This is a genomic window from Wolbachia endosymbiont (group A) of Dendrolimus pini (assembly GCF_964026835.1).
In the GTDB taxonomy this organism is placed as follows: domain Bacteria; phylum Pseudomonadota; class Alphaproteobacteria; order Rickettsiales; family Anaplasmataceae; genus Wolbachia; species Wolbachia pipientis.
Window position 1 is genome coordinate 57672 of record NZ_OZ034702.1, and the last position, 230686, is coordinate 288357.

Below are 230686 nucleotides of genomic sequence, written 5' to 3' on the forward strand. Positions count from 1 at the left end.
TATGGGAGTGGCAGCAAAGAAGAAAAGAAACAGGAGACTTTCAATCAAAAAAACTTGGAAATGGGGGTTACAATCACAAAATTACCGACTGGGATACCTTTGCCAAATTTGCCAGAGAACACGGAGGAAAGACTCTATCGGAAATGGCTAAACTTTGGAACAACGTTAGTATCCAAACGATCTATCGAGCCCTTAAAAAAATTGGATTTACGCGCAAAAAAAGACATATGGATACAAGGAAAGAAACGAAGAAAAACGTGCTGAATTTTTGAAAATTATAGCGACAAAAGAACCTAAAAACTTAGTGTATATAGATGAGTCTGGCATTGATAACACCGAAGACTACCCCTACGGATATTGCCAGAAAGGACAGCGGTTTTATGCCTTAAAATCTGGAAAGAAAACTCAACGAATCAGTATGGTTGCAGCCTTAAGTGGAAGAAAGATAGTTGTTCCGTTAACCTTTGAAGGCCACTGTAATATGGATGTTTTTAATGGATGGTTTGAGCAATTTTTGACACCGATCTTGGAACCTGGACAGACTGTCATTCTTGACAATGCTACTTTTCATAAGTCTGATAAGATTATCGAGCTTGCTAAAGGGGTTGGTGCAGAAATTTTGTATCTGCCGCCTTATTCTCCAGATTTCAACAAAATTGAGCATCATTGGTTTGCTATAAAAAACAGAGCCAGGAAAAACATTCCTCTATTCGAATCCTTTCGTCGTGCTGTTGATTCTGCCTTCCTATGACCTGTTCGGACTATTATGAGAAATGCTATACTACATAAGGCCTAATTTCCGGAAGATCAACTTTTTGGTGAACATAAGGTTTTTCGCATATTACAAGCTCTCCTCCGCATTCGCAAATATTAGGCAACTCTATTTTTACTACTTTATCCGCTTCCATTGTAGCATGAAAATTTCCTTTATGCCCAACCTGATCGCCAACATTCCTTTCGCTTTTTGGCTTATCCTTTTTTGTTTTGTACAATTCTTTAGAGCTCGGTAGAGATGAATTTTTCGAGTTTAAACCAAGCCTTTCCTTTAATTCAGCGTTCTCTATCTTTAAAACTTTATTTTCTGCTTTTAAGTTTTCTATCTCTGCTTTCAGTTTTTCTATTTTTTGCTGTAAATTTTTGCAAAGTTCTAAAAGGTTTACCACATTACCTCACTTTTGCTCTATGATTATCTTTTTAGATCACTTTGTCTACCTTATTCTACCACTCCGCTGAACGGATACCTTGGGTTAGCTATAGCTAACACCACAATTGTACTAACATTGTGATTTGAGAACAACCTTCACCAGAAAGGGTGTCATTCCAGTGTTAAGCACTGGAATGACGAGAGGTAACGCAAGAAGTTTACTCTTAATAAAAACCTGATGATGAATCATTATTACCAAATTTCGGCCTATTTCTGTTGCTGAAACCAGAACGAGGACGAGGAGGCCTCTTATGGTGACTTCCTCCAGGTTTTCTACTAAATGAATTATTGTAATAATTATCCCTGTCATTTGGACCATCTTTCCTTTCCTCGTTGTAAAGCTCACCTTCAAAAAACTCTCCCGTCTCTTGGTCAACCCGACGTCTTGACAACTTTGGACACCCACCTTTTTCGAAGTCAATTACTAGTGCTTTGAAAGTATCATCTTGTTTAAGTACGCTCTCTATAGAATCTATATGTTCATTAGCTACTTCACTTATGTGCATTTTTCCTTTTCTGCCATTAAGAAATTCAAGCTCTACAATAGACTTCTCTATTCTTACAACCTTGACATCAACTATAGAACCTTGTTCTAGTTCTGTTATTGAATCAATCATCATACTCTTTGCAATTTCAGCTTCAGTGCCACTCGTAGCAAAAACAGAAACTTTACCATCATCTCCTATTTCAATTTTTGCATTACTTCTTTCACACACACTGCGTATATTTTTCCCCTTAGAACCTATAGCAGCAGAAATTTTGTCTTTATCTATGTAAAATGATAACATCCTTGGTGCATGGTCTTTGACATCATCACTGTGTTCTGAAATCACTGCATTCATTTTTTCTAAAATATGTAATCTTCCAGCTTTTGCCTGTTCTAAAGATTTTTCAACAATTTCAAAGCTTATACCAGAAATTTTCATGTCCATTTGTAGCGCCGTAACCCCTTCACTAGTTCCTGCTACTTTAAAGTCCATATCACCAAGATAATCTTCATCACCAAGTATATCGGAAAGTATTACATACTCGTCTTTATCTTTGATGAGACCCATAGCAATTCCAGCAACAGGGGCCTTTATTGGCACACCCGTATCCATTAAAGCAAGAGAAGTCCCACAAACTGTTGCCATAGAAGAAGAACCATCAGACTCCAAAATTTCGGACACTACTCTTATTGTATAAGGAAATTCAGACTTATCGGGTAAAACAGGATGAATTGCTTTCCAAGCAAGTTTGCCATGACCGATTTCTCTTCTTCCTGGTGCACGCGCAGCAGAAGTTTCTCCAACAGCAAATGAGGGAAAGTTATAATGCAACATGAAATGCTCACGTCTATCCCCTTCAATATCATCCACAATTTGCTCATCTTGAGTGGTGCCAAGAGCAGTAACAACCAGTGCCTGAGTATTGCCTCTTGTAAATAGTGCAGAACCGTGAGTTTTGGACAGAATATCAACTTCAACTTCTATCTGACGTATCTCATCATGCTTACGACCGTCTATCCTTACACTTTTCTTCCTAATTATTTCACGTACTAAAGATCTTTCAAAGTTTTTTACTGCATACGTAATTAACTTTTCGTCTTTTCCAGTTTCTTTAAGAGTATTCAATATATTCTCTCTGATCGCTTCTAGAGCTTGAACTCGCTCTTGTTTTACTGTTTGCGAATATGCTTTTTCAAAATCTTTACCGTATTTTTCGAGCTCTTGTGTTATATCTGATGCATCAATAGGGGCAAAGCTCTCAGGTTTATTGCCAATTGTATCAGCAAACTCTTTTATGAGCTTAATGACAGGCTTAAGGTGTTCATGGCCAAATTTTATTGCATTAAAAACATTTTCTTCAGAGAGCTCTTTCACTTCTGATTCAACCATTAAAATTGAATTTTCATCACCAGACAAAAACAGATCCAAGCTGCTTGCTTTCATCTCTTGAACAGAAGGGTTGAGTATATAGTTATTATTTTCATCACAACCAACCATCACTCCAGCTATAGTAAAGTGAAAGGGAACACCAGAAATTGCAAGAGCTGCAACAGCACCAATCAATGCTGGCACTTCAGGAGGATTGACTGTATCATAAGTTAATAGATTGCACACCACACTAATTTCATCATGAAATCCTTCTGGGAATAGTGGTCTTATACTTCTATCTATTACTCTTGAGATTAAAGTTTCTCTATCAGATGGCTTGCCTTCTCTTTTAAAAAACCCGCCAGGGATCTTACCCATGGCATAGCTTTTTGCGATAAACTGCACATTTAAAGGTAGGAAATCAACGCTTTCTTCCTTCTTTTTACGTACAACAGTTACTAAAACAGAAGTATCACCGTAATTTACAACTACTGAACCATGAGCTTGGCGTGCTATTTTTCCTGTTTCTAAAGATAAGGCACGACCACCCCACTCTATAGATTTTTTTATAATTTTAAACATATTAAATTCCTCGATTATTTTCTAATGCCTAACTTCTCTATTAATTCCTGATAGGCTTCATTACCAAATTTACGCTTTATATAATTTAAGTGCTTGCGTCTTCTACCTATCAATATAAGTAAACCACGCTTAGAGTGATGGTCATGCTTGTGCACTTTAAAGTGCTCAGTTAAATTACTGATCCTCTCGGTCAAAATTGCACATTGTACAAAAGATGAACCTGTATCATCTTCTTTAATTGCATATATATTTATCAAACTCTTTTTCTTTTCGGATGTTATCGACATCTAAACCTCATTTTAAATATTAAAAACACGAATAGGTTTCACACAACCATAAATAAAACTGCAGATTGCAATAGGTACACTACCCACCACCGTACAACAAATATCATGATTCTTTAAATTACGCAAGTTATTTAATACAACTTCCTGACCTTTTCTGATTTTCCCCGCATCTTCTAGGGAAATTTCAACTTTGAACATCGATTTTAAAGCCGATTCAATGGGGATGACGAAACTTTTTGTATTACTCCCTGTCACTCCATCATCTTCTGTCATCCCACCCCCCTCTGTCATCCAAGTAGCTGACACTGGGATGGCTTTGTTGCATCGCTCTTCGGATAGTAGGTAACGCACAATAAATTTATGAAGCTATCTCAAATTTAGCCATACCAATATCAGTGAACTTATTGAGCAAATAGCATTTAACAAGTAGTTCCTTCTCTCTATTTGTCTCAGATTTATTCCTAAAACTAAACCCGAATGTTTGTTTCAGTCGCGAGAAAAAACTTTCTATATAAGATCTTTTTCCATAACTCATCTCTTTTTTCCACTTCTTTATACCATCTTCATCATATGACTTTATGAGCTTGACTGCAGAATTTCTCTCAGCCATATAGTCTAACTTTGGATGCTCTGCTGCGTTGTTTTTCGGAGGAATTTTCGTTTTTATACCATATTGATTACACAGCTTATAGAGCTTTTCTCTGTCATATGCCCTATCTGCATATAGTACTTTTATGACATACTGAAAATCGACTTCTTTTAGCAAATCACAAGCTCCATAGTGATCAGCCGTTACTGTATTTTACAGCTATGGCTTTTTTGCTGTTTGTATTCAACATTACATGCAATTTTCTTGTCTGTTCATAGCTGCGATACTTTCTATCTTCGCTATTTTCTTTGCTATGACCAGGAGTGTTGTTGTATATACTAATTCCTGTACTGTCTATAGCAATTTCGATATCTTCCATATTATTTTCTGCAATCATTGATCTTAATATTGAGTTTCTTAAACCTTCTTGATGATTGTGAATAGCTGATAACTTGCAAATTTTTCCCAATTTGCTCAAGGTATCCTGCTATAAACCCAACTGTTTGCCTCAGGCCTATTCTAAATAAACAAGTTATTATGTGCACCAAAATTACAACTTTATCGCTATAAATATTGTTGCCACCTGGTATTTTTGGACCATTCTCGTACCACTTTTCTATGGCTTCGTTGATATAATGAAAAATATTTCCTCTTTTTTCTAGAAATTTGTTATATTCGCTATGGTTACTGACCCTCATTTTTTGTGGCATATTTTTTCTTTCAAGGTTAAATGGCTATTTTATAATGAATTTTGTCAGTAGCCACCAGATTTTTTCAGTTGCTATGCAACAAAGCCCACTGGGATCCAGGAAAGTTTGCTTGTGAGCAAGCAAACTAGTATAGAAAGTGGTTACAACATTTTCGATGAGATTATATGGAAAACTGGATCCCAGTGTCAAGCACTGGGATGATATCATCCTTCTACGTCATACCGCGATTCATTCGCGGTATCTCTAGATCCCGCTAACACGTAGCGGGATGACGGTTGTCAGGGTGTCATGCAAGTAGCTGACTACTTGGATCTGGTAGACTCAAATCACAATGCCCGTAAAGCTGCGACCCTAGAGCTACTATCTCTCACCCACTGCAAATATTGCACGGTACTATCCACTTGATCATCGTGTCGAGTTTCAGGAAACATTAAAATCTCATACTCAAAATCGTTCAGCCATACTGCTTGGTGCGGCAGAAAAACCTTGCCAGACTCTATAATCGGAACAATTTGATAAAATCGAGTGAGTTTGTCATCATGTGGTACTATTTCGATAATTGGTAAATCACTGTTTGTCTTTAGCTCTTGCACCAATTGCTGACCACTCGTTTTTGCTTCAATCAAAATTGCGTGTGGTGTCCATCTTGCTGCTAAGGACAAAACTTGCTCTTTAAGCTTTGAATACTCAAGCTTTGCACGATATACATCAAGTAAATAGAATTTGTTATCTATTTTTGCCCAGGTGGTGCAGACGCTAAAGTTGCTCATGTTGCTTGTTGAAACTGCAGTGTCCCAGCTTTGAGTTACATGCGAGAGATTGTCAGGAAAATTTCTATAGCGCTTCAGCCACTCTCGTTTAATTATACCACTTGAAAGTGGCAGAGGGTTTTGTTGATATTGTGCAGCAAAAACGTAACTTCCAAGTTCAACCTTTATCATCTCAACTTCTTCTTTTCCTCCATCGAGGGGATATAGCAACTGACCTTCTTCTCTTGAGTATAATATTACGGGTGGTGTCATTCTAGCACTTGATGCTGTAATCCAGCTTTTGTACTCATTTGTAGTTACTCGGGTGACAGGAACAAGAAAAGGAGGCGCTGGCTTTTTGATTGAATAGATAATCTCCTTATTTTCAGATATCATCGGTAAACAAGTATGGTTCCATATGTTTTTCGGTTTGGAGAGAAGGTGCCCGGTTAAATCTTCTTGATGTAGCCTATGCATCACAAGAACAATTACTCCTTTTTTTCTATTGTTGAGCCTGGCTACTAAAGTCTGGTCAAACCAATTTGTAGCACGCTTTCTAAACGTTTCACTCAAAGCTTGGGCGGGACTCAGTGGATCATCCACGATGATGAAATCACCACCTTCACCTGTTAACGTCCCTCCAACGGACGTTGCGATTCTGTATCCTCTCTGCACTGTTTGGAATTTGTATTTGGTATTTTGATCTTTGGATAGTTCTACCTCTGGAAACAGCTCTCTATACCAACTAGACTGCATTATACACCTTGTATCGAGCGAGTGCTTTTCGCTAAGCAGCCGAGAGTAGCTTGCAACTATTATTCTTGCAGTTGGCTGATTTCCCAGTATCCATGCGGGCCACGCAACACTAGCGCACAGGGACTTCATTGAACGCGGAGGCATATTGAATATTATTCGCCTCATTTTGCCAACATTTGCCGCTTCAAGTCTGTCTGCTATGACTTTTATATACTGATAATCATTATACTCACACCCCGGCACCACCGTTTGAAAGCACAGTTCAATGAATTTTAGAAAGTTCATGATATAATGTTGAAACCAACGCGTGACGGTGGGATGACAAAAAAAGGAGCACTGGAATGACAAGGCTATAGGTTGCAAGCGAGACGTCATACCGCCACGGTATCTCGGCAGATCCCGCTAACACGTAGCGGGATGACGAGGCTTATCGTCATGCCACCGCGAACCGTCATACCGCCGCAGACCGTCATACCGTCACGGTATCTCTAGATCCCGCTAACACGTAGCGGGATGACGGTTGTCGTTTAGCTATAAATATTAAGAAATTTACCAAATAAAAAAAAGGCAAAAGAAGCCCCGTGGTTGGCTAATTACTTACATTATACTTTCAAGTATGGCGTTTTTTTATTCTAAACGCTTAATAACCGCGATTTAGTTGCTTTTAAGCCGCAACTAATCTAAATTATAAACATTAAGAAATTTACTAAACAGAAAAAAAGGCAAAAGAAACCCTAGGGTAGCTAGTTATTCACTATCCATTTTTTAAATCGGCGTTTTTTGATGTTTTAAATGCTTTATAAGCGCATTTCAGCTTATATTAGGTAAAAACCTAGAAATTTTATAAAGACATAAGATGCACATAGTGCAAAAAATTAAACATGGGACGCCAGATACGTGAGTTTTTTTGTCATTTAATCTGTACAGAGAAGATAAATAAATAGCTTCAGTTTCATGATAAGGGGACTGGCAAGGCTTGTCAAGCAAGTTTTTATGATTTATCTAACGAACTTTACACTTGCTAAAGTTGTACCATCTTGGTAACTTTAACTGAAAGAAGTTATTTTTTATCCAATATGAAAAAAGCCTTTATATTCACATCCTTAATAGCAATTATATTGATAGTTATTACTTATTTATACAGAAACGACGGAACTAATGACTCACAAGTGGTAAATGTTTATTCATCGCGCAAAGAAGAATTAGTACGTACTTTGTTTGATGAATTCACGAAAAATACAGGTATTAAAGTACGTTACATCATTGATGATTATTCTCAGCTACTTTCACGAATGGAAAACGGTGGTGAAGCTGACTTATTTTTGACTGCTGATGCAATCAACTTAATTCTAGCAAAAAAAAGAGGACTTTTATCTCAAGTAGATTCAGAGGTTTTAAAAAGTGTTATACCTGCAAGATTTAGAGACAGTGAAGATTATTGGTTTGGTCTTACAAAAAGAGCTAGGATATTGGTTTACAATAAAGAGTCAGTAGACCCTAAGGACTTAAGTACTTATGAAGATTTAGCAAATGAAAAATGGAAAGGAAAAATATTAGTGCGTTCTTCTACAAGTCCATATAACAGATCGTTAATTGCTTTTATGATTGCAAATAATGGTTTTGAAAAGACGAAAGAATGGGTAAGCGGAATTGTGAGCAATATGGCAAGAAAACCAAGTGGTGGTGATACTGATCAAATTTACGCCGTAGCAGCGGGTGAGGGAGATGTTGCAATAGTAAACAGCTACTACTTTGCGAGAATTCTTTCATCAGAAAATAAAAAGAATGTTGCAGACAAGCTAGGGGCTTTTTTTCCTAATCGCAACGATCACGGTGTAATGGTAAACATCAGTGGTGCAGCAGTAACAAAAAACGCAAAAAACAGGGAAAATGCTATAGTCTTATTGGAATTTTTAGTAAGCAAGCAGGCTCAAGAGTTATACGCTAAAAAAAACCAAGAATATCCTATTATTGAAGGCGTTGAAACTTCCGATATACTAAAATCTTGGGGAAATTATTCACAAAGTGATTTGCCTCTAAGTGAACTTGAGAAGCATCTTTTTGAGGCTGTTATGATAGCGGATGAGTGTAAGTGGAAGTAATCCCCAGCGCCACTAAACATTGGGATGAAAGATTTATGCTAATATACCTTACTCTTGACTCGCTGAACTTTTTCTTCCTTCTAACTTAATTTTGACTTTACTATCTTTTTCCGTTCTTTCACCAAAACAATTGCTGCACAAGAAGTCTATTGAAAAAAGGTAATAAGAAAGTAGAATAGGTTCAAGTAGTTGAAAAGGAAACTATGAACAAGAGAAGGAATTTGTTAAACATCTCAGACCTTACAGTCGATGATGTAGAAAATATAACTAAGTTGGCCAACCAGTACCTTAAAAAAGAAGTTGCAAATAGTCATATCTTGGAAAATAAGACAGTAATAAATTTATTCTTTGAAGATTCAACGCGTACACTTGCGTCTTTTGAAATAGCAGCAAAAAGCCTTGGAGCAAATGTTGTAACTTTGCCAATAAGATCTTCTTCTATTAACAAGGGAGAAGATCTAAAAGACATGATCAAAACATTAAATGCAATGAATCCTGATTACATAATAATCAGGCATAAAAGTAGTGGTATCATTAATACACTGGCAAAGTATGTTAACTGCTCGCTAATCAATGCAGGCGATGGAAGTAGTGAACATCCAACTCAAGCTCTTGCAGACTATCTTGTAATCAGCAATCACAAAAAGCAAATAAAGGACCTCAAAGTTGTGATATGTGGAGATATTCTGCACAGTAGAGTTGCAAGATCAAATATAAGATTGCTAAAAATGTTTGGAGCAGAGATAAACTTGGTCGCACCACCAACTTTGATTTGTAAGCATTTTCCTGAAGTAGATTCAGTCCATTATTCATTAATTGAAGGTATAAAGGATGCTGACGTAATTATGCTTTTGAGATTGCAGAAAGAGCGCATGAATAATAGTTCTTCAGAGAAAGAATATTTTTATTTGTATGGACTTGATTCACAAAAGCTATCATACGCAAAACCAGATGCGATTGTTATGCACCCAGGGCCAATAAACAGAGGGATTGAGATTAGCAGCGATGTAGCAGATTGTGTTATTTTACAGCAAGTAGAATTTGGATTGGCAATACGTAAGGCAGTGTTGCACTATTATAGGCCTTGCTAATATTAAAAGATGCTACACAACTAATGCAAAAAGGGGGGGCATGAAATGACAAGGCTTGTAAATGGTTTGAGAATGGCCATTAAGATGTTAAGGCCGAGGATATGGTGTGGAAGTTTTTACGAAAGCCTGAAGTCAATCAACAACCTTGCAGAACGGCAAATTAGACGGCTATCGTAAAAACAGCTTTTTCACCTGGTCGGAACATGGAGAAAGATTTGTGGAAAGAATGTTGTCGATATTTTTGACATCACGTCTCAATGGCCAAAATCCCTTCCAAAAGTTACGACTGCTTAGTTCTTTATTCATTCTCACAATCCGTGAACGGTTACAACCTGGATTCCAGTGGGCTTTGTTGCATCGCTAGCTATGATGGATTAAAGATAAAAAAGATAGGGAATATCAGTAGCTTATTATTCTGGTATTTATAACAAGAACGGTCAATGAATACCTAAATTTGAGTAAAAGAAATTTCACTACCATTTACCAATCCGGCTAAAATTCAAGAATTTCAATGCTTTAGCTATTTTCAATAGAATTAAATTTATTAATATAAATAACAAATTACTATTCTTAAATTTGATCAGATTGATTGCAAAAAAACAAGATTTTCAATAGGTTGCTTATAATCCTAACTATAGTTAGCCTTTCATAAGTAGCGATGCAACAAAGCCATTCCAGTGTCAGCTACTTTCATAACACCATATTACCTTAACAAAAGCAAATGTTCGTACAGATGTGCATCAGCTACTTTCATCTGCCACCTGCAAATTGCAATGTTCGTACAGTTATGTGTCAGCTACTTGGATGACACCGTTGAAAGAAATGAACCGCCTTTTCAAAATTGTTTTGAATAGAGGAATAACATTCACAAGTAAAATTTCATATTACCATTTTTTAATTTATGTATTATAATAAGCTTAATCTATAAGAAAAACAAAGTTGGAAAAGTTGGAAGAACTAAGCAAAAACTGGGTGATAAGAACGGGAAGATTTTTATCTTCATTGTTTTTTTTACTGTTGATTGCGCTGTCAATACGTAGTTTTTTATTCGAGCCATTTCATATACCTTCTGGTTCAATGAAAAGCACCCTACTTGAAGGGGATTACATTTTTACTAGTAAATATTCATACGGTTACAGTAAACACTCATTTCCATTTTCTCCAAACATTTTTAGCGGCAGGATTTTTTATACCCCTCCAAAGCGTGGCGACATAGTAGTTTTCAAACCCACAAGAAATGACAGCATCAGGTTTGTTAAGCGAGTAATAGGAACACCAGGTGACAAAGTGCAAATGATAGAGGGAGAATTATACCTAAATGATCAGAAAGTAGAGCGAAGGCAAATTGAAAGTTTTTTTGATTATGAGTCAAATCGTAACATACCAAGATATATAGAAACGCTTTTAAGTGGCAAGGAACATGAGATTTTGGTAGATGACATTTCTAATAAGCTATCATATAACACTCCGGTTTATTATGTACCTAACGATCAATTTTTCGTTATGGGAGACAATAGAAATAATTCTTTAGATAGCAGGTTTCCTGAAGTTGGTTTTGTACCAATGGAAAATATCATTGGGCGTGTAAGCATAGTTGGTTTATCATTTAAATTAGAAAAGGTCGATTGGTTACCATTTAATTTCAGGTTACCTGTTGCTTTGAGATTAAATAGGGTATTGCACAAGGTTGTGTAAGCTTTTTCTACCTATTTGTTAATTCACACAACTCTAAAGAAGAATTTTCTAACTCGGCGATAGTGTTGTTAATTTCATTCAAGTCATTGCCTTGTAAAGCTTTTTTTGCATTTTGTAATAGGTTTTTCAACTTTTGATCAGTGGAAAAGTTATTATTGTTTTCAACCAAGTGTATGAGTTTATTTCCATTAATTTTAGCGCCTGCAAGGGAACGAGCCTTCATATCTTCATCAAAGCTGTTTATTGACTGGTTAACCATATTTTGAATATCGGCTTCACTTAAGCCAAAACTTGAATTTACTTCAACTGTCTGCTCGATTCTGGTGGTTTTTTCTCTTGCAGTAACAGTCAATATTCCGTCAACGTTAACTGTAAATTCTATTTCAACTCTTGCAGAACCTGCAGGCAGTAGCGGTATACCTTTCAGTTCAAACTGCGCTAGAGATTTGTTATCCTCTATCATTTCACGTTCTCCCTGACAAACGTGAATTTTCATTGCTGTTTGCCCATCAACATAAGTTGTAAACTCTTTTATCTCTGAAACTGGTAGTGGCGTATTTCTTGGTATGATTTTTTCAACTATACCTCCCATAGTTTCTATGCCAAGTGATAAAGGTAGAACATCCAGGAGAATATTCCTATCTTTTGAGCTCGAAGTTAAATCATGAGCCTGCAGAGCTGCCCCAATGGCAACTGCTTTATCTGGATCCACGTCATTTAGTACTTTATTTCCAAAGAGTTTGACTAGTGAATTTTGAACCAATGGTGTTCTAGTTGCACCACCAACTAAAATTACTCCTTTTATATCATCAATTTTAAGATCTATATCGCTTATAGTACGAGTGACTATATTGATAGTCTTATTGACCAAAGAACTGATTGCCTGCTCGAATTCTTCTCTAGTAATTTCGCATTTAAATAATTCGCCGTTAATGTTGAATTTAAAAGTGCCTACAGTATTTTTGCTCAGATATTCCTTCACAGTACGTAATTCAACGAATGATAATAGCCCTGTCATGTAAGTAGCTGACACTGGAATCCAGTTCTTATTATATAACTTTCTGGTGTGTTCATTTGTAATCAAACTTTCTGGATCCCAGTGTCGGAGCACTGGGATGACACTAGAGCATTCTTTGTTTAAACCTACTTTTTCTCTATACTTATTGAGCACAATTAAGCTTAGCAAATGATCAAAATCATCACCGCCGAGTTTGGTGTCACCACCAACCGCAAGGACTTGAAACACTCCTTGGTGCAATTTCAATATCGAAATATCGAACGTTCCGCCACCAAGGTCATACACTGCATATATTCCACTGCTATTGTTCTTTTCAATGGAGTAAGAAAGCGCTGCAGCGGTTGGCTCGTTAACGAGGCGAAGAACTTCTATTCCAGCTAATTTTGCCGCATATTTAGTTGCGTTACGTGCTGAATCGTCAAAGTAAGCTGGCACAGTAATCACTGCTTTTTTTACTTCCAGTCCCTTAGACTTTTTTACCCTCTCACATAAAGCTTTTAATATCTCAGCAGAAATCTCAATAGGAGTAAGATACTTTTCCTCTGCGCATTTTATTCTAATAACTTTTTCGCTTTCATGATCTATTTCAAAATTGACGCCTTCTTTATTTAATTCTTCAACACTTTTACCCATTAAACGCTTTATTGAGTAGATTGCATTTTGACCGACATCGTAGCCAGTTTTCAATGTATTATTTTCATATGAAAGAGCAGAAGGCAGCAGTTCTCTTCCTTGTTTATCTTTAAATATCTCCACGTTGCCAGCTTTATTCACCATAGCAATCAAAGAATTGGTGGTGCCAAGGTCTATACCAAAAACTACTTCACTTGAATTTGGTTCAGAAATTTGAATTGGTTGCATTCTTTTTCACCTCCTCAAATGACTTATATAAATATTTCAATCTTAAGACTTGTGTAGCAGCTCCATCAAAATTCTTTACAGCAAAAGTGTTAATTAGGTTTTTAACGCAATCTTTTATTTTTTCATCAATTATCCTGCTTGCAAATTGTAGATCATCGCAGTCTAGTAAGTACTCTCTTATTTCCATTGATTCATTTAATATTTCAGAATTTGGATGATCCTTTGGGCTTCCCACACCAAAAAGATTCAACAAATGCTCAGCACGTTCTAGTGGTGACTTTAGCACTTGATAAGCTTTGTTGATATTTTCCATGTTTTTGGACTGTCTTTCATTTATATCAGTCTTGCTTAGCTCAATATATTTTTTCTCTAACTCATCAAAGCTGATATTGAAAGCTGGTTCAATTTCAAACAATGCAAAATAGTTGCTAGACATGAAAACTCTCTCCACAACCACATTTTCCTTTCTCATTAGGATTTTTGAAAACAAAACCCGATGAAAATTTTTCTTCTACATAATCCATTTCAGAGCCAAGAATAAACATGACGGATTTTGGGTCGATCAACACTTTAACTTTTTGGCCATCACTACAGTTTTCTTCAATTACCGACTCTAAAGGACGAGTATCATATGCATATTCAATATCATATTTTAAACCAGAACATCCTTTTTGCTTAATTAGCACTCTTATTCCTATTGCTTCTTCCGGTTTCTCAAGGTTAGTATGCTTCTTTTGGTCCAATAAATACCTTATCCTTTCTACTGCTTCCGCAGTTATAGTGATAAGTTTTTTATTCTTTTTTACAGTTTCACCTCCGCCTACTTCTTGATATTCACTCATGCTTCTTAATTCTTTTGCTTACTTTGATAATCATGAATAGCAGCCTTTATAGCATCTTCAGCAAGTACCGAACAGTGTATCTTCACTGGAGGTAAAGACAACTCTTCCACTATTTGAGTATTCTTTATCTGTGTAACGTCACTGATGGTTCTTCCCTTTATCATCTCTGTTAACAAGGAACTTGAAGCAATGGCAGAACCGCAGCCAAAAGTTTTAAATTTTGCATCTTCAATAACACCTTTGTCATTGACCTTTATCTGCAATTTCATTACATCACCGCACGATGGTGCACCAACTAGACCAGTGCCAACACTTGGATCATTTTTATCCAGAGAGCCAACATTCCTTGGATTTTCGTAATGATCTAAAATTTTCTCATTATAACTCATAAAATTACCTGTGAACCGCTATTCTACATTATAACATATTTAGGTTAAAAACTAAAGTAAAATACACTAGCAAACGGTATATTTTACTCACAGAATAACACAAAAGTGAGTGTATTTAACTTTACAAATACACTCAGTGCATGTCATTCTTTATATTGTAATTTTAAAAGGAGCATTCCCTTGAGTTTATTTGGTAATCTTTATAAAGGCCTGTTAAAAACTTCTTCTCGCTTTAGCGACGGAGTGAAAAGTATTTTCTCTGGCAAAAAAAAATTAGACCAGTCGCTTTTAGACGAGCTAGAAGAATTGCTAATTAGCATGGACATTGGTCATAAAACTTCTAAGTTGATTATCGATAGGCTCACAAGCATCAAGTTTGACAAGGAAGTTGAACATAATATTATCTCGCAGCAGTTAATGAACGAAATAGAAGCTATATTGAGCCCAGTTGTACAGCCGTTAATTTTAAATAAAAAACCACATATAATAATGGTATGCGGAGTAAACGGTAACGGTAAAACCACAACTATAGGTAAGCTTGCATATAAATATAAGGAAATGGGAAAATCCGTTATGCTTGTTGCATGCGATACATTTAGAGCGGCTGCTAGTGAGCAATTAAACATTTGGGCAGAACGTTCTGATTGCTTAATTGTTACTGGAGAGTACGGTAGCGACTCTGCAAGTGTGGCATACAGAGCTGTAAGTCAAGCTATAAAAGACAACGTTGATGTTGTTCTAATTGACACAGCAGGAAGGCTGCAAAATAATGTGAACCTTATGGAGGAGTTATCAAAAATATATAGAACGATAAAGAAATTGGATGACACTGCCCCTCATGATGTTATTTTAGTTCTTGATGCAACTACCGGCCAAAATGCTTATAGCCAATTAGAAGCATTTAGCAAAATGGTTAATGTTACCGGGCTAATCGTAACAAAGCTAGATGGCACTGCTAAGGGTGGAGTGGTAATTGGACTTGCAGAAGCTTATAAGATAAAGTTACATGCTATAGGAATTGGCGAAAATATAGAGGACTTAAGGGAGTTTACTAGCAAAGAATTTGCTGAAGCGTTATTTAATTGTAATTAAAAATTTCTCTTAATTCCCTTACGTGACCAAGCTTAATTATCTCAATATCGTGAGAAGAGTAATTACCATTTTTAGGCATAATTGCTTTTTTGAATCCTAACTTTTGTGCTTCTTTTAGTCTGAGATCAGCATGCGAGACATTCCTAATTTCTCCTGAAAGTGCAACTTCACCGCAGATTATTGAAGAAGTTGGCAGCGGTAAATTTACTACACTTGAAATAAGGGAAGCAGCAACAGCAAGATCAGCCGATGGTTCCTGTATTTTGAGTCCCCCTGCAATGTTTAGGTATACCTCTTTATCATGCAAAAACATTTTGCAACGAGCATTTAGCACTGCGATGATCATAGCCAATCTATTAATATCCCACCCAACTACTGCCCTTCTTGGGGTTGCCATATTAGTTCCTGCTATTAATGCTTGCACTTCCATTAAAATTGGTCTTGAACCTTCAATTCCTGCAAATACGGCGCTGCCAACTACTTCTCTGTCATGGGCCATCAGAAACAATGATGATGGGTTATCAACAGGCACAAGTCCTGCTTCAGACATCTCAAAAACACCAATTTCATTTGCAGGGCCAAATCTATTCTTAATAGTACGCAAAATGCGGTATTGATTGCTATTTTCACCTTCAAAATATAATACCGTATCCACCATATGCTCCAAAGTTTTAGGTCCAGCTATTTGTCCATCCTTAGTTATATGGCCAACTATTAAGAGGGAAATACCATATTGTTTCGCAAGAATGGTTAATTCATGTGCGCAAGTGCGGACCTGAGTTACAGTTCCTGGTGCTGATGTAATTCTGCTATCATACATTGTTTGTATAGAGTCAATTACTAAGAATTTAATACTTTTATTTTCCTTTATTGTTGCTACTACATCAGTTAAAGACACTGTAGATAAAAGCTTAATTTTAGGTTCATTTATCTTAAGACGCTTTGCTCTGAGACTCACTTGCTCTAAAGATTCCTCGCCAGATACATAAAGACATTCAAAAGAGGAAAGTTGCACAACATTAGCTGCAATTCTAAGCAAAAGGGTGGATTTCCCAATTCCAGGTTCGCCACCAATTAAAATGCTAGCACCTTGAACGATACCCCCACCAAAAACTCTATCTAATTCTTCTATTCCTGTTAAAAAACGACTTGGAGTGATAATTTCGCTACCCGATAACGTCTTTATTAAAATTGGTGCAGATATACTTCTTTTGCTCGTTTTTACTGCTATTTCCTCAACAACTGTATCCCAATTGTCACATGCAATACACTTCCCTACCCACCTGCCAGTGCTATGACCACAGGATTGACATACATATACAGTTTTCATCAAAGCCAAAATTATTTTGTTGTAATTGTAATAAAAATTAGCTGAATATGCGAAGTAAATCTATAGCTAACCCAAGAAAGGGTTCCCTATGTCATACCGCGATTCATTCGCGGTATCTCTAGATCCCGCTAACAAGTAGCGGGATGACGAGCTTATCGTCACGCCGCCGCGAACCGTCATACCGCGATTCATTCGCGGTATCTCAAAGCATAGATCCCGCTAACACGTAGCGGGATGACGAGGTCATGCCACCGCGCGAACCGTCATACCGTCACGGTATCTCTAGATCCCGCTAACACGTAGGGGAATGACGAGGTCATGCCGCCGCAAACCGTCATACCGCCGCGGTATCTCTTAGCCGCTAACACGTAGCGGGATGACGGTTGTCGTTTAGCTACAAACGTTAAGAAATTTACCAAATGAAAAAAAAGGCAAAAGAAGCCCTGGGGTTATTATCCGCTTTAAAATATTGGCGTTTTTTATGTTTTAAACGCTTGACAAGCAAGATTAAGCTGCTTTTAATTGCAACTAACTTACGCTGCAAATGTTTAAGAAGTTTACTAAGCAGAAAAAAAGACAAAGAATCCCTGAGTTAGCTAGTCTTTTACTATCTCTGTCGAGTATTGGCATTTTTTGATGTCTTGTAACGCTTTATAAGCGCGTTCAGCTTATTTAGATAAAAATCTAGATGTAGATGAAGTTTTGTAAAGACATACAGTATCTATGTACTGCAAAAAATTAAACATAAGACGCCGATACATTAAGTAATCCTTACCTTTTAATCTGCAGATTGGCGAAAGCAAATACAATAGCTTCAGTTTTATGATAAGGGGGCTGGCGAAGGGTGTCAAGCAAGTTTTTTGTTTCTATTCCCAATGTTATATGGTTATGTAATACCAATTCTCATTACTAGTGAATCAAATAAGCGGCATTGCAGAGTTTTTTAATTGTGGAGTGAGAAAGAGAGGTAATAAATTTGCACAAAGCGCTCTCAAGCAAAGCAATTGTGTCGTAGATTTTGTTACGCAAAATGTTCTGTTTTATATATAACCAAAACCTCTCAACAGGATTGAGGTCAGGTGAGTATGGTGGTAGGTATATAATGTCGATATTTTTAGGTACTTTTAAATTTTTTGACTTATGCCAACTAGCACAATCCATGATAAGAAATGCCTCCCTTGTTCCTAAATATTGTGACATCTGCTCAAGGAATATATTCATACAATCAGTATTGACGTTTGAGCTAGAACTTTCTCCATTTCTGGGATTAACTGCACTATAGAGATAAAAATTTTGCCTACCTAGTTTTACCTTAACCTGTGTCCTAATGCCTTTTTTAAACCACCCGTGTCCAATCTTTGAATGTGTGCCAAACCGCGATTCATCGAAGAAAAATAGCTCTTTTTCATGATACATGACAATAGTTTCATTAAGATTTTTTTTTAAATTCCTCTTGTTTACTTTTATCTTGTCCGTTATGCACTGGTCTTGGTGTGATATATGAGAATTTCATTCTTTGCATATTACGGTGTACTGTAGATTTGCTGATATTCAAACCAAACTTTTCTTGAATTCTTATTTTCATTTCTTTTATAGTAATATTGGGGTTTTCCTCTATCCACACCTCAACTTGTTCACGTTGACTTTGATTCAATATAGTTTTTCTACGGCGTTGAGGCGGAGCAAATAATTTTTCTTCTCTGCCAAATTTTAGGTCATGCAGTAAGTGCCTTTCTTGAAATGCAGCATATCTTTGCTACGGCTGTTATACTGTGCTTTTTTGCTGCAATTACAGCATTTAGTTTTTTTGCAACATATGCGTTATTTCTTACTTTCTTCAGCATTTCTTTTGCTGATTCCACCACTTTTTCATCCAATAATTTTGATCTTAATGCCATTTAAACCTCGCTACTTTACTTACTTCAGTATGGCTTTTTTTCTATTATTGTCTATCCGTTACTTGTGTAGCGGGAATTGGTATAAGAAGTCTAATAGCAAATTTTTAAGTTCCTCTTTAACTCTTTAACCAGCGGGCTCGCATGAGGAGAGGAGAGTAAAGGTCCTCTTCCATAGATATCTTCACACTTTTTTCTTCTTCTGTAGTTGGCGGACGAGTAAGAAAGTGAATCTTTGGTGCACCACTAATTATTGCCATTGGTGTTTGCTCCGCCCCTTCTCCCATAACTAAAACAGCAGACGTTGCCAGCGCATCAAGAAGATTGACTTGTGTTACTTGCAGTGGTTGATCATAAAGATCTGGCTTGCCTATATAGGAATAAAATGGTTCAAATCCACACCAACCAAGAGCAACGCCCGTAACCCCAAGGCGCATAGGTGTTATGTTACTATCTGTAATCAAAATACCAAGATGTTTTATGCAGTGTTTTGTCTTGAGATAGTTCCATATTGACAGAGCTGTTTTCTGAACATCTTTTGGATATAGAATATACACCTCATTACCATTTGATTCATCAATACCAGCAGATGGAATTAAGATATTATCTTTAATCGTTAAACAGATACTGTGAGCCACATCAACAATTGCATCAGCTTCCCTTTTGATTAGCTCTTCTTTAGAACAAGCAGTTTTGCAAACCACTTGTTTTTGACAAATTGAAATGATTTTTGATGTGATAGCAAGAACAACTTCCTCTCTTAGCAGCTCTGAAACATAGCGATCAAGAACCTGCTCTAATACTTCTCCATATTCAATGCGGTGGGTATAAATTGCTTCAATATGCATATTAACGTGTTAGCTTGCATATAGTATAATCTTTTGTTTTGGTGAGAATAGTTTTATTCCATCCACTAAGAAGTGTTAAGTTGAAATATACATCACCTTTATAGGGTTTGTAAATTTCTGTCATGATGAACTCTGAAATTAGATTATATTCTAAAAAAAGATGCGCTATTTGTGCTCCACCAATCACAAAGATTTGAGGGTAACTCCAATTACTTTGGATTGACAAAAACTCTTGCATAGAAGAAATAATAGTGCATTTTACTCCTCTGTTAAAACAAGAATTTAATTTGTCACGAGAAAAAACAATAGGAATACGATTCCCTAATATGTCTTGAGGCATAGTTTCAAATGTCTTTCTCCCCATAACAATAACTTGTTTGTCAGTCACCTGACGAAAATGATCTAACTCACTTGGATAATGCCAGGGCAATCTATTATTTATTCCAATTACCCCCTTGGGATCAACAGCCATAATTCCGATAACTATCATCCCTGTAAAGCAGCTTGAGCTACAAAAAATCGCATGTGATCACGCACATTATGCACTCGAAGGAAATCAACCTTGTTGTGCAATGCAGATGATAAAGCAATTGTTTCTAAATCTCGGTTAAAGACAGGTTCTGTAGAAAAAGAAGAAATAAATGACTTTCTAGAATGGCCAACCAGAACTTTGCAGCCAAAACTTTGCAATGCTTCTATATTGCATAAAAGCCAGATATTCTGATATAGAGATTTGCCAAAACCAATACCAGGATCAATAATGATCGAGCTTTGATCAAAACCTAGAGCTAGTAATCTATTAATGTTCCTTTCTGCCCAATTATTTATGGTATCAATTGGATCAATGTCACTTGGGATAATGTTGTCACTATGTGGTGGTATGGAGAGTGAATGCATAATAACGATACTACATCCACTGCTAGCAATCGCTTTTAAGGTATTATCATCTAGATCTCCCTTCTGATCGTTTACCCAGGCAATGTTGTAGTGCTCCAAAACATTCAAAATAACATCTGGGCAGAAACTATCAATGCTGACTTTAATGTCACCAACTTTCATATATTGATTAAGGTCATCAAGCACTGGTTTTAAGCGTGCATATTCTGCTTTTGGAGTTTGTATTGAGGAGCCAGGTCTTGTTGATTGAGCACCAAGTTCAACTATGCTTGCACCATCTGATAACAGCCGCAGTGCCTGCTTGGTTGCTTGATCTGCATCATAATAAAGACCACCATCTGAAAATGAATCAGGAGTAATATTAACAATACCTACAAGCTCTGGTGAAAGCGTAAAACTCCTTAAAAAGCAATCCTTAATGTTAGGGTTAATAGTACCAAACGTTTTGTTAACTACTGCCATGGGACTCAGCATTGCCATCAAGTGAAGCAAAAATGGTCTGTTTATCAATTCTGGGTGAGGAATCTTAAGGTAGGATGTATCAAGTGTCAGGTTATCCCATAACAAAATATCCAAATCAATAATGCGAGGTGCCCATTTTTCATAGACCTGCGGGCGGCCAATGTCACACTCAATTTGTTTAAGGCCCTTTAACAGCTCTTCAGGAGAAGAAGAACAACTTCCATACACAACCATATTTAGAAATGGCTTGTCCCATTCAGGTGGAGCATCATTTGGTAAAATAGCCTTAGTCTCCAGAATAATTGAAGATTTTAAATTTTTAAAATAGCGCTCCTGCAGTAACTGAGCAGCCTTTTGTAAATAGAAAAAGCGATTCCCCATATTTGAGCCAATAGAAATATAGATCATTACTGTTCTTGCAGTGCATTACAATAGGTAAAAAAGACGCCCCCATGCACACCAGGAACTGGTGGTGCAGTTTTGTGAGTAGTCACCCTGATAGAAGAAATAATATGCTTTTTTTGCAGCAAAAAGTCGTTAATCATCCTGTATATCCCATGAGTTAAATGTTCGATTAAATTAAATTGCTTGCCTTGAACGAAATATTGAATGTTCCGTACTACCTCCAAATAGCAGAGAGTATCTTTAAGCTGATCAGTTGTAAGCCCTAAAGGAGGAGATTTAAAAGTGAAACCAATATCAATACTCACCAATTGGGGAGCAAACTTCTCTTCTGCGCTACATCCTAAATGAACCCAAAGCCGCAGATTAGATATAAGAAGATTACATGCAGACATTGCATTCCAATATCACTGAATTTTAACTCTGAAGCTACTTAAACTACTAACACACACTGGCATTCATCATCCCATCAAGAAAACCCCACAAGAGCTTTGCTCCCTTTTGAGCACCCTGCATAACTTTATCTTGCTCTTTTTCATCTAGATCTTCAATAAGATTTGCACACTCCTCAGAATGCCACTCATCAGCATGCATATGGACCGTAAAAAATTGAAGAGAACGCTCATCACTTATTGAATAGTGTTTTTTTAAACCTTCAATTTTAGACTTGGAAACCTCTGGAGTTTGACGTTCGTAAGCGTACAAGGCTCCAAGACCTGCCGCAAAACCTGATCTTACAATATCAAAGTAACCATCAACTAACTCCTGTGTCTCTTTAATCTGTGCACTTTCACGAAGATCAGATCGCGCAACGCCAAGCCCTTCAGCAAAACGTTGCCATAATTCTGGATGATTTTCATCACCTTGTTCCTCTTCTATTAAATTACCAAGTAAAACCTGTCGCATTTTTAGATCTGGGCACAAAAAATGTATACCACTGATGTAACGAGGAAACGCAGCAACGTGGTGATAATATTCTTTAGCATAGGTTTGTAAAGCTTGCAAGCTTAAGCTTCCTGTATTCCATGACTGGTAAAATGGATGATTTAGTAAGTGCAATTCATCTAACTTGTTATTTAGAGACTTAGTAAATTTCATTATTTCCTCCATTATATCAACATATAGTTCATATACTACAGCTTTCTCATTGTTACGATCATGCTAAGATCAACACAATGGTGGGATTGGTAGGACTCGAACCTACGGCCAATTCGTTATGAGCGAACTGCTCTAACCGACTGAGCTACAATCCCTTTTATCAATATTTATAATACACACAAAAGCAAATTTGTCTATTAGCTTATTTCACTATCAACCCAACTTGACAAATCATTTGTTGCACCAATTTTGCGTGCAATTTCCTTACCATCTTGAAATATGATTAAAGTAGGTATAGATTGCACTCCATACTTACTTGGCACTTCAGTCCCTTCATCTATGTCGAATTTGCAGATCTTAATCTTGCCTTTTCTATCCTTAGCCAATTGTTCTATACGTGGCATTAGACTTTTGCATGGCCCACACCATTCTGCCCAAAAATCTACCAGCACGAACCCTTTATAGTCAGTGACTTCAGATTTGAAATTTTGATCATTTACCGATGTAATATCATCACTCATAAAATACCTAAATTTTTGTAAAATATAGCGTATCTATTAGCAGTTAATCAACTAAATTCTTACCGCAGAGCTTGAAAAATTGCCCTAAAGTGTTTTGCACAAACAAAAAACTTCTATTACATCTGGTGGTTAAAGATATCCACGTTTTCCCAACCCATTAAGTCTAACTCAATACGAGTAGGAAGAAATTCAAAGCACTTTTGGGCCAATTCTTTTCTATTTTCACGTTCCAGCATTAAGTCTAGCTTTTCCTTTATCCTGTGGAGATACAAAACATCAGATGCAGCATAACTTTTTTGTTTGTCTGTTAAATTTTCATTTCCCCAATCAGAAGATTGCTGCTGCTTATTTAGTTTGGTATCAAGCAGCTCTAAGCACAACTCTTTTAAGCTATGATTATCTGTGTAAGTGCGAACTAAACGTGAAGCTATCTTTGTGCAATAGCACGGAAGTGCCCAAGTTTCCAAGTAATAACGTATTATGCTCACATCAAATCGCGCGAAGTGAAATATTTTAGTTATATTTTTATCCTCTAATATTTTTCTCAAATTTGGCGCTGTATAATCGTTCTTGAGTTGAACTAAGTGAGCGTTGCCATCATTAAAAGAGAGCTGCACAAGGCATAATCTATCTCTGCTATGAAGTAGCCCCATTGCCTCGGTATCAACAGCTATAGACCTTACATCATCTGGTATTGAACTAGCTGGCAAGTCGTCTTTATATAAAAATATTCCCATAAAGCTTTGTGGAATAATTAAAAACTTATGATAATCAAAAATAAGCCTTAAGTATACGAAAAGATCATAGAAGGAACCACGCAAGTTTATGGGCTCTCACATTTTTCGTGTACACGGGGGTTTACAAATTGCTGTATATGCCTATAATTAAGTAAATTTAGGTTAATTTAATTGCGGGAGTAGCTCAGTTGGTAGAGCGCAACCTTGCCAAGGTTGAGGTCGAGGGTTCGAACCCCTTCTCCCGCTCTTTGCTTTCAAAATCATTTCGTCAAAAATCCCTTGACAAACTCCGCTAGCCCCCTTATCATGAAACTGAAGCTATTGTATTTGCTTTCGCCAATCTGCAGATTAAAAGGTAAGGATTACTTAATGTATCGGCGTCTTATGTTCAATTTTTTGCAGTATATAGATACTGTATGTCTTTACAAAACTTCATCTACATCTAGATTTTTATCTAAATAAGCTGAACGCGCTTATAAAGCGTTACAAGACATCAAAAAATGCCAATACTCGACAGAGATAGTAAAAGACTAGCTAACTCGGGGATTCTTTGTCTTTTTTTCTGCTTAGTAAATTTCTTAAACATTTGCAGCGTAAGTTAGTTGCAATTAAAAGCAGCTGAATTTCGCTTGTCAAGCGTTTAAAACATAAAAAACGCCAATATTTTAAAGCGGATAATAACCACGGGGCTTCTTTTGCCTTTTTTTTCATTTGGTAAATTTCTTAATGTTTATGGCTAAACGACAACCGTCATCCCGCTACTTGTTAGCGGGATCTCTTGTTAGCGGCTGAGATACCGCGGCGGTATGACGTAGGACTGCTGTCATTCCAGCGCGTGACGCTGGAATCCAGTTCTTATTACCTGGTGTAAAGTTAAGTTTCCTGGATCCCAGTGGGCTTTGTTGCATCGCTAGCTATGATGGATTAAAGATAAAAAAGGTGGAGAATATCAGTAGCTTATTATTCTGGTATTTATAACAAGAACGGTCAGTGAATACCTAAATTTGAGTAAAAGAAATTTCACTACCACTCACTAATCCGGCTAAAATTCAAGAATTTCAATGCTTTAGCTATTTTCAATAGAATTAAATTTATTAATATAAATAACAAGTTACTATTCTTAAATTTGATCAGATTGATTGCAAAAAAAACAAGATTTTCAATAAGTTGCTTATAATCCTAATTATAGTTAGCCTTTCATAAGTAGCGATGCAACAAAGCCATCCCAGTGTCTGGGCACTGGGATGACAAGAAAGGAGCACTGGGATGACAAGAAAGAGGCTACTTGGACAACACCCTGACAACCATCATCCCGCTACGTGTTAGCGGGATCTGGAAATACCGCGGCGGTATGACGTAGGACTGCTGTCATTCCAGTCTGGAATCCAAAAAAGGATGATGTCATCCCAGTGCTTGACACTGGGATCCAGCTTCTGTGCAACCTCATCAAAAACATTCATTTAGTATAAACTTTCCATGCTAGTTTGCTTGCTTACAAGCAAACTTTCCTGGATCCCAGTGGGCTTTGTTGCATCGCTCAAGTGAAAAGAACTGGCAGTTACTGACAAAATTCATTATAAATAGCCATTTAACTGTTGAAGAAAAAATATGCCACAAAAAATGAGAGTCAGTAACTGCCATGAATATAACAAATTTCTCCAAGAAAGAGGAAGCATTTTTTGTTATATCAATGACGCCATAGAAAATTGGTACGAGAATTGTCCAAAAATGCAGGGCGGCAACTATATTTATAGTGATAAAGTTGTGATTTTGGTGCATATAATCGTCAGTTTCTTTAGAATTGGTTTAAGACAAACAGTCGGGTTTATAAAAGGGTATTTGCAACAAATAGGAAGAGATTTGGCAGTTATCAGCTATTCACAAGCATCAAGAAGGTTTAAGAAACTTAATATTAAGATAAATGATTGCAGAATTGATAAAAATATAGCTCTTTCCATAAAAGTCCGGATGTGATAGGATAAGGGTAGATGATGATAAGGAGGTTGAATGCCAGCAGCATATAGTTATGATTTAAGAAAAAAAGCAATGGAAGCGCTAGACGAAGGAGAAAGCAGAGAAACAGTGGCAGCAAGATTTAAGATTGGACGAACTACTTTATGGGAGTGGCAGCAAAGAAGAAAAGAAACAGGAGACTTTCAATCAAAAAAACTTGGAAATGGGGGTTACAATCACAAAATTACCGACTGGGATACCTTTGCCAAATTTGCCAGAGAACACGGAGGAAAGACTCTATCGGAAATGGCTAAACTTTGGAACAACGTTAGTATCCAAACGATCTATCGAGCCCTTAAAAAAATTGGATTTACGCGCAAAAAAAGACATATGGATACAAGGAAAGAAACGAAGAAAAACGTGCTGAATTTTTGAAAATTATAGCGACAAAAGAACCTAAAAACTTAGTGTATATAGATGAGTCTGGCATTGATAACACCGAAGACTACCCCTACGGATATTGCCAGAAAGGACAGCGGTTTTATGCCTTAAAATCTGGAAAGAAAACTCAACGAATCAGTATGGTTGCAGCCTTAAGTGGAAGAAAGATAGTTGTTCCGTTAACCTTTGAAGGCCACTGTAATATGGATGTTTTTAATGGATGGTTTGAGCAATTTTTGACACCGATCTTGGAACCTGGACAGACTGACCTTACCCAGAAAAAGTGGAGAGAAAGAAAGGAGTTTTTTCGGGTAAAATAAAATTTTGGAGGATTAGAAATGGCAAGAGAATATACGGCAGAATTCAAATTGGAAGCTGTTAAGCTGGCAAATGAACAAAGAAAGGTAGGTCAACCAGTTGCAAAAGTAGCAAGAGATCTAGGAATAAGGGATAGTGTATTAGGAAAATGGATGAAGAAATATAACGAAAAAAAGTCAGCGGCAAATGCATTTCCAGATGTAGCACCTTATGACAAAGAGAGATTTGATTTACAGAAAGAGTTAGCAAAAGTAACAAGAGAAAGAGACATTTTAAAAAAAGCCCTGGCCAGTCAAAAAGAGTAAAATATTTTTTTATAAAAGAGCATAGTAACTGCTATAAAGTACAGGAATTATGTAGGATTTTCTGCTAGTGGCTACTATAAGTGGACTACAAGGAAAATAAGCAGTAGAGAATCAGCAAATAAAGAGTTATTAGCAGATATTCAAAAAATATATCAAGCTTCTAAATGTAGATATGGAGCTCCTAAAATTCATGCTGAATTGAAGGCTTTGGGTAAAAGTTGCAACTTAAAAACAGTGCAAAGTATTATGCAGAAAAATGGTATTCAGGCTATATTGAGAAGAAAATTTAAAATTAAGAAACAACAAACGGACAGTAGCTCCCAATATATTAGACCAAAACTTTATTGTCGATCAACCAAATAAAGTATGGGATTACTTATATAAAAACCAAAGAAGGATGGCTATATTTGGCAACAATAATCGATCTATATTCACGCATGGTAGTTAATGAGCAGTTCAATAAATAAACAATTGGTTATGGACTCTTTATTAATGGCCGTTAACAAGCGTAAACCTGCCAAAAATCTACTATTACATAGTGATCAAGGTTCACAATATACTTCGCAAGGTTATCAATATCTCTTATCCATAAAAAACATAGATGAGTCATAAAGGTTGTTGTTACGACAATTCTGTTGTGGAAAGCTTCTTTAGCTCATTGAAAAGAGAAATACTTATTGATACTTCACAACACTCTGCTCAACAAACTAGAACTGCAATATTTGAATACATAGAAATTTTTTATAACAAACAACGTCACTATTAACTATTGCATTCCTGAGCATTTTGATTCATCATTCTCTTTGTGAAAAACATTCCAAACTTTCTCTCCACTTTTTCTGGGTAAGGTCAGTCAGCTACTTGGATGACAGGGGAGGGAGGTGCTACCCTGACAATCGTCATCCCGCTACGTGTTAGCGGGATCTAGAGATACCGCGAATGAATCGCGGTATGACGGTCTGCAGCGGTATGACGTAGGGCTGCACTAGCTATATCATGCATTTTATTAACCGACACTATAAACAATATCCTTACAATTATGAGATTGAACCACAACTTGCTCAAGCGTTAAGCTGCTGCGTTTAGCGTCTTTACTGTGATTTTCCCCAAGAACATTTGTTCTTTCTCGTTTTATTTCCTCAATGAATTTCCCATTAACATCTTTAGGATCAATCTCTTCTTCAGAATATATAAGGTTAGTGCAATTTGTTTTTCTATAATAATGCACGCCAAGACATATAATTGATAATGCAAGTATACCAGAACCTATAAGTAATGATAATCCTATGTTATTAGTCAAAGGGTTTTGGTAAAATTTTTGTACACCATTAACACCATGTGTTGCAAGTAGCCCTAGAGGAAACGCTATATTTGCAGCAACTACACCAGTAAATAATGCAGTAAATATTGGTCTGTCGTTAATTACTGATTTTATTTTATTAGTTCTAGTAATTACTTTTTCGTCAATGTTAGTGAAGCCTTGTTTAGCTTCCCAAGCATTAAGTACAAAATTTGAATGAGTGCCATTGCTATATTCCAGTCTTACAGATTTTATAGCTTTATCTTTTGGCTGGTGCTCCAACACCTCAGCTAAAATTTTATCCGCATCTTTTTTTTGAATGGAATGTTCTTCAGTATCTATAAATTGCCTTGTTGCAAAAAATATTGGACCAATTGCAAGCAATGCAGCAAGTACGATAACTGGTATAGTGATATATTTTGGGCTGTTTGTAAAAAATGCAATAAATTTTGCTTTATCTTGTAAATATAATAAAGCTGCAGATATACTGAGTATAATAGCACTTGCAGTAAAAATTATAAAGCCCTTCTGCTGCATGGCATATTTTGCTCTTGGCAAGAATCTGTTTGTTTTTTTATTTGTTGTGCTACCTATATCAGAATTTAGTGACAAAGACTCTTCAGAGTCATCTTTGCTTTTATACGATGGTAAAGTATTTGAAGACGCACCTAAATCATCTTTTGAGTTTTGACCACCTATTTCACTGTCTAAACTCTTTTTCGAAGATTTTGTATTTGGGTTTATAACTGCATAAATATGTTCTTCTGATCCATTACCAGATAATCCTTCTAAACCTAAACTTGCTGTTTGTGATACCCAATCATGAGTCTCACCTTTTGTTTCTTCTAGGGAAGGAGGTAGTACTTCAGTACTAAGACCAAACAAATTTTTGTCTTCTTTGTCTTGTAAACCTGGAGCTTTTGGCAAAATCGGTGGTGCTCCATCACCATCTTTTTGTCGATTTACAGATGCATAAGTAGGATCCACTTCCTCATCATCTGATTCTTCATGTGACATTCCCTGCACACGTGGTACTACATTCAGTACACTTGAGATAGCATTTCCTGCTTCTTCAGGCGATGGTGGATCTTTTAGTGTTATCTTGCTATTGTCACCTGTTTGTTCGTAAGAAGTTAATTTTACTGTTGATTTTTCGACTGACCCATGCATATTCACTCCAAAGTTAATTACTATGCTGCATTGATTACGCTATAGTTATTAAGATATAGTAAATACCAATTTACGGATAATTATTAGTATAGAAATTGTCTATCAAAGATTCTTTCATTCAGAGGGTAATCTTTGTCAAAAAGCAAAGTTATTGTGTTTTCGTGGTCTTTTTGTATTTTTATCTGTGATATATTATGAAACTCCTTGTAATCTGATACTACAAGTGCTGGACGGTTTTTTGTGTCGTTAATGTCAATTTGTACGATCGTATCATTTGAAATTAGCGCTCCATTCCAATGCCTTGGGTAATAGCTATTGATGGAGGTTAATGCAAGTAAATTTGAATTTAGCGGCAAGATTGGGCCACCGGCAGAGAAGTTGTATGCAGTGCTGCCTGTGGGGGTAGATAATATTACTCCGTCCCCTCTAAATTTTTCTACTTTTAGCTTATCATTAATAGTAATATTCATCTCTACTATTTGGTTCGCTTTTCTAAAAACGTATACTTCGTTTACTGCTATGTAATGATATCTCTTGCCACTTGTGTCTGTTGCTTCCATTTTTAGCAAAGTTAACTGAGTTGAAGTTGCATGCTCTATATGATCAATTAAATCTTCACTGCAGCTAAAGCATTTATTCATCAAAAACCCAACATTGCCAGTGTTTATCCCATACACATGCATGTTTTTATTTTCTATGACGTAATTGTGCAAAGTGCGTAGCATAAAGCCATCACCGCCAACAACTATCAATAGATCGATTTCGGACTTATTTTCTTCTGTTATATTGATAAAATTAAGTTTCTTTAATAGTTTAGATACTTCCTGCGATTTTGGTGATGGAGAAGCAACATAGCCTATATTTTTGTATTTATGCATGCTTCAGTAAACTCTCTAAAACTTAAAGAGGAGGAGAATTAGAAAATGCTTCCATATTTATCGTTAAACTTAGCTAATTTGCTAGTTTTACTTGCTAACCCGCTTGTCAAACTTCCAGTCCATGCAGGGTGAGTAAGAGGATCTCTATCAAGTTTTACCCTATCTCCCTCCTTTCCATAAGTGGAACGAGTTTCAAACTCTTGACCGTCTGTCATAACTATAATAATTTTATGATAATTCATTGTTGTTTATAAACTTTTAGTCAGTTAACATTCTAGTGAACTTAATTCACTAAGTCAATCATTATTCTAAAATATTGACAAAAAATAAATAAAATCTTATACTTAATAAGGAATAAGTAATAATTATCATGATTTTCGCTTTCCCTGGTCAGGGCTCTCAGTTTGTAGGAATGGGAAAGAGCTTATATAGTGAGTTTTCCGTTGCAAGACAAGTATTTAATGAAGTAGATAGCATATTGGATAGAAAGCTGTCTCATTTAATCTTCAACGGTCCTATTGAAGAATTAACCATTACAGAAAACGCTCAGCCAGCTATAATGGCAGTATCAATTGCAATGCTACGTGTTATGGAGCATGTGTTTGGCAAATCTCTTTTCACTGATCACAATGTTAAATATGTTTGTGGGCATTCAGTTGGCGAATATACAGCGCTGTGTGCTGCAGGAGCGTTAACGCTTGAGTCTGCAATCAAGCTGCTGAAAGTTCGCAGCGAAGCAATGCATGAAGCTTCACTGAAATGTAAAGGCGGAATGGTTGCGTTGCTTGGAGCAGAGATAAATGAAGTGGAAGATATATTGAAATCAGTTCAAATTGACGGAATTTGTGAAATTGCAAACGATAACGGTGGCGGACAAGTGGTTATAAGTGGCACTAGAGAAGCTCTTGAAATGTTACCCGATTTATTCAAAAACTCGAGTGTGAGGAAACTAATTAAATTACAGGTTAGTGGGCCTTTTCATTCATCTCTTATGAAACCTGCTGATGAAAAAGTTTTGGAGTTTTTGAAGGGTATTAAAATAACCCGTCCTATAGTTCCTTTGATATCAAATGTTACAGCTAAAGAGGAGAGTGATCCCAAAGTTATAAAAACTTTACTCGCCAAGCAAGTTGTAAGCAGAGTGAAATGGAGAGAAATGGTTTTGTATATGTCAAGCCGTGGCATTAACAAATTTGTTGAAATTGGCCCTAATAAAGTTTTATCTAATTTGGTCAAAAGAATTGACCAATCTATCAGTACAAAAAATATAGATAGTATTGGTGATATTGACAGCTTCTTTAATGAATCATTAGTACTAACAGCGAAAAATTTAAAAGTTGGATTAAGTTAAAACACATCTATTTGATGTCATTCCGGTGCATAACGCTGCCTAGCTGGAATGACAGAGGGTAATGCAAGAAATCAACGAACTGCCTGTCATTTCGTTTGGTTTTTTAATTCCAAGTAGCTGTAAAATAGTAGGGGCAATGTCAGATAACCTTCCGTCTCTTAGTTTTAGATTATTGCAAGACACAATAAATGGCACTTTATTTAGAGTGTGTGCTGTATGAGGTGTATTATTTTCTTCATCGAACATACATTCCACATTACCATGGTCTGCAGTGACAATTAACGCGGTGTTGCTTGACTTTTTAACAGCACTCAGCACTTTTGCAAGACAATCATCTACAGCTAGCACAGCTTTCTCGGCTGCTTTTATATTACCTGTATGTCCTACCATATCAGGATTAGCGTAATTTACAACTATCAGTGCGAATTCTTGGGAGTGAATTTTTTCTACAAGCTTTTCTGTGAGCTCGAAGGCTGACATTTCGGGCTGCAAATCGTAAGTTTGAACTTTTGGTGAGGGAATGAGTATTCTTTCTTCACCAGAGAAAGGTTCTTCTTTTCCACAATTGAAAAAGAAAGTCACATGAGCGTATTTCTCGGTTTCGGCGATACGTAATTGTCGTAATTTATTGTCTTCTATTGTTTGTCCTAGAGTATCAGCGAAAGAAGTAGGAGGAAAAATATAAGGAATTTTGAGATCTTCTTTATACTTCATCATACTTAAAATTGAAGAGAATTTTGCTACCTTAGCGTAATCTGTTTTGCCAAGCAAAATACTTGCTAATTGTATCATTCGATCAGCACGAAAGTTAGCCAACAGCACTCCATCTTCTGGTTTTATACCTTGATAATCACCTATTACTGCGGGCCTGATAAACTCATCAGTTATGTTATTTTGATAGTTATTCTCAATCAACGATACTGCATTATCATGACAAGGTGCCTTTGCAAATGCGATAGCCTCATAAGCTTCGATTGTTCTCTTCCACCTGTTGTCACGGTCCATAGCATAGTAACGCCCAGAAACAGTAGCAATTCTTGTGTCATTTCCCTTTATACTCTTTGTAAATTCTTGAATGCATTTTTTTCCTGAATTTGGCAATGTGTCTCTGCCATCTAAAAATGCATGTATCACCACTTTTATTCCATGCTGTGATATTTTATTTGCTAAAGTTGAAATATGCTTTTGATGCGAATGAACACCGCCATCTGACACTAATCCCATTATATGGCATACTCCGTTCTTACTTTTTAGATTACTAATAAAACTTTGTAGATTTGCATTGTTTTCTATTGTTCCAATTTCTTGATTAATGCGCTGAAGGCTTTGCATTACTACTCTACCACTGCCAATATTCATGTGGCCAACTTCTGAATTACCTATTTGACCACCAGGTAACCCCACATCAGCTCCACAGGCGGATAAACTGCATTTTGGATAATTAGAGCTAATATATTGCCAACAGGGTGGATTTGCGTTGCTGATAGCGTTGTATTTATTATTCTCTATTCCATTTCCCCAGCCATCTAGTATACATAAAACCACTGATTTAATGTTCATATAAAATCAACACTAGAATTTCACAGAGAAACGCTCCCCGGGCCGGATTCGAACCAGCGACCAATTGGTTAACAGCCAACTGCTCTACCACTGAGCTACCGAGGAATAAACCGTTTTTAATTTACCATGTTGAACGTTGGTTGTAAACGTTTTTTGTGTAGACTTTAAGTCCAACTGGTCACAGAAACGAAAAAACTTACTTGACAAACTCCGCCAGCCCCCTTATTGTAGTATTAAGGGTGTTTCTGACTCAAAACTTGTTTTTGATCCGCGCGGGTTCAATAACAAAAATTCAGTAAAAAACTTGGAGTATCTATTGGCGGATTACATAAAATTATAGCGGCTGCATGTCTTTTTAATTTTTTCTACATTCAGCCAAATCGCGCTTATTTTAAGCGTTAGCACATTATTACAGCGCCAATTTAAAGTATTAGAGGGTCAAAACTCGCACCACGGGGCTTCTTTGCCTTTTTTTTTATTTGGTAAATTTTTTAACGTTTGTGGCTAAGCGACAGCCGTCATCCCGCTGCTTGTTAGCGGGATCTCTTGTTAGCGCCGCGGCGGTATATTTGTCATCCCGCTAGCGGGATCTATGTTGAGAGATACCGCGAATGAATCGCGGTATGACGGTTTGTGGCGGTATGACGATAAGACACAAAGCCTAATGGAAAAAACTGCGAACGCCAGTGAAAAACATGGCAATTTTATTTTCATTTGCGGTTGCTATTACATCTTGATCTTTCAGCGAGCCGCCGGGCTGAATTATAGCTGTAATTCCATGTTTTGCACTTTCTACTATGCTATCTGGGAATGGAAAAAATGCATCTGAAGCAAGCACTGCACCTTTACATTTTTCACCTGCTTTTTTCACTGCAATGTTCACACTATCTATTCTGCTTGTTTGCCCTGCGCCGATGCCAATAGCACAACCATCTTTTGCTATAACTATTGCGTTGGATTTCACATGTTTACATATTTTCCAGGCAAAAATAAGATCTTCCTTTTCTTTTTCTGTTGCAGTGCATTCTGTTACTTGTTCTGCTTTTATTGTGTGGTCATTATTTTCTTGCACCAAAAACCCACCAACAACATTTTTAGTTTGGTATTTCACATTTTGTTGAAAAGATTTATGAATAATCACTCTTAAATTTTTCTTTCTTTGTAAAATTTTTAGTGCCTCATTGTTTACCGATGGTGCTATCACTACTTCCAAAAATATCTCGTTTAATTTTTCTGCTAGCTTTAAATCTATCTCCCGGTTTAAGGCAGCTATACCACCAAAACTGCTTACTTCATCGCACGATAGAGCTTTTTCATATGCCTCCAAAGCATTATTACCAATAGCAGCGCCACATGGGTTATTATGCTTGATTATCACTGCTGCAGGTTCTTCGAATTCAGAAGTTATGTTAAGTGCGGATTCTATATCTACTGTATTATTATAACTCAACTCTTTTCCATGTAGTTTTTCCAACGGATATTCTGTAAATTGATTACTATAAAATGCAGCTTTTTGATGGGGATTTTCACCATACCTGAGTTCTTGTACTTTATGCCCGTATAGAGCAAAAAACTCTGGTAACTCATTATTTTTACTCTGGGATAAAAACCAACTGTGAATATTAGAATCGTAGTGTGCAGTGAGAGCAAATGCTTTGGTTGCTAAGTGTTTTCTATATTCCAATGTTGTTTTATTGTTATTTTCTATCATCTCAGCTTTCAGTGCTTCATAGTCTTGAATGCTAGAAATAACTGAAGTAAAATGAAAATTTTTTGCTGCGGCTCTAATTAACGCCACCCCGCCGATATCAATTTGTTCTATAATTTGCTCCTCACTTGAATCGCTATTCACCGTCTCCCAAAATGGGTATAGGTTAGTTATAAGCAGGTCTATTGGCTCAATACCTAGATCTTGCACTTCCTTTTTATGCTTTTCTCGATCATAAAGTATTCCTCCATGAATTTTAGGGTGTAAAGTTTTCACTCTACCACCCAGTATCTCTGGAAATTGTGTGTAATCTGAGACCTCTTGTGTTTTTATTCCTGCACTAGATAGCACTTTATAAGTATTGCCCGTTGAAAGAATTTCTATTTGTTGCTGCGTTAAAAACGATGCAAGATCAATTATATTCGTTTTATCGTATACTGATATTAAAGCTCTTTTTATTTTCATTTTTATATGGAAAGTTTTTTAAGATTATATCTAAGAAAAGGAAATTTAGCTATTACATTTCTACACTAATTTAAAGCAGTCTATTCTATAAATTTTTTTACCATGCTTGATTTCAAGCCACGAATAAAATCTTCAATACTGCAAGGATTTCTCCCTTCCATTTGTACAACTTTAGGAATTAAAGTGCCACCTTTTAAACTTATGTGCATATTATCGTTAACAATCTTACCTTGTTCTGAAGCGAGAGCTTCAAAGTCAGCATCAAGTATCCTGATACGTTTATTTTCTATCTTAATGAATGCTTTTGGGTAAAACGCTTTAACCTTTCTATAAGCAACTTCACAAGCATCACTTGCATAAATTTTATAGTCTTCCACTTTGTTAGCGTAACATGCATCATTATCGCTCTGCTCTATAGGAACCTGTTTTTCAATTTCATTTAACACCTCAAGCAGTAAATCACTGCCTAATTCAGACAATTTATCATGCAATGTCTTGTAATTATCGTTCTTTTCGATAAGAAATTTTTCCTGTTTTAAAATAGGGCCGGAATCTAATCCTTCATCCAATTGCATAATGCTAACCCCGGTTTCTTGATCTCCTGCTAAAATTGTGTGCTGTATCGGGGCTGCACCACGCCACCTTGGTAGTAATGAAGGATGAATATTAATACAACCATATTTTGGAATATTCAAAATTTCTCTTGGAAGTATCAACCCATACGCGGCTACAACTGCAACGTCTGGTTTGAAATTTCTAAATTTTTCTTGCTCTGCCGAAAACTTTAGAGAGATAGGAGTACATACCTCTATGTTACTTTCTTCAGCGATAACATGTACTGGAGATTTCGTTGGCTTCTGTCCACGCCCCGAAGGTTTTGGAGCCTTGGTGTATACTGCCACCACTTCGCTCTTTGATTTCAGTAACAAGCTCAGAGAATTAACAGCAAATCCTGGTGATCCCATGAAAATAATTCTCATGGTGTCTTTGCTTTAAGAATTCTCTGCTAATTTACCACTTACAGCTTCTACTAATTTGGCAAAATCATCCTTATAATTAACGGCCATCTCAGCAAGAATCTTTCTATTTAAATCAATGCCGGCAAGTGTAAGACCATGCATAAACCTACCATAAGTAAGCCCATGCTCTCTTACTGCTGCATTAATACGTATTATCCATAAACCACGAAAATCACGTTTACGATTTCTTCTGTCTCTATAAGCATATTGCAGTGCTTTTTCAACTCTTTGTAATGCAATTCTATAACAACTTTTTGCGCGCCCTCTATAACCCTTTGCCAGTTTCAATATTTTTTTATGACGAGCGTGAGTAGTGACTCCACGTTTTACCCGAGCCATTTTATTTTACCTCCATTTTGTTAAATACCGTAAGGCATATGAAGCTTAACTATACGCGAGTCAGATTTACCAAGAATCGTTGTACCGCGCTGATTACGAATATTAGATTTACTTCTCTTTACCATGCCATGCCTTTTGCCTGACTGAGTAGAAATAACTTTACCCTTAGCTGTAAGGTGAAAGCGCTTTTTCACAGAAGATTTGGTTTTTAATTTTATTTTCTTCATATTCCAAATAAATTTACAAGCACTACTATTGAGTTCTTTAATAGTAATTAAGCATTAGTATAAATAATTTTATTAAAGAATCAAATTAAAATTGTATATTAAAGGAGTTTAAAAGTAATTACGCCCAATATGTGTGTTATACCTTCTTTATTCCCAAGTGGCAGCAATACTTGCCTCATTTTAACACTTTCACTTTCTTCCTCTTCATTGATCGGGCATTTACTCTCTATTACAGTATCAAGTTTATCAATAACTGCATCTATTTTATATAGTCGCAAAAATGGTGCATCAATTGCATACTTATTATCAATGCGCGTCTTTTTCTCAAAACCATAGAATTCAACAGCCTTTTCTCCTGCATTTTCACAAATATAACCTTGATCCTTGACTTCAATGACAAAACAATGCTGCCATGATTCCATTATTTCTGCAGTGTCTATTTCATGCCTTTCTGGCCAATCTCTGTCTGATCCTTTTATGTCATTCCAGTGTTGAGTCACCACATTTGCTATTCTTTTTTCTTTGCCTACATAAATTTCCATTCCAATTTCCACATATAAAACACAGATATGAGGTAAATTTATCGTGAATATATTGATTTTTTCTTACCACAAGGTGCATGTCACTAGAAGTTCTGAGATCTAGAGAGTGGTATTGATTTTATTTCCATTACAACTTATTATTTATAGATAACCTCAATAAAAACGATGAAGCTAAACGAAATCAGAGAAAGATTTATAAAATTTTTTGTAAATAATGACCACGAGCAGGTTTCTTCTTCTCCTTTGATTCCAGAACATGACCCAACGCTCATGTTCACAAATGCTGGTATGGTGCAGTTTAAAAATATTTTTACTGGTGCTCAAAAAACTGAAATGAAACGTGCTGTCTCAAGTCAAAAGTGCCTAAGAGCAGGCGGTAAACACAATGATCTGGAAAATGTTGGCTATACAACTCGGCATCACACATTTTTTGAAATGCTCGGAAATTTTAGCTTCGGTGATTACTTTAAGGAAACTGCGATAGAATTTGCGTGGGAATTTATCACTAAAGAGTTATCTCTTGATAAAAACAGACTATCCATAACCGTCTACCATACTGATGATGAGGCGTACGAGATTTGGCGTAAGATAAGTGGCTTTTCAAGTGATAAAATCATAAGAATTACAACGGATGATAACTTTTGGAGTATGGGAAGCACTGGTCCGTGCGGTCCATGTTCTGAAATTTTTTATGACCATGGGAGTCCTAATTTACAAGAGGGCGATAGAATTGTTGAAATCTGGAATCTGGTATTCATGGAGTTTAACAAAGATGAAGAAGGTAATTTACACAAATTGCCAAAAAAATGCATCGATACTGGAATGGGCCTTGAAAGAATAGCGGCTGTTATGCAAAACGTCCATGATAACTATGATATTGATCTATTTTCTGCTCTGATAAGTAAATCACAAGAGTACTGTGGAAGAACGGAAAATAAAATAGCGCATAAGATCATAGCAGATCATCTTCGCGCGGCTGCATTTCTCATCGCAGAAGGAGTGCTTCCTGGAAATGAGGGCAGGAATTACGTATTACGCAGATTAATTAGGAGAGCCACACGTTATATTCACCTGCTTGGATATAATGATTCCCTACTCCATCGTATTTTTCCAGTGTTGATAGATAGCACGAGTTCGGCTTATATGGGAGCTGAATTAGTCAGAGCTAAAAGCTTAATAGAAACGACGTTAAAATCAGAGGAAGAAAACTTTAAAGACACTTTGATGAAAGGTATCAATCTCCTGGAGAAATTCACTACAGATTTAAAATCGGGCGATACTTTGCCTGGAGAATCAGCGTTTAAGCTATATGACACCTACGGATTTCCTTTGGATATTACACTTGATATTTTAAAAGAGAAAAAAATAAATTTTGACCAGAAGGGTTTTGATGATGCAATGGGAGAACAAAAAGAGAGAGCACGTGCTAAATGGGCTGGATCTGGTGAAAAATCTGTTGAGCAAGTATGGTTTGATTTGATCAATAAATTTGGCAAAACAAAATTTGTTGGTTATGAGTTCAATGAAGTAAGTGATGCGAAAATACTAGCTATAGTTTCCTCTAAAAATGAAGTAATTGATTCTGCAAAGGAGGGAGAAAAGATAACCATTATACTTGATAAAACACCTTTTTATGGCGAGTCAGGTGGACAAGTGGGAGATACTGGCAGTCTGATCAAATCTGATAGAAGTATTATTATAGTCGAGAATACCAATAAGGTTAATGACCTATATTTGCACAGATGCATAGTTAAGTTCGGTTCAATTTGTAAAGGTAACACAGTTGCAGCAAGCATTGACAAGGAAAGAAGGCAAACCTTAAGAAGAAATCATTCAGCTACACATCTTCTGCACTTTACACTCAGAAAAATTCTAGGTGACCATGTCACTCAAAAAGGTTCCCTAGTTGCACCGGATAAGTTACGATTTGACTTTAGTCATAACACTCAAGTTACTCAGGATCAGCTATTCTTAGTAGAAGATATGGTAAACTCTCTAATCAGAGAAAACCTTTCTACATCTACAAAAATTCAGAGCATGAATCAGGCAATAGACGAAGGAGCTATGGCGTTATTCGGTGAAAAATATGGCAACCAAGTAAGAGTAGTGAAGATTGGAGATTCAAGAGAACTGTGTGGTGGCACACACGTTGAACATACTGGAGAAATTGGTTTATTTAAGATAGTAACAGAAAGTTCTGTTGCTTTTGGAGTGAGAAGAATTGAAGCTTTAACTGGTCAAGAAGCAATCAATTATGTACGTGATAATGAAATTAACTTAAAAAAAGTTGCAGAATTCGTAAAAGCGCCAGCAAGTGAAATAATAAACCGATTAAATATTTTAAATCAAGAGCGCAAAGAATCTGAAGCTAAAATAAAAAATTTATATAAAAAACTTATAAGCGCAGAGAGCATAAAAAGTACTGAAATAAATGGAATAAATTTTGTAAGTCATGCTTTTACCAATATTCCAGCGAATATAATAAGAGAGTTTGTTTTGCAGCAACAAAAACCAAAAACGATAATAGCTTTCACGGCAACAGAAAAAGATAAAACAGTCTTGATTATTAAAGTAAGTAAAGACTTAATCAATAAGATTAGCGCAAAAGAACTAATATCCATAGCAGTTGAAAAGAACTGTGGTGGGAATGCTGAACTTGCACAAACAGGCTGTGATAGCAATAAAATAGATGATGCCATTACAGCCATTTATAGCAAAATAACAGCTTCTAAGCACTCTACGTCATACCACCACGAACCGTCATACCGCCGCGGCGCTAACAAGCAGCGGGATACTTAACCATCGTCTACACCGTCATACCGCGATTCATTCGCGGTATCTCTTAGCCGCTAACAAGAGATCCCGCTAACAAGCAGCGGGATGACGAATTACTATGCCGCCGCGAACCGTCATACCGTTGCAAACCGTCATACCGCGATTCATTCGCGGTATCTCTTAGCATAGATCCCGCTAACAGGTAGCGGGATGACGGTTGTCAGGCTAGCTGTCATCCAAGTAGCTCGACTACTTGGATCCAGGAAAAAGAATGGTGTCATGAAAGTAGCTGACACTGATTCCTTTATGATGGTGTCATCCCAGTGCCCAGACACTGGGATCCAGGAAACTTAATTGCAAGTAATGCATTGGATTTGGTGAGTATGGGTTTTGCGTTATAGAATGAAGCACTTTTGGTGAATTTATAAAGAAAGCTGGATCCCAGTGTCAAGCACTGGGATGACAAGGTATAAACCTTATCGTCATGCCGCCGCGAACCGTCATACCGCGATTCATTCACGGTATCTCAGCCGCTAACAAGAGATCCCGCTGCGGGATGACGGTTGTCGTTCAGCCATAAACATTAAGAAATTTACCAAATGAAAAAAAAGGCAAAAGAAGCCCCGTGGTTATTATCCGCTTTAAAATATTGGCGTTTTTTATGTTTTAAACGCTTGACAAGCGAAATTCAGCTGCTTTTAATTGCAACTAACTTACGCTGCAAATGTTTAAGAAATTTACTAAGCAGAAAAAAAGACAAAGAATCCCCGAGTTAGCTAGTCTTTTACTATCTCTGTCGAGTATTGGCATTTTTTGATGTCTTGTAACGCTTTATAAGCGCGTTCAGCTTATTTAGATAAAAATCTAGATGTAGATGAAGTTTTGTAAAGACATACAGTATCTATATACTGCAAAAAATTGAACATAAGACGCCGATACATTAAGTAATCCTTACCTTTTAATCTGCAGATTGGCGAAAGCAAATACAATAGCTTCAGTTTCATGATAAGGGGGCTAGCGGAGTTTGTCAAGGAATTCTTATTAAAACTAAAGAGCTCAAATGAAAGGAGGTAAACTCTAAAGTATACATTTAGTAGCGCTTTCTATGAGAGAAAGCGTATTACCTATTCCGTAAAGCTTTATGAAAGATCCCATTCTTGGACCGGTTTTTTGGCCAAGTAACGTTTCATATAATAGCTGAAACCAGTCACGTAAGTTGGTGTAATCATATTTTTTTCCAATAGAAAATACCTGAGATTGAATTTCTTCAGCAGTAGCAGTTGTAGATAGAGAATGTAAAGTGTCCTTCAAATCTAGTAACGCTGCTTTTTCTTTTTCATTTGGAGTTTTATATGATTTTGTTGGCTTGATAAAATCGTGATAATACTTTACTGCGAAGTCTGAAAGTCTATCAAGCATTTTATTATTTTCTGGTGTAACGTTTGGTGCATAAGAGGATATAAAACCCCATAGGATCTCTTTGTTTTCAGCATTACAAGCTGCTGCTAGGTTTAAAAGTAGTGAGAAATTTATGCCTGAAGTTTCTATACTGGGAACATTGCCCTGGTGAATGTGCCAAGCAGGATTATTTATATCCTTTTCTTTGTTCTCATGATAACGCTTTACAAATTCTAAATATTCATCAGTTGATTTTGGTATCACATCAAAATATAAACGTTTAGCTTTTTTAGGACTCTGAAAAATGTACAATGCTAAGCTCTCTGTTGGTGCGTAAGTTAGCCACTCTTCAATTGAAATGCCATTTCCTTTTGATTTTGATATTTTCTTTCCTTCTTTATCAAGGAAAAGCTCGTAGCAAAACAGAAGTGGTGGCTTTTCTCCAAGTATTTCACATATTTGACTTGAAAGCACAGCAGATGGAGTTAAATCTTTTCCGTGAGCTTCGTAATTTACTCCAAATGCGGCCCACCTCATTCCCCAATCAGGTTTCCATTGCAGTTTACATTTTCCTTTTGTTACCGGAACTTCTATTTTTTCCCCGTTTGGGTCTTCATACGTGATTGTTCCTTTATCTGTATTTGTTTCAATTACTGGAACTTGTAAAACTTGAGAAGTTTTTGGGCATATTGGCAAGAATGGACTATAAGTCTGCTGCCTTTCTTCCCGAAATGATGGAAGCATTACGTCCATCACTTTATCATAATTTTTCAGCAGTAGTAAAAGTTTTTCATCGTAAACGCCAGATTTATAACACTCTGTTGCACTCCTGAACTCGTATTCAAATTCAAACAAATCAAGAAATTTACACAACAATGAATTCATGTGATGACCATAACTCTGATGAGTGCCAAATGGATCAGGTATCATAGTCAATGGTTTATTTAAGTGCTCTCTTAGCATCTCTTGATTTGGCACATTATCTGGTATTTTTCGCAAACCATCCATATCATCTGACACTGCAATGATTTTGGTTTTTATACCAGGAGCTATTTTTTTTAATGCATTTACAACAACTGTAGTGCGGAAAACCTCTCCAAAGGTTCCTATGTGGGGTAAACCAGAGGGTCCATAACCAGTTTCAAATATTATTTCTTTTTTATTAGGAAACTCTTGCAATATTTTTTCTGCTTCTTGAAATGGCCAACTTGTCATTATCGAGATTAAATAATGTATCTTAACTTAAAGTGCTACTAGTTTCAATGGATTTTTAATATAATGATATAGTATTAGTGTTAGAGCTATTATTAGAAGGTTAAAGATATGTCCACAGGTAGTATACAAACAGATCAATTATTTAAAGGTCTTACAAGACCTGCAATGCTCTTTGGTGTGAGTTATATGTTTGCAATATTAAACGTCCTGATTTGCATGCTAATTTTCATTAATTCAAATGATTTAAGAGTGATTCTCTTAATGTTACCAGGTATACATGGACTTGGTTATATAGCTTCTGCAAAAGAACCGTTGTTTATTGAATTATTTATGGTAAAATTGGGAAAGTGCTCGAAATGTTTAAATCGTTTTTACCATGGAGCCAATTCTTATGATATTGCTTAACGTTGTGTGATGCTGAGGTTTAGGGCTATTCAATCAAAGAATAAATCTACTCTGAACAGGGAAGTTCACGCTGCTGAATTTATTCCTTATTCTTGCTATTGGAATAGCACAACCTTGATGACAAAAGAAAATTGGTTGGTTAAGGTTATAAAATTAAGTGGTTTTGCATTTGAAACTGCCGATGACGAGGATTTAGTCATACAGAACAACATCAGGAATCAGATGCTAAGAAGCATTTCATCTCCGGCATTTAGTTTGTATTTTCATACTATCAGACGTAAGAAAAATATTTTTTCTGATGAATTTGCAAGTCAAGGTTTGCCGAATTTTTTCGCTAATCACGTAAATCTAAAATGGAGAGAAAAACACGCAACAAGGCAATCATTTATTAATGACCTATACATTACGATTATCCGTAGAGCGGACACAAAAGGAGTAGAATTTTTGTCACATCTACTAAAAAAATTCGGACATGTAACTTCAAAACATGCTTGGGAAAGTGATATACGTGCCACGTATGAAGATTTAGAGGAAACGACAAATCGTGTAGTGACAAGCCTTAGAAATTATTCGCCTAAAATTCTTGGAGTAAAAGAAACTCCAGATGGTTTGTTCTGCGAAATAATGGAGTTTCTATCTAGAATCGTAAATTGTGGCTTCGTTACAAATACGCTTTTTCCGCTAAGAACTGAAATATCAAGATACTTACCAGTACATAGGTTATTCTTTGGCCGTAAGATGATACAGGTTGTGACTCATAATGAGAGTAAATATGCTGGAATAATTAGTATCAAAGAATATGGAAATCATACTTCTGCAGGAATGCTTGATTCGTTTTTACAACTTCCTTACGAGTTTATAATTACGCAATCTTTTCAATTTATAAACAGGCAAATGGCGATTGGAAAAATGCAGATACAGCAAAATCGAATGATACAGTCTGCAGATAAAGCTATTTCTCAAATAGCAGAAATTTCTCAAGCGCTTGATGACGCAATGAGTGGTAAGATTGCGTTTGGTCAACATCACCTGACTATTTTATGTATAGAAAAAAGTCCTAAATCATTGGATAACGCTCTGTCGTTGGTAGAATCAGAGCTTTCTAATTGCGGTGTTTACCCTATACGTGAGAGAGTTAACCTTGAACCAGCATTTTGGGCGCAAATTCCTGGTAATTTCGATTATATAGTGAGAAAAGCTACAATAAGTAGTCTTAATTTGGCTGGATTTGCATCTCAACATAATTATCCTACTGGTAATAAATTCAATAACCACTGGGGAGATGCCGTTACAGTTTTTGACACGACATCTGGTACTCCATTTTTTTTCAACTTTCATATAAGGGATGTTGGACACACTATGATAATTGGCCCAACTGGTGCTGGTAAAACTGTTTTAATGAATTTCCTGTGTGCCCAAGCGATGAAGTTTTCTCCAAGGATATTCTTTTTTGATAAAGATCGCGGTGCAGAGATTTTCTTAAGAGCACTTAGTGGTATCTATACTGTAATAGAACCAAGAACTAAAACAAATTTTAATCCTTTACAACTTGATGATACCTCTGATAATAGAACATTTTTAATGGAGTGGATAAAGTCTTTAATTTCGGTATATAATGATAAATTTACTTCAGAAGATATTGCACGAATTAATGATGCAATTGAAGGAAATTTTAAATTAAGAAAAGAAGACAGATTCTTGAGAAACCTCGTACCGTTTTTAGGGCTTGCAGGTCCTGATACTCTAGCTGGGGCAATATCTATGTGGCATGATAATGGTTCTCATGCTGCAATATTTGACAATAAAGAAGATTTGCTAGATTTTTCACGAGCAAGAGTATTTGGTTTTGAGATGGCTAGCTTGCTCAAAGATCCTGTTGCTCTTGGACCGGTCTTGATTTATTTATTTCATAGGATTAGTATATCTCTTGATGGCACTCCATCTATTATCGTTCTTGATGAGGCATGGGCGTTAATAGATAATCCAGTTTTTGCACCCAAGATAAAAGACTGGTTGAAGGTACTGAGAAAACTAAATGCTTTTGTGATTTTTGCTACTCAGAGTGTTGAGGATGCAAGTAAAAGTACTATTAGCGATACGCTTGTACAACAAACAGCGACACAGATTTTTTTACCAAATCTGAAAGCTACTAGTGTCTATCGGGATGTTTTTATGTTAACTGAACGTGAATATATATTAATTAAGCACACAGATCCGAGTACTAGATTCTTTTTGGTGAAACAAGGAGTCAATGCTGTAGTAGCTAGAATAGACTTAAAAGGCCTGGATGATATAATCAACGTATTATCCGGACGTGCAGAAAGTGTTCTATTGTTACACGATATATTAAATGAAGTTGGGGACAACCCAAAAGTATGGTTGCCTATATTTTATCAGAAGGTAAAAAATGTTTAAGACTAAGCTGTCATTGCTATTAATTGCGATATTTTTACTAAATATAGACTTTTTACTCTCATATCCAGTGCTTGCAGATGGAGTAAGTGGTACTGACAAGACAGAATTTGTTAGCAGATTTAATTCCACTGGCAGTTTTAGTCGTGCCTCTAATCCTGATTGTGGAGCGTTTAAAACAGCTGCAGCACTTGCTGGAATAGCGATTGCTGTTGGCGCAATATTTACTGGCATTGTTTTGATCGTTTCTTCTGCTGGTTTGTTTACCGCTCTTGTTATTGTTGGAATGATAGCTGCAATTGTTGGAGTCTGGAAAGCGATAGGAGGGCTTGTTGTTTGTGAACATAGTTTTGTTAAACACCCAGTTGCACGTGATCATGATGGAAAATACAAAAATTTTAAATTAGAAGACACAGGTTATAGTGGCTGCACCAATGAAAATTACCAAACAGAAGAGGAATATTTTTCTTGTTTGCAAAATAAAGCTCGGGAAGACGTGAACAAAAAAGATTATGACGGGAAAAGAGCAGAAAAAGAAGCCTTAAATTCTAACGTTCAGGAGAGTACAGAGAGTTATTACTGGCCAAAAAATGGTGTGCAATACAGTGAATATATAGAAGTATGTCATCGAAACCCTTTAACTTTTGGTAATCTTTTTAATAAGGTAGACTTTAATTCCAGAGGAAAACCTGGATACATAGACTTTGATGTCAGGGAGAAAGACACTGGATACGTAGATGGGTCATGGTCCTCGAAGGTTGATGGTGGTCTGGAATGTAGAGTTCTCAAAGCAGGACAGAGCGAACCCATACATGGAGCTACATTCAAAGCAGTGAGAAAAACGGGCAGATTATGTGTGGAGTTAGCCAGTGTTAGCATGCTTGGTATCGAAATGACTCCTTGGCCGCAAGGGGTTGATATGGGGTGCACGGAATTGCCACCTGACCCACTTGCTCCTATGTGTGAAAAATCTGTGATGATATTCAAAAATAAAGATGGTACAGGAGAGGAAAAAGTTCCTATTGGTAATAATGATGACTATAAAACTATTATCAGATCTAAAGAAAAAAGACTCAACGGACAAGGGGGGAAAATTTTTGTAGGTTATGATAATGCTGGCTGTTTTAGCTCGTATGTTTCTGAAGCTTGTTATAACCAGGCAGGGAGTAAATCATTAGCTCCTATTCCCGTAACTTCTATGATAGTGCAATGCATTAAGGAATCGTTAGATAATTTAGTTGCAGGTAAAGGTGCACCAAATGGTGAGAGTTTTATATCTGTAGCACAGAAAAGGCTGAAAAACACTGTAACTGCTGTTTTAGTTTTAGCTTTAATACTGTTCTCTATAAAAGCCATGTCTGGTGGAGTTCAGAGGCCTCAAGAAATGTATATGTTGATCATAAAATTCGCTTTAGTGATTTACTTCACAACAGGCAGTACCATGTCTCATTATTATGGAGAATTAACTCGTCTCTCAAATGGTTTGTCAGAGATAGTGCTAAAAGCATCATCTGAAAGTAAAGGCATATGTAATTATAAAGCAGGTACAGATTATGAATATACTCGTGCAGGAAAGAGGGTATCTTACAGTTATCTTGCACCTTGGGATAGGCTTGATTGTAGAATTTTATTTTATTTAGGTGCCCCTTTAGATGGAATTGGTGGCAAAATTGGTACTGGAGGTGTTGCAACGTTAGCAGTCTTGCTTGGTGCTGCTCCTGTCTTATTAGTTGCAGGTTCGGTAATCGGTATTATTTTTGCTGGTGGACAAATTTTAGTAGCTCTTGTCTGTATATTTATGGCCGTTCTGATGATGATGGTTATTTTGTGGCTGTGCTATGTATTTATTTTATCTCTAGTTGCTTTAAGTGTAATCATCATTTTATCACCTTTGTTCATTCCTATGGTTTTATTCCAACACACCAAAGGATATTTTGAAGGCTGGGTGAAAGAGTTGATTACCTATAGCTTATACCCGGTTATCCTTTTTGCGTTTTTGTCCTTTATGTTCATAGCATGTGATAAAATCTATTTTAAAAATTTAAATTTTGAACTGGACGAGTCATATAAAAATGAACAACCGGACAAGTCATATGAAAAGAAACAAGCAGAAATCTCATATAGTAAGAAAAAACAGTGGTTTAAATTGAAAGATGGGGAATGTGATAAAAATGAAACTACTCTTGCATGTATGATGCAAAATTATAGCTTTAAAAAGAGCAGCATACTTGGTCTATTCGACTTTACATACATGGAGTTTGGCAGCTCTCTCATCGGAGAATTATTAAAATTGTGTTTAGTATTATTCCTCTTTTACCACTTTTTAAACATTCTTCCTGGCATGGCTGCTGAACTTGCTGGTAACCATAGAGCAGCACTTGGCTCAGGTCAGACACCTGGACAAATGGTGGGCAAAGCTTTATCTGCTGCCAAAGCTGCTGCTGGGGGTGTTGCTGGAGTTGCTGGTGCTGCTGCTAAGAAGTTGAGTGGTGGAGACAAGAGTAAATCTCGAGGTTCTGGTTCTAGTAGCTCCGAGAGTGTTAACAAAAGCACTGAATGAGTTGGATTTATGCTAAAATTTTTGCTGATAATACCGTTTTTTTTTCTGTCAGGCTGCGGGGAACATCACTGTATTAAGCCAGAAAATTTATCAGGTTTGCGTGAAAAACTAGATATAGTGTCAACAGAGCAGAAATGGGTTGATTCTGGTGTTAATATCTCAGATAGAATAAGAGTAACAGAGATTGATATAGTGCCTAGTAAGGTTAATTTTTGTCCTAAGCAGTATGCAGATTTTGCAATTGGGCCTGGGAGAAATGACGTTGCATTACCATTTGCACTTAAAAAAGGCGATACGATAAGCTTTAGTGTGATTGGAAGTAAAGTGTGTAAAGATAAAGAGAGTGAGACAAAAATCAGGTATTTGAAAATCGACGAAAAGTGTAGCGAGCAAGAAACGGAACATTTTGCACATGTTTTAAATCAAGAGAAATGCCAAGGTGGCAAGGATGGGATATGTCCTAATAAATATATAATAGGCGATGCGCAATGGTTGAGTGGAAGAGAGTACTGGGATTCAGATTTTTCGAAGTTAGATCAAGATGAAAGAAAAAAGGAAATTGAAAATATTATTAACTCTATAAAACAAGGAGAGAATATAGATTGCAGCAAGCTTTCAGAGAGCAGTGCAAGTAAGATAGATACGCACATTTTAAATTCACTCTGTAGACGTATATGTAAATTTTCTTCTGGTCGTAGAGGCGAGGATTGCGTGTATATTGAATATAATAATATAGAAATTGAGCTATTCAATGCTTTAAATTCTAGTGGTGAATCTGTTGTTGCTGAAATTATTAGTAAAATACTAAAAGAAAAACAGGTAAAAACTGACATTACACTTTTGAAAGTTCACATGGATGGTGAAGATTTTGAACACATTCCAACAGGTGGCATATGTACTAACTGTGATTATAAGATAGAAAAATACCATCGAACACCAAGTTTAACTTTTAGTTTATGTAGTAGAAATGACGAGCACTGCTACAATAGAAATGACAAAGGTGGTTTCAACATAAGAGTAACGAAGAACCATAGTCTGGAAAATAGCTTGTATATAAGTGTTTCCGATAAATTCCCTGAGCATAAGCCTGGTGAAAATCAAGCGGATATATCTGTATATATCAGCAAAGTTCATGACATGGAAAACTTGAAAGGAAAATTAAAAGACAAAACAGGCACCATATATTATGGAATAAGAGACCATGGCTGCGATTACAAAAATGAAGGTCAGTTTAGTATTAACCTAACAACTAAAGAGCCACCTACAAAAACTTTTAGTGCAATATATAATTTCTTTGATGAAAAAGTGAAAACTGCATTTTTCGGCTCTAATTATAAAGACCCTAACGCAATTCACTCTGATACTAGTCCTGTAAAGTCTCTTTACGAAAGTTTTATAAAATCAAGCAGAACAAATACCATTAGATCTACTATAATATCACTATTAGTACTATATATAATCTTATATACTCTTTATTACTTTTTTGGATTAACTCATATTTCTATATATGAGTTTTTAATTATATGCGTAAAGATAGGAATCATCGCCCAGCTATTGCAGGATAATAGCTGGGACTTTTTTTATAACAACGCATTCTCTATATTTATTAACACTCCAAAACAACTAATAGAAATAGCAAATTTTAGAGGCACTACTTCAAATGTTTTTGAGTTTCTTGATTTGCCGCTCAATAGGTTCTTGTCATCGCATTCAGTATTGTTAATAGTATCTCTTATATTTTCTGGCCCTTTGGGCATTGTATCTTTTTGCTTGGTGATTTGGGGTTTAATCACAGTGAGCTTATCTATTTTTAATGCCTTATTTTCTTTTATTACATCTATAGCAATAGTTGCGTTATTACTTTCTTTAGCACCTATTTTTATTATTTGTCTTTTATTTGCGTATACTAGGCAGATGTTTCAAAACTGGGTTAAAAATTTAGCAAGATTTGCAATTCATCCAGTGGTCCTTTTAATTTTTATATCACTGATAAGTCAGGTTATGGATTATATTGTGTATTCAGTATTTGATTTTGAGGTCTGCTCTACATGTATACTTAATATTAACCTAAAGATTTTTAACCCTTGTATTTTTTATGGTTATGCTTCCAAATATACACCTAATATTACCGCTATGATGGCTTTTGTTATTTTGGGACACGCTATGAAAGCTTTAGTTGAAGCTTCTTCGGCAATATCTGACTCGTTGTTTGGTGCTTATGTAGCAAGCGAACCTGGAAGACAGTATCAACAAAGCTTAATGGGAACAGTAGGGTTAGATGAACAAAGTGTTCAAAGAAGAGAAAGAGGAGATGCCTCTCAACAGTCAGGTACGTCAAGACCTCAAATACCACAAGGGACTCAAAGGTCAACGCCTCAGATACCACAACCAGGAAGACAGCAATGATAAGTAAAAGATCACTATTATTGATACTGTGTCTTGCAATCACTGGTTGTAATATGGATTGTGTCGAGCCTGGGTTGCAGAGCAAAAACACCAGCGTTAATGTGGATGTTCCAGTTCGTAAAGCCGATAAAATTCATTGGGTTGATTCTGGTCAGGTAATTAGTCAGGGTGAGAAAATCAAATTCACCCTCGATGGATCAGTAAATTTTTGCCCTTTTAAAGAAGACAAAAATCCAAGGAAAGTACTTGTGCCAGCTAGCTTTTGTGCTGATGGCTCAGAACCAAATTATAGTAAGGCTGCGGATATTAATAGTGTACCTAACAATTATGGTGTTAATGAAAGTAAAAACGAACTATGTGGTGGCAAAGGATTTGGCAGCAATAGACGTTATGTGGACACTGGAATTAAAGTAAATCCTGGTGACAAGTTAAGCTTCAGCTTAGTTCCCAGAAAAATAACAATTGATTACGACAATCCAGAAGGGAAAGGCATCAATTTTGATGACAATTGTTATAAAGCTGTAGAAAATGATCGTAAGGAAACTGTATATAAGAAAGCTACAGTGAGTGAAGTACATCAGGGGGGAGAGTTTTTTTGTGATGGTAAAGATGGTACAAAAAATAAAATACAATTTTTACCTCTTGATAAAACAAAAGCAAAGGAAAGCAAAGTGCTAGTTGGCAATGGGTATACCCCATATGATAATAAGGTGCATTTTAATAAAGGTTATATTCAAGACAACGAACCATGGGTATATGGTTCACTACTTGATTTACGCCGCGCTAAAATAGGATTGAACGAGTTATGTGATGGAAAAAACTGTAGTCTTGATGAGAGAAAAAAGTACTCCTCCTATGAGCTTAACTGTTACCATCAAAATATATGCTATACTGAGAAGGGTATATGGAACTATGGTTTAGGTCAAGCAGGAGAACGGAACTGTGTCTCCTCTATAAGGTATAAGAAGTACGATAAAGGAAATAAATGTGATATGTATTCTTATCTAGAAAAAATGGAAGGGAATGTTAAAGCAGGTAGTTTTACTGAAGATGATAAATCTTGGGCTGAGGCTCTTGTTGCAAAAATTGGTGATCCTGATGATAAAAATACCGCTAAAGGTATTCAATGTCTTCCAAAGAAAGAGGGTGCAAAAGGGGATAATATGTGTTCGCAAATTGGCGATAACAATAAATTCGAGGATTTTTCTCTGGAATTGAACAATGATTATCCAGTAAATGACGAGGTAACGCCCGGTAGTAGTGTGATGCTCGCTATCGCAGATTATGGTCATTATTACTATAATAGAGGAGGGTACCATGTTAAAGTGACTAGATCATGTGAATATATTAATGGCGAAAAATTATATGTATATTTAGGTGATGAGCCACCTAAAGATTTGCATGGTGTGGGAACTAATGATTTTAAAGTGGTAGGAGTGAGAGAAAGAGTAAACGGAAAAGATGAGTACACCATATTAGATGTAATAAGCGGAGAACACTTTCAGAACAAAGAATCTAAGAAGATATATTTCGGCATCAATGTAAGCAACGTAGAGAGAGATGACATTACAGATAAAAATGGCAAATATTATGAAAATAATAAGTACACAGTAACTTTATTTGTTAAAAGAAAAATTAATGATTTTATTTCATCGAATGTAAACGGGGTATTTAAACTTATAAAAGAAGAAGTAATTGGGGACAGCGTTAAAGATTCATACAAAGGATATGCAAGAGGTCTTCTTCAAGGGGTAAGAGCTTTGCTTACTCTATACGTTATATTTACTGTCGTTGGCTATATGCTTGGAACAATACAGCTAAGTAAATTTGATTTCATTGTAAGAATGTTCAAGATAGCATTTATAGCTTTTGCCTTTAGCGATAGAAGCTGGGAACTTTTTGGTACAACTTTATCCAGACTTTTTATAGATGGTAGCACTTATTTAGTTGATAGTTTTTCTGGCTATGTAGGAGAAGGGGAGAGAAAATTTGCATTCTTAGACTTGACAGCAGGAGTATTATTCACAGCAGAAACTTGGCTAAAGTTTTTATCGTTGATGCTTTCTGGTCCTTTTGGCGTTATTGCATTTTTGGCAATACTCTGCGCTACTTATGCGTTTTTAAAATGCATTATTAGTGCTACATTGAAATATGTAATATCTACTGTTCTAGTAGCGTTTTTACTGTCATTAACACCTTTATTTATCGTATTTATTCTATTTCAAAAGACTAAACCCTTGTTTGATAATTGGATAAAAACGTTGGCTCATGTTTCATTAGAACCAGTCATTTTATTTTCATTTTTATCTCTTTTAAATCAGTTGATGTATTCAGTTTTATATAACCTCACAAATTTTTCTGCATGCTATCAATGTTTAATTAGCGTAAATTTCTTATCGTATGATCTGTGCTTGATGAAATCAATACTGCCTCTTGGATACAGTCCTGGCACTAGCGTTGATGTTGCACTCAGTACCGGAGAAAGGGCTGGTGGACACTTTGCAGCATTACCTATAGACCTAATCCAGGCGTTTACATACCTCATTATTGCCGGTGCAATGGAAGCTTTTGTTTCTATATCGGAAACTATGGTACAAACACTATTTAGCTCTGGTTATGGAGTTACTGGCGGTGTTGGTACAGTTGCTAAGAGCGCATCGCAAGCTATGCTGTCAACCGTTGGCCTTGATGATAAGACCCAAAGTATGATACAGAGTATCAAGCAGAAAATGAGTAAAGATCGGGGAAAAATTGAGGCTAAATTACCTAACACACCAAAGCAACCAGACAAAAAAGAAGATTCTAAAGGAAGTTCTGATAAAACAACGAGTGATAGACCTAAAACATTAAAACAATCAGATCAGCAAAAAAATTCTGATGAAACAATAAGAAGTGATTCTAGTGCTAAAGCTAAAAACAAGGAAGAAAATGGAGAGGAGTAAGATATGAATGATGTTATGGAGTAACTAATTAAAAAGATATTTTAAGTAAAGTTTTAGAAATTTATTCTGTATTTGGAAAAAGTTTAGATATGCAATCACGTTTAGGCAAATGTTGGTTTAGGGTATTACTTCTTGCAGCTTATGTGCTGATCACAGGTTGTAGTAAGAACGATATGCCTTTTCCAAGGTGCATATCTGCTGACTATTTTGGTCCTGAACCTATTGCAGTAAGCGCTCATTTTTCAAGCGATCATGATGCTTTTATTCCAGAAGGTGAAGATGAAAGCGTTATTGATCCTGACACTGGTGAAATTAATTCTGGTTTTCACCATAACCAAGTGGTGAAGTGGAAAGATACTGGATTAGAAACCAATGGAGATAGCTTAATAGTGCGAGTAAATGGTGCATGGACATCTTGGAGTAATAATAACAAGAAGGAATCTAAAAAAGGCAGTTATACCTTACAAAGCTTGGAGCAGTTAAAATATGCAACTAAATTTGAAGGTAAACAAAGTGATAATAGTTTACCTAATTTTCACTTAGTTTGTAATGATTATAAACCTAGCATACAAAAATTTTCAAGTAAGTCTGATACAAGTTGCACTGTAAATTGCAAGTGCATTAATGAAGATGATAGCGCAAATACAGTATCACGTGGTGCTCCATGTTGGTTTACCAATGGTCATGGTGCTTATCTTTTGTTTCAAACGGGGAAAGATGATCCTAACGAAAATCTAAAGTTAATGCGCGATCCTCAATATCCTACTGTACATCTAGGTTACAACTCCGTGGCAGAAAATGGGAGCGGTCTTTTTACTTTAGACAGAGATAGCACTAAATTAAAAGACAGAAATTGTAATGAGTTGAAGTTAAAAAAGGGATGGAAAATATATGTAAAAATATTAGATAGATATTACTTAGATAATGTAGGTGGCTACTCTTTTGAGTTCTTAAGTGGAGTGCAGCAGCCAAGTAGTTTTGGGTTTTTTGATTACATTTATAACTATCTAAAATGTGTATTATTGATTAACGAAAATTGCAAAGAACATTTTAATAGCAATGATCCTGCAGTTGCACAAGCTATGTTCGAAAATATAGCTGAAAAAAGTACGAGCTTTCACAATTTTGTTCTTTCCTTGCTTGTTCTATTTGTAATGATTTCATCGCTTCTTTATCTTTTTGGCATGATACAAGAAACTAAGCATGATATGCTCATCAGAATGATGAAAATCACTCTAGTAATAGTGCTTATATCTCCTGGAAGTTTTAGATTTTTCTATGATCATTTTCTTGTTTTATTCGTTAAAGGTCTTGAACAATTGATAAGTATAATTACTAATTTTGCTCCCAACATGAACACCGGAAGTATTGCTCAAGGAGATGAAGCTAAGTTGTTTAGCTTCATGGAGGACATGTTCAATAAGTTTTTTGCTTATTCTGTTTGGAAAAAGTTTGCAGCGTTTTTACATTACCAAATGTGGGCAAGCCTTCTTATGATACCGGCAATTTTCATAGGGATTGTGCTATACTTCTTGCTGTGCTTATATGCTTACATAATATTTCTCTCTGGTTTTATGGGTATAGCTTTTCTTATAGCCATTATGCCACTGTTTCTAATTTCTATTTTATTTTCACCGCTGAAAAGTCTATTTGAAGGTTGGATAAAATTCTGCATCAGCTTTTGTTTACAGTCGATTATGATATTTGCTCTCTTGTCATTACTGGCTTCCATTATAATGAATACCTTTTATAGGCAGTTAGGTTTTACTGTATGCTACAATAAATGGTTTGAGGTAAGGTTATGTGCTCCAAAATGGGTGTTTGGTGGTTTTTGTATCGTTGATAAGCAGTACTTTGGTTGGACCCCAGGGCAAATTTTCGTACCTTACACTCTTGGAGAAGCTTCTCCGCTGAACGTAGATAAGAACATAGAAGGTATAGAAAAGATAAGCAGAGAAGGTGGTACAATAAAATTTACTGGCGGTGCTGGGTATATCCCTCTTCCACCGGATTACATTGAAAAAGGGTTTCGTTATATAGATTATCCTTTCTTTAACCCAATTCCTGGTACTAAAGAGAATCCAGCAGACCATTATATTGCAGAAAGTGATATGGTAGTAGATAATAGCTGTAGTGTAAAAGATTTAGTGCGTTTAACAAATAGTTTATCCCATGCATCAGAAAAAGCTGATATCTTATTATTGATTAATAATATAAGTAAAAAGACAGAAATCTATTGTAAGCAGCCAGGAAATGAAAGCAGGTGTACTAATTACAAGGAAATCATAGAAAAAGTAATTCTACAGCCAAGTTTAAAAAGTGAAATAAAGTCTTTAGTGCAAGATATAATTAGACAAGATGGGAGCTGCCAATCACAGAATTTTTATAAGGTAAATAGAAACTATCAAGAAAATAGTGATTACCAAAGGGTGCAAGACATACAGAGAGGTTATTTAATCAATGCAGGGGAAATCTTTATACTATTCTTGCTTTCATTTTTAATGTTCTCCTTACGCACGTTCGTACAACAAATGGGCTCAAGTATCGCTGGTGGTGGATTCAGCGTTTACAATATATCTAGTATGTATCAGGCATCGCCTTTGACTGGCATAATGGAAGGATTCAAACAGCAGTGGCAAAATTTTGCTGGTAGAGGACTTGAGTCTTTAGGCAGTTGGGTTACTCATTTACCGGATAGATTAGCCGGAGGTGCAGCTAATCTGCTGGGGAGAGTACCAAGAGTTGGAGGAGTGCTGAAATACGCTATTGATGTGCCACGTAAATTTGTAGGTGCTACTATTGAAGCAACAAAATTTGCAACATCACCTAAAAATGACGTTGATAAACTTGAGGAAAAGATCTACAGGGCATTTGGAGTTGATAAGGAAGATATTACACACAGAAGGATCGGTAAATATTTAGATTATTATAAAGGATACGTAGGATCACATTTGGGCTATACAATAGAAGATGCTATGAAGTTTACTTGGGAGCATGGCCTTGATTCTATAGGAGTTAGCCGCCGTACAGGAGAAAAAGATGGTTATCCAAATAACTTACTTTTTAGAGCAAAATCGCATAGGCAAGATTTCTTGAATAAGCTTCATGATGACACCATAGGCCGTAAGAGAGAACCAGAAAAAGACAATCCTGATCAATCAAATAAGGTAGAACGAGAGTTAGGCACGGAACTAGTAAGAGATAACCATGATCAGCCACTAGAAGAAGGCGACCCTCTTCGACTACGAGGGGGAGGTCAGCCAGATAAGGTAGTACGAGAACTAAGCACAGAACAAGAAGACAAGCCTAATCAACTACAGCATGATCAGCCAACAGAAGAAGATAAGCCTAATCAATCAAATGAAGTGACACGAAATTTAGGCACGGAACCAAAAGGCCCAGATGAAATTGATGATTTTGGATCTGCTTTTGAAGGTATGGAAAAACGTGCTGAAAGAGAAGGCAGAAGAAATCAAAATAAAGTTTACAACCTCTCACCACTTTTTGAAATGAATACTCCAGAAGCTGTAGAAAAACGTGCTGAAAGAGCTAGAAGAAAAAAAGAAAGAGAAGATCGAGAAGGTGAAGTTTATAATCTTAAGCCTTTATTTAAAGAACCAAAAAATCCAGAAAGGAAATTACCGGAACCAATGAGGAAACCAGATGCAAAAGGAGATGAGAAGAGGATTGAAGATGAAGACTAATAAAAATTTCAAAGGCCTTGATTATTATAAATTGCAGCAAGACGATAATGGCAATATAAAGTTAAATGACTATGATGATATTTTTAATGCGCGTAGGGCAAGGGTAGATTTACTATTAGACAACACACCAGACAACAATATCGACCTCACTAGGTTAAATAAAGCTTTGAGTGAGAAATTTGTAGATAATCATGGTTTATTGTCTGAATTTGATAAGGAAGACCAAGAAATTGCGCAAGAAAGGCTTAAGGTGTTTAGTATTTTAGAAAGCCTTGAAGACCTTAAAAGCGTGAAAAGTGAGGATCTGTTAGAGGTTAGTTTATTGCTATCAGACCTTAGCTTCATAGAGAGAAATGTTGTACTAAATACCGATCAGAATTCTGATCTAGCAGGATTTAAAAACCTATTTATTGAAAAAAAAGCATCTGGTGAAGAGTATAGTGAAGAAGAATGTAGAGGCTTTCTTGATAATATAGATAAAATCAATACTATAATTAAGTTAGAGTTAGAAAGCAGAATTGAAGGGCTAAATCATGATGAAAAAAATGATCATGATGATTTACAAGATGAGATTGGTCAAGCAATTAATGCAGCAGGCAAATCAGAAAAAGATAACTGATGAGTCTTGTGTTTGTGTTTTTCTTACAAGCGACTCGATAGCTTCTCTCTATTAAACTGCTAAAGCCATATTGACATTAATCATATAGTATAAATAATTAATTATTTTGGAGCTTATTTAATATGCTACGCATCATTGCAGGCAAATATCGCGGAAGAAAAATAACTACAGGTAAGCATTTAGCTGCACGGCCAACTATGAGTATTGTCCGAGAAGCAATATTTAATATGCTTTCCTCAAGAAAACCTATTTATAACTTGAATGTACTTGATTTATTCTGTGGTAGTGGTTCTTTTTCATTTGAAGCGCTTTCTCGCGGCGCTAAACATGCATTTATGGTAGATTCAGATTATTACAATTTGCAATTGCCTAAAAAAACAGCAAAAGATTTTGGAATTACGGACAATGTTACGCTAATTTGCTGCAGTGCTAACTGCTTACCACAACCTATTTCAAAATGTGACATAGTTTTTATAGACCCACCTTACAATAGCAATCTAGTTGAATCAACGTTGAATGGACTAGCTCACTCAGGCTGGTTAAGTGATGATGCATTGATAATTCTAGAGATTAGGAAAAACGAAGGTTTTGAGTGCAATAAAGACTTTAGTATAATCTTGGAACGTATTTACGGTATAGCAAGAATAATTTTTCTTTCTCTATCAACTTAAACTTGTATATGCTTTTCATTGATGGGTTTCAGTTCTATTTCCGTCAAGCTTTTGAAGATACTACTTTCATAGTAGCCTTTTAGCTTAAAATTGCTATTAAATCCACGTTTCAACAAATATTCACGTGCTTCTTCAATAAATTTATTTTCTTTTTCTTCATACTTTTTTATACTACCGTTATCTTCACGATAAACTAAATGTTCTTTATGATCAGCATGAATATTTTTATTTTCACAAACCTTTTCAGGATCGTGCTCAAGTACTTTTCTACCAACAATCAATAGCTTATAAGAAATTTCCTATGATTCCTTTTAAGCGAGTTTTGAATTTTTGAAATGTCATGACATTGTTGATACGGTTATCAAGAAACGATAAAGTATCCGCAAAATCTTCTGAATAATCATTGATAAAAAAAAGTATCGTACTTAAGTACACTCCAGCTAATATTGCTCTTTTTGTATAGTAGTTAAAATCTGTTGATTGGTCATGAATGCCATACCAAATCGCACTAATAGTTCTGTATAAAAGTTTACTAGAAAAATATGTATTTTTTGGTGATACGGAGAATGATAAAACATTTTTTAAAAGTTCTCTATAATTCGGTAGCTTAGCATAGTTTGAAAGGTGTATTTGAATGGCTAACTTTACTCGCTCTCGCACTTTCATATCTTCTAAATTAGAATTCCTTAGTTCAGCTTCCATTGAGCTATTTAAGTCCTCTGCTATGTGCTCCAAAGCGCTATATATTCCATTCTGAAATTTGCAAAAGCTATTAGCTAGATTAAGGTCAGTGCACACCTTTAATAGGGTTTCATCGCTTATCCCTTCAAATGGAATAACCCTAATTAGCTTATCTATTATTAACTTTTGTTCCACGCAACATCATACTAAACAGCATGTGTGATTGTACCTGAGATTTTCAAACATTCTACAAAATGCTTCACCACGTTCCTCGAAATTTTTCCATTGATCAAAAGAAGCACACGCGGGAGAAAGTAATATTGTTACTTCTTCTGCGCTATTTAAGGCCTCTTCAAAAGCCAATCTGAATGCATCTTCTAGATTGCAACATTTAACATAATCTACTTTATTCTCCATAACATTTGCAAAAGCTTCGGTTGATTCTCCAATAAGAAAAGCTTTTCTAACCCTTGTAAAATGCTTGCTTAATGATTCTATTCCACCTTTTTTGCTTCTTCCACCAACGATCCAATTTATGTTTTCATAAGATAAGATCGCCTTTTCGCTCGATTTTGCATTAGTTGCTTTGCTATCGTTCACGAAAAACACATTTCTTATTTTGCCAAGCAGTTCATTCCTATGCCTCAGTCCTGAAAAGGACTTGATTCCATTGATAATAGTGTTGCTATCTACTCCAAGTACCTTACATACGGCATATGTGGCTGCTATGTTTTCTGCGTTGGATATTAGGTTTATTTTCACGTCGCTTACTGATAAGCTATGATTCTCTAATTTTAACGAGATCTTCTGGATCCCAGTGCCCCTTTTGTCATCCAAGTAGCTGACACTGGGATCCAGATAATTTCGATCTATACCAGTAATCTGTTCACTATAATCAAGCAAATTGTTACCTGCCAATGATATTAGATCTCTTGCACCACCCTCTGTCATCTGAGTAGTTGGCAATGGTTTTTCTTTTCTGGATTCCAGCGTCACGCGCTGGAATGACATCGGGGAATATGTTACTGAGATTGGAATTTTGTCTCCAGTGAATTTGTTGAATATATCAGCAGTAATCTCATTGTCACATCCTATTACGGCAACCTCACTACCGTTTATCAGTTTTAATTTAGTTGCTATGTAGTTCTCCATACTTCCATGCCTATCTATGTGATCTGGTGTAATATTGAGCAGTGCTGAAATGTCCACGTTAATTTCATTCATCAACTCCAATTGAAAAGAGGAGAGTTCGATTACATAAATTTCTGCATCTCTTTCTAGATCCAAAACAGGAACGCCTAAATTTCCACCAATAGCTACTTTTTTCCCTGCAGATTTTAATATGTGCCCTATTAGTGATGTAGTGGTTGATTTACCATTTGTTCCTGTGACGCCTATTACCTTCTGGTTCGTAGTTTTAGCTTCAAGAAATAGCTCAATGTCTGATTTTATTTTGCAATCAAATCTCCTTGCAAGTTTTACTATCCAATGTGGCTCTGTTGGCACTCCAGGGCTTAAAACCAATGCACTGATCTCATGCCAATTGTATTCCTTGGGATGAATAAAATTACATTTTTTATACATCATTTTTGCATTTGCTATTTGCTCTTCATGATCATCCCATGCATATATTCTTGCACCACTCTTTGTTAGAGCGTTAATGGCGGATAAACCAGTTTTACCAAGACCAAAAACCGCAACGTTTTGATTTTTGTATTTGTTTAGTTGCACTGCTAGATAACTTATGCGAACCATTTTATAAAGATATCGTACAAACTACAACAGACTTCTTGCATAGGTCACAACTGTCATTCAATAGAAACGAAAAAACTTACTTGACACCCTCCGCCAGTCCCCTTATCATGAAACTGAAGCTATTGTATTTGCTTTCGCCAATCTGCAGATTAAAAGGTAAGGATTACTTAATGTATCGGCGTCTTATGTTCAATTTTTTGCAGTATATAGATACTGTATGTCTTTACAAAACTTCATCTACATCTAGATTTTTATCTAAATAAGCTGAACGCGCTTATAAAGCGTTACAAGACATCAAAAAATGCCAATACTCGACAGAGATAGTAAAAGACTAGCTAACTCGGGGATTCTTTGTCTTTTTTTCTGCTTAGTAAATTTCTTAAACATTTGCAGCGTAGGTTAGTTGCAATTAAAAGCGGCTGAATCTCGCTTGTCAAGCGTTTAAAACATAAAAAACGCCAATATTTTAAAGCGGATAATAACCTCAGGGCTTCTTTTGCCTTTTTTTTCATTTAGTAAATTTCTTAATGTTTATAGCTAAACGACAATCGTCATCCCGCTACTTGTTAGCGGCTGAGATACCGCGAATGAATCGCGGTATGACGGTTCGCGACGGCGTGACGATAAGCTCGTTATCCCGCTGCTTGTTAGCGGCTAAGAGATACCGCGGCAGTATGACGGTTAAGTGGGGTGTCATCCCAGTGTCAGCTACTCGGATGACAGGAGAAGGAGGCTACTTGCATGACACCATTCTTTTTTCTGGATCCAAGTAATCAGGGCACTGGGATGACAAGAAGAGGGCACTGCCGTCATAAAGGAACCAGTGTCAGCTACTCGGATGACAACAAAGAGCTACTTGGATAACAAGAAATATAGGCACTGGAGTTGCAAAGAGTTTGCAAATATTAGTTATTACCTGTAGGATATAAAGAAATTAGTAAGGATTTTAATAGGAATAATATGCCATCTGTTACTTTTATTTTACCTGATGGGAGTAAGAAAAGCTATGAAGCTGCAGAGGGAGAAACTCTGCTCAATTTAGCCCACAGAAGTGATCCAGATCTGCTTGAAGGTGCATGTGAAGGTTCTCTTGCTTGCTCTACATGCCATGTAATTGTTGATCCAAAGTTTTATAATGCTGTAGAAATACATAACCCTATATCTGATGAGGAAAATGATATGTTAGACCTAGCTTTCGGCTTAACAGAGACGTCGAGGCTTGGATGCCAAATAAAAATCACAAAAGATATCGACGGCTTGTGTGTAACCATACCAAGGGGTACAAGAAACATATCATTAGATAAATAGGGGAATCATGCGTAAGATTTTTATCTATATTATCGTCTCTTTACTTTTGTTTATTCCTGTAGCGTATAGTGGTTTTTGGTATTTTTCTGCATGTAAGGTAAAAAATCTTTTAGCTGAAACAATACTATACATTAACGACGAAAAATTTGATATTTCACATGATTTTAGTGGATTTCCTTCTAACCTAATTTTCCGTGTGACAAACCCAAAATTTTCCAATGAGCAATTAACCATCTCATCTGATGCTTTATTGATAAAAAATAGATTGTTTGATAAATCAGTGTATATCTACATACCAAGCAATGAAGTCAATATTGCTGTTCATGGTGATGAGAAAAAGAATATAAAATGCCACACAAACGATAGCAGCCACTTTGTTGTTAGACTAAACGATTTACCATCTTCATTGCGATTCAACAAAAATAGTACCGTGATAGACTATATAGATACACTTCGTTACGAAGATTATGGATTAAAATGTGATGTTTTAGAAAATCAGCAAAGTGTTATAACTGAAGTGAATGATAAAAGCAATTACATTCAATTTCACCTCGATAAAGAACCAAGTGGAAATACTAAACTAGGATTTGATTTTTATACTTATCGGTATAAAAATACTGCAAGTCCTGAAAGTTACCTTAGTATCGACACTAAATTTGATTACGAATTTGTAAACCACATCTCAGCTTCCAGAATTAATTTCAACATAGAGAAATTTTTAATTCAAAGTAATAATTTTTCTCTTGCTGCAGATGGTGGAGTGCGAAATTATAATTTGGTTACGTCTTCATTTAAAGACAAAATCAACGTGGCTATATCAAATTATAAAGAATTAATCTCGTTTATGATTGGTGACTCAAAAACTTCAGATGCGTTTGAAAAATTAATGTCTTCCTTATCAGAAAAAACAACTGATGATGGCATTCAATTTTCAATAAAGTACGATGATGATGTAGGGTCAAGCTTTATTGGAAAGTTATCCACCACTGATTTTATGAACCAGCTCAGTAAAATAACCCAATTAACCAAGGATGAGAGCAGTAGTTAGTTTACTTTTCATATTGATATTCCACTCAGGCGTAAACGCTTTTACTCTGGATAATAAACTCAGAGATAAAAGCATGGAAAAACGAGCAACCAGTTTATTTGAAATAATAAGGTGTCCAATATGTTCTGGCGAATCATTGTCTGAATCTGGATCTCAGATCGCGTATGATATGCGAGAAGCAATTCGTAAAAAAATCAATGATGGATACACAGATGAAGAGATAATCTCAGAGTTAAAAAATTCTTACGGCAATTCAATTATAATCGTACCGCCTATAAAATCTAGCACTTACATTTTGTGGTTTATTCCACTTACAACTCTGCTTATTGGGTGTTTTTTAATACAAAGATACATCAATACAACCACTTAAACCTTTTATATATAGCTAAAGTGACTTAGGTTCTCTAATTGCACATAAGTCAACAATAATTTTCACACAAATCAAAACAGCATATCTTCTCCATAATCCTTGGTAATTTTACATAAGTTAAAAGTAGCATATGGTTCTCTCCGCGGTCTGAGATGACAATAAATTTGTCAAGCCGCATTATACTTGTTAGGCGGAAGTGGACGGCAACATGTTTACCACGAAGTCTAACTAAGTTCTTGCTTGTCCCTTCCATCGGCATTGCTATCTTTATTTTCAATAAAATTATTGTCCTATGCTCTTTTGATGTTTATTGATAATAAAATTCTGTTTTATCAACCAACATCCTATGCATAATTACAGCTAATTTTCTTGCTACTGCTACAATTGCTTTTTTCATTCCTTTTTTCTTCGCAACCCCAGTTTTTTAATTTAAATGTCCTCTTGGTAACTGTAAGCATTGTTTGTGCAGCTTCATATAACATACTTCTACATTCCGCTGGTCCCATCTTTGATATGCTGCCATGCCGATCAACTTCTCCAGAAGAATATTGCCTTGGTGTCAACCCTATATACCCCAGTTGCGGATTAGCCAACGAAGTAAAGCTTAGAAATGCAGCGGCTGCATGGAATATGAAACAAGCGTAGAAAAAATGTGTACCAAAAAATTTATCGGTGATCTGTGGCGAGTATGCTCAATCTCAAATTTGTTTTTCAGAGAGCCAAAAACTGTCTCAATAATCGATCTTTTTCTTAACAAAATCTTCTCATTTAGCGCCATTAATGAGTTTTTCATACCCTTTTTTATACTGGTTACAAGCTTTAACCCTCTATCGAATAATTCGTGAAAAAGATCTTTTTTGATATATCCTTTATCTCCAAACAATAATCCAGTCAATTTCTTAGTTAAATTTGGCACAGGTATCAACGTTGCCTTTTATCACCGTAACCCCTTGAATTTCGCCAGTTTCATTGATTACTAGATGTACCGAAAAACCACCCATAAGTAGTCTTTCCAATCTTTGCCAACCCTTTGAAAACTTTGTTTCTCGAGGTCCTTTTTGGATGGCAAACAGCGATAGATTATGTACGAAATCCCTGTCACTTTTGACTGTTCGCAAAACCATTGCATTAAGAGCGCTAAATACCATAAAACCCGCGATTTTAACCTGATAAACCTACTATAGGATGGCAATTTTGGAAACGCTGATTCGTATAATAATTTCAAATAATGCACATAGAAAATTTTAAAATTGTCGCACTTGATATAGCAATATTATGGTAAAAATCTCTGAATGCGTAATCTCTGGCGTCCTGGTTGGTTTTTTGCCACTTGGTAGAAGTTTTTCTGCAAAATTTTCATCGACTGTATTGCAAAAATCATCGACTATACAAAAGATTTCTGTTACTTTTTCTTTCATTGGTAACCTCCTATTTTAGGAATGAATATCAAATACCTCGGAGTTTACCCTATTTCCTTACCTTTTCTATTTTTTCTAATTTACAACTGGGGTTAGCAGTGCTGTGAGAATGGTTGAAAGCGCAAAAGAAAACCTCTCGGAAGTTAAAAATATACTGGTCGATGCAGGTTATACGGGAGAAAATTTTGCAACTCAAATAAAAACGATTATTGGAGCAACTGTAGAAGTAATAAAACGAAGTGAATTACATTCCTTTGCTGTATTGCCACAAAGATGGGTTGTAGAGCGATCTTTCGCTTGGTTAGAAAAATGCAGACGATTGTGGAAAAATTGCGAGCGAAAACTTAACACTAGCCTACAAATGGTCGTTCTTTCCTTCATTTCTCTTCTATTGAGAAGATTTTAAACAGGTTCTAAATCTTTATTTTAAAAATGTCATATTGACCACCGGTACCTGAAAATACTATTCCAATTGATCAGAGCTATCCATTTCCTTAATTTTTGTAACGTTGTCATAGGAGTACTATAACTTTAGTATCAACTATGTTTTATTGTTTTTGCATCTAAAAAAATTTAGCTTATTCAAGCAGCATTTTGCCTTTTTTTGGATGTAGGGATTTTTTAGGAATTGTCTTCTTGAATTCTATGGTATTTTGTTTAACATTGAAACAAGATTCCAGTGTCAGCTACTTGCATGACATTGTTGGTTAATGTTTTATGGCTTTACGATAGCTATACAACTTATCTTAAAAGCAATATAGTGTTTACTATACAATGAATCAAAGATAGTAAGTAAAGTCTATGGAATTTCAAATCGCTACACATTTTCAACCGGCTGGGGATCAACCACAGGCAATCGATAGCTTAATTGCAGGGCTAAATAGCAATAAAAGAGATCAGGTTTTGCTTGGAGTTACTGGTTCTGGGAAAACTTTTACTATGGCAAATGTTATTGCAAGGACAAACAGGCCTGCATTAATTATGGCACACAATAAAACTTTAGCAGCACAGCTTTATGAGGAAATGAAAGGATTGTTTCCCCATAATGCTGTTGAATACTTCATTTCTTATTATGATTATTATCAACCTGAAGCCTATTTACCACAAACTGATACTTATATCGAAAAAGATTCTGCAATTAACGAAAGAATTGAGATGCTGCGTTATTCCACCGTCTGCTCCCTTTTGGAGCGCAGGGATACGATCGTAGTTGCCAGTGTTTCCTGCATATACGGTCTTGGTTCGCCTGAGAGCTACCGCAGCATGATCATACCGCTTAGTGTTGGAAATAAAATTCGTATTAATGATTTCCTGAGCAACTTAACTGATCTTCAATACAAGCGCTCTGATGCCAGGTTTGAGAGAGGATATTTCAGAGTGCGCGGCGATATTGTTGATATATTTCCTTCCCATTATGAAAATAAAGCTTGGCGTTTATCGTTATTTGGCGATGAAATAGAAGAAATTTCTGAAGTTGATGCTATAACGGGCAATGTTACCAAAGGCGTAAATAAAATCACCATTTTTCCAAATAGCTATTACATAACCCCGCGTGAGGCTTTGTTGCAGGCAATTGAACTAGTCAAAAAAGAGCTGCATGAACGCTTGGATTATTACTACTCGCAAAACAAGATTGTTGAAGCAAAGCGCCTCGAGCAACGCACTAATTTTGATATCGAAATGATGAGAACAACAGGAATATGTAAAGGTATTGAAAATTATTCGCGTTATCTCTATGGAATGGAAGCTGGGGATCCACCACCTACTTTGTTTGAATATTTACCCAAAGACGTAATTTTATTTGTTGATGAGAGTCATGTCACCGTTCCTCAGGTTGGTGCGATGTACAGTGGTAATGAGGCGCGTAAAAAGAAATTGATTGACTATGGCTTCAGGCTCCCTTCCGCTTTTGATAATCGTCCATTAAAATTTGAAGAGTGGGAGGGAGTTAGGCCGCAGACTGTTTACATTTCAGCCACTCCAGGAAAGTATGAGTTGGCAAAGACCAATAATGTATTTATAGAGCAAGTTATCCGTCCAACAGGGCTTATAGACCCAATCTGCATTGTGAAACCAATAGAGAGTCAAATTGATGATGTAATTCACGAGGCACAAGTGACAATAGGGAAGGGATTTTGTGTTTTAATCACTACATTGACGAAAAAAATGGCTGAAAATTTAGCTGAATATATGAGTGAATTGAATATGAGAGTGAGTTATTTGCATTCTGATATTGCTGCGCTGGAGAGAATAGAAATTATATACAAATTAAGATCTAAAGAAATCGATGTTTTAGTAGGTGTTAACTTGCTGAGGGAAGGTCTTGATATTCCAGAGTGTGGGTTGGTTGCAATTTTGGATGCTGATAAAGAAGGATTTTTGCGATCGGAAACTTCATTAATTCAAACGATCGGTCGTGCTGCGCGTAATGCTGAAGGTAGAGTAATTTTGTATGCAGATAAAATCACTGGTTCTCTGGACCGTGCGTTAAAAGAGACCGAAAGAAGAAGAAAAAAACAAGAAGAACATAATATATTGCACAATATTATCCCAAAGACTATAATAAAACCTATATCAAACACCTTACAAGAGAGGGCAATAGCAGAACCGAAAGTAAATACTAATAAGGATGATTTGAGAAAGCAAATGTTAGCGCATGCTGAAAATTTAGAGTTTGAAGAAGCAGCAAGAATAAAAAAATTATTGTAAGGTTAAGTAATATATGATGCTATGGGCATAGCATGAAAGTGTAAATAATTTTATTGATATCTTTATATTAATACTTTTTAAACATTTAGTACCGTGCAATATCTGCAATGGATGAGAAAAACTAACACCAGTGCTTTCAGGGTCAGGGATTTTGGCTCCAACCCTAATAAAACACTTGGGTGGCTTAGGACGGTGGATTAGGTACAAACCGCTTATACAAAAATTTCTTCTTGCAAGAGTTTCTTGATCTTAGGAGAATCTATCTTAGAACTTAGAAGACAGTTATCACTAATTTTTTGATTACTAAAGAACTTGTGAAGTAAGCGTACTATCTCCTCAGGAGAACCTGATTGTACTTGCTCCTTCTCCTCAGGAGGAAGAACTGAGCACACTTGCTCTTTTGCTTCAGGAGAAGAAAGAAGTGAACACAGCCCCTCACTATCAACATAAAGTAAGTGTAGTAACTTCTCGTACCCAGGAGGAAAAAAGTTGGCGTCTAGCTTCTTCCTCATCTCAGGAGAAAGAACTTTGCGTAGTTCCTGCCTCTGGCTAGAGGTAAGAGATGCTTGCCTCTTTGGTCCACCTGGCACACCTCTATGCGTAGAAGAAGCCGGGTTTTTAAGTAGATTTTGAGCAGAATTTAATAATTCACTAAGCATATTTCCAAGTTTAACACCTATTGACAGGTTCTGCTGAGATGAATCACTAAACTCTTCAGTAAGCGGCGGTGACTGTCCCCGCTCAAGCGATCCTAAACCACTATCTTTAGAAATTTTAGAATTACGGTCCCCGGGCACATTTGGCTTGCTTACGGCATCTTGTGGCAAGGGTTCTGGAATACCACCATTCGTTTCAGAACGTAATACTCGTATTCTTGGTCTATTGCGAAATCCGCCATCATCTGGTTCAGTAACAGGAGAAGTCACTCCTGAGGGTGGATTATTTTTTGCTCTTCTTTCTGAGGCAGATCGTTTAGACAAAAGTGGTTTTTCAGTTACAGGAGTTTCAGGAGTACTTCGCGTTGTATCACGCCCTTCATCATGTCGCTTAAGGTTTACGCCATATTGCTTCTTAAAAGGTGAAGAGAGCAATTTTTTTATTTTTTGAACACCACCCCCATGTTTCTTCTCCGGAGATTCACTTTCTTGTGACTTTGCGTCAGAATACTCATCACTACTTTTTTGATCACTTTCATCAGTAACTTGCTGTTTTTCAGATTCCTTATTAGAAACCTCAAGATTTAAGAATGTTGAACTATCCCATGCTCTAAGAGAAGGAATCGATGATGATCCACAGGTCAAAGATGGCTGTAATTGATCACCAGTGGATTGACTTAGATCTATTTCCCCGGAAGATAGCTGTGATTGATCACCAGTGGATTGACTTGAATCTATTTCCCCCGGCACCAACTGAAACAGCCCCCCTTTTCCTTCCTCTCTTTCTGATCCTTGCCTGGGAGGCCTCTCTAACCCTTCACCACGACTTCGCTTGGGCAACTCCTGTTTCGGTGATGACAATTCAGTTAAGCCAGAACTTGGACCACCACTTGAAGAACCAGAATCCTTAAGTTGTGGAGGTGAATCACCAAGACCACTATCTCTATCTTCTTTAGATTCAAAAAACCTATGTCCAGTTTGTTCAGGCGGTGTTCTTGGTGGCTCAGGCGATAATAACCCATGCCGACTTCTAAAATTCTCAAGATTAACTGCAAATTCAAAATGTCCGTTTATTTGATTATATGCAATTGGAGACTGCATAATCACAGGAAGTAAAAGAGCAATCTGTTTATTAGAGAAAGCATATATTGATCTTCCAGTAGTGAATTGTGTACTCTCAGTTTTACCTGTAATATCACTTAAAACAATGTCACCTAAAATCTCGTAAAATTTTTTCTTAACCTTATATGCATCTTCCTCACTCAAAGGAACCACCTGACCATTTACTTCTACTAAAGGTATAAGAGCAAAACTATGACCACTCTTTATTTTGTCTTTATTTGTAAACACATCATATTCGTAACCTTCAATAAACTTTCCTGTTATTTTAAAAATTAAATCATTAATAGCATCTTTGCAATTTTCAACTTTGGAATCTATGTTGCCTGGAGTTTTAAAATCAAACGCTATTCGCTCTTTAACATATCTTACTATATCCTTGATGACATTAATGTCGGTAATATCTTTAATATATAACTTATTATCTCTTTGTTCATAAAAAATTGAACTATTATTAAAACCACATTCCTCCAATCTTGAGTTAAATGCTTTAACATATATATCCTTAAATATCCCAAGAAGTTTTGAAGGATTTTGATTCCCTTTCTCCTTAAAATACCTGTCACTAAAAGATATACAGTATAGATAAGGAGAAGATCTATCTGTTCTTTCTAGCTGCACAGACCTTCTCACACATTTTAAAGCTTCTTCCTCTGTCATTCCTGCCATTTTTTCTAGATACTCAATAGCTCTTGTTCCCACAAGCTGCTGAAACTCATTAGCAAAATGAAGCTTCAAGTTATGGATTACTTCACCATCCATAAGATTTGCTAGCTCTACTACTTTCACATTTTTATTTATAAACTTCCCTTTTTTATTAAAACCGACATCAAAAACAAATGGAAAACAGTTTAAGTTATAGAACCCATCTGCTGCCTCTTCAGTACCATAGTGCCGATTTATTATCTCCTCTCTCACCTCCTTCAAATATTTCTTTATATTTCCATCACATCCAAATGAACTGACAATCTTATCATTTTTTCCTTTCGTTCCACCCTGCACAGTAAAATTAGTATAAATATTATCAGAAAAATAATTATTTAAATTAAACGCGTTAACTAGTTCTGTTACAAAAATTTTTGTTGGCATAACCACTCCTATTAAAATTACTGTAAAATGATATTATTTATTATTACCTTTACTGCTACCGGTACCAGTAGAGCTACACTTATCCATTCGCGTATCAGGTTTATTACTTTCACGTTCCCGCATCTCTTTCTTATACTGCTCACGTATTTCCTTATTAGGACCGTTATATTTTTCATACCTGCTGCTTGGAATCCAAGAACCATCAGGTTGAGGTCCTGATTTGCTTTTTTTATCGTTATTACCATGCATATTAACCCCCAAGTAAAAATATTATGTAACCAATATACTAAAAATAAATTGTAGTGCAAGCACTTTTTTTTATATTTTTTAGTATAAATTTTATTCACTCTTTTTTCATAAAACTCGAGTTTCTAGATTCCAGTGTCACGCACTGGAATGACAAAAAAAGACGCTGAATGACACTCGTGTTTCTTTATGTCATACCAAATGCCCATAGGATATCATCCTAGAGCTATAACCATAAGACGTCATCCAAGTAGCTAACACTGATTCTTCACAATTTCATCAAAAACACTCCCTCTTAACATAAAACCCTACATTTATCAAACCTAATGCACATCCTGGATTCCAGACTGGAATGACAAAAGGAAGCACTGGCTCCTGGATTTCAGCATCCATTACTCGAATGATACCCTCCTTTGTCATCACAAATAACCCATAGGTGTCATCCCAGTACTGAGATCTAACTACCTCCATGATTATGTCTTTCCTACTGATTGACCTTCTACAAAATTATTAGCTTTTGGACCAGTAAGTTCTGATGAAACTTTTGCTTGAGCATTATTTACAGAACCTTCATTCTCAGCACCATTCCAAACACCCACTTTAAAATTGGCAAGTTCTTTTGCAAATTCAGCGCAAAGGTTATTCGTTTCTTGTTTATTAGCAGACTTGTTTATTGGTGCTTCTTCTCTTTTAACCTTGTCAAGGTCAGCCGCTTTAGGCCTGGTTGCATCAGTAGATTCAGGTCCTGGTACAATATTGCTAACATTACCACTCCTTTCCCTTTTCTGCTTACTAGAAAATTTTAAAGTGCTTTGAACAATTTTTGGCCCCATCTCCGTCGCATTCGTTGCAGGCTTCTTCGGTGGACACACCTCTTTCTTCGGTTCCTCCGGCTTCGCTTTTTTCTCTTCATTCACTTTTTCTGGTTTTTGTGAATTTTCATGAGATTTTCTTTCAAGCTCAGCAAGACGCAATAGATGTTTCAAAGGATCTGACGCAATTTCAAGTTCTGGTTTGCTCAGAACAACCGGTCTTACAAATCCGGGTGAAACTTCAAAAAGGAAAACTGGCACTTTAGGTTTTTCTCTTTCATCTACCTTTATTTCTACGTCTTTACGAACTTCTTTATTTTCTTCCTTTAATGATGTTTTTTCTGCTTTTTTATCTTCTTTTTCTGTAGATGCCTCTACCGCAGCCGCCAACTCAACTCCAAACATCTCTGCGAACATTGTAACAATCCATCCGACAACGGCCATCTGTAACCTGAGTTTCAGATCTTGCAATGCAGTTAATCTTTCTAACGCCCTTGCAAACTCTTCTTCTGATAACTCACCACTGCCTAATTTCTCCTGCAATTCTTTTATCTCTTTGTCCAACCTCTGATTGAAACTTAAATCGCGTGCAAAAATCTTCTTGATTAACTCCTTAAGCTTATCACGCAAAAACTTAATTATCGAAAGAAGCCAATTTTTTTCTTTCTTCTCCTTGAGCATTTGGTAGATTTTCGGATCATCTACATCTACTTCAAAAAGGTTGAAGAGAGATTCAAAGAAATTCCAGAAATCTCCGAGTACTCTTCCTTTTTCACCAGTGAAGTAATCCTCATCATCACCTTCTCCGATATGTAGCTCTGCTTGAGATGAGATTTCATCGATACAACTAGAAGCCTGACGCTCACACTCGAGCCTCCTGAGCAAATCTTGTCTGGTGAGCTCCTCTACGCACTGCCTCTATTGCTCTGATATAGCTAAAGTGACTTACGATAATTTGAAAAACAAAAATTCGTCATTCCGCTACTTGTTAGCGGAATCTATACCGCGAATGAATCGCGGTATGACGTAGGACTGCTGTCATCCCAGTGCGTGACACTGGGATCTCGTTCCTTAACTTTATAGTGTAAATTATTTCAAATTGTGTCTAGCTGCAAGTATAATAATTTCCATTTATAGATAAAGTATGTTGCAAATGTTATGCCAAAGAGTATAATAAAATCTATATCAAATACTTTACAAGAAAAAGTGGGATAGAGGCAAAAGCAAATATTAATAAGGATAATTTAAGAAAAGTGCATGCTAGAGTTTGAAGAAGCAGTAAAAATAAAAAATATTATTGAAAGGTTAAATAGCACATGATATAATATATATATAGTGTAAAAATGTAAATAATTTTATTGACATCTTTACATTAATAGTTCTTAAATATTTAGTACTGTAGAATTAAATTATTAAGTTTTATGAAGGAAGTAAAAATGGTGGAAAGCTTTTCAGGTAACAACAAAGGCAGTAATTTTATTGAGGAGGCAAAAATAATGGAAAATTTTTCAGATAATAACGGAAACGGTAGCTCGATCTTCCAAGGAAAAATCAGGGAGCAAGATTTCTCTGCAGAGCAGAAGCTAAATGAACTAAAAGCAGCCATAGAGGAGCTCACCAGACAAGATTTGCTCAGGAGGCTCGAGTGTGAGCGTCAGGCTTCTATTTGTATCGATGAAATCTCATCTCAAGCAGAGCTACATATCGGAGAAGGTGATGATGAGGATTACTTCACTGGTGAAAAAGGAAGAGTACTCGGAGATTTCTGGAATTTCTTTGAATCTCTCTTCAACCTTTTTGAAGTAGATGTAGATGATCCGAAAATCTACCAAATGCTCAAGGAGAAGAAAGAAAAAAATTGGCTTCTTTCGATAATTAAGTTTTTGCGTGATAAGCTTAAGGAGTTAATCAAGAAGATTTTTGCACGCGATTTAAGTTTCAATCAGAGGTTGGACAAAGAGATAAAAGAATTGCAGGAGAAATTAGGCAGTGGTGAGTTATCAGAAGAAGAGTTTGCAAGGGCGTTAGAAAGATTAACTGCATTGCAAGATCTGAAACTCAGGTTACAGATGGCCGTTGTCGGATGGATTGTTACAATGTTCGCAGAGATGTTTGGAGTTGAGTTGGCGGCTGCGGTAGAGGCATCTACAGAAAAAGAAGATAAAAAAGCAGAAAAAACATCATTAAAGGAAGAAAATAAAGAAGTTCGTAAAGACGTAGAAATCAAGTTAGACGAAAGAGAAAAACCTAAAGTGCCAGTTTTCCTTTTTGAAATTTCACCAGGATTTGTAAGGCCAGTCCCTCTGAGCAAACCAGAGCTTGATCTTTTACCAAAGCCTATAATGCCTTCTATATTTAAGGAGGTTATAAACAATGAGAACCGCGAGGAAACAAAACCAAAAGTAGAAGAAGAGAAAAAAGCGAAGCCGGAGGAACCGAAGAAAGAGGTGTGTCCACCGAAAGCTCCGGAGGAGGAGAAGCCAAAACAAGATCAGCGAAAAAGAGGTGGAAAATTTAAACTTGGTGATAGGAAATCAAGAAAAATCAATCGGGATAGCTTTCCTGCACACAATTATCCAATTGGTGATTGGCAAGAGCAAGCTTCTAATGGAAAGTCTAATGCTAGTACTGCTCAACCACCAAAAAGATTGATTGATGATGTAAAAGTTAATAATCATGTGGATTCAATAGGAAAGGCACCAGAAAAAGCACCATCGAGGGGATAGCTAGTGTTAGCTTTAGATGACAAAAAAGACTGGATCCCAGTGTCTGGGCACTGGGATGACAAGAAAAAGAGGTACTGGTATGACATTAAAGAGTAGGGATTGATGGCAAAGAGAAATACAGGTGTCATTCCAGCGCGTGACGCTGGAATCTAGAAAACTGAATTTTATGAAAAAGAGTGAATAAAATTTTTTGAAAAAAAATATAAAAAAGTGCTTGCACTTAATTTTATTTTTAGTATATTAATTACATAATATTTTTACTGGGGGATAATATGGATAGTAATAAAGGTTCAGGTTATGAAAAACGAAAATATGGCGATAATAATGCACCAGGAGGAGGAAGAATTAGAGCGGATGCTATAGATCCAAGGAGAGTTGATGACTTTACAGAGAGAATTAAGCGTGAGGAGGAGAGAAGGAAGCAAAATCAATCTAGTGGTCAAGGTAGTGGCAGAAGTGGTAAGTAACAGTAAATTTATGGTAATTTGAATAGGGAGGGATATTATGCCTAATATAATGAATCAAGAATTAGTAAGAGCATTTAACATTATTCTTTGTCATAATGAGGTTGCTATTACTAATCTTACCGTACAAAGCACAGATCAAACTTTTTTTAAGAAGGAAGATCGTATTGTTATCTCATTTGATAAAAGTATGGATGCTGATCAATGCATGAAGTATTTAAACAATATGAAAGGAAGGATAGTAGAAACATTCTGTGGAAATGAAAGTACTGCTAGTTTATCTTTTGATATGAAATCTTTTCCTTTTAATTTCAATCGGAGCCAATTGGTAGATAGTAATGGAAAGTATAGATTTTCAGTGCCGATAGATCAAAGTATAGTTTTCAATCTAAAATGTTTGCTAGCTAATGGGCTTGCGAGAGACATCACAGGTGCTATGGGAAGAGATTTTGGTTTAGAACATGTAGAAGGGTATACATCTGATGAAAGCTTTGACAGGAAATCTTATCTATATTGTATGCGTTTCTATGATAAAAGGTTACAAGAGTATTTTATAGAGTCATTCTCAGCGACAGTAAAAGGTTATAAAAATAGTCCTAAAAGAACTGATGGTTTCTTGAAAGTCAAGGACAATTGTGTGTATATAAAGGGGAGCATCTTTAATAAGGCTAAGTTCATTAAGGACATAGTAAAACACAAAGCATCTTTGGAATGTCGTGATTTTGAGGTTACAAGTGCTGAGGATGAAACTGTTGAGAATCTAAAGTTTCCAGTGATTGATTTGTCTCGTAAAGTAGGTATACCAATTAATTCTGTACTTCATGTTTCTTATACAGGCAGTGGTGAAAATTCAGTTCTTATACCTGCTGCTAAGGAAATTATTGATAATATTATATATTATAAAATTTTAAGCAAGGAACAAGCGGATGATATTAATAAAGTATTTGGTATGACCGTGTTAAATAATGTTGAAGATTGTATTTCACCAAAACATCTACCAGTATTTGGCAGGAGAGGAATATACGGAATAGATTTTGCTAATCAAGACATTTCTTATTGTGTGCTGAATAAAATCATGGAAAGCTCTGTAATCAACAAAGACCATGAACTGTCCATTGACCCTGAGCTTCCTCGAACGCTATTAGCTGAACCATCACCGACACGGGGGTGTCCCAAGCAAAGTCGTGGTGAAGGGTTAGAGAGTCCTCCCAGGCAAGGATCAGAAAGAGAGGAAGAAACAGAGCCTTCTCTGGGGGTGCTGGGGGAAATAGATCCAAGTCAATCCACTTGTTCTCTTAGAGCATGGGATAGTTCAACATTCTTAAATTCTGAGGTTTCTAATAAGGAACCTGAAAAACAGCAAGTTACTGATGAAAGTGATCGAAAAAGTAGTAATGAGTGTTCTGAAGCAAAGTCACAAGATAGTAAATCTCCGGAGAAGAAATATGGGGGTGGTTGGCGTTGTAGTAAAAGAAAGTCTGATGGTGTAACTTCACTTTTTAGGCAAAATAACAAAGGACGTGGTTCGGTGTATTCGATATCTTCAAGTGTAAGTGTTCCTGGGGGTCCTGTAACTAAAAAATCATCTGTGTCTAAGCTATTTTCTTCATTCCCAGCTAGAATAAGAGCAAGAAGTAATCCATCCTCAGCGGTGACTTCTCCTATGCATGAAGGTGGACCAGAGTGGCAACAACGTCTTAATCCTGATCAGAGAGAGGAACTACGCCCATTTCTTTCTCCTGAGGAGCGAAAGAAGCTAAACTCCAACTATTTCTCCCCTGGGGAGGAGTGGCATTTATATTTGACGCGTACTCTTTCGGGGAAAAGGGAGCTAAGCAGATTTCTATGTGAGAGTAAAGAATCACAGTTACGGCGACTTGCAGAAGCACAATTATCGTCACCTGATAACTCTAATAGAGATAGTGGTTTTTCTTCTATGGGATCGCCTGCTTCTCCTGTTGTACAACATAAGGGAAGTGCCCCTTTAAAGGTTACAGAGTGTAGTGTGCAACAGGTAAACTCACATTCTGTAGAGCGTACGTGAGAAGCTTTGGGGAAATAAATTTAGGTTTTTAGATATATCTTAACCACCTAAATGGTTTATTAGGGTTGGGGCCAAAGTCTTTGACCCTGAAAGCACTGGTGTTAGTTTTTCTTGTCCATTGCAGATATTGCGCGGTACTATCCACTTGATCATCATGGCGAGCTTCTGGGAACATTAAAATTTCGTACTCGAAATCGCTGAGCCATACTGCTTGCTGTGGCAAAAAAACCCTACCAGACTCTATCACCGGAACAATTTTGAGTGAGTTTGTCATTGTGTGGAATTATTTCGATAATCGGTAGATCGCTATTTGCCTTTAGCTCTTGTGTTAATTGCTGACCACTTGTTTTTGCTTCAATCAAAATTGCGTGTGGCGTCCATCTTGCAGCTAGTGACAGAACTTGCTCTTTAAGCTTTGGATACTCAAGCTTTGCTCGATATACATCAAGTAGATAGAATTTATTATCTATTTTTGCCCAGGTGGTGCAGACGCTAAAGTCGCTGGAATCGTTTGTTGAAACTGCAGTGTCCCAGCTTTGAGTTACATGTGAGAGATTATCAGGGAAATTTTTATAGCGCTTTAGCCACTCTTGTTTTATTATACCGCTTGAAAGTGGTAGAGGATTTTGTTGGTATTGAGCAGCAAAAGCGTAACTCCCGAGTTCAACTTTTATCATCTCAACTTCTTCTCTTCCTCCCTCCAGGGGATATAATAACTCATTCTCTTCTCTTGAATATAAACCTTTTTCTTGTGTTATAATTGAGTCGATTATCTCCACTTTTTCAGAAATCATTGGCAAACAAATGTGATGCCATATGTTTTTTGGCTTGGATAAGAGGTGCCCTGTTAAGTCTTCCAGGTGGAGCCTATGCATCACAAGCACAATTACTCCTTTTTTTCTATCGTTGAGTCTCGTTACTAAAGTCTGATCGAACCAGTTTGTGGCACGTTTTCTAAATGTTTCACTCAAAGCTTGAGCAGGGTTAAGCGGATCATCCACAATAATAAAGTCACCACCTTCACCGGTTAATGTTCCTCCAACTGATGTTGCGATTCTAAATCCTCTCTGCACTGTTTGGAATTTATATTTAGTGTTCTGGTCTTTGGATAGTTCTACCTCTGGAAATAGTTCTTTATACCAATCAGATTGCATTATGCACCTGGTATCGAGCGAATGTTTTTCACTAAGCAACTTAGAATAACTTGCAACTATTATTCTTGCAGTTGGCTGATTTCTCAGTATCCATGCGGGCCACGCAACACTCATACATATGGACTTCATTGAACGCGGAGGCATATTGAATATTATGCGCCTTACTTCGCCAGCATTCGCTGCTTCCAGCCTGTCTGCTATGACTTTTATGTACTGATAATCATTATACTCACATCCCGGCACCACTGTTTGAAAGCACAGTTCAATGAATTTTAGAAAATTTATATTATCCATATGTGTATTTTAGTGAATGGAATGTAGACTTTAATAGTTTTGATTTGTCTTGTAAGATTGAGGTGTTATAATGACAGGCTTACAATGCTGCTAATTTAGTAAATAACCTACGAGTGCTATTTCTTCAACTTTATCGAAGTAAAGAATTGATTTCCATTGCGGTAAATGAGCAACATTATTGAATCTTTACCGTTTTTCTTTACTGCTGAATCAACTTGTTTTTGAAAATCATTAGTATTTTCTATATCGGTTCCATCTAATTGGATAATAATGTCTCCTTTTTTAATACCACGCAGCGTGGCATTACTGTTACTATCTACATTGGTAACTATCACACCTTTTGTAGGATTACTTTCTTTTGATTCTTTTGGCAGATTTGAAACAGTTAAACCGGTTACATAATCAGATGTTGATTTATTTTCTTCTTGATTGTTATCTTGGCCATCATTTGTAGATTCTCCGATCACAACTTTAATATTAACCTCTTTGCTCTTTCTAAGTAACTTAACTTGCACTTTTTTCTCAGGTCCAGCTCTTGAAACCATTTGAGGTAATTGTGTCATTCTATCGATTTTTTTACCGTCAAATTCTAATAATATATCACCTACTTTAATCCCACTTTTTTCTGCAGGACTATCCTTTACTATACTTGCAACCAATGCGCCTTTTATATCTTTTAAACCCAAGGACTCAGCAAATTCTTTCGTTATAGGCTGAACTTGCACACCAAGCCAACCATGTTTTATTTTTTTGCCACTTTTTAATGTGTCAATAATTGACATAGCTAAATTAGATGGTATGGCAAAACCTATACCCACGTTGCCGCCAGACTCAGATGGAGAATAGATAGCAGTATTAATACCTATAACTTTTCCATTTAAATCAAATAACGGTCCTCCAGAGTTACCCCTATTAATTGCAGCATCAGTTTGAATAAATTCATTCATAGTGCCAATACTAATGTCCCTGGACCTTGCAGATATAATTCCTGTGCTTACAGAGCCACCCAAACCAAATGGGTTACCTATTGCCATAACCGTATCACCAACCCTTGCTTTATCAGAATCACCAAATGCAACAGAAGAAAGATCTTTATCAGAATTAATCTTAAGCACAGCAAGATCAGTTCTTGCATCATAGCCTAAAACTTCTGCTTTGAAATAAGTATTATCGTTCATAGTAACTGTGATATCTTGGGCGTTTTTAATAACGTGATAATTTGTTACTATAGTTCCACCTTTATCTATAATAAACCCAGAACCAAGCAACACCACCTCTCTGTTAACACTAGGGCCCCTATCCATAAAAAACTGATCAAAATGCTCAAAAAACTCTCTAAAATCATCAAAAAAATTATTTCCTGGCATAGATGGAACTCTAGTTCTGCTGTTATTTTCTTGTTTGATGATTTGTTCGCTTGAAATATTTACAACCGCAGGAATGAGTTCTTCCACTAAATCGGCAAGTCCTTGATTACAGTTGCATGCAGTAGTGCTAGCATCAACGACCTTTTTTGCATTCCAATCAAACATATTAGCATACGAAGAAAACGCAATTAGAAAATATGCAAATATAGATAAAATAAATGCCTTACTTTTCATAAATTATTTCCATCCTTTATTTAAAATATCTAAAAAGTTATTGTTTGGTGAAAGTACAAATTTAGTATTATTTTCGGCAAATGATTTACTGTAAGCACTCATAGAGCGATAAAAGTTAAAGAACTCTTCATCAACTTTAAATGCCTCATTATAAATCCTAGTTGCTTCAGCATAACCACGACCCCTTATTTCGTACGATTCTTTTACTGCACTGGAGATAATTTCCCTTTTTAATTTATCAGCTTTTGATCTAACTTCCTGCCCAGCTTGCTCTCCTTCTGCTCTAATTTCTTTTGCTTCTTTTTCCCTTTCAGTTTGCATACGGCGAAATATTGCAGAACTATTTTCTTCTGGTAAATCTGCTCTCTTAATTCTTACATCTATTATTTCTATGCCAAATTTTTCAGCTTCAGAATAAACTCCACGCTGAATCAATTGCATAACCTCTGATCTTTTTTCATTCAACAAGCTAATCAACGAAAATCTGCCTATATTTTCTCTTATGTGTGCTTCTATAACCGGATATAATCTTCTAACCAGACCTGATTCATTCCTCACAGCCTGGTAAAAAGTAACAGGATTTGTTATTTTATATTTTGCATACGCATCTACTATAATACGTTTTTGATCCGCTGTTATCACTTCCCTTGGGATCTTATCAGGACTTAAATCTAAAACTCTTTTATCAAGAAACTCTACACTATTTATGAATGGCAACTTAAAATATAAGCCACTTTCCCTAACATCCCTTACAACTTTACCCAGTTGTATAACTATTGCTTGCTTTGTTTCTTGCACAACAAATATTGAATTAGATAAAGCAATCAATAAAACAACAAATACAGAAACAAAAACAATTTTAATATTACTACTCATGGTTATTTTCCTAAATTTGTAAGAGGTAAATAAGAAAACATACCTTTCAGATCATCAGTTACAACAACTTTGTCTACCTTACTGAAAATATTTTCCATAGTTTCAAGATAAATACGATTCTTAACGAGAGAAGGATTCTGTCTATATTCCTCATAAAGAGATAAAAAGCGATTTGCATTACCTTTTGCTTCATTTATTATTTCATTTTCATATGCTTGTGCATCTAATTTTATCTTTATCGCTTCACCCTTTGCTCGAGGTATAATATCATTATTATAAGCATATGCTTCGTTTATAGTACGCTCTTTGTCTGCACGAGCACTTTGTACATCTCTAAATGAGCTAATGACTTTTTCTGGTGGATCAATTTTTTTCATTTGAACAGATAAAATCTCTATACCCATTTGGTATCCATCAAGAATCTGCTGCAATAGAATTCTAGTATCTCTAGAAATTTCTGGTCTGCCTTGACCAAGTGCAAAAGAGATCGTATTTTTACCTATTATTTCTCTCATGGCACTTTCAGCAGCATTTTTAACACTGAAACCGGGTTTGTAATCCCGCACTTTGAATAAATAGTCCTTAGCATCTCTAACGCGCCACTGAACCTCGAAGTTAACGTTGACTATATTTTCATCTCCAGTTAGCATCACGCCTTCACCGCGATCTGTATCTCGCCCATAAGAACTACTTACCCCAATTTCTTCACGATTTACTTCCTTAACGTTCACTTTAAAAACCTTGCCAATAGGGTAGGGGAAGTGATAACGCAAACCAGGTGTTTCCGTATTAGAATATTTACCAAAGGTAAGTTCTATACTTTCTTCACTAGGATGGACAATATAAAAGCCAGTGCAAGCATAGAACAGCAAAATAATGAAAATGATGAAATAAGGTTTTTTGCCCCTGTTTCTGGTTAATCCATTAAGAAAGAACCTTATATCAGATACAGCTTTACTTAAAATATCTTCATTATTAGGAGTTTTGTTCCCTACCGGTTTCTTTCCCAGATTCCAAGGATTATTATCATCAAACATAATGATTGATTCTATAATTAATACGCTAATATTACTTCTTTAATAAGAAAATGCAAACATAAATTGCTATTTTATTTACAAATTAATCATCAGGATGGAAAACATGATCGTACACTTCCTTTTCTCTATGTAGTATGGTTGACTCTATGGAATTTTCTGGCTTTTTTTTGAATTCTTTGTTGTCACTCTTTAAGTGCACTACGTCTTCGTGAAAATGGAAATGATAGCTGAATAATAAAACCATTATTATTAAAGTTATAACAGCCAAAAAGATGAGTGTTCTTTTTCTATACCTCATAAATGCTGCAGCTTCTTGACCTAATTTTCCACACTATCAAAAAACACGTCAAGCGAAATTATTTGAAGACAAATAAATACTGGCAATCAATTTAACACTAACTTAAGAATCAAGGAATACAATTATAATATATTTAATTAATAGTGAGGTTTAAAATGTCACCTAATGAAAAAAATTCTGTTGTAACTGAACAAGGAAATGATCTTGGTTTGAATAAAACGACGCAAGATTCATTAAATTTAGAGGCTGCTAAGGATCCCAAGAAGCTAAAAGAAAGAATTACTGACCTGTTAAAAGGGGATACAGAATTCTCTAAGATGAAACAAGGAGATAAGATTCTTGTAGTAAGTGCAGCAAGTGGATTATTTACGGCAGTACTACCACTTTTGGCAGTTGGTGCAACACTTGCTATACCAGGTGCTATAGTTGGTCTTGCTTTATATTTCGCTGTAAAAGTCGCTGTAAAAACAGTTCAATCTGGATATAAAGGGCTCAAATGGTCAGCAGAAAAAACAGTTGATGGGGCGAAATATACTGCCGGGAAAGTTAAGGACACGTCAGTATATACTGCAGAAAAAGCAAGAGAAGGTTATTATTCAGTAAAAGGAGCTATAAGTTCTGTGGGACGAGCAACAAGAGAGAGAACTGGTGCTACGTTAGGAAAAATGGGGCGCAGTTTAAGTAATTTAAGTAAAAGTATGTCTAGTTTAGACGCCATCCCATATTCAATAGATAACGAAGGTCAAACTGTTGTTTTGAAAACAGAAGAAAAAACAAGGAATTTCAATAGTGTAAAGGAGATGTTTATTAAGGAAGTTCTTGAAGACAAAGCCGTGAATAGCTTTGCTTTAACTAAGGAAATATTTTCTAAGCTGGGAGAAAAAATATTAGAGAAAGCTTATTCTGTTGATGGTCAATCAGGTTTCCAAAAGGACCAGTTGATCAATCAGTTGAAACAGCAAGCAGATTTTGTCAATAAATTATACGCTAAGAAGTTGCAAAGTTTGTTATCTAAAGATAATAACAGTCTTTATGAAATTTTCTCTGACCATCACGATGAAATTAAGAGGATTGTTAAAGAGTGCAAAATAGAGCATAAACTTTCTAACTCCATAGAGAACCTTAATGAAGTAGCAGGAAAGTATGGTATCAGAAAAGGTTCAATGCAATCTTTTGAAAACAGCTCATCAAGAAGCAGTTCAATGAGTTTTCTAAATTCTGTAAGTACTGACAGTACCATTAGCAGTGAAGCGGAATTGTTAAATCCTGCAAACCATAAAGAAGTGAAAACAGCTACTTCACTTTGGGATAAGGTTTCATCACCTTTCAAAAGTGGCAAAAAGTCAGAAAAAACTTCTGAAGTTAAATATCAAGTTCTTTCTGAATCAGACACGTTGCCTAGAAAAATAGGAAATAGCACTTTTTACGTTGATACTCCTACTCCAATTGAGAATACTAATAAAACTGCAACAATAGGAGGAAGACCAGGAGTTGCACGACGTAATAGTACTAGCAACCTTACTAGGGTAGAAACTCCAGAAGTACCAACTAGAAGCGCCTCATTGACTAACTTAAATGGACAAAGTTCTTTCAGTGAAGATGTTCTCAGTGATCCTAAAGTAAACCAATATCTTGGTAATTCGAATAAAGGAACTCTAACTCGCAGTAATTCTTTTGATAGTGCAAGAGGTTCATCTGGTCCTTCTACACCAACAAGCTCATTAGAAAGATTGGAACAATCTTTCAGTAAAGATGAAGTTGGGGCAGCAATGGAGAAAAACTTAAAAGAATTTAGTTTAAGTGCTAAAACTGAATCTACATTACACAATTCTTTTAGTAATCGTAATGGTTCTGATAGTGGATTCAATTCACCAACTTCTTCTCCAACACATACAATGTTTACTGAAAATGGCAAGGCAAAAACCCAAGCTGACTTAAGAAAGACAGGTCATCTGGACAAACTGGTGGGACAGCCTTCTACGAAAGTAGCTGTTGACACTGACGTTCAACAGCAAGCTGCACAAACAGCTGTGAAAACGAACTAAACAAAGCTATCCACCTTCTCCAAAAGGATGTTACTCATTGAGTAACATCCTTTTTTGTTTTTAAACTATAGAAAAATCCTAGATCCCAGCGGTATGCGTACAACCGTATGAACATTGTGATTTCTCTGCTAGGAAAGGTGTCATCCCAGTGCTTGACTACTTGGATCCAGGAAAGTTTGCTTGTTTACAAGCAAACTAGCATAGAAAGTGGTTACAACGTTTTCGATGAGATTATATGGAAAACTGGATTCCAGTGTCAAGCACTGGAATGACATCACAGGGGCACTGGGATGACACCTTTACGTTTGAGGCAAACTAGCTATAACACTTAACATACTACCTTTGCAAACAAATGTTCATACAGTACGCGCTGGCGTTATTTTGTCTTGATGAATAAACCTGAGTGGAGTATAGTAGCAATGCGTTTATATAGATTCTAATGAATAATTTAGTTTTCAACTTTTTCAAATTTAAATGAGGCTAAAACTATTTCTGAAGAATTGTTAAACGAGAAGTTAATTGTATGTGTAACTGAAGTAAATTCTCTGTATTTATGGAAGGGTGAAATTAACAGTGGTTGTGAAGTAGTGGCAATTATGAAGAGCAGGAATGATCAAGTTGATAAAATTGTAGAAAAAATCGAAGCAATGTATTCTTATGATCAGCCAGCTATTGCTGTGATGCCCATAGAAAAAGCAAATAAATCTTTTACTAATTGGGCTAATAGTGTTATTGATGTAAGTAGTATTGGGGTGTAGCCAAGTGGTAAGGCAGCGGTTTTTGATACCGCCACGCGAAGGTTCGAATCCTTCCACCCCAGCCATATTGAAGTGGGTGTGAAATGATATCACTTTTCTATAAATTAAGATTATTGAATTATATATTAGGTAGTCTAAAAGATATAATTGTGAAACTGTTTCTCTTCACAATGTATCTTTACACATTCAGCATTGTGCTCATGTTTCTCAGCAATGGTTTTTGGTATGCTGTAGAATTTTGCTCTTTCAAAAATGCGTTTTACCGTTTGTTTCAATATTGCAAGTGGTATTATGAAAATAGGGAAGATCTCGGTTACGGAATTTCTATTCGAATATTAGTGGCGTTTCTTACTCCGCATTTTCTCTATAAATTATTACTTGGCACAGGCTGGAAGTCCTTTTTAAAGGGAAAGATAATACAGATACTCAACACAAGAAGAAAAAAGGGTAGTGAGTTCAGTAACAGTAGCAAACCAAGTGGCAGTAGTTATAGTGATAAGAATAATTACAGCAATAACAGTGGTAACAATGAGCGTCAAGCTCAAGATGCAAAGCGAAAAGTAAACATGATAAAGCAGCTATTAATCAAAGATATAGAGGCAACTATAGATAGGAGATTGAATTATATTTTTTTCGGTAAAAGGAGTAAACCTCATTAAGTATATAAAAAGGCTTTATCTAGTAAGGCTTTTTAAGGTTGGCTGTATTTTATTTTTTACGTATACCGGATCACAATCAGCCAATATACATGTGTGCACAAAATCTTGACTAAAGTCTGACAACCAAGAAATTGCCTTACGTTTTTCTACCAAGCTTTCTGTTTTTTTACAGTTACTTGCTGCATCAATCATTGCCTGCGCTATTACTGATTTCCACAGCAAATAATACCTTTGTATATCATCTGACGTACTATTTGTTTCATAGTGGTTAAAAAATTCTTTAAAATTGAAGTTGTTTGACATAATGATACCTCTTTGGATTGAAATTTGAAATGATTTGAGTTTATGTCGCCACAGCAGATTCCGCTAACAAGCAGCGGGATAACGAATTACTTAACCGTCATTACACCGTCATACCGCGATTCATTCGCGGTATCTCGCTAACAAGCAGCGGACCGTCATACCGCCGCGGCGCTAACAAGCAGCGGGATGACGGTTGTCAGGCCAGCGCCCCCATGATGTCATTCAAGTAGCTGACACTGGTTCCTTTATGACGGCAGTGCCCCTATGGTGTCATCCCAGTGTCCCTATGATGTCATCCCAGTGCCCAGACACTGGGATCCAGGAATTTTGATTGGACACTGGGTTGGTAAGCATAAAAGTGTTATGTAAAATACAACGTTCTTGATGGGATTGTGTGAAATGCTGGATTCCAGTGTCTGGGCACTGGGATGACACCATAGGAGGCTGCTTGGATGACAAAAAAAGGAGCACTGGAATGACAGCAATCTACGTCATACCGCGATTCATTCGCGGTATCTCAGCCGCTAACAAGAGATCCCGCTGCGGGATGACGGTTGTCGTTCAGCCATAAACATTAAGAAATTTACCAAATGAAAAAAAAGGCAAAAGAAGCCCCATGGTTATTATCCGCTTTAAAATATTGGCGTTTTTTATGTTTTAAACGCTTGACAAGCGAAATTCAGCTGCTTTTAATTGCAACTAACTTACGCTGCAAATGTTTAAGAAATTTACTAAGCAGAAAAAAAGACAAAGAATCCCCGAGTTAGCTAGTCTTTTACTATCTCTGTCGAGTATTGGCATTTTTTGATGTCTTGTAACGCTTTATAAGCGCGTTCAGCTTATTTAGATAAAAATCTAGATGTAGATGAAGTTTTGTAAAGACATACAGTATCTATATACTGCAAAAAATTGAACATAAGACGCCGATACATTAAGTAATCCTTACCTTTTAATCTGCAGATTGGCGAAAGCAAATACAATAGCTTCAGTTTCATGATAAGGGGGCTGGCGAGGTTTGTCAAGGAAGTTTTTTCGTTTCTGCGGGCTACCTGGTTTTCCTACTGAAATTTTGAAAAATGTAATCTACTCCTATATTCAAATATATCAAGCAGTAATTCAAAATCAGCCATTGCGCCTTTTGCGTTATTATACGCGAGATTGAGCAGCTCTTTGTCCTGATATAAATCAGCAAATTTAAATTCCATACATCCTGATTGTTTTGTGCCTAAAATATCTCCACTGCCTCTTAGCATCATATCCCTTTCAGCAATGTAAAATCCATCTTGTGACTCACACATGATCTTTAACTTTGAAGATGAGCTTTTACTTAAATTATCGTATAATAATACACAAAAAGATGGCTTGTTTCCTCGCCCTACTCTGCCTCTTAACTGATGCAATTGTGATAACCCAAATTGCTCTGCATTTTCTATAATCATGATGGTTGCATCTGGCACATCTATACCAACTTCTATCACAGTGGTTGCAACAAGCAGAGAAAATTCATTCCTTTTGAAGGAAAACATAACTTGATCTTTCTGCTCCTGAGTCAATTTTCCGTGTATTATCCCGACTTTATCAAGAAATGTTTTTTGTAATTCCTGAAAACGCATCTCTGCTGCAGCAATATTGGTCTCTTCGTTTTCTTCTATATATGGACAAATCCAATATGCTTTTTCGCCCCTGTTTATAGCACCTTTTAGCTTTTCAATAACATCTGGCACCCTACTAATGTTCATAGTTACAGTTTTTATTGGCAATCTGGATTTTGGTTTTTCTTTCAAAATTGAACATTCAACGTCACCATACATAGCTTGCTGCAAAGTTCTTGGAATGGGAGTTGCAGTAACGAAAAGTATATCGGCATTTTCTCCTTTTCCTACCAAGCGATTTCTCTGCATCACTCCAAATCGCTGTTGCTCGTCTATGACTGCAAGCCCTAAATTTTTAAATGTAACGTTAGCTTGAAATAGTGCATGAGTGCCAATCACTATATTTAAAACACCACTTGCAAGTTCGTTCATGATAATCTTTCTTTCCTTGCGCGAAGTTTTACCAGTAAGCAGCGCAACTTTTATATCGGTACAGGATAAAACTTCCTCAATCCAATTATAATGTTGCTCCGCCAAGATAGTAGTCGGTGCCATTAGAGCTGCCTGCATGTTGTTTTCTACCACATTTATCATCGCAAAAAGTGCAACTACGGTTTTGCCACTACCAACATCACCTTGCAGCAAGCTTATCATGCGATACTTGGATTTTTGTCTCTCTGAGATCTCATCTATTGCACGAGTTTGATCATTTGTTAATTGAAACGACAATTCATTTAAAACTTGCTCTTTATATTTACTCAATATTATAAATTCTCTTCCCCTTTCTTTCACATGATTTTTTCTTGCAAGTTTCAGCGCTAGCTGATACGCAAACAATTCATCATAAGCAAGCCTTTTTCTACAAACCTCAGCTTCCACCAATGAGCTTGGTCTGTGCAACTTTATGATGCTTTCCCTCCAACTTAACCATTTTTTTTGCTTGATTAATGTATCATCTATCCACTCTGGTAAATCAGGCAATTCCTTTAGATTAGAGCTTATTATGTTCCCAATGCGCTTATTGGTAATGCCACGGCATAATTGGTAAACTGGCTCTATGCAAGCTATTTTTTTAAATTGGTTGATGTCAAGCGACACGTAATCTGGATGAGTAATTTGCCAATGTTCAGCAAATTTTTCGAGTTTGCCACTGATGATCACATTCGCTCCAATTGGAAATAGTTTATATAAATACTTAACTGAGTAATTAAAAAAGACTATGAATATATACTGACTCTCACTTTCAACGACTATTTTATATGGTCTACCTCTAAAAGTGGGCGACTGATGTTCATAAACTTTTGCAATGAAAGTTGTAAATTCTCCAACTCGAGCATCAGATAGTAACTTGCTTCTATCCACATAACTAAGTGGCTTATAAAACAGCAGATCCACCACCTTGTCCCCACCACAAAGTTTAGGCAATATTGCGGAATGGAACTTAGGTATATTCTCCAGCCTGCTATTTAGAAAAATCTGATTGCTCATTGAGATTCATACATGTGTAAAACTGTTATAGAGCCTTTTTAAAATCTTGTCACCTTATGGTCAGGTATGCACTATAGCTAGCACAGCTCTCTAACGTCATACCGCGATTCATTCGCGGTATCTCAGCATAGATTCCGCTAACACGTAGCGGAATGACGATTTGTCGTTTTTAAAATCGTCGGTAAGCCTAAGTTACCCCTAACTATATTTGCTATCATAGGGCTTATAGTAGGTATTTTATTAACTTATTAATCATTTTTATGTATTATTATACCATTAGCAGTCTATATCAAGGTATTAATGATGAACAGCTCTACACCAAAAGAAAAGGAAAATCCAATAGTTACACTAAGAGCTCAAGCAGAAAAGTTTGGTTTTAGCAGGTTGAGGGCTGGTAAAGATGATGCTGAAGCGAATTCTGGTGCAACTATGTACGTAGATCTTCCAAGAATGAAACTTGTTATTCAGAACAAAGTTATAACAAAAGAGCTTGTTGATGAATTATATAATAAACATACCAACCTCATTTCAAATGACAAAAATAAGTACCGCCAATTTGTAAAACAAGTTTTTACAGAGCTATTTGAATATGCTGAAGCAGAAGTTCCAAATGATTCTATTCTAGAAGAACTAATCACTAATTGTAACCAGGCTGCTTATGTGGGTGCATTGTATGGTAAAGGAGGACCTATCCTTCATTTAGCTGAAACATATGGGTTATTGTTTCAGTCTAATCATGTAACACATATTAATTGTAGTGATCCAAGTCATGCGGCAATCAGAATTGAAGAAAAAATTGCAGTTCGCACTTTTGCAGAACTGGAAGAAGAATTATGTAAATTGGATAGCTCGCTAGAATTCACACTTAAGTCTCAAGGTGATAAAAATGTAACATATGAAGATGGTAAATTGTCACTTACTGTTCCTAAGAGACTGAAGGACTATAATATAGGTGATAAAAACTTGTTTGACGTTATAAAAGAGTGTTTTCAGAAATTTTGCGAGAGGCTTGGATTTTTTAAAATAAAAATAGAGCATGGTTTAGGCGATCCACTAGAAGTAAGCGACCATCTGGAAAATATGGAACCCCCTATTCGTAGTAATGAGCACGGCCTGAATTAAAATATCTTGAGCTTGTTTGCACAATCAATCACTTCAGCATTTAGAAATTGTTTTTTAAACCAGGTATACTGACGTTTCGCGTAGTGTCTTGTGTTTGTTTGAGCAATTTGTATCGCTTCGTCTAAAGTAATCTCACCTTTCAAGTACTTTATAATTTCTGGCACTCCGTGTGCTTTCATAGCTGGCAAATGTGGGGCTAGGTTCATGCTAAGTAGCTTTTTTACTTCATCAATTGCTCCATTTTCAATCATTGTAATGAAACGAGAATTTATTTTTCGGTATACATCTTCACGTTTAGGCAGAATTGTATATATCTTAAAATTATTGAATAAAGGAGGCTGTCTATTCTCTTGCCATACAAAAATTGACTTGCCAGTTTCAGTGATAACTTCAAGTGCCCTTGAAAGGCGGTGCGAGTCATTCATGAACACTTTACCTTGAATCCTTGGATCTTTGCTTAGCGCTAATTTGTAAAACTCCTCTTTACTTAAATTTTTCCTTAATTCGCTTACATTTTTCCTCACTTCCTGACTTATTTGTGGCATTGATGATAAGCCTTTGATTAAACTGCTGATGTAAAGCCCGCTTCCTCCAGTGATGATAGGTATTTGAGCATTTTCTAATGCGTGATTAACTTCTTTTTCTAAATCTTCTAACCATAGACCCACGGAATAATTTTCTTTTGCTGAAACATAACCATATAGTTTATAAAATTCTTCTTGCTTTGGCGGTTGAGCAGTAATTATGGGAATTTCTTCATATACCTGCTTTGAATCACAATTTATTATACTAATATTTCCATATTTTTCTATCAGGTTATCGCATAATTCTGATTTACCTGAGGCCGTAATTCCTGTAATAATTACTATATTATTTTTCATTTATATTAATTTAATTAACATATGATAAAGTGTAGTAAAAGTTTGGATTCTACAATCTAAAGTTTGGAGATTTTTATGGCAGAAAACAACGACAATAATTCATTTACTAAGCGTTTCACAAACAGGACTCCTGGCGGTACAGGGGAAGGTTTTTCCAGTAAGTATTCGTCTCAAAACACCAAAGAACGGGCATTAGGGGAAAAAGGAAAAATTTCTGAATTAGCAGGCAAAAAAACCGAATCCAAGGAAGCTTTTTCTGAAAGTGGCGGCATAAAAAGTAAAAGCAGAACTGTCAATGAAAGATCTTTTGCTGATGCAACAAAAAGAAGTAGGTCAGATCTTATATACTTAGTCCGTGGTAAAGATCGTGGAAAATCAGCGTGGCATTATGTATTAGTTGATAAAGAGAAAAGAGAAATGTTTCTAGCAAAAAGCAGAACTGGCTCTATAGATGTTGCAGACTATGGAGAGATTTTGTATTCAGGATGGGGAGAGGATCCACCACAGGCAATAATTGATAAAGTCAATGAAGAGTTTGGGTTGTAGCAAATCTGCATAACAAATGGTAAGCTGCGTTGCATTACGTTTACAAAAACTAGCAGTTACTATATAAGATACAGTGCAACAAAACTGATCTAGTTGTTATGAATAAGTTTTTAGCTATATGGTATCTAAAATAATAAATGCAATACAGAACAATTTATTAGTGTGTTTTCCAACAGAAACAGTGTATGCTCTTGCTTGTAATGCACTAGATAATGAATCTATAGGAAAAATATATCAGATAAAGAAACGCTCTCAAAATAAACCACTGTCTATATTTGTTAGTGATATTTACAATTTGACAAAAATAGCAAAGGTAAAGGAAAGATATATTGATTTAATAAACCACTTTTCTCCTGGACCAATTACCTATATTTTACCACTTAAAAACAACAACATATTGCCAAACGAATTCTTTAAAGATAGTATAGGTATCAGAATTCCTGAGCATCCTATTGCAATTTCAATACTAAACAAACTGAAAGTTCCAATAGTTGCAACTAGTACAAATATTTCAGGAAAAGAAAGTGTATGTAAGGCAAACGATATACCACAATCCATTAAGCAACATTTATCTGTAGTGATTGAAGATGACGAACTAGTTTCTGGTATAGAATCTACTATTATTGACTTAACCGAAGATAAGATTAAGGTTTTAAGGGAAGGTGCAATTTCATTACAAACAGTAAACAACGCATTTTCAAACTAAAATCTATAGGAGAAAGAATGAAAAAAGTAATAGGCCACAACCAAGCCAAAAAAAAAATAATGAACAACTTATCTGTTCAGTCTTGGCTGATCTGTGGTAAAAGAGGTATAGGAAAAGCAACACTTGCAAAATCCTTCTCCAATTGGTTACTCATAAAAAACTATAATGAAGTAGCATTGGACTTACACATTGTTGAAGGTGATACTATCGGAATAGAAAAAGTCAGAGAAATGAAAAACTTTCTACACTTAAGTCCCATTCAATCAGAACACAAAATAGCTATAATAGATAGCTTAGAGGCAATGACTAATCACGCTAAAAACGCAATATTGAAAATATTAGAAGAGCCGCCAAAAAATTCTAAGATATTTATAATTAGCCATAAGCCATATGATATACAAACCACTATCTTGTGTAGGTGCTTTCAGCTAAATTTACTCCCATTAACTTATGATGAAACAAAGCAAGTTGCTTCATCTCAATGTAAATTTGATAATCAAACGTTTGACGAAATGATTACTTTATTTCCTGGAATGCCAGGAATGATAATAAATACAATAAGTAGTGATGCTTATGAAGCATACAAATGCTTTTATAAATTTCTTCATGATTTAAAGAATCCCAATATGATTAATAAAGTAATTAATAGCGAAATCGAACTAGAACTAGCATCATATATAATTCAGGCCTTCATTTTAGAAAGCATAAAGAGAGAGGTAAATGGTGTTGAAATTCTGCTAAGTCAGTGGAAAAAAATAGATGAACTTTTCGTTGCCGCAAAGCAACTCCACTTAGATAAAAAGCATGTTTTAGCTAATGTAGTTAATATCATGACATAAGTTTACAAAGTATAATACTTTTAACATAAATTCATGATAAAATTCTGTTAATTTAATACTCGAAGTATATAATTTGACTGATAATAAATTAACTGTATGGCAATCAATAGAAGTTTTGACGAAAGCCATATTGAACATGCAGAAAAAATTAAGCTTAATTAAGAATATAGCTTCAGATCAAGACATAACCCTAGAAAAAGGAAAGGAGTTGTTAAGTGGCATTTATGAAGCAAATTTTAAGCTAAACAAGACAATCAATATAGCTACTTTGCCAAAAATTGGCTATCATATGCTAAATGGTGAGCTTGTTGTACGTAATCATATTACGGAAGAGGAAGTAAAGATTCCTGGAGATTTTCATTACCTTAAAGTCGTAAAATCCGATCATGATAATTATAAATTAACGTTTTGTAATTTTTTAGGTAATGAGTTTTTTGAATATAAAAAGTATGATCCACAATATTCTGGTATTTCAGATGAATATAAATTTGTGGATTTTGGTAGTGTAAAAAAGACTCATAATCTAAAATTTAAGGAATACATTGGTCATGCACCTAAATTTTTTGCTGCAGAAGGGCCTATTGAGCCTGGATCCCAAAACCATGTAATTGATCTATTTGAGCTAGTCAAAAGTGGTAAAGGTAGAAAAGTGGGAACCTTTGCTGATGAATTTGGTTATTTTGATGATCAAAATAAATTACATTATTATAATTATCACAAAAGTGTAGAAAGTAATACTTATGATCCTGAAAATTTCAGTGTAAAAATGATAAATATAGATGTGAGCAAAATCGATAAATTCTACCTCATTGCAGAACAAGGTGATATAATCATTCATCCTATTTGGGAAAATTTAGACATATTTTAAAGTTTTTTTTAGAGTATCTAAGCTTATTGTTATTATAATGATCCGATTAGGTCTGGTAGTATTGTGTTATGGAAGATAAATTGCTTGAATCAGTAAAAAACAAAAGTTATTTCAGTAAAGCAGTCGAATGGTACTGCCATAGGTATCTGTTTTGTGTAGCAGAAAGATCTTGGATGGCATTAATAGTATCGCTTCTCCTAGTATGCTTATGTTTATTAACATTAAACATATACCTGTTATTTCCTATTAAAAAAGATTTAAATTTTGTGAAGTATATGAACCACACAGAAGATGAGTTCTCTGCAATGCATAAGCTTAGTTTCAGTAAAAAGGAAGATGAATACACTTCCACAGCGAGGTACTTAATAAGTAAATACATTGAAATATACGAGTCCATTAAGATCGTTGAACCGAAGTACCAAGAAAATTTTATAAGAAAAAATTCTATACATAAAATCTATCAAGGCTTTCAGGAAAAAACGAATAATGAAGCTGGTAATTTGTCTTTATCTAAAAGAAAAATCGCCAACATAAATGTAATAACATTATCTATTGATCGATCGACCAAGGACTTAGTTACATTTGCTGGAAATGCTACTGTAGTTTTTACAACCGAGCAAAATAAGGAGGATACTGTGGAGATTAGCTTCACTTTGTCGAATATAAAAGCAACTCTGGCTGGTATAATACCATTTAAATTTATTGTTAATGGTTATAAATACAGATTTTAAAATATTACTTGGTAGCTAAAAAAAATAACCAAAGTGCACATAGCAGTAATAACTGGAGGTAAAACTAGAAGAATTGGTGTTTTTTTAATAAAGTAATTCTGAGAAGGTTTTAAGAAAAAGGCATTGTAAATTATCGGTAAAAAGTACAGAGCGTTGAGTATAGTACTAACAATTAACACTAGAGTTACAAACACAGAAAGTATTACATTGCCAGAGTTGAAAACAGCTTGAAAAATGAGAAATTTACCCCAAAAAGTCGGAGCAGGCGGCACCCCTATCATAGACAATGCACCTATAGCAAATGCTGTCATGCTAATTGGCATACTGCGTCCTATACCGTAAATCTTATCTATATATTTCTCACCTGCTCTCGTTATTATTGCTCCGGCAACGAAAAACAAAGTGATTTTTGCAAATGCGTGGCAAACTAATTGAAAAATTGCAACCCTCATGCTGAGATCACTAAAAATTGAAGCGAATAATATAATATACGACAATTGAGAGATGGTAGAGTAAGCAAGCAACTTCTTTAATTCTTTTTGCTTTAGTGCAATCAATGATGCAGTAATAATAGTAAATCCAGCAGCGTACGGAAGCCACCCTCCAGCAAACCAATTTTGCTGCACAAAACGTTGCATGTTATCGACGCCGAAAGTGTATAATATAACTTTTATGATGATGAAAACTCCGGATTTCACAACAGCAACAGCGTGCAGTAGTGCACTCACAGGAGTTGGTGCAACCATTGCTTTTGGTAACCAAAAATGCATTGGCATTAATGCAGCTTTTCCTATTCCGTAAATCAGCATAGCAAAACACACTGCAATGAAAGTGATGAGTGAAGTATCAAATTTGAATATTCCACCGCTTACAAAGTCTAAAGTATGAAATTCATGATATAAAAGGCCTATTGCAGGAAAAAATAATACCAAAGAAGAGAAAAATAGCACGCCAAAGTAATAGCGTCCTGCAATCATTGATTCATTTGTTGAGTTGTAAGTAACCAGAGGGTATGTACTAATAGTTAGAAGCTCATAAAAGACAAATGTAGTGAGCAAGTCTCCAGAAAAAGCAATAAACATTGCACAGCCAATCGATATTGAAAAAAAGCATAGAAAACTTGAGTGATTGCTATCAGCATAGTTATTCTGCATATAACATATTGCATATATACTGGTCAGCACCCATAAAAACGATATTAATAAACTGAATATTACTCCGGTAGACTCTAGCTTTAAACTAATGTGCAAATTATTACCAAAATCCATGAGAATAAATTGAGAATGATCACCATATACCCAATATAAAGTGCACAGACACGTATACGTAAACAGAAGTACAGAAGAAGTGACAGTAATACTATTGTTCACTCCGGGCCATTTACCAGTAAAAAAAATAACTAACGCACTTAAAAGTGGAATCAACGCAGTAATTAATAAATAATTCTCAGTAATTGAAAATGGTAAGGAAAGAGACGTTAAAACACAGTCCATTAAATAATTCATCTTTTTGTTTAGGTAAAGCTAGAATTATACTAAAATCATAGAAAAACCGCTATGTTTTTTTGGCAAACTAGTCGTTTGTGTATGCTATAGCTATACTGCGATTCATTCCACAACTGTACGAACATTTGTTTTTGTTAAACACAACAAAGATGTCATCCCAGTGCCCTGACTACTTGGATCCAGAAAACTTAATTTCAACTAAGTGGCTGCATAATAAAGGCTGGATTCCAGTGCCAAGCACTGGAATGACAGCAATCTACGTCATACCACCACGAACCGTCATACCGCGATTCATTCGCGGTATCTCATCCGCTAACTAGTAGGGGGATGACGAGCTTATCGTCATGCCACCGCGAACCGTCATACCGCCGCGGTATCTCAGCATAGATTCCGCTAACTAGTAGCGGAATGACGGTTTTTCAAATTGTCGTAAGTCAGTTTAGCTATATAGATAGCACAAAGTCAACTGCATAAATTGAAAATATCTGCTAGACGCAAATTACAACAAATGCAGTAGCGTAATCTCCATCGTCACTTAAAGAAAGATGAATTTTGGAGATAAAATCCTTGCTAACGGTAAGATATGGCTTGCCTCTTACATCATTGTATATTTCTATATCTTTCATTGTAATACCCTGACCACTACCTCGTGCTTTAACAAAAGCTTCTTTTGCTGCAAAGCGTTTAGCAAAATACCTTGCTCGCATTTCTTGACTATTATACTTTCTACTTAGCTCTATTTCCTTTTCAGTGTAGATTCTATTGAGAAATTTTTCCCCGTATTTTTGTAATATTCTCAATATTCTTGGTATATATACTATGTCAGTGCCGATACCGTGTATCATTTTGCGCTAAAGTGATTTATTGCTTCCTCAATCTGCATTTCCTTTACCTCTCCAGTTGCTCTATTTTTTACTTCAACTATATTTTCACTTACTGCTTTCTTTCCGACAATTATTTGCCACGGCAAGCCTATCAGATCCATTCTAGAAAATTTTACTCCTACACTCCCTTCCGTATCATCGTAAAGCACTTCATCGCTTTTCAAAGCTTTGTATATTTTATCTGCAGCCTCCGTTACTTTCGTTTGTAAATTGATTAAACCAATTCTGAAAGGAGCCACCGATTCTGGCCAGATAATTCCTTTATCATCATGAAAAGCTTCTATTATTGCACCAACAAGCCTTGAAACCCCAATGCCATACGAACCCATATGTATATTGACATTTTTTCCATCTTGAGAAGTAACACTTGCCTTCATAGGCTTTGAATATTTGTCGCCAAAATAAAAAATATGCCCTATTTCAATACCTTTACTAACATTTAACTGCTCTTGTGATATAGGGCAAGTCTCAGGATCATGCATATCATCTGCAACTGCGTATATACTCTTCAAACTTTCAACACCTTCGCTTTCTAGCAACTCAGAAAATTTGTTGTCGTAATATAAAGTGCTTTCACCAGTGTTTGCCAATATATGAAACTCGTGGCTCAAATTTCCTCCAATTGGCCCCGTATCAGCTCGAACTCCAATTGGGGTAAGTCCCATGCGTTTGAAGATTTTTATGTAAGTCTTGTACATCAAATTGTATGAATTCTGTGCACTTTCGTAATCCACATCAAAACTATATGCATCCTTCATCAAAAATTCCCTACCCCTCATAACGCCATAACGTGGTCTTACCTCATCACGAAATTTCCATTGAATTTGGTATAAACAAAGTGGCAAATCTTTGTAACTTTTTACCACATTTCTAATTAGATCAGTTGCTACCTCCTCGTGCGTTGGACCAAAAAGCATATCTTCCTCATGCCTATCCTTTATACGCAACATTTCCTTACCGTAATCATCGTAACGCCCTGATTCTCGCCAAAGATTTGCCGGTTGTACACAAGGCATCAACACTTCAATAGCACCAGATTTATCCATTTCATCTCTGATGATGTCTTCAATATTTTTAAGCACGCGCAGACCAAGTGGTAACCACGTATAGATGCCAGATGCTATCTGCTTTATTAAACCTGCACGTAAAGAATATTGATGGGAGATAATTTTAGCATGAGCAGGCTTTTCCTTTAGAGTTGGTAAGTAATACTTGGATAAACGCATATAATAGATCTGATTGTATTAAGTAATCTTAATACAATCAGACTTGTAGGCAAACTTATTTTGAAAAAGAAGGGAAGTGCGTGGTGCTTTCCTTAACGTATCGTAACACCGATTCCCTCTTAAATTTAGTAGCCGCTCTACCAAACCATACGCGTCAAGTTAAGAGATTGTGAGCAAATTTAGAGAGGTTAAAGTGGATACTCTAGCCCTTCTACGTTTGTCTTTTAATGAAAATCGCGACCAAGTTATAGTGAGTTTTTTAAGAAATGCTTTTAAACTATTAATTTTGGTTAATACTAAAAATAACTCTCTAACCCGCCTTTTTAGCTCAATAAATGCCTTTGTTAAGCTAAGTTCTGTATTCTTTTTCACTTCTGTGCAACCAACTATGCCGTGAAATATAAGAATTGCGCACAATTTAGCATATAGTTCACATAATACTCTGCATGGCTTTCCTTTTAGCTTATCAAGCCTGATATGGCTTTTATACAATTTAAATAATAACTCAATTTGCCACCTTACTCTGTAAATCGTTAATACTTGCTCAGCACTAATTTTATTTTCTGGAACATTAGTTATAAATATTGACCAGTTCAACAATTTTTGATTTCTTTTAGAGGATGTATATCCCTGCGATCTTGCTAATCTATTAGCTTTCCTTCTTCTGGCCATAGACTGTTCTTCAGTTAGTTTCTGACATATAATTCTTACTCTAATTTTTGCTTCTTTTCCTAACAATACCTCGTTTTCTAAAAATAACTTATCCTCTAAACATTCTAATAACTCCATTTTTTGATTTGTTTCTACATCATATATGTTGGTATCGGATTTATAACGACTTATGAAATAAGCTCCTATTTCATTGATTTGTTTAAAAGAACTTGGCACAAAATAACCGAGATCAGATATTAGCAAATCATTGCTTAATATATTACTTAAATGTTTCCTATATCCCTGGTCTGATCTTACCCCCTCCGTTAAATTAAGTTGGTCTATTATCTGATTCATGTAGTCGAAAACTAATTGTAACTTTATTCCAGACTTAGTATTGCTTTCATAGCCACTGTAGCTAGTACCATAACCTTTATACATCTCTTCCATACTGTTAGGTAGAGTAATATAGCTACTGTCCAATAATTTAACACTATTAAATTGCTGTAAGATTTTGCAATCAACTTGCAAGATATTTTTAAAGAGAATCACAGATTCATTATACATCCTTTTCATAAATTCCACTGCTTCTTCAGTAAATCTAAAATCCAAACCTTGTTTTGTTATATCTATCGAGTCCTCGTTTAGTAATTGACACATTGTTTCTACGCTACAATTATCAACTCCTATATTACCCAAGACCATGGCTTTTACGAATGATGAACCTTTTAGCTTTCTCTTTCTTTTTATAAACCTTGTTGTAATTGAGATTTTCTCTGCTTTTTCATTAAAAAATTCTTTGAGCTTTTTTGATAAGCAAGTTATTTTATTCATTGGTTCTCTCACTAAAAGTATATCTGGGAGAACTTATACCTTATTATTCTATCTCTTTCATACCTTTATTTCCTTAACTTGACGCGTATGGAATAAAAAACAGTCTGCCAGGTAAGGAAGGAGATAGAGGAAGAAGCGCAAAAGATAACAGGAGATTCGTAGCTGCAATAATGTGGATAGGTAGAACAGGAGCAACATGGAGAGCATTGCCGGCTGAGTATGGAAAATGGTCAAGTGTACATAAACGTTTTATAAGGTGGGCAAAATCTGGTGTTTGGCAGATGATTTTCAACACATTAGCTGTTAATGGAGACACAGAGTGGCTCATGATAGACTCAACAATAATCAGGGCACATCAACATGCTGCTGGTGCAAGAAAAAAATGTGGAAACTGGTAGACAAGAACAAGAGCTGGGACGGTGCAAAGGAGGATTTTCAAGCAAATTACACGCTGCTTGTGATGCTTTGGGCAACCCACTGAGATTCTTTGTTACTGCAGGGCAAAGATCGGATTACGTAAAAGCTTTAGACCTGATAGAAGGCAAGAACATGGAGGCACTTATTGCCGATAAAGGGTATGACGCAAATTATATGATTGAGGCTGCAGAAGCTGTAAATGCTGAGCCAGTAATCCCACCGCGTTCCAACAGAAAAACACCAAGAGAATATGACAAAGAATTGTATAAAGAGAGAAACTTAATCGAAAGGATGTTCAACAAAATCAAGCACTTCCGCAGAGTTGCTACACGCTACGACAAATTGGCCATAGCTTTTCTGTCTTTTGTTCACATTGCTGGCATTTATCTTTGGTTAAAATAAATGTCGACACTGCCTAGGTGATTATGCAAGTGCAACCTTTGCGGTTTGTTAAGATGTGCTAAATAATGTTGCCATAAGGTCAGTGTTAGATAGAGGTAACACTCATGAAATTAACTTAGCAGATGAAATGCTTAAAGTTGTAAATACTAATGACTTACTGATTTGTATATTTATCTTATAAATTTCTTTCTAGCCTTACAAAAAGAAAAATTGCTTATGTCATTCGATGTCCCAGATCATCTTTTAATGAAGTGAATGCTATGTTTGAAGAAAAAAGCCCATCTAGTGTTGAGGTTACCATATGTGCTCAGCGTAAGATAAAACAAGAAAATAGTGGAATAACGCTTCAAAGTGGTACTGCCATCTGGTGAAATTGAAGTGTTAGCTACATCATTAATGGATGAACAAAAGTTTCAAACTGGAGGATTTAAGGAGTTATATTTTTTACGCTGGGGAGTTGAGACATTTTTTGCAAAACTCAAAGGAAGACTAAGTCTAGAAAATTTTACAGGAAAAAGTGTTGAGTCTGTTAAACAGGATTTTTGGTCAGCTATCATTATTAGCAACCTAGAAAGTGTTATGACAGAAGATGTAGAAGAAGCGTTGAATATGGACTTAACCGATGATAAGCTTAAGAGGAGCATTAACAAATCTGTCTCATTTAACGCGATCAAAAACTTGGCTTTCGACATTTTTGCTACGGAATCAGATACTGACTGCATTATGGATCAATTATCAAAGCTATTTTTGATGAACACTTTGGCGGTAAGAAAGGGAAGGAAAGTTGATCGTCATAAGGTACCTTATCTTCGTTCGTTCAATTACCAAAAAAGGGTTAGAAAACACATATTTTGACTAGAGGTAGTATTCATATCTTCTGATAATAACTGGGTAGCTTATTGCCATAGCTCCTGTAAAATGACTTCTAAACAAACTGTTTCTTAAGTAATTTACACTTCAGAGTTTATCTGCTTTAAAGTTTACTCTATTCTGTTTCAGCATTTGTCATAAATCCTTAATTATTTCTGACTTTTTAGTTCAGTTTTTAACCATTCTTTCCTTAACTTAATGGCAGTGAACCTCGTCATCCCGCTACTTGTTAGCGGGATCTCTTGTTAGCGGCTGAGATACCGCGAATGAATCGCGGTATGACGGTTCGCGGCGGTATGGACGTAGGAAAACCTTTCTTGGGTCAGCTATAGAGACTCTCATCTTTAGCGAGCTTCAAGGTAATTGGTTGCTATTTGCGAAAATATTCGCATAATTTAAGTAACATTACTTAATAAAAATTAACTATGGAGCTTAATAAGATTGCAGCATCGATTTTACTTTCTGGGCTAATCATTATGATAGTTAGTAATGTAGTTGATATGCTTTACAGTCCAGAAGAATATAAGATTGAACACCAAACGATAGTAGCTGCTGGCAGCAATGAGTTCCAGCAAAAAATCGAGCAAGTGGCGCTTGATATTGGAGCGCTCATGCAGAATGCTAGCTTTGAGAAAGGTAAATCAGCAGCAAAAAAATGTATAGCCTGCCATAGTTTTGAGAAAGGTGGAATGAATAAAGTAGGACCAAACTTATGGAACATAGTTGGAAATAAAAAGGCCCATCTTGGTAACTCATTCAATTACTCAAAAGCAGTGCTTGAAAGAGGTGGAAAATGGGGGTATGAGGAGCTATTTGCCTTTTTAAAGAACCCAAAAGCCTATATAAAAGGTACACGTATGGCATTTGCAGGTATTTCCAATCCACAAGAAATTGCAGATCTAGTTAGTTATTTGCATCAATTGAGTGATAGCCCGGTTGCTTTGCCAAAGTAGTATGGATTATTGTAAATTGTTTGATGGAAATAATGGTCACATAGCATATCGAAAGCTACAAGGAAAGAAAGCTTCTGTAGTTTTTTTCGGTGGATTTGCATCCAATATGGATGGAACTAAAGCAACTGCTATTTACAAATTTTGCCAAGAAAATGACGTAGCACTTGTGCTATTTGATTATTTTGGTCACGGTCATTCAAGTGGTAATTTTATTGATTACACGATAAGTGATTGGCAAAAAAATTGTGCTAAAGTAATGAGTGAATTAACTAGCGATAAACAAATAATTATAGGTTCAAGTATGGGAGGATGGCTGATGTTGCTCACTGCCCTTCAATTTCCAGAAAAAATTGCAGCACTAATTGGTATATCGTCTGCTCCCGATTTTACTGAAGATTTGATATTCAAGCAATTGTCAGGCAAGCAAAAAGAAGAACTAGATTCTAAAGGTGTAATAGATTTTACTTCAGAGCATTGTACATACAAAATAACTAAAAATTTGATCGAAGATGGCAGAAAGAACCTTCTTTTAAACAAAAAGACAATAGATATAAACTGTCCTGTGCGCTTGCTGCATAGCATTAATGATAAAGATGTTCCTTATCAAACTTCATTGAATTTAGCTGAAAAAATTAAGTCAACCGATGTTGAAGTACACTTAATAAAATCAGCAGAGCACAATATGTCTGACAATCATTCACTGGAAGTTTTATTTAAGACCATTAGAGAATTTTGTAACCAGACTGCATTCTGTGATTTTTAGCAAAACACGATTTTTCATTTGAGCTTTCTTCAACTTAAAATAAATACAGAAAATTGCTGCCTATAGCTAAACTGACTTAGATTTACCGACAATTTGAAAAACCGTCATCCCGCTACGTGTTAGCGGCTGAGATACCGCGGCGGTATGACGGTTCGCACCATCACACTTTGGAACCTTACAGATATTGAGCAAATCCAATAATATCCTTGATTTCTTTTATATTATGGGTTGCAATTTCTGCTGCTTTCTTTGTGCCTTTTTTTAATATTTCATGTAAATGGAATTGGTCTTTTAAAAGATCATTCATTTTCTCACGTATGGGTGATATAACACTGATAATTAAATCAGCTAACTCTTTTTTGAAGTGCTTCATGTCATGTTTGTTCACTTCTTCACATACTTTTTCTGCATTTACATTACTAAGCACTGAATAAATGTTTATCAAATTGCTTATTTCTGGTCGGCACTTTAAAGTAGCAAAGCCTAGAATTGAATCTGTTTTTGCTTTTTCTATTTTTTTGACAATTAAGTCATCCGTATCATCAAGGTTAATGCACGAATGTTCTGAAGGATCAGATTTACTCATCTTGCTTGTGCCATCCCTTAAGCTCATTATCCTTGATGTGCAATCCAAAGTTAAGATTTCAGGTACGATGAAATAATCCAGCTTATAATGATTGTTAAAAGCTGATGCAATATCACGTGCAAGCTCCAAATGCTGTTTTTGATCATCACCAACAGGAACGTATTTAGTTTGATACAACAATATATCTGCAGCCATAAGTACTGGATAACTATATAATCCAAGAGAGGCTTTTTGTTTATCGCTGCCAGCTTTATCTTTAAATTGAGTCATGCGATTAAGCCAACCAATTGGTGTATAGCATCCAAGCAGCCAGCCCAGTTCTGCATGACCACTAACTGTGGACTGACTAAAAATAATGGACTTTTCTGTATCTATTCCGCATGCAATATAAGCTGCTGCTGTTTTGAAAATATTACTTTTTAATTCACTTGCGGGAAGCTTATTTGCTGTGATTGCGTGTAGGTCGACAATACAAAAAAGAGATTTGTATTTATCCTGTAAGTCTATCCACTGTTTGATTGTACCAAGATAATTACCTAAATGTAGTACGCCACTTGGCTGGATACCTGAAAAGACAATACTTGTCATTATACATTTACCTCATGCTAATCGCTTCCACAATCAGCAGATTTCTTAGAAAGAATAACCATTGCAGGACGGAGCAACCTATTTTTGATAGTATAACCAGTTTGTAGTACTTCTACAATGGTGCCAGGCTTTTTTTCATTGTCTTCTCTTTCCACAACAGCTTGGTGTAAATTACTATCAAAAAGCTCACCAAGTGGATCTACTTCCTCTATTCCATGTTTTTTTAGATCATTTATAATTTTTTGATAAGCTACTTTAATCCCCTCATGAACAGGATCACCGTCTTTCAAAATTTCCATTACTCTTTTTAAATTGTCGCACGAGTCGATCATATCACGTGCAAGTTTTGTGACTGCGTAGTCACTTGCATCGCTAATTTGCTTTTGCATTATACGTTTGACGTTTTCATTATCTGCAACAGCACGGCGTAAATGATCTTCAAGCTGAGCTGCACGTTCTCTTAATGTATTGAGATCTTCATTTAAATCATCAGTTTGCTTATGGTTATCACTTTGTTGGTCGTCACCTTTCTGCCTACTTACCATATCAGCAAACTTCTTCTTTTTCTCCTTACTGCTATCTGACATATCATTACCCTTAAGAATCTAATAAATATATAACAATTAATCTGAAAATATCAAGCGCCAGCTACATTCGTCTTTCTATGCTCGCATTTAAAAAGTTAATTAAAGTAGTTTTATAAAAAGAATCAGAAAAAGTACTAATATCATTTTGTGCCATATTAATGTAGTGTCTAGCTTTTTCCATAGAAAGCTGAATGGCATTATGGTGATTAATATAGTGTAATGCTTGGTCAAAATTGTGTCTAGCTGAAGAAAAGCATTTTTCCCAGAATTTTTGCTCTGCTGGACTGCCCTTTTCGTATGCTATAATAGCAGGTAAGGTGACTTTACCTTCGAAAAAGTCTTTTCCGACTTGCTTTCCAGAAGTGCCTTGATTAGCAGTATAATCGAGCATATCATCAACTATTTGAAATGCCATACCAAAATTAAAACCAAAATTCTTTAGCCTCTCTGTTTCGTCATTTGTTGCACCAGATACTGTTGATGCAGCTTCACAGCATGCAGAAAATAAAGATGCTGTCTTTTCTCCAATGATATCAAAATAATTTTCCCTGACTGTGTGGGGGTCAAAGCGTGCTGTCATCTGCTTTATTTCACCCTTCACAAGTAAATGCGATGCTTTAGATAAAATAGAGAGAATATTTAAATTTCCACACTCTATAAGCCATCTAAATGCTAGAGTCAACAATAGATCACCAACTAAAATGCTTGATTTATTCCCCCAAATCTTATTCGCTGTTTTAACTCCATGGCGTGCCTCACTTTCATCGAGCACATCATCATGAAGTAAAGTAGCATTGTGTATAAACTCTACCGATGCAGCAACGTTGATCCTATTCTCCCCAGAATAGTTTAGCATTTTACATATAATAAAAACTAGTTTAGGCCTTATTTTTTTTCCACCTGACCTAACAAGATGAGATATAATATCAGTAGCAAGCTTAGCATCTTCATCATTGACATTTTTGAAGACAAAGTCATTCATAGCTGACAAATCAGAAGATACAATATCGTCTAATTTATCGCTGTTTGTTAAATCAGTATTTAGCATTTTAAGAGACTTATGCCTCTTGCCCTTGTGCTTTCTCGTTCTCTACTTTCTTCTTTTCTGTTTTCTTTGGTTCTGTTTCTAAAGTTACTATGCCTTTTTTGATAAACCACAGTACTCTTTCAGTTGCCTGCGCGCCTACACTTAGCCAATGTTTTAATCTATCAGCTTTCACCACAACACGATTTTTATTGTCTTTTGGTAACATTGGATCATATTGTCCTATTTTCTCAATAAAACGCCCATCTCTTGGTGCTCGTGAATCAGCTACAACTATCCTATAAAAAGGGCGTTTCTTTGCGCCAAACCTCGCCAACCTTATTTTAACTGCCATGTTAACCTTTATTCATATATTAGCCACAATTTTATACAATGAGCCGTTTTAAGTCAAATGAATTATACAACTTTTGCACCTTATAATATAATTACCAATAATGTAGGGCAGTGCCGGGCGCACAGCTATACGAACATTCATTTTTGAAGGTAAATTGCACAGCAAATGGTGTCATTCCAGTGCTTGACACTGGAATCCAGCCTTTTTTTAATCATTAAAACGTTGTATTTTAACATAAAACGGCTACTTTTATGCTTACCAACTTAATAAAATTCCTGGATCCCAGTGTCTGGGCACTGGGATGACATCCTTTCTAGTGAAGATTGCTCTCAAATCGCAATGTTCGTACAGTTGTGTGTCTGGGCACTGGATGCGTTTGAAGCAACTTATAAGATTTTTGACTATATATCATCAAGTATAGCGTGATTAACTTCGACTTTATACTTTGATTCCAGATAGCTAATTAATTGCTCTTTTAGCGATATCATCACACGTTTTCCAGTGTCAAGCATGTTTAATTTGCCATTTGATGAATGCATTTCTTTTAGAACACCTATTATAATTTCATTATTGTATTGAATAGGATCTGTCACTGAACCAGTTGTTTTCATATTGAAAATCTCTTCTACAAAAGAAAAGGGGTAGTTTTGTTGATCCACTTTATTGCGGTGCATCTGCTGACCTTTAACTAATTCCACACCTTGAATTTCTTCCAAATCTGTTTTTTCTCTTAGTTGAACTGCAACCTCTTGCCCGAATTTAAACATTCTTTCTTTTATAAACTCACTACGCCAAAGCTCTACCGCTAATGCCCTGCCTTCTTCAAAACTTTGTGATTTAGGTGGAACGATATCGATGATTTTTACACTAACAACAGCGTCCCCAACGCCCTTAAAATAACCTTTCTGATCCTTTTCTCGCGAAAAAATGAAAGAAATCAAATCACCAGAATCTCCTACGTTATTACCGCTTTGATCTTTTCCACTCGCATCTACTGGACCAATAGTTTGTATAGGTAAATTATATTCACTCAATATTTCTTCAATTTCTGAACCATTGTATATCTTATAGTTCACTTGGTTTATGAAATCATTGACTCTTTCAAAAGACTTTTGGTTAGTTAGAACTGACTTTATGTCTTTTTTTAAATCAACTAAGTCTTCATCAGAGATTTGATGCGCACTTTCCACTTTTACTATGTGCCAACCAAAACTGCTTGCTAAAACTTCACTTACTTCACCTACTTTAAGAGCAAATACCTTCTCTCTCACGTCTTCTGGTAAAAAATCCTTAGTTATATTATTTACTCTAGTTTCCTCAAGTTTTGCTTTGCCAAACTCTTCTACTATCTGTTCAAAGCTTGTTTTACCCTCCTCAAATGCTCTTCTTGCTGTCTCAGCTTCTTCTTTGGTAGAAAATATTGCATTGAATATATCTCTTTGATTTTTAAGTTCTTGTTGTTCTATTATACCATCAACTTCTTCATCTGAGATCTTGATTTGATCTTCAAAATACTTTTGGCCTAGGGAAATATATTGCGCAGTTCGATACTCAGGATAATAAAAATGGGATTTATTTCTTTCGTACAAATCAAGTAAGGCTTGATCATCTGGTTCAGGAATGTTTGTAACTGCATCTTCAGTTATTTTAACAATATCAACTACTCTAGTTTGGTAGCGACTTTTGTATATCTGCTCATCAATTTTCTCGCCAAAAGTTACTGGATAATTATCTTTAAATAATGAAGTCATGAACATCATTGCAGGCAGGACTTTCTCTAGCTTTGCTATATACTCTTTCTCTGTCATATGCAGGTCATTTAGCGTTTCATAGAATTTATTTTTGTCAAATTCACCTTTATCATTTTGAAAGTATTTGGTGTTTTTAATATGGTTTTTTATAGATTCTTCTCCAACTGTCAACCCCAGCTCACTAGTTAGGTTAAACAATAGTTTTTGCTCTATAAGTGCGTTAAGCAAATCATATTTCAGCTTTTTTACTTGTTCTCTACTCGCATCAGATCCAGAAATTTGTTTTCCATAATTTTGATATAGCGACTTATACTCATCTGACGTTATAACTTCTTTTCCAACCCTAGCTACCTCTTCTTTTTCATCATCACCTGATAAAAGGTTGCCAACTCCCACAAAGATTAACAAGCAAGCTAAAAGGACAACGGTTATTTTAGTGAAAAAATTTTTAACATTCATTTTAAACTCAGTTAATTAATGGTTAATTATAGAATAGTGATAATTTAATACTTGTAAACCTGTTGCTTTATTAGATAATATATATAATATATTAACTTAAAATTTAACTCTCTAATCTTAAATAGGAACATATGTTTAACTGAGTTATACTATACCTTAGGAAGGGGAAATATTTTGTTTGAAATATGCTTAAAGGTAAGCGCATTTAATTAACTTAAGAGGTGGGAAGTGACAAACAAAAAGTTATTGAATGACAAAATTAATGCTTTTTTAGTTTTAATAGTTTATATTTTAGCTCTGTATAACAGTAAGGGATACTTTAAATGGGAGATGCTTTTTTGATGTCAATGGAATCTTCTAAGGGCAATAACGATAGAAATAAACAGTTTCTAGTGCAAATAGCTGCTTGGTTAGTAGACAACACTGGTTTAACTTTTAATCAAATAGCACAATGTTGCAGATTGGCCCTTGAAGAAGTACAAGACATAGCTGATGAGGAAATAGAAGTAGAAAAATATAACCCTATTATTTCTGGAATAATTACTGAAAAAGAAATCGATGATTGCAAAAAAAATCCAAATCGTGTACCAAATTTGATTATAAAAAATATAAAAAAAAGGAGTAAAGCGATTGGTAGCATTCTTGGCTTTGCCTCTACGGCAAGACGTAGAGATAAACCTGATGCGATTTATTATTTAGTAAAAAAATTTCCTATCTTGGACAATAACGTTATAGCTAAATTAATTAGTACAACAAATTACACAGTTGAGCAGGTAAGAGATGGATCTCATCATAACATGCAAAATATAAAACCCCAAGATCCTGTACTACTCGGCTTATGTAGTCAAGAAAATTTAGAAGCAGAAGTGGAAAAAGCAAAAGTAGAAGAGGAGAAGCAAGAAAGGTTAAAAAAATATAAAGAATAGCTATTGAAAATCCTCAAATTTTTGTGTTTTGTTAACATTAAATTAACTTGACTTGCTAGTGTTTATTAGTATAATGTAAGTAAAGTACGGGGTTTAATGATAATTAAGCTTAATACGCACTGAAACTAACTCAGCCTAATTTATTATCTTATAGTCACATTTTAGGTTAGTAAGCATCAATTAAAATTTTTGGAGGATTATGACAACAATCAATGAAGATGTTTTGGCAAAAGGAAAGGTTACAGCTCAACCTGAAAAAAGTGAGCAAATTTACAATAACGATACAGTAAAACAGATGGTCAATGAAGGTACTGAGAAAAACAGAAAAACATTAGATCTGAGCGAATTAAAAGAGAAAACAGCAGAAGAATTGTTAGAGTTAGCTGAAGAAAGAAAAATTTCAACTAACGGTAAAAGCAATGGTAGAATGCTAAAGCAGGAAATAATATTCAGCTTAATGAAAAAAATGAGTGAAGAAGGAGGCATAACCACAGGGAGTGGAATAGTGGAAATATTGCCTGATGGTTTTGGTTTCTTACGTTCAGCAAGTGCAAATTATGCCCCAAGTACCGATGATGTTTATATTTCTAACGGGCAAATAAAGAAGTTTAATTTACGTACAGGAGATATGGCATATGGAGAAATAAGGCCACCTGGTGATAAAGAGAGATATTTTACTTTAACTAAGGTTCAAAGTATAAACTCTACTGAAGTAAGTGAATTAAGAAAGTACGTCCATTTTGATAATTTGCTTCCTCTTTATCCTGAGGAAAGCATAGTACTTGAGTGTAATAATGGTGATGATAAAAAAGGCTTAAGCATGCGTGCTATAGATATAGTAGCTCCTCTTGGAAAAGGGCAAAGAGCGTTAGTAGTTGCTCCACCTCGCACAGGAAAAACAGTATTGCTTCAGCAAATGGCTAACTCTATAGCTATAAATCACCCTGAAGTAGAATTAATAGTGTTACTTATAGATGAAAGACCTGAAGAAGTAACAGATATGATACGTTCTGTAAAAGGTGAGGTAGTAAGTTCTACATTCGATGAGCCTGCTTACCGTCACGTACAGCTTGCTGAAATAGTAATAGAAAAAGCTAAAAGAATGGTTGAGCATAAAAAAGATGTGGTAATTCTACTTGACAATATTACTAGACTTGCACGTGCTTATAATACGGTTATTCCTTCGTCTGGGAAAGTTCTAACTGGTGGTGTAGATTCAAACGCACTGCAGAGACCAAAACGCTTTTTTGGAGCAGCTCGTAATATTGAGAATGGGGGTTCTTTAACTATAATCGCCACAGCTCTTATAGAGACTGGTTCAAAAATGGATGAAGTTATTTTTGAAGAGTTTAAAGGTACAGGAAATGCTGAGATCATACTTGATAGAAAACTTTCTGATAAACGTATATTTCCAGCTATTGATATTACAAAATCCGGAACAAGGAAGGAAGAGCTATTAGTTGATAAGGCTATACTAAATAAAATATGGGTGGTGCGTAGGATACTCAATCCTATGGGACCCGTTGAAGCAATGGAATTTTTACGTGACAAACTACTTTTAACAAAGAGCAATGCTGACTTTTTTAACTCCATGAATCACTAAAAGTAAGCCAGTTATGATGGATATGCTGAGCAAAAAGTAAAACGCTCTTATAGCTAAAATAATTTGGATTTACCAAAATATATTTATAGTTAAGTTGGCAATTTACCTTAAGTTAGCGCGTGACACTGGAATGACACCCTTGGTGGCAGACAGCTAAAGGAAAATATCAACTAGGTTTATAATCTATCACTACCGTGTTTGCAATTTTGTCGTGAAAAGCTTGTTTATGTTCATCACCTACTGCACATACTAAAACTAAGATTAGTATAGCTAAGAATAAAATGGGATTACAAAGTGATATGCAATAAATTATAAAAAGAGCTATAGTCCTTTTCATTGCTTGCATTGTAGTGATTGACTCAAATGTATCTTTGTCTTTTACACGCATGCTAAATAACAAGTGTCCTGGAGTGCCGCCAAATTTTACTAGCATGAATATATGAAATATACATGGTATCATTAAAAATAAAGAAAATACAATCGTGGTGATTACAATTATTGCACCCATGATCCCTTGTATTGCGTGTGTAAGTGAGAAACCCACCGCCATTAAACCAAATGGTATTGCGATAAATAAAATACAATCAACTATAAATGCTAGAGTACGTCTTGTCATCGTTGAGTAGTTTACTTTTTTATCCATGTACTACCTATAAAGAAAAATATCAACTAGATTTATAGTCTATCACTACTGTTTTTGCAATTTTATCGTAAAAAGTCTGTTTGCGTTGATCAAATACTGCAAACAAAAATAAAATTAGCACAATTAAAAGATATAGAAAAGTATAACCATGATAATGCAGATGAAGCAAAAAGCGAAAAATAATCCAGATGCTTCCCTTAGAAATACATCTTATTGTTGCTTGCATAAGGGTAACATTTGTAAATGTATTAGCATCTTTAATATGCATACCACACAATAGTTTTCCTGGGGTACCACCAAGTTTTGTTACCATTAATATTTTGGATATTGTTAGTACTAATGTTGCGACCACTGTAGAAACTATAAATGGTATTTCTGTTGCTAGTTGTGCAAGTTCCTGAAAAGAGTCTTTATCTTGATCTTGTAATGATACGATGAATACACCATAGATAAAACCGAAGATAAAATGAGGGGAAAATATGATGAGGTCAAGTATTTCTGCTACAATACGCCTTGTAAATCCTACATAATTTACTTTAACATTTATTTCAGTATTCATAACCCCACCTATATTTCATAATATCATCATATGATATAAAAATACGTTATTAAATAACCGTAAATATACTAACTTGGGTAATATTAGCTACTTGTGCCACTCTATTATTTAAATTAATATTAAATCATTTATAACTAGGGAAGTTATGTCAACACTAATCACAGTTGCATATGGCGACGGTATCGGACCAGAAATCATGGAAGCGGTGCTGTCGATATTGCGCGAAGCAGAAGCGGAAATCTCAATAGATATTATTGAAATAGGGGAGCGTGTTTACAGTAAAGAATGGTCTCACGGAATTTCTCCAAGTGGTTGGGAATCAATTGAAAGGACAAAAATATTATTAAAATCTCCGACAACAACTCCTCAAGGTAAAGGGCACAAAAGCTTAAACGTTGCACTCAGAAAAAATCTAGGGTTGTATGCAAATATCAGACCATGCATTTCATATCATCCTGTTATAGAAAATAAATTCGATAAGTTTGATATCGTAGTGATACGTGAAAATGAAGAGGACGTTTACACCGGAATAGAGCATAGGCTCACTGGTGACTCTTACCAATGCACTAAAATTATTACTAGATCTGGCTCAGAGAAGATATGCAGGTACGCTTTTGAATATGCAAAAAAACACAACAGAAAAAAAGTAACTTGCCTGACTAAAGATAACATCATGAAAATGACTGACGGAACTTTCCATGCCGCGTTTGATCGCATTGCAAAGGAATACCCAGATATAAAGGCAGAACATTATATAGTTGATATTGGAATGGCGCGTGTTGCAACAGAACCGGAGAATTTTGATGTTATAGTAACCGAGAACTTATATGGCGACATATTATCAGATATAGTCGCACAAACCTCTGGATCTGTGGGGCTTGCCGGAAGTAGCAACATCGGGAATGAATACGCAATGTTTGAAGCAGTGCACGGTTCTGCCCCTGATATTGCAGGAAAAAACATAGCCAATCCTTCTGGTCTTTTAAATGCTGCAGTGCATATGCTAATTTACATAGGTCAAGTGGGTACTGCAAAACTAATCTACGATGCATGGCTCAAGACTTTGGAGGATGGAATACACACTGCCGATTTATATAAGGAGAAAAGAAGTAAACAGAAAGTTGGTACCAAAGAATTTGCAGAAGCTGTTATAGATAATTTAGGAAAGAAACCTGCTGAGCTTATAATTGGCAGTGGTTCGGATAGTAAAATAAATTTGGATAGTAAAATAAATAAAGTACAAGACAATTACGAACAAGATTACAAAGTTAAAAAGCTAGTGGGTAGTGATATAACTCTCGCTTGGGACAAATCCAGTAATGTTGATCAAATAGTAGGATTATTTGAATCAAGTAATCTGCAAATGATAGCAATATACTCAAAAGGACTTGCGATTTGGCCAGGAAACTCAAAACCTTCAAGTGACCAAATAACCTGTAGGTTTATCGCAAATAATGAAAAGCAAGCTATTACAAATAGTGATGTAAATAACTTGCTAATCAAACTCGAAGAACACAATTTTGACGTGGTGAGAATGGACAAATTGTATTTGTATGATGGGAAAGAGGGGTTCTTTGTTTAAATATTTAAAAGAGGTGTGGTAAATGAAATGGACTCAAAAAAAGTAGAACTAATATTTGAAAAGTTTCAACAATCAAATCCTGCGCCAAAAATAGAGCTAAATTATACCAATCATTTTACGTTACTGGTTGCGATAGTTTTATCAGCGCGGACAACTGATGTAAGCGTTAATAAAATTACAAGAGAACTATTTAATATCGCTGATACGCCAGAAAAAATGCTGAGCTTTGGGCAGAGTGAGCTGAAAAAATGCATAAGCAGTATTGGTTTATATAATTCCAAAGCAAAAAATATAATCGGGCTTAGTAAAATATTGGTAGAACGATACAACAGCAAAGTACCTACTAATTTTGATGATTTGGTGTCTTTGTCTGGAGTGGGGAGAAAGAGCGCTAATGTGTTCTTAAATTCGGGGCTTGGCATTCCAACATTGGCAGTTGATACTCACGTTTTTAGAGTGAGCAATAGAATTGGGCTTGTGAAAGAAAAAGATGTGTTTAAAACAGAGCAATCTCTTTTAAATGTGGTTCCCAAAAAATACCTGCTTTATGCTCATCATTGGCTAGTTTTGCATGGTAGATATGTTTGCAAAGCACAGAAACCTTCGTGTGAAACGTGCATAATTCATGATTTATGTGAATTTAAGTGCAAAAGGTATAAAGTCTAGTATTTCTTCTTTTGTCATCCAAGTAGCTATAGAAACGAAAAAACTTACTTGACACATTTTGCTGGAATGACACCAGTTGTTATTCAGACAACAGTTATGCAAGAGATCTGATTACATCTAAGCTAACAATGGACCACTAGATATATTACTAACTACGTTGACCTGATTCAATATTTTATTAGTGGGATTGAAATAATTTTCTATAAATTCCTTATATATAGCTGTTAACTTGTGTATATCGTTTACTGATACGCATTCGTTTATCTGATGTGCAGTTTTGTTGATTATACCAAATTCAATCACTGGACAAACATCTTTGATAAACGCAGCGTCAGATGTGCCACCACTTGTGCTCAGCGCAGCATCAATACTGGTAACTTTATTTATTGCATCAAGCATAATATCAGTATTCCTATCGGGAGTAGAGAGGAAAACGTCCCTGCTGCTATGCATAGAAAGCTTATAATCGTTAGTTACACTAGAGCATATTTCATCAATCAGCTTATATAGGCCACCCGGTGTTTGTTCATTGTTATATCGAATGTTAAAACATGTAGTTGCTGAACCAGGTATTAGATTGCTAGTATTATTTCCAACATCGATAGTAGTAACTTCGCAATGTGAAGGCTGAAAATATTTATTACCACGATCAAAAGTAGTATTTTTTACCTTACTCAATATCGATATTACCTTATATATTGGATTGTCTGCTAGGTCTGGGTAGGCAACGTGCCCTTGTTTTCCATGGCAAATTAATTCAAATGTTACAGAACCTCTTCTGCCTATTTTTATGGTATCACCTAATTTCTCACTACTGGTTGGTTCAGCAACCACACAGAAATCCACCTTTTTTTGCTTACTTTTCATCCATTCCAAAACTGCCTTTGTTCCATATTCTTCCGTGCTTTCTTCAGCACTGGTAATCAATGCACTTATCGAACCATTAAATTGAAACTTCTCTGCAATCAAATTTACCATAGCAGCAATAAACGCAGCTACTCCGCTTTTCATATCAGCCGCCCCTCTTCCATATAATATACCATCCCTCACTTCTGGATTAAATGGACCAAATGCCCAATCTTTTAACTGACCCGGTGGTACAACATCAACATGCCCAGCAAAGCACAAATTTGGTACTCCATTTATATATTTCGCATAAAGATTTTTAACTTTATCACCAAACTCTAAAATTTCACAATCAAAGCCGCTCTTCTTGAAGATTGTTGCTATATACTCTATTGCCCCGCTGTCTTCTGGTGTTATACTCTCAAAAGAGATCAATTTCCTAGTTAGCTCTACAGGGTCAATTTTCATGTCAATCTTAAAATACTTATACTGCTATATTGTAAACACTCTATGCACTATTTAAAACAAATATTACATCAAACCGAACAAACTTTTCTAAGGGAAGTAATAACAGATTACTACCTTGCTGATGATATCTATGAAATATGCACACGACACGGAAATGACGTCTTTCTAGTTGCAGATAAAAATACAGCAAAACTTTTAAACAAAAACGTACTTAATAAAATTCCTAACTTAATTATTCCAGCTCCACCTGTCATTCCAGCGCGTGACACTGGAATCCATAAGTTGTTTTCCTGGATCCCAGTGTCAGCTACTTGCATGACACCAAGCAGAGCTGCCTCTCTTGAAACCGTAAATCTAGTTAGAAACAAAGCAAAAGACAGTGACTTAATAGTTGCATTTGGTAGCGGCACTGTTAACGATATCTGCAAATATGCAAGCTACCTCGAGAAAAAAGATTATATATCGTTCCCAACAGCCGCTTCTATGAATGGATATACCTCTGCAAATGCTTCAATATTAGTAAATGGATATAAAAAATCGTTCAAAGCACATCTTCCAAGAGCAGTATATATAGATATAGACATACTTGCCAATGCACCACTGCGTCTCACATTAAGCGGATTTGCAGATTTCATTTGTCGTTCAACAGTTCAGGCTGACTGGCTACTATCTCATTTGTTGCTTGGCACAGAATACAATGAATTACCTTTTACACTTGTTCGCGATTTGGAGCAAATTTTGCTAAGAGAGTATACGGCGCTTACTAAAAGAAGTAGAAAAGTGGTCCTATTACTTATGGAAGTTCTACTAATTTCAGGACTTGGAATGGTAATATCAAAAGGCAGCTATTCTGCAAGCCAAGGAGAGCATATGATAGCTCACGCAATGGAAATGGTAACAAGAGATCATTCCTTACTACATGGCGAAAAAATTGCTGTTACGACGATTACCATGGCTAATTTGCAGGAAAAGATATTATCAATACAAAACCCGATTATCAAACCGACCACTTTAGATGTAAAACATATAACTCAGTGCTTTGATAATATCGAATTTGTAAGAACTTTTGAACAGAAGCAAATTATGCAGCAAAAAATCCAAGAGATTATTTGTAAAGAATGGCATAATATTTCCAGTTTAATTAAGCAAAATTTACTACCTGCAAAACACCTGCAAAAAATATTTGAAGATCTATCAATTCCACACTTACCAGAGCACCTCAGTTGGAATAAAGAACAATATTGTAAAGTGGTCGATCTTGCGTTTACAACAAGAGATAGATTCACCTTTCTTGACTTAGCTAACTGCATAGAAGAAAGTTAAGTTTTGTAGTGAAATTCTGTCATTTAAAGAGATCATAGGCCAAAAGCTAAACCCTTTTCACAATTTCTTATCCATTGTCTCTTCACCTGAGTGGATACACAACTCACTCCAAGTAGTTGACACTGGGTTTCACCAATAGCACTATCTTGCTAAACATAGTTTAGTGCAAGTGGCTGAGGAGGGACTCGAACCCCCGACCAAGAGATTATGATCCTCCTGCTCTACCAACTGAGCTACTCAGCCTAATTGAAAACCTTGCTATACATGTGACCTACATGTTTTGTATAGTATTTCAAATCAAACAAAGATTCAAGTTTTTCCGAGTTAATAACCTTAAGTAAGAGTTTATCTTGTTTCAATTCGGCCAGAAAATCACTGTTGTTTTGTTTCACTTTCATTGCATTGCTCTGAACAATTTTATACGCCTCTTCCCTCGCCAAACCACTATTTACTAACTCAAGCAATACACGCTGTGAGAAAACTAAACCTTTTGAAGAATTTAAGTTCTTTTCAATGTTTTCCTTATTGATCACCAATTTATCTATCAAATCTGTTAATCGCACTAAAGCAAAATCCATTGTTATACAAGCATCAGGAGCAATGCATCTTTCCACAGACGAGTGTGATATATCACGTTCGTGCCACAATGCAACATTTTCTAACGCAGGAAACACATAGCTGCGTATTAAACGTGAGAGCCCAGTTAAATTTTCACTTAAAATAGGATTACACTTATGCGGCATAGCAGAACTCCCCTTTTGCCCAGTGGAAAAATGCTCAGAAATTTCGCCGATTTCAGTTCTTTGCAAATGACGAATTTCAATTGCAATATTTTCCATTGAGCTTGCAATCACTCCCAAAACTGAAAAGAACATGGCATGTCTATCACGAGGAATGATTTGAGATGATATGGTTTCAGGTATGAGTCCCATTTCTTTCGCTACATACTCTTCAACAAACGGATCAACATTTGCAAAATTGCCTACCGCACCTGATATTTTACAAATTGAGATTTCTTTTTGCGCGCTAATTAATCTCTGATAATTGCGTTTAAATTCAGCATAAAATCTGGCAAATTTTATTCCAAGAGCTGTTGGTTCTGCATGCATTCCGTGACTGCGTCCAACACAAACAATATCTTTATAGTCCTCAGCTTTTTTTTTCAATGCTGCAAGTAAATTTTTTAGATTCTCGAGCAAAATATCACAGGACTCTTTCAGTTGCACCGCAAGGCATGTATCCAAAACATCAGAACTTGTCATTCCATAGTGGAGATAACGAACATCAACTCCCGCTTTTTCAGCAACATATGTCAGAAAAGCTATAACATCATGTTTTACAATGGATTCAATTTCGTTGATACATTCAACATCAAATTCAATAGCACCAGAGAGGTTCTCAGCAATATTATTCGGAATCACTCCTAACTTTGCTTGAGCTTCACACGCTAATTTTTCTATTTTAAGCCATATATTAAATTTATTATTTTCCTCCCAAATGGAAGACATTTCTTTTCTGCTATAGCGGGGAATCATTTTTGATTTATTCCAATAATGGTGTCATTCCAGTGCGTGACACTGGAATCCAGATATAAAAGTATTTGCAAATTATTCAATGGACAACGGATTCTAGAAGCATAAAATAATGTCCATGATGAAATAAACTGGATCCCAGTGTCACGCACTGGGATGACAGGAGGGGAGCACTGGGATGACACCAGCTTAGCCATGGCAGACATTTCTTTTCGGCTATAACAAGGGATCAGCTATCATCACCATCAGCAGCTTCTTTATTCGCATCTTGCTCTGCCTCTTGTTGCTCAGATTTCTGATTTTGCAATTTTACTTGCCTTAGCTCATTTGCATCTGTTTCGGATTTCACGACGTATATAGTAATTGGTACTACTACTTCACTATGTAATTCTACGTTTACTTGGTATTCACCCAAGTTTTTGATGCTTATTCCACCAAAAGATAAACTACGGTGATCTATCACATGTCCTTCTTGTAGTAAAATTTTCGCAATTTCACGTGTTGTTACAGAACCAAAAATTTTACCATCCTCTGAAGCTTGCTTTATTAATACCACAAACTTATCATGTAGTGACAACGCAAGCTCTTTTGCTACATTTAATCTTTTTATATTCTCTTCTTCCAGTAATAAACGTTGCTCCTCTAGCTTTGTTAAATTTTCCTTGGTAGCTTTCACCGCTTTTCTTTGTGGAAAAAGAAAATTACGTGCATAACCTGGTTTAACTTTGACAACTTCACCAAGCTTACCTAAAGTCCTTATATTTTCCTTTAAAATTATCAACATAAATTACCTAAACTTTTTTAGTACAGTAAGGAATAAGAGCTAAAAAACGTGCCCTTATAATCGCTAAGCGTAACTTCCTTTGTTTTTTTGCACATACGCCTGTTAATCTTCTAGGTAATATCCTACCATAGTCAGAGGTAAACTTGGATAATAAATCTATATTCTTATAATCTATGTCTTCATCTTTAGACGCAGCAAGAGGGCAAACTTTAGAACGCCTAAAGCCAGTCCTATTATTTACAGATACGTAAGAATTATTAAAACTATTTCGTCTTTTCATCATTATGCGCTTTGCTCCTCAATTTGTTTATTCATCATATGAGATTTACCTTCAAAAATTTTATCAACCTGCACAGGAAAGTGGCGAATAACGTTCTCATTAAGTTTCATTCTACGCATAAATTCATCCAGAATGCTTGCAGTAGAACTTATGCACATTATACAATAATGACCGCTCTTCATTTTATTTTTGTGATATGCAAAATCCAAAAGACCCCAATGTTCATACTTGATTAATCCTGATGCTTCAATGTTTTTCAAAAGCATTTCCAACGCTTTGCTCGATTGAGTTGGACCGTTTATTCTAAAATCTTTCAAAATATCTTGAAAAATCTTTATTAGATGTTCTGAAATATTTCTCTTCAAAGCATTTACTGCGTTATGGATAAACGCACTTTTAGTACTGCCTCCTAGAAATTTTGTAAAATCTTGCATTATTCCTAAATCTTTTAGGTCATCTTTCAACTCTTTATCGATTTTTGACTTCACTTCTTTCAAATTTGAAAGATCTTCTTCCAATTCAACCCATAAAATTTTTGTAAGATCTTCCAAGAAATCAGAGTAAGCAACTAGACCTTCTTTAATGTTTTCAGCACGCACTTCTAACTCTTGTGTTGTAAGCTTGTCATTTCCTTTTTTCAGAATATCCCTGATTTGCTGGAACATAACATCTGCTTTAATATTTTTCAATGAAACAGCTAGCTCTTGGACCATCTCCTCTACTTCTTGCTGTAACAATCCTTGTTGTGCTATAAAAGTAAATTCATAAAGATTCACTATATCTTCCTTTAATACCGATTAAATATTTCATTATATAAAGCTTTTTTATATAAGCAAGTTATTTGTATTAATTTCTACGCCTTTAATCCAGCTTAAGTTAGATATTTCATAAATAACTTGAGGAGCAATTGAGTATGCACCTGGTAATAAGATGCTCACTTTATGTTTTTCGAGAAGAAGTTTTAGCATTATTTTGGTTCTGCCTTCATCTTTCAATATTGTGTTTAATTCCATAGCGGCTTTTTGCGAATCCGTGCACTCAGTGGTGAGAACTAATTCTTTTATTATAGAAGTGACTCTTTTTGTAAACTCAGATATATCCTTGCCTGCTAATCTTGTCGTATTTTCCGAAGCTTCAAGATCAATTATCACAAATGTTCCTGGTGAAAATAAATCTCTTTTTTCTTCTATTATTTCATTATTATAGAATGCTATTTCAGAAACGTTATGGGGATCAGAAAGTGTAAGGATAACAAACCTTCCACGCTCTGAAGTTCTCATACGTGCATTTAATATTACCCCAGCAGTTTTTGCTGTTCTATTTTCTCCGATAAACCCAATATTTAACTTTTCCAGAAGAGTTCTAAATTTTTCAAGTGGATGATTAGTTAAATAAAATCCTAGTGAAAATAACTCATGTTCTAATTTTTCCTCCTCATCAAAATCTTCCACATTCTCAAGTTTCGGTTTGAGGACATCAAGACTACCAAACAAAGCAGCTTGACTTGATTCTCTATCCTGTTTGTTTTTATTTGCAAAGTAAATCAGCATGTCCATTGACTCATATAGCTGCTTTCTGTTCTTATGCACGCTATCGAATGCTCCGGATTTAATCAGGCTTTCTAGCGCTCTCTTATTTATTATATGACCTGAATTTTGAATGAATTCCCATATGTCCTTACAAGCGCTTGAACGTACGTTCACTATTCCTTCCGCTATAGAAAAACCAACATTCCTCAAGGCAGCAATACCATAACGTATGCGTTCATCCTCTATTGAGAATTCAGCTTGAGACTTGTTTATATCAGGTGAAAGAACGGTAACGCCACTAAACTTTGCTGCATGATAAAATAAATTCAGTTTATCTCTATCATCAATATTCAGATTCATTAGTGCTGTAAAAAATTCTAATGGATAATTAGCTTTAAGGTAAGCCGTTTGATAAGATATAACCGCATATGCTGCAGCATGAGATTTATTGAACCCATAACCAGCAAATTTTGCAACAAGGTCAAAAATATAACTTGCCCTGTCATAATCAACGCCATTCTTCGTTGCCCCTTGGATGAAAAGTTCACGTTGTTTATCCATCTCTTCCTTGATTTTCTTACCCATGGCACGTCTTAGCAAATCTGCTTCTGCGAGACTATATCCAGAGAGAATACGCGCTATTTCCATCACCTGTTCTTGGTAGATTATTACCCCAAACGTTTCTTTTAATATTCCCTCAAGTAATGGATGAATATAATCTGGCTTTTCAAGTCCATGTTTTCTTGCAACATAAGTTGGAATGTTATCCATAGGTCCTGGACGATAAAGAGAGATTAAAGCGATGATGTCCTCGATGCAGTCTGGTTTTAACTTGATTAAAGCTTCTCTCATTCCCGAACTTTCAAGCTGGAACACTCCAATTGAATCACCGCTAGAGAGCATCTCATAGGTTTTTTGATCATTCAAAGAAACTGAAGAAATATCGATCTTTTTTCCATCACGATTAATTAAACGACATACATGATCTATTAGCGTTAGCGTACCAAGCCCAAGAAAATCAAATTTTATTAGCCCAGCTTTCTCCACATATTTCATGCTGTATTGAGTGATTGGCAAAGCTGAATTTGGATCATAATACACAGGAACAAAATTTTCCAACTTTTGATCACATATTACAATTCCAGCAGCATGGGTTGAAACGTGACGATATATCCCTTCAAGCTTAAGAGATATATCAAGAAGCTTTGCAATTACCTCATCACTATCTCGTTCTTTCTGCAGGTTTTGATCAAGCTCTATCGCTTGCGATAAAGTTACAGGATTTACTGGATTAAATGGAACCATTTTAGATATTTTATCCACTTGAGAGTAAGGCATTTGTAATACCCTCCCAACATCACGCAATACTGCCCTTGCCTGCAATTTTCCAAAAGTGATTATTTGAGCAACATAACCGTACTTTTTCTGAACATAATCAATAACCAGGTCTCTTTTTTCCTGGCAAAAATCAATATCAAAGTCAGGCATCGATATACGATCAGGATTCAAAAATCTTTCAAATATTAGGCCAAACTTTATTGGATCAAGGTCTGTAATCTGCAAGCCCCAAGCAACAATTGATCCAGCACCAGAGCCTCTTCCTGGACCAACTGGAATGCCATTTGCTTTGCTCCAACGAATGAAATCAGAAACTATCAAAAAGTAGCCAGCGTAGTTCATCGAAGTTATCACACTCAGTTCGTAATTCAGCCGATCGTAGTATTGTTTAAGGTCTATGTCTGTCTCATTCGCAATACGGAATTCTAATCCTGCAACTGCCTGCTCCCTCAGTTCTTCATTCTCAGTTTTATTTTCTCGACAAGGAAATTTAGGCAAAATAGGCTGCCTGCTTCTTGGCATGTAAGAGCACCGCTTAGCTATCACTAAAGTGTTATGAATTGCTTCGGGAATGTCGCTGAACAGCTCCTCCATTTCTGCCACAGACTTGAAGTAATGCTCGGTAGTTAACTTCTTTCTATTATTCTCCAGGGCATAACTCCCCTCCGATATACACGTTAATATATCATAAGCCTCATAGTCAGACCTATTTGGAAAAAATACATCGTTCGTTGCAACTAGTGGTATATTGCGCTGATAAGCAAAGTCTATCAAAGCTTCTTCAAGCTCTAGCTCTTTATTCAGCCCATGACGCTGCAATTCAACATATAAATGACCATTGAATGCTGAAAGCAGTTTTTCAACCGTTTCTTTATCTTGCCCCAACAATAGTTGAGCCAAACATCCACCGGTTAAAGCGATCAGACCCGTACTTAAATTCAATAGCTCATCAAAATCAACGTAAGGAATATCGCTGTTATTCTTGCGCTTTCTAAAAGACTCACTCACCAAAGTGACTAAATTAGTGTACCCTTGCTCATTTTTTGCAAGCAATAATATAGGTAAATTTTGTTCTGAATGTTTAACTATAATATTGCATCCTATTATTAGCTGTATTCCCCTACTTGCCGCATATTCTGCAAACTCAAGTGAACCAAATAAATTACCTGAATCAGTAATTGCAACCGCTGGCATTTTATTTCGCAAACAAAGGCCGATCAGCTCCTCAATTTTAACCGAGCTTTCAAGCAGCGAATAAACACTATGAACACGCAAGTGTATGAACATAAAAAACTTTAGATCAACAAAAAAGGATAACATTAATTTACTCATGAGAACATAATTTTCATGAGAACAAAAGCCTATAAAATTCTAAAATTAAAATACAAAAACTTACTTGACACCCTTCGCCAGCGCCCTTATCATGATAGTGAAGCTATTGTATTTGCTTTCGCCAATCTGCAGATTAAAAGGTAAGGATTACTTAATGTATCGGCGTCTTATGTTCAATTTTTTGCAGTATATAGATACTGTATGTCTTTACAAAACTTCATCTACATCTAGATTTTTATCTAAATAAGCTGAACGCGCTTATAAAGCGTTACAAGACATCAAAAAATGCCAATACTCGACAGAGATAGTAAAAGACTAGCTAACTCGGGGATTCTTTGTCTTTTTTTCTGCTTAGTAAATTTCTTAAACATTTGCAGCGTAAGTTAGTTGCAATTAAAAGCGGCTGAATCTCGCTTGTCAAGCGTTTAAAACATAAAAAACGCCAATATTTTAAAGCGGATAATAACCACGGGGCTTCTTTTGCCTTTTTTTTCATTTGGTAAATTTCTTAATGTTTATGGCTAAACGACAACCGTCATCCCGCTGCTTGTTAGCGGCTAAGAGATACCGCGAATGAATCGCGGTATGACGTAGCGATTGCATTAGCTATAATTCTTTAGTTTTCACTTTTCTTTTAACCTTGCAATGATATTTTCTTTGCCGATAAAAATTAATAATTTAGCGAGCTCTGGTCCTGTTTCTGTTCCTGTTAAAGCTGAACGCAACTGCGTAAATAGGTTTTTTGCCTTTATATCCACTGTTTGTCGAATAGTTTTGACCCATTCTGACAACGTGTTTTCATTACAATCACCTTGGGGCAATGCATTGAACGCAATTTTTATAAGCTCCTTATCAAGAATCACAGGCTCTATATCGGATTTGCATATTTTCCACCACTTGGCCACCTCAGAAAACCTTTCTATATTGTTCTTTATAAAATACCAAAACTCTGAGGAGTCCACTCCAATTTGATTTAAACGTTCTTGTATAATTTCAAATGGCATTTGTTGCAGCACTTTGCTATTTAGCTTGTATGCTTCACTCAAGCTAAATTGCGTACATGCTGAGCTAAATTTTTTAATGTCAAATGAATCAATCAAAGATTGCATACAGGCGCAAGCTTCAATTGGATTGGATGTTCCAAGCTTCACTAAATAACTAACTAGTGCCATCGGTTCAATTTCATCTTCTTTTATAGATTTAATGTCCAGCACGCCGGTTCGCTTGGATATTTTGCTATCATCAAAATGTAGCAGAGAAAGGTGAGCAAATGTAGGGATTTTCGCTTTTAATGCTTTAATCATTTGGATTTGCACTGCGGTATTAGTTACATGATCTTCCCCGCGTACAATATGAGTTACATTAAAGTCAACATCATCAGTAACAGAAGGTAACATGTATGTGTAAATTCCATCTTCTCTTTTTACCACAGGATCGCTGATGTGACTTGTTGCAATATTTATTTCACCTTTAACTTCATCATTCCATTTAACAACTTCATTTCTATCCAACTTAAATCTAAAATGTGGTCTTCTTCCTTCTTGCTCATAACTAATTTTCTCTTGCTCAGTTAGAAGTAACGCGCTTCTGTCATATACAGGGGGAAGTCCTTGTTTTAACTGAAATTTTCGTTTAATGTCTAACTCTTCTCTTGTTTCATAGCATGCATAAATATGCCCTTCTTTTATTAACTGCAAAAACACCTCATTGTAACGCTCAAAGCGCTCTGATTGCTTGAAATTTGCATCCCAATTGATACCAATCCATTTCAAATCTTGTATGATATCATTTATATATTTGACATCTGAACGCTGAAGGTCAGTATCATCAAAACGGAGTAAAAATTTTCCATTTTGATTGCGTGTGTACATCCAACAAACCAAGGCAGTTCGTACGTTTCCTACGTGGAGGTAGCCAGTTGGGCTTGGAGCGAATCTTGTTAGCATTTAAACAGCAATATTGTTTACTCTAATTTATTTTAATTTTATATAAATGTACGGCTAAAGCAAGCGAGATCTGCTAATACAATTGAGCAAAAGAAGAATAAGTATGGCTATAGCATTGTGGCACCTTTGATGTTTGAGACCATATGATGAATTCAAGAAAATTCATGGCTTGACGACAAAGGCTAATGTAGCATTATATTGGTATCATGACTAACTTAGAAAAGATGAGAGAAAAACTGCAAGATCAAATAAATTATCATAATGTTTTGTATCACCAAAAAAATAAGCCAGAAATAAGTGATGCTGAATATGATGAACTGAAGAAAAAGTTAGCTGAAATAGAGCCAGAAATTTATGCAACACAAGATAGTGTTGGTGCTCCACCTGATGAGAGGTTTTCTAAGGTGGAACATCAAGAACCTATGCTTTCCCTTGAGAATGCTTATGATGAACAAGGTGTAGAGAAATTTTTGTCTAAAATAAAGAGGTTTTTAATTGAGGACAAAATAGAGATATTATGTGAACCAAAAATTGATGGGTTGTCGTTTTCTGCAATTTATGAGGATGGAAGATTTGTTAAAGCTGCAACTCGAGGTGACGGTTTTGTAGGAGAAGATGTCACTCACAATGTTGCAACAATAAAAGGCTTTCCTAAGTTTTTGCAAGGTGTGCAAGGAAGACTAGAAGTAAGAGGTGAAATATACATCAGTAACAGCGACTTTTTAAAGTTAAATGAAAACGATGAATTTGCCAATCCTCGAAATGCAGCCGCTGGTTCTCTAAAGCAATTGGATGCAAACATTACAGCAAGCAGACCTCTTAGATATTTTGCTTATTCTTTGATTGGTGGAGCAGAGAAAAGTCAAAGTGAGGTACTAAATAAGCTTGAGGCACTTGGTTTTTGCGTAAATGAGCATCAGTCCTTAACGAGTAGTTTAGATGGAATGCTGAAGTTCTATAATGAAGTCTATAACTGTCGCTATAACTTGGATTATGATATTGATGGAATAGTCTATAAAGTAAATGATTTGGTACTACAAAATCGTCTAGGGAATACTCACAAAGCACCGCGCTCAGCACTTGCATACAAGTTTTCTGCGGTTTATGCAAAAACAAAGTTAAACAAGATATTTATACAGGTGGGCAGAACAGGGGTTTTAACTCCAGTTGCAGATTTAGTGCCAGTCAATGTTGGTGGGGTGCTAGTTAGTAGAGCAAGTCTGCATAACCAAGATGAGATAAAACGTAAAGACATAAGAGAGGGAGATATTGTAACAATCAAAAGGGCAGGGGATGTAATTCCCCAGATCGTTGAAGTAAGCAGAGATTCTCGTCTTCCAAATACACCTGAATTTGTGTTTCCTGAAGTATGCCCTGAATGTGGTAGTAAAGTACGTCAGGTTGAGGGAGAGGCTGCAGTAAGATGTCCTGAGGAATTTGCCTGTAAAGCTCAAATAATAGAAAAACTAAAGCATTTTGTATCGAAAGATGCATTTGACATTGTTGGCCTTGGTGATAAGCAGATAGAGTTTTTTTACGACCTTGGTCTGATAAAACAAATTCCCGATATTTTTACTTTAGAAGAAAGATTGGATGAATTTAATCTGGAAGAACAGTCTGGTTGGGGCAAGAAATCAATAGCTCATTTATTAAATGCTATACAAAGCAGAAGGGTAATAACTCTAGATAGGTTTATATTTTCTTTAGGTATTAGATTTATTGGTCAAGTTGCAGCAGAATTGCTTGCAGATTATTATGTTTCTTATAATAACTGGTATAATTCGATGATTGAACTGTCATCAGATAATACTGAGCTAGTCAGTATAGACGGCATAGGAAAAAAAGTGGCTGAATCTTTGGAATCATTTTTTTCTAAGGAACATAACATCAAAATGTTAAATGATCTTACTGCTTGTCTTCAAATTCTTCCTGTGAGCTCCAACTCTAGTAACTCTGTTTTAAATAATAAAATTATAGTGTTTACTGGTAAGCTACTTGCTATGAGTAGAGGAGAGGCAAAAGTAAGAGCCAAAACTCTAGGAGCAAAGGTCAGCTCACATCTTTCTGCTAAAACTGACTACCTAATTGCAGGAGAAAAACCAGGATCCAAATATAAAAAGGCAGTGGAATTAGGTGTGGAAATTTTAGATGAAGACCAGTGGCATAAAGTGGTAAGTTCGGGAGTGTTCAAATGATACTTGGATTGTATATTAAATCAAAGTTGCAAGACTATTTAGAGAGTAGCCAATTCTTTCCATCCAAGAATCATTTTATTGACTTGCCTCAATTTTTCAACAGAAGGCAAGTCTTCTGTGCTGAGTGGTAGGCGGACAGTTTGATGTTCTATGAGCCCAATATCATGCAAAAGTGCTTTAGTGGGTATTGGGTTGCTGGCAATAAATAACGCTTCGCAAGCCTGTTGCCAGATATCTGCCTGAGGGTTCCTGCCATTGAGGCACTTCTTAACATATTCATGCGCTATGCGTGGCCAAACATTGGCAGCAACGGAAACCAGGCCAGCCGCACCATAAGCGGCCATATCAGATATCATATTATCATCTCCGCAAAAGACCTCAATATTTGGTGCAACTTTCTTATACTGAGTTAAAGTATCAACAGTGCCACTTGAATCTTTGATAGCCCAAAATTTTTCGTGACTGGATAAGTTGCGTACAGTTTCAGCATGAAGACTCACTCCTGCTCTCGATGGAATATTGTAAAACATAGCCGGCACATGTGCTTTTTCAAGTAGCTTTTCAAACCATAAAGTCTGCCCCATAATTCCGGGCTTTGCATAAATGGGAGTTGTCATTAGATAGCCATGAATAGGCATACCCTTGCAAAAATCAAGCCATTCAAGAGTCTGATATAGATTCACTCCTGGTACGCCAATTATAATTTTCGTACTTAATTTTAGCTTACATACAAATTCAACTAATGTACGCTTTTCAGAATCAGTAAGCGATAGGCTTTCACCTGTGCTACCCAGCAACACTACACCATTTTCAGCTTTAACTTGCATTGTCAGTAAACGCTGCAAACTGTTATAATCTATGCTATCTCCATTGCAATTAAAAGGAGTAACACAAGCAGTCCATAAAAATGTAGATTTCAATTGAAGTTATTAAAATGGTATTTCATCGTCGAGTAGTTCATCTTTTATATCGTTGTCAAAACTTTCGTGCTTATTTTTTTGTTCTGTTTCATTTTGCTTGTATTCACTCGGCTTGTAATCGGAATTTGGTCGTGAATCGAGGAGAGTAAGAGCGCTATTAAAATTATATAGAACCACCTCTGTTGTGTATCTTTCACCACCGTTTTGGTCAGTCCATTTTCTAGTTCTCAAAGAACCTTCAACATAAACTTTACTGCCTTTGCGTGCAAAATCTTTGACGATTTTTACTAATCCTTCACTAAAAATTACGATATTATGCCATTCTGTCTTTTCAGAGCGCGTACCGGAAAGTTTGTCAGTCCAACTTTCAGACGTGGCTATTGAAAAACTTGCCATTTCTTTTCCATTTTGTGTAGTCCTAATTTCAGGATCTTTTCCTAAATTACCAACTAGTATGACTTTGTTTATGGTACCACCAGACATAATTATGCTCTAAATAAATCCTTTTATTATCTTATGTGAAAATACTATTGTCAAATTTAATTAAAAGTGCGCTTGGAGGGATTCGAACCCACGGCCTTTGCCTCCGGAGGGCAACGCTCTATCCAACTGAGCTACAAGCGCATATATATTTAAGTTATTTAATAGATAAGCCATCCAAGTCAAATTTTTGTTTTGGATAAAGCGTAAACATAATACTCCCATATCCAAAATATACATTTTGAGAATCATTCGCATGCTTTTTTATTGCTTTTTGATCTACGGTCCATACAAAAGTTACATAATTTTCATTGACTGAGTGCACTTTTAAATCCTTGGTATTTATAAACAGCTTTCCATTTACCCATATTTTCCATGTATCGGGAGAAAGATATAAAATTGAGTCTAAACTCACTACCTTACAGTTGAAATTATCTGATACCTCCTCTTTTGCAGCTCTTGAAGATCGTAAATTGAACTTTTCCATTTCATTGACCATTCTATTAACTGGCTCTTCATCAAAAAAAATGCTTTTTACGTTACTATATTGTGACAAAACGTCAAAGTCACTTTCCACTGCTTCTCTTATTATATCGTCCCGATCTGTATAGCTTAGTTTTTGATTGTTGATAAAGAAACACTCTTTTGCACGCAAATTTGCTATATCAATAAAATCGTCGATTTCTTGATTGCCAACTTTAAGAATACTTTCAAAATATCTTTTTTCTATCATCATTCCATACTGAGAATGATGACAAACCATTTCATCATTACCTTGTTTTTCTATATATACGCATAAATTTCCACTATTTAATCCTAATATTTTATGCTCAATAAAATCTTCATTGCCAATATATTGTCGGCAAGAATACTCCTTACAAATTTCTATGCTTTCTATGATATCTTCACAACTGCAATATGCATTAACATTGGAAATGAGTAGCGTAAAAATAAAAAACAGCTTTATGTTCATCACCTTATCTACTTAATATAGTATACCAATCAAAGACTATATTAGCTCTCACTATCTCTATCATATTACCATTCAAAATCTGATTCATAGTTGCAGCATCAATATTTCTCTGCTTATTTAAAATAAGAGATTTGATCATAACATAACCGGGCAGATTTGGAATAGACTGTAGAAATAAAAAAATATGCTTATCGCTGATTGAGCTTAAATTTAGGACCACTTCACTTTTTATTACTTTTGTGCGTTCACTTTTGTTGTGGAGCTCAACTTCTTCGGGTATAGAAATTGATATTTCAGGTTCTAATATATAGTGCTTTTTATATAACTTGCTAAGCTCGAAATTTAAATTTGCAATGTATCTGCTACTATGTAAATTTGAAGAAGAAATTTTTTTCCATAAATCTAGGTTTTTATTTAGAACAACTTCCTTTTTTTGAATTCCAGTAATCTGTAAATTAATAGAACGTATTTTATCAATCGCAATTTGGTTTTTATTATAAATCTTTTCGTTATAGATAACAACATATGTTAATAACCCTATTAATCCAACAGATAATAACAAATACGATATAAACTGAATTGTAGCTTTTCTTTTTAATTGAGAGATAGTCATTAATCTACATTGCCTCTCCTATTTCAACATCAATAGATAGATTTTGCTCTTTAGCAGCAGGTAAGCTAGAAATATTAATGTCATAGGTACGAAAATTATCGTTTAAATTTTTTCGTAGTTTCTCGTATTGATGAGAAATATTTTTACCGGATTGAAAATTAAACTTTAAAGTTGTGGTAATATAACTTTTTGCCTCATTATAATTCCATTCAAATGATCGAAGCTCTATACCTGGTATTTTTAACTTTTCTACATACTTAACTTGTGTAAGAGGAGAGTATTCTATTTTTGATAAAATATTATTGATATTAATAAAATCATAAATTTCATCTATTTTTTTTACATTATAGCTTTGGCTAAGTTTTGTTAATTGGTTATTTAAGGTGTTCTGCTTTGCTGATAAATTATCAGCGACATTGAAATTTGAATACAAATTTAGCAAACAAAGGGTGTTTGTTATAACTAAAACCAGGGCGAAGTATAGAAAAATTCGAGGAGAGTTTAAATAAAGGTAATTGAATAGATAAAATTCTTTAGTTTCCTTTGTATTAAAAATAGCTGCTAATTTATTCTTAAAGCTATGAAACAAAATTATGGTATCGCAAAAGTTATCTTTTTCACTTATAGCTAGTTCTGCTCCTAATAGTTTGCCTAACTCATATGGAGTTAATATGTTCACACTGTTCTCTGAAAAATTTATGACTGATAAACTAGCTTTGATATCTTCTGACACTATGATACAAAGGTCGATAGGGTTATTTTTTTCAAACCCAAACTTAGTTAAGGATCGAATAGTATCTTGCACTTCCTGATATATTCCACCAGCGATAATTCCTGGTAAATTATCATTAGTAAATGATGTTAAGCGCGTAAATACCATTTTATTCTCTTTAAGAACCACTTGTCTATAGCCTCCCGTTTTAGTTGCAGCAACTATAATTTTCCAATTATTAGGATCTTTATGTAGAATCTTTTTTGTTATATTACTTATTTCTATAGGAAACATTAATATTCCCTTAAAGTTGGAGCCTATCTCAATAAACACATTCAACCAATATTCTACTAAATGCTTTGCTTTTGATGAAACAAGAAGATAGCACCAGTTTTGATTGAATTTGTTTGGCTTCTCAACCAAAAAAACTGAACTTATGTCATTATTACGAGAAAAATGCTCCATCTTTGTTTTTGCTGATAGATAGGCACTAATCTTGTTTGCCCTTGTAATAAACTGTAGCGAGTAATTTTGATCTGCATGATTAAGCACCAGGTATAAAGGTGCTTTTTTATCTGACGAAAGACATGAAATTAAATCGGAAACTGCTTTATCGTTTTTGCCCTTAACAAAATACCTTTTATTTAAAGTATTATTTTTAAAATATAGTAACATTATGCCTTCTTCTCCAATAGAAAGCATAAACTTACTTTTGGATTTTGAACTAAACATATTAACAAAGCATATACTTATCTAGAATTAAAAAGGCAATTTATTGAAATTCATTAAACGTTAGAGGGAAATATTGTTATAAATTTTCGCAGCAACATTATTTATATTATAATTTTTTTATAAAATTACCACTAATATTAAGTTATTTAGATAACAAATTAAGAAAATTCATTAAGACGAATTTGTTGTTTTTCAAATTGTAGGTAAACCTAAGCCACTTTAGCTATATCTGCCGATTGACTTTAATTAATAAGAGTTATTAATCTATTTACTATTCTTGTAATATTATTTCTAATGGTAAAGAAATATATATTTTTCTGGAACAGTTGTTATTTCAGATACAGAATTTATTGTAAGTAAACTAACCATTTGCTGAAGAGCGCTCATCTTCTGTGGTACTTGATGATGGAGCAACTAATTTGCTCAAAATCTCATCTTTTGGTCCCATAGCGTAAATGACACCATCTGACATGAGGATCACCTTATCAACTACGGACAATAACGGTAGCTTGTGAGTGATGATAACAGTAGTAGTATTTTGTTTTCTTGCAATGCCAATTGCATTAATTAAGCATGCCTCTCCATTGCTATCTAAGTTAGCGTTTGGTTCATCAAGTACTAAAAGTTTTGTGTGACCATAAAAAGCTCTGGCAAGTCCAAGAAGCTGTTTTTGGCCGCCAGAGAGCGTTACTCCTCCAGGACCTCCTATTGTTGTATCATATCCATTTGGTAAGCTTAGTATTAGTTCATGTATTCCTGCAATTTTTGCTGCTTTGATTATTTCTTCAGGATTTGGATCTGGCCTCATGCGAGCAATATTAGCTTTGACACTAGTGTTAAATAACTCAATATCCTGAGGTAAGTAGCCAACATAATTACCAAAATTTTCTCGATTCCAAGTATATACATCAGCGCCATCTAGTCTGACTACACCAGATATTGGCTTCCATACACCAACAGTTAATTTTGCGATAGTGGATTTACCAGAAGCACTTGCACCAATAACACCAACTACATCTCCAGGATCTATAATGAATGATATTCCTTTTACTGTCGGCTTATTGCTTCCATAAGGAGTAAAAAATACTCTATCAAATTCCAATTTTCCTTCAGGTTCTGGTAGAGCCATCGTTTGCTCTCTTTTTGGCGATGTTAATATAAGTCTTTGTAGCCTTCCATATGACATTCTAGCCTGATTTAAAAACTTCCAAGTATGAACCGCAGCATCAAATGGTGCTAATACTCTACCCATTAAAATTGAAGCAGCGATGATGCTACCGGCAGTCTTATGAGCTGTGATTGCAAGTAATGCACCTGTTCCAATCACTGATATTTGCAGAGTTGAGCGCAAAAATTTAGTGATTCCAGTAATTACATTAGAGCGATTTTGTGCTTTAATTTGCATTGCTCGGTTCTGATCATTTCGTTTACACCAATCAGAGACTATGAATTCTGACATGCCCATAGCTTCAACCACTTCTGCATTTCTTGTTGCAACATCTATAGCATTGATATTCCGTATAGTTTCTTCGTTGGTTTCTTGTAATATTCGTTTAGTGGCAAGTTCATTCCATATTGCCATAGAGACTAATATAATAATTCCAGTAATAGCTATAAACCCCGTGGAGGTATGTATCATGAAAATCACAACAAGGTAAATTAACGACCATGGAGTATCAAACAGTGAGAATATACCATTTCCTGTAATGAAATTTTTTATCACTCCGAGATCTCGTATTGCTTCACCACTTGAAGTTGAGCTCTGCACTGACGTTAGCCTGATTGACCTTACTATCAGATCTGGTGTTGCAGTTTTATCGATCCAATCACCTATTTTTGCCATGGCTAAATATCGACAAGTTTCAAGCATTGCAGAACATGCAAATGCAGATAAAGTGATAATTGTCAGCATAGTTAGTGTTGATACACTTTCGCTCGATATCACCCGATCAAGCACTTGAGAGGTATAAAGTGGTAGGAATAACATTAATAAATTGATTCCCGCACTAAACCAAAAGATAAACCAAAATGCACTTTTGCATTTTTCTAGGCAAACATATAGAGTACTTTGCTTCAATTCTTTTTTTATTGATGGCGTAATTTCCACAATCTTCCTCTTAATTTGATTACATGCACCATATACAATTTTTATTACAAAAATATTAATAACGGTAGTTAGCTTACTTTAAGTGAGTAAAATATTAATATATGTGAATAGGAAATATAAACAATGGTAAAAAGAAGTATAGTTAATATTTCCTTCATTGCCTATAGCGAAGCTACGTCATACCGCGATTCATTCCATAGCTGTACGAACATTCATTTTTGAAGGTAAACTGCACAGCAAATGGTGTCATGAAAGTAGCTGACACTGGGATGGCTTTGTTGCATTGCTACTTATGAAAGGCTAACTATAATTAGGATTATAAGCAACTTATTGAAAATCTTGTTTTTTTGCAATCAATCTGATCAAATTTAAGAATAGTAATTTGTTATTTATATTAATAAATTTAATTCTATTGAAAATAGCTAAAGCATTGAAATTCTTGAATTTTAGCCAGATTAGTGAGTGGTAGTGAAATTTCTTTTACTCAAATTTAGGTATTCACTGACCGTTCTTGTTATAAATACCAGAATAATAAGCTACTGATATTCTCCACCTTTTTTATCTTTAATCCATCATAGCTAGCGATGCAACAAAGCCCACCGATTCATTCTACTGCAACGCAGAAAATTCGTACAATTGTACATAATGTGGGGCTTCTGGCTACATTTTTCTATTGAACTCACCTTTTCTCTATGTGACAGATTTCGTATTAAATTTTAAATTTAATGCGCCTAGATATACAAGCATTCCTAGCAAAACCATAGGTATAGAAAGCAACTGCCCCATAGTTAAATCAAGCCACAAATAGCCAATTTGATAGTCTGGTTCGCGAAAAAACTCAACGAAAAAACGTGCTATTCCATACCACATAACTGCAATACCAGTTAACGCACCGTGATACAGTCTTATTCTAGTTAAGAAAAACAGTGAATTTGCAACTGCAAAAAGTAGCAGTCCTTCAAAAAGTGCCTCATAAAGCTGGCTTGGATGATGCAGCAAATTATCACCACTCTCTGGAAATACCATACCCCATGGCATAGTTGTAACTCTGCCAAATAACTCTCCGTTTATAAAATTGCCTATGCGACCTAAAAATAAACCTATGGGAACTCCGCAAGAAACTAGGTCCAGTGCATAAAATGTAGGGATATTATGTCTTTTACACGAAATTATTACTGCAAGCAAAACTCCTATAGCACCACCATGAAATGACATCCCTCCTTCCCAGGTCTTCAATATCTCAATAGGGTTGCTTATATAAAGAACTGGATCATATATCAATACGTAGCCAAGTCTACCTCCAAGGATAATACCTACAATAGTGGCTGTTAATAACGAATCGTAAAAATTCTTAGTAAATATTTTTTGGTCATCTAGCCTATGTAAATACCAATATGCAAACACTATACCCAAAACGTAGGCTAAGGAATACCAATATATAGAAACAGGACCGATGCTGAAAATTACTGGATTTAAAGACATATTTTGCTATAAATTATTTTTAGACAATCTACTTTTTTCACGATCCCACTCTCTCTGTTTTATGGTTGCTCTCTTATCGTAGAGTTTTTTTCCTTTTACAATGGCAATTTTAGTTTTTGCAAATCCTTTATCGTTAAAATAGACCGAAAGCGGCACAACAGTTATCCCAGCAGTCTTGATTTGACCAATTAGTTTATTTATCTCCTTTTTATGCAAGAGTAATTTACGTTCCCTTTTTGGTTTATGATTTTTTCGGTTCGCAGCTTTATATTCTGCAATATGCATATTGTGCAGCCATACTTCGCTATTCTTTTCAACAACGTAGGCGTCGGAAATATTTACTTTTCTTTCTCTTAGCGATTTAACTTCACTGCTTAATAAGACCATACCCGCTTCAAATTCTTCTAAGATGAAATATTCAAACCTTGCTTTCCTATTTTCTGCAATAACTTCCATATCTAAAGATATCTTTAAGCTTCAATATATTACAGAGTTTTTGACTTAATTCATAATAAAACAGTTATCCCAATAAATATAAGGTGCCAGGCTAGTCTGATAGCAACAGGATAACAAAAATCAAGTAAGTGCTTTTTCTGTCTCTCTAGGCACAAGTTCCTTTACTTCTTTCATTTCAGTTTTAGGCTTTGACATTATATATTGACCAGCACCAACTATGAGCGCAGATCCTGCAGCTAGTCCAATTATTGCTGGTACAGATAGGGCAGTAGCAAATGCAAGTGCAACACCAACTATCACTGCAGTTACAAAACACACAATAACACCTTTTACAATTGCATTTTTTGCAGATTGTTCTTTTTCTTTCACAATTGCATTTTTTCCAATTTGTTTTTCTTCCTTTTTCTCTGGAAGCTGCATTACATCTTTATTTTCAGTAAGATCCTTTGGCGTTTTTTTATTCTCATTTTTTAACGTTTGCTTTTTTTCCGCTTCCTCTAAAAGCTGAATTATACCTTGATATTTAGTAAGGTCTCTTGGCGTTTTTCCATCAACATCTTTTAATGAAGGGTCTGCTTCAGTGTGTAGCAGAACTTCCACCACTTTTATTTTGCCATTTTCAGCAGCAAGATGTAAAGGAGTACGTCTATCACCATTTTTTGCATTAACCTTTGCTCCTTTTGCGATTAGAGTTTTTACTATATCTTCGTGGCCATTTTCAGCAGCAACATGCAAAGGAGTCCATCTATCAGCATCCTTTATATTAACATCTGCTTTCTCAACTAGAATTTTTACTACCTCTATGTGGTTATTTTCAGCAGCAAGATGTAAAGCAGTACATCTATCATCATTTTCTGCATTAAACTTTGCTCCTTTTTTGATTAGAATGTCTACTACATCTTTATGGCCCTTTTTGGCAGCAAGATGTAAAGGAGTCTTGTCCTTAATACCTTTTGCATTAACATCTGCTTTCTCAACTAGAATTTTTACTACCTCTATGCGGTTCTCTTTAGCAGCAATATGTAAAGGAGTATATCTTTTATTATTTTGTGCATTAACCTTTGCTCCTTTTTTGATTAGAATGTCTACTACATCTTTATGGCCCTTTTTGGCAGCAAGATGTAAAGGAGTCTTGTCCTTAATACCTTTTGCATTAACATCTGCTTTCTCAACTAGAATTTTTACTACCTCTATGCGGTTCTCTTTAGCAGCAATATGTAAAGGAGTATATCTTTTATTATTTTGTGCATTAACCTTTGCTCCTTTTTTGATTAGAATGTCTACTACATCTTTATGGCCCTCTCTGGCTGCAAGATGTAAAGGAGTCTCGTCCACAATACCTTCTGCATTAACATTTGCTCCTTTTGCAATGAGAGTTTTTACTACATCTTCGCAGCCCTCTCTGGCAGCAAGATGTAAAGGAGTACATCCATCATCATCTTTTGCATTAACGTTTACTCCTTTATTTAATAGGTTTTTCACCTCCTCCTCATTATTATGTTTAACAGCTGAATGCAAAGCTTTGATGTTCTCTTGTGCCTTTAATAGAGCTTCTTTTACCGCTTTATGGCCTTTTTGAGAAGCAAATGTTAAAGGAGTCCATTTATAATGGTCTTTCGCATTAACATCTGCTCCTTTTTCAATTAGAGTTTCTACTATATCTTTGCGGCCATTTGCAGCAGCAAGATGTAAAGAAGTCCACCCATCACTATTTTTTGCATCAACGTTGATTCCTTCTGCTTTTGATAGAACTTGTACTATCTCTTTGTGGCCATTTGTAATAGCAAGATGTAAAGGAGCCCATCCTTTATCATTTTCTGCATTAACATTTGCTCCTTTTCCAATTAGAGTGTTTACTACATTTTTGTGGTTCTTTTCAACAGCAAAATGTAAAGAAGTCCATCCATCACCATTTTTTGCATCAACAATTGCTCCTTTTCCAGTTAGAATGGTTACTACATCTTCGTGGCCATAGTGAGCAGCAATATGTAAAGGAGTAATTTTATTATCATGTTCTGCATTAATATCTGCTCCGTTTTCAATCAGAGCTTTTGCTACATTTGCACAGTTCCAATAAGAAGCAAGATGTAACAATTTGACTTCCTTAGAATTTTGACCACGAGATATAGTAAATATGTAATTTATGCCAGATCCACTATCATTGTCAGGTTTACTCTTTTCCCACTCTTGACATAAATCTGGATCTTCTTCTTGTAACTTAGCTTTTATTTTTTCAACTATATTGTCCTTGCTCAAATCTGAAAGGTCATTTATTTTTTTTAATATTTCCATAAATTTATTATATTCCATAACTTCCTCACTTAAAATACATAACTTAGTTGTTATATCTTTTAACATAGAAGTCAAGAACCTAAATATTCGTTATTATCTTTCCTTAAAGAGTCATTTTAGTTATATTACAGACTATGAAAAACCTCAACTTTAGGAAGGAAATCAAGTTTTTTTCTCTGTCATTTATAATTTTATTTGTTCTATGGACTGTATTGTCTGGTTATTTTGAGCCGTTTTTTATTTTTTGTGGAGTGTTTTCCTGTATATTCACATCGTTTATCTTTAGAAGGTTGATAAACGCTGAAAGAGCTCTTAGCCAGATTTTAAATAGTACGAGTAGACTGTCGTTTTATAAGTTAGTAAGTTATATACCATGGTTAATGTACCAAATCATTTTATCAAGTGTTTATGTAACAAAAAAGGTGCTACAACTCAAATCTAAGCTTGAGCCAATCATTATCCTAAGAAAATGCAAAGGGCATAATGATGAAAGCATTGCGTTATTTGCCAATTCAGTCACAATCACTCCCGGAACTTTAACTATCAATGTTGAAAGTAAGCAGAAAACATATTTCTCTACCATGTATTTGATAGATAAAGATCTTGAAAGCGGCATTTCTGAAATAGAAAATAAAATCTTAAAAATACTACGTTCAGTTAAGTAATTGCTTTAAATAAGTTAACAGCATCCTTATATTCCCTTACAAGACTTTCAAGCATTTCTTTTGGAAGGCTATTGTTAACAATAGAACATAAATAATTATACAAATCTTCTAACCTTAATACGTTATTTCTCTTCTTGCTGTTGAATTTATACGGAAAAATACCTTCCATAACTTCAATAGTAGTAGCCTTGTTTAAAAATACATTTTCACTTGTCACGCTTATTCTTGCTAAAACAGTGTTAATTTCAGGTTCGTCACTCGTATAAAAATCTGATAGCTGAGTTATTCTAATAACGTACAAAGTTACTATTTTTGACAAGCAATTATCAGCATATTCACAATTTTTTATTACCTCCCACTGAGTAACCTGAGATTTACCTATTTTTGCATTGTTCGGTAATTTACTCATTGAACTTTCTCCATTTAATCCAGTGTAATAAATTATACTAATACTTTGTTAAATAAATAATAACGCGATTACAAAAATATATACTTATAGTAGTATATTATACAAAAATAGCACAATATCTAAGCATTAAAGCTAGTTTTAGCTGGGTACATGGGGCTATTCGTTATTTTGTGTTGTCCAGTGAGGTCCAAAATTAGAGGTCCACTTATATAAAGAGTTTAGTCTGCCTTCTTTGCTATAAAATAAGTTTTCCTTTTGAGCTGTTTTGTTAGTATTAACTAAATTCTAAACTAACTGTGCTATAATGAAAAAGATAAAACTCGGAATACTAATTTCAGGTAGGGGGTCGAATATGCAGGCCTTAATAGAAGCATGTCAAGATCAGAATTTTTCCGCAGAAGTTGCATGTGTTATCACAAATAATAGCGAAGCTGCTGGTCTGAAAATAGCAGAGCAAGCAGGAATCTCAGCGTTTATTGTTAAAGATAAACCGCTTGATGCTGGTAAAATTCACGAAATACTTGTTCAACATAAGGTTGATTTAATTTGCCTTGCAGGGTTTATGAGAATTCTCAAAGCTGATTTTCTGAGTAAATGGCATAACAAGGTGATAAATATTCATCCCTCTTTACTTCCGTCTTTTAAAGGCCTAAACGCTCAAGAGCAAGCTCTAAAAGCAGGTGTAAAAATTACAGGTTGTACTGTACATTATGTCACTCCTGAAGTTGATGCTGGAGCCATAATTGCTCAAGTTGTTGTACCAGTGTTACCAGCTGATGATATTCAAAGCCTCTCAGAACGCATTCTAGCTGAGGAGCATAAGTGTTATGTAGAAGCAGTAAGGTCAATAGCAGAAGATATATGACTGTAATAATTATTGACCTTGAGCGTTTTTTCCAACTTCAACAAAAAATAAATTTTCAGGTTCCAGTAAAGAACTTGCCAGTTCGTTTACTTCCTCTAATTTAACATCATTAATGATATTCGCATAATTATTTATACGGTTAACATCACGATCATTTATCTGCATATTATCTAGCAGCGTTGCTGTATTTGTGTTATTGGACAGGAAAAGGACAAGATTATTTACCAAGCCAATTTTTGCATCCTTGAACAATTGTTCGTCAATTCCTTGCTTTTTTATTCTGCTAAATGTATCTTTTACTGCTGATATAGCTTTGCCAGCAGTAGAACTATCAGTACTTATAAATCCAGATATAATATTTCCATGTTTATTGGAAATAATACTTGCATAAACACCATAAGTAATACCCAAGTTTTGCCTCAGTTCTGTCATTAATATTGAATTCAGCCTCATGCCACCAAGTGCATCAATTAAGACACCAGCGTTATAATAATTAGGATCTTCATAAGCTATACCTTTTTGAGCAAAAAGTATCACACTCTGTGGTATATCCATAAAAATATTCTTACTTTCTGCAGAACCAAAATTATTTTTTACAGGTATTTTTCTAACTTTTGATCTTTTTGACGGCAATTTAGATAAATATTTATCTAATAGCGTAATAATTTCTTCTTTTTTTGTACAACCAGCAACACTGATAACTATGTTATCTTTAGCAAAATTACGCTTTATGTATGTTAAAACATCGTCTCTAGTAATGCTCATTATAGTATCAAGAGTACCGTACACACTTTTTGAGTAAGGATGTTTTTTAAACAATAACGTATCTAATTCTTTTCCAGCAACAAAATAAGGATTTTTTTCAAGATTATTAAAATCAACTTTGGCTTTCTCGAAAACTCTATTCAACCCTTCAGGGTCAACTTTAGGACGCATTATAGTATCGCTCAGTAATGAAATTGCTTCCTCTAGATTGTCAGACAAAGTATTTAATGAAACCCTAAATGCTTCTAAATCAGCAATAAAATTTAAACTAATCCCTTTATCTTCAAGCTTTTTCGCAAAATCTTTGGCATCATTTTTTCCTGCCCCTTCTTGGATTACAAGAGAAGTAAACCAAGCAAGCCCCTGTTTTTCCTTATTCTCATACACATAATCTGCATCCTTGAACGATATATTTAGTGAAACTTTTGGCAAATCATGATTTTCTACAAATAAAAACTTAAATCCTTTACGGGTAGTGACCTCCTCTATATTTAGGTTACCACTTGCTTGTAAATTAAAGCCTAGACAGAAAAAAAATAGAAATATAATTTTACTTATTCTCATTATTATCTCCTTTTGGTAATAAACGACCAATTAACTTATTAGCAGAAAAAATAGCACGGATTTTATTATTTACATCCTCTAGATTGACATCATTAATCTTGCTATATGAAATATCTATTTCATCAAGTGGAATACCAAGTGCAAGGTGTGGCACATAGAACATCGCTATATGAGTTAAGTCAGATAGATTATCAAACTGTGCTGCCTTATACCTATATTTTGAGCTTTGTAATTCCTCGCTCGTCACCCCTTTAGATACGAAGCCATTAATAGCATTATCTAACTCTCTTTCAACAATATCTAAATTAGCGCCACTTTTTGGAATTATCATAATATCAATGTAGCCATCACTAAAAGCTAGGCTATTATAATAAGCAAACACTGATACTGCCACATCTTTATCTAAAACCAAATCTTTATACAGTTTGCTGGATTTGCCGCCACCTAAAATGTCAACCGCTAAATGAGCAGCAGAGGCTTCATTTATGTGATCAAATAAGGGAACACGATAACGAAAATATAAAACTGATTCTTTTACTTCAGTGCTCTCTAAGGTCACCGATAGACCTGCATTATGCACTGGATCCTGATTTGGGTAATGTCTCATTACAGGCTTAGCTTTAATTTCGCCATATTTTTCTTCTGCTAATTTCACTACTTCATCAAACTCCACATCACCCACAATCAGCAATATTGCATTACCAGGGTGATAATAACTATCGTGAAACCTCACTATGTCATCCTGATTGTAAGTTTTGATATCGCTCTCCCAGCCAATAACAGATCTACCATAGCCATTACGGTAAAATGCACTATCCATTTCTTCCCACAACAAGTTATGAGGTTGGTTATCAAATCTCATTTTTCTTTCTTCCAGTACAATGTTTTTTTCTCTATCTATTTTGTCTTGAGTAGCATTAAAGTTTCCCATTCTATCTGCTTCAACTTCCATTGCCAGTGGTAAATCTTTTTTGGGGATCAACTCAAAATAACAGGTATATTCTTTAGTGGTAAATGCGTTAAATTGAGCCCCAATGCTACTCATAGTGGCTTCTATATCTGTGAACTTCCCTGTAGTTTCAAACATTAAATGTTCAAAGTAGTGAGCCAATCCTGCTTTGCCGATTGGATCATCCATTCCCCCAACTTTGTATATTACTGCATGTAAAACGGCTGGAATCCGATGATTAGAAACAACATAAACATCTAGTCCGTTACTGAGTTTAGTATATTTTATGTTGTGCTCTATGTTTAAAGCATTCGAAGAAATTGGGTAAGTAAAAAAAAGTACAGGTAGTATAAGAAAACTAAAAAACTTATGAAGCATTATTTCGACCTAATATAAAAACAATTATTTTATTCCTCATTTTGTTTAGAAATAAGCATATCGTATATATACCACTTATATAACAATGTAAACATTCCACAAACTATAGATAAATCTGCTAAATTAAAGGCTGGCCAATACCAATCATCAATATGAAAATATATGAAATCATATACAGCTCCCCAATAGATCCTATCAACTACGTTTCCGATTGCTCCACCAATCATCAGAGAAAAACCAAGGTAAGTTGACTGATCGTCAGACTTGTATATCAAATATGCAAGTATACCAATTATTAGTATTGAAAATGCTGAAAAAAAGAAACCGCCATGTGGTAAAGCGCTACACATTCCAAAACTAATACCTGAATTCCAAACTTCAACTAGTTTTATAAAACTAGCGATCTCAATTGATTCTCCTTCATCAATCAATGAGTTTATGTACAATTTGCTCGTTTGGTCAATCAATACTATAATTAATATAACAACTAAGCATAACTTTTTCATAAATTTGCCTTTAACCTATAAACTTTAAGTATATCATAATTTATCTGTTTTGTTAACTCCTCAATACTATGGAATTTTTTTTCTGACCTTATGAATTTTAAAAGTTGTATATTGACTTTATGACTATATACGTCTTCATCAAAATCGAATATGTGCATTTCTATTATAGGCTTTTTCAGATCCTTAAAAGTAGGTCTCATACCAATATTGACTACTCCATATAACCAATTTGGATTACTATCAGGAAAAGTCACTCTAGCGTAATATGTGCCAAACTTAGGTTTTATCATGCAATCTTCTATAGGAATATTTATGGTTGGAAATCCTATTTCTCTACCTCTACATGCACCTTTTGTCACAACACCAGAAACTTGATAAGGCCTGCCGAGCAATTTATTAGCAATTTCTATTTCGCCCCTTTGTACATACTCCCTTATTGAAGAAGAAGAGCAAATTTTGCCGTCAATTGTTAATGGCTCTAATTTAGTCAAAGAGTATCCATATATTTCAGAATATTTCTCTAGAGTTAATATATTACCCAATCGTTTATGACCAAAAGTGCAATTTTCTCCGACAATTATGTGTTTAGCGCCATATTTATCTATTAAAATCTCACTGATAAAGTCATCGCAGCTAACCTCAGAAAAACCTCTATTAAAATTAATAATATATAAGTAATCTATACCATAGCTGCTGATTAGTTCCTTTTTTTGTTCTTGGTCTATTAACCTAAAATTGTTTCTACCAAATAAAACAGTTGATGGGTGAGGCTCAAAAGTTAAAACTGCAGAGGGTAATCCTCTTTCTTGTGCTACCTTCTTTAGAGTAGAAATTGCAAACTCGTGTCCTAAATGAATGCCATCGAAATTTCCGAAGGTTAGTGCTATATTATTTTCTATTCCTTGCTCACAATTATAAATAATTTTCATACAATTTGATGTTTTTACATGTTTCTTATATATAATAACTATATTTTAGTAAGCTACGGAGATAAATTGTGAAAAATGTTGTGATATATGTAAAGAAGGGCTGTCCATACTGCATAAGGGCAAAGGATTTACTAGATAAAAAAGGTGTGAAGTATGAAGAAATTGATGTGCTCAAAAACTCAGATCTATTTAACGACATAAAATCAAAGTATAACGTTAGAACAGTTCCACAGATTTTTATCAACGATAAGCACATTGGGGGGTGTGACAAATTGATGGATCTTGAAAAAGAAGGAAAGTTGGATGATATGCTAAATAATAATGACAATCACACTGATGTCACAACCTACACAAACAGCAATGATGAATGTGGAGAGTGTGTTATACCACATGATGATTTTATGTAACTTTTTATCTTGTTTTGTCGTGTAATACGTAAATGAAAACTAGTATGCTCACTTTAAACAATTCTTAATGAATTAAAAATACAATTCATTCAGTGAGTTTTTTTAGTGGGAAAAAATGACAAAAAATATTTCAATTATTAGCAGAAACTTAATTAGTATCGAATTAGTTAACAAACAAGATTTAGAGAATTTCATCAAGATTTTCACAGTGCTTGATAAACATATAGCAGCTAAAACACTTTTTACAGAAGAAGTGAGAATAGAGTATAAACAACACAACGGCATAGAAGTTGTTGAATTGCTAAAAGATACAGACTTTACATATCATGAGGTTGAAAATGTATTGAACCACCTGAGTAAACATGGAATGAAGGTGCCCAGCAGTGTTATAGCACACACCCTTTTTGCTGCATACAATCATGCACTTGAATTTAAGGATGTAGCATTTTCCTTTTCTGAAGGCTCTCCACAATTTAACATCAGAGTGAGTAAGAACACCTTCATAATAACTCCTATGAGTGAGGAGAATTTGGAATTGAATTCACAAAGTAGCAAGAAATTAATAGAGTCGTTACAGAGCGAAAAAAATATTTATGATTGTATAGTAGAAGAAAATACCATTAAAGTTATAGTGCATTCTGAAATACATCAAGCTATAAATTTGATTATAAAATCACTGATAAAGTCTCGCCTTTTAGCAAAAGAGGAAGAAGGAAAATTCAAAGAGAAATTGAGACAACTTGCTTTTAAGGATCAAGCTTTTGTTGAGTATTCCAGTATCAAAACCATCAGTAGGTATCCACATAATCATCCTCTGAGAAAGCATGAAAGTGTTACTAAGGATATAGAAAATATTTTATGTGATTTCATAGCAAATGAGAATAGCGAGTTCGCTATAGAGCGGTTAAATAGGCTGAGCTCAGCAGTTTCTCCGGATACTCCAAGAATCATCACTAAAACTATAGATAAACTTGTTAAGTTTCACTAAGATATACGAGAGCCAATAGATTTCTTGTATTACCTTTTGTCATCCAAGTAGCCAAGGCTACTTGGTTCTTTTTTTGGGTTCCAGCACTATGTACATAGCTGTACAAACATTGTAGCCGTTATTCAAGTAGCTATAGAAACGAAAAACTTACTTGACAAACTCCGCCAGCCCCCTTATCATGAAACTGAAGCTATTTATTTATCTTCTCTGTACAGATTAAATGACAAAAAAACTCACGTATCTGGCGTCTCATGTTTAATTTTTTGCACTATGTGCACCTTATGTCTTTATAAAACTTCTAGGTTTTTACCTAATATAAGCTAAAATGCGCTTATAAAGCATTTAAAACATAAAAAAACGCCAACTTAAAAAATGGATAGTGAATAACTAGCTACCCTAGGGTTTCTTTTGCCTTTTTTTCTGTTTAGTAAATTTCTTAATGTTTATAATTTAGATTAGTTGCGGCTTAAAAGCAACTGAATCGCGGTTATTAAACGTTTAGAATAAAAAAACGCCATACTTGAAAGTATAATGTAAGTAATTAGCCAACCACGGGGCTTCTTTTGCCTTTTTTTTCGTTTGGCAAATTTTTTAACATTTATAGCTAAACGACAACCGTCATCCCGCTACTTGTTAGCGGGATCTAGAGATACCGCGAATGAATCGCGGTATGACGGTTCGCGGTGGCATGACGATAAGCTCGTCATCCCGCTACTTGTTAGCGGGATCTAGAGATACCGTGGCGGTATGACGGTTCGCGGCGGCATGATGTAGAATTTTATACTCACCAACTCAGTATTCCAATCTGGATTGTATCTTATCGGTAAAAAAGAAGAGCTACTTGAGGAAGTTTTTATAGGACTAAAACTAAAGAAAACTTGCATATAAGTTTATCAAGATGTAAAATTAGAGTTGTTTTAAAAGAATAGGTCAATTATGAATCTTGTAACAAAATCTGCTATCGATTTTACTGCTCCAGCTGTTCTCTCCGGCGGAGAAATTGTTGATGATTTCTGTCTGAGTAAGCGCATAAAAAATAAGTATGCTGTCCTTTTTTTCTATCCACTTGATTTTACTTTTGTTTGCCCAACTGAATTGATATCGCTCAATAATAGAATAAATGAGTTTGCAAAGCGTGGTGTTGAAGTGATAGGAATAAGTGTAGATTCAAAATTTTCACATTATAAATGGCGAAACACTCCAGTTAATGATGGTGGTATTGGAGAGATTAGCTACACTTTAGTGTCTGATATCAAAAAGTCTATATCAAGAGACTATGGGGTCTTATATGATGACTCAATTGCGCTGAGAGCAACTTTCGTTATTGATGATAAATTTATTGTACGTCATCAATCGATAAATGATTTGCCTTTAGGGCGTAATATCGATGAATTCGTTAGAATCGTTGATGCAATTAAACATAATGAGGAGCATGGTGAAGTATGTCCAGCAGGGTGGAAGAAAGGTAAGCCAGCAATGCAGGCAAGCGATGAAGGAGTAGCTGATTATCTAAACTCATACAGTGAAGAATTATAAATTTAGTACAAAAGTTCTTATTATTGGATCTGGGGCAGCGGGTTATGCTGCCGCTATATATGCAGCACGTGCAAACTTAGAGCCAATTGTAGTAACGGGAATGCAGCCTGGTGGTCAGCTTACAATTACTACAGATGTTGAAAACTATCCTGGTTTTGTTTCAATACAGGGTCCAGAACTAATGGAGCAAATGAGGTTGCATGCAGAAAAGGTTGGAGCAAAAATAATAGATGATGAGATAAAAAGCGTTGAACAACTTGAGGATTTTAATGAGTATAGATTTAGATCTTCTGGTAATACTAATGACTACTATTCAGATGCAATTATAATTGCATCCGGTGCGCAAGCGAAGTGGCTTGGTTTAGAAAGTGAAAAGAAATTTCAGGGTTATGGGGTTTCAGCTTGTGCGACTTGCGATGGTGCATTTTTTAGGAATAAAGTTGTAGCTGTGATTGGTGGTGGAAACACTGCTGTTGAAGAAGCAATATTTTTAACTCGATTTGCCAAAGAAGTGATATTAATACACAGGCGTGATAAATTAAGAGCGGAAAAAGTAATGCAAGATAGACTCTTTAAAAATGATAAAATAAAAGTAATGTGGAACCATACCGTAGAGCAGATTCTTGGAGAAGAAAATCCGAAGAAAGTTACTGGTATTATAGTTAAATCAACGGAAGCTCAAGAATTGAAAGTCGATGGAGTGTTCATTGCAATTGGGCATGCACCAAATACGGGTATTTTTAAAGGCTTTGTTGAAATGGATGAGCAGGGTTACATCATTACAAAACCTGGAACAACTTTAACTAGTAGGGCAGGAGTGTTTGCTGCAGGTGATGTTCAAGATAAGGTATATCGTCAAGCAGTAGTTGCAGCAGGAACAGGATGCATGGCTGCGCTTGATGCAGAAAAGTTTTTGGAGTCGTAGTTAATTCTAGGATTTTATAGCTAAAGTGACTTAAGTTTACCGATAATTTTAAAAACAAAAATTCGTCATTCCGCTACTTGTTAGCGGAATCTATGCTGAGATACCGTGGCGGTATGACACCTTTCTTGGGTTAGCTATAGATAAATTGCTTGCAATTTTCCTTTTTTTTTACATAATTATGTTAGTAAATTATTAGATGGGTTTAATATGCTTTATGGAGAGAATAGGACAAATACTAATGGTTACAGATATCAGAGAACTCTAGATGCACCGACACAAAAGTTATTTAAAGCTATTGATGATGAAAATCTAGAAGATTTTAGACAGGCTATAGAAGAAGGTGCGGATGTTTATGCACGTGATGAGAAGAACATGAGACCTTTGGAGTCTATAAAGGATAAGTTAGTGAATGTTTTATCTAATAAGAGTGCCTGTGCTGTTAGCAGTGATAAGCAAAAAACTACGTTAAAGGAAATGACTAAATTGCTCACTACAAAACAGTTATTTAAAGCTATTGGTGATAAAAACCTAGAAAATTTTAAACAAGCTATAAAAGAAGGTGCGGATGTTTATGCACGTGATGAGAAGGGCATGACACCTTTAATGATTATTGCTAGGGCCCGTGTCTATGATAGGCAGCAACCTGTGCTAAAGGAAATGGTTACATTGCTGTTATTTAAGGCTATTGATGATGGAAACCTAGAAGATTTTAAAGAAGCTCTGGCAGAGGGTGCGGATGTTAATGCGTTTGATAAAGAAGGCATGACACCTTTGATGTCCATAGTTACTAATTTGTCTGCAGGCTCTGAAACAGAAAAAGAATATCAGAATATGATTAGGTTGCTCCTACTGCACCGGAGCATAGATGTTAATATTTCTGAACAAAATAATAACAATACAGTTTTGCATCTAGCAATGTGCTTTCAACAAAAGAAAACTTTACAACTCTTACTAAGTCATCCAAACATAAACACTTATCTAACCAATAAAAACCATCAAAATCCTGAGGAATGTGCTAGACAAAATCGTGCTGGGCATTTGATAATAGAAATACAAAAAGCACAGAAAGGAAAAGAATTATTAGCTGCTCTTTCTAGCGGAAATATTTGCCAAGCGAAAACACTATTGAATCAAGAGCTTCATCCTAATTGCTGGAGAAGAACCCAAGATGGAAGAATAAAAACACCACTTAGCTTAATTATTCGATTATGTTTACGAACGATAACAGAAGATGAAAAAGAAGTATTGACAAAACTTTTAAAACATAAAGACCTAGATTTTAGTTACGAGCAGTATGCACAATTAAAGCAAACAATTGAACAAGCTATTACAGAGCGATTAACCGGTACTATTAATAAAAAAGATTTAGATGATGTAAAAAAATTAGTAGAAGATAATGACTTCATGAATTATGCAATTATTATTGCTGCATGGAGAAATGTTAATAATCCAATCGAGTCTATTGTAAATTATCTAAATGAAAAATTTCCTGCAAATACATTACAACCTTTGGCAAGTACGAATGATATACCGGTAGGTTCTGAGCAAGTTATACAAGAACTTAAAGGTGAACTTGAAAGAACGAAAGCTCAACTCATAGAAAAAGAACGAGAGCTGGATAGGGTCGTACGCGAAAGAACGAGAGGCATTGACAAAATTTCACAGTTAGAAGAAGATTTAAGGCAGGAAAAATCGGCTCAAAAAACAAAAATCAATGATCTAAATAGTGAAGTAACTCGACTTAATAGAATTGTGTGTGGAAGAGCAAGCGACACTGTCGAAATTTCACGATTAAAAAGAGATTTGAAACAAGTAAGGGAAGAAAGAGATAGGCTTTTATCAGAAAATAGACTGCTCCGTAGTAATAAAAACGAAAAATCCTCGCAAGCAATTTCTTCTGGTAGAAAACTAAGCAACTACGCTTCTGCATGTTTTATATTGCTTGGAGTATATACTGTTGTTGCATGTTTAGTAATAGAAGATTATCCAGGGATAATAAGTGCTTTCTTTACAGCAGTTGCACTGGCTTTTTTTTTATTAGGATGTTGTAATTTATATAAAGCAAACACAATACTTAGTGATGTTGAAAGCACTCAGCTTGGTGGTTTAGAACGAAGTTAAAGTTTTGATTTCTTCTCCAGGCCCTGCTGAAAATTTTTGTACATGTTAAAAACATCTTGATAATTGAGGTGAGTGTAAATTTGAGTAGTTTCCAGGCTTGAGTGACCAAGCAGTTGTTGTATTGATCTTATGTCAATATCTTCCTGAAGCAAATGAGTAGCAAAACTATGGCGAAATGCATGTGGAGATAAAATTTCTGGTAAATTTAACATTCTCCTTATTTTTTGCAAACGATTGGCCACATAAGTTCTTCCCAATTTTTTTCCTCTTACTCCCAAAAAAAGATATTGTGCTTCATCATTAATGCCAAGATAAGGACAGGCTTTTACATATTCCTGTATACATTTTTTTACTACCGGAAGAATGAATACCTGCCTTTGTTTATCTCCCTTACCTGTTACTATTAAACTTTCATTGTTAATATCACTAACCCTAAGGTTCAACGCTTCACTGATTCTTAAGCCTGTACTATATAGCAGGACGATAATCGCAATTTCTCTTTTTACCACCCAAGATTCGCCCAGATCGGATAATTTCATTTCTTTCAATAAAGTTTTTATATTAGGTATTGATAATGCTTTGGGCAGAGTTCTTCTCTGAATTGGCCTTGATAAGGAAAATACAGCTTCATTGTCTATATTGTGGTTATTTTTTATGTACTTGAAGAAATTTCTGATTACTGAGAGTGCTCGAGTGTTAGATCTTGCATTCACACCTCTTGCGTAACGAGAGGTAAGCCAACTTCTTAACTCAGGTATGCTTAAATTTTTCAGAGTACCAACATTTACTTCTCCACCAATGTGAGTATTTAGGAAACTTATAAGATCCTTCAAGTCCCTCATGTATGACTCTAAAGTGTTTGGTGAATAAGATCTGTTGCACCTCAGCCACTCATACCATTTTTCAATGATTGAACCGAGGTCCACAATTATTTTTTAAAGAAAGCATCGATGCACGCATCTCGAAAGGCTTCATTTATATCAGGATGAGAGTGACAAATTCTGTATATATCCTCTGCTGCTGCACCATATGCCATTGCAACCGCTGCTTCGTTGATTAGCGTGTCAGCGTATGCTCCTATGATATGCACACCTAGTATTGTATCTGCCCTGCTACAAGTCAGCACTTTCACGAATCCTTCAGCATCATCAGTGATTTTTGCTCTGCCGTTTGCAGCAAATTGACATTTACCAACTTTGTACTTACGGCCAGCATTTTTGAGTTCCTCTTCGGTTTTACCAATCGAAGAAACCGCAGGGTGAGTGTAAATGACAGATGGTATGATTCCATAATCAACGTGAGGTGACTGTCCTGCTATTATCTCTGCAACTGCCACTCCTTCTTCCTCTGCTTTATGAGCAAGCATTGCTCCACCGATCACATCACCAATAGCAAATATTCCTTTCACATTAGTTTCATATCTGTTGTTAACTTGAACGAAACCGCGATTATCTTTTTCTATTTTTTCATCAATACCAAGATTCTCAGTGCATGGTTTGCGTCCTGCTGCCACCAATACCTTATCCGCCTCTATAGTGTTTGTTTGATTATCTTTTACAGAGCAAACTTTCACACTCAAAGAATTACTACTTTGTTTTATCTCCTCAACTTTAGTGCTAAGTAAAAATTTTATTCCTTGTTTTTGTAGACTAGAAAGTAGAGACTTACTTAATTCTCCATCCATTGCTGCAGCGATTCTGTCAAAAAATTCTACTACAGTGACTTCAGACCCTAGCCTCCTCCATACAGAAGACATTTCAAGCCCTATTGCCCCAGCTCCGATTACGACAAGTTTTTTTGGTACTTCAGTTAAAGATAGTGCACCGGTGGAAGAAATAATGTCTTTCTCATCGATATTAATTCCTGGCAAAGAAATAACGTCAGAACCGGTTGCAATTACTATATTTTTTGTCTTCAGCACCTTACCTTCAACTGAAACTTCAAGATTACCTTGGTCAAAAGAAGCAAGCCCATTGATTTTAGTGATTTTATGAAGTTTAAACAGATATTCTATACCTTTTCCAAGTTCCTGAACTCTGGCATCCTTATAGCCTAGCATTTCTTTTAAATCGAAACTTGCGTCCTTAATTTTTATGCCAAGCTTCGACAGATCATTTTTCGTGTGAGCATACTGATAGGAAGAATGGAGCAATGCTTTGGAGGGTATGCACCCAACTCTGAGGCATGTGCCACCAAAAATGCTATTTTTATCTATACAGGCAACTTTCAATCCAAGTTTTGCAGCAGCGATAGCACACTTATAGCCTCCTGGGCCACCACCTATAACAATTAAATCATAATCAGTCATAAAAAACAAACCTATTTTCTAAAGAATAAACACCATTCTTCTCAGTTGTTACATATATCTTATTGCGAGTAAACACTGGAGTGTGAAACACATTACCAGGTACTTTGACTACCTTTCCTGCACTTTCAGATCCCGGAAAAGCAAACATTGAACTTTTATTGCTTGTCACCCACAGTGTATGGGCATGCATAATTGGAGCAAATAGTTGCGTATTTTCTATTAAATCAGATGCCCAGACTATTTCTCCATTTTTTATATCCAGGCCAATTATTTTATCATCTTTAGTAACTATAAAAATTCTTCCGCCTTTTTTTTGTTTCTCTGCAGGAATAAGAGGACTATAATATGACTCAATGTCTGATACACTTTTTACTTGCAGTGACTTTGACCATAAAATATTTCCTGATTTTACGTCAATACCATAAATATAAGAATTATTTGTAGCTATTAAAGTATCGCCAAGCACTCTCGGTGTAGTAGTTACATCTGTGAGCTGTGTATCCAAAAGGTTTGTAGCCAATTTTTGGCTCCACAATTTTTTACCGTCTTCATTAAAAGCTATTAACTCACCATTTGAAAATGGTGCTATTATTTTATCATTAGAAATTGCTGGCGATATGGAATACAAACCTCGAACCTCATTGATGCCGTTTTGATAAGTCCAAACGAAGCTGCCATCTTTTATATCAAACACGTACAGATAATTATCAATAGTCAATACTACCAATTTATTGTTTATTACTGCTGCTTTCCCTCTTACTGGAGCTCTCAATTCTTTTTCCCACTGAATCTCGCCGGTTTTTGCATCTATTGTGTGTAGAACGTTATCCACTATAAAGAAAACGTTTCCTCTGTGACGCAATAGGCTCATGTTACTAATTTTTTTTCTGTGTGAGAGGTGTAATTTCCAATTCATAGCCTTTGAGTTATCAATATCAAAGGAATATAAAGCGCCGTGCTTGTCTGATAAAATAACGCTATTTTCTGTAAGCACTGGAGCTACATATCCTTGAGATAGTTTTTTATCCACTAGACTTATTCTCTCGCTTGCCATTGTGTAACTGCTACACAATAACATTATCATGACAATTATTACTTTCATTATTTATTGAAAACAAGATTCATTAATATACATCTTAAGAACCTTAATTACAACGGAAATGTTCTTGCTGCATGTTAAAAACGTTGATTTATGAACGAAATATTATATTATTATGTGAGATAATGTATACTCTTAGAGGTAGTACACCTCATCCACTATGCGGCAACGTGCATAGCTGTACGAACATTGAGATATAAAAGTAATTTATACCAAGAAGAAAGATGTCATCCAAATAGCCTCTTTTCCTGTCATCCCAGTGCTTGACACTGGGATGGCTCTGTTGCATCGCAACTGAAAAAATCTGGTGGCTACTGACAAAATTCATTATAAAATAGCCATTTAACCGCTTAAGGAAAAATATGCCACAAAAAATGAGAGTTAGTAACTGCCATGAATATAACAAATTTCTAGAAAAAAGAGGAAATATTTTTCGTTACATCGATAAAGCTATCGAAAATTGGTATGAAAATAGTCCAAAAATGCAGGGCGGCAACTATATTTATAGTGATAAAGTTGTGATTTTAGTGCATATAATCGTTAATCTTTTTAGAATTGGCTTAAGACAAACAGTCGGGTTTATAAAAGGATATTTGCAACAAATAGGAAGAGATTTGGCAGTTATCAGCTATTCGCAAGCTTCAAAAAAAACTTAATATTAAGATCAATGATTGCAGAATTGATAAAAATAATATGGAAGATATCGAAATTGCCATAGATAGCACAAGCATCAGCATTTATAACAACACACAGCAAGGAAAATAGCGCTGACAGAAAATATCGTGGCTATGAACAGACAAGAAAATTGCATGTAATGTTGAATATAAACAGCAAAAAAGCCATAGCTGCAGAATACAGTAACGGTCTGATCACTATGGAGCTTGCGATTTACTTAAAGGAGTTAATTTTCAGCATGCCATAAAAGCACTATATGCAGACAGAGCATATGACCATACGCGTCAAGTTAAGAGATTGTGAGCAAATTTAGAGAGGTTAAAGTGGATACTCTAGCCCTTCTACGTTTGTCTTTTAATGAAAATCGCGACCAAGTTATAGTGAGTTTTTTAAGAAATGCTTTTAAACTATTAATTTTGGTTAATACTAAAAATAACTCTCTAACCCGCCTTTTTAGCTCAATAAATGCCTTTGTTAAGCTAAGTTCTGTATTCTTTTTCACTTCTGTGCAACCAACTATGCCGTGAAATATAAGAATTGCGCACAATTTAGCATATAGTTCACATAATACTCTGCATGGCTTTCCTTTTAGCTTATCAAGCCTGATATGGCTTTTATACAATTTAAATAATAACTCAATTTGCCACCTTACTCTGTAAATCGTTAATACTTGCTCAGCACTAATTTTATTTTCTGGAACATTAGTTATAAATATTGACCAGTTCAACAATTTTTGATTTCTTTTAGAGGATGTATATCCCTGCGATCTTGCTAATCTATTAGCTTTCCTTCTTCTGGCCATAGACTGTTCTTCAGTTAGTTTCTGACATATAATTCTTACTCTAATTTTTGCTTCTTTTCCTAACAATACCTCGTTTTCTAAAAATAACTTATCCTCTAAACATTCTAATAACTCCATTTTTTGATTTGTTTCTACATCATATATGTTGGTATCGGATTTATAACGACTTATGAAATAAGCTCCTATTTCATTGATTTGTTTAAAAGAACTTGGCACAAAATAACCGAGATCAGATATTAGCAAATCATTGCTTAATATATTACTTAAATGTTTCCTATATCCCTGGTCTGATCTTACCCCCTCCGTTAAATTAAGTTGGTCTATTATCTGATTCATGTAGTCGAAAACTAATTGTAACTTTATTCCAGACTTAGTATTGCTTTCATAGCCACTGTAGCTAGTACCATAACCTTTATACATCTCTTCCATACTGTTAGGTAGAGTAATATAGCTACTGTCCAATAATTTAACACTATTAAATTGCTGTAAGATTTTGCAATCAACTTGCAAGATATTTTTAAAGAGAATCACAGATTCATTATACATCCTTTTCATAAATTCCACTGCTTCTTCAGTAAATCTAAAATCCAAACCTTGTTTTGTTATATCTATCGAGTCCTCGTTTAGTAATTGACACATTGTTTCTACGCTACAATTATCAACTCCTATATTACCCAAGACCATGGCTTTTACGAATGATGAACCTTTTAGCTTTCTCTTTCTTTTTATAAACCTTGTTGTAATTGAGATTTTCTCTGCTTTTTCATTAAAAAATTCTTTGAGCTTTTTTGATAAGCAAGTTATTTTATTCATTGGTTCTCTCACTAAAAGTATATCTGGGAGAACTTATACCTTATTATTCTATCTCTTTCATACCTTTATTTCCTTAACTTGACGCGTATGGTTCCCTCTACTGGCAGTTTATCGCTACTTATTCTTTTTCCCTTCTCTAGCCGATCTGCCAGATACTCTAGTCTTTTTGTCCCCTTTCTTGACATTTCTCCATACGCTTTTTCCTGCATTCTATAAGCTAATCTTGGTATCAGATATTTCTTTGAGTATCTAGGCGCCTCTTCCCCAAATACCTTCTTCCACGTTTTTCTCAGCTCACCCAAAGGTTTTCTCTCTAAATTCATTACTTTCTTTTCTATTTCTTCCTCCATATTTTTAGCCTTTCATAAATAACTTTTCAATTCTGTCTGTTTCTTTCTTTAATACCTCGGTTACTTCTTTACTATAATCCATTGCTGTCATTCCAAATTTATCCGCTTGCTCTATTTCTCCTCCAGCTTTCACTAGGCAGTGTCGACATTTATTTTAACCAAAGATAAATGCCAGCAATGTGAACAAAAGACAGAAAAGCTATGGCCAATTTGTCGTAGCGTGTAGCAACTCTGCGGAAGTGCTTGATTTTGTTGAACATCCTTTCGATTAAGTTTCTCTCTTTATACAATTCTTTGTCATATTCTCTTGGTGTTTTTCTGTTGGAACGCGGTGGGATTACTGGCTCAGCATTTACAGCTTCTGCAGCCTCAATCATATAATTTGCGTCATACCCTTTATCGGCAATAAGTGCCTCCATGTTCTTGCCTTCTATCAGGTCTAAAGCTTTTACGTAATCCGATCTTTGCCCTGCAGTAACAAAGAATCTCAGTGGGTTGCCCAAAGCATCACAAGCAGCGTGTAATTTGCTTGAAAATCCTCCTTTGCACCGTCCCAGCTCTTGTTCTTGTCTACCAGTTTCCACATTTTTTTCTTGCACCAGCAGCATGTTGATGTGCCCTGATTATTGTTGAGTCTATCATGAGCCACTCTGTGTCTCCATTAACAGCTAATGTGTTGAAAATCATCTGCCAAACACCAGATTTTGCCCACCTTATAAAACGTTTATGTACACTTGACCATTTTCCATACTCAGCCGGCAATGCTCTCCATGTTGCTCCTGTTCTACCTATCCACATTATTGCAGCTACGAATCTCCTGTTATCTTTTGCGCTTCTTCCTCTATCTCCTTCCTTACCTGGCAGACTGTTTTTTATTCCATACGCGTCAAGTTAAGGAAATAAAGGTATGAAAGAGATAGAATAATAAGGTATAAGTTCTCCCAGATATACTTTTAGTGAGAGAACCAATGAATAAAATAACTTGCTTATCAAAAAAGCTCAAAGAATTTTTTAATGAAAAAGCAGAGAAAATCTCAATTACAACAAGGTTTATAAAAAGAAAGAGAAAGCTAAAAGGTTCATCATTCGTAAAAGCCATGGTCTTGGGTAATATAGGAGTTGATAATTGTAGCGTAGAAACAATGTGTCAATTACTAAACGAGGACTCGATAGATATAACAAAACAAGGTTTGGATTTTAGATTTACTGAAGAAGCAGTGGAATTTATGAAAAGGATGTATAATGAATCTGTGATTCTCTTTAAAAATATCTTGCAAGTTGATTGCAAAATCTTACAGCAATTTAATAGTGTTAAATTATTGGACAGTAGCTATATTACTCTACCTAACAGTATGGAAGAGATGTATAAAGGTTATGGTACTAGCTACAGTGGCTATGAAAGCAATACTAAGTCTGGAATAAAGTTACAATTAGTTTTCGACTACATGAATCAGATAATAGACCAACTTAATTTAACGGAGGGGGTAAGATCAGACCAGGGATATAGGAAACATTTAAGTAATATATTAAGCAATGATTTGCTAATATCTGATCTCGGTTATTTTGTGCCAAGTTCTTTTAAACAAATCAATGAAATAGGAGCTTATTTCATAAGTCGTTATAAATCCGATACCAACATATATGATGTAGAAACAAATCAAAAAATGGAGTTATTAGAATGTTTAGAGGATAAGTTATTTTTAGAAAACGAGGTATTGTTAGGAAAAGAAGCAAAAATTAGAGTAAGAATTATATGTCAGAAACTAACTGAAGAACAGTCTATGGCCAGAAGAAGGAAAGCTAATAGATTAGCAAGATCGCAGGGATATACATCCTCTAAAAGAAATCAAAAATTGTTGAACTGGTCAATATTTATAACTAATGTTCCAGAAAATAAAATTAGTGCTGAGCAAGTATTAACGATTTACAGAGTAAGGTGGCAAATTGAGTTATTATTTAAATTGTATAAAAGCCATATCAGGCTTGATAAGCTAAAAGGAAAGCCATGCAGAGTATTATGTGAACTATATGCTAAATTGTGCGCAATTCTTATATTTCACGGCATAGTTGGTTGCACAGAAGTGAAAAAGAATACAGAACTTAGCTTAACAAAGGCATTTATTGAGCTAAAAAGGCGGGTTAGAGAGTTATAGCATTTCTCATAATAGTCCGAACAGGTCATAGGAAGGCAGAATCAACAGCATGACGAAAGGATTCGAATAGAGGAATGTTTTTCCTGGCTCTGTTTTTTATAGCAAACCAATGATGCTCAATTTTGTTGAAATCTGGAGAATAAGGCGGCAGATACAAAATTTCTGCACCAACCCCTTTAGCAAGCTCGATAATCTTATCAGACTTATGAAAAGTAGCATTGTCAAGAATGACAGTCTGTCCAGGTTCCAAGATCGGTGTCAAAAATTGCTCAAACCATCCATTAAAAACATCCATATTACAGTGGCCTTCAAAGGTTAACGGAACAACTATCTTTCTTCCACTTAAGGCTGCAACCATACTGATTCGTTGAGTTTTCTTTCCAGATTTTAAGGCATAAAACCGCTGTCCTTTCTGGCAATATCCGTAGGGGTAGTCTTCGGTGTTATCAATGCCAGACTCATCTATATACACTAAGTTTTTAGGTTCTTTTGTCGCTATAATTTTCAAAAATTCAGCACGTTTTTCTTCGTTTCTTTCCTTGTATCCATATGTCTTTTTTTGCGCGTAAATCCAATTTTTTTAAGGGCTCGATAGATCGTTTGGATACTAACGTTGTTCCAAAGTTTAGCCATTTCCGATAGAGTCTTTCCTCCGTGTTCTCTGGCAAATTTGGCAAAGGTATCCCAGTCGGTAATTTTGTGATTGTAACCCCCATTTCCAAGTTTTTTTGATTGAAAGTCTCCTGTTTCTTTTCTTCTTTGCTGCCACTCCCATAAAGTAGTTCGTCCAATCTTAAATCTTGCTGCCACTGTTTCTCTGCTTTCTCCTTCGTCTAGCGCTTCCATTGCTTTTTTTCTTAAATCATAACTATATGCTGCTGGCATTCAACCTCCTTATCATCATCTACCCTTATCCTATCACATCCGGACTTTTATGGAAAGAGCTATATTTTTAGTATTAACCAAAATTAATAGTTTAAAAGCATTTCTTAAAAAACTCACTATAACTTGGTCGCGATTTTCATTAAAAGACAAACGTAGAAGGGCTAGAGTATCCACTTTAACCTCTCTAAATTTGCTCACAATCTCTTAACTTGACGCGTATGGTTTAATTAAGTGTGAACTGTTACACGAAAATTTTGTAAACAGATTAATATACCCTGTTTTTGCTATTCATCTAAAAATGGAACCATAGAGTACGTTGAGGAGCGTAAGCAAATTTTAATGCAAAAATTACTATCAAAAAATAGATTATGCAAGAGGTCTAATTATTCTGCCGCAATTTTGCTCTATCACACTTGCCACATTTAATATTCCAGCTTCATCATAATAATTTCCAATCACTTGCAAGGCAAGTGGTAAACCCTCATTGGAGAGCCCAACAGGAACAGAAATAGCAGGCAATCCTGCCAGACTTGCCGGCACAGTAAACACATCATTGATGCACATAATTAGCGGATCTGGCTTTTCATTTAAGCCAAAAGCTTCTGTTGGAGCAGATGGCACAAGTATGTAATCTATTTTTTCAAACGCTTTTATAAAATCATTTCTGATTAATGCCCTGATACACTGTGCTTTTTCGTAATATTCATTGTAATGACCTGAGGAAAGCGCATAAGCGCCAATTAAAATTCTTCTTTTCACCTCTTTACCGAAACCTTCTGCTCTTGTTAGTGAATACATTTCTTCAAGGGTATCAGCATCAACCCTGAACCCATAACGCACACCGTCATAACGAGCAAGATTGGATGAAGTTTCAGCAGAACAAATTAAATAATAGACTGGTATTGCATATTTAGTATGTGGCAGAGTAACGTCAACAACTTCAGCGCCATTTTCTTTTAAATAGGAAGCAACTTTCTCCCAATTATGGACTATTTCCTCTGAAATTCCATCCATCCTATATTCTTTTGGTATACCAATACGCTTACCCTTGACATCACCATTTATAAAGCTAGAAAATTTAGGCACTGGCTTTTCGCTTGATATTGAATCTTTTGTATCATAGCCACAGATTGCTTCCAGCATTAATGCTGAATCAGAGACAGAACGAGTAATGACTCCTGCTTGATCTAGAGAACTCGCAAATGCAATCATACCAAAACGCGAGCATCTTCCATAAGTTGGCTTTATTCCAACCACTCCACAATAAGCTGCTGGTTGGCGCACAGATCCACCGGTGTCACTCCCTAGTGCTCCAGCGCATAAAAATCCAGCCACCGATGCTGCAGATCCACCAGATGATCCACCAGGAACAACTTTTTCCCCATCGCTTTTTCTAATCCACACATTTTCAACAGGGCCAAAATAGCTATTTGTGTTCGCAGAACCCATAGCAAATTCATCCATATTAAGCTTACCGAGCATGGCTGCTCCACTTTTTAAAAGCAAGTCAGACACCGTAGATTCGTAAGTCGGAACGAAATTTTCCAGCATTTTTGAGCATGCTGTTGTTTTTATTCCTTTTGTACAGAATAGATCTTTGATGCCAACTGGTACACCCATGAGCGGCGAGATTAAATCATCCTTTTGCCTAGAGAAATGTTCATCTGCAGCTTTAGCAGCTTTCATTGCTATCTCTGGGGTTTTTGTTATAAATGCATTTAATTTCTCATTTTCAACCGCACTGATGTGCGCCTCTACGAGTTCAACGGCAGAAAAACTCTTTTTTTTGAGCCCGTCATGCATTTGTGTAATACTTAACTTTCTTAGTTCATTCATCAATATTTAATTTTTAGCAAGACGTTAATTATAACATGGCACGATAAAAAATCCATACATTTATAGTTACAGCTAGAAATGTAGCTAAGGTAACTTAGATTCACCGACAATCGTCATCCCGCTACTTGTTAGCGGCTAAGAGATACCGCAGCGGTATGACGTAGAAGCTATACTTTTATACTCACCAACTCAGTATCCAATCCGGATTGTATCTTAAAAAGGTCAAAAGACTATAATAAGCAAAGGAGTGATACTGTGTCTGAGTGAAAATCGTTGAGATCCCAGTGTCTGCTGCTTGCATAGCATTTATTTACAAAAAAATAGTCATGCAAGAGACTTTGCTTGGATATTTGATATAATTTAGGTCTATTAAAGCAAAAAATACTAACATGAATGAAGTGATAACATTTGGTTGTCGTCTAAATTTTTACGAGAGCGAGTTAATCAAAGAAGCATTAAAAAAAGCAAAGAGAGAAAATGTTGTTGTGGTGCATAGCTGTGCAGTGACAAACGAAGCAGAACGTCAGGTAAAGCAAAAGATACGTAAGATTTACAAAAATGATCCAAATAAAGAAATTATCGTAGTTGGTTGTGCTGTTCAGTTGGATCCAGAAGTTTACAGTAGCATTCCTGGTGTAAGTAAAGTGCTCGGTAATCAAGATAAGCTAAAAGCTGAAAATTACTTACTAAATGACGATAAAATCTTGGTCAGTGATAACCAAGTAGAACCTGTTCTAATTAATGGATTTGAAGATAAGTCAAGGGCATTTATTGAAATTCAAAATGGTTGTAATCATAGCTGCACATTTTGTTCAATTACTGAGGCAAGAGGGAATAATCGATCTGTGCCAATAAACAGTATTATAGAGCAAATCAGGATCTTTGTAGAAAATGGATATCAAGAAGTAGTGTTTACAGGGGTTGATATTACTGACTTTGGTACAGATTTGTTGGGTAAGCCATCACTTGGTTCAATGATTAGGAGAGTTTTAAAGGATATACCAGAGTTGAAGAGGCTAAGACTTTCCTCTATCGATGTTGCTGAAGTTGACGACGAATTAATGGATTTAATAGCTAATGAGTCAAGACTTATGCCTCATTTACATTTGAGTCTACAATCTGGTAATAATTTAATACTAAAGAGAATGAAGCGTCGTCACAACAGAGAACAAGTGATAGAATTTTGTCATAAAATGAAGAGCTTGAGGCCTAATATAGCATTTGGCGCTGATATTATTGCTGGATTTCCAACAGAAACTGATGAAATGTTTCAGGATACAGTTGATTTACTGAAAAAAACAAATATAGTTTACCTACATGCTTTTCCATATTCAGAGCGGAAAAATACACCTGCTGCACGAATGCCACAAGTACCAGAGAATGTGCGTAAAGAACGAGTAAAAAATTTAAGAGAAGTAAATAAAGAAATTATGAGCAGTTTTTGTCAATCCTTGATCAACACTAAGCAAAGTGTTCTGGTTGAGCAAAATAATGTCGGTAGAGCAGAAAATTTTGCATTAATAAAGCTTGAATCAAAAGCTCAAGCCAAGAGTATTGTGAAAGTTAATGTTAAAGGAGTGGAAAATAATTATCTAATTGGAAATATTTTTTCTTAATTTTTGTACATTGAAGAAATATACGATATAGTAATTATACTGTAAATGATAATTGTGAATTCATTTATGATAACTAGAATATCTATTACTTTATTTTTGATTTTCATTTCATGTGTCTATTTTTTTATTACTTATATTAGTAATGATACACACATTGAGCAAGTACAACCCTTAAAATTAGAAACAGACAATAATAAAAGTGTGATACGTTCTGAGGAGGTTACTGCAAAAGAAATACCAATAAAATATCAAGAACTTGAAAGTAGTCCACCTTCTGTTTTCCAAGTAGCTGATCAGAAAAATATGTGGTCACGTATTGCAGATCAAGCTGAGCCTACAAAAGAAAAATCAAAAAAACTTGATTTTTATGTTAGCGCTAACGGTGGTAAGGTATACCATGATAATTCAGAAATATTTGTAAAGGGTATACAAGAAATAGGAAAAAGAGTCCTAACTTTAGTTGAAAGTCATTATGGTTTTATAATAAAAAATATAGTGGCAGATGAAATTAAAAGTATACAGCAATTTGATGGTAAAATTGATTTCCAGTGGTTTAGCAGCATGTCTTTAGGTTACTATGCTGGAGAAAATGGTAAAATTGATTTTGAAGCCGCGTATTCTATAGCCAATATTGAAGATAGTAATTCTCCTCCGGTATTTGATAAATCAGCAAGTATATTTGCGTTTTTGTTAAACTTCTATTATAATCCCAGCGTTCAGGATACACAATTTGCTCCGTACATCGGTCTTGGTATAGGACCAACAGTTTTTAGATTAAAAAGGATTAATGGGTCACCCCAAAATTCAATGCCACTGAATGTTCCTTGGTTTGCTTATCAAATAAAACTTGGTGTTGATTATTCAATAATCCCAGAAATCAAAACCTTTCTCGGCTATCGTTACTTTAGCGTTCCGATACCTGTTGCAGATGACATATCTACTCACAATATTGAAGTTGGTTTGATATTTAATTTTTAGTGATAATTTAATATATATATAAATTCTTATCTTTTCTATCTAACAAACCAAATGTTGGTACGATTGTTGCTTTTAAAAAAATGACAGTTTCTACTGTTCTAATATTATTCGCTAGCCTTTTTGATTTCTGATGCAATAAGCTTTGCTTATCTTCTCTATGTTCTATAAGCCCGCCGATTACCATAATTTCACCGCTCTTAATTTTTAACATAGAGTTCATTTCTCTGATTTCAACAATTGGAATGTCGCTATTTAATTTCATTTTACTCTGCTGTGCGACGTACTCTATATCTGGATCTTTAGTGTAGCCGTTAATTCTTGATAAAGTTGGATGTATATCCATGAATATTTCACTAGTATCAATGTTAATGCTTGGGTGGATTATTAGCACAACACCTATTGGGACGCTATTCATCTTGGTAATTAAGGTCTGATTAGAGTTTCTAGTATCTTTTTGTATATCGGAGGTAAAATAAATATGGTTTTTAGTAAATGAAATCATCGCTTGCTGATTATTTATAGCATGTACTCTGGGGCTTGAAATTACAGTTGAAGTGCCAAATTTGTCTAAATTTTTTACTAAATCTCCTAGATCATTTGCACCAAAGTTCATTGCTAGGTTAATAATGGAGTTATCTTGATTTATTATAGACTTAGTTCCATCTTGTAAGTCATTTAAGTTCATACCAGAAAGGTATTTGTCATCTAGCACAACTTCAACTATTTTTGCCTCTATCATTACTTGAGAAGACGCTAACTTCTTAACCTTATTAATATATTCTTCAACAGCTTTGTGGATATCTTTTCTAGCATTCAAAATAATAACACCAGCTTCTCTGTTGGATGAAAGGAATTCGCCATCATCCACCCCGTTAACATCCATTATTGCATTCAAGCCTTTTTCTAATGAATTCCATAAGTCACTACTGTATTGAGACTTCATAACATTGTTATAGTCCCTATCAACGTTACTTCCATCACTGTTAGTAATATTGTTATTAATGACGAAACTGCTTTGAGCAGAATGTTGAATATTGATGAAGTCTACGTAATAATTTTGTGCGTATGGCAAGTCCTGCTCAATTCTAATTACACCATTACTTGTTGAGTAACGCAGTTTGGCGCTATTTGCTATACTCTGAATTACTTCGTTTATATCCTTATCTTTTAGCTTTAAAATAATATTACCTGATATTTTTGGGTCCATATCCAAGTTAACGTCAGAAAGTTTTCCTATCTCAATCAGCAAATCCTTTACTGATACTTCTTCACTAACATTAATAGAAATAAGCTGATTACTGATTGTGAGATCGGGAAACTCTATTGGTAAAGGCATAATTTCTGGTATTGCCGGTTCATTAATCTCCAAAGAGGTGTTATATTGTTGCAATGGATAATCGTGCTTATAATTGTCTATGTTAATAGGATATTGCTTGGTAGGTAGATGTGTGCAAGAAATAATGAAGAGGAGTATTAAGCATTTAAAAATAGCCATTAGAACAGCATACAAAATCTATACTAATAGATTTCTATAAAAATATTAAAAATGTATTTAATCTCATTTTCATCGAGCAGATAATTGTCGTGTATTAGCTTTGGCTATGTATTTTTTGTATACTCTTCTTGTACTTAAATGTAGACCAGCATAGCCCTAATTTTTTTATATATTTTACTTCTTTCTCTGTATTTAATAATAGGCTTGAAAATAAATGGTAAGCCTATAATTGTTAAGCTTAGAGCTAGGGTTGAAAGTATACAACAGGCTTTGTGTTTACTATGTAGCTCTTTCAGGTAAAGCATCAAAAATCTACAAAATTTTTTGTAATTTTCTTCGATGTTTTTTTTGCTATGAGCCTTGCTAATGAACATATCTATTGCGGTATGACCGTTATTGCACTTAATGTTAAGGTCTGCACCTTTTTCTGTTAACAACTGAGCTATATCAAAATAATCCTTTTGAACAGCAAGATGTAGAGGTGCAAAACCTTGTTGCTCACAAATGTTCATATTGGCTCTAACTTCCAATAACATTTTCACAATTTGTGTATGGCCTTTTTTAACTGCGAGTAGCAAGGGAGTTCTGTTACATTTAGTAACAGCATTAACGTTTACCTTAAGCTTCAATAAGAGCTTAACTGTTTTAGTGTTACCATTATGGCTAGCTTTATGCAGCCTAGCGTTACCATTAAAATCTTGATCGTTTGCTTCTATTCCCTTTGAAACAAGAAATGTTACCATTTTTCTATTATTATGCTCAATAGCGCAATCTAACGCATCAAAACCATGGTTGTTTTTTGTGCAAAAAAACTCTTTAAGTTTAATTTTATCGTTACTTGCTTGCTGTTTTTTTGCAATAAGTTTTACTATTTGCATTTTGTTGTTATACGCTGCTAGGAAAAGCGTAGTGTTATTTTCTGCATCTTTGGCTTCTATATTTGCACCTTTCTTTATCAGATATTCTATAATTTCTGCTCTGCTGTCATAATGTGCAGTGCATTGATAAATGGTTAAAAACAAAGGAGTACGAAAATTGTTATCTTCACATTCGAGATTTGCTCCGCTATCAATTAAAATTTGAACACTTTTTTTAGAACCGTATAGTGAAGCTATATGAAGAGGAGTATAGCCCTCTTTGACATCTTTTTCATTAATTTTTGCGCCTTTTGTTATCAAAAAATCTATTAATTCCTTGTCATCTTGTAGTGCAGCAAGGTGCAGTGGAGTGAATCCATTTTTATCCTTGGAATTAATTGTCAGTTGGTTAACAAAAAGTTTAGCAACTTTCTTGTGTCCATGCATAATGGCGTAATGCAGAGGGTTTCTATTTTCGTTGTCTACGACATTGAAATCAGCTTCGTGCTCTAGTAATGACTTTACTCCAACTAAATCGCCTTCTTTTGTGAACTTATGCAAGAGAGTGATTCCACTTGCATCTTTTGAGTTAATATCAAATCCATTTTCTACTAATTGGTTTATATCTTCCTCACGCGCCATATCACTTAAATCTCTAATTAAACTCTTTTCGCGTTAATAATACTCCTACTTGATTAAGTTTAAATGAATCTGTGAGAAATGGCTAGTGCATTCTTGCATAACAAACTTTTGGCAGCGCATTGGATGAAACGAAAAACTTACTTGACAAACTCCGCCAGCCCTCTTATCATGAAACTGAAGCTATTTATTTATCTTCGCAATCTCTGCAGTGGATTAATGACAAAAAACTTAATGTATTTGGCGTAAATCATGCTTAATTTTTTGCACTATGTGCACCTCATGTCTTTATAAAACTTTTAGGTTTCTACCTATACAAGCCGAAACGCGCTTATAAAGTGTTTAAGACAGTAAAAGACGTCAAATAGACAAGGGAGAATTTGAATACTAGCTACCCTAGGGTTTCTTTGCCTTTTTTTTCATTTGGTAAATTTCTTAATATTTATAGCTAAACGACAACTGTCATTCCTGTAAAGGTCAAGTATCCCGCTACTTGTTAGCGGCTGAGATACCGCGAATGAATCGCGGTATGACGGTTAGCGGCGACATGACGTAGGATTGCTGTCATTTCGCTACGTGTTAGCGGCTGAGATACCGCGAATAAATCGCGGTATGACGGTTAGCGGTGGCGTGACGATAAGCTCGTCATTCCGCTACGTGTTAGCGGCTAAGAGATATCGCGGTGGTATAGCTATAAATTGTTGATATCTTTTTTATATCACATTTTTAACTTACAATAGTTAGCCAGCGTTCCTTACATTAACCAAATCTTTCAAATTCTGCACTCACCACTACCTATAACTCACTTTCACGCAATATTGATCGTTCTTAAAAAGCAATCTAACATTTTTTATTCCTTGATTGCGAAGCTTTGATGCAGCTGATTTAGCAGCCTGAGCACTTTTAAAAAATGCAACATATCCCTTACTTTCTGCACTGTCTTGTTTCGGATGACGTTTCTGCATTTCTTTTTCATATTGCTTTCTGTAATGAGGAGTATTTTGTATCAATTGTTCTGACATCTTTCTTAGGTATTGAACTTTTACTTTTGCAAGCCCAGATTTATGAAATCCTAAGACTTGAGCTGCTTTTTCTGATAAGTCTATTATTCTGCCTTCAATAAAAGGCCCTCTATCGTTAACCCTTGTAACAAGCTTTCTTCCATTTTCTAAATTAGTGACAAGAACAAAGCAGGGTAAGGGCAAAGTCTTATGCGCTGCAGAGATCAAGTGACGGTTAAACGCTTCACCATTTGCTGTAAGTGTGCCATGATCTTCTATTCCATACCACGATGCTATCCCTATCTCTTCATAGTGTTTACAGTTTTTTGGATAATAAGTTATACCATTTATTGTGTAGCTGCTGCCAATTTTATAATGACCTGCAGTGCAGTTAAACCTGTTGCTAAAACTGCAGCTACTTATCAAAACAAATATTAGACATAGAAAGGTTAGGTTTTTTATCATTGTATTCGGTAAGAGGGTTCGATACTATGAGGATTTTAAATTATACTATAATAAATTTAGTAATGAGTAAACATCTACTGCTAAATATTAACAAAACTCAAAAAGGAATAATACATATTATTGGTATAGGTGGAATCGGAATGAGTGCCATTGCTGAAATTCTTCACAATTCCAATTGCAAAGTTCAAGGCAGTGATGCGCAGTCAAACAACAATGTAGATAGATTACAAAAGCTGGGTATAGAAGTTTACATTGGTCACAATGCTGATAATATAAGCCAAGCTCAAATAGTTGTATATTCTTCTGCGATAGAATCTGATAATGTGGAGTTAATTGCGGCAAAAAATAACAATAAAATCGTTTTGCATAGATCAGACATGCTTGCTGAACTTTTAAGAGATAAATATGTGATAGCGGTTTCAGGTTCAAGCGGAAAGACAACAACAACCGCTATGATTGCTTCCATTTTTGATCATTCTGGCATTGATGCGACTGTAACTGTAGGAGGGATATTAAATTCCTATAAGAGCAACTTCAAACTTGGAGGGAGTGACACTTTTCTGATCGAGGCTGATGAGTCTGATGGAACTATGCTAAAAATCCCTGCAAAGATTGCTGTCATAACAAGTATCAACAATGACCACATAGATTATTACGGCACATTTGATAATATCAAAAATGCATTTTCCCAATTCGTGAATAATGCAGGTTCTGCAGTTTTACCTGATTCTGTAGACATCGATTATGATGCGGGTAATTCTATAACGTTTGGGTTTGAGAATGGTAGCATAAGAGCCAGCAACATTAAACAGCATGCTAACAGCATAGAATTTGATGTGTTGAACAACTGGATTCCAGCATTACGTGCTGGAATGACAAAAGGAAAGTGTACAGAGATGTCATCCCAGTGCGTGACACTGGGATCCAGCCCTTTAAAAAACATAGTACTATCAAATGCAATTGGAATTCACAAAGTAAGCAACGCCCTAGCTGCAATATCAGTTGCGATAAAGCTCGGAATTAGCGATGCAGATATTAAAAAAGGCCTTTTGGAATTTCAAGGAGTAGCAAGAAGATTCTCTTTGATTGCCGATATTAAAGGTGTTAAGTTAATTGAGGATTATGCCCATCATCCAAATGAAATATATGCAACTTTAACGGCTGCACGTTCGATTACTAAAGGAAAAGTAATAGGAATTATCGAACCACTTCGTTTTGCCCGCATTCGTAATTTTTTTGATGAATTCATACGAATTTTCATGATGTTTGATTATGTCATCCTCACTCCTGTTCATCCCCCAGAAGACAAGCCTATTCCTGGTTGTGGGATTGATGATATACAAAAAGCTTTAATCAGTAATGGATTTAATAACACAAAAATTATGAATGATGCTTTGCTCATTTCACATTTTATTAGTGATTCGACAAGTCCAAGTGATATAGTATTATTTATTGGTGCTGGTAGTAATATAGCTAAATTGGCAAAGGAAACTGCAGCACTTATTGCGGAAGTTAAGGTTTAATGTAATGAATAAGATAATCAATAACGTATTTGCAAGAGAAATTTTAGATAGCAGGGGTTACCCCACTATTGAGGTAGAAATTGAGCTCTGTGATGGTGCAATAGGCAGGGCATCTGTACCTTCTGGAGCTTCAACCGGTAAATTAGAAGCCTTGGAACTCAGGGACCAAGATGAGAAAAGGTATTGTGGTAAGGGAGTGCTGAAAGCTGTTCAAGCTGTAAATGGGATAATAGCAGATGAAATCATTGGAATGAATGCAGCGGACCAAAATGCAATTGATAAAGCATTAATTGAACTGGATGGAACAAAAAACAAATCAAAACTTGGAGCAAATGCAACTTTGGGTGTGTCTCTTGCAGTTGCAAAAGCAGCAGCAAACAGTTTCAAAATGCCGCTATATAGATATTTGGGAGGAAAGCAGACGAGTGTTATGCCGGTTCCACTCATTAACATAATTAATGGTGGAGTACATGCAGACAATAAGCTCGATTTCCAAGAATTCATGATTCTTCCGGTCGGTGCTGAGACTTTCAGCGAAGCGATTAGAATATCTGCGGAGGTATTCCACAACTTACGTAGCATTCTTAAGAAAAAAGGTTATAGCACAAATGTAGGGGATGAAGGTGGTTTTGCACCAAATATTGAAAGTACTGAAGAAGCACTTGATTTGATCATATACGCTATAGAATCAGCAGGTTATTCAGCGCAAAGTGATTTTGCACTAGGCCTTGATGTTGCTTCATCTACTTTTTATGAAGATGGAATTTACGAATTTGAAAGTAAGGGACTTACTTCAAAAGAATTGACTGAATACTATTGTGACCTTGTGGAAAAATATCCAATAATTTCTATAGAAGATGCAATGAGTGAAGACGACTATGAAGGTTGGAAATTACTTACTGCAAAATTGGGGAGTAAAATTCAATTGGTTGGGGATGATTTATTTGTTACAAATTGTGAACTAATAGGCAAAGGAATAGAAGAAAAAATGGCAAATGCTGTACTGATCAAGCCAAATCAAATAGGGACGTTAACAGAAACTTTTGCTGCAATTGAAATGGCAAAATCAAATGGCTACAAAGCTGTGATTTCTCACCGCTCAGGTGAAACAGAAGACACAACAATATCTCATATAGCAGTTGCATCAAATTGCGGGCAAATAAAAACCGGATCGCTATCGCGTTCTGATAGGCTTGCGAAGTATAACGAGCTAATCAGAATAGAAAGCACATTAGGAAAGGATGCTAAATATTATCGTGGGTTAGCATGGGTTTTATAGACGAAGTAAAATTGTGTTTAAAAGCCGGTGACGGTGGTGATGGCTGTGCAAGTTTTCGTCGAGAAAAGTTCGTTGAATTTGGTGGTCCAAATGGTGGTAATGGAGGAAAGGGTGGAAACATAGTTTTCATCAGCGACGCTAATCTCAACACTTTGCTTCATTTTCGTTATAGAAGACACATTAAAGCAGATAGTGGAAAAAATGGTGCAGGCAGGGATAGATCTGGCACAGCAGGGAAAGACGTTATACTTAAAGTTCCAGTCGGTGCACAAATAATTGATGAAGAAAGTGAAGAGATAATAGTAGACCTTGACAAGCCTGGTATGGAATTTCAAGTAGCACAGGGTGGAAAAGGTGGACTTGGAAATACTAATTTTAAATCTTCTACTAATAAGGCACCAAGACATTTTACTTACGGTCAGCCTGGCGAAGAAAAACATGTATTATTAAAACTAAAAGTTTTATCAGATGTTGGAATTATTGGCATGCCAAACGCAGGTAAATCAAAATTTTTGACTCGCTGCTCAAATTCCGATACAAAAGTAGGCGATTATCCATTTACCACCGTAAGACCCCACTTAGGTGTGACAAAAGTGGATGATAGCGAAGTTGTAATAGCAGATATTCCTGGAATAATTACTGATGCTCACCTTGGAGTTGGGCTCGGGCATAAATTTTTAAAGCACATAGAAAGGTGTCAAATTTTACTTCATTTAATCGATGTAACTCACGATGACGTTGTTTCGGCTTATAGTTGTATCCATAATGAATTGGAACTTTACAATAGTGATCTTGTTGAAAAAGAAGAGATTGTAGTATTAAACAAATGCGACTTATTGAGGGAAGCAGAAATTCTGGAAAAGAAGAATCACCTAGCTAATTATCTCAATAAAGAAGTGCTGTGCTTATCAATTAATGGTGATTTACAGCCTATTTTAAGATTATTAAGTGAAAAATTGAAAAAGAGTAATTCTAAGGAAATCGATGTATATGATCCTTTTAAAGCGTAAATTTTCTATTTATGGATGTACAAGAATGGTAGCGTGCAACCAGAACTAAGCGTACAGCTGTGCAAACATCGTGATTTGAGTCCACCAGAAGGGTGTCATCCCAGTGCCCAGACACTGGGATCCAGGAATTTTATTAAGTTGGTAAGCATAAAAGTAGCCGTTTTATGTTAAAATACAACGTTTTGATGATTATGAAAAGGCTGGATTCCAGACTGGAATGACACCATCATAAAGTGAATCAGTGTCAGCTACTTGCATCTACCATGCAAGTTACCTGAAAATTGCAATGTTCGTACACTTGACTACTTGGATCTAGTATGATTTAATTAACCAAGAAGTAGGCATGAAAAAATTATGTAGTGAACCAGTTTGCATAACACCAGGAGGAAAATATGGATAGAAAGACGAGAATAGAATCAGACAGCTTAGGGGAAGTAAAAGTACCAAGTGAACATTACTGGGGAGCGCAGACTCAGCGTTCTTTAGAAAATTTTAAGATTGGCACAGAAAAAATGCCAGAGCCTCTGATTAAAGCATTAGCAATAGTAAAACTTGCAGCAGCGCGTGTTAATATGAAACATGGTGTTATAGATGATAGGGTAGGGGACGCAATTTGCACAGCCGCGAGGGAAGTAATAGATGGCAAATTTAATAATGAATTTCCGCTTGTTGTTTGGCAAACCGGATCCGGAACGCAGACTAATATGAATATGAATGAAGTGATCAGCAATCGTGCAATAGAGATTTTAGGTGGTAATTTGGGTAGTAAATCTCCAATACATCCAAATGATCATGTGAATTATGGTCAGTCGTCAAATGACACCTTTCCAACAGCAATGCATATAGCAGCAGCAGACCAGATAAACCGCTTGCTTATTCCAAATCTTGAAAAATTGCATAAGGTGCTGGATAATAAGGTTCAGGAATTTAAAGATATAATAAAAGTAGGACGTACTCATCTGCAAGATGCAACGCCCCTAACACTAGGACAGGAGTTCTCTGGCTATGCAGTCCAGATTAAAAAGGGGATAGAGAGAGTAAAATCAACTTTAAGTGATATATATGAGCTTGCACAAGGTGGCACTGCAGTTGGCACGGGACTCAATACTAAAAAGGGTTTTGCTGAAGATTTTTCAAGCCAAGTTGCAGAAATTACTAACCTTCCATTTACTTCAGCAGGCAATAAATTTGAAGCGCTAGCAGCAAATGATGCTTTAGTTGAGCTCAGTGGAACACTCAATACAGTAGCAGTCAGTTTAATGAAAATTGCAAATGATATAAGGTTGCTTGGTTCTGGTCCAAGATGCGGAATTGGGGAAATAATGTTACCGGAAAATGAGCCTGGTTCTTCAATTATGCCAGGTAAAGTGAATCCAACTCAGTGTGAAGCGGTGACTATGGTATGCACTCAAGTTATGGGAAATCATGTTGCTGTAACCATTAGTGGTTCAAACGGTCATTTTGAATTGAATGTGTTTAAGCCAGTGATAATTTACAATGTTTTGCAGTCTATAAGACTTTTAGCTGACGCAAGTTTAAATTTTACAGAAAAATGTGTAGTTGGTATTAAAGCAAATGAAGAGAGGATAAAAGATTTACTGAATCAGTCGTTGATGTTGGTCACTATATTAAATACGCATATAGGGTACGACAATGCAGCAAAAATAGCGAAGCTTGCTTATAAAGAAAATATCACTCTAAAAGAAGCAGCAGCAAAACTTCAACTGCTCACTGAGGAAGAGTTTGAAAGGATAGTGAAACCAGAAGAAATGGTAAATTATTTGTAACCGCTCACACTTAATTCTTCAATCTCACTAATAGAAAGGCCAGTAAACTTGACAATAGTGTTAACATCAACATTATTATCTTGCTTTGTCTACCTTATTTTGCCGCTCCCCTGAACGGATACGATTTAAGACATAAGATCCTTTTTCATAGCTATACTACGTTATCCAGCGTCTGGGCACTGGTTTCTTGGTACTTATTCCGCAATAATTTTTTTTTCCTTCAATAAACTTTGCAGTTCGCCTTTTTCGTACATCTCGCGAGTGATGTCGCAACCACCAATAAACTCTTCCTTTATATATAATTGTGGAATTGTTGGCCAATCAGAAAACTTTTTTATAGATTCACGTATTTCATCATTCTCCAACACGTTAATATACTTAAACTTCACGTTCAATTTTTTTAGGATTGACACGACGAGTCCAGAGAATCCGCATTGAGGAAAATCAGAAGTGCCTTTCATATACAATACCACATCATTTTCTGTTATATCTTTTTTTATTTGTTCAAAATTGCTCATAAATTCACCTTATTTTTAAGTATTAGTTTCCAGTTGCAAGGCGTGTATAGACTGACCTTCCAGAGCTTTATATACCATTTTATGCTGTTCTATTTTTGTCTTTCCAAGAAAACACTTGGAGTTTATTTTTAAATGATAATGGTCATCATCTCCAGCAAGATCATGAATCTTTATATCAGCGTCGGGGAACGATTGTTTGATGATCCTCTCTAATTCGTGAATTGCAATAGTCATTGATTTGCTTTAAATTACAATACTTTCATTATAAATCTAAAACGATTGAGCGCAATAAAAAGTTGCTATCATAAAAAATAGAAGCATACTATAATAATGGAATGACAAGTTATGCAGGGAGGCTTTGTGGTGGGCGAAAGATTTAAATTCACATATCTTTGGTTTTGCTAACTTTTTCATTTAGGTGCTTATCTTACGATGATAAAATAAATAACTTAGAGAATGTTTACATCAAAGCTAACTATTTTGGAGCATTCTTCAATGCAATAGGTTCTCTAGAAGGAAAAGAAGATGCAGGTGACAATATAACAGAGGGGGTTTTTAGTTTTAATAAGAAGGAGCGAATTGAAGCTGGATACAGTCCTAAATATGTTCCAGGGTTTGCCGGTAGTGCTGCAATAGGGTATTTATTCAAAAATATGAGAGTTGAGTTTGAAGGCTTATATTCTCAGACTAACTTATATGATGAAGATTATTCAGATAAGAAAAAAGCAAGATATATTGAACTTCGTCGTCACAATGATGCGTCTACTGGAGCGGAATGCAATTCACCTTGGAGAAGTGGAAAGGTTGATATTCACATTCAAGAAAATTGTAGTGTTGAAGCAGAGTTCAGAGCTGCATTTAAGATGAAAAATGAAGGTTTTAATAACTTAGCTGGAATGGTCAATGTATATCGTGATTTTAATATAGCAAAAATGCCATTCACCCCATATGTTGGTATTGGTGCAGGTGTAACTAGGGTTAAATTTCTAGGAAAAACCAGATATGCCTTGGCTTACCAAGCAAAACTTGGTATCAATCACCAACTTACAGCACAAACTCAAGCATTTGCTGGTTTACGCTATTTTGGTATCCTTGATAACCAATTTAAAGATATTGTACCAGGAATAAAGATACTAGCTGGTGAAGGATATATTCCTGCCGGTGGAGGAAGTAAAGTTGATGAAACTGCACGTGTTGAATCAACAACTGCAACCATTACCAATAGGTTTGGCATATATGGCTTAGAGTTTGGGTTGGTTTATCACTTTTAACTTTATCCAATAAATTACATATGTGAAGATAGTAAATTCAGCGTACTGAGAACATTAGAAAGACGAGATTTTAATTGATTTTCATATTTACTCCAATCTTGTATTGCCTTTCTTGCAACACCTGAATCAACTGCGGCTTTTGCAACAGCAGGAGCTACTATAGAAATTAATCTTGGGTCAAATGGAGTAGGTATTATATATTCACGTCCATAGCCCATTTTACGACCGCCATAGACTGCAGATATCTCACCTGGTACTGGCTCACGGGCAAGCTTTGCTATTGCATCTGCAGCTGCAATTTTCATTTCATCATTTATTGTTGTTGCATGTACATCAAGTGCCCCTCTAAATATATAAGGAAAACCCATTACGTTGTTGACTTGGTTGTTGTAATCTGACCTACCAGTTGCAATTATTGCATCTGGCCTCACAGATTTTGCAAACTCAGGCCTTACTTCTGGATCGGGATTGGCAAGAGCAAAAATAATCGGGTCTTTGCCCATACTCTTTAACATCTCTTCATTTAACACATCTTTTGCAGATAGTCCGATGAATACATCAGCGCCTTTTATTGTATCAAGTAGAGAACGTTCGGAAGTATCAATTGCATATTTTTCCTTCCACTCATTCATGTCCTCGTTTCTACCTTTGTATATTACTCCTTGCTTATCACACAGCACTATATTTTTAGCGCCCATGGACTTTAGTATTTCTAAACATGCAATACCGGCTGCTCCAGCACCATTCATAATGATCTTAACGTCCTCTAATTTCTTTCCGACAATATCAAGAGCATTTTCTATACCAGCTGCAACAACCACTGCAGTTCCATGCTGGTCATCATGGAACACTGGAATATCCATCAGTTCATTCAGACGTTTCTCTATTATAAAACAATCGGGAGATCTTATATCCTCTAAATTTATCCCCCCCCAACTTGGCCCAAGGTACCTTACTGCATTGATAAAATCTTCTATATTTTCTGTACCAACTTCTATATCAACTGCATCAATATCAGCAAAACGCTTAAATAAAACAGCTTTGCCTTCCATGACAGGTTTTGCAGCAAGAGGACCGATATTACCAAGTCCAAGCACTGCAGTGCCATTTGAAATGACAGCAACACAGTTGCTTTTTGCCGTATAATCATAAACAACCTCAGGATTTTTAGCTATTTCAAGGCACGGAGCTGCAACGCCAGGGGAATAAGCAAGTGACAAATCATACTGGGTAGATAAAGGTTTTGTTGGCATGATTGAAATTTTACCAGGTTTACCACCTCTACTGTGATAATTAAGTGCCTCTTGTTTTGTGGTACTATCTAAATCATCGTTCATCATTACATCCTTATATTTTAAGCTTGTATTTTTTAAGTATATGGAGTTTTTATAAATGTTCAATTGTAAACTATTAGCTTGTGAACTCTGGTGTACTTCTGTATAAGTTTACCTACTACGTAGAATGGTATTACATGCTTAAGAAAAACGTGCCTAATTTGCTTACAATTTCTCGTGCGCTTGCAGTACCAGCAATAATATTAAGTTTTTATATAGAAAATAAATATGCAGGCCTGATAACAATATCAATCTTTGTATTTGCGTGCATTACGGATTTTTTTGATGGTTACTTGGCGCGTGCGTGGAAAGTCCAATCAAAATTTGGCAAGCTATTTGATCCAATTGCTGATAAATTAATAGTGGTTTCAACGATAATTATGCTAGTTTATAAGCAGAAGATAAATGATTTTACAATAGTACCATCGATTATCATCATCTGTAGGGAGATATTAGTCTCGGGTTTGCGGGAGTTTTTGATAGCTACAAATGTTAGTCTACCTGTAAGCAAAGCTGGAAAAATTAAAACATTTCTACAGATGGTTGCTGTAGTAGCGCTAATAATGAACGATTATTATATGATTCAATATACAGGTGCGATTTGTTTATGGGTTGCAGCTATTATAACTATGTGGTCAGGCTATAATTATATCCTAGCCGGCATCAAACAGATTGATTAAATCTTCTAGGAAATAGTTAATAGACAAGAGTAGTTAATATCTTAGTGATATTGACTCAGAAAGCAAAAAGGTGTATAATTATATTAACTTACAACTAATTAGGTTAATATTATGAAAATACCTAGTGGCAAATTTTCTTCTACTAAAAAGGTTCCAGGAAAGAATAAGAAAAAAAGAGATTTTGAACCATTAGAAGAGTTTTTTTGGGATTTTTGGCCAACAGTTGATAAAGAAGTCAAAAGAGAAAGGCTAGAACAAGAACTATTAGCACTAAAAAAAAGAGAGCTATATAGAAAATGTGCATCATTGGCAACAATGGTCCCATTTACATTGCTGATGGCGATTGAACTGGAAAAAACATATAGCGATCAGGTATTACTTGGCGTGATAAGTGGCGCGCTAAGCCACACTATATTACCTTTTACAGTCTTATCTCTTATTTGTACGCTATATTTAATTTACAATAATAGGAAGATAGCACAAAAAGAACGAGAGTTGGAGATTATTGAAAATGGAGAGGAAGTAAAGGAAAAAGAGCACAATATTTCTGATATAGGTCAGTGTTTGATCTATATTGAGGCTATAACAACTGCACTGGTTATTGTAGGTATGATAATGGGTGAAACATCTTCACTTGAAGCAGCAGAGGATGCAATTTTATTTCTTGCCAATGCAATTGCTTTTCTTGCAACTCTTGTTTCTTATATTGATAAGCATGAAAAAAATAAGAAAAAGGAAACAGAAAAGTCTGATCTTGATGAGAAATCTAGCAAGAAAACTAGCAATATATCTGTAGCCGGATTGGCGCTTGCTGGTTCTTCTGTATTTTTAATAAGAAGGATAATGTTAATAGCATTAGCATCGTCCTTAAATCCTGCTGTTGGACCTACTTTAGGCTTGGTAGGTATTGCAATTTTTATGGCTGTACAGGTCTTAACTATACATTCCTACAGTAAGACGCTGAAAGATCCAAAAGTGGAAGGACGAGGTGAATCAAGAAATGCAGGTAGTTCTGACCGTAGTTATAAAGAAGAAGGACCGGCTGTTGCCTAAGAAATTTATTTATTTAAGTAATATTTAGGTCTATACTTTATTTTGATCGAAAAAAATCTTATGTATAAGACTTTAATCACGTGCTTTATTTTCCTAATTTGCTCCTTTACACAATCGTATGCGGATGATCTTGAAAAAACTGAAACTGAACTATATGAAGAAGCAGTTGAACTTTTTGACCAGAAAAAATATAAACAAGCTATTAGGGCATTTCATAAGATAGAGGATTTGTATCCTTTTTCTTATTGGGCAATGAAAGCAAAATTATTATCTGGGGTCTCTCACTATAATATGGGTAACTATAGCAGTGCTGCAAGTGATATGGCTGATTATATATATGTTTATTCAAATGGTGAAGATTTACCATATGTATACTACTTAAGAGTATTATCTTATTACATGCAAATTAATAAAGTGCAACTTGGACAGCAAACTGCATATAAAACTTTAGAGCTAGCCACTGAGTACATTAATCTCTTTCCAGGCAGCGAATATGTAGACGAGATGAAGGAAAAAGCAAAGCTGATCACAGAGCATATATCAACAAAAGAGTACTCTATCGGTAAATTTTACCTGAGGCGTGGTGAATATTTAGCAGCAATTAAGCGTTTCCAGAATATGGCAAGCTATAAAGATTCTAAATATTTTTCTAAGTCTATTAACTATTTAGTAGCAGCCCATTCAGCTCTTGGCCTTAATTGGGAAGCTGAGCAGTATGAAAGTATGTTATTAGCAGAAAACCTGCAAGATGCCAAGCCAGAGGCTTGAAAATTTGCTTTAGCTTTTTCTATGCTTTGATATATAATTTAGGTTTTTAACTATTTGAATATGGCTGGTCATTCACAATTTTCAAATATAAAACACCGGAAAGGTGCTCAGGATGCAAAGCGCTCTCAAAAATTTACGAAGCTGATTAGAGAAATAACAGTTGCTGCAAAGCAAGGGTTACCCGATCCCGAACTCAACCCGCGCCTTCGCTCTGCTATATTTGCTGCACGCAAGGAAAATCTACCAAAAGATAAAATAGAAACAGCAATAAAAAATGCAACTGGTAACGTTGCTGGAGAAAATTACGAAGAAATCCAATATGAAGGTCATGGGCCTTCTGGCACTGCACTCATTGTCCATGCCTTGACTAATAACCGCAACCGTACTGCTTCTGAGGTACGTTATATATTTTCTCGCAAGGGTGGAAACTTGGGAGAAACAGGAAGTGTTAGTTACCTTTTTGATCATGTAGGTTTAATTGTCTATAAAGCAGAGGGTGTGAATTTTGATGATTTATTCAGTCATGGAATCGAATTAGAAGTATTGAATATTGAGGAAAATGACAAAGAAGGATTACACGTTATAACTTGTGAAATAAAAGATTTTGGTAAAGTACGCGATGCCTTTTATGCAAAATTCGGAGAACCAGAACTTGCTCGTCTTTCGTGGCAACCAAAGGATCTAGTTGAAATTAGTGATAAAGAGTTGATTGATAAATTATCTGCATTGGTTGAAGAACTAGAAGATAACGACGATGTACAGTATGTGGAAGGTAATTTTACTTTTGTTGATGCTGTTTAAATGATGAAGCTGATTGTATTTATGCTGCTCTTTATCTTACCGTTATATACCGCTGAAACATCAACAGATCTTGCACAGCCATTCCAGCATGGAATCAGAAAAAAAAAAGCTACTTTGACGACAGAAAGTGATAGAAAGTTGTTATTCATATCCAGTACCATAAAACCTTCCTTTTTTGCCACGGAAGGGTTGGCGCCAAATACAGTGGTGAAATTAATCAACATATATAAAGATTTCGGTGTTGATTTTAAAAAAGACATTGTGCCGAAGAGTAAATTAGAGGTTCTTTTTGAGAGATTGCCTAATAATCAGAAGACTGAAGAAAAAATTTTATATGCTTCACTGACAATAAACAAGAAAGCTATTAGTTTATATCATTATAAATCGCAAGACGGCAAAGAAAGATATTTTAATAAAGAAGGAATAAGCTTAAAAAATGGCGAAATTTTTGCAAATCCTTTAAATGGAGATTATCGCATATCCTCAAAATTTGGCAATAGAAAGCATCCTGTTCGCGGTAAAATTGCTTTTCACAAAGGAGTGGATTATGCAGCTAAACTTGGCACTCCCATATACGCTGCTGCAGAGGGTGTGATAGAATATATAGGAAAGAATGGTGGCTATGGAAATTACATCAAAATAAAACACAAAAATGAATATTCAACCTGTTACGCGCATATAAGTAGATTTAGTGGCGATATAAAGTTAGGCTCTAAAGTAAAGCAGGGGCAGATCATCGCTTATGTTGGTAGCACTGGTGTTGCAACAGGACCCCATTTACATTACGAAGTTATATATAACGGCAAACACATCGATCCGCTTACGATAGCACATAAAACTGAAGTAAAATTGCCTGATCATGAATTAAGAGAGTTTAAACTATTTGTAAATAAGATAAATAAAACGATCAACAGAGAGGGTTCAAGTGAAAAAGAAGTTTAAAGACAATATGGATAAGAATACGATAAACGATAGAAATTTGAGTCAAATTCGGTTTTTTCCTGCATTAATACTAGCGGTAATACTAATGGCAATACCGTTATCACTACTTGCGATGTATGATACTCTGGCTTTAATACACAATAGCCTGGTTTCAATGGATGGTACTGCTTTAGTATTAATAATCCCATTTGTGATCCTATTCGTGATCCTATTCATAATTTTACCTACAGGGTTTTTTATCAATCATCCTAATGAAGCAAGAGTGATAGAATTTTTTGGTCATTATATTGGAACTTATTTTAAACCAGGAATGTTTATCACAATCCCATTTACAAACAAACATGTCATTTCTCTAAAATTTCAAAATATCAACACAGAAAAAATAAAAGTGAATGATGCAAATGGAAGTCCAATAGAGATTTCTGCAGTAATTGTTTGGAGAGTGAACAGCCCGGCGAAGGCGTATTATAATGTTAACAACTATCACGAATTTGTTTTTGTACAAAGTGACTCGGTAATTAGAGAATTGGCGAGCAATTATCCGTATGACAGCGAGAGCAATGAGGAATCTTTACGTAAAAATTCTGATAAAATTTCAGATGAATTGCGGTCAATGTTACAACAAAGATTAGATATTGCAGGAATTGAGATTACAGAAGCAAGAATATCGCATTTGGCGTATTCGTCCGAGATTGCACAAGCAATGTTAAGGCGTCAACAAGCACATGCTATCACTTCGGCAAGAAGGCATATAGTGCAAAATGCAATAGGAATTGTCGAGGAAGTAATAGCTCATTTTGAAAAAAACAAAAGCTTACAATTAGATGGCAAGCAAAAGGTTCAATTGATAAATAATTTGTTGGTTGCCCTAATCTCTGAGCAAGATGCACAACCGACGATTAGTTTAGATAATAATTAGCATAGAAGCCGATTGGGTTTCATAAATGCAAGTCACTATTAATTTCTTGATTAATAGACTAAATGATGTTATAAATTACACGCATTAGGGGTGCTCTAGAAAAGCTGAGAGTACATAAAGTACAACCCTTTGAACCTGATATTGTTAAAGCAAGCGTAGGAAAATGTATGTATATAAATATTGAAGAATGCTTCGGCTTCATTGCGTTAATTGCATCTCTAATTGGATTATCACCTCAAGTATATAAAGCATATATCACTAAAGTTACTCGTGATGTATCGATGTTAATGTTAGTAAACTATCTTATTTGTTCATTGTCTTGGATTGGCTATGGTCTTTACCAGAGCTCAATTTTTGTGGTGCTTAGCAATATTGCTGGATTAGTGATTAGCATAATATCAATTATTCAAAAATGTTACTACGATGCAAAACCTGCACCATGATCATGTGCTGCACTGCAGTACACAACAACAATATCGTTCTATTGTAGTGCTAAATGGAAAAATACCGAGCTCATCGTTTTTTAAACGAGATATACCTATTATTGCTGTAGATGGAGGAGCAAACAAGCTTCTATCAATTGGCGTAAAACCTGATCTTGTAGTAGGAGATTTGGATAGCGTAAATCTGGATTTAAGTGCTAATTTGAATACGATATATCTACCTGATCAAGATTATTGCGACTTTTCTAAAGCAATGGCTCACTTAAAAACAGTAAAGTTATTGCCATCAATAGTAACGGGTATTACTGGAGGAGCAATTGATCACATACTACAGAATATTAACATTTTTCTAAGTACGGGCAGTATCTTTTACACACCTTCACCTCCCATGGTAGGTTACACTTTACAAAAAGGTATTACCCATTTTTTTTCTTTGCCAAAAAATACTAAAATATCTTTACTTGGTATACCGAGAGCTCAAATATCAACCAAAGGATTAAAATGGGAACTGCACCTTAGTAATCTTGCTTTTCCGGGAAAAAATTCTTGCTTTAATCGAAGTTTAGGCAATAAGGTATCCGTAGAAGTACACAGTGGTATATGTCTAGCAATGATTTATTTAGAGACAGTAGATGATGCTGCAAGACATCATGTGCGTCAAGTTAAGAAGTAAATAGACTTCTTGCATAACCCAAACTAAGTAGAAAAAAGGTATCATCCAAGTAGCTGACACTGGTTCCTTTATGACGTGTCATTCCAGTTTCAGCTACTTGAATGACAGCAGTCCTACGTCATACCGCCGCGGTATCTCTTAGCCGCTAACAAGCAGCGGGATGACGAATTGCTTAACCGTCATACCGCCACGAACCGTCATACCGCCGCGGCGCTAACAAGAGATCCCGCTAACACGTAGCGGGATGACGAGCTTATCGTCACGCCGCCGCGAACCGTCATACCGCGATTCATTCGCGGTATCTCTAGATCCCGCTAACAAGCAGCGGGATGACGAATTACTTAACCATCATTACACCGTCATACCGCGATTTATTCGCGGTATCTCAAAGCATAGATCCCGCTAACAAGTAGCGGGATGACGATTGTCGTTTAGCTATAAACATTAAGAAATTTACTAAATGAAAAAAAAGGCAAAAGAAGCCCTGAGGTTATTATCCGCTTTAAAATATTGGCGTTTTTTATGTTTTAAACGCTTGACAAGCGAGATTCAGCCGCTTTTAATTGCAACTAACCTACGCTGCAAATGTTTAAGAAATTTACTAAGCAGAAAAAAAGACAAAGAATCCCCGAGTTAGCTAGTCTTTTACTATCTCTGTCGAGTATTGGCATTTTTTGATGTCTTGTAACGCTTTATAAGCGCGTTCAGCTTATTTAGATAAAAATCTAGATGTAGATGAAGTTTTGTAAAGACATACAGTATCTATATACTGCAAAAAATTGAACATAAGACGCCGATACATTAAGTAATCCTTACCTTTTAATCTGCAGATTGGCGAAAGCAAATACAATAGCTTCAGTTTCATGATAAGTGGGCTGGCGGAGTTTGTCAAGAAAGTTTTTGTTTCTACTGAATGACAGTTGTGGCTTGGGAGGTAGTGCAAGAAGTCTATTGTATTACTGAATTATTAATAATCTAGTAATAGTGCCTGCTATGTAGCTAAAATTTTCCTTTAACTTAAGCTATATGTAGCTAAAATAACTTGGGTTTACCGACGATTTGACAAACGACAAATTCGTCATCCCGCTGATTGTTAGCGGGATCTAGAGATATCGCAGCGGTATGACCCTGACTTGCATTAGCCATGTATAATAAAGGGAATCTATGACAAAAGAATCATTGGTAAAAACTGATATAGTGAAAGTTGAAGACAAAAAAGCGGTAAGAAGCTTTTTTAAAATACTAGGTGGAGTGGCAGATGCTGTAAGATCGTGGATTGGTAACATCAGTCCTGATTTAAGCAACAGTCGCGATATCGATAGTTTAGTCTTGAAGATGAATGAGTGCTTAAACCCAAAGGGAGGGGAGGTTTCAGCACGTAAGAACGCTGTATCTCTTGGTAACCTGTACTTGAGCTTATCAGAGAAAGGTAAAATAAAATTTCTACAAACCCTGGCAGAAAAATTTAATCCGAATAAAGCGGAAATAGATGAGAAAATTAGAGAGTATAAGAAAAACCAAGATCCCGAGTTAAACTATAAATTTGAACAGGATTTAATAAAAATTCTTGAATCACCGCGTTCTAAAATATTAAAGCAATTTATTTCTTTACCAGAAGGCCTTAAGTTTATTGTTGATATGCGTTCTGATGTGCTTAAGCTAAAAAACCAACATAGAAGCTTGAATCCACTAGAGAACGAATTAAAAAATATACTCTATACTTGGGTTGATGTTGATCTACTTGATCTTCGTCAAATCACCTGGGATTCACCTGCATCATTGTTAGAAAAACTTATAAAATATGAGGCTGTGCATAAAATTTCCTCTTGGGGCGACCTAAAAAACAGACTAGATTCTGATCGTCTCTGTTTTGCTTTTTTTCATTACAAGATACCAAACGAACCTCTAATTTTTGTAGAGGTTGCATTGGTGGATAAGATTGCAGATAGCATTCAACACCTTTTAGATGAGTCAGTACCTTCAAATGATCCGAGTAATGCAAGCACTGCTATATTCTATTCAATATCAAATACTCAAGCAGGGTTATCTGGAATCAGCCTTGGTAATTTTTTGATCAAAAGGGTTGTAGAAAAGCTATCACAGGAGTTTAAAAGTATAAAAACATATGCAACTCTTTCTCCAATACCTGGCTTTACGAAATGGCTAAAAAACAATCTAAACCAAGATGTCACTTTATTGGGCAAACTAAATATAAAACAATCTAGTGCAGAAATTTTAGAAAGTGCAGAGCAATTAAAAACTAATGTTGAATGTACAAATGAAACTAAACAATACATGCTTAAACTATGTGCATATTATTTACTAAAAGTGAATAATAGTAATGGAAATACTTATGACCCGGTGGCGCATTTTCATTTAAGCAATGGCGCATCAATAAAACAATTAAACTGGATGGCGGATACTTCTGAAAAGGGTATTAGTCAGTCAGCCGGGATGATGGTAAATTATCTATATGAGTTGCCTAAAATAGATAATAATCATGAAAACTATATGGTTAATAAAGTGATTTCCTGCTCGAAAAAAGTGTCGTCTATGTTGAAGGAGTAAATAGTCTCTTAATAAAGGATTGCCCTCACAACACTTAAAATGTAAAATGGTTCTACTTAAGTAAAATAGCCATAAATGAACAACATAAGAAATTTTGCAATAATAGCGCATATAGACCACGGTAAGTCAACGCTTGCTGACCGTTTAATAGAGGAATGTAACGGCCTTGAAGCAAGAGAAATGATCAATCAAATACTCGATTCAATGGATATAGAACGCGAACGTGGGATTACAATTAAGGCACAGACGGTAAAACTCAATTATACGGCAAACGACGGTAATCAATATTGCCTAAATCTCATGGACACCCCAGGTCACGTTGACTTTTCTTACGAGGTAAGCCGAAGCTTAGCCGCATGTGAAGGTTCACTTTTAGTGGTAGATAGTAGCCAGGGCGTTGAAGCACAAACCCTTGCAAATGTATATAAAGCTATTGACAACAACCATGAAATAATAGTTGTGCTCAATAAAGTTGATCTTCCTGCTGCAGATCCAGAAAAGGTAAAACTCCAGGTTGAGGAAATAATCGGTATTGATGCAAGTGAGTCAGTTTTAATATCAGCAAAAACTGGACTTGGAATAAAAGATGTACTGGAAGCAATAGTAGCAAAACTTCCAGCTCCTCAAGGTGATGTAAATGCTCCATTGCAAGCAATTTTGGTTGATAGTTGGTATGACACTTACTTAGGAGTAGTAATTTTAGTGCGAGTTAAAAATGGAGTGCTAAAAAAAGGCATGAGAATTGTTATGATGTCTAATAATGCTACATACCAGATAGATAATATCGGTATTTTCACCCCTAAAAAAGTGATGACGGGTGAACTTTCAGCGGGTGAAGTTGGTTTTATAACTGCTTCAATGAAGGAAGTAGCAGACTGCAAGGTAGGAGACACTATCACTGAGGAAAAGAGACCTTGTAGTGAAGCACTTCCTGGATTTAAAGAAGTTCATCCTGTGGTATTTTGTAGCATTTTTCCTCATAAAACGGATGATTTTAAATATCTAAGAGAAGCTCTAGAAAAGTTACATTTAAATGATGCAAGTTTTACCTTCGAAGCTGAAACTTCAAATGCACTAGGCTATGGATTTCGTTGTGGTTTTTTGGGAATGTTGCATCTTGAAGTTATTCAAGAAAGGCTCGAGAGAGAATTTGATTTAGACCTAACAGCAACTGCACCGAGTGTTATATATAGGGTTACAACACGAAGTGGTGAAGTTTTGAATATTCATAACCCAAGTGATATGCCAGATCCAACGAAAATTGAAATTGTGGAAGAACCATGGATTACCGCAACCATAATGGTCCCTGACCAATACTTGGGAGAGATTCTATCTCTATGTGAAGAAAGGAGGGGAGAACAGGAGGATTTATCTTACATTGGTAACACAACAACAGCATTGTTAAGATATAAATTACCACTGTCTGAAGTTGTTTTTGACTTTTATGATCGATTAAAATCAATTTCCAAAGGATATGCAAGTTTGGATTGGGAAATTTCCAGCTATCTGGTAAGCCAAATAGATAAATTAAGCTTTTTAATTAATGGAGAGCCCGTAGATGCACTGGCTTGTATCGTTCACAAAAGTAGGGCAGAAAAAAGAGGGCGTGAAATATGCGCACGCTTGAAGGATCTAATACCACGTCAGCAATATAAAATCGCGATTCAAGCGGCAGTGGGCGGAAAAATTATTGCCAGAGAAACGATTAACCCATACAGAAAAGATGTAACAGCTAAACTCTATGGTGGAGATGTAACGCGAAGAATGAAACTACTTGAAAAGCAAAAGAAAGGTAAAAAAAGGTTACATTCTATAGGGAACGTAAATATTCCACAGAATGCTTTTATTCAAGCCTTGAAGATAAGTGATTGATCTTAAAAGACTTCTTGTATAGTTTTTGGCAACAACCGTTAGAAACGAAAAAACTTACTTGACAAACTCCGCCAGCCCCCTTATCATGAAAATGAAGCTATTTATTTATCTTCTCTGTACAGATTAAATGACAAAAAAACTCGCGTATCTGGCGTCTCATGTTTAATTTTTTGCACTATGTGCACCTTATGTCTTTATCAAACTTCTACCTACATAAGCTGAAACGCGCTTATAAAGCGTTTAAAACATAAAAAAACGCCAACTTAAAAAATGGATAGTGAATAACTAGCTACCCTAGGGTTTCTTTTGCCTTTTTTTCTGTTTAGTAAATTTCTTAATGTTTCTAATTTAGATTAGTTGCGGTTTAAAAGCAACTGAATCGCGGTTATTAAGCATTTAGAATAAAAAAACGCCATACTTGAAAGTATAATGTAAGTAATTAGCCAACCACGGGGCTTCTTTTGCCTTTTTTTTCATTTGGTAAATTTCTTAATGTTTATGGCTAAACGACAACCGTCATCCCGCTACTTGTTAGCGGCTGAGATACCGCGGCGGTATGACGTAGGACTGCTGTCATCCCAGTGCTTGACACTGGGATCCAGTTGAGCTATTTCAACAAAAATACTGCATTTGAGATGAACGTTCCAGACTTATTTATAAATATAACAATTAAAGTCTGGATTCCAGCGTCAAGCACTGGAATAATATCGTTTACTATGTCTATATTACAATATTTGTGCAGTTGTGTGTCAACTACTTTTGTGGCACCGTTTGTTATTCAATCTTTATGCTAGTTTTACTAAAAATTATAGTATTTTAGGTATAATTGCAATATCTAAATTTAAGGTATAGAGATGAACCCTAGGAAAGTTTTTAATATTCTTTTTATAGTATTATTTATTTCTTTTTCTCATGTTGGGAGTGCTGCCGCTGACACTAATACTGATACAACTGCTCAAGTAATATGTAACATTATTGGCTACGTTTGGGGAATAGGCGGACCGCTTATGACCGTAGTGATAATAGGTGCAGCTTTGCTTGCGATATTTGGTAGAATGCCATGGCCAGCTCTTTTTGCACTCGGTATATTTTGTGCTGTATTTTTCGGTGCTAAAACTATCGTCATAAAAGTAATGGGTGGTATAGGCGGCACTGGAAATACTTCTTTGATGGACCAATGCGGAACAGGAGACACAAAAAAGAACTATTTTTTTCTAAAACAGACCTGATGCACGGCTTCAACTATATCTTCCACTTGCGGTAATGCTTTTTTTTCTAGATTTGCAGCGTAAGGTAAGGGGATGTCCTTGCCAGTTACACGTACAACTGGAGCATCAAGGTAGTCAAATCCTTGTTCCATAACAACGGCTGACAGCTCTGCTCCTATTCCTGCAAATGGCCATCCTTCTTCTACACTAACTAACCTATTAGTCTTCTGAATAGAGTTAATAACAGTTTGAGTGTCAAGTGGTCTTAAGGTTCTGAGGTCAATAACTTCAGCTTCTATACCTTCACTCGAAAGTAAATCTGCTGCATTTAAGGCATCCATTAATTTTAATGAAAAAGCAGTGATAGTTACATCCTTTCCTTCCCGTATAACAGCAGCTTTGCCTATCTCAAGTAGATAATCTTTGTTTGATAGCTCAGAGTCAGAAACTTCATGCTCATGTCCATAAGCTATTTCGTTTTCTAGAAATATTACCGGATTAGGGTCACGAATTGCAGCTTTAAGCAGACCTCTGCAATCTGAGGCAAAATAGGGTGCTATTACTTTTAACCCCGGTATATGCGAATACCAAGCTGCAAAGCATTGAGAATGTTGTGCAGCAACTCTTGCTGCAGCGCCATTTGGTCCACGAAATACTATAGGGCATCCAAGTTGTCCGCCTGACATATAATTTGTTTTTGCTGCGGAATTCACAATTTGGTCAATAGCTTGCATAGAAAAATTAAAAGTCATAAACTCGACTATTGGCTTTAATCCAGCAAATGCCGCTCCAACAGCAAGGCCAGCAAATCCATGTTCGGTAATAGGCGTATCAACTACTCTGTTTTCTCCAAACTCTTTCAGTAATCCTTTCGTTACTTTATAAGCACCATCATACTCTGCAACTTCTTCACCCATGATAAGCACATCAGAGTCGTTTTGCATTTCTTCTCTAATTGCTGTGCATAAAGCTTCTCTTACACTTAAGGTTGCCATTTATAAACTTTTATAGACTTTAACTAAAGTAACTATATCAGAATTACTGGGGGTAAGTAAAGTGTACAAATTAAGTTTTACAAACATCATGACCAACTCATTCCAAAAAAAAATCTTCTCACGCTTGCTGTTTTTTGTTGCTGGAAATGGCTGGATTATTTAAGCTTTTAGTAATGTATGTTGTTAAATTAATAGCAATTTATTTGGAAATAACAGAAAAATTTATGATAGTTTTATACTCTAAATAGAATAAGATACTTCTGTCTGTGTCTCCACGTTTGAAACTAACCTTATTCTATCTCTTTCTTGTTCTGGACTTAACCTGTGAAGCGCGTAACTGAAATCTTCCTCACTCACTATAAGCTGTCTTTGCGCACCAGCGCTAGTTTTTGCTTCATTCACTAATTGCTCTAACTCAGCCCCAGAATAGCCTTCAGTCTTGTCTGCAATGTCTTGGAGGCTTAGCTTTTCATCAGTTTTTGTACCTCGCATATAAAGTGCCAATATCTTTTGTCTCACCTCTATATTTGGATTAGGGACATAAACCTTCTGACCTAAACGTCCAGGTCTAATAAGTGCTGGATCTATACCACCGATAAGGTTAGTTGCACCAATTACTATTATATCTTTTCTGCTCTTAAATCCATCTATTTCAGTTAACAACTGTGTTAAACTCTCTCGACAATGGTAAGCTGAGTTATTAGCGGTACTTCTTTTTTGAGCAACTGCATCTATTTCATCTATAAAGACTATACAAGGAGAATATTTTTTTGCTATTTTAAAAAGCTCGCGTACAGCATGTGCACCATGACCAATATATACTCCAATAAGTTCAGGACCTGAGATGCTTATGAAATTCATATTTGATTCACCTGCAATTGCACGAGCGATAAGTGTTTTACCATTTCCAGGAGGGCCATATAATATGTAACCTCTTAGTGAATTAATACTTTTATTTCCAAACAGCTTGCGCATTTCTTCTGTCATTTGGTCACAGCAAATCATCTGCAACCGTTGTTTTAAGGAGTCATCAATTATAGCATCAGCAAATGTTATTCTTTTATCATCTGAATTAGCTAATTCTATCGATATAGGCAGCTCTACTTCCTTTAGTTTGCTGAATACTTGATCATATACAAACCAAACAATAAAAAGGAGAACGACAAGTAACACACAAGGCATAGCTTCACTAACATAATGTGCAGCTAACTCATACCCTTTACTAAGCAACATTGTATGCATATAGGCAAACAAAAAAGCGATAGAGACAATAGTTGCCACGCATAGTAAACAGATTGAAATTCTTTTTAGTAATTCTGAAATTTCAATTTTTTTCATCTTAATACCTTATACCAATTTTAAACTAAGAATAATTTTATCTAGCTTACCTATTTTAGCTTGATTAGAGCGTTCAGAAAAATTATCAAGTACGTACTTTAATTTATTAAATACTAAAAACAATATATCACCATATTGTCACATACATCTTTAAAGTTTACCAAATTCATTTTCAAAAAACAAGATTTTATTATTAACCCGAATTCTGGATTAGATTTTAGGTAAATTATTGAAAGTCTTGAATTTTACTAAATTAGTAACTAGTCTTAAAATGCTTACTGCTTTATCGTAAATGCTAAAACAATAAGCTATTGATATTCTTGTTTTTTTTAATCTCCAATCCAGAATTCGGGTTAAAAACGCTAACTTGTATCTTCAAGAAGTAAGACATAATAGCTCTAAAATGTCTTGCAAGGAAAGGTAAAGCTGAATGCTAACTTATGCCAGAAAGATACCGTCTTGTTTGCCTTTTTGAGTAGTATCATCTTATTTTTCCTGTAAATTTTGTTTATAACGCCTAAGATTTACGATATTTTAATCCCGGTAGAATATCTTATAAAATCAGATTATATGTTATACCTATGGAAATAGATAACTTTCAGCAATATTACAACCAAGAAGAAATGAAGACAGTAACATTAGCTCAAATTTATAAAGACTTGGTAATAAAGATATTCGATATAGCCACAAGCAAAATGTAAGCTACTATTAATGGTATTATGGAAATAGCACCAACGATACCACCTACTATACCTACTACCAGAGGTGACGGAGTAGTAAGGCTTAATATAATAAGTGGGAGAGATATAATTGATAGTATTATAGAAATTACACCTACTGTTTTCAGAAGAGATAGAAATCCTTTTGAATCTAAATGTTCTTTAATTCCCTTAAATAATATAAAGAAAATGCTTATACACATTATAGCACAAAGTATTACTGCTGCTATTTTTATTATAGCTGCTGCTATAAGTGCTGCTAAATAAGCTATATTCATTATAACTTTACCACTAAACTTAATAACACTGCAATTATCACACACCATAATAAAAAAGTCAACTCCATATGTTTAGGTTGTAAAATCCCAAAAAGCAGCCAGAATAGAATAAGCAAACATTTACGAATTGAATTTAGTGCAAACAAGGGTGTTGATATCAACCATACTCTGCAGAATCGCAATATGGTATGACTACATGCTTTTTATTGATTTGATTAACATAATCAGCAGAGAGTTTTGTTTTGCAAAAGATGTCTACAGTAACATACTGCAATTATTTGGAATTGTAGGGCTAGGTGCAATTGTAAGGCCACTTGGTGCATTCATATTTGGTCACGTTGGTGACAGGTATGGAAGGAGGATAGCATTAATAATTACTATCTTGCTAATATCGATACCATCAAGTCTCATTGCATTTATTCCAAGTCACAATCAAGTAGGTATAATTTCTACTATATTGCTTCTTGCAATCCATATAACACAAGGAATTGCACTTGGTGGTGAACAAGGAAGTTCTGTTTATCTTATAGAGCATTTATCCAGTAGGAAAGAGAACTTAGGGATGTATTTTGGAATGATGGGTTTTGGTCGCTCCATTGGCGTCTTGCTTTCTGCGGTGATAGTGATTATCTGCAAAAAAACTACTGATTTTTGTACCTGGGGTTGGAGATTGCCATTTATTTTCTCAGCTATTTTAGGATTAATTAGCGCGTATAGCATATACACATTGGGAGAAACTCCAGCATATGAAAAAAATCGAAAACAAAGAAATTTACCTGATTTGCCAATAATAGAGCTTATAAAACGCCACAAGAGAGCTCTTATACTTGCTATTTTAATATCTGTACCTGTTAATGTTGCTGTTGGATTTACCATATTTCTTCGAACTCTCGCAAAGGAAATAGCATCAGTGGATGTTTATGTAACAACATATATCAACGAAATTGTATTGATTATAACCAGTGTATTAATGCCGATATCTTCAATAGCGTTTGGAATGTTGGCTGATAAAGTTGGAAAAGAGCGCACTGCAATCTTATTTATAGCAATTACAATGGCACTGTGTTGTCCTGCGTTATCTATTGCATATTACTATAAAAATTATCTTGTGATTGCGTTGAGCGTAATGGTTCTCTCTATAATAGAAAGGGGTATAGTTCCCATAGGAATAGTTGCATCTGAACTCTTTCCTACCAATGTTAGATTTAGTGGTGTGAGCTTATCACGCAATATCTCTTATGCGTTACATGGAGGATTTACTCCTATGGTTTGTATTTGGTTGACTGTAACATTTCCTCAAACAAACCTTGCTGCTGGGCTTTATATAGTCTTCTGCTTGTTGATCAGTGTGGTAGCAATATTGCAAATAAAACCGCAAGATAAGAAATTTGATTGGTCTTAGTTTTCTCCTATGTGATTTGATAGACCGGGAAAGGGTTTCATCTAAGTAGCTGACACCCTGACAACCGTCATCCCGCTGCTTGTTAGCGGGATCTAGAGATACCGTGACGGTATGACGTAGGACTGCTGTCATTCCAGTCTGGAATCCAGAGAAAAGGATGATGTCATCCCAGTGTCCCTGTAATGTCATTCCAGTGCTTGACACTGGAATCCAGCCTTTATTATGCAGCCACTTGGTTAAAATTAAGTCTTCTGGATCCAAGTAGTCAGGGCACTGGGATGACAAAGGAGGGCAGTGTCAGCTACTCGGATGACACCCTGCTGGTGGACAATGTTTGTATAGTTGTGCGTCACGCGCTGGAATGACGAATTACTTAACCGCCATACCGTCACGGTATCTCCTAGCATAGATCCCGCTAACAAGTAGCGGGATGACGATTTTGTATCGGAAAACAAGTAGCATGACGATTTATCAAATGTTCCTTAGTTTCTCAAAAAAATCCTTTAACAAAAAAGAGCATTCTGTTTCTAATATCCCACCATAAACTTCAGGTATATGGCTGCAAAATTGAAATATCTTAGCACCATTTTCAATTCCTCCACCTTTTGGATTATAAGCTCCAAAGTACAATCGTTTAATTCTGGCAAAGGAAATAGCTTGAGCACACATCGGACATGGTTCTAATGTTACGTACATATCAGCATCACAAAGCGTGGGAGTTGAAAATGCTTGTCTGATCGCTAACATCTCTGCATGTGCAGTTGGATCGCTGGATATATTGTGTGCAGAAGAAATGATATTGTCTCCACTAACCATTACAGCACCTATTGGCACCTCACCATTTTTCTGAGCAAGTTTGGCTTGCTCTATGGCAAGCTCCATATATTGATACTTGAACACTTTCCTTTGCTAATCTTCTTCTTTTAAATTTTATTAACTGCTGCTTCAATAAATGATACAAAAAGAGGATGAGGAGAAAACGGCTTTGATTGAAATTCTGGATGAAACTGCACACCGATAAACCACGGATGACTCTCTAACTCCACTGCCTCTATGCACGTTCCATCTTCTGATATGCCACTGCATAGCAGCCCATTTTTTTCCAAATCATCTTTATAATCTGAATTGATTATGTATCTATGCCTGTGTCTTTCTGAAATAGTAGTGTTACTATATGCATCCATCATTTTAGAGTTTGCATTTATATTACATTTGTATGCTCCAAGTCTCATGGTTCCACCAAGATCGTCATCTTGATCGCCAGCTAACTTAACGATTGGATGTTTACAGTTACGAAATTCTTCAGAGTGTACATCTTCAAGCTTAACAACATTACGAGCAAATTCAATAATTGCAAGCTGCATACCAAGGCAAATTCCGAAAAATGGGATATTATTTGTACGGGCATAATTTATTGCTAATATTTTACCCTCTACTCCGTCATCACCAAACCCCCCTGGAACAAGGATTGCATGAGAATTCTGTAATTTCTCTCCTATAAGTTTTTCATTTATAGGTTTTTCTTCCTTCTCTCTTGAGTTAACCCAATTTATCTTTACTTTGACTTTATTACTAATCGCACCATGATTTAATGCTTCAACCAGTGATTTGTATGCATCAGGGAATTCGGTGTATTTTCCCACTATAGATACAGTAACTTCCTGTGTTGGGTGCCTTATGGAATGCACTATTTGATCCCATTCAGTCAAGCTTGGTTTTGGCTTACTTAAATGAAAGTGCTCCAAAATTTGCGTATCAAGCCCACATTGGCTATACAACACCGGTAACTCATATATATGACTCACATCAGGGGCAGGTATCACATTGGATAAAGAAACATTGCAAAGCTTAGCTATTTTCTCTCTTTGATTATCGAAAATTTCTTTCTCACTGCGGCATAATATAATATCTGGTTGTAACCCCGCGGAATTTAACTCTCGAACTGAATGCTGCGTTGGCTTTGTCTTTAATTCTTGCGCTGCGGTAAGATATGGTATTAAAGTTAAGTGAATAAGGATAACTCTTTGTTTTCCTAATGTGTAGTTAACTTGGCGTATAGCCTCCAAAAATGGTTGGCTTTCAATGTCACCTACAGTTCCACCTATTTCACATATTACAAAATCTAAACCTTCCGTACCATTAAAAATGAACGATTTGATCAAATCTGTTACATGAGGAATGACTTGCACAGTTTTGCCCAGATAATCACCACGCCTCTCTTTCTTCAATAACTCATGATATATCTTACCAGTTGTTATATTGTCATCTTTTGTTGCTTTAATTCCAGTAAAACGCTCATAATGCCCAAGATCCAAATCAGTTTCAGCACCATCTTCGGTAACAAATACCTCTCCGTGCTGAGTTGGGTTCATTGTTCCAGGATCAATGTTGAGATACGGGTCAAGTTTTCTGATACGGATCTTAAAACCGTGAGCTTGAAGAAGCGCACCAACGCTTGAAGCAACTAAGCCTTTACCAAGCGATGACACAACTCCACCTGTGACAAAGATAAATTTAGCTTCCTTCATTAATTTTCAAATGGAACAGAAGTAGATTCACTTTCTTGCTTTTTTTCTAATATAATTTTTTCTGCGATCGATTTTTTATGTACGTCTTTTGAACATAATCCTGACAATAGCAATGTGTTTATAATAAACAATCCAGCAACAATAGCCGTTATTCTGCTGAGCGGGTTTTCAGAAGATTTCACCGGAATCATCGAATTGACCCCCTGTTGTGTATTACTAAAACCACTTAACGAACTACTTCCAGGCGGCTGCAAGAGCACTAAAATTACTAACACAACAACCAATATTATTTGAAATATACTTAATACCGCTACTGACATTATAGATAGGGCTGAAAATAAAAATCTTAGCAGTACAAAGCACGTAAGTCAAGAACATCTGTCACCCAAGTAGTTTGAAATCTAAGTATGTATTTACTGCCTACCTTATTTTGATTAACATATGCATAAGACTTTGGGCTTAATATGTATCACATTTTAAAATACAAAGATTATGAACCAAAAATAGACGAAAGTGCTTTCATCGCGGGTGGTTCGCATATCATAGGTAAGGTTGAAATAGGAAGAGATGCAAGCATCTGGTTTAATTGTGTGGTCAGAGGGGACGTTGGATCAATAAAAATAGGTGATGGAACAAATATTCAAGATGGAACGGTAATTCATGTGGATAGAAACCTAGGTGGTGACACAATTATTGGCAGCATGGTAACAGTGGGACATTTTTGTGTGTTGCACGCATGCACGGTGCATGATAAGGCGTTTATTGGTATGGGCTCTACCGTGATGGACCATGCAGTTGTGGAGCCTGAAGCTATGGTAGCTGCTGGCTCACTGGTAACACACGGAAAAGTGATAAAAAGTGGAGAAATATGGGCTGGTAGGCCAGCAAAGTTCTTCAAAAAGATGTCGAATGAAGAAATTAAACATATTACACAATCAGCACAAAATTATATTATGCTAATGAAGGAATATAAAAACTGAAGTTTGCGTCAAGTGTTTTACTTGACGCGTATGGCTCAACCCTTATTGCCTCCCTTTATTTTTATTCCCATTTACTCCTTGTGCTTTCGCCCCATCTACTTGAGTACTAGGTAATGCTGCATATGTAATACCACCAGCTACGAGTGCAGATGTTACTGCTATACCAATTATTACTAACATCTCTAACCTAACTGTATGTTCAAGTGCAGTAAATGCTATCAGTCCAGCAGCAAGACCAACACCAACAGTAGCGGTGTACTTCGCTCCATTGCCTTGTTTTGGTTGCTCAGTTGTTTTGCTTTTATCTTCTAATGTTTGTTTTTCCTTCTGTAATTTATCAACAAGACTTTTACTCTCTTCTAATTGTTTATTTAACTCCACAACTTCAGCATTTTTAGCTTGCAACTGCTGAACTTGAGCTTTTAATTGTGTTATTTCCTCATCTTTAGCTTGTAACTGAGCAGCACTTGGTTGGTTGTTTAGCTGTTCTTGTAAATCTTTTATTTCATCGTCTTTAGCTTGTAACAGAGTAGCATCTGGTTGGTTGTTTAGCTGTTCTTATAAATCTTTTATTTCATCGTCTTTAGCTTGTAACAGAGTAGCATTTGGTTGGTTGTTTAGCTGTTCTTGTAAATCTTTTATTTCATCGTCTTTAGCTTGTAACTGTTGCTGTAAGTTCGCAACTTCTTGTGTATTTTGTTGAGCTTTTAATGCTGTCATTTCATTCTCTTTCTCTGTTAACTTTTGCTGTAACACCACAGCATCTAATGCTTCCAATTCTGTTATTTTAGCATTTTTCTCTTCTAACTGCTGCTGTAACGCTGTAGAATCTATTGCCTTTAGTTTTTCCACTTCAGCTTCTAAGTCTTGTTTTTCCTGCTGAGCTGTGTCCAATTGATCTTGTAATTCTTGTGTTTTAGTTCTCAATTCCTCCTCAGCTTTCTTCTTTGCAGCTTCTAATTCTTGTATTTTAGGTTTCAATTCTTCTAATTGTTTTTGGGGATGTTGAAGCATCTGTACCTCAACTTCTTTTTTTGTATTATCAAGGCCCAACAGGGTTTTTATTTCTGTTGCAGTAGTAAAAGCTTTTCCGTTACCTTGTTTGTTAGCTGAAGATATAGGCATGATTACAATATTATCTCCTTGATTTTTTTTTTCTTTTTCAAACAAACCGGTAATATATAATTGCTTATTACCTAGTGGAAAACCCGCATAAAACTTTTTAGAACTTGAAATGTTTTCATACTCTTGAAATTTTTTAAAATCATCTTGCGCTATAATAAGCATTATTTCATTATTGATAACCTTTATTGTACCATTAATCTCCATAAACATATTAAACCTCAATATATATAATTAACATTACATAATAACCTTAGAACCTAAGGTCAAGTAATATTTTTATCATAGCATAGAAAATTTATGTTCGTAAACAAAAAATTTTGGCGTAAAATTGCCGTATTTACTTAATTGTGCTATAGCTAAAGTAATTTAGGTTTACCGACCATCGTCATTCCGCTGCTTGTTAGCGGGATCTAGAGATACCGCGGCGGTATAACGTTGCTAGCTTAAGGTTTAAAATTGAGAAATATTTATGTTAAAAGAAAAATACGGCTTTAAAGAAGTTGAAGACAAATGCAACATATTATGGGAAGGCAGTAAAGTTTACAGGTGGAATGGTGAAAAGGATAACACTTTCACTATAGACACACCTCCACCGACAATATCGGGTAAATTGCATATTGGCCATATATTTAGCTATTGCCACACGGACTTTATTGCAAGGTTTCAGCGCATGCTGGGAAAAGATGTGTTTTACCCAATTGGGTTTGATGATAATGGGCTTCCCACTGAAAGATTGGTTGAGCAAACCTATAAAACCCGCGCAAAAGAAGTTGGCAGGGAAAAATTTATAGAGATGTGCCATGAGGTTATTGAAAAATCAAAGCAAGAATTCAAGGAACTATTTAAATCGGTCGGCATTAGTTATGACTGGGATTTGGAATATCACACGATCAGCAAGGAAACTGTGACGCTTTCACAGATGTCGTTTATTGATCTATATAATAAGGGATATGCATATAGAAAAATGCAGCCTATCCTTTGGGACCCGGTTGATAAAACCGCAATTGCGCAAGCAGAAATAGAAGATAAAGTTTTTGAGTCATCCTTAAACACGATAGTTTTCTCTACTCAAGAAAATGAGCAAATCAATATTGCAACTACGCGACCTGAGTTACTTCCCGCATGTGTTGCAGTTTTTTGCCATCCAGAGGATGCGCGCTACACCCACCTGATTGGAAAAACAGCGGTAGTGCCAATTACAAAGGAAAAAGTACTAATCATTGCTGACGATAAGGTCAAAATAGATAAAGGCACTGGGCTTGTTATGTGCTGTACGTTTGGTGATGAGCTCGATATATATTGGCAGCAAAAGCATAATCTGCCGATGAAAATTATCATCGATCAGGATGGGAGGATGGACCTAGATGATGTCATTCCACCACACCCCGGCGTCATGAAAGTAGCTGACACTGGAATCTACGATGAAATAAATGGATTGAAAGTTACAGCAGCAAGAAAGAGGATGATCGAAATCCTAACTAAAAAAGGACTTTTGATAGAAAGCACTAGCATTTCTCATTCTGTTAAGTGTGCAGAAAGATCTGGTGCACCACTTGAGATATTACCTACTTATCAATGGTTTATCAAGACCTTAGAGCAAAAAGCTCAAGTATTAGATAAAGTAAAAGAATGCAATTGGCATCCAGCTACTATGCGTAAACGTATGGAAGTGTGGATAGAAGGGCTAAATTGGGACTGGTGCATCTCAAGGCAACGTTATTTTGGTGTGCCATTTCCAGCGTGGTATTCTAAACGTAAGGGAGAAGAAGGTAAAATTATTCTAGCTGAGATAAAGGACCTACCTATAGATCCACTCAAAGATTTGCCAAAAGGGTATAGCAAAGAAGAGGTTATCCCAGATCAAGATGTAATGGATACCTGGGCCACAAGTTCAATTACTCCTCAACTGAGTGCACTGGCAGTAAACAGTGAGTTTAGTTTACCAAATCATCGCTATGATACGATATTTCCTGCAGATCTGCGCAGCCAGAGCCATGAGATAATAAGAACTTGGGCTTTTTATACTATTTTAAAGGCACATTATCATGCAAATTCTTTACCTTGGAAAAACATTATGATCAGCGGTTGGTGTTTAGCAGATGATAAGAAAAAGATGAGTAAATCAAAGGGTAACATCATTACTCCTCATGTAATACTTGAAACTTATGGAGCTGATGTAGTGCGCTATTGGGCAGCGAACTCAAGGCTTGGAGTTGATACAGTCTACTCTGAAAATATATTCAAAATTGGCAAGCGCCTCGTTACAAAACTTTGGAACGCTAGCAAGTTTGTTTCCATGTTCATGGAAAAGCATCAAACAGTAAGCATAAATTCCATCAGTGAGACGATGGATAAATGGATACTGTCTAAGCTGTACAAAGTAATAGGTAAAGCAACGAATAACCTATTACAGTTTGAATACTGCGAAGCTTTGGGCGCAGTAGAAGAATTTTTTTGGAAGGATTTTTGTGATAACTACTTGGAATTAGTAAAAAAACGCGCGTACGGAAGCAGTTTAAGTGCAAAACAAAGCTTGGCGTATGTACTGAATATTATTTTGCGGTTATTTGCACCTTTCTTGCCTTACATTACAGAAGAGATATACCACCAATTGTATAGTTCTAATTCTGTACACAATAAAAGCAATTGGCCGAGCAAAGAAGAACTTATCTACGATAAATATTCAGAGGAAATGGGAGATAATGTTATTCAGATATTAAACATTATCAGAAAGATAAAGGCAGATAATAATGTATCAGTTAAGCATCTGATAAAAAAGTTGATGATAAAAGCAGATCTACGAGAGGATAAATTGAATCAATCTGCACAGGATGATTTGCAGGCAGTTTGCAATGCGGAAACGATAGAGTGGATGCAGTCTGAGCTTGAAACTGAAGACGGAAAATACATAGTGAATATAGACTTATACTGATTTTTATAGCTTTACTTCCTTTAATATCCATGCTATTGTAATCATTATTAGTATGAGGGAATAATGAGGGATTTGTATAGTAAAACCAATGCACCATATCTTATAGCTGGTGCTTTGCTACTTTGGTATTGCTTGCGTCTGGGACACTTGCTGTTGCTCCTTATGTTGCATTCTTATCTCCAATTGCAGCCTTTAATGTAGCTCTTCCTGTTGCCTTGAGTTTATCTATACTATCTACTTTGATACTCGCACTTTCATGCAAGATGATTAGTCGAAATAAAAAATTAGCTGCTCAAGGAGCGGAGCTTAATGAAAAAACTGAATTAGCTGCAGAGCAAGAAAATACAATACAAAGCTTAGAACCTCAAATCAAAGGGCTAAATAAGAAAGTTAGTGATCTCGAAACAAAATTAGATGAAATTTCAAGGCAAGCTAATGGTGCTGCAACAAAAGATGAAGTGGAAGAGCTAAAGGCAAAGATTGCTAGTGCTGCAACACAAGAAGAGATAAATAAGCTTAGTAATGAAGTGAAAGAGCTAGGGACAAGCGCTGCAACAAAAGAAGGGCTAAATAAGAAAGTTAGTGATCTCGAAACAAAATTAGATGAAATTTCAAGGCAAGCTAATGGTGCTGCAACAAAAGATGAAGTGGAAGAGCTAAAGGTAAAGATTGCTAGTGTTGCAACAAAAGAGGAGCTAAATAAGCTTAACAATGAAGTGAAAGAGCTAGGGACAAGCGCTGCAACAAAAGAAGAGCTAAAGGCAGGGCTTAATGGTACTGCAACAAAAGATGAAGTTAAACAGCTAAGAGGAGAGTTTGCTAATGCTGCAACAAAAGATGAAGTTGAACAGCTAAGAGGAGAGTTTGCTAGTGCTGCAACAAAAGAAGAGCTAAAGGCAGGGCTTAATGGTGCTGCAAAAGATGAAGTGAAAAAGTTAATAGAAGATGCAGTGGAAGAGCTAAAGAAAGAGCTAAAGGCAGGGCTTAATGGTGCTGCAAAAGATGAAGTGAAAAAGTTAATAGAAGATGCAGTGGAAGAGCTAGAGGTAAAGATTGGTAATGCTGCAACAAAAGATGAAGTGAAAAAGTTAATAGAAGATGCAGTGGAAAAGCTAAAGAAAGAGCTAATGGCAGGGCTTAATGGTGCTGCAAAAGATGAAGTGAAAAAGTTAATAGAAGATGCAGTGGAAGAAAGGCTTAGTAGTCTCATAAAGGAAGTTGAAGTAAAAGAAGAGCTGCAGATGAAGTTTTATGAAAAAGGTAAAAAAAGATATAAGACAACATTTGATGATGTTATACTTCCAAATGATAAGAAACAAAAGCTGAAAGAGATTTATGAATCACAAAAAGAATCAGATGCGGCTCTAAAAAAAGGAGAAGGATACATTTTGCATGGTCTACCAGGAACTGGTAAGACTATGATTGCTAAGGCAATTGCGAGTGAAACTAAAGATACATCTGCATTTATAAGTGTTTCTGGTTCTAGTTTGTTTAATATAAAAAATATAAATGATCTTTTTAAAAAAGCAGAAGAAAACGCTCCTTGTATAGTTTTTATAGATGAAATTGAAGGCTTTGGCAAAGCGTATAGTTCTGATGATAATATACGATATTTAAAACATTTCTTAACTAAAATTGATGGCTCTGACCATGTAAAAGGTGTGACGGTGATTGCTGCAACTAATCATATAGGTATTTTAGATAAGGCACTTGTTAGGGGAGGTCGTTTATGCAATCACATTGAGATTCCTACATTAGGTACAGATACGCGTAAAAAAATAATCAACGAGTATTGTCAGAAGAAAAATTTGCAAAGTATCGCTCATACAATTTTAAACAATACTAGTGAGGATTTTTCACCAGCAAATCTGATTAGTTTATTAAAGGAAATAGAAGGTTGTGCAAGTAAAGTACGTGACAAGACTAAGACTGCGGCTATTTGTCGAAGTTTTAAGAGGACTCATAATATTAAAAAGGTGTCGAATAAGCAGACTAACAGGAAAATTGAAAATTCTATAGGAGAATCACAGCAATACACATCCAGACCATCACATAAGCTGAATGACGCTTTATGTGATTCTGGATATACCAGTATATGTTCTACCCTGATCAATAGCTAACTAGACATTATAAGTACAATGGTACACTCGATACACAAGGTCTAAGTCATTTTTTAGCTAGCAGACTGAAGATGGGAAGTTTGTTGTAGGTGCAGCACTATAATTCCTCCACAGATAAGAGAATTTTAATAAATATATACAAGACTGCTGAACGTGGGGGGGAGGGGAGTAATGAGCAATTTGCTTAGTGAGGCTAATGCATTTTATTTTGTAGCTAGTTCCTTAGCTACTCTTACGTTACTTACATCTTTAGCGCTTATTGTAACTTCTAATGTGCCTCTTCCTCTAATTCTTGCTTTAGCTACATTATCTGTTTTGGTGCTTGCACTTTTATATAAAATAATTCGTAATAATAAGAAAATAGAGATTGAGAGAAATAAATTCGCTCAAAAAGAGCAAGAGTTGGAAAATAAAATAACTCTAGGAAAGGAAGCTGAAGAAGCTGCAAACAAAGAAGTGAAGAATCAATTACATGAATTAACTCGAGAAAAGCAAAATTTAGACAAGAGAGCAAAAAAATTGAATCAGAAAGTAAATGAGTCAGAAGTTGAGAGAGAATCTCTTCTTGAAGAAAAAAAATCTTTAGAGAAAAAATTAGAAACAGCAAAGAATCGTACGTTTGAAATAGACAATGAATTGGACAAAACAAAAGAGGAAATAGATAAGCTTGTTGCACGAGAAGAAGAATTACATCTTAAAATCTCGTGTTTACGTGAACAGTTACAAGAAAAAGAAGAACGTATAACAGAATTGAAAGGGAAAATAGACAATAATCAATGCAAAGAATTAGAAAATAAAAAATTGAATGAGGAAGTAGAAAAATTACGTAAAGAAATAAGGGAGTTATACGAGAAAGAAGACAAATTTTATAAAGAAAGAGATATATTACGTAAGAAAGAAGACACACTTTATAAAGAAAGAGATATATTATATGAGGAAGAAAAAAAGTTGCATACAAAATTAGATGACCTAAAATGTGAAATCAGAAAAATCAATAAAGAAAAGGAAAATTTATCTAAAAAATTGGAAAAGAAATTTGACGAGTTAGATGAAGCAAATGGTTTAATTGAAAATCAGTCTTTTGAGTTAGACGGAATAAGAAAAGATTGTAACAATGAGGTAAAAGGTTTAAAAAATTTACTTTTAGAGCGAGACAGTCAAATAGAACAACTTGAAGAAGATTTGTTGAGAAATGCAGAAGAGAAAAAGGGTTATTTACCGGAAATGTTAGAATCTGTGGTAGACAAGGTAGAAAAATTGGTAAACAATAATGAAGCGATCGGAGATCGTAGTAGAAAAATAATATTACAGGAGACTCAAAAAATAAAGTTTATATTGAAGGAAATTATGCAATTCACGCTAGGTGAAGATTCTAGATGTGAATCACCATCAGAGGAAACGTTTGATTGTTTACTGGAGGATCTTGGATATGCAAGTCGCTCATCCACTCCGATCAAATTGCCAAATTCACTATTGACAGAATCTTATGAACGTAATCAGAGTGAAGGTATTTGCAAAACACAACAATTAGTCTTATAGTCTTATTATAAAATAAATCATGCAAGATAATGAACCCAATAATATGTGCACTGGATACACAAGATTTAAATAAGGCTATTTCTCTAGTTAATACTCTGCGTGGTAAAGTTGGCATGGTAAAGCTGGGATTAGAATTTTTTGCTGCTCAAGGTCTTTCTGGAGTGCAAGAAGTTGCAAAATGCAATGTACCAATTTTTTTAGATCTGAAATTGCATGACATTCCAAACACTGTAGCTAAAACAGTTGAAGTAATAAAAGTTCTGAACGTTGAAATGTTAACTCTGCACATCAGCGGTGGGACAAAAATGCTTGAAGAAGCGCTAAGTGTAGTGCAAGGCACAAAAATAAAGCTGATTGGAGTGACAGTGCTAACTAGTATGAGCAATGAGGATTTAAACGAGCTTGGAGTAGCAAGAGAAGTAAAATCACAGGTAATTTTGCTTGCAAAGCTTGCAAAAAAGATTGGACTCTATGGAATAGTCTGTTCTGCATTGGAAGCTCAGGAAGTGCGCCGAGAATGCGGTGAAGACTTTAAAATTATTACTCCAGGAATTCGTATAGATCCAGGTCATGACGACCAAAAAAGAACAGCAACACCAAAAGAAGCAATAAATTCAGGAGCTGATTATATCGTCATTGGCAGACCCATTACGAAAACTACAAGTAGTGCGGAGCTAATATTGAAATCCATGAAAGAATTTTAATATAATAACTTAATTTATAAAAATACTAACATATTAATTAGGAATAAGCATGAGTAATATCAATAGAATAATACGCGAAGTAATCAAGGAATTCCGCTCAAAATTACCAGATAAGGAAATAGAGGAATATTCTGGCAAATTGAATAAGCTACATATCTACCAGTGCAATAAGCATATAATAGAAAATAAGAAGCTATATCATTATACAATAAATGGGAAAACCCATGCTATGGGTCAGCATGGGCATAATTTTGTCAAGAGTTTAGAAGTTATCTTGAGGAATAAGCCACAAATTTCCTTAGAAGAGGTAATTGATTTTATGGAAAAAATAATTAATTTTGGTATTGATAGTTGTTATGGAGCATTTGAGATGATATTTGAATCTCGCTCTGGTGTTACAATAGATGATGCAGTTAATTTTGTAAAAGATAGCTTATCTAGTAAATTTTATAGATTCCATGGCAGTGGGATTTTCAAAGTAATATTAGAACTTAATCCAGAGAGCTCTCTTGAAGAGATAGAGAAACAATTTAGCAAAGTAGTAGATCCTTACTTTCTTAATGCTTGGAGTCGAGAAAGTGAAAGGGCTTTTGCTAAGATATGTAGGTTATGTAGAGAAGGACATGTGAAGAATATGCAGAAATTTGATTTTAGCAATTTTAATTTAGATCAAGATAGTGCTGGAGCATTAAGAGCACTGTTACAGTATTGTGTTGACGTTTCTAATCAAAAAGCTTTAGGTGATTCACATGAATTGCATAGAGAAGAGATGGAGGGGATATATAAATTTGATGATAATTACGATTTAAATTTAGATAGTGATCATAATGATAGTATCTGGCATTGAAATTATACTACAATAATAAAATAACTGGATAAAAATTATCACCAAAAAAATTCAAAAAAGTGCTTGACATAAAAGAACGAACATTATATAGTGTTGTTATCTTTTATTTTACCTCGCTTAATTTAATTACTGGATTAAGCTTACAGTACTAAGCGTGGCACAAAGTGCCACGCTATTTTTCGGTTTACATTTTCAACAGATAAACAAATGATATCATGCCAGTGCCTGGGCACATAACTGTACGAACATTTATTTTTGAAGACAACAGATGATGTCATTCCAGTGCTTGACAATGGCTTTCGCACAATTCCATCAAAAACGTTGTAAAGCGCTTTCGTGTTTACCAACTTAGTGCCCAATCTGGATCCCAGACTGGGATGACAAGAAAGGGAGCACTGGGATGACATCATCCTTTTTTTGGGATTCCAGTGCAGCTACTTGCATCTGCCACCTGCAATGTTCGTACAGATGTAGGGAAACATCTATGAGTACCATTCCTATTACCTTATTTCCATTTTCATTTCATTTTCAAAGGAGGCTATTATGTCACTCACCGATATCGCTCACCGTATCAATGAACTCGCTTCATCATGGGAGCAATTTAAATTAATAAATGATCGCAAACTAAAAGAAATTGAAAGCAAAGGGCGTGCTGATTCTGCAACAATTGAGCAGCTATGCAAGGTAAATAATGCCATTGATAGTTGCAAAGAGCGTTTAGACTTGATCGAAACTGCAGCTCAACGTCCAGAAGTAAATACAGATTTTAGCACAAGCGATAAATATTTTTCTGATTATATCCGCAAGGGAATGGAAAGCGGTTTATCACACAAAACCCTCAGTGGAGATAACAGTGATATCGGGGGGTATCTAGTTACTCCGCATATTGTAAAACGCATAAACAAGCGCGTAACTGATTCGTCCCCAATGCGACAAATATGCTCCAGTCAAAGAATCTCTACTGAAACATTGGATTACATTATAGAAGATTTTGACCGCGCCGGTGCAGGTTGTAGCAGTGAAACAGTAGATGATGAGGATGGTGGCAATAAGTCTAAGTATGATTTTGCAAAAGATACGGACACGCCCAAAATCCAAAAGATTTCCGTCACAACTTACGAGTTATATGCTCAACCACAAATATCACAAAAGTTACTCGATGATGCGTTTGTCGATGTTGAGAGTTGGCTGGTGGAAAAGATTGCCGAGACTTTTAGTAAGGAAGAAAGCGAAGCCTTCATTAAGGGTGAGGGCACTTTTCAACCAAAAGGAATTTTAGCTTATGAAAATGGAAACAGTTATAATAAAATAGAGCAAGTTAAAACTGAAAAATTAGATAGTGATTCAATAATGATGTTGTATTACTCTCTGGATGAATATTATTCCAAAAATGCATCATTTTTGATGAACAGGAGTACGTTGAAGGACATTAGGCTGCTAAAATCTCAAACAGGTCAATATCTTTGGCAACCAAGTTTGTCGCTTGAAGCTCCAGATACCTTAATGGGAGTGCCAGTATACCAGTCTGCCGATATGCCACCAGTGCCAAACAATCAGCTACCAGTAATTGCGATGGCAGATTTCAAACAAGCTTATAAGATTGTAGATAACAGAGGAATGAGAATACTAAGAGACCCTTATACGAATAAACCTTATGTGAGGTTTTTTGTCACTAAGCGTGTCGGCGGAGAGGTTGTAAACACCAGTGCTATTAAATTGTTGAAAGTTGCGAGCAAGTACTAAAAACTTCCGCAGCATCATCTTTATAGCTGATCAAAGCAACACGTCATACCGCGATTCATTCCATAACTGTACGAACATTGTGATTTTGGCCCATCAGGAGGGTGTCATCCCAGTGCTTGACACATATAGCTAAACTGACTTAGATTTACCGACAGTTTGAAAAACAAAAATTCGTCATTCCGCTACTTGTTAGCGGAATCTATGCTGAGATATCGCGGCGGTATGACGTAGGAAAACCTTTCTTGGGTTAGCTATAGTTTGCTATATTATGTGATTTTATTTTTAGCATTGCTTCTTACATTATGTAATTTTGTTTTCCATAATGTATATTATGTAATTTTCGATGCTAAGATCTGTTATAGCTCTCAGTATGATATGAGTGATTCTCTTTTAATAATTATTTTTTAAATAGTTTGTTGGTTCATCAATTTCTTTAGGATTGATATCTACAATTATTTTTCCGTTTTTTAACAGAATAATCCGATTTGATATTTTTGTTAAAAAATCCAAATTGTGAGAAGCGATAATCATAGTAATACCCATATCTCTAACTGATTGTAGTAGTTCCACAACGTCGACTATTGTTGCTACATCTAAACCAGACGTTGGCTCATCGCATAATAGAATCCTTGGATTCATCATTAAGCTTCTGGCAAGCGCAACCCGCTGTTTTTGCCCACCGGATAGATTACTAGGGTAATCATTTTTTTTAGAAGCAATACCCAAAGACTCAAGTAGTGAATCACTTTGATCCTGAGTTTTGTTTTTAAGTTTGGGAGCATATGTAAGATTTTCCCAGACAGTCATATGTGGGAAAAGTTGAAAATCCTGAAATACAAAACCAGTACTATCATTGCATTCAATGCTACCAGAATCTAAAACTTCGAGTTTTTGTATACAACGTAACAATGTTGATTTACCACTACCAGAAGGACCAGCAAGACCAACTATAGATTGTTCTATAATCAGGTTAATATTATTAAGTACTGGAACATTATTAAATAATTTACAAACATTATGCATTTTTATCATATATACCTTTCTGTTCAATCTTTTTGCCTATATATTCAATTAGTAATACAAGAGCGTAATAATAAGCCCCAGCAAGACAAAGTGGTATAAAATAAGTAAATTGTTCTGCTGCAAGCATTTGCGCAGAGCGCATAATATCAACACCACCAATAGTAGAGATTAATGCCGTTTCTTTAAGGAGTGCAATGATCTCATTTATCATTGCAGGAAGAATATTTTTAATAACTTGTGGTAATATAATATCTCTCCACATATAGAAACTAGGTATTTGTAAAGTTTTAGCTGCTTCAAACTGGTTTTTTGATATAGTTTCAATACCAGCTCGTAAAATCTCAGCAATATAAGCACAGCTATTTAGACCAAATGCTATAATGCCAGCACTAAATATGTTTAATTTAATTCCTGCAATGGTTGGAGTCATAAAATAAACAACACTTAACTGTAATATAAGGGGGGTGCCACGTATTACAGATATAATTCCATTAATTAATGGAATACAGATCTTATTATATCTGAGTACTGAAAATAACCCTCCTAGACTCATACCTAAAAGCAGTCCTCCAATCAATAATTTTAAAGTAAAGGCAAGGCCTGTTCCAACAAACAAGAAATTAGAAATTAATTCTTGCATCAGTTATCTCCTAGCCATTTTTCTGCTATCTTTTGTATTACACCTTTACTTTCTAAACTTTTTAACGCCTCGTTTATTTTATCCTTTAAATCAGATCCTTTATTCACAGCAATAGAATAACCATTATCTGACTTAGCGATGGCTGACCATGATAGACCAGGATTTTTTTTGCTAAATACTTTACCTTGGAATTCATCAATTAGGACGCCATCAACATGACCAGACTTCAATGCTTCTACAGCTTGATTATTATTGTCTATAGCAATAATTTGAGCTGTTGTAGGAACATGCTCTTTTAGCCAAATTTCCATGACAGTTCCTAGTTGAACGGCTATCTTCTTGTGAGTTAAATTGTTTATACCGGCTATGGGTTTATTTTTGTGATATAGAATACCAAATTCCCCTGTATAATAACTATTTGAAAAATCAAAATTTTTTTCACGCTCTTCTGTACTACCAATAGTAGATATAGCAGCATCTACAGAATTACTTTGTAATGCTGCAAATATAGCACTAAACTGCATATCTTTAAACATTGCTTCTTTACCTAACTCTTTTGCTACTAATTGAGCAAGCTCAATGTCAAAGCCAGTAAATTTACCATTTTCATAATATTCAAAAGGTGGATAATCTGCAGAAATTGCAAATCTAATGATATTATCGTGTTTATCTTCCTTGCATCCTGTTAATAGAATACTTATCACTATAATAGCATTTAAAATATATTTTTTCATATTACTAATTTATATTCATATTTTATTCATCTTATGAATATAGACATTAAAAATTGAATAGTCAAGAAATAATGAATATAATTTCAAATATACTTATTACATATTCAATATGAGGAAAATGCATAATGCATGACAACACACTAGGTGAACATATTTTAAATATTATTCAAAATCATGAAATTTTAGAGCAGAGCGATTTACAGACCTTGCTTAAAGAAAGAGGGCACAACATTCCTCAGGCTACTTTATCAAGGAAATTAAAAAAACTTAAAATTGCCAAAGTTGCTGGTGTATATAAAGTAATCGATATCAACCAGTATCAATTACCATTGATACTTAATATGCAAATTTCGGATTTTGGTTTAATAGTACTACATACCCAACCAGGACAAGCTAGCAGTCTAGCTTACTTTTTAGATAAGAAGTATGTGCTAAATAGTAGCAACAACATAGGAATTATAGGAACTATAGCAGGTGATGATACAGTATTATTGATCATCAAAAGTAAGGCTGAACTTAACAAAGTATTACAATCAATTTATGAAACATTTCCATATTTAAGTCCTGAATAAGAATGTTGTAAGTTAAAAATGTGATATAAAGGAGATAAGAGGGATTCCTTTGTTTAAATCTTTGTCTTCTTTTTTTCAATATACCTACATATCAGAATGGACAATTCATATAGAATCAGCATAGGTATTGCAAGCCCTACTTGGCTTAATACATCAGGTGGAGTTAAGATTGCAGCGATAATAAAAATTACCACTATCGCGATTCTGCGTTTATTTGACAAACTTTGTGTAGTGAGTAACCCTACTCTCACCATTAATGTGAGTATTACTGGAATTTGAAATGCAGTGCCAAAAGCAAACATAAATTGGAGAACGAGGTCTAAATATTCGCTAACTGATGGCATAAACTCTATTGGTATACCGAAAGATTTCCCACTATGTTCAAAAGTGATGAAAAACTTCCAGGCTAAAGGAAATATATAGTAATAGACTACAGTAGCTCCCGTTACAAATAAAACCGGTGTTGCAATCAAGTATGGCAACAACACTGCCCTTTCACTTTTATATAACCCAGGTGCTAAGAACATATAAAATTGCCATGCAAACACAGGAAAAGAAAACAAAAGTGCGCTCATTATTGCAACTTGGAGATACACAAAAAATGCCTCTGTTAAGTCTGTGTAAATTAAAGAAAAACCTTCGCTACCTTTTGTTGCTTCTATTAAAGGTGCGAGTAAAAAACGGTATATATTTTCCTTAAAGTAATAACAAAAACCAAAAGCAACGCAAAAAAATAGAAAGCAAAAGATAACTCTTTTTCTGAGTTCCGCAAAGTGCTCATAAAATGAGGCGTATTTGCTTGAGTTCCAGTTCATACTTTACTATAGCTCAATAATGCTATGTCTAACATTCTCAGCGAAAAAGCCCACTCATTGTCATACCACGCTGCAACCCTGCATATATCACCTGTAACATATGTACCAGTTAAATCCACAATTGCACTATAAGGGTTATGCACAAAATCTATTGAGACTAAAGGTTCCTCGCATATAGAAAGTACATTTGACATTGGATAACCCTCTGCCATCCTAGTACCCTCTGATGTCATCCGAGTAGCTGACACTGGGATCCAGAAATTAGATTCCAGCGTCACGCGCTGGAATGACGTAGAGGAGAGAGCTGCATCCTTAAACATTTCATTGATTTCTTTAACGGTCGCTTTCTTATCAGTCGTAAATGTAAAATCAACCATAGAAACATTGCTAACCGGAACTCTGACGGCAGTGCCATCTAGCTTTCCTTTTAATTCAGGAATGACAGAACCAATTGTTTTTGCTGCCCCGGTTGTAGTTGGCACCATAGATAATCCGCAAGCCCTTGCTCTACGCAAATCTTTATGATTACCATCAAGAACATTTTGATCATTCGTGTAGGCATGTATAGTAGTCATAAAACCGCTTTTTATGCCTAAACCAGAATGTAGGACTTTCACAATCGGAGCAAGGCAATTTGTAGTGCAAGAACCTGCTGATATCACTTTATGCTCTTTTTCGAGCATATCGTTATTCACACCATAAACTATAGTGACATCAGCATCCGAAACTGGAGCAGAGACAATCACTTTCTCTGCATTGTGCCTTATTGCTTCTTCACGTTTGTTGAATGCACCAGTACATTCAAGTATTACATCAACATTCCAAGGAATATTTTCAGGGCTCCGTTCTCTATATAAAGAAAACTCTTTGCCATTTATAGAAATCCAATTTTGAGACTCATTAAAATCAATATTACCACTGAATTTGCCATGAATAGAATCATATTTAATCAAATGTGCATGCTGCTTTGCACTGAGCGATCCATTTACAGCTACAACTTCTATTTGCTCACTATACTTTTCTATTTCATAAATAGCACGCAATACGCCTCTGCCTATTCTACCCAGACCATTAATTCCTACACGAATCGTCATCTCTTCATTCAAAAAATTTAATTATAGAGGATATCACTTGATATTTCATTCTATTCTTTTGCTTTTCTATCGATATGAACATTATAGCAAGGAGACAGGGCTAAAAACTTGCTTGACAAACTCCGCCAGCCCCCTTATCATGAAACTGAAGCTATTGTATTTGCTTTCACCAATCTGCAGATTAAAAGGTAAGGATTACTTAATGTATCGGCGTCTTATGTTTAATTTTTTGCAGTATATAGATACTGTATGTCTTTACAAAACTTCATCTACATCTAGATTTTTATCTAAATAAGCTGAACGCGCTTATAAAGCGTTACAAGACATCAAAAAATGCCAATACTTGACAGAGATAGTAAAAGACTAGCTAACTCGGGGATTCTTTGTCTTTTTTTCTGCTTGGTAAATTTCTTAAACATTTGCAGCGTAGGTTAGTTGCAATTAAAAGCAGCTAAATCTTGCTTGTCAAACGTTTAAAACATAAAAAACGCCAATATTTTAAAGCAGATAATAACCCCAGGGCTTCTTTTGCCTTTTTTTTCATTTGGTAAATTTCTTAATGTTTATAGCTAAAAGAGCCCAAGAGAGGTCAATGCCCCTGTGATGTCATTCCAGTCCTTGACACTGGAATCCAGCCTTTATTATGCAGCCACTTGGTTGAAATTAAGTCTTCTGGATCCCAGTGTCAAGCACTGGGATGACAAAAAAAGGAGGCTACTCGGATGACAGGAGAAGGTACTGCCGTCATAAAGGAACCAGTTTCAGCTACTTTCATGACATCGTTGTAACATTGTACCATATTACAATTTAGCGTTTTTAGTAACTAAGAAAAGTGCTTCCCCCTTTTAGAGCACTGCATATAATAGAATTATATCGCAGTGCATTGCGAAACAAAATTCCCAATACTACAGGAGGCTTTATGAATAAGAAATTTCTCTATTCACCATTGTCAATAAAAAGCATAGGAGAAAACGGTGTATTTTCTGGTTATGCTAGCGTTTTTAATATAGTTGATAAACAAAATGATCTGATATTGCCTGGAGCATTTAAGGAAAATTTAAACAGAAATAAAATAAAACTCCTTTGGCAGCATAATCCTGACGAACCTATAGGTAGTATCATAGATATTTACGAAAATGATGTTGGTCTATATATAATTGCACATTTACTTTTGGGTATTCAGAAAGCAGAAGAAGTGTATTTGATGCTCAAAGCTGGAGCAATTAACGGACTTTCCATCGGCTATATACCTATAGAGTATGATGTTGATCATAAAAGCGGAGCTAGAGTGTTAAAACAAGTGGAATTATGGGAAGTCAGTTTGGTCACTTTTCCTGCAAACTTAGCTGCTCAGGTAATCAATGTGAAAAATCAGAACAATGAACAGGAAATGTTAGCAAGAGCGATAGAAAAAGCAAATGCTGTACTTACAAACACGTGTATTTCTGCTTATAGCTAAAGTGACTTGGTTTACCGATAATTTGAAAAACAAAAATTCGTCATCCCGCTACTTGTTAGCGGGATCTAGAGATACCGCGGCGGTATGACGTAGGAAAACTTTTCTTGGATTAGCTATAAAGTGTATTAGGTGGGCAAAGACTTTACCATAATTTGACACCTGCGTTAGTATTTATTTAACATTTACACTAACATATATAACTTTATCACTGTTAAAATTTTCTGTAAATTAAAGTTAAAAAACAAGGTAATTTTATGCCAAATATTAATAATACGGCTAATTATGAAATTAATGTTAAACGAAAGGAAAAAAAATACAGTTGGTCTACTGTATTTGCTTGGTTGTTTCTAAAAACGATTGGACGAATATTGCCCAAGAGATGGAACAGATGGGCAGAAAATATTTTGTACTACGATAAAACTACTGCAAACAATGAAGTTCAAACTGATGCTTTTAAGACAATAGATGGAAGTGTTCAAGTTGACTTAAAACCTGAAGTAGCAGTAAGAGAGAGCCAAAGTGGAGTAATAAGTAAGGATGGAGAGGTTCAAACTAATAAAGTAACATTTCACGATATAGCAATGCAGACCGAATACGTCGAAACAACGGATAAAAATAGTGATCAAGCACAGCAGGTTGAAGACTTACAATCAAAAAATGGCTTATTGGAAGTGAAAATTGAAGAATTGCGATCTATAATCATAAGGCTTAAAGCGGACTTACAATCAAAAAATAGCTCGTTAAAAAAGGAAAATAGAGAATTGCAATCTATAATTATAAGACTTAAAAAGAATTATAGAGAATTGGTAGAAGTTACAGATAAACAAGAGAAAGAGTTTTTAGTAAAGTTGAAGGCAAAATCTGAGATGATAGGGTGCCAGGGAAGAGAATTAACTGAACTCAGAGCAGAATTTACCAATAAAATAAACGAGCTTTTTGAAAGGGTGGAAGAAGTCAGGAAAGAAAAATCGAAGAAAAAAAAAGAAGAGTTACAAGAGCAAGTTGAACATCTGAATGCAAAATTAGAAAGAGCAAGAAATGTTGCAATATTTTCTATTGGAGAGCGTACAAAAACACTTGATGAAAATCTGACATTAAAAAATCAACAAATTGAAAGTTCACCAGCTAAAGATGAACAACAAAATGGGAAGTTAACAGAGAAAGATACACAAGGGCAAACAAAAACTAAAGCGCCAGATACAGTGAGTACAGTATCTACTGCAAAATCAACTACTGGTTCTATGAAGTCAAAAATTCCAAAGGGTTTATCTAAGCTTCGTGGGAATGAGAATTGCGATAAATTTTTATCTGATAAAAATAAAGAGTTGAAAAAAAGTTTTTCTGAATTTGAAAAGAAACACTTTTGCCATAACGTGCTTAATGAAACTATAAAGTCTCTATCAAATCAAGATGATGGCAAATTTGAAAGCAGTAAACTGCTTGAATTATTAGAAAGTAATTTGAAACAATCCGCAAGGGAGATCATAGAAGCTAAGGTTAAAGAAGTTGTCAACGAACATTGTAACATTGGAAAAAATATGGGTAAAGAACTACGAGATGACACGTTAAAAGCCAAGTTGTCACCTTCTGTTAGAAAATGCGTAAAAAAATTAGAATTTAACAAACAAGAAGGGGTAAATAAGATTGTAGACTCTATCTTGCACAGCTTTAATAGCAAGAATAATAATAATAACGACTCAGGAGAATTGCTTAAAGAAATTGTTACAGGAAAATTAACAGAGGCTAAAATGAAATGTTTTTCAAATAAGATTCAAGAGTTACAACTGGCATTAGGTCTTGTCGACATAAAAAAATAGTGATATAGAGTACTCTTTATTAATAGGTAAAGAGAATGCTATATGATTTAAAAGATGAGCAATGGGAGAGAATAAAAAACAGTCTGCCAGGTAAGGAAGGAGATAGAGGAAGAAGCGCAAAAGATAACAGGAGATTCGTAGCTGCAATAATGTGGATAGGTAGAACAGGAGCAACATGGAGAGCATTGCCGGCTGAGTATGGAAAATGGTCAAGTGTACATAAACGTTTTATAAGGTGGGCAAAATCTGGTGTTTGGCAGATGATTTTCAACACATTAGCTGTTAATGGAGACACAGAGTGGCTCATGATAGACTCAACAATAATCAGGGCACATCAACATGCTGCTGGTGCAAGAAAAAAATGTGGAAACTGGTAGACAAGAACAAGAGCTGGGACGGTGCAAAGGAGGATTTTCAAGCAAATTACACGCTGCTTGTGATGCTTTGGGCAACCCACTGAGATTCTTTGTTACTGCAGGGCAAAGATCGGATTACGTAAAAGCTTTAGACCTGATAGAAGGCAAGAACATGGAGGCACTTATTGCCGATAAAGGGTATGACGCAAATTATATGATTGAGGCTGCAGAAGCTGTAAATGCTGAGCCAGTAATCCCACCGCGTTCCAACAGAAAAACACCAAGAGAATATGACAAAGAATTGTATAAAGAGAGAAACTTAATCGAAAGGATGTTCAACAAAATCAAGCACTTCCGCAGAGTTGCTACACGCTACGACAAATTGGCCATAGCTTTTCTGTCTTTTGTTCACATTGCTGGCATTTATCTTTGGTTAAAATAAATGTCGACACTGCCTAAGCATAAGAGATAAATTTTTATCTCCAGATCAGGGAATGTGTAATCAAACTCAAGGAGGAGTAAACGAATATCAATTAACAGAAAAAGCTAAAAAAGAATACACACCTAATTCCTCGATGAGTCACACTAATATTGCAAGCATACATTCATTGAACAGTCGGAAAGCAGTTAGAATAGGCCCTTAGCATAAAGCACCAGCTCCTCTTTTGTTAAAGTGTAGGAGCTATCTTCCCAATGTTGTTTTAGCAATTCCAAGTTTCTACCTAAACTTTTTCCTGGCTGGTGACCTATACTTATTAAATCATCGCCAGATAAAGGAAATTTTGGAATATTGAATGTGTTAGCAAATGAAATGTATTCATCAACATTTTCTCCAGACTCAACACCACAAATTTTCACTAAATCACAATATAATTCTCTACCAAATAAAGATATGTATTTTTTTTGCTCTTTTTCTGAGAGTTCTGTTTTGATATCGTTGGATAGTAAAAATAGCAGCTTTTTCTTTTGCTTGTTCGAAAGACGTAAAAATTTGCTTACATATTCTCCAAGACTTAGCCTGTCATTTTTTTTAGTAGTCCTAAGGAGTAACGCTAATTTTACTAGTGCATCAGTGCCCAAAAGAAGTGACGAAGACAGAATTTCGCATTTTACTTCTTTTGGGATAATCTTTTGCAAAACATCAGATTCTTGCATGCTCTTAAGTGTTGGAAAAGGATCATTGCACTCCAGCAATTTAAGTATTTCATCTCTTATTCTCTCTCCAGAGAGGTTTTGAATCATATGCGAATGCTTTTTGCATACGTTTAGTATTTCATCACTCAAATCTCCGACACATATTTTTGCATGAAAACGAAATGCTCTTAAAATACGTAGATAGTCTTCTTTAATTCTATCTTCAGCGTTGCCTATAAAGTTTAACCTTCGCGCTTTTAAGTCCTCTATACCACCAAAGTAGTCATATATATGGCCATGCTTATCTGCATACAGAGCATTAAATGTAAAGTCGCGCCTTGAAGCATCCGCTTGCCAATTATTGGTAAATTCTACTTTTGCATGCCTACCATCACATTTCACATCATGCCTTAGTGTTGTGATCTCAAAAGATCTTTGATTTAGAACCGCAGTGATAGTTCCATGTTTTAAGCCAGTTGGAATAGTTTTAATATTACGGAGTTTTAGCGCTTTAATCGTTTGATTGGGAAGCAAATTAGTAGCTAAATCGATGTCGTGGACATCACGCTGCAAAATTGAGTCTCTCACACACCCGCCGACAAGCCTAGCCTCACCACCAAATTCCTCTATGGCATCAATAATTAAACTAGTCTCATGGTCAACTTGCATTTAGGTTAGTACGTACTGCAAGCTCATATTATATGAAATGCTTGCAAAAGCCCTATATAAAAATATACAGGGCTATGAAGATTTATTTTACACTTCCAATTATGATATTTGTTGTTGATGAAATGTTTTTTCTGTTCTTGATTCCTCCATACTACATCTTGGTAAACTTGAAGGGTTTTGCTCTTCAGAGCACTCTATGCGCTGCTTTATCTCACTAACGCACTGCTCTACAACATCACCAATTTTTCCATCAGCATTTTCTGCCAATAACTTATCAAATCCCTTTTCAACCTCTGCTCTCTCAGAGATATCCTTTGAAAGGTTACAATATTCTAAGATCTCGTCTAGCTGCAGTTTTTTTGCTAATAGGAAATCTTCTTGTTCTTGCTCTTGTTTAAGTTTGGTTTCCTCTTGCAGTTGTTTTGCTAAACTTTTATTTCTATCAAGCAATGGTTCGAAATGCAATCCGCCTTTGTTTATTATATGCACAATACTACTATCATCATAATCAACTTTATTGTATTCACCTGCACTTTTTGAACCTGAATTGTCTATTAATTCATGCAAAGACAGATCTTGGTTATCAACAGTCTGGTTCTCTATAACATGTAGCTTTACCTTATACTTTTCACAAAGTATTCTGCCTTCAACGTCAGGATCACCCCACCTACTGTTACGCATAATGTCTGCTGTATAATCATCTACAGTTTCACTACGGTGCTGGCCATTGTTATCATGACTATTGACAATTGCATTTGTAAACCACTTTGGTGGATTCTTTTGCGCAAATTCCCTACAATCATTTCTTAATTTTTCGGCAGTAACTTGCTCTCCTGTCTGTTGTTCTAGACTTTGCCTGAACGAGTCAAAAAAACAGCTTCCATTACCAATTGCTTGCCCTACATAGAAATTGTCAGGGTAAGGGTTACTATTTAAAAGAGTTATTTCTTGCCCTGAGATCCTGGGCCTTTTTATTCCAACCTCAACACCATGAAAGTCACTTGGTAGTTTCCGTTTCTTAGATGTAGTCATAGTTTTACCTTAATTTAAGCTATATATTACTATACCAACAAAATTGTCAATAAGCGACTAACTAAGTATAGCAGAAATTTTTAAATTATGCAATAGTTATAATTTTACATAGCAAATATGAGTTTTAACTGCGGTATAGTTGGGTTACCAAACATAGGAAAATCAACCTTATTTAATGCGCTTACAGAGTCAAGTGCAGCCGAAGCTGCAAATTATCCTTTTTGCACAATCGAGCCAAATATAGGCAAGATTTCGATAAAAGATCAACGTTTGAAACAAATCGCAGCAATTGCAGGCTCAGAGAAGGTAATCTACAACCAATTAGAAGTTGTAGATATTGCAGGTCTGGTAAAGGGTGCGAGCAAAGGCGAAGGGCTCGGCAATAAATTTTTAAGCCATATCAGAGAAGTTGATGCCATCGTTCATCTGCTCAGGTGCTTTACGGATGACGATATCAGCCATATACACAGTAAAATAGATCCAATATCAGATGCTGAAGTGGTAGAAATGGAATTAATCCTAGCTGATATTGATAGCATAGAAAAAAGGCTTCCTCAATTGGAAAAGAAAGCAAAGCAAGGTGATAAAGAGCTAAAGAGACAACTTGAATTAATGCAAGAGGTACTGGCTACTTTAAAATCAGGTAGACCTGCAAGAAGTTTGGAGAATATCGATGGAGATGAGATGAAGTTGCTTCAATTGCTGACAACAAAGCCCGTTATGTACGTTTGCAATGTTGAAGATACAAATGTTATAACTGGCAATGAATTATCTAAAAAGGTAGAGAGAATGGCAGAGGAAAATAAAAGCAAATTTTATTGCATTTCAGCAAAACTCGAAGCAGATATTGCAAATCTTGATAGTGAAGAGGAAAAACAGAGTTTTTTATCAGAATTTGGCTTACAAGAATCAGGGCTTGATGGAGTAGCGCGTATTATGTATGAAGTGCTGAGTATGATAACTTTCTTTACTGTAGGGCCAAAAGAAGCACGAGCTTGGCCAGTAAAAATAGGGTCAACAGCCGATAAAGCAGCAGGTGTAATCCACACTGATTTTGAGAAAGGCTTTATAAAAGCAGAAACGATAGGCTTTGCAGACTACATAAAGTATGGAAGTGAACCGGCTTGTAAAGACGCAGGAAAAATTCGCTTTGAAGGCAGAGATTACATCGTGCAAGATGGTGATATAATGCACTTTAGGTTTAATGTGTAGTTTATTATGCAGCCACTTATTTAAAGTTAAGTTTTCTGGATCCCAGTGTCTGGGCACTGGGATGACATCCTCCCTAGCGGAGATTGCTCTCAAATCACAATGTTCGTACAGTAAGCACTGACCACTTTGCTTCAATATTTGCGATGCCCCTGAACAGATACAAAAAATCTATTGTTTTTTTATAAATTAAATCCTAAGGCATTTTTTACTGTAGATTAATCATTTGATTATAGTATCATTTTAATTAAGCTTATGCTTGGGATATTTATGAAGAATATTTTATATTTTATATTATTAGCTGTCGTATTCGGATCACCCATCCTGTTTGCCGTAGAGCAGCTTGAAGAAAAGAAAATTGGGTCAGTTCATAAAAACGAAAATGTAGGTGCAAGAAAGCAAGATTTACTGAGCAGCACAAATCAAAAAGATGAGTTGAAAAGCAACGTCGATGCTAAACAAACACAAGAAGCTGAGAGCAAAAGATTAGACGGCACTACCGATAAAGAGAAACTGCAACACAACGAGAACAAAGCTTTCGTGGTTGAAAAAACTATAAGTGAAGGTGAAAGGATTGATAAAGATTTGCCAAATGACCAGCTAGAAGGAAGCACAGACAAATTTGCTCAAAATTTACCAAATGTGGCCAATAAAGAAGTGAATAAAGATTTGAAACCAGAGCCTTTGCCTTTAAGTGCTGATTTAAATGAGAATACAGCTAACCCGCAAAAAAATCTACAAGCTGATCAGAAGATCGATATAAAAGATAATGAACTTTCAAAAAGTGATGCGAGTCAATTATTAGAGGGAAAAAAAGAAAAAGTAGAGAATCAGTCTGAAGAAAAAAAAGTGAAAGAAACAAACAGTAATTCCAAGGACCGCAATAGAGTAAAACCTATAACTAAAAAAGATGAAGAAGAGCAAAGTGAAAAGAAAAGTTTACAAAAATGGACAAAGCTAAACAGAGAACCAATAAAAGAATGGGGTCATAAAGACATACAAAGCAAGTCAATATATAAACGACAATATGATAGCCTTAATGAGCATCTTCCTACAACTGTGTTTATTGATGATTACAGTAAGCAATTTTTTTACTGCATTAAGAAGAACAACTTAACTTGCTTAAGAGGAGTAATAAGTAAGCTAGAAAAAATTGGATTAACAATTCAAGAGATACTAAGATTTAGAAATAAATTGGGTGATACTCCTCTCATTTATTCAGTTAAACAAGGTGAGGTAGACATAGTGCGCTTTCTCTTATTACAAGGTGCTGATCTTAGAGTAGTTAATAATAATTTTCAATCCCCAATTGATATAGCAATCGAAAAAAAGCAGGTCAAGATAATAAATGCGATTGCCGAAATGATGCCACACCTTTTGGAGGATAGAAAAATAGACAATAAAGAAAGCTCAGCAATGTACGATTGGGCTGTGAAAACGAAAGAAATACAGTGCGATAAGCAAGATGATTAGATTTTTGATATTAATTTTAGTTGGTCATTTATGTTATGGAAACGAAATAAATGATGAAAAAAATCCGATTAGTGATTTTTTAAACGCTCTGCATGATGTAAAATATGTATCTTACAGCAAAAAAGACTTTGCTGAATTTTTGGTGCAGTGCCACAAAGAGGGCGTGCCAGAAGATTTTAAGAAAGGTTTTGGTTCTAACTTAAATGGAGCTAATTTTAGTCAATTATATCTCAATAAATCTGTTTTTGATGGAGTAAGTCTAATTGGTGCTGATTTTTCTAACACCGATTTATCAGATGTGTCTTTCATTGATGTTGATTTACGTGGTGCTAATTTCTCCAATGCTAATTTACATGGCATTAAAATAAAAGGTACAAATTTGAGTTTTACAAAATTTGTTTCTGCAAATTTAACAGATATCGTATTTGACCAGTCTAATGTTAGTTATGCTGATTTTATCAGTTCCGATCTCAAAAAAGTAAGTATGCACAATGTAATTGGTGTGCATACTAATTTCTCGAATGTGAAAATGAGTTTTTCTAGCTTATCAAACTCGAATGTTAGCTACGTAAATTTTAGTGATAGTGAAATAAACGATACCGTTATGCAGAAAAACAACCTTGATAATGCAAGTTTCTTTGGAGTGGATGCATATAAATTAAAGATACAATTTTCTTCATTAAAAAATGCTAACATATATGGTGCAGAGTTAAAAGAATCAGACTTTACAGGTAGCAATCTTTCCGATGCCTGCATTAATTCTTCTATCATAATTAACAGTAACTTCGACGAGGCTAATTTAAGCAACACACAAATTTCCTATGTGAATGACGATAATTCAAGTTTTGTTCAATCTATACTAAATGGTTCCAAGATAAAACATGCATATGTTTCTGAAGCAAATCTTCATGATGCTGATTTATCCAATATTGATTTTAGTTTTAGTGAACTGCATCAAGTTAATGTCTCTAATGCTGACATTCGTCACGGAAAGTTTCATAATACTAAAGTTGCAAATTCTAACATGAATGGCTCATTTTTTGACCATTCACTATTCACCTCTGCGAAGATAGAAGATTCAGACCTTTCTACAACTTCAATGTATAAGATAAAAATCCAAGACTCTCAAGTTTATAACAGTACACTTTCTCGCCATAATATTGATTCCAGTGAAATAGAAAATTCAACATTCTTTAATTTATTAGCTGATAATTCGAGCTGGTCCAATTTAAAAGTAACTAATTCAAATTTTATTGAAAGCGATTTCAGATCTTCTTTGCTTCACGCTAATGCCTTTAGGAAAACTAGTTTTTTTCTTAGCAATTTGAGTAATTCAACAATTAGTGATATGTCTTTTCTCTCTTCAAGCATATATAAAAGTTCAGTTGTTGATGCTCACTTAACAGGTTGCAAATTTGATAATTCAATTTTGATTGACAATAAAGGACAGAAAAAACTTGCAGGTTCAGAAAATGCTATAACTTCGATTAAAGATTTGCAAGAGAAAATATCACAGGGTGAAAAATTTAATGTAAATTATTCTTACTTTGAATTTAAGAATATGAATTTAGAAAATGCCGATTTTTCTAATTCAACATTGAGTAGAGCAAAGTTTGTAAACGTTAATTTGAATAAGGCAAATTTTGAAAAGACCGATTTGCGCTATACTGTCTTTGATAACTCTTCTCTCATTGGCACCAACTTATCAAATTCTAATTTAGAAGGTTCTAGCTTTTTAAACTCTGATCCAAAAAGCACCATGTTAAAAAATGCAAAGAAAAATGACCGTAAAAAGTGAGGGCGTATTATTGGTTCTATCCTCCCCTTCTGGAGCTGGAAAAACTACTATATCAGCAAAATTACTTGAGCAATCAACTAATTTAGTTAGGTCTGTTTCTATGACTACGCGCAAGCCTCGCCCCGGCGAAATAAATGGAAAAGACTATTTTTTCGTTACCGAAGAAAAATTTCACGAGTTATGCAAAGCTGGCCAAATGCTTGAATACGCCAAAGTTTTTGAGAATTTTTATGGTATACCAAGAAATTTTATAGAGCAAAACTTAAGCAATGGAATAAGCGTTTTACTCAGCATAGACTGGCAAGGAGCATTTCACTTATTCAAGCTCATGAGAAAAAAAGTTGTGAGTGTTTTTATACTTCCCCCTTCAATGAAAGAACTTAGGTTGCGTTTGCAAAAGCGTAATAGTGATGATGCAAGCGAAATAGAGCGCAGATTAGCCGAAGCTCAAAAAGAGATAAGCAAACGTGATAAATATGATTATGTAATAATCAATGATGATATTGATAAAAGTGTAGAAGAGATAAGCTCCATACTAAATAAAGAAAGACTTAAAAAACTAAAAGAAAAACCAAGTCTGGAAGACTGATAAAAACATCAATTTGGATATTTGCAGCTATAGTTTCTTATCCTATTTTAGCCAGTAGCACGTTTCGCAGTTTAGCTATATTTATTATTTTTTAAGATTAAATGGTTAAAATAGTAGCAACTGTTCAAGTGAGGTTTAACTATGACGGCAAATTTTCTCACAGAAATTAATTTTCTGCCTTTCCACCTATATTTTGATCACATATACAACGTTTAGCTCAATTTAAAAGTCAAACTTCTTGGTTGTTAGTTTAGTGCTGACAACTTAAATAGCTTTTAATATTGAGGTTTTAGTATGGGTATAGATATAACTGCACTAACTACTAATGCAGATAAATTAGGTGAATGCATAGATAAAAATAAAAAGCAAGAGCAGGATAGAAAAGACGAGCAATTGCACTGCACTATAGAGAGAAAGGTAAAAAAAGAAGAACACAAGCGTGAAAAACCAAGAGGTCAAGATGGAACCCTCAAGAAGTGTAAAAGGTTATTTGAAAAAGATGCTAGTCCTGAAGTATTAACTAAATTAGAAGAATCACTTAGAGAACAAGAAAAATATTATAGGTATTATGTCCAATGCTTTCTTCCAGTGCTAGATAAAGCAATAGAACGATCGAAAAAAATATCAAATGAAACAAAAGAGCGAGTAAAGCAAGCAATTTCAGAAATTACTTATAATAGCAAATATTGTAACCAAAATGATCGTAGGGACAGTGGAATTGAAAGTGACTACAGTAGCGATGCTGGTGATGATTATGAGAAACATTCAATCAGTAACCCTAATACAGCAAATGAAGATCAAGAAGTAGAGAAAAGCAACGAAATAACAAATAGCAATGCTCTATTACTAAAAGCGATCAAAAATGGAAATAACAGGAAATTTGAAAAATATCTAAAAGATTGTACGGATATTAGCAGCATAAAAGATGAAAAAGGAAACAATATTTTACACCTTATCGTATCGTTGGAAAAGAAACAGAAACGCAAGTTTCTAGGTATTCTAATAAAAACGGTCACCAAGAAAGATCTAGCACAACTCATTAATAGTGAAAATCAGACCCCTCTTCAGGTGGCACTAATTAACAAGATAACAAAAGAAAAACATGAGTCTCACACAATCCAAGATAACGATAACACACTTAAGTTTCTTACAAAATTGTTAGAGCATGGAGCCAGCCATGATCAGTTAGAATTACCTGAGGAAAGCTTAAAAAAATTGTCTAAGGGGCAAAATGAATACTATTGTAAATTTTTAAAGAAATTAGCTAAAAAGGCTGAGCTAAAGCAGGAAATAAAAATCAAGACAGAAGCAAAAGTTAAAGAAATTGTAGCACATACCATAAATACTCCAGATAGTAATGATAATTATCTATTACATCCAGTAATTAAAAATAGTGATAAAAAACTTTTTAAAGAACTATTGGAAAAAGGTGCGGATATTAGCCTTAAAGACACAGATGGTAACAATGCTTTACACTTGATTGTTAAACCTGAAACAAAACAAAAACTTAAACTTCTCAATATATTGCTAGAAACAGGCCAAAAAGAACAATTTATAAAAGCTGTAAATGATAAAAAAGAAGGGCAAACACCGCTCCATCAGATACTCCAGCGCATACAAGAGAAGAGTGAGAACCGATCACTTAAGAAATTTGAAAAAACTAAAAGGTATGAAACCCTAGAACTATTGCTAAAAAACGGTGCAGATATTACTGTGCAAGATAAAGATGGAAAAAATGCTCTGCACTATATTGCTTTACTAAAAGGAGAACAAAAAGTTACATGTTTAGAGTTGATTTCAAATAAAGATGATGCTGTAAATACTACTAACAAGGAAGGGCAAACACCGCTCCATCAGGTACTCCAGCGCATACAAGAAAAGAGTAAAGAACCTTCATTGAAAAATAAAATAAAGAATGTAATAAAAAAAGAATTTAAGGATACTGGCAGGTATAAAACCTTAGAGTTATTTCTACAAAATGGTGCAGATATTACTGTGCAAGATAAAGATGAAAAAAATGCTCTGCACTATATTGCTTCATTCAAAGGAGAACAAAAAGTTACATGTTTAGAGTTGATTTTAAATTCGGTGGAAAAAGAGAAATTTAGTAAAGCTGCAAACGCCGCTAACGAAAAAGAACGCACACCACTACAAGTAGCGCTAATTACTAAGACGACAAAAGATAAACATAATTTGGTCAATCCTAAGAGCCGTGATAACACGATCAAGTTCTGTGTAAAATTATTGCAAAATGGTGTTGACCCAAAGCAGTTAATACTACCCGAAAGATTATGGAGCAAAGAGTATTATAAAACTATAAAAGGAATAGAGAAATCAATGGGTAGAGCGCTTATTCCAGATGATATGAGAACTGAACTGAAGTGCAACTTTGGCAGGAAGTTAAAAGCACGCGATATTGTGAAGTACATCAATAATGTTGCTTGTAAAGCAGTGACAACGCTTGTATTTGCTGCTTTAGCCTGTGCAGCAATATTCAGTGCTTCTCAAGGAATTATTACAATTGCAACTGCCTCATCTATTATAGCAGTTATTGGAGTTTGTTATCTTATTTACTTGAATTTAGAAAATATTTATGAAGGATTTGGAAAAATTAAAGGAAAGTTTACTGAAGAAAAGCAACTTACACTTCAAGATAATGCACCAAAAAATGATACACAATGCAATAACTCTGTTAAAGATATAGAAAATAAGTCCAACGATTTAGAAGAGCAAGAGGTGCAAAAATCATCAAATCAATCAGAGCATACTGAGAGTCCTCCAGACACTAAAATGAGTGCCATATCAATAAAACTCGTTGAAAAATTGTGTAGGGATAGTGTAACTAGTAAACCCTCTTCTCTGGCGCTATGAAATCAATCTCACCGCTCAGAGTTTTTTCAGCCACTTTTTTATAATCAATTTTTACGTTAATTTGCCCTTTCTTTTCTTCAAGCCACGCTATAGTGTGCTTCATCCAGTTTTTGTCATCACGTTCAGGAAAGTCTTCACGAGCATGGGCACCTCTGCTTTCCTCGCGATTAGCTGCGCATTCCATGGTAATAACCGCTTGTGGGATCATGTTAGCAAGCTCCAGTGCTTCAACTAAATCACTATTCCACATCATACTGCGATCCTCAAGTGAAATATCAGGCATCATTTTTGCTACCTTTTTTATAGCTTTTTTGCCTTCTTCTAAAACTTCAGCAACACGGAAAACTGATGCGTATTTTTGCATAGTGTTCTGCATTTCACCGCGTATTTTTGCTACTTTTAGCCCACCGGAGGCAAATCGCATTTTATTAAATCTATCTACTATCCAGTCTGTGCAGTCTGAATGCAATTTTTTATGTGGTGTACCGGATTTTAGTTTCTCTCTTGCTCTGAGCGCTGCAGCTCTGCCAAAAACCACAAGATCAAGAAGCGAGTTAGAACCAAGTCGATTTGCACCGTGCACAGAGACGCACGCAGCTTCTCCAATTGCAAATAGTCCATCTACCACTTCTTCCTTACCTTGCTTCAGCGTGATCACTTCTCCATAATAATTGGTTGGAATGCCACCCATGTTATAGTGAACAGTCGGAATGACCGGTATTGGATCTTTAGTGACATCAACTCCAGCAAAAGTTCTTGCGGTTTCGCTGATGCCCGGCAATCTGAGTTTTATTACTTCCGGATCAAGATGCGCTATAGTTAAATACATATGATCTTTTTTTGGTCCAACCCCCCTTCCCTCTCTAATTTCAATTGTTATTGCGCGACTTACCACATCACGGGAAGCTAAATCTCTTGCTTTTGGTGCGTAACGTTCCATAAACTTCTCGCCCTGAGAATTAACGAGGTACCCCCCTTCACCACGGCATCCTTCTGTCATCAAGCACCCTGAGCCATATATTCCTGTTGGATGAAATTGTACAAATTCCATATCTTCAAGTGGTAATCCAGCCCTTACTACCATGCCATTACCATCACCTGTGCAGGTATGCGCACTTGTTGCAGAGAAATAAACACGTCCATATCCACCTGTTGCTAACACCACTCTATGCGCACGAAATCTATGTAATGTGCCGTCGCATAGCGACCAAGCAAGAACTCCGCAGCATGTTTCGCTATCCATAATTAAATCAATCACAAAGTATTCAACAAAAAATTCAGCGTTGAATTTAAGACACTGCTGATATAGAGTGTGAAGGATTGCGTGCCCAGTCTTATCTGCTGCCGCACAAGTGCGCTGCGCTGATTTTCCTTTACCAAAGTGAGTTGTCATTCCACCAAAGGAACGCTGGTATATTTTGCCATCTTCTGTACGAGAAAAAGGTACGCCAAAATTTTCAAGTTCAATAACAGCTTTAGCAGCGTTTTTACACATATATTCTATTGCATCTTGATCACCAAGCCAGTCTGAACCTTTTATTGTGTCATATGCATGCCAGCGCCAATCGTCTTCACCGATATTACCTAAAGCTGCACTAATTCCGCCTTGTGCTGCAACTGTATGACTTCGTGTAGGGAAAATTTTAGAAATGCAGGCAACTGAAAAATTAGTTGCAGCCATCCCAAGCGTTGCTCTGAGCCCTGCTCCACCTGCACCTACTACTACCACGTCATACTCATGTTCTATGATCTCATACGCTGACTTATCCATATTTACTTATTTTATCATTACAGGCTTATGATATCACAGAAGTAGAAAAAATCTATACAAGTTTTCTATAGTTAAGACGTCATGCCGCCGCGGCGCTAACAAGTAGCGGGATGACAGCAATCCTACGTCATACCGCCGCAGTATCTCAGCCACTAACACGTAGCGGGATGACGAGCTTATTGTCATGCCGCCGCGAACCGTCATACCGCCACGAACCGTCATACCGCGATTCATTCGCGGTATCTCTAGATCCCGCTGGGATGACGATTGTCGTTTAGCTATAAACATTAAGAAATTTACCAAACGAAAAAAAAGGCAAAAGAAGCCCCGTGGTTATTATCCGCTTTAAAATATTGGCGTTTTTTATGTTTTAAACGCTTGACAAGCGAAATTCAGCTGCTTTTAATTGCAACTAACCTACGCTGCAAATGTTTAAGAAATTTACCAAGCAGAAAAAAAGACAAAGAATCCCCGAGTTAGCTAGTCTTTTACTATCTTTGTCGAGTATTGGCATTTTTTGATGTCTTGTAACGCTTTATAAGCGCGTTCAGCTTATTTAGATAAAAATCTAGATGTAGATGAAGTTTTGTAAAGACATACAGTATCTATATACTGCAAAAAATTAAACATAAGACGCCG

198 protein-coding genes, 6 tRNA genes, 14 pseudogenes and 1 riboswitch (1 of these 219 running past the window's edge) are annotated in these 230686 nt (G+C 35.5%); of the genes and pseudogenes, 101 read left to right on the forward strand and 117 right to left on the reverse strand.

All coding sequences use genetic code 11. The features are described 5' to 3' along the window. Positions 1-751, forward strand: a protein-coding gene (locus tag AAGD66_RS00245; protein WP_264705388.1) for an IS630 family transposase whose coding sequence is annotated in 2 segments (ribosomal slippage) — positions 1-216 and positions 216-751 — 861 coding nt in all; it begins 109 nt to the left of the window's first position. Because the reading frame shifts where the segments join, the coding sequence is not laid out codon by codon here. 28 nt (positions 752-779) lie between these two features. Here the strand turns inward: AAGD66_RS00245 and AAGD66_RS00250 are convergent. The 8 genes and pseudogenes from AAGD66_RS00250 to terL (AAGD66_RS00285) form a co-directional block, all read right to left on the reverse strand. Beyond that, positions 780-1163 (reverse strand): annotated as a pseudogene (locus AAGD66_RS00250) (DUF6444 domain-containing protein); the annotation flags it as partial. A gap of 205 nt (positions 1164-1368) precedes the next feature. Further along, on the reverse strand, positions 1369-3642 hold the full coding sequence (gene pnp, locus AAGD66_RS00255) for a polyribonucleotide nucleotidyltransferase (RefSeq protein WP_095742791.1): 2274 nt from the start codon (positions 3640-3642) through the stop codon (positions 1369-1371). Positions 3643-3656: 14 nt separating this feature from the next. Continuing rightward, positions 3657-3929 carry a 30S ribosomal protein S15 gene (gene rpsO, locus AAGD66_RS00260; RefSeq protein WP_006279944.1) on the reverse strand — a complete coding sequence of 91 codons (273 nt, stop codon included), beginning with the start codon at positions 3927-3929 and terminating at the stop codon, positions 3657-3659. A 12-nt stretch (positions 3930-3941) separates the two neighbouring features. Continuing rightward, complete coding sequence (locus tag AAGD66_RS00265) at positions 3942-4235, reverse strand: hypothetical protein (RefSeq protein WP_237357370.1); 294 nt, start codon at positions 4233-4235, stop codon at positions 3942-3944. Positions 4236-4287: 52 nt separating this feature from the next. Continuing rightward, entirely contained in the window at positions 4288-4695 is a 408-nt protein-coding gene (locus tag AAGD66_RS00270; RefSeq protein ID WP_007548764.1) for a transposase, read from the reverse strand. 19 nt (positions 4696-4714) lie between these two features. Next, positions 4715-4897 carry a transposase gene (locus AAGD66_RS00275; protein ID WP_167347183.1) on the reverse strand — a complete coding sequence of 61 codons (183 nt, stop codon included), beginning with the start codon at positions 4895-4897 and terminating at the stop codon, positions 4715-4717. A 1-nt stretch (position 4898) separates the two neighbouring features. After that, positions 4899-5228: a transposase gene (locus AAGD66_RS00280; RefSeq protein ID WP_007548762.1), complete on the reverse strand. Its 330-nt coding sequence runs from the start codon at positions 5226-5228 to the stop codon at positions 4899-4901. A gap of 326 nt (positions 5229-5554) precedes the next feature. Further along, the gene (terL, locus tag AAGD66_RS00285) at positions 5555-7018 is read right to left on the reverse strand and encodes a phage terminase large subunit (protein WP_265024474.1); all 1464 of its coding nucleotides are present in this window, start codon (positions 7016-7018) and stop codon (positions 5555-5557) included. 791 nt (positions 7019-7809) lie between these two features. Between terL (AAGD66_RS00285) and AAGD66_RS00290 the strand changes: the two genes are divergently transcribed. From AAGD66_RS00290 to lepB, 3 genes are all read left to right on the forward strand, one after another. Further along, on the forward strand, positions 7810-8835 hold the full coding sequence (locus AAGD66_RS00290; protein WP_010082338.1) for a Fe(3+) ABC transporter substrate-binding protein: 1026 nt from the start codon (positions 7810-7812) through the stop codon (positions 8833-8835). Positions 8836-9038: 203 nt separating this feature from the next. Further along, a complete protein-coding gene (locus tag AAGD66_RS00295; RefSeq protein ID WP_006280416.1) occupies positions 9039-9926 on the forward strand; it encodes an aspartate carbamoyltransferase catalytic subunit in 888 nt (295 codons plus the stop codon). Between the two features lie 948 nt (positions 9927-10874). Next, positions 10875-11621 carry a signal peptidase I gene (gene lepB / locus AAGD66_RS00300; RefSeq protein ID WP_155969584.1) on the forward strand — a complete coding sequence of 249 codons (747 nt, stop codon included), beginning with the start codon at positions 10875-10877 and terminating at the stop codon, positions 11619-11621. Between the two features lie 7 nt (positions 11622-11628). Here the strand turns inward: lepB and AAGD66_RS00305 are convergent, their stop codons facing one another. From AAGD66_RS00305 to iscU, 4 genes are read right to left on the reverse strand one after another with little or no spacing between them, the layout of a single operon-like run. Continuing rightward, positions 11629-13500: an Hsp70 family protein gene (locus AAGD66_RS00305; RefSeq protein WP_264723995.1), complete on the reverse strand. Its 1872-nt coding sequence runs from the start codon at positions 13498-13500 to the stop codon at positions 11629-11631. Further along, positions 13478-13936 carry an iron-sulfur cluster co-chaperone HscB C-terminal domain-containing protein gene (locus AAGD66_RS00310; RefSeq protein ID WP_265024473.1) on the reverse strand — a complete coding sequence of 153 codons (459 nt, stop codon included), beginning with the start codon at positions 13934-13936 and terminating at the stop codon, positions 13478-13480. The genes AAGD66_RS00305 and AAGD66_RS00310 overlap by 23 nt, the downstream gene beginning before the upstream one ends. Beyond that, positions 13929-14342: a HesB/IscA family protein gene (locus AAGD66_RS00315; protein ID WP_182309603.1), complete on the reverse strand. Its 414-nt coding sequence runs from the start codon at positions 14340-14342 to the stop codon at positions 13929-13931. Before AAGD66_RS00315 ends, AAGD66_RS00310 begins: the two co-directional genes overlap by 8 nt. Before the next feature lie 5 nt (positions 14343-14347). Continuing rightward, entirely contained in the window at positions 14348-14731 is a 384-nt protein-coding gene (gene iscU, locus AAGD66_RS00320; protein WP_151808025.1) for a Fe-S cluster assembly scaffold IscU, read from the reverse strand. A gap of 180 nt (positions 14732-14911) precedes the next feature. Here iscU and ftsY point away from each other — a divergent pair, with 180 nt between their 5' ends. Then, positions 14912-15823, forward strand: a complete 912-nt coding sequence (gene ftsY, locus AAGD66_RS00325) for a signal recognition particle-docking protein FtsY (protein WP_155969582.1) — start codon at positions 14912-14914, stop codon at positions 15821-15823. Here ftsY and radA read toward each other — a convergent pair. From radA to AAGD66_RS00375, 10 genes and pseudogenes are all read right to left on the reverse strand, one after another. Beyond that, entirely contained in the window at positions 15810-17153 is a 1344-nt protein-coding gene (gene radA / locus AAGD66_RS00330; protein ID WP_264723993.1) for a DNA repair protein RadA, read from the reverse strand. The genes ftsY and radA overlap by 14 nt on opposite strands. Positions 17154-18062: 909 nt before the next feature. Further along, positions 18063-19051 (reverse strand): annotated as a pseudogene (locus AAGD66_RS00335) (IS630 family transposase). A gap of 116 nt (positions 19052-19167) precedes the next feature. Beyond that, entirely contained in the window at positions 19168-19896 is a 729-nt protein-coding gene (locus tag AAGD66_RS00340) for a putative folate metabolism gamma-glutamate ligase (protein ID WP_155969135.1), read from the reverse strand. A 1-nt stretch (position 19897) separates the two neighbouring features. Further along, positions 19898-20386, reverse strand: a complete 489-nt coding sequence (locus tag AAGD66_RS00345; protein ID WP_264723992.1) for a dihydrofolate reductase — start codon at positions 20384-20386, stop codon at positions 19898-19900. Further along, positions 20383-21663 (reverse strand): dihydropteroate synthase, encoded by a 1281-nt coding sequence (gene folP / locus AAGD66_RS00350; protein WP_264723990.1) that lies wholly within the window; start codon positions 21661-21663, stop codon positions 20383-20385. The genes AAGD66_RS00345 and folP overlap by 4 nt, the downstream gene beginning before the upstream one ends. Beyond that, positions 21663-22052, reverse strand: a complete 390-nt coding sequence (locus AAGD66_RS00355; RefSeq protein WP_341814469.1) for a dihydroneopterin aldolase — start codon at positions 22050-22052, stop codon at positions 21663-21665. The genes folP and AAGD66_RS00355 overlap by 1 nt, the downstream gene beginning before the upstream one ends. Positions 22053-22098: 46 nt before the next feature. Beyond that, entirely contained in the window at positions 22099-22755 is a 657-nt protein-coding gene (locus tag AAGD66_RS00360; protein ID WP_264724243.1) for a CADD family putative folate metabolism protein, read from the reverse strand. 78 nt (positions 22756-22833) lie between these two features. After that, positions 22834-22910, reverse strand: a tRNA-Ile gene (locus tag AAGD66_RS00365). Between the two features lie 42 nt (positions 22911-22952). Beyond that, on the reverse strand, positions 22953-23276 hold the full coding sequence (trxA, locus tag AAGD66_RS00370) for a thioredoxin (protein ID WP_007548839.1): 324 nt from the start codon (positions 23274-23276) through the stop codon (positions 22953-22955). A 116-nt stretch (positions 23277-23392) separates the two neighbouring features. Beyond that, a complete protein-coding gene (locus AAGD66_RS00375) occupies positions 23393-24013 on the reverse strand; it encodes a ribonuclease D (RefSeq protein ID WP_015589270.1) in 621 nt (206 codons plus the stop codon). Between the two features lie 173 nt (positions 24014-24186). Here AAGD66_RS00375 and AAGD66_RS00380 point away from each other — a divergent pair. From AAGD66_RS00380 to AAGD66_RS00405, 7 genes and pseudogenes are all read left to right on the forward strand, one after another. After that, positions 24187-24259: transfer RNA gene (locus AAGD66_RS00380), tRNA-Gly, on the forward strand. Between the two features lie 1362 nt (positions 24260-25621). Further along, the gene (locus AAGD66_RS00385; protein ID WP_155969141.1) at positions 25622-25987 is read left to right on the forward strand and encodes a transposase; all 366 of its coding nucleotides are present in this window, start codon (positions 25622-25624) and stop codon (positions 25985-25987) included. Between the two features lie 33 nt (positions 25988-26020). Next, positions 26021-26673, forward strand: a pseudogene (locus AAGD66_RS00390) (IS630 family transposase); the annotation flags it as partial. Positions 26674-26745: 72 nt separating this feature from the next. Further along, positions 26746-27030, forward strand: a complete 285-nt coding sequence (locus tag AAGD66_RS00395) for a transposase (RefSeq protein WP_038198869.1) — start codon at positions 26746-26748, stop codon at positions 27028-27030. 147 nt (positions 27031-27177) lie between these two features. Beyond that, complete coding sequence (locus tag AAGD66_RS06960) at positions 27178-27393, forward strand: IS3 family transposase (protein ID WP_245836010.1); 216 nt, start codon at positions 27178-27180, stop codon at positions 27391-27393. A gap of 84 nt (positions 27394-27477) precedes the next feature. Then, positions 27478-27642, forward strand: a complete 165-nt coding sequence (locus AAGD66_RS00400; protein ID WP_156768661.1) for a DDE-type integrase/transposase/recombinase — start codon at positions 27478-27480, stop codon at positions 27640-27642. Further along, positions 27632-27796: an IS3 family transposase gene (locus tag AAGD66_RS00405; RefSeq protein ID WP_080717614.1), complete on the forward strand. Its 165-nt coding sequence runs from the start codon at positions 27632-27634 to the stop codon at positions 27794-27796. Before AAGD66_RS00400 ends, AAGD66_RS00405 begins: the two co-directional genes overlap by 11 nt. Before the next feature lie 240 nt (positions 27797-28036). Here AAGD66_RS00405 and AAGD66_RS00410 read toward each other — a convergent pair whose 3' ends face one another. From AAGD66_RS00410 to rpmE, 3 genes are all read right to left on the reverse strand, one after another. Next, a complete protein-coding gene (locus AAGD66_RS00410) occupies positions 28037-29500 on the reverse strand; it encodes a hypothetical protein (protein WP_265024470.1) in 1464 nt (487 codons plus the stop codon). A gap of 83 nt (positions 29501-29583) precedes the next feature. After that, entirely contained in the window at positions 29584-30378 is a 795-nt protein-coding gene (locus AAGD66_RS00415; protein ID WP_070356930.1) for an NAD kinase, read from the reverse strand. Between the two features lie 38 nt (positions 30379-30416). Further along, entirely contained in the window at positions 30417-30620 is a 204-nt protein-coding gene (gene rpmE, locus AAGD66_RS00420) for a 50S ribosomal protein L31 (RefSeq protein WP_007548602.1), read from the reverse strand. A 128-nt stretch (positions 30621-30748) separates the two neighbouring features. On the opposite strand from rpmE, the gene fabD reads away from it, so the two are divergent. Beyond that, positions 30749-31729: an ACP S-malonyltransferase gene (fabD, locus tag AAGD66_RS00425; RefSeq protein WP_155969147.1), complete on the forward strand. Its 981-nt coding sequence runs from the start codon at positions 30749-30751 to the stop codon at positions 31727-31729. 39 nt (positions 31730-31768) lie between these two features. On the opposite strand, the gene gpmI is transcribed toward fabD, so the two are convergent. The 7 genes from gpmI to AAGD66_RS00460 form a co-directional block, all read right to left on the reverse strand. After that, entirely contained in the window at positions 31769-33289 is a 1521-nt protein-coding gene (gene gpmI, locus AAGD66_RS00430; protein WP_264723986.1) for a 2,3-bisphosphoglycerate-independent phosphoglycerate mutase, read from the reverse strand. Between the two features lie 33 nt (positions 33290-33322). Beyond that, a tRNA-Asn gene (locus AAGD66_RS00435) sits at positions 33323-33394 on the reverse strand. A gap of 556 nt (positions 33395-33950) precedes the next feature. After that, positions 33951-35462, reverse strand: a complete 1512-nt coding sequence (gene purH, locus AAGD66_RS00440) for a bifunctional phosphoribosylaminoimidazolecarboxamide formyltransferase/IMP cyclohydrolase (RefSeq protein ID WP_341814470.1) — start codon at positions 35460-35462, stop codon at positions 33951-33953. An 80-nt stretch (positions 35463-35542) separates the two neighbouring features. Continuing rightward, on the reverse strand, positions 35543-36442 hold the full coding sequence (gene fmt / locus AAGD66_RS00445; RefSeq protein WP_264723984.1) for a methionyl-tRNA formyltransferase: 900 nt from the start codon (positions 36440-36442) through the stop codon (positions 35543-35545). 12 nt (positions 36443-36454) lie between these two features. Continuing rightward, positions 36455-36820: a 50S ribosomal protein L20 gene (gene rplT / locus AAGD66_RS00450; RefSeq protein WP_015589254.1), complete on the reverse strand. Its 366-nt coding sequence runs from the start codon at positions 36818-36820 to the stop codon at positions 36455-36457. A gap of 20 nt (positions 36821-36840) precedes the next feature. Then, positions 36841-37047 (reverse strand): 50S ribosomal protein L35, encoded by a 207-nt coding sequence (rpmI, locus tag AAGD66_RS00455; protein WP_007548610.1) that lies wholly within the window; start codon positions 37045-37047, stop codon positions 36841-36843. Between the two features lie 98 nt (positions 37048-37145). Beyond that, the gene (locus AAGD66_RS00460) at positions 37146-37589 is read right to left on the reverse strand and encodes a PAS domain-containing protein (protein ID WP_010962890.1); all 444 of its coding nucleotides are present in this window, start codon (positions 37587-37589) and stop codon (positions 37146-37148) included. Positions 37590-37754: 165 nt separating this feature from the next. Here AAGD66_RS00460 and alaS point away from each other — a divergent pair, with 165 nt between their 5' ends. Further along, positions 37755-40388, forward strand: coding sequence for an alanine--tRNA ligase (alaS, locus tag AAGD66_RS00465; RefSeq protein ID WP_264723983.1), 2634 nt, complete (start codon positions 37755-37757; stop codon positions 40386-40388). 280 nt (positions 40389-40668) lie between these two features. Here the strand turns inward: alaS and AAGD66_RS06965 are convergent, their stop codons facing one another. Continuing rightward, positions 40669-40884, reverse strand: a complete 216-nt coding sequence (locus AAGD66_RS06965) for a hypothetical protein (protein ID WP_410529741.1) — start codon at positions 40882-40884, stop codon at positions 40669-40671. A gap of 557 nt (positions 40885-41441) precedes the next feature. Beyond that, positions 41442-42977: a lysine--tRNA ligase gene (locus AAGD66_RS00475; RefSeq protein ID WP_264723982.1), complete on the reverse strand. Its 1536-nt coding sequence runs from the start codon at positions 42975-42977 to the stop codon at positions 41442-41444. 108 nt (positions 42978-43085) lie between these two features. Between AAGD66_RS00475 and AAGD66_RS00480 the strand changes: the two genes are divergently transcribed. From AAGD66_RS00480 to rsmD, 8 genes are all read left to right on the forward strand, one after another. Then, positions 43086-43382 carry a type IV secretion system protein VirB3 gene (locus tag AAGD66_RS00480; RefSeq protein ID WP_007548615.1) on the forward strand — a complete coding sequence of 99 codons (297 nt, stop codon included), beginning with the start codon at positions 43086-43088 and terminating at the stop codon, positions 43380-43382. A 9-nt stretch (positions 43383-43391) separates the two neighbouring features. Beyond that, complete coding sequence (locus AAGD66_RS00485) at positions 43392-45797, forward strand: VirB4 family type IV secretion/conjugal transfer ATPase (protein ID WP_010962886.1); 2406 nt, start codon at positions 43392-43394, stop codon at positions 45795-45797. Further along, entirely contained in the window at positions 45790-48354 is a 2565-nt protein-coding gene (locus AAGD66_RS00490; RefSeq protein ID WP_213863603.1) for a type IV secretion system protein, read from the forward strand. Before AAGD66_RS00485 ends, AAGD66_RS00490 begins: the two co-directional genes overlap by 8 nt. A gap of 9 nt (positions 48355-48363) precedes the next feature. Next, complete coding sequence (locus AAGD66_RS00495) at positions 48364-50760, forward strand: type IV secretion system protein (protein ID WP_265041094.1); 2397 nt, start codon at positions 48364-48366, stop codon at positions 50758-50760. Further along, positions 50757-53702, forward strand: coding sequence for a type IV secretion system protein (locus tag AAGD66_RS00500; protein WP_264723978.1), 2946 nt, complete (start codon positions 50757-50759; stop codon positions 53700-53702). Before AAGD66_RS00495 ends, AAGD66_RS00500 begins: the two co-directional genes overlap by 4 nt. A gap of 89 nt (positions 53703-53791) precedes the next feature. Beyond that, on the forward strand, positions 53792-57406 hold the full coding sequence (locus AAGD66_RS00505; protein ID WP_265024468.1) for a type IV secretion system protein: 3615 nt from the start codon (positions 53792-53794) through the stop codon (positions 57404-57406). Then, positions 57396-58025, forward strand: a complete 630-nt coding sequence (locus AAGD66_RS00510) for a hypothetical protein (RefSeq protein WP_264723976.1) — start codon at positions 57396-57398, stop codon at positions 58023-58025. The genes AAGD66_RS00505 and AAGD66_RS00510 overlap by 11 nt, the downstream gene beginning before the upstream one ends. A 122-nt stretch (positions 58026-58147) precedes the next feature. Beyond that, positions 58148-58696: a 16S rRNA (guanine(966)-N(2))-methyltransferase RsmD gene (gene rsmD / locus AAGD66_RS00515; RefSeq protein WP_264723975.1), complete on the forward strand. Its 549-nt coding sequence runs from the start codon at positions 58148-58150 to the stop codon at positions 58694-58696. Here the strand turns inward: rsmD and AAGD66_RS00520 are convergent. From AAGD66_RS00520 to AAGD66_RS00530, 3 genes are read right to left on the reverse strand one after another with little or no spacing between them, the layout of a single operon-like run. Then, the gene (locus tag AAGD66_RS00520) at positions 58693-58977 is read right to left on the reverse strand and encodes a hypothetical protein (RefSeq protein WP_265024467.1); all 285 of its coding nucleotides are present in this window, start codon (positions 58975-58977) and stop codon (positions 58693-58695) included. The two genes, rsmD and AAGD66_RS00520, sit on opposite strands and share 4 nt — an antisense overlap. Before the next feature lie 4 nt (positions 58978-58981). After that, positions 58982-59572 carry a COQ9 family protein gene (locus AAGD66_RS00525; protein WP_065106633.1) on the reverse strand — a complete coding sequence of 197 codons (591 nt, stop codon included), beginning with the start codon at positions 59570-59572 and terminating at the stop codon, positions 58982-58984. A 6-nt stretch (positions 59573-59578) separates the two neighbouring features. Next, positions 59579-61132 carry a Mur ligase family protein gene (locus tag AAGD66_RS00530; protein ID WP_264723973.1) on the reverse strand — a complete coding sequence of 518 codons (1554 nt, stop codon included), beginning with the start codon at positions 61130-61132 and terminating at the stop codon, positions 59579-59581. 741 nt (positions 61133-61873) lie between these two features. On the opposite strand from AAGD66_RS00530, the gene AAGD66_RS00535 reads away from it, so the two are divergent. The 4 genes from AAGD66_RS00535 (at position 61874) to AAGD66_RS00550 (ending at position 63858) form a co-directional block, all read left to right on the forward strand. Continuing rightward, the gene (locus AAGD66_RS00535) at positions 61874-61996 is read left to right on the forward strand and encodes a hypothetical protein (protein WP_007549233.1); all 123 of its coding nucleotides are present in this window, start codon (positions 61874-61876) and stop codon (positions 61994-61996) included. Positions 61997-62092: 96 nt separating this feature from the next. Further along, a complete protein-coding gene (locus AAGD66_RS00540) occupies positions 62093-62440 on the forward strand; it encodes a ferredoxin family 2Fe-2S iron-sulfur cluster binding protein (RefSeq protein ID WP_012673282.1) in 348 nt (115 codons plus the stop codon). A 7-nt stretch (positions 62441-62447) separates the two neighbouring features. Further along, a complete protein-coding gene (locus AAGD66_RS00545) occupies positions 62448-63488 on the forward strand; it encodes a hypothetical protein (RefSeq protein ID WP_264723972.1) in 1041 nt (346 codons plus the stop codon). Beyond that, positions 63472-63858, forward strand: a complete 387-nt coding sequence (locus tag AAGD66_RS00550) for a cytochrome c-type biogenesis protein CcmH (RefSeq protein ID WP_015589263.1) — start codon at positions 63472-63474, stop codon at positions 63856-63858. The genes AAGD66_RS00545 and AAGD66_RS00550 overlap by 17 nt, the downstream gene beginning before the upstream one ends. 344 nt (positions 63859-64202) lie before the next feature. On the opposite strand, the gene AAGD66_RS00555 is transcribed toward AAGD66_RS00550, so the two are convergent. Continuing rightward, positions 64203-64421 (reverse strand): transposase, encoded by a 219-nt coding sequence (locus tag AAGD66_RS00555; protein ID WP_065095234.1) that lies wholly within the window; start codon positions 64419-64421, stop codon positions 64203-64205. Positions 64422-64462: 41 nt separating this feature from the next. Beyond that, a pseudogene (locus tag AAGD66_RS00560) lies at positions 64463-65276 on the reverse strand (IS982 family transposase). Positions 65277-65409: 133 nt separating this feature from the next. On the opposite strand from AAGD66_RS00560, the pseudogene AAGD66_RS00565 reads away from it, so the two are divergent. After that, a pseudogene (locus tag AAGD66_RS00565) lies at positions 65410-65682 on the forward strand (transposase); the annotation flags it as partial. Between the two features lie 395 nt (positions 65683-66077). Next, entirely contained in the window at positions 66078-67985 is a 1908-nt protein-coding gene (uvrB, locus tag AAGD66_RS00570; protein ID WP_264723971.1) for an excinuclease ABC subunit UvrB, read from the forward strand. 212 nt (positions 67986-68197) lie between these two features. On the opposite strand, the gene AAGD66_RS00575 is transcribed toward uvrB, so the two are convergent. From AAGD66_RS00575 to AAGD66_RS00585, 3 genes are all read right to left on the reverse strand, one after another. Continuing rightward, positions 68198-70849, reverse strand: coding sequence for a hypothetical protein (locus AAGD66_RS00575; protein WP_341814471.1), 2652 nt, complete (start codon positions 70847-70849; stop codon positions 68198-68200). Positions 70850-70882: 33 nt separating this feature from the next. Next, on the reverse strand, positions 70883-71098 hold the full coding sequence (locus AAGD66_RS00580) for a hypothetical protein (RefSeq protein WP_341814472.1): 216 nt from the start codon (positions 71096-71098) through the stop codon (positions 70883-70885). Between the two features lie 470 nt (positions 71099-71568). Next, entirely contained in the window at positions 71569-72792 is a 1224-nt protein-coding gene (locus tag AAGD66_RS00585; protein WP_410529789.1) for a hypothetical protein, read from the reverse strand. Between the two features lie 551 nt (positions 72793-73343). On the opposite strand from AAGD66_RS00585, the gene AAGD66_RS00590 reads away from it, so the two are divergent. The 3 genes from AAGD66_RS00590 (at position 73344) to AAGD66_RS00600 (ending at position 77141) form a co-directional block, all read left to right on the forward strand. Beyond that, the gene (locus AAGD66_RS00590; RefSeq protein WP_341814564.1) at positions 73344-74633 is read left to right on the forward strand and encodes a hypothetical protein; all 1290 of its coding nucleotides are present in this window, start codon (positions 73344-73346) and stop codon (positions 74631-74633) included. A 272-nt stretch (positions 74634-74905) separates the two neighbouring features. Further along, complete coding sequence (locus tag AAGD66_RS00595; RefSeq protein ID WP_264723964.1) at positions 74906-75100, forward strand: hypothetical protein; 195 nt, start codon at positions 74906-74908, stop codon at positions 75098-75100. 37 nt (positions 75101-75137) lie between these two features. Beyond that, positions 75138-77141 (forward strand): hypothetical protein, encoded by a 2004-nt coding sequence (locus tag AAGD66_RS00600; RefSeq protein WP_341814473.1) that lies wholly within the window; start codon positions 75138-75140, stop codon positions 77139-77141. 28 nt (positions 77142-77169) lie between these two features. Here the strand turns inward: AAGD66_RS00600 and terL (AAGD66_RS00605) are convergent. The 4 genes and pseudogenes from terL (AAGD66_RS00605) to hflK all read right to left on the reverse strand — a co-directional run bounded on the left by terL (AAGD66_RS00605) (position 77170) and on the right by hflK (position 82103). Beyond that, a pseudogene (gene terL, locus AAGD66_RS00605) lies at positions 77170-78589 on the reverse strand (phage terminase large subunit). Positions 78590-78705: 116 nt separating this feature from the next. Then, complete coding sequence (locus tag AAGD66_RS00610) at positions 78706-80190, reverse strand: DegQ family serine endoprotease (RefSeq protein WP_264723962.1); 1485 nt, start codon at positions 80188-80190, stop codon at positions 78706-78708. A 3-nt stretch (positions 80191-80193) separates the two neighbouring features. Then, positions 80194-81066, reverse strand: coding sequence for a protease modulator HflC (gene hflC / locus AAGD66_RS00615; protein ID WP_155969359.1), 873 nt, complete (start codon positions 81064-81066; stop codon positions 80194-80196). 2 nt (positions 81067-81068) lie between these two features. After that, positions 81069-82103 carry an FtsH protease activity modulator HflK gene (hflK, locus tag AAGD66_RS00620; protein WP_010962866.1) on the reverse strand — a complete coding sequence of 345 codons (1035 nt, stop codon included), beginning with the start codon at positions 82101-82103 and terminating at the stop codon, positions 81069-81071. 453 nt (positions 82104-82556) lie between these two features. Here hflK and AAGD66_RS00625 point away from each other — a divergent pair, with 453 nt between their 5' ends. From AAGD66_RS00625 to AAGD66_RS00645, 5 genes are all read left to right on the forward strand, one after another. Continuing rightward, complete coding sequence (locus AAGD66_RS00625; RefSeq protein ID WP_264723961.1) at positions 82557-84446, forward strand: hypothetical protein; 1890 nt, start codon at positions 82557-82559, stop codon at positions 84444-84446. Between the two features lie 107 nt (positions 84447-84553). Then, a complete protein-coding gene (locus AAGD66_RS00630) occupies positions 84554-84718 on the forward strand; it encodes a hypothetical protein (protein WP_153296807.1) in 165 nt (54 codons plus the stop codon). Positions 84719-84934: 216 nt separating this feature from the next. Beyond that, positions 84935-85204 (forward strand): divalent-cation tolerance protein CutA, encoded by a 270-nt coding sequence (cutA, locus tag AAGD66_RS00635; RefSeq protein ID WP_410529793.1) that lies wholly within the window; start codon positions 84935-84937, stop codon positions 85202-85204. Then, positions 85195-85269: transfer RNA gene (locus AAGD66_RS00640), tRNA-Gln, on the forward strand. The genes cutA and AAGD66_RS00640 overlap by 10 nt, the downstream gene beginning before the upstream one ends. A gap of 135 nt (positions 85270-85404) precedes the next feature. Beyond that, positions 85405-85863, forward strand: coding sequence for a hypothetical protein (locus AAGD66_RS00645; protein ID WP_237357357.1), 459 nt, complete (start codon positions 85405-85407; stop codon positions 85861-85863). 15 nt (positions 85864-85878) lie between these two features. Here AAGD66_RS00645 and AAGD66_RS00650 read toward each other — a convergent pair whose 3' ends face one another. The 3 genes from AAGD66_RS00650 to recG all read right to left on the reverse strand — a co-directional run bounded on the left by AAGD66_RS00650 (position 85879) and on the right by recG (position 89246). Then, a complete protein-coding gene (locus tag AAGD66_RS00650) occupies positions 85879-86166 on the reverse strand; it encodes a hypothetical protein (RefSeq protein ID WP_010962862.1) in 288 nt (95 codons plus the stop codon). Between the two features lie 270 nt (positions 86167-86436). Then, on the reverse strand, positions 86437-86637 hold the full coding sequence (locus AAGD66_RS00655) for a hypothetical protein (RefSeq protein ID WP_010962861.1): 201 nt from the start codon (positions 86635-86637) through the stop codon (positions 86437-86439). Positions 86638-87224: 587 nt separating this feature from the next. Further along, complete coding sequence (recG, locus tag AAGD66_RS00660) at positions 87225-89246, reverse strand: ATP-dependent DNA helicase RecG (protein ID WP_015589220.1); 2022 nt, start codon at positions 89244-89246, stop codon at positions 87225-87227. A gap of 303 nt (positions 89247-89549) precedes the next feature. On the opposite strand from recG, the gene AAGD66_RS00665 reads away from it, so the two are divergent. Beyond that, positions 89550-90368: a hypothetical protein gene (locus AAGD66_RS00665; RefSeq protein ID WP_341814475.1), complete on the forward strand. Its 819-nt coding sequence runs from the start codon at positions 89550-89552 to the stop codon at positions 90366-90368. Here AAGD66_RS00665 and miaA read toward each other — a convergent pair. Further along, on the reverse strand, positions 90365-91249 hold the full coding sequence (gene miaA, locus AAGD66_RS00670) for a tRNA (adenosine(37)-N6)-dimethylallyltransferase MiaA (protein WP_155969421.1): 885 nt from the start codon (positions 91247-91249) through the stop codon (positions 90365-90367). The genes AAGD66_RS00665 and miaA overlap by 4 nt on opposite strands. Positions 91250-91324: 75 nt before the next feature. Between miaA and AAGD66_RS00675 the strand changes: the two genes are divergently transcribed. The 5 genes from AAGD66_RS00675 to AAGD66_RS00695 all read left to right on the forward strand — a co-directional run bounded on the left by AAGD66_RS00675 (position 91325) and on the right by AAGD66_RS00695 (position 94939). After that, entirely contained in the window at positions 91325-91795 is a 471-nt protein-coding gene (locus AAGD66_RS00675; protein WP_010082479.1) for a hypothetical protein, read from the forward strand. A gap of 118 nt (positions 91796-91913) precedes the next feature. Then, positions 91914-92501: an L-threonylcarbamoyladenylate synthase gene (locus tag AAGD66_RS00680; RefSeq protein ID WP_006280292.1), complete on the forward strand. Its 588-nt coding sequence runs from the start codon at positions 91914-91916 to the stop codon at positions 92499-92501. Positions 92502-92518: 17 nt separating this feature from the next. Further along, positions 92519-93340: a DNA polymerase III subunit delta' gene (locus AAGD66_RS00685; RefSeq protein ID WP_155969419.1), complete on the forward strand. Its 822-nt coding sequence runs from the start codon at positions 92519-92521 to the stop codon at positions 93338-93340. Positions 93341-93413: 73 nt separating this feature from the next. Further along, positions 93414-94208, forward strand: a complete 795-nt coding sequence (locus tag AAGD66_RS00690; protein ID WP_022626354.1) for a hypothetical protein — start codon at positions 93414-93416, stop codon at positions 94206-94208. A 68-nt stretch (positions 94209-94276) separates the two neighbouring features. Further along, positions 94277-94939, forward strand: coding sequence for a conjugal transfer protein TraJ (locus AAGD66_RS00695; RefSeq protein WP_264723996.1), 663 nt, complete (start codon positions 94277-94279; stop codon positions 94937-94939). Here AAGD66_RS00695 and AAGD66_RS00700 read toward each other — a convergent pair. Then, a complete protein-coding gene (locus AAGD66_RS00700; protein WP_010962853.1) occupies positions 94936-96432 on the reverse strand; it encodes a proton-conducting transporter membrane subunit in 1497 nt (498 codons plus the stop codon). The two genes, AAGD66_RS00695 and AAGD66_RS00700, sit on opposite strands and share 4 nt — an antisense overlap. Before the next feature lie 143 nt (positions 96433-96575). Here AAGD66_RS00700 and AAGD66_RS00705 point away from each other — a divergent pair, with 143 nt between their 5' ends. Further along, positions 96576-96764 carry a WPE palindromic element domain-containing protein gene (locus AAGD66_RS00705; protein ID WP_155969415.1) on the forward strand — a complete coding sequence of 63 codons (189 nt, stop codon included), beginning with the start codon at positions 96576-96578 and terminating at the stop codon, positions 96762-96764. Between the two features lie 168 nt (positions 96765-96932). On the opposite strand, the gene AAGD66_RS00710 is transcribed toward AAGD66_RS00705, so the two are convergent. The 3 genes from AAGD66_RS00710 to AAGD66_RS00720 all read right to left on the reverse strand — a co-directional run bounded on the left by AAGD66_RS00710 (position 96933) and on the right by AAGD66_RS00720 (position 100039). After that, positions 96933-97289 (reverse strand): holo-[acyl-carrier-protein] synthase, encoded by a 357-nt coding sequence (locus AAGD66_RS00710; RefSeq protein ID WP_151807997.1) that lies wholly within the window; start codon positions 97287-97289, stop codon positions 96933-96935. Then, complete coding sequence (gene proS, locus AAGD66_RS00715; protein WP_265024456.1) at positions 97286-98554, reverse strand: proline--tRNA ligase; 1269 nt, start codon at positions 98552-98554, stop codon at positions 97286-97288. Before proS ends, AAGD66_RS00710 begins: the two co-directional genes overlap by 4 nt. Positions 98555-98713: 159 nt before the next feature. Further along, positions 98714-100039: an IS4 family transposase gene (locus AAGD66_RS00720; protein ID WP_264339118.1), complete on the reverse strand. Its 1326-nt coding sequence runs from the start codon at positions 100037-100039 to the stop codon at positions 98714-98716. Positions 100040-100131: 92 nt separating this feature from the next. On the opposite strand from AAGD66_RS00720, the pseudogene AAGD66_RS00725 reads away from it, so the two are divergent. The 4 genes and pseudogenes from AAGD66_RS00725 to AAGD66_RS00740 all read left to right on the forward strand — a co-directional run bounded on the left by AAGD66_RS00725 (position 100132) and on the right by AAGD66_RS00740 (position 103444). After that, positions 100132-100858 (forward strand): annotated as a pseudogene (locus AAGD66_RS00725) (IS5 family transposase). 19 nt (positions 100859-100877) lie between these two features. Beyond that, positions 100878-101713: pseudogene (locus tag AAGD66_RS00730) on the forward strand (transposase); the annotation flags it as partial. A gap of 440 nt (positions 101714-102153) precedes the next feature. Then, the gene (locus AAGD66_RS00735; protein WP_010082469.1) at positions 102154-102681 is read left to right on the forward strand and encodes a c-type cytochrome; all 528 of its coding nucleotides are present in this window, start codon (positions 102154-102156) and stop codon (positions 102679-102681) included. A gap of 1 nt (position 102682) precedes the next feature. Continuing rightward, a complete protein-coding gene (locus tag AAGD66_RS00740; RefSeq protein WP_012673268.1) occupies positions 102683-103444 on the forward strand; it encodes an alpha/beta hydrolase in 762 nt (253 codons plus the stop codon). Between the two features lie 175 nt (positions 103445-103619). Here AAGD66_RS00740 and trpS read toward each other — a convergent pair whose 3' ends face one another. From trpS to AAGD66_RS00765, 5 genes are all read right to left on the reverse strand, one after another. After that, positions 103620-104618, reverse strand: coding sequence for a tryptophan--tRNA ligase (trpS, locus tag AAGD66_RS00745; protein WP_341814476.1), 999 nt, complete (start codon positions 104616-104618; stop codon positions 103620-103622). Positions 104619-104635: 17 nt separating this feature from the next. Continuing rightward, a complete protein-coding gene (locus tag AAGD66_RS00750; RefSeq protein ID WP_155969407.1) occupies positions 104636-105205 on the reverse strand; it encodes a nucleotide exchange factor GrpE in 570 nt (189 codons plus the stop codon). A 61-nt stretch (positions 105206-105266) separates the two neighbouring features. Beyond that, on the reverse strand, positions 105267-106253 hold the full coding sequence (locus tag AAGD66_RS00755) for a polyprenyl synthetase family protein (protein ID WP_010962840.1): 987 nt from the start codon (positions 106251-106253) through the stop codon (positions 105267-105269). 10 nt (positions 106254-106263) lie between these two features. After that, positions 106264-106584 carry a 30S ribosomal protein S16 gene (gene rpsP / locus AAGD66_RS00760; RefSeq protein ID WP_006279266.1) on the reverse strand — a complete coding sequence of 107 codons (321 nt, stop codon included), beginning with the start codon at positions 106582-106584 and terminating at the stop codon, positions 106264-106266. A 401-nt stretch (positions 106585-106985) separates the two neighbouring features. After that, on the reverse strand, positions 106986-108794 hold the full coding sequence (locus tag AAGD66_RS00765) for a peptidylprolyl isomerase (RefSeq protein WP_264339500.1): 1809 nt from the start codon (positions 108792-108794) through the stop codon (positions 106986-106988). A 323-nt stretch (positions 108795-109117) separates the two neighbouring features. Here AAGD66_RS00765 and AAGD66_RS00770 point away from each other — a divergent pair, with 323 nt between their 5' ends. Beyond that, positions 109118-109720 (forward strand): cell cycle transcriptional regulator TrcR, encoded by a 603-nt coding sequence (locus tag AAGD66_RS00770; RefSeq protein WP_010082495.1) that lies wholly within the window; start codon positions 109118-109120, stop codon positions 109718-109720. Between the two features lie 199 nt (positions 109721-109919). Further along, positions 109920-111323: a transcription termination factor Rho gene (rho, locus tag AAGD66_RS00775; RefSeq protein ID WP_265024454.1), complete on the forward strand. Its 1404-nt coding sequence runs from the start codon at positions 109920-109922 to the stop codon at positions 111321-111323. A gap of 166 nt (positions 111324-111489) precedes the next feature. On the opposite strand, the gene AAGD66_RS00780 is transcribed toward rho, so the two are convergent. Then, a complete protein-coding gene (locus tag AAGD66_RS00780; protein ID WP_006279800.1) occupies positions 111490-111966 on the reverse strand; it encodes an RDD family protein in 477 nt (158 codons plus the stop codon). A 22-nt stretch (positions 111967-111988) separates the two neighbouring features. After that, positions 111989-112525 (reverse strand): RDD family protein, encoded by a 537-nt coding sequence (locus AAGD66_RS00785; protein WP_006279799.1) that lies wholly within the window; start codon positions 112523-112525, stop codon positions 111989-111991. A gap of 145 nt (positions 112526-112670) precedes the next feature. On the opposite strand from AAGD66_RS00785, the gene icd reads away from it, so the two are divergent. Both icd and nth read left to right on the forward strand, forming a co-directional pair. Beyond that, complete coding sequence (icd, locus tag AAGD66_RS00790) at positions 112671-114107, forward strand: isocitrate dehydrogenase (protein WP_141456998.1); 1437 nt, start codon at positions 112671-112673, stop codon at positions 114105-114107. Positions 114108-114134: 27 nt separating this feature from the next. Then, positions 114135-114773 carry an endonuclease III gene (nth, locus tag AAGD66_RS00795; protein ID WP_265024682.1) on the forward strand — a complete coding sequence of 213 codons (639 nt, stop codon included), beginning with the start codon at positions 114135-114137 and terminating at the stop codon, positions 114771-114773. Positions 114774-114890: 117 nt separating this feature from the next. On the opposite strand, the gene dapE is transcribed toward nth, so the two are convergent. Continuing rightward, on the reverse strand, positions 114891-116087 hold the full coding sequence (gene dapE / locus AAGD66_RS00800) for a succinyl-diaminopimelate desuccinylase (protein ID WP_264724001.1): 1197 nt from the start codon (positions 116085-116087) through the stop codon (positions 114891-114893). 42 nt (positions 116088-116129) lie between these two features. Between dapE and AAGD66_RS00805 the strand changes: the two genes are divergently transcribed. After that, positions 116130-117410 (forward strand): iron-containing alcohol dehydrogenase, encoded by a 1281-nt coding sequence (locus tag AAGD66_RS00805; protein WP_006279794.1) that lies wholly within the window; start codon positions 116130-116132, stop codon positions 117408-117410. A gap of 170 nt (positions 117411-117580) precedes the next feature. Here AAGD66_RS00805 and AAGD66_RS00810 read toward each other — a convergent pair. From AAGD66_RS00810 to gltX, 8 genes are all read right to left on the reverse strand, one after another. Continuing rightward, a tRNA-Met gene (locus AAGD66_RS00810) sits at positions 117581-117653 on the reverse strand. Beyond that, positions 117653-118945, reverse strand: coding sequence for an adenylosuccinate lyase (gene purB, locus AAGD66_RS00815; RefSeq protein WP_264724002.1), 1293 nt, complete (start codon positions 118943-118945; stop codon positions 117653-117655). Before purB ends, AAGD66_RS00810 begins: the two co-directional genes overlap by 1 nt. Next, positions 118942-119139: a hypothetical protein gene (locus AAGD66_RS00820; RefSeq protein ID WP_246484351.1), complete on the reverse strand. Its 198-nt coding sequence runs from the start codon at positions 119137-119139 to the stop codon at positions 118942-118944. Before AAGD66_RS00820 ends, purB begins: the two co-directional genes overlap by 4 nt. 32 nt (positions 119140-119171) lie before the next feature. Then, positions 119172-119726 carry a 50S ribosomal protein L9 gene (rplI, locus tag AAGD66_RS00825; protein WP_007548891.1) on the reverse strand — a complete coding sequence of 185 codons (555 nt, stop codon included), beginning with the start codon at positions 119724-119726 and terminating at the stop codon, positions 119172-119174. A gap of 7 nt (positions 119727-119733) precedes the next feature. After that, positions 119734-120009: a 30S ribosomal protein S18 gene (rpsR, locus tag AAGD66_RS00830; protein ID WP_007548890.1), complete on the reverse strand. Its 276-nt coding sequence runs from the start codon at positions 120007-120009 to the stop codon at positions 119734-119736. Next, positions 120009-120782 carry a 30S ribosomal protein S6 gene (locus tag AAGD66_RS00835; RefSeq protein WP_155969085.1) on the reverse strand — a complete coding sequence of 258 codons (774 nt, stop codon included), beginning with the start codon at positions 120780-120782 and terminating at the stop codon, positions 120009-120011. The genes rpsR and AAGD66_RS00835 overlap by 1 nt, the downstream gene beginning before the upstream one ends. A 48-nt stretch (positions 120783-120830) precedes the next feature. Beyond that, complete coding sequence (gene dnaE, locus AAGD66_RS00840) at positions 120831-124160, reverse strand: DNA polymerase III subunit alpha (RefSeq protein WP_264724244.1); 3330 nt, start codon at positions 124158-124160, stop codon at positions 120831-120833. A 668-nt stretch (positions 124161-124828) separates the two neighbouring features. Then, positions 124829-126151: a glutamate--tRNA ligase gene (gene gltX / locus AAGD66_RS00845; RefSeq protein ID WP_341814478.1), complete on the reverse strand. Its 1323-nt coding sequence runs from the start codon at positions 126149-126151 to the stop codon at positions 124829-124831. A 206-nt stretch (positions 126152-126357) separates the two neighbouring features. Here gltX and ligA point away from each other — a divergent pair, with 206 nt between their 5' ends. Beyond that, positions 126358-128346 carry an NAD-dependent DNA ligase LigA gene (ligA, locus tag AAGD66_RS00850; RefSeq protein ID WP_264724004.1) on the forward strand — a complete coding sequence of 663 codons (1989 nt, stop codon included), beginning with the start codon at positions 126358-126360 and terminating at the stop codon, positions 128344-128346. 38 nt (positions 128347-128384) lie between these two features. On the opposite strand, the gene dapA is transcribed toward ligA, so the two are convergent. The 10 genes from dapA to AAGD66_RS00900 form a co-directional block, all read right to left on the reverse strand. Beyond that, entirely contained in the window at positions 128385-129266 is an 882-nt protein-coding gene (gene dapA / locus AAGD66_RS00855; RefSeq protein WP_341814479.1) for a 4-hydroxy-tetrahydrodipicolinate synthase, read from the reverse strand. A 9-nt stretch (positions 129267-129275) separates the two neighbouring features. Beyond that, on the reverse strand, positions 129276-129749 hold the full coding sequence (ssb, locus tag AAGD66_RS00860; protein ID WP_264724006.1) for a single-stranded DNA-binding protein: 474 nt from the start codon (positions 129747-129749) through the stop codon (positions 129276-129278). 67 nt (positions 129750-129816) lie between these two features. Next, positions 129817-129890: transfer RNA gene (locus tag AAGD66_RS00865), tRNA-Arg, on the reverse strand. A gap of 13 nt (positions 129891-129903) precedes the next feature. Continuing rightward, positions 129904-130719 (reverse strand): hypothetical protein, encoded by an 816-nt coding sequence (locus AAGD66_RS00870; RefSeq protein ID WP_264724007.1) that lies wholly within the window; start codon positions 130717-130719, stop codon positions 129904-129906. Positions 130720-130723: 4 nt separating this feature from the next. Continuing rightward, on the reverse strand, positions 130724-131332 hold the full coding sequence (locus AAGD66_RS00875; RefSeq protein ID WP_015589194.1) for a hypothetical protein: 609 nt from the start codon (positions 131330-131332) through the stop codon (positions 130724-130726). 4 nt (positions 131333-131336) lie between these two features. Beyond that, a complete protein-coding gene (locus AAGD66_RS00880; protein ID WP_015589193.1) occupies positions 131337-132776 on the reverse strand; it encodes a hypothetical protein in 1440 nt (479 codons plus the stop codon). A gap of 361 nt (positions 132777-133137) precedes the next feature. Continuing rightward, positions 133138-134883, reverse strand: a complete 1746-nt coding sequence (locus AAGD66_RS00885; protein ID WP_015589192.1) for a type I secretion system permease/ATPase — start codon at positions 134881-134883, stop codon at positions 133138-133140. A 690-nt stretch (positions 134884-135573) separates the two neighbouring features. Beyond that, positions 135574-136365, reverse strand: a complete 792-nt coding sequence (gene lgt, locus AAGD66_RS00890) for a prolipoprotein diacylglyceryl transferase (protein ID WP_264724009.1) — start codon at positions 136363-136365, stop codon at positions 135574-135576. Between the two features lie 6 nt (positions 136366-136371). Beyond that, a complete protein-coding gene (gene smpB, locus AAGD66_RS00895; RefSeq protein WP_007548863.1) occupies positions 136372-136821 on the reverse strand; it encodes an SsrA-binding protein SmpB in 450 nt (149 codons plus the stop codon). Positions 136822-136941: 120 nt separating this feature from the next. Further along, a complete protein-coding gene (locus AAGD66_RS00900; protein WP_341814480.1) occupies positions 136942-139179 on the reverse strand; it encodes an ankyrin repeat domain-containing protein in 2238 nt (745 codons plus the stop codon). A 68-nt stretch (positions 139180-139247) separates the two neighbouring features. Between AAGD66_RS00900 and AAGD66_RS00905 the strand changes: the two genes are divergently transcribed. Next, on the forward strand, positions 139248-139778 hold the full coding sequence (locus AAGD66_RS00905; RefSeq protein WP_006280659.1) for a Na+/H+ antiporter subunit E: 531 nt from the start codon (positions 139248-139250) through the stop codon (positions 139776-139778). Here the strand turns inward: AAGD66_RS00905 and AAGD66_RS00910 are convergent. Then, positions 139771-140187, reverse strand: a complete 417-nt coding sequence (locus AAGD66_RS00910; RefSeq protein ID WP_010082489.1) for a hypothetical protein — start codon at positions 140185-140187, stop codon at positions 139771-139773. The genes AAGD66_RS00905 and AAGD66_RS00910 overlap by 8 nt on opposite strands. A 304-nt stretch (positions 140188-140491) precedes the next feature. On the opposite strand from AAGD66_RS00910, the gene purN reads away from it, so the two are divergent. Further along, positions 140492-141052: a phosphoribosylglycinamide formyltransferase gene (gene purN, locus AAGD66_RS00915; RefSeq protein WP_010082490.1), complete on the forward strand. Its 561-nt coding sequence runs from the start codon at positions 140492-140494 to the stop codon at positions 141050-141052. Positions 141053-141061: 9 nt separating this feature from the next. Here purN and AAGD66_RS00920 read toward each other — a convergent pair whose 3' ends face one another. From AAGD66_RS00920 to ribF, 4 genes are read right to left on the reverse strand one after another with little or no spacing between them, the layout of a single operon-like run. Beyond that, a complete protein-coding gene (locus AAGD66_RS00920; protein WP_265024448.1) occupies positions 141062-142381 on the reverse strand; it encodes a M16 family metallopeptidase in 1320 nt (439 codons plus the stop codon). Then, positions 142368-143708 (reverse strand): M16 family metallopeptidase, encoded by a 1341-nt coding sequence (locus AAGD66_RS00925; RefSeq protein WP_265024447.1) that lies wholly within the window; start codon positions 143706-143708, stop codon positions 142368-142370. Before AAGD66_RS00925 ends, AAGD66_RS00920 begins: the two co-directional genes overlap by 14 nt. A 29-nt stretch (positions 143709-143737) precedes the next feature. Beyond that, a complete protein-coding gene (lspA, locus tag AAGD66_RS00930) occupies positions 143738-144214 on the reverse strand; it encodes a signal peptidase II (RefSeq protein WP_006279329.1) in 477 nt (158 codons plus the stop codon). Then, positions 144211-145143, reverse strand: coding sequence for a riboflavin biosynthesis protein RibF (gene ribF / locus AAGD66_RS00935; RefSeq protein ID WP_010082493.1), 933 nt, complete (start codon positions 145141-145143; stop codon positions 144211-144213). Before ribF ends, lspA begins: the two co-directional genes overlap by 4 nt. 68 nt (positions 145144-145211) lie before the next feature. On the opposite strand from ribF, the gene grxC reads away from it, so the two are divergent. The 5 genes from grxC (at position 145212) to AAGD66_RS00960 (ending at position 151120) form a co-directional block, all read left to right on the forward strand. Further along, complete coding sequence (grxC, locus tag AAGD66_RS00940; protein ID WP_007550037.1) at positions 145212-145550, forward strand: glutaredoxin 3; 339 nt, start codon at positions 145212-145214, stop codon at positions 145548-145550. 115 nt (positions 145551-145665) lie between these two features. Beyond that, a complete protein-coding gene (locus AAGD66_RS00945; protein WP_007550039.1) occupies positions 145666-146538 on the forward strand; it encodes a hypothetical protein in 873 nt (290 codons plus the stop codon). A gap of 936 nt (positions 146539-147474) precedes the next feature. Next, positions 147475-148074, forward strand: coding sequence for a peroxiredoxin (locus AAGD66_RS00950; RefSeq protein WP_155969063.1), 600 nt, complete (start codon positions 147475-147477; stop codon positions 148072-148074). Beyond that, positions 148061-148999 (forward strand): thioredoxin-disulfide reductase, encoded by a 939-nt coding sequence (trxB, locus tag AAGD66_RS00955; RefSeq protein ID WP_155969061.1) that lies wholly within the window; start codon positions 148061-148063, stop codon positions 148997-148999. Before AAGD66_RS00950 ends, trxB begins: the two co-directional genes overlap by 14 nt. Before the next feature lie 207 nt (positions 149000-149206). Next, complete coding sequence (locus AAGD66_RS00960) at positions 149207-151120, forward strand: ankyrin repeat domain-containing protein (RefSeq protein WP_265024446.1); 1914 nt, start codon at positions 149207-149209, stop codon at positions 151118-151120. On the opposite strand, the gene AAGD66_RS00965 is transcribed toward AAGD66_RS00960, so the two are convergent. The 3 genes from AAGD66_RS00965 to AAGD66_RS00975 are packed head-to-tail and all read right to left on the reverse strand — an operon-like array spanning position 151117 to position 154530. Further along, positions 151117-152046, reverse strand: a complete 930-nt coding sequence (locus AAGD66_RS00965; protein ID WP_264724013.1) for a tyrosine recombinase XerC — start codon at positions 152044-152046, stop codon at positions 151117-151119. The two genes, AAGD66_RS00960 and AAGD66_RS00965, sit on opposite strands and share 4 nt — an antisense overlap. A 2-nt stretch (positions 152047-152048) precedes the next feature. After that, positions 152049-153428, reverse strand: coding sequence for a dihydrolipoyl dehydrogenase (gene lpdA / locus AAGD66_RS00970; RefSeq protein ID WP_265024445.1), 1380 nt, complete (start codon positions 153426-153428; stop codon positions 152049-152051). Next, on the reverse strand, positions 153421-154530 hold the full coding sequence (locus tag AAGD66_RS00975) for a PQQ-binding-like beta-propeller repeat protein (RefSeq protein WP_264724014.1): 1110 nt from the start codon (positions 154528-154530) through the stop codon (positions 153421-153423). The genes lpdA and AAGD66_RS00975 overlap by 8 nt, the downstream gene beginning before the upstream one ends. 359 nt (positions 154531-154889) lie before the next feature. Here AAGD66_RS00975 and AAGD66_RS00980 point away from each other — a divergent pair, with 359 nt between their 5' ends. After that, a complete protein-coding gene (locus AAGD66_RS00980; protein WP_080717625.1) occupies positions 154890-155183 on the forward strand; it encodes a transposase in 294 nt (97 codons plus the stop codon). A 308-nt stretch (positions 155184-155491) separates the two neighbouring features. On the opposite strand, the gene AAGD66_RS00985 is transcribed toward AAGD66_RS00980, so the two are convergent. The 4 genes and pseudogenes from AAGD66_RS00985 to AAGD66_RS01000 form a co-directional block, all read right to left on the reverse strand. Beyond that, a complete protein-coding gene (locus AAGD66_RS00985; RefSeq protein ID WP_264339118.1) occupies positions 155492-156817 on the reverse strand; it encodes an IS4 family transposase in 1326 nt (441 codons plus the stop codon). A gap of 89 nt (positions 156818-156906) precedes the next feature. Then, positions 156907-157167: pseudogene (locus AAGD66_RS00990) on the reverse strand (DUF2924 domain-containing protein); the annotation flags it as partial. Between the two features lie 4 nt (positions 157168-157171). Continuing rightward, positions 157172-157303, reverse strand: a pseudogene (locus tag AAGD66_RS00995) (ankyrin repeat domain-containing protein); the annotation flags it as partial. Between the two features lie 13 nt (positions 157304-157316). Beyond that, positions 157317-158043, reverse strand: a pseudogene (locus AAGD66_RS01000) (IS5 family transposase). A gap of 92 nt (positions 158044-158135) precedes the next feature. Between AAGD66_RS01000 and AAGD66_RS01005 the strand changes: the two are divergent. Further along, positions 158136-159317 (forward strand): annotated as a pseudogene (locus AAGD66_RS01005) (IS4-like element ISWen1 family transposase); the annotation flags it as partial. 28 nt (positions 159318-159345) lie between these two features. Here the strand turns inward: AAGD66_RS01005 and AAGD66_RS01010 are convergent. Further along, positions 159346-160205, reverse strand: a protein-coding gene (locus AAGD66_RS01010) for an IS630 family transposase (protein ID WP_341814422.1) whose coding sequence is annotated in 2 segments (ribosomal slippage) — positions 159346-159881 and positions 159881-160205 — 861 coding nt in all. Because the reading frame shifts where the segments join, the coding sequence is not laid out codon by codon here. A 55-nt stretch (positions 160206-160260) separates the two neighbouring features. Between AAGD66_RS01010 and AAGD66_RS01015 the strand changes: the two are divergent. Further along, a pseudogene (locus tag AAGD66_RS01015) lies at positions 160261-160413 on the forward strand (IS4 family transposase); the annotation flags it as partial. A gap of 158 nt (positions 160414-160571) precedes the next feature. On the opposite strand, the gene gatA reads toward AAGD66_RS01015, so the two are convergent. Beyond that, positions 160572-162041 (reverse strand): Asp-tRNA(Asn)/Glu-tRNA(Gln) amidotransferase subunit GatA, encoded by a 1470-nt coding sequence (gene gatA / locus AAGD66_RS01020; RefSeq protein WP_010962643.1) that lies wholly within the window; start codon positions 162039-162041, stop codon positions 160572-160574. Between the two features lie 389 nt (positions 162042-162430). On the opposite strand from gatA, the gene mtaB reads away from it, so the two are divergent. Continuing rightward, positions 162431-163657 carry a tRNA (N(6)-L-threonylcarbamoyladenosine(37)-C(2))-methylthiotransferase MtaB gene (gene mtaB, locus AAGD66_RS01025; protein ID WP_010082135.1) on the forward strand — a complete coding sequence of 409 codons (1227 nt, stop codon included), beginning with the start codon at positions 162431-162433 and terminating at the stop codon, positions 163655-163657. A 66-nt stretch (positions 163658-163723) separates the two neighbouring features. Next, a complete protein-coding gene (locus AAGD66_RS01030) occupies positions 163724-164635 on the forward strand; it encodes an outer membrane protein (RefSeq protein ID WP_070357048.1) in 912 nt (303 codons plus the stop codon). A gap of 7 nt (positions 164636-164642) precedes the next feature. Here AAGD66_RS01030 and AAGD66_RS01035 read toward each other — a convergent pair whose 3' ends face one another. The 3 genes from AAGD66_RS01035 to AAGD66_RS01045 all read right to left on the reverse strand — a co-directional run bounded on the left by AAGD66_RS01035 (position 164643) and on the right by AAGD66_RS01045 (position 169092). Beyond that, positions 164643-166130 carry a type II secretion system protein GspD gene (locus tag AAGD66_RS01035; RefSeq protein ID WP_015588942.1) on the reverse strand — a complete coding sequence of 496 codons (1488 nt, stop codon included), beginning with the start codon at positions 166128-166130 and terminating at the stop codon, positions 164643-164645. 134 nt (positions 166131-166264) lie between these two features. Then, positions 166265-167629 (reverse strand): ankyrin repeat domain-containing protein, encoded by a 1365-nt coding sequence (locus AAGD66_RS01040; RefSeq protein WP_341814481.1) that lies wholly within the window; start codon positions 167627-167629, stop codon positions 166265-166267. Between the two features lie 788 nt (positions 167630-168417). Then, positions 168418-169092, reverse strand: coding sequence for a septal ring lytic transglycosylase RlpA family protein (locus tag AAGD66_RS01045; protein ID WP_010082236.1), 675 nt, complete (start codon positions 169090-169092; stop codon positions 168418-168420). A 26-nt stretch (positions 169093-169118) separates the two neighbouring features. Between AAGD66_RS01045 and murC the strand changes: the two genes are divergently transcribed. The 4 genes from murC to fumC all read left to right on the forward strand — a co-directional run bounded on the left by murC (position 169119) and on the right by fumC (position 174691). Further along, positions 169119-170615, forward strand: a complete 1497-nt coding sequence (murC, locus tag AAGD66_RS01050; RefSeq protein WP_264724235.1) for a UDP-N-acetylmuramate--L-alanine ligase — start codon at positions 169119-169121, stop codon at positions 170613-170615. A gap of 4 nt (positions 170616-170619) precedes the next feature. Then, positions 170620-171894, forward strand: a complete 1275-nt coding sequence (gene eno / locus AAGD66_RS01055) for a phosphopyruvate hydratase (protein ID WP_264724234.1) — start codon at positions 170620-170622, stop codon at positions 171892-171894. Then, complete coding sequence (gene cgtA, locus AAGD66_RS01060) at positions 171882-172904, forward strand: Obg family GTPase CgtA (protein WP_264724233.1); 1023 nt, start codon at positions 171882-171884, stop codon at positions 172902-172904. The genes eno and cgtA overlap by 13 nt, the downstream gene beginning before the upstream one ends. 392 nt (positions 172905-173296) lie before the next feature. After that, positions 173297-174691, forward strand: a complete 1395-nt coding sequence (gene fumC / locus AAGD66_RS01065) for a class II fumarate hydratase (RefSeq protein WP_077188081.1) — start codon at positions 173297-173299, stop codon at positions 174689-174691. A 194-nt stretch (positions 174692-174885) separates the two neighbouring features. On the opposite strand, the gene grxD is transcribed toward fumC, so the two are convergent. Beyond that, positions 174886-175209, reverse strand: coding sequence for a Grx4 family monothiol glutaredoxin (gene grxD / locus AAGD66_RS01070; protein WP_006280013.1), 324 nt, complete (start codon positions 175207-175209; stop codon positions 174886-174888). Positions 175210-175224: 15 nt separating this feature from the next. Beyond that, positions 175225-175443: a BolA/IbaG family iron-sulfur metabolism protein gene (locus tag AAGD66_RS01075; protein WP_006280012.1), complete on the reverse strand. Its 219-nt coding sequence runs from the start codon at positions 175441-175443 to the stop codon at positions 175225-175227. 158 nt (positions 175444-175601) lie between these two features. Between AAGD66_RS01075 and AAGD66_RS01080 the strand changes: the two genes are divergently transcribed. Then, positions 175602-176480, forward strand: coding sequence for a P44/Msp2 family outer membrane protein (locus AAGD66_RS01080; protein ID WP_264724232.1), 879 nt, complete (start codon positions 175602-175604; stop codon positions 176478-176480). 14 nt (positions 176481-176494) lie between these two features. Here AAGD66_RS01080 and AAGD66_RS01085 read toward each other — a convergent pair whose 3' ends face one another. Next, positions 176495-177817: a malic enzyme-like NAD(P)-binding protein gene (locus tag AAGD66_RS01085; protein ID WP_155969552.1), complete on the reverse strand. Its 1323-nt coding sequence runs from the start codon at positions 177815-177817 to the stop codon at positions 176495-176497. A 134-nt stretch (positions 177818-177951) separates the two neighbouring features. On the opposite strand from AAGD66_RS01085, the gene pgsA reads away from it, so the two are divergent. The 11 genes from pgsA (at position 177952) to AAGD66_RS01140 (ending at position 189762) form a co-directional block, all read left to right on the forward strand. Then, on the forward strand, positions 177952-178494 hold the full coding sequence (gene pgsA, locus AAGD66_RS01090; RefSeq protein WP_012673109.1) for a CDP-diacylglycerol--glycerol-3-phosphate 3-phosphatidyltransferase: 543 nt from the start codon (positions 177952-177954) through the stop codon (positions 178492-178494). Positions 178495-178605: 111 nt separating this feature from the next. Next, complete coding sequence (locus tag AAGD66_RS01095) at positions 178606-179547, forward strand: hypothetical protein (RefSeq protein WP_209472809.1); 942 nt, start codon at positions 178606-178608, stop codon at positions 179545-179547. A gap of 60 nt (positions 179548-179607) precedes the next feature. Beyond that, positions 179608-180315, forward strand: coding sequence for an outer membrane protein assembly factor BamD (locus tag AAGD66_RS01100; protein WP_264724257.1), 708 nt, complete (start codon positions 179608-179610; stop codon positions 180313-180315). A gap of 60 nt (positions 180316-180375) precedes the next feature. Further along, positions 180376-181116, forward strand: coding sequence for a YebC/PmpR family DNA-binding transcriptional regulator (locus AAGD66_RS01105; protein WP_264724227.1), 741 nt, complete (start codon positions 180376-180378; stop codon positions 181114-181116). A gap of 3 nt (positions 181117-181119) precedes the next feature. Beyond that, on the forward strand, positions 181120-182058 hold the full coding sequence (locus AAGD66_RS01110; protein ID WP_265024355.1) for a M23 family metallopeptidase: 939 nt from the start codon (positions 181120-181122) through the stop codon (positions 182056-182058). A gap of 7 nt (positions 182059-182065) precedes the next feature. Beyond that, the gene (locus tag AAGD66_RS01115) at positions 182066-182977 is read left to right on the forward strand and encodes an SPFH domain-containing protein (protein WP_264724256.1); all 912 of its coding nucleotides are present in this window, start codon (positions 182066-182068) and stop codon (positions 182975-182977) included. A gap of 76 nt (positions 182978-183053) precedes the next feature. Then, positions 183054-183156, forward strand: a riboswitch (TPP riboswitch). After that, positions 183145-183420, forward strand: a complete 276-nt coding sequence (locus tag AAGD66_RS01120) for a SemiSWEET family sugar transporter (protein ID WP_006280002.1) — start codon at positions 183145-183147, stop codon at positions 183418-183420. (Overlaps the previous riboswitch by 12 nt.) Then, on the forward strand, positions 183401-184093 hold the full coding sequence (locus tag AAGD66_RS01125) for a thiamine diphosphokinase (RefSeq protein WP_341814482.1): 693 nt from the start codon (positions 183401-183403) through the stop codon (positions 184091-184093). The genes AAGD66_RS01120 and AAGD66_RS01125 overlap by 20 nt, the downstream gene beginning before the upstream one ends. Before the next feature lie 1164 nt (positions 184094-185257). Next, positions 185258-186661: a malonyl-CoA decarboxylase gene (locus AAGD66_RS01130; protein ID WP_264339419.1), complete on the forward strand. Its 1404-nt coding sequence runs from the start codon at positions 185258-185260 to the stop codon at positions 186659-186661. Between the two features lie 75 nt (positions 186662-186736). Further along, positions 186737-188533: a translation elongation factor 4 gene (lepA, locus tag AAGD66_RS01135; RefSeq protein ID WP_264724148.1), complete on the forward strand. Its 1797-nt coding sequence runs from the start codon at positions 186737-186739 to the stop codon at positions 188531-188533. Positions 188534-189387: 854 nt separating this feature from the next. Further along, positions 189388-189762: a TrbC/VirB2 family protein gene (locus AAGD66_RS01140; RefSeq protein ID WP_006279664.1), complete on the forward strand. Its 375-nt coding sequence runs from the start codon at positions 189388-189390 to the stop codon at positions 189760-189762. On the opposite strand, the gene AAGD66_RS01145 is transcribed toward AAGD66_RS01140, so the two are convergent. Beyond that, positions 189738-190736: a pyruvate dehydrogenase complex E1 component subunit beta gene (locus tag AAGD66_RS01145; RefSeq protein WP_012673123.1), complete on the reverse strand. Its 999-nt coding sequence runs from the start codon at positions 190734-190736 to the stop codon at positions 189738-189740. The two genes, AAGD66_RS01140 and AAGD66_RS01145, sit on opposite strands and share 25 nt — an antisense overlap. A gap of 240 nt (positions 190737-190976) precedes the next feature. Further along, positions 190977-192074 (reverse strand): ATP-binding protein, encoded by a 1098-nt coding sequence (locus tag AAGD66_RS01150; protein ID WP_341814483.1) that lies wholly within the window; start codon positions 192072-192074, stop codon positions 190977-190979. Between the two features lie 719 nt (positions 192075-192793). Here AAGD66_RS01150 and AAGD66_RS01155 point away from each other — a divergent pair. Then, complete coding sequence (locus tag AAGD66_RS01155) at positions 192794-193060, forward strand: hypothetical protein (protein ID WP_038198831.1); 267 nt, start codon at positions 192794-192796, stop codon at positions 193058-193060. A gap of 207 nt (positions 193061-193267) precedes the next feature. Then, positions 193268-194473, forward strand: a complete 1206-nt coding sequence (locus AAGD66_RS01160; RefSeq protein WP_244663081.1) for an MFS transporter — start codon at positions 193268-193270, stop codon at positions 194471-194473. Positions 194474-194944: 471 nt separating this feature from the next. Here the strand turns inward: AAGD66_RS01160 and AAGD66_RS01170 are convergent, their stop codons facing one another. Genes AAGD66_RS01170 through secG form a run of 3 tightly spaced genes read right to left on the reverse strand, consistent with a single transcriptional unit; the run spans position 194945 to position 197321 of the window. Then, positions 194945-195355, reverse strand: a complete 411-nt coding sequence (locus tag AAGD66_RS01170) for a nucleoside deaminase (RefSeq protein WP_264724247.1) — start codon at positions 195353-195355, stop codon at positions 194945-194947. 41 nt (positions 195356-195396) lie between these two features. Then, positions 195397-197001 carry a CTP synthase gene (locus tag AAGD66_RS01175; protein ID WP_264724151.1) on the reverse strand — a complete coding sequence of 535 codons (1605 nt, stop codon included), beginning with the start codon at positions 196999-197001 and terminating at the stop codon, positions 195397-195399. Next, positions 197001-197321: a preprotein translocase subunit SecG gene (gene secG, locus AAGD66_RS01180; protein WP_007548880.1), complete on the reverse strand. Its 321-nt coding sequence runs from the start codon at positions 197319-197321 to the stop codon at positions 197001-197003. Before secG ends, AAGD66_RS01175 begins: the two co-directional genes overlap by 1 nt. A gap of 144 nt (positions 197322-197465) precedes the next feature. On the opposite strand from secG, the gene AAGD66_RS01185 reads away from it, so the two are divergent. Continuing rightward, the gene (locus AAGD66_RS01185) at positions 197466-197981 is read left to right on the forward strand and encodes a gamma carbonic anhydrase family protein (protein ID WP_265024352.1); all 516 of its coding nucleotides are present in this window, start codon (positions 197466-197468) and stop codon (positions 197979-197981) included. Positions 197982-198023: 42 nt separating this feature from the next. On the opposite strand, the gene AAGD66_RS01190 is transcribed toward AAGD66_RS01185, so the two are convergent. Beyond that, the gene (locus AAGD66_RS01190; protein WP_265024351.1) at positions 198024-198386 is read right to left on the reverse strand and encodes a hypothetical protein; all 363 of its coding nucleotides are present in this window, start codon (positions 198384-198386) and stop codon (positions 198024-198026) included. Positions 198387-198539: 153 nt separating this feature from the next. Next, positions 198540-199310 carry a hypothetical protein gene (locus AAGD66_RS01195; RefSeq protein ID WP_341814485.1) on the reverse strand — a complete coding sequence of 257 codons (771 nt, stop codon included), beginning with the start codon at positions 199308-199310 and terminating at the stop codon, positions 198540-198542. 265 nt (positions 199311-199575) lie between these two features. Here AAGD66_RS01195 and AAGD66_RS01200 point away from each other — a divergent pair, with 265 nt between their 5' ends. From AAGD66_RS01200 to AAGD66_RS01220, 5 genes are all read left to right on the forward strand, one after another. Beyond that, positions 199576-202038: a valine--tRNA ligase gene (locus AAGD66_RS01200; protein WP_341814486.1), complete on the forward strand. Its 2463-nt coding sequence runs from the start codon at positions 199576-199578 to the stop codon at positions 202036-202038. A 122-nt stretch (positions 202039-202160) separates the two neighbouring features. Continuing rightward, positions 202161-204158, forward strand: a complete 1998-nt coding sequence (locus AAGD66_RS01205; RefSeq protein ID WP_341814487.1) for an AAA family ATPase — start codon at positions 202161-202163, stop codon at positions 204156-204158. A 171-nt stretch (positions 204159-204329) separates the two neighbouring features. Further along, positions 204330-205697: a hypothetical protein gene (locus AAGD66_RS01210; protein WP_264724161.1), complete on the forward strand. Its 1368-nt coding sequence runs from the start codon at positions 204330-204332 to the stop codon at positions 205695-205697. Between the two features lie 29 nt (positions 205698-205726). Then, positions 205727-206401, forward strand: coding sequence for an orotidine-5'-phosphate decarboxylase (pyrF, locus tag AAGD66_RS01215; protein WP_174515794.1), 675 nt, complete (start codon positions 205727-205729; stop codon positions 206399-206401). A gap of 49 nt (positions 206402-206450) precedes the next feature. Then, positions 206451-207248 (forward strand): hypothetical protein, encoded by a 798-nt coding sequence (locus tag AAGD66_RS01220; RefSeq protein WP_341814488.1) that lies wholly within the window; start codon positions 206451-206453, stop codon positions 207246-207248. Positions 207249-207388: 140 nt separating this feature from the next. Here AAGD66_RS01220 and AAGD66_RS01225 read toward each other — a convergent pair whose 3' ends face one another. Together AAGD66_RS01225 and AAGD66_RS01230 are read right to left on the reverse strand one after the other, a co-directional pair. Beyond that, positions 207389-207595 carry a hypothetical protein gene (locus AAGD66_RS01225; protein ID WP_341814489.1) on the reverse strand — a complete coding sequence of 69 codons (207 nt, stop codon included), beginning with the start codon at positions 207593-207595 and terminating at the stop codon, positions 207389-207391. Position 207596: 1 nt separating this feature from the next. Further along, positions 207597-207743, reverse strand: coding sequence for a hypothetical protein (locus AAGD66_RS01230; RefSeq protein WP_213863518.1), 147 nt, complete (start codon positions 207741-207743; stop codon positions 207597-207599). A gap of 48 nt (positions 207744-207791) precedes the next feature. On the opposite strand from AAGD66_RS01230, the gene AAGD66_RS01235 reads away from it, so the two are divergent. After that, complete coding sequence (locus AAGD66_RS01235; protein WP_341814490.1) at positions 207792-208991, forward strand: phage major capsid protein; 1200 nt, start codon at positions 207792-207794, stop codon at positions 208989-208991. 390 nt (positions 208992-209381) lie between these two features. On the opposite strand, the gene AAGD66_RS01240 is transcribed toward AAGD66_RS01235, so the two are convergent. Genes AAGD66_RS01240 through AAGD66_RS01250 form a run of 3 tightly spaced genes read right to left on the reverse strand, consistent with a single transcriptional unit; the run spans position 209382 to position 211388 of the window. Then, a complete protein-coding gene (locus AAGD66_RS01240) occupies positions 209382-210023 on the reverse strand; it encodes an amino acid ABC transporter ATP-binding protein (RefSeq protein ID WP_264724166.1) in 642 nt (213 codons plus the stop codon). Then, complete coding sequence (locus AAGD66_RS01245; protein ID WP_007548901.1) at positions 210007-210654, reverse strand: amino acid ABC transporter permease; 648 nt, start codon at positions 210652-210654, stop codon at positions 210007-210009. The genes AAGD66_RS01240 and AAGD66_RS01245 overlap by 17 nt, the downstream gene beginning before the upstream one ends. Further along, positions 210654-211388: a substrate-binding periplasmic protein gene (locus AAGD66_RS01250; RefSeq protein ID WP_155968424.1), complete on the reverse strand. Its 735-nt coding sequence runs from the start codon at positions 211386-211388 to the stop codon at positions 210654-210656. Before AAGD66_RS01250 ends, AAGD66_RS01245 begins: the two co-directional genes overlap by 1 nt. Positions 211389-211513: 125 nt before the next feature. Here AAGD66_RS01250 and AAGD66_RS01255 point away from each other — a divergent pair, with 125 nt between their 5' ends. Next, positions 211514-211960 carry an arginine repressor gene (locus tag AAGD66_RS01255; protein ID WP_155968422.1) on the forward strand — a complete coding sequence of 149 codons (447 nt, stop codon included), beginning with the start codon at positions 211514-211516 and terminating at the stop codon, positions 211958-211960. A gap of 53 nt (positions 211961-212013) precedes the next feature. Here AAGD66_RS01255 and tatC read toward each other — a convergent pair whose 3' ends face one another. Both tatC and AAGD66_RS01265 read right to left on the reverse strand, forming a co-directional pair. Beyond that, the gene (gene tatC, locus AAGD66_RS01260; protein ID WP_010962605.1) at positions 212014-212775 is read right to left on the reverse strand and encodes a twin-arginine translocase subunit TatC; all 762 of its coding nucleotides are present in this window, start codon (positions 212773-212775) and stop codon (positions 212014-212016) included. After that, positions 212772-213869 (reverse strand): type I glyceraldehyde-3-phosphate dehydrogenase, encoded by a 1098-nt coding sequence (locus AAGD66_RS01265; protein ID WP_264724168.1) that lies wholly within the window; start codon positions 213867-213869, stop codon positions 212772-212774. The genes tatC and AAGD66_RS01265 overlap by 4 nt, the downstream gene beginning before the upstream one ends. Positions 213870-214788: 919 nt before the next feature. Here AAGD66_RS01265 and AAGD66_RS01275 point away from each other — a divergent pair. The 4 genes and pseudogenes from AAGD66_RS01275 to AAGD66_RS01290 all read left to right on the forward strand — a co-directional run bounded on the left by AAGD66_RS01275 (position 214789) and on the right by AAGD66_RS01290 (position 218145). Beyond that, positions 214789-215328 (forward strand): HK97 family phage prohead protease, encoded by a 540-nt coding sequence (locus AAGD66_RS01275; RefSeq protein ID WP_264724170.1) that lies wholly within the window; start codon positions 214789-214791, stop codon positions 215326-215328. A gap of 254 nt (positions 215329-215582) precedes the next feature. Beyond that, positions 215583-217145: a hypothetical protein gene (locus AAGD66_RS01280; RefSeq protein WP_341814491.1), complete on the forward strand. Its 1563-nt coding sequence runs from the start codon at positions 215583-215585 to the stop codon at positions 217143-217145. Between the two features lie 35 nt (positions 217146-217180). Next, positions 217181-217943 (forward strand): annotated as a pseudogene (locus AAGD66_RS01285) (IS5 family transposase). Between the two features lie 52 nt (positions 217944-217995). Then, entirely contained in the window at positions 217996-218145 is a 150-nt protein-coding gene (locus AAGD66_RS01290) for a hypothetical protein (RefSeq protein WP_341814492.1), read from the forward strand. Here the strand turns inward: AAGD66_RS01290 and AAGD66_RS01295 are convergent. Both AAGD66_RS01295 and AAGD66_RS01300 read right to left on the reverse strand, forming a co-directional pair. After that, positions 218129-219304 (reverse strand): CCA tRNA nucleotidyltransferase, encoded by a 1176-nt coding sequence (locus AAGD66_RS01295; protein WP_264724172.1) that lies wholly within the window; start codon positions 219302-219304, stop codon positions 218129-218131. The genes AAGD66_RS01290 and AAGD66_RS01295 overlap by 17 nt on opposite strands. A 99-nt stretch (positions 219305-219403) precedes the next feature. Beyond that, positions 219404-220336: a hypothetical protein gene (locus AAGD66_RS01300; protein WP_264724173.1), complete on the reverse strand. Its 933-nt coding sequence runs from the start codon at positions 220334-220336 to the stop codon at positions 219404-219406. A gap of 117 nt (positions 220337-220453) precedes the next feature. On the opposite strand from AAGD66_RS01300, the gene ychF reads away from it, so the two are divergent. The 6 genes from ychF (at position 220454) to AAGD66_RS01325 (ending at position 228276) form a co-directional block, all read left to right on the forward strand. Then, a complete protein-coding gene (gene ychF / locus AAGD66_RS01305) occupies positions 220454-221548 on the forward strand; it encodes a redox-regulated ATPase YchF (protein WP_265024343.1) in 1095 nt (364 codons plus the stop codon). Beyond that, positions 221541-221669, forward strand: a complete 129-nt coding sequence (locus AAGD66_RS06970) for a hypothetical protein (RefSeq protein WP_410529689.1) — start codon at positions 221541-221543, stop codon at positions 221667-221669. Before ychF ends, AAGD66_RS06970 begins: the two co-directional genes overlap by 8 nt. Positions 221670-221815: 146 nt before the next feature. Continuing rightward, on the forward strand, positions 221816-223018 hold the full coding sequence (locus AAGD66_RS01310) for an ankyrin repeat domain-containing protein (RefSeq protein ID WP_265024342.1): 1203 nt from the start codon (positions 221816-221818) through the stop codon (positions 223016-223018). Next, positions 223011-224816: a pentapeptide repeat-containing protein gene (locus tag AAGD66_RS01315; RefSeq protein WP_341814493.1), complete on the forward strand. Its 1806-nt coding sequence runs from the start codon at positions 223011-223013 to the stop codon at positions 224814-224816. Before AAGD66_RS01310 ends, AAGD66_RS01315 begins: the two co-directional genes overlap by 8 nt. Then, a complete protein-coding gene (gene gmk / locus AAGD66_RS01320; RefSeq protein WP_264724248.1) occupies positions 224800-225405 on the forward strand; it encodes a guanylate kinase in 606 nt (201 codons plus the stop codon). Before AAGD66_RS01315 ends, gmk begins: the two co-directional genes overlap by 17 nt. Positions 225406-225699: 294 nt before the next feature. After that, on the forward strand, positions 225700-228276 hold the full coding sequence (locus AAGD66_RS01325) for an ankyrin repeat domain-containing protein (protein WP_264724178.1): 2577 nt from the start codon (positions 225700-225702) through the stop codon (positions 228274-228276). On the opposite strand, the gene sdhA is transcribed toward AAGD66_RS01325, so the two are convergent. After that, positions 228248-230047 (reverse strand): succinate dehydrogenase flavoprotein subunit, encoded by a 1800-nt coding sequence (gene sdhA / locus AAGD66_RS01330; protein ID WP_341814494.1) that lies wholly within the window; start codon positions 230045-230047, stop codon positions 228248-228250. The two genes, AAGD66_RS01325 and sdhA, sit on opposite strands and share 29 nt — an antisense overlap. Positions 230048-230686: the final 639 nt, after the last annotated feature.

Excerpts from the sequence above, each read along its gene's own strand:
- AAGD66_RS00720 (WP_264339118.1), bottom strand. The coding sequence starts at position 100,039 with ATGAATAAAATAACTTGCTTATCAAAAAAGCTCAAAGAATTTTTTAAT.
- AAGD66_RS00295 (WP_006280416.1), top strand. The coding sequence starts at position 9,039 with ATGAACAAGAGAAGGAATTTGTTAAACATCTCAGACCTTACAGTCGAT.
- AAGD66_RS00375 (WP_015589270.1), bottom strand. The coding sequence starts at position 24,013 with ATGGGAATATTTTTATATAAAGACGACTTGCCAGCTAGTTCAATACCA.
- AAGD66_RS00530 (WP_264723973.1), bottom strand. The coding sequence starts at position 61,132 with ATGGTTCGCATAAGTTATCTAGCAGTGCAACTAAACAAATACAAAAAT.
- dnaE (WP_264724244.1), bottom strand. The coding sequence starts at position 124,160 with ATGTTCATACACTTGCGTGTTCATAGTGTTTATTCGCTGCTTGAAAGC.
- smpB (WP_007548863.1), bottom strand. The coding sequence starts at position 136,821 with ATGGAAGTTATTGCAGAAAATAGGAAAGCAAGGTTTGAATATTTCATC.
- pnp (WP_095742791.1), bottom strand. The coding sequence starts at position 3,642 with ATGTTTAAAATTATAAAAAAATCTATAGAGTGGGGTGGTCGTGCCTTA.
- AAGD66_RS01235 (WP_341814490.1), top strand. The coding sequence starts at position 207,792 with ATGTCACTCACCGATATCGCTCACCGTATCAATGAACTCGCTTCATCA.
- AAGD66_RS01040 (WP_341814481.1), bottom strand. The coding sequence starts at position 167,629 with ATGGCGCGTGAGGAAGATATAAACCAATTAGTAGAAAATGGATTTGAT.
- lspA (WP_006279329.1), bottom strand. The coding sequence starts at position 144,214 with ATGAAAAAGTTATGCTTAGTTGTTATATTAATTATAGTATTGATTGAC.
- nth (WP_265024682.1), top strand. The coding sequence starts at position 114,135 with ATGGACTCAAAAAAAGTAGAACTAATATTTGAAAAGTTTCAACAATCA.
- AAGD66_RS00595 (WP_264723964.1), top strand. The coding sequence starts at position 74,906 with ATGGATAGTAATAAAGGTTCAGGTTATGAAAAACGAAAATATGGCGAT.
- ligA (WP_264724004.1), top strand. The coding sequence starts at position 126,358 with ATGACTAACTTAGAAAAGATGAGAGAAAAACTGCAAGATCAAATAAAT.
- AAGD66_RS01045 (WP_010082236.1), bottom strand. The coding sequence starts at position 169,092 with ATGATAAAAAACCTAACCTTTCTATGTCTAATATTTGTTTTGATAAGT.
- murC (WP_264724235.1), top strand. The coding sequence starts at position 169,119 with ATGAGGATTTTAAATTATACTATAATAAATTTAGTAATGAGTAAACAT.
- pyrF (WP_174515794.1), top strand. The coding sequence starts at position 205,727 with ATGAACCCAATAATATGTGCACTGGATACACAAGATTTAAATAAGGCT.
- AAGD66_RS01220 (WP_341814488.1), top strand. The coding sequence starts at position 206,451 with ATGAGTAATATCAATAGAATAATACGCGAAGTAATCAAGGAATTCCGC.
- rho (WP_265024454.1), top strand. The coding sequence starts at position 109,920 with ATGACAACAATCAATGAAGATGTTTTGGCAAAAGGAAAGGTTACAGCT.
- AAGD66_RS00475 (WP_264723982.1), bottom strand. The coding sequence starts at position 42,977 with ATGACAAGTTGGCCATTTCAAGAAGCAGAAAAAATATTGCAAGAGTTT.
- AAGD66_RS01085 (WP_155969552.1), bottom strand. The coding sequence starts at position 177,817 with ATGAACGATGATTTAGATAGTACCACAAAACAAGAGGCACTTAATTAT.
- recG (WP_015589220.1), bottom strand. The coding sequence starts at position 89,246 with ATGAGCAATCAGATTTTTCTAAATAGCAGGCTGGAGAATATACCTAAG.
- AAGD66_RS01130 (WP_264339419.1), top strand. The coding sequence starts at position 185,258 with ATGACAAAAGAATCATTGGTAAAAACTGATATAGTGAAAGTTGAAGAC.
- gpmI (WP_264723986.1), bottom strand. The coding sequence starts at position 33,289 with ATGAACATTAAATCAGTGGTTTTATGTATACTAGATGGCTGGGGAAAT.
- icd (WP_141456998.1), top strand. The coding sequence starts at position 112,671 with ATGTCAACACTAATCACAGTTGCATATGGCGACGGTATCGGACCAGAA.
- AAGD66_RS01115 (WP_264724256.1), top strand. The coding sequence starts at position 182,066 with ATGGATAAGAATACGATAAACGATAGAAATTTGAGTCAAATTCGGTTT.
- AAGD66_RS00485 (WP_010962886.1), top strand. The coding sequence starts at position 43,392 with ATGCTGAGGTTTAGGGCTATTCAATCAAAGAATAAATCTACTCTGAAC.
- AAGD66_RS01255 (WP_155968422.1), top strand. The coding sequence starts at position 211,514 with ATGCATGACAACACACTAGGTGAACATATTTTAAATATTATTCAAAAT.
- tatC (WP_010962605.1), bottom strand. The coding sequence starts at position 212,775 with ATGAACTGGAACTCAAGCAAATACGCCTCATTTTATGAGCACTTTGCG.
- AAGD66_RS00780 (WP_006279800.1), bottom strand. The coding sequence starts at position 111,966 with ATGGATAAAAAAGTAAACTACTCAACGATGACAAGACGTACTCTAGCA.
- secG (WP_007548880.1), bottom strand. The coding sequence starts at position 197,321 with ATGTCAGTAGCGGTATTAAGTATATTTCAAATAATATTGGTTGTTGTG.
- AAGD66_RS00875 (WP_015589194.1), bottom strand. The coding sequence starts at position 131,332 with ATGACTATCTCTCAATTAAAAAGAAAAGCTACAATTCAGTTTATATCG.
- rpsO (WP_006279944.1), bottom strand. The coding sequence starts at position 3,929 with ATGTCGATAACATCCGAAAAGAAAAAGAGTTTGATAAATATATATGCA.
- gatA (WP_010962643.1), bottom strand. The coding sequence starts at position 162,041 with ATGAATGAACTAAGAAAGTTAAGTATTACACAAATGCATGACGGGCTC.
- AAGD66_RS00610 (WP_264723962.1), bottom strand. The coding sequence starts at position 80,190 with ATGAAAAGTAAGGCATTTATTTTATCTATATTTGCATATTTTCTAATT.
- AAGD66_RS00305 (WP_264723995.1), bottom strand. The coding sequence starts at position 13,500 with ATGCAACCAATTCAAATTTCTGAACCAAATTCAAGTGAAGTAGTTTTT.
- AAGD66_RS01035 (WP_015588942.1), bottom strand. The coding sequence starts at position 166,130 with ATGGCTATTTTTAAATGCTTAATACTCCTCTTCATTATTTCTTGCACA.
- AAGD66_RS00650 (WP_010962862.1), bottom strand. The coding sequence starts at position 86,166 with ATGTCAAACAACTTCAATTTTAAAGAATTTTTTAACCACTATGAAACA.
- AAGD66_RS00360 (WP_264724243.1), bottom strand. The coding sequence starts at position 22,755 with ATGAAATTTACTAAGTCTCTAAATAACAAGTTAGATGAATTGCACTTA.
- AAGD66_RS00750 (WP_155969407.1), bottom strand. The coding sequence starts at position 105,205 with ATGTCAGATAGCAGTAAGGAGAAAAAGAAGAAGTTTGCTGATATGGTA.
- AAGD66_RS00680 (WP_006280292.1), top strand. The coding sequence starts at position 91,914 with ATGGTATCTAAAATAATAAATGCAATACAGAACAATTTATTAGTGTGT.
- AAGD66_RS00405 (WP_080717614.1), top strand. The coding sequence starts at position 27,632 with ATGAGTCATAAAGGTTGTTGTTACGACAATTCTGTTGTGGAAAGCTTC.
- AAGD66_RS00755 (WP_010962840.1), bottom strand. The coding sequence starts at position 106,253 with ATGCTAAATACTGATTTAACAAACAGCGATAAATTAGACGATATTGTA.
- rsmD (WP_264723975.1), top strand. The coding sequence starts at position 58,148 with ATGCTACGCATCATTGCAGGCAAATATCGCGGAAGAAAAATAACTACA.
- AAGD66_RS01275 (WP_264724170.1), top strand. The coding sequence starts at position 214,789 with ATGAATAAGAAATTTCTCTATTCACCATTGTCAATAAAAAGCATAGGA.
- lgt (WP_264724009.1), bottom strand. The coding sequence starts at position 136,365 with ATGTCTTTAAATCCAGTAATTTTCAGCATCGGTCCTGTTTCTATATAT.
- AAGD66_RS01155 (WP_038198831.1), top strand. The coding sequence starts at position 192,794 with ATGGAAATAGCACCAACGATACCACCTACTATACCTACTACCAGAGGT.
- hflK (WP_010962866.1), bottom strand. The coding sequence starts at position 82,103 with ATGTTTGATGATAATAATCCTTGGAATCTGGGAAAGAAACCGGTAGGG.
- AAGD66_RS01240 (WP_264724166.1), bottom strand. The coding sequence starts at position 210,023 with ATGATAAAAATGCATAATGTTTGTAAATTATTTAATAATGTTCCAGTA.
- radA (WP_264723993.1), bottom strand. The coding sequence starts at position 17,153 with ATGAAAACTGTATATGTATGTCAATCCTGTGGTCATAGCACTGGCAGG.
- AAGD66_RS00665 (WP_341814475.1), top strand. The coding sequence starts at position 89,550 with ATGAACAGCTCTACACCAAAAGAAAAGGAAAATCCAATAGTTACACTA.
- AAGD66_RS00340 (WP_155969135.1), bottom strand. The coding sequence starts at position 19,896 with ATGCATATTGAAGCAATTTATACCCACCGCATTGAATATGGAGAAGTA.
- AAGD66_RS01120 (WP_006280002.1), top strand. The coding sequence starts at position 183,145 with ATGTATATAAATATTGAAGAATGCTTCGGCTTCATTGCGTTAATTGCA.
- grxD (WP_006280013.1), bottom strand. The coding sequence starts at position 175,209 with ATGAGCAATTTTGAACAAATAAAAAAAGATATAACAGAAAATGATGTG.
- AAGD66_RS00410 (WP_265024470.1), bottom strand. The coding sequence starts at position 29,500 with ATGCATGGGTCAGTCGAAAAATCAACAGTAAAATTAACTTCTTACGAA.
- AAGD66_RS00960 (WP_265024446.1), top strand. The coding sequence starts at position 149,207 with ATGCTTTATGGAGAGAATAGGACAAATACTAATGGTTACAGATATCAG.
- AAGD66_RS01030 (WP_070357048.1), top strand. The coding sequence starts at position 163,724 with ATGATAACTAGAATATCTATTACTTTATTTTTGATTTTCATTTCATGT.
- AAGD66_RS00740 (WP_012673268.1), top strand. The coding sequence starts at position 102,683 with ATGGATTATTGTAAATTGTTTGATGGAAATAATGGTCACATAGCATAT.
- iscU (WP_151808025.1), bottom strand. The coding sequence starts at position 14,731 with ATGAGTTATAATGAGAAAATTTTAGATCATTACGAAAATCCAAGGAAT.
- AAGD66_RS00645 (WP_237357357.1), top strand. The coding sequence starts at position 85,405 with ATGTTTCTCAGCAATGGTTTTTGGTATGCTGTAGAATTTTGCTCTTTC.
- AAGD66_RS01290 (WP_341814492.1), top strand. The coding sequence starts at position 217,996 with ATGTGTAATCAAACTCAAGGAGGAGTAAACGAATATCAATTAACAGAA.
- AAGD66_RS00975 (WP_264724014.1), bottom strand. The coding sequence starts at position 154,530 with ATGAAAGTAATAATTGTCATGATAATGTTATTGTGTAGCAGTTACACA.
- AAGD66_RS00280 (WP_007548762.1), bottom strand. The coding sequence starts at position 5,228 with ATGCCACAAAAAATGAGGGTCAGTAACCATAGCGAATATAACAAATTT.
- AAGD66_RS00675 (WP_010082479.1), top strand. The coding sequence starts at position 91,325 with ATGGCAGAAAACAACGACAATAATTCATTTACTAAGCGTTTCACAAAC.
- AAGD66_RS00550 (WP_015589263.1), top strand. The coding sequence starts at position 63,472 with ATGAGAGCAGTAGTTAGTTTACTTTTCATATTGATATTCCACTCAGGC.
- fumC (WP_077188081.1), top strand. The coding sequence starts at position 173,297 with ATGGATAGAAAGACGAGAATAGAATCAGACAGCTTAGGGGAAGTAAAA.
- AAGD66_RS00490 (WP_213863603.1), top strand. The coding sequence starts at position 45,790 with ATGTTTAAGACTAAGCTGTCATTGCTATTAATTGCGATATTTTTACTA.
- AAGD66_RS00580 (WP_341814472.1), bottom strand. The coding sequence starts at position 71,098 with ATGCATGGTAATAACGATAAAAAAAGCAAATCAGGACCTCAACCTGAT.
- AAGD66_RS06970 (WP_410529689.1), top strand. The coding sequence starts at position 221,541 with ATGTGTAGTTTATTATGCAGCCACTTATTTAAAGTTAAGTTTTCTGGA.
- AAGD66_RS01175 (WP_264724151.1), bottom strand. The coding sequence starts at position 197,001 with ATGAAGGAAGCTAAATTTATCTTTGTCACAGGTGGAGTTGTGTCATCG.
- AAGD66_RS00510 (WP_264723976.1), top strand. The coding sequence starts at position 57,396 with ATGAAGACTAATAAAAATTTCAAAGGCCTTGATTATTATAAATTGCAG.
- AAGD66_RS01265 (WP_264724168.1), bottom strand. The coding sequence starts at position 213,869 with ATGACGATTCGTGTAGGAATTAATGGTCTGGGTAGAATAGGCAGAGGC.
- lepA (WP_264724148.1), top strand. The coding sequence starts at position 186,737 with ATGAACAACATAAGAAATTTTGCAATAATAGCGCATATAGACCACGGT.
- AAGD66_RS00685 (WP_155969419.1), top strand. The coding sequence starts at position 92,519 with ATGAAAAAAGTAATAGGCCACAACCAAGCCAAAAAAAAAATAATGAAC.
- lpdA (WP_265024445.1), bottom strand. The coding sequence starts at position 153,428 with ATGACTGATTATGATTTAATTGTTATAGGTGGTGGCCCAGGAGGCTAT.
- fmt (WP_264723984.1), bottom strand. The coding sequence starts at position 36,442 with ATGAGAATTATTTTCATGGGATCACCAGGATTTGCTGTTAATTCTCTG.
- AAGD66_RS00630 (WP_153296807.1), top strand. The coding sequence starts at position 84,554 with ATGAACATTGTGATTTCTCTGCTAGGAAAGGTGTCATCCCAGTGCTTG.
- AAGD66_RS01245 (WP_007548901.1), bottom strand. The coding sequence starts at position 210,654 with ATGCAAGAATTAATTTCTAATTTCTTGTTTGTTGGAACAGGCCTTGCC.
- AAGD66_RS00500 (WP_264723978.1), top strand. The coding sequence starts at position 50,757 with ATGATAAGTAAAAGATCACTATTATTGATACTGTGTCTTGCAATCACT.
- alaS (WP_264723983.1), top strand. The coding sequence starts at position 37,755 with ATGAAGCTAAACGAAATCAGAGAAAGATTTATAAAATTTTTTGTAAAT.
- purH (WP_341814470.1), bottom strand. The coding sequence starts at position 35,462 with ATGAAAATAAAAAGAGCTTTAATATCAGTATACGATAAAACGAATATA.
- AAGD66_RS01230 (WP_213863518.1), bottom strand. The coding sequence starts at position 207,743 with ATGGTACTCATAGATGTTTCCCTACATCTGTACGAACATTGCAGGTGG.
- AAGD66_RS00460 (WP_010962890.1), bottom strand. The coding sequence starts at position 37,589 with ATGGAAATTTATGTAGGCAAAGAAAAAAGAATAGCAAATGTGGTGACT.
- AAGD66_RS01105 (WP_264724227.1), top strand. The coding sequence starts at position 180,376 with ATGGCTGGTCATTCACAATTTTCAAATATAAAACACCGGAAAGGTGCT.
- AAGD66_RS00385 (WP_155969141.1), top strand. The coding sequence starts at position 25,622 with ATGCCACAAAAAATGAGAGTCAGTAACTGCCATGAATATAACAAATTT.
- AAGD66_RS00535 (WP_007549233.1), top strand. The coding sequence starts at position 61,874 with ATGACACCATTCTTTTTTCTGGATCCAAGTAATCAGGGCACTGGGATG.
- rpsP (WP_006279266.1), bottom strand. The coding sequence starts at position 106,584 with ATGGCAGTTAAAATAAGGTTGGCGAGGTTTGGCGCAAAGAAACGCCCT.
- AAGD66_RS01145 (WP_012673123.1), bottom strand. The coding sequence starts at position 190,736 with ATGGCAACCTTAAGTGTAAGAGAAGCTTTATGCACAGCAATTAGAGAA.
- AAGD66_RS00275 (WP_167347183.1), bottom strand. The coding sequence starts at position 4,897 with ATGGAAGATATCGAAATTGCTATAGACAGTACAGGAATTAGTATATAC.
- ssb (WP_264724006.1), bottom strand. The coding sequence starts at position 129,749 with ATGTCTGGTGGTACCATAAACAAAGTCATACTAGTTGGTAATTTAGGA.
- AAGD66_RS00985 (WP_264339118.1), bottom strand. The coding sequence starts at position 156,817 with ATGAATAAAATAACTTGCTTATCAAAAAAGCTCAAAGAATTTTTTAAT.
- AAGD66_RS00770 (WP_010082495.1), top strand. The coding sequence starts at position 109,118 with ATGGGAGATGCTTTTTTGATGTCAATGGAATCTTCTAAGGGCAATAAC.
- AAGD66_RS00945 (WP_007550039.1), top strand. The coding sequence starts at position 145,666 with ATGACAAAAAATATTTCAATTATTAGCAGAAACTTAATTAGTATCGAA.
- AAGD66_RS00625 (WP_264723961.1), top strand. The coding sequence starts at position 82,557 with ATGTCACCTAATGAAAAAAATTCTGTTGTAACTGAACAAGGAAATGAT.
- purB (WP_264724002.1), bottom strand. The coding sequence starts at position 118,945 with ATGATTCCCCGCTATAGCAGAAAAGAAATGTCTTCCATTTGGGAGGAA.
- terL (WP_265024474.1), bottom strand. The coding sequence starts at position 7,018 with ATGAACTTTCTAAAATTCATTGAACTGTGCTTTCAAACGGTGGTGCCG.
- purN (WP_010082490.1), top strand. The coding sequence starts at position 140,492 with ATGAAAAAGATAAAACTCGGAATACTAATTTCAGGTAGGGGGTCGAAT.
- dapE (WP_264724001.1), bottom strand. The coding sequence starts at position 116,087 with ATGAAAATTGACCCTGTAGAGCTAACTAGGAAATTGATCTCTTTTGAG.
- AAGD66_RS00310 (WP_265024473.1), bottom strand. The coding sequence starts at position 13,936 with ATGTCTAGCAACTATTTTGCATTGTTTGAAATTGAACCAGCTTTCAAT.
- AAGD66_RS01185 (WP_265024352.1), top strand. The coding sequence starts at position 197,466 with ATGTATCACATTTTAAAATACAAAGATTATGAACCAAAAATAGACGAA.
- cgtA (WP_264724233.1), top strand. The coding sequence starts at position 171,882 with ATGGGTTTTATAGACGAAGTAAAATTGTGTTTAAAAGCCGGTGACGGT.
- AAGD66_RS01170 (WP_264724247.1), bottom strand. The coding sequence starts at position 195,355 with ATGGAGCTTGCCATAGAGCAAGCCAAACTTGCTCAGAAAAATGGTGAG.
- AAGD66_RS00540 (WP_012673282.1), top strand. The coding sequence starts at position 62,093 with ATGCCATCTGTTACTTTTATTTTACCTGATGGGAGTAAGAAAAGCTAT.
- hflC (WP_155969359.1), bottom strand. The coding sequence starts at position 81,066 with ATGAGTAGTAATATTAAAATTGTTTTTGTTTCTGTATTTGTTGTTTTA.
- gmk (WP_264724248.1), top strand. The coding sequence starts at position 224,800 with ATGACCGTAAAAAGTGAGGGCGTATTATTGGTTCTATCCTCCCCTTCT.
- AAGD66_RS01140 (WP_006279664.1), top strand. The coding sequence starts at position 189,388 with ATGAACCCTAGGAAAGTTTTTAATATTCTTTTTATAGTATTATTTATT.
- ribF (WP_010082493.1), bottom strand. The coding sequence starts at position 145,143 with ATGAAAATTATTTATAATTGTGAGCAAGGAATAGAAAATAATATAGCA.
- AAGD66_RS00315 (WP_182309603.1), bottom strand. The coding sequence starts at position 14,342 with ATGAGTGAATATCAAGAAGTAGGCGGAGGTGAAACTGTAAAAAAGAAT.
- AAGD66_RS01195 (WP_341814485.1), bottom strand. The coding sequence starts at position 199,310 with ATGGAGATTAATGGTACAATAAAGGTTATCAATAATGAAATAATGCTT.
- AAGD66_RS01315 (WP_341814493.1), top strand. The coding sequence starts at position 223,011 with ATGATTAGATTTTTGATATTAATTTTAGTTGGTCATTTATGTTATGGA.
- AAGD66_RS00415 (WP_070356930.1), bottom strand. The coding sequence starts at position 30,378 with ATGCATAAATACAAAAATATAGGCTATGTTGCTTCTCCATCACCAAAA.
- AAGD66_RS00505 (WP_265024468.1), top strand. The coding sequence starts at position 53,792 with ATGCAATCACGTTTAGGCAAATGTTGGTTTAGGGTATTACTTCTTGCA.
- AAGD66_RS00700 (WP_010962853.1), bottom strand. The coding sequence starts at position 96,432 with ATGGACTGTGTTTTAACGTCTCTTTCCTTACCATTTTCAATTACTGAG.
- rpsR (WP_007548890.1), bottom strand. The coding sequence starts at position 120,009 with ATGATGAAAAGACGAAATAGTTTTAATAATTCTTACGTATCTGTAAAT.
- AAGD66_RS00920 (WP_265024448.1), bottom strand. The coding sequence starts at position 142,381 with ATGAGAATAAGTAAAATTATATTTCTATTTTTTTTCTGTCTAGGCTTT.
- sdhA (WP_341814494.1), bottom strand. The coding sequence starts at position 230,047 with ATGGATAAGTCAGCGTATGAGATCATAGAACATGAGTATGACGTGGTA.
- AAGD66_RS00710 (WP_151807997.1), bottom strand. The coding sequence starts at position 97,289 with ATGATACACGGTATCGGCACTGACATAGTATATATACCAAGAATATTG.
- AAGD66_RS00495 (WP_265041094.1), top strand. The coding sequence starts at position 48,364 with ATGCTAAAATTTTTGCTGATAATACCGTTTTTTTTTCTGTCAGGCTGC.
- AAGD66_RS01310 (WP_265024342.1), top strand. The coding sequence starts at position 221,816 with ATGAAGAATATTTTATATTTTATATTATTAGCTGTCGTATTCGGATCA.
- AAGD66_RS00395 (WP_038198869.1), top strand. The coding sequence starts at position 26,746 with ATGGCAAGAGAATATACGGCAGAATTCAAATTGGAAGCTGTTAAGCTG.
- AAGD66_RS01295 (WP_264724172.1), bottom strand. The coding sequence starts at position 219,304 with ATGCAAGTTGACCATGAGACTAGTTTAATTATTGATGCCATAGAGGAA.
- proS (WP_265024456.1), bottom strand. The coding sequence starts at position 98,554 with ATGCGTTTATCCAAGTATTACTTACCAACTCTAAAGGAAAAGCCTGCT.
- AAGD66_RS01075 (WP_006280012.1), bottom strand. The coding sequence starts at position 175,443 with ATGACTATTGCAATTCACGAATTAGAGAGGATCATCAAACAATCGTTC.
- miaA (WP_155969421.1), bottom strand. The coding sequence starts at position 91,249 with ATGAAAAATAATATAGTAATTATTACAGGAATTACGGCCTCAGGTAAA.
- gltX (WP_341814478.1), bottom strand. The coding sequence starts at position 126,151 with ATGCTAACAAGATTCGCTCCAAGCCCAACTGGCTACCTCCACGTAGGA.
- rplI (WP_007548891.1), bottom strand. The coding sequence starts at position 119,726 with ATGTTGATAATTTTAAAGGAAAATATAAGGACTTTAGGTAAGCTTGGT.
- eno (WP_264724234.1), top strand. The coding sequence starts at position 170,620 with ATGAATAAGATAATCAATAACGTATTTGCAAGAGAAATTTTAGATAGC.
- AAGD66_RS01110 (WP_265024355.1), top strand. The coding sequence starts at position 181,120 with ATGAAGCTGATTGTATTTATGCTGCTCTTTATCTTACCGTTATATACC.
- AAGD66_RS00785 (WP_006279799.1), bottom strand. The coding sequence starts at position 112,525 with ATGAATACTGAAATAAATGTTAAAGTAAATTATGTAGGATTTACAAGG.
- AAGD66_RS00980 (WP_080717625.1), top strand. The coding sequence starts at position 154,890 with ATGCCACAAAAAATGAGAGTTAGTAACTGCCATGAATATAACAAATTT.
- fabD (WP_155969147.1), top strand. The coding sequence starts at position 30,749 with ATGATTTTCGCTTTCCCTGGTCAGGGCTCTCAGTTTGTAGGAATGGGA.
- AAGD66_RS01325 (WP_264724178.1), top strand. The coding sequence starts at position 225,700 with ATGGGTATAGATATAACTGCACTAACTACTAATGCAGATAAATTAGGT.
- AAGD66_RS01125 (WP_341814482.1), top strand. The coding sequence starts at position 183,401 with ATGCAAAACCTGCACCATGATCATGTGCTGCACTGCAGTACACAACAA.
- AAGD66_RS00480 (WP_007548615.1), top strand. The coding sequence starts at position 43,086 with ATGTCCACAGGTAGTATACAAACAGATCAATTATTTAAAGGTCTTACA.
- AAGD66_RS01150 (WP_341814483.1), bottom strand. The coding sequence starts at position 192,074 with ATGAAAAAAATTGAAATTTCAGAATTACTAAAAAGAATTTCAATCTGT.
- AAGD66_RS00910 (WP_010082489.1), bottom strand. The coding sequence starts at position 140,187 with ATGAGTAAATTACCGAACAATGCAAAAATAGGTAAATCTCAGGTTACT.
- AAGD66_RS00880 (WP_015589193.1), bottom strand. The coding sequence starts at position 132,776 with ATGTTTAGTTCAAAATCCAAAAGTAAGTTTATGCTTTCTATTGGAGAA.
- AAGD66_RS00925 (WP_265024447.1), bottom strand. The coding sequence starts at position 143,708 with ATGCTTCATAAGTTTTTTAGTTTTCTTATACTACCTGTACTTTTTTTT.
- folP (WP_264723990.1), bottom strand. The coding sequence starts at position 21,663 with ATGATCTATATTTCTATTGGCTCAAATATGGGGAATCGCTTTTTCTAT.
- AAGD66_RS00695 (WP_264723996.1), top strand. The coding sequence starts at position 94,277 with ATGGAAGATAAATTGCTTGAATCAGTAAAAAACAAAAGTTATTTCAGT.
- AAGD66_RS01300 (WP_264724173.1), bottom strand. The coding sequence starts at position 220,336 with ATGACTACATCTAAGAAACGGAAACTACCAAGTGACTTTCATGGTGTT.
- uvrB (WP_264723971.1), top strand. The coding sequence starts at position 66,078 with ATGGAATTTCAAATCGCTACACATTTTCAACCGGCTGGGGATCAACCA.
- AAGD66_RS00765 (WP_264339500.1), bottom strand. The coding sequence starts at position 108,794 with ATGAATGTTAAAAATTTTTTCACTAAAATAACCGTTGTCCTTTTAGCT.
- AAGD66_RS00600 (WP_341814473.1), top strand. The coding sequence starts at position 75,138 with ATGCCTAATATAATGAATCAAGAATTAGTAAGAGCATTTAACATTATT.
- ychF (WP_265024343.1), top strand. The coding sequence starts at position 220,454 with ATGAGTTTTAACTGCGGTATAGTTGGGTTACCAAACATAGGAAAATCA.
- AAGD66_RS00950 (WP_155969063.1), top strand. The coding sequence starts at position 147,475 with ATGAATCTTGTAACAAAATCTGCTATCGATTTTACTGCTCCAGCTGTT.
- AAGD66_RS00400 (WP_156768661.1), top strand. The coding sequence starts at position 27,478 with ATGAGCAGTTCAATAAATAAACAATTGGTTATGGACTCTTTATTAATG.
- pgsA (WP_012673109.1), top strand. The coding sequence starts at position 177,952 with ATGCTTAAGAAAAACGTGCCTAATTTGCTTACAATTTCTCGTGCGCTT.
- AAGD66_RS00355 (WP_341814469.1), bottom strand. The coding sequence starts at position 22,052 with ATGTCTGCATGTAATCTTCTTATATCTAATCTGCGGCTTTGGGTTCAT.
- AAGD66_RS00870 (WP_264724007.1), bottom strand. The coding sequence starts at position 130,719 with ATGAACATAAAGCTGTTTTTTATTTTTACGCTACTCATTTCCAATGTT.
- AAGD66_RS00345 (WP_264723992.1), bottom strand. The coding sequence starts at position 20,386 with ATGATAGTTATCGGAATTATGGCTGTTGATCCCAAGGGGGTAATTGGA.
- mtaB (WP_010082135.1), top strand. The coding sequence starts at position 162,431 with ATGAATGAAGTGATAACATTTGGTTGTCGTCTAAATTTTTACGAGAGC.
- trpS (WP_341814476.1), bottom strand. The coding sequence starts at position 104,618 with ATGACAAGTATTGTCTTTTCAGGTATCCAGCCAAGTGGCGTACTACAT.
- AAGD66_RS01160 (WP_244663081.1), top strand. The coding sequence starts at position 193,268 with ATGCTTTTTATTGATTTGATTAACATAATCAGCAGAGAGTTTTGTTTT.
- rplT (WP_015589254.1), bottom strand. The coding sequence starts at position 36,820 with ATGGCTCGGGTAAAACGTGGAGTCACTACTCACGCTCGTCATAAAAAA.
- AAGD66_RS00735 (WP_010082469.1), top strand. The coding sequence starts at position 102,154 with ATGGAGCTTAATAAGATTGCAGCATCGATTTTACTTTCTGGGCTAATC.
- AAGD66_RS01210 (WP_264724161.1), top strand. The coding sequence starts at position 204,330 with ATGAGCAATTTGCTTAGTGAGGCTAATGCATTTTATTTTGTAGCTAGT.
- rpmI (WP_007548610.1), bottom strand. The coding sequence starts at position 37,047 with ATGAAGAAAATAAAATTAAAAACCAAATCTTCTGTGAAAAAGCGCTTT.
- AAGD66_RS00905 (WP_006280659.1), top strand. The coding sequence starts at position 139,248 with ATGAAAAACCTCAACTTTAGGAAGGAAATCAAGTTTTTTTCTCTGTCA.
- AAGD66_RS01095 (WP_209472809.1), top strand. The coding sequence starts at position 178,606 with ATGAAAATACCTAGTGGCAAATTTTCTTCTACTAAAAAGGTTCCAGGA.
- AAGD66_RS00575 (WP_341814471.1), bottom strand. The coding sequence starts at position 70,849 with ATGCCAACAAAAATTTTTGTAACAGAACTAGTTAACGCGTTTAATTTA.
- AAGD66_RS00590 (WP_341814564.1), top strand. The coding sequence starts at position 73,344 with ATGGTGGAAAGCTTTTCAGGTAACAACAAAGGCAGTAATTTTATTGAG.
- AAGD66_RS00820 (WP_246484351.1), bottom strand. The coding sequence starts at position 119,139 with ATGGCTAAGCTGGTGTCATCCCAGTGCTCCCCTCCTGTCATCCCAGTG.
- AAGD66_RS01250 (WP_155968424.1), bottom strand. The coding sequence starts at position 211,388 with ATGAAAAAATATATTTTAAATGCTATTATAGTGATAAGTATTCTATTA.
- AAGD66_RS01200 (WP_341814486.1), top strand. The coding sequence starts at position 199,576 with ATGTTAAAAGAAAAATACGGCTTTAAAGAAGTTGAAGACAAATGCAAC.
- trxA (WP_007548839.1), bottom strand. The coding sequence starts at position 23,276 with ATGAGTGATGATATTACATCGGTAAATGATCAAAATTTCAAATCTGAA.
- AAGD66_RS01280 (WP_341814491.1), top strand. The coding sequence starts at position 215,583 with ATGCCAAATATTAATAATACGGCTAATTATGAAATTAATGTTAAACGA.
- AAGD66_RS00545 (WP_264723972.1), top strand. The coding sequence starts at position 62,448 with ATGCGTAAGATTTTTATCTATATTATCGTCTCTTTACTTTTGTTTATT.
- AAGD66_RS00900 (WP_341814480.1), bottom strand. The coding sequence starts at position 139,179 with ATGTTAAAAGATATAACAACTAAGTTATGTATTTTAAGTGAGGAAGTT.
- AAGD66_RS00290 (WP_010082338.1), top strand. The coding sequence starts at position 7,810 with ATGAAAAAAGCCTTTATATTCACATCCTTAATAGCAATTATATTGATA.
- rpmE (WP_007548602.1), bottom strand. The coding sequence starts at position 30,620 with ATGAATTATCATAAAATTATTATAGTTATGACAGACGGTCAAGAGTTT.
- AAGD66_RS01100 (WP_264724257.1), top strand. The coding sequence starts at position 179,608 with ATGTATAAGACTTTAATCACGTGCTTTATTTTCCTAATTTGCTCCTTT.
- AAGD66_RS00805 (WP_006279794.1), top strand. The coding sequence starts at position 116,130 with ATGCACTATTTAAAACAAATATTACATCAAACCGAACAAACTTTTCTA.